The 225,531-nt window shown below is 63.0% G+C and carries 203 protein-coding genes, 4 tRNA genes, 3 pseudogenes and 2 riboswitches (1 of these 212 running past the window's edge); of the genes and pseudogenes, 106 read left to right on the top strand and 104 right to left on the bottom strand.

Annotated elements, in window-relative coordinates; genetic code table 11:
* Positions 1-176 carry the beginning of an ABC transporter ATP-binding protein gene (locus V3314_RS12700; protein WP_016714756.1) on the bottom strand. It extends 508 nt beyond the left edge of the window, so only the first 176 of its 684 coding nucleotides appear in the window; the start codon lies at positions 174-176; its stop codon lies off the left edge, out of view.
* 10 nt (positions 177-186) lie between these two features.
* Here V3314_RS12700 and V3314_RS12705 point away from each other — a divergent pair, with 10 nt between their 5' ends.
* The 3 genes from V3314_RS12705 to V3314_RS12715 all read left to right on the top strand — a co-directional run bounded on the left by V3314_RS12705 (position 187) and on the right by V3314_RS12715 (position 2,230).
* The gene (locus tag V3314_RS12705) at positions 187-792 is read left to right on the top strand and encodes an arylesterase (RefSeq protein ID WP_338460298.1); all 606 of its coding nucleotides are present in this window, start codon (positions 187-189) and stop codon (positions 790-792) included.
* A gap of 58 nt (positions 793-850) precedes the next feature.
* Positions 851-1,141, top strand: coding sequence for a hypothetical protein (locus tag V3314_RS12710; RefSeq protein WP_013971899.1), 291 nt, complete (start codon positions 851-853; stop codon positions 1,139-1,141).
* A 111-nt stretch (positions 1,142-1,252) separates the two neighbouring features.
* Positions 1,253-2,230, top strand: a complete 978-nt coding sequence (locus V3314_RS12715; protein WP_046615742.1) for a L,D-transpeptidase family protein — start codon at positions 1,253-1,255, stop codon at positions 2,228-2,230.
* 131 nt (positions 2,231-2,361) lie between these two features.
* Here V3314_RS12715 and oprI read toward each other — a convergent pair whose 3' ends face one another.
* Entirely contained in the window at positions 2,362-2,613 is a 252-nt protein-coding gene (gene oprI, locus V3314_RS12720) for an outer membrane lipoprotei OprI (RefSeq protein ID WP_003259780.1), read from the bottom strand.
* A 508-nt stretch (positions 2,614-3,121) separates the two neighbouring features.
* On the opposite strand from oprI, the gene V3314_RS12725 reads away from it, so the two are divergent.
* Entirely contained in the window at positions 3,122-3,403 is a 282-nt protein-coding gene (locus V3314_RS12725) for a GNAT family N-acetyltransferase (protein ID WP_046615741.1), read from the top strand.
* Between the two features lie 131 nt (positions 3,404-3,534).
* On the opposite strand, the gene V3314_RS12730 is transcribed toward V3314_RS12725, so the two are convergent.
* Positions 3,535-4,611, bottom strand: coding sequence for a 3-deoxy-7-phosphoheptulonate synthase (locus V3314_RS12730; protein ID WP_085600196.1), 1,077 nt, complete (start codon positions 4,609-4,611; stop codon positions 3,535-3,537).
* A 231-nt stretch (positions 4,612-4,842) separates the two neighbouring features.
* Here V3314_RS12730 and V3314_RS12735 point away from each other — a divergent pair, with 231 nt between their 5' ends.
* The 3 genes from V3314_RS12735 (at position 4,843) to cysB (ending at position 7,514) form a co-directional block, all read left to right on the top strand.
* Positions 4,843-5,790, top strand: a complete 948-nt coding sequence (locus V3314_RS12735; RefSeq protein WP_338460299.1) for a putative 2-dehydropantoate 2-reductase — start codon at positions 4,843-4,845, stop codon at positions 5,788-5,790.
* A gap of 123 nt (positions 5,791-5,913) precedes the next feature.
* Positions 5,914-6,411, top strand: coding sequence for a universal stress protein (locus tag V3314_RS12740; protein ID WP_015269711.1), 498 nt, complete (start codon positions 5,914-5,916; stop codon positions 6,409-6,411).
* A 128-nt stretch (positions 6,412-6,539) separates the two neighbouring features.
* Positions 6,540-7,514 carry an HTH-type transcriptional regulator CysB gene (gene cysB / locus V3314_RS12745; protein ID WP_013971904.1) on the top strand — a complete coding sequence of 325 codons (975 nt, stop codon included), beginning with the start codon at positions 6,540-6,542 and terminating at the stop codon, positions 7,512-7,514.
* A gap of 126 nt (positions 7,515-7,640) precedes the next feature.
* Here the strand turns inward: cysB and V3314_RS12750 are convergent, their stop codons facing one another.
* The 5 genes from V3314_RS12750 to V3314_RS12770 form a co-directional block, all read right to left on the bottom strand.
* Positions 7,641-8,375: a phosphoadenylyl-sulfate reductase gene (locus V3314_RS12750; protein ID WP_046615739.1), complete on the bottom strand. Its 735-nt coding sequence runs from the start codon at positions 8,373-8,375 to the stop codon at positions 7,641-7,643.
* A gap of 133 nt (positions 8,376-8,508) precedes the next feature.
* Positions 8,509-9,852: an aminodeoxychorismate synthase component I gene (gene pabB / locus V3314_RS12755; RefSeq protein ID WP_046615738.1), complete on the bottom strand. Its 1,344-nt coding sequence runs from the start codon at positions 9,850-9,852 to the stop codon at positions 8,509-8,511.
* A 193-nt stretch (positions 9,853-10,045) separates the two neighbouring features.
* Positions 10,046-11,026, bottom strand: a complete 981-nt coding sequence (locus V3314_RS12760) for an alpha-L-glutamate ligase-like protein (RefSeq protein WP_046615737.1) — start codon at positions 11,024-11,026, stop codon at positions 10,046-10,048.
* Positions 11,026-12,561: an inactive transglutaminase family protein gene (locus V3314_RS12765; RefSeq protein ID WP_025338437.1), complete on the bottom strand. Its 1,536-nt coding sequence runs from the start codon at positions 12,559-12,561 to the stop codon at positions 11,026-11,028. The genes V3314_RS12760 and V3314_RS12765 overlap by 1 nt, the downstream gene beginning before the upstream one ends.
* Before the next feature lie 5 nt (positions 12,562-12,566).
* The gene (locus tag V3314_RS12770) at positions 12,567-13,103 is read right to left on the bottom strand and encodes an ATP-dependent zinc protease (RefSeq protein ID WP_046615736.1); all 537 of its coding nucleotides are present in this window, start codon (positions 13,101-13,103) and stop codon (positions 12,567-12,569) included.
* Positions 13,104-13,432: 329 nt separating this feature from the next.
* On the opposite strand from V3314_RS12770, the gene V3314_RS12775 reads away from it, so the two are divergent.
* From V3314_RS12775 to prpD, 6 genes are all read left to right on the top strand, one after another.
* Complete coding sequence (locus V3314_RS12775; RefSeq protein WP_025338439.1) at positions 13,433-14,149, top strand: GntR family transcriptional regulator; 717 nt, start codon at positions 13,433-13,435, stop codon at positions 14,147-14,149.
* Positions 14,146-15,036: a methylisocitrate lyase gene (gene prpB, locus V3314_RS12780; RefSeq protein WP_003259689.1), complete on the top strand. Its 891-nt coding sequence runs from the start codon at positions 14,146-14,148 to the stop codon at positions 15,034-15,036. The genes V3314_RS12775 and prpB overlap by 4 nt, the downstream gene beginning before the upstream one ends.
* A gap of 167 nt (positions 15,037-15,203) precedes the next feature.
* A complete protein-coding gene (gene prpC / locus V3314_RS12785; RefSeq protein ID WP_085600205.1) occupies positions 15,204-16,331 on the top strand; it encodes a 2-methylcitrate synthase in 1,128 nt (375 codons plus the stop codon).
* A gap of 75 nt (positions 16,332-16,406) precedes the next feature.
* Positions 16,407-18,995 (top strand): Fe/S-dependent 2-methylisocitrate dehydratase AcnD, encoded by a 2,589-nt coding sequence (acnD, locus tag V3314_RS12790; protein WP_046615750.1) that lies wholly within the window; start codon positions 16,407-16,409, stop codon positions 18,993-18,995.
* A gap of 157 nt (positions 18,996-19,152) precedes the next feature.
* The gene (prpF, locus tag V3314_RS12795) at positions 19,153-20,343 is read left to right on the top strand and encodes a 2-methylaconitate cis-trans isomerase PrpF (protein ID WP_046615734.1); all 1,191 of its coding nucleotides are present in this window, start codon (positions 19,153-19,155) and stop codon (positions 20,341-20,343) included.
* A gap of 109 nt (positions 20,344-20,452) precedes the next feature.
* Complete coding sequence (gene prpD / locus V3314_RS12800; RefSeq protein ID WP_046615733.1) at positions 20,453-21,937, top strand: 2-methylcitrate dehydratase; 1,485 nt, start codon at positions 20,453-20,455, stop codon at positions 21,935-21,937.
* A 113-nt stretch (positions 21,938-22,050) separates the two neighbouring features.
* Here the strand turns inward: prpD and acnB are convergent, their stop codons facing one another.
* Positions 22,051-24,660: a bifunctional aconitate hydratase 2/2-methylisocitrate dehydratase gene (gene acnB, locus V3314_RS12805; RefSeq protein ID WP_108480323.1), complete on the bottom strand. Its 2,610-nt coding sequence runs from the start codon at positions 24,658-24,660 to the stop codon at positions 22,051-22,053.
* Between the two features lie 406 nt (positions 24,661-25,066).
* On the opposite strand from acnB, the gene V3314_RS12810 reads away from it, so the two are divergent.
* A complete protein-coding gene (locus V3314_RS12810; RefSeq protein WP_161795747.1) occupies positions 25,067-25,534 on the top strand; it encodes a DUF1289 domain-containing protein in 468 nt (155 codons plus the stop codon).
* Positions 25,535-25,605: 71 nt separating this feature from the next.
* On the top strand, positions 25,606-26,874 hold the full coding sequence (locus tag V3314_RS12815; RefSeq protein ID WP_046615730.1) for a hypothetical protein: 1,269 nt from the start codon (positions 25,606-25,608) through the stop codon (positions 26,872-26,874).
* Positions 26,875-26,912: 38 nt separating this feature from the next.
* On the opposite strand, the gene queD is transcribed toward V3314_RS12815, so the two are convergent.
* Both queD and V3314_RS12825 read right to left on the bottom strand, forming a co-directional pair.
* Positions 26,913-27,269, bottom strand: a complete 357-nt coding sequence (gene queD, locus V3314_RS12820; RefSeq protein ID WP_025338446.1) for a 6-carboxytetrahydropterin synthase QueD — start codon at positions 27,267-27,269, stop codon at positions 26,913-26,915.
* A 53-nt stretch (positions 27,270-27,322) separates the two neighbouring features.
* Entirely contained in the window at positions 27,323-28,402 is a 1,080-nt protein-coding gene (locus tag V3314_RS12825) for a patatin-like phospholipase family protein (RefSeq protein WP_046615729.1), read from the bottom strand.
* A 273-nt stretch (positions 28,403-28,675) separates the two neighbouring features.
* Between V3314_RS12825 and V3314_RS12830 the strand changes: the two genes are divergently transcribed.
* From V3314_RS12830 to V3314_RS12850, 5 genes are all read left to right on the top strand, one after another.
* Positions 28,676-28,987 (top strand): PepSY domain-containing protein, encoded by a 312-nt coding sequence (locus tag V3314_RS12830; protein ID WP_338460300.1) that lies wholly within the window; start codon positions 28,676-28,678, stop codon positions 28,985-28,987.
* Positions 28,987-29,301, top strand: a complete 315-nt coding sequence (locus V3314_RS12835; protein WP_085600216.1) for a PepSY domain-containing protein — start codon at positions 28,987-28,989, stop codon at positions 29,299-29,301. The genes V3314_RS12830 and V3314_RS12835 overlap by 1 nt, the downstream gene beginning before the upstream one ends.
* Positions 29,302-29,970, top strand: coding sequence for a response regulator transcription factor (locus tag V3314_RS12840; RefSeq protein WP_039614066.1), 669 nt, complete (start codon positions 29,302-29,304; stop codon positions 29,968-29,970).
* A complete protein-coding gene (locus tag V3314_RS12845; protein ID WP_046615726.1) occupies positions 29,967-31,286 on the top strand; it encodes a sensor histidine kinase in 1,320 nt (439 codons plus the stop codon). Before V3314_RS12840 ends, V3314_RS12845 begins: the two co-directional genes overlap by 4 nt.
* A 262-nt stretch (positions 31,287-31,548) precedes the next feature.
* Complete coding sequence (locus tag V3314_RS12850; protein WP_196173744.1) at positions 31,549-32,703, top strand: HPP family protein; 1,155 nt, start codon at positions 31,549-31,551, stop codon at positions 32,701-32,703.
* Here the strand turns inward: V3314_RS12850 and V3314_RS12855 are convergent.
* Positions 32,677-33,543: a LysR family transcriptional regulator gene (locus tag V3314_RS12855; RefSeq protein ID WP_085600220.1), complete on the bottom strand. Its 867-nt coding sequence runs from the start codon at positions 33,541-33,543 to the stop codon at positions 32,677-32,679. The two genes, V3314_RS12850 and V3314_RS12855, sit on opposite strands and share 27 nt — an antisense overlap.
* A 180-nt stretch (positions 33,544-33,723) precedes the next feature.
* Here V3314_RS12855 and V3314_RS12860 point away from each other — a divergent pair, with 180 nt between their 5' ends.
* Positions 33,724-35,613, top strand: coding sequence for a propionyl-CoA synthetase (locus V3314_RS12860; RefSeq protein ID WP_046615724.1), 1,890 nt, complete (start codon positions 33,724-33,726; stop codon positions 35,611-35,613).
* A 127-nt stretch (positions 35,614-35,740) separates the two neighbouring features.
* Here V3314_RS12860 and zapE read toward each other — a convergent pair whose 3' ends face one another.
* The gene (gene zapE / locus V3314_RS12865) at positions 35,741-36,811 is read right to left on the bottom strand and encodes a cell division protein ZapE (RefSeq protein WP_046615723.1); all 1,071 of its coding nucleotides are present in this window, start codon (positions 36,809-36,811) and stop codon (positions 35,741-35,743) included.
* A 158-nt stretch (positions 36,812-36,969) separates the two neighbouring features.
* Here zapE and V3314_RS12870 point away from each other — a divergent pair, with 158 nt between their 5' ends.
* Positions 36,970-37,395, top strand: coding sequence for a DUF1810 domain-containing protein (locus V3314_RS12870; RefSeq protein WP_046615722.1), 426 nt, complete (start codon positions 36,970-36,972; stop codon positions 37,393-37,395).
* A 1-nt stretch (position 37,396) separates the two neighbouring features.
* On the opposite strand, the gene V3314_RS12875 is transcribed toward V3314_RS12870, so the two are convergent.
* Entirely contained in the window at positions 37,397-37,639 is a 243-nt protein-coding gene (locus V3314_RS12875) for a DUF465 domain-containing protein (protein ID WP_046615721.1), read from the bottom strand.
* A 259-nt stretch (positions 37,640-37,898) separates the two neighbouring features.
* On the opposite strand from V3314_RS12875, the gene V3314_RS12880 reads away from it, so the two are divergent.
* Positions 37,899-37,973: transfer RNA gene (locus V3314_RS12880), tRNA-Gln, on the top strand.
* A gap of 93 nt (positions 37,974-38,066) precedes the next feature.
* Here the strand turns inward: V3314_RS12880 and V3314_RS12885 are convergent.
* The 3 genes from V3314_RS12885 to V3314_RS12895 are packed head-to-tail and all read right to left on the bottom strand — an operon-like array spanning position 38,067 to position 43,191.
* A complete protein-coding gene (locus V3314_RS12885; protein ID WP_046615720.1) occupies positions 38,067-40,454 on the bottom strand; it encodes a response regulator in 2,388 nt (795 codons plus the stop codon).
* Positions 40,455-40,467: 13 nt separating this feature from the next.
* A complete protein-coding gene (locus V3314_RS12890; protein WP_046615719.1) occupies positions 40,468-40,929 on the bottom strand; it encodes a response regulator in 462 nt (153 codons plus the stop codon).
* 12 nt (positions 40,930-40,941) lie between these two features.
* Positions 40,942-43,191, bottom strand: a complete 2,250-nt coding sequence (locus V3314_RS12895; RefSeq protein WP_338460301.1) for an ATP-binding protein — start codon at positions 43,189-43,191, stop codon at positions 40,942-40,944.
* A 263-nt stretch (positions 43,192-43,454) separates the two neighbouring features.
* Between V3314_RS12895 and V3314_RS12900 the strand changes: the two genes are divergently transcribed.
* From V3314_RS12900 to V3314_RS12930, 7 genes are all read left to right on the top strand, one after another.
* Positions 43,455-43,982 carry a spore coat U domain-containing protein gene (locus V3314_RS12900; RefSeq protein WP_046615717.1) on the top strand — a complete coding sequence of 176 codons (528 nt, stop codon included), beginning with the start codon at positions 43,455-43,457 and terminating at the stop codon, positions 43,980-43,982.
* A 30-nt stretch (positions 43,983-44,012) separates the two neighbouring features.
* Positions 44,013-44,549: a spore coat U domain-containing protein gene (locus tag V3314_RS12905; RefSeq protein ID WP_046615716.1), complete on the top strand. Its 537-nt coding sequence runs from the start codon at positions 44,013-44,015 to the stop codon at positions 44,547-44,549.
* A gap of 18 nt (positions 44,550-44,567) precedes the next feature.
* On the top strand, positions 44,568-45,098 hold the full coding sequence (locus V3314_RS12910; protein WP_135002270.1) for a spore coat U domain-containing protein: 531 nt from the start codon (positions 44,568-44,570) through the stop codon (positions 45,096-45,098).
* 3 nt (positions 45,099-45,101) lie between these two features.
* Positions 45,102-45,605 (top strand): spore coat U domain-containing protein, encoded by a 504-nt coding sequence (locus tag V3314_RS12915; protein ID WP_046615714.1) that lies wholly within the window; start codon positions 45,102-45,104, stop codon positions 45,603-45,605.
* 39 nt (positions 45,606-45,644) lie between these two features.
* Positions 45,645-46,421 (top strand): molecular chaperone, encoded by a 777-nt coding sequence (locus tag V3314_RS12920; RefSeq protein ID WP_046615713.1) that lies wholly within the window; start codon positions 45,645-45,647, stop codon positions 46,419-46,421.
* Positions 46,422-46,529: 108 nt separating this feature from the next.
* Positions 46,530-48,827: a fimbria/pilus outer membrane usher protein gene (locus V3314_RS12925; protein WP_338460315.1), complete on the top strand. Its 2,298-nt coding sequence runs from the start codon at positions 46,530-46,532 to the stop codon at positions 48,825-48,827.
* Positions 48,824-49,792, top strand: a complete 969-nt coding sequence (locus tag V3314_RS12930) for a spore coat U domain-containing protein (protein WP_085600234.1) — start codon at positions 48,824-48,826, stop codon at positions 49,790-49,792. Before V3314_RS12925 ends, V3314_RS12930 begins: the two co-directional genes overlap by 4 nt.
* A 193-nt stretch (positions 49,793-49,985) precedes the next feature.
* Here the strand turns inward: V3314_RS12930 and V3314_RS12935 are convergent, their stop codons facing one another.
* From V3314_RS12935 to V3314_RS12955, 5 genes are all read right to left on the bottom strand, one after another.
* Positions 49,986-51,134: a M14-type cytosolic carboxypeptidase gene (locus V3314_RS12935; RefSeq protein WP_085600235.1), complete on the bottom strand. Its 1,149-nt coding sequence runs from the start codon at positions 51,132-51,134 to the stop codon at positions 49,986-49,988.
* Between the two features lie 107 nt (positions 51,135-51,241).
* Positions 51,242-52,015, bottom strand: coding sequence for a helix-turn-helix transcriptional regulator (locus V3314_RS12940; RefSeq protein ID WP_085600237.1), 774 nt, complete (start codon positions 52,013-52,015; stop codon positions 51,242-51,244).
* 36 nt (positions 52,016-52,051) lie between these two features.
* Positions 52,052-53,284 carry an MFS transporter gene (locus tag V3314_RS12945; protein WP_153670979.1) on the bottom strand — a complete coding sequence of 411 codons (1,233 nt, stop codon included), beginning with the start codon at positions 53,282-53,284 and terminating at the stop codon, positions 52,052-52,054.
* A gap of 287 nt (positions 53,285-53,571) precedes the next feature.
* Positions 53,572-53,787 (bottom strand): hypothetical protein, encoded by a 216-nt coding sequence (locus V3314_RS12950; protein ID WP_046615708.1) that lies wholly within the window; start codon positions 53,785-53,787, stop codon positions 53,572-53,574.
* A 13-nt stretch (positions 53,788-53,800) separates the two neighbouring features.
* The gene (locus V3314_RS12955) at positions 53,801-54,583 is read right to left on the bottom strand and encodes a VacJ family lipoprotein (RefSeq protein WP_135002265.1); all 783 of its coding nucleotides are present in this window, start codon (positions 54,581-54,583) and stop codon (positions 53,801-53,803) included.
* 168 nt (positions 54,584-54,751) lie between these two features.
* Between V3314_RS12955 and V3314_RS12960 the strand changes: the two genes are divergently transcribed.
* On the top strand, positions 54,752-55,462 hold the full coding sequence (locus tag V3314_RS12960) for a response regulator (RefSeq protein WP_338460302.1): 711 nt from the start codon (positions 54,752-54,754) through the stop codon (positions 55,460-55,462).
* Complete coding sequence (locus V3314_RS12965; protein ID WP_046615705.1) at positions 55,459-56,814, top strand: ATP-binding protein; 1,356 nt, start codon at positions 55,459-55,461, stop codon at positions 56,812-56,814. The genes V3314_RS12960 and V3314_RS12965 overlap by 4 nt, the downstream gene beginning before the upstream one ends.
* Here V3314_RS12965 and V3314_RS12970 read toward each other — a convergent pair whose 3' ends face one another.
* The 7 genes from V3314_RS12970 to V3314_RS13000 all read right to left on the bottom strand — a co-directional run bounded on the left by V3314_RS12970 (position 56,815) and on the right by V3314_RS13000 (position 64,434).
* A complete protein-coding gene (locus tag V3314_RS12970) occupies positions 56,815-57,279 on the bottom strand; it encodes a nuclear transport factor 2 family protein (RefSeq protein ID WP_046615704.1) in 465 nt (154 codons plus the stop codon).
* 142 nt (positions 57,280-57,421) lie between these two features.
* On the bottom strand, positions 57,422-58,615 hold the full coding sequence (locus V3314_RS12975; RefSeq protein ID WP_230385118.1) for an MFS transporter: 1,194 nt from the start codon (positions 58,613-58,615) through the stop codon (positions 57,422-57,424).
* Positions 58,612-59,565: a TIGR03571 family LLM class oxidoreductase gene (locus V3314_RS12980; RefSeq protein ID WP_046615702.1), complete on the bottom strand. Its 954-nt coding sequence runs from the start codon at positions 59,563-59,565 to the stop codon at positions 58,612-58,614. Before V3314_RS12980 ends, V3314_RS12975 begins: the two co-directional genes overlap by 4 nt.
* A 4-nt stretch (positions 59,566-59,569) precedes the next feature.
* Positions 59,570-60,373 (bottom strand): 2,5-didehydrogluconate reductase DkgB, encoded by an 804-nt coding sequence (dkgB, locus tag V3314_RS12985; protein WP_046615701.1) that lies wholly within the window; start codon positions 60,371-60,373, stop codon positions 59,570-59,572.
* Positions 60,374-60,602: 229 nt separating this feature from the next.
* Positions 60,603-62,099: a hypothetical protein gene (locus tag V3314_RS12990; RefSeq protein WP_338460303.1), complete on the bottom strand. Its 1,497-nt coding sequence runs from the start codon at positions 62,097-62,099 to the stop codon at positions 60,603-60,605.
* A gap of 204 nt (positions 62,100-62,303) precedes the next feature.
* Positions 62,304-62,798: a DUF934 domain-containing protein gene (locus V3314_RS12995; RefSeq protein ID WP_046615699.1), complete on the bottom strand. Its 495-nt coding sequence runs from the start codon at positions 62,796-62,798 to the stop codon at positions 62,304-62,306.
* Positions 62,782-64,434 (bottom strand): nitrite/sulfite reductase, encoded by a 1,653-nt coding sequence (locus V3314_RS13000; RefSeq protein ID WP_046615698.1) that lies wholly within the window; start codon positions 64,432-64,434, stop codon positions 62,782-62,784. The genes V3314_RS12995 and V3314_RS13000 overlap by 17 nt, the downstream gene beginning before the upstream one ends.
* Before the next feature lie 213 nt (positions 64,435-64,647).
* On the opposite strand from V3314_RS13000, the gene V3314_RS13005 reads away from it, so the two are divergent.
* On the top strand, positions 64,648-65,724 hold the full coding sequence (locus tag V3314_RS13005; RefSeq protein WP_153670982.1) for an ABC transporter substrate-binding protein: 1,077 nt from the start codon (positions 64,648-64,650) through the stop codon (positions 65,722-65,724).
* Positions 65,725-66,053: 329 nt separating this feature from the next.
* Here the strand turns inward: V3314_RS13005 and V3314_RS13010 are convergent, their stop codons facing one another.
* Both V3314_RS13010 and metH read right to left on the bottom strand, forming a co-directional pair.
* Entirely contained in the window at positions 66,054-66,269 is a 216-nt protein-coding gene (locus V3314_RS13010; protein WP_046615696.1) for a DUF2970 domain-containing protein, read from the bottom strand.
* A gap of 160 nt (positions 66,270-66,429) precedes the next feature.
* Positions 66,430-70,137: a methionine synthase gene (metH, locus tag V3314_RS13015; RefSeq protein ID WP_046615695.1), complete on the bottom strand. Its 3,708-nt coding sequence runs from the start codon at positions 70,135-70,137 to the stop codon at positions 66,430-66,432.
* Between the two features lie 183 nt (positions 70,138-70,320).
* Between metH and V3314_RS13020 the strand changes: the two genes are divergently transcribed.
* From V3314_RS13020 to V3314_RS13040, 5 genes are all read left to right on the top strand, one after another.
* Positions 70,321-72,621: a fatty acid cis/trans isomerase gene (locus tag V3314_RS13020; RefSeq protein WP_338460316.1), complete on the top strand. Its 2,301-nt coding sequence runs from the start codon at positions 70,321-70,323 to the stop codon at positions 72,619-72,621.
* Positions 72,622-72,825: 204 nt separating this feature from the next.
* Positions 72,826-73,860: an acyltransferase gene (locus V3314_RS13025; RefSeq protein ID WP_046615694.1), complete on the top strand. Its 1,035-nt coding sequence runs from the start codon at positions 72,826-72,828 to the stop codon at positions 73,858-73,860.
* A gap of 58 nt (positions 73,861-73,918) precedes the next feature.
* Positions 73,919-74,503, top strand: a complete 585-nt coding sequence (nfuA, locus tag V3314_RS13030) for a Fe-S biogenesis protein NfuA (protein ID WP_003250416.1) — start codon at positions 73,919-73,921, stop codon at positions 74,501-74,503.
* Positions 74,504-74,723: 220 nt separating this feature from the next.
* Positions 74,724-75,332 carry an SCO family protein gene (locus tag V3314_RS13035; protein ID WP_024086651.1) on the top strand — a complete coding sequence of 203 codons (609 nt, stop codon included), beginning with the start codon at positions 74,724-74,726 and terminating at the stop codon, positions 75,330-75,332.
* Positions 75,333-75,815 carry a copper chaperone PCu(A)C gene (locus V3314_RS13040; protein ID WP_046615693.1) on the top strand — a complete coding sequence of 161 codons (483 nt, stop codon included), beginning with the start codon at positions 75,333-75,335 and terminating at the stop codon, positions 75,813-75,815.
* 42 nt (positions 75,816-75,857) lie between these two features.
* Here V3314_RS13040 and V3314_RS13045 read toward each other — a convergent pair whose 3' ends face one another.
* The 8 genes from V3314_RS13045 to V3314_RS13080 all read right to left on the bottom strand — a co-directional run bounded on the left by V3314_RS13045 (position 75,858) and on the right by V3314_RS13080 (position 81,468).
* Entirely contained in the window at positions 75,858-76,085 is a 228-nt protein-coding gene (locus tag V3314_RS13045) for a hypothetical protein (RefSeq protein ID WP_003260451.1), read from the bottom strand.
* A gap of 72 nt (positions 76,086-76,157) precedes the next feature.
* Positions 76,158-76,991, bottom strand: coding sequence for an AraC family transcriptional regulator (locus tag V3314_RS13050; protein ID WP_338459085.1), 834 nt, complete (start codon positions 76,989-76,991; stop codon positions 76,158-76,160).
* On the bottom strand, positions 76,988-77,302 hold the full coding sequence (locus V3314_RS13055) for an AzlD domain-containing protein (protein WP_046615691.1): 315 nt from the start codon (positions 77,300-77,302) through the stop codon (positions 76,988-76,990). The genes V3314_RS13050 and V3314_RS13055 overlap by 4 nt, the downstream gene beginning before the upstream one ends.
* Positions 77,299-77,991 carry an AzlC family ABC transporter permease gene (locus V3314_RS13060; protein ID WP_046615690.1) on the bottom strand — a complete coding sequence of 231 codons (693 nt, stop codon included), beginning with the start codon at positions 77,989-77,991 and terminating at the stop codon, positions 77,299-77,301. Before V3314_RS13060 ends, V3314_RS13055 begins: the two co-directional genes overlap by 4 nt.
* Before the next feature lie 109 nt (positions 77,992-78,100).
* A complete protein-coding gene (locus V3314_RS13065; protein ID WP_046615689.1) occupies positions 78,101-78,796 on the bottom strand; it encodes a sel1 repeat family protein in 696 nt (231 codons plus the stop codon).
* Positions 78,797-78,934: 138 nt separating this feature from the next.
* Complete coding sequence (locus V3314_RS13070) at positions 78,935-80,011, bottom strand: hypothetical protein (RefSeq protein WP_338459086.1); 1,077 nt, start codon at positions 80,009-80,011, stop codon at positions 78,935-78,937.
* 39 nt (positions 80,012-80,050) lie between these two features.
* Positions 80,051-80,677, bottom strand: a complete 627-nt coding sequence (locus V3314_RS13075; RefSeq protein WP_046615687.1) for a LysE family translocator — start codon at positions 80,675-80,677, stop codon at positions 80,051-80,053.
* A 2-nt stretch (positions 80,678-80,679) separates the two neighbouring features.
* Positions 80,680-81,468 (bottom strand): YqcI/YcgG family protein, encoded by a 789-nt coding sequence (locus V3314_RS13080; RefSeq protein WP_046615686.1) that lies wholly within the window; start codon positions 81,466-81,468, stop codon positions 80,680-80,682.
* 159 nt (positions 81,469-81,627) lie between these two features.
* Here V3314_RS13080 and V3314_RS13085 point away from each other — a divergent pair, with 159 nt between their 5' ends.
* The 7 genes from V3314_RS13085 (at position 81,628) to V3314_RS13115 (ending at position 92,660) form a co-directional block, all read left to right on the top strand.
* Positions 81,628-82,548: a LysR substrate-binding domain-containing protein gene (locus V3314_RS13085; protein ID WP_046615685.1), complete on the top strand. Its 921-nt coding sequence runs from the start codon at positions 81,628-81,630 to the stop codon at positions 82,546-82,548.
* Between the two features lie 154 nt (positions 82,549-82,702).
* Positions 82,703-85,063: a DNA polymerase II gene (locus V3314_RS13090; RefSeq protein WP_046615684.1), complete on the top strand. Its 2,361-nt coding sequence runs from the start codon at positions 82,703-82,705 to the stop codon at positions 85,061-85,063.
* 81 nt (positions 85,064-85,144) lie between these two features.
* Positions 85,145-89,632: an NEL-type E3 ubiquitin ligase domain-containing protein gene (locus tag V3314_RS13095; protein ID WP_338459087.1), complete on the top strand. Its 4,488-nt coding sequence runs from the start codon at positions 85,145-85,147 to the stop codon at positions 89,630-89,632.
* Between the two features lie 202 nt (positions 89,633-89,834).
* Entirely contained in the window at positions 89,835-90,389 is a 555-nt protein-coding gene (locus V3314_RS13100; protein WP_153670986.1) for a DUF4174 domain-containing protein, read from the top strand.
* Positions 90,390-90,552: 163 nt separating this feature from the next.
* Positions 90,553-91,044, top strand: coding sequence for a hypothetical protein (locus tag V3314_RS13105; RefSeq protein ID WP_046615681.1), 492 nt, complete (start codon positions 90,553-90,555; stop codon positions 91,042-91,044).
* Between the two features lie 76 nt (positions 91,045-91,120).
* Positions 91,121-91,969: a DUF692 domain-containing protein gene (locus tag V3314_RS13110; protein WP_153670987.1), complete on the top strand. Its 849-nt coding sequence runs from the start codon at positions 91,121-91,123 to the stop codon at positions 91,967-91,969.
* The gene (locus V3314_RS13115) at positions 91,962-92,660 is read left to right on the top strand and encodes a putative DNA-binding domain-containing protein (RefSeq protein WP_196183595.1); all 699 of its coding nucleotides are present in this window, start codon (positions 91,962-91,964) and stop codon (positions 92,658-92,660) included. The genes V3314_RS13110 and V3314_RS13115 overlap by 8 nt, the downstream gene beginning before the upstream one ends.
* A gap of 135 nt (positions 92,661-92,795) precedes the next feature.
* Here V3314_RS13115 and V3314_RS13120 read toward each other — a convergent pair whose 3' ends face one another.
* The 4 genes from V3314_RS13120 to V3314_RS13135 all read right to left on the bottom strand — a co-directional run bounded on the left by V3314_RS13120 (position 92,796) and on the right by V3314_RS13135 (position 96,186).
* Positions 92,796-93,284, bottom strand: a complete 489-nt coding sequence (locus tag V3314_RS13120; protein WP_046615678.1) for a DoxX family protein — start codon at positions 93,282-93,284, stop codon at positions 92,796-92,798.
* Between the two features lie 14 nt (positions 93,285-93,298).
* Positions 93,299-93,916 (bottom strand): ferric reductase-like transmembrane domain-containing protein, encoded by a 618-nt coding sequence (locus V3314_RS13125; protein WP_046615677.1) that lies wholly within the window; start codon positions 93,914-93,916, stop codon positions 93,299-93,301.
* A 246-nt stretch (positions 93,917-94,162) separates the two neighbouring features.
* Entirely contained in the window at positions 94,163-95,449 is a 1,287-nt protein-coding gene (locus tag V3314_RS13130) for a HAMP domain-containing sensor histidine kinase (RefSeq protein ID WP_046615676.1), read from the bottom strand.
* Positions 95,446-96,186: a response regulator gene (locus tag V3314_RS13135; RefSeq protein ID WP_003250463.1), complete on the bottom strand. Its 741-nt coding sequence runs from the start codon at positions 96,184-96,186 to the stop codon at positions 95,446-95,448. The genes V3314_RS13130 and V3314_RS13135 overlap by 4 nt, the downstream gene beginning before the upstream one ends.
* 219 nt (positions 96,187-96,405) lie before the next feature.
* Here V3314_RS13135 and V3314_RS13140 point away from each other — a divergent pair, with 219 nt between their 5' ends.
* Both V3314_RS13140 and V3314_RS13145 read left to right on the top strand, forming a co-directional pair.
* Complete coding sequence (locus tag V3314_RS13140; RefSeq protein WP_135002794.1) at positions 96,406-96,681, top strand: DUF2790 domain-containing protein; 276 nt, start codon at positions 96,406-96,408, stop codon at positions 96,679-96,681.
* A complete protein-coding gene (locus V3314_RS13145) occupies positions 96,671-97,207 on the top strand; it encodes a thioredoxin family protein (RefSeq protein WP_075044653.1) in 537 nt (178 codons plus the stop codon). Before V3314_RS13140 ends, V3314_RS13145 begins: the two co-directional genes overlap by 11 nt.
* 132 nt (positions 97,208-97,339) lie before the next feature.
* On the opposite strand, the gene V3314_RS13150 is transcribed toward V3314_RS13145, so the two are convergent.
* A complete protein-coding gene (locus V3314_RS13150; RefSeq protein ID WP_338459089.1) occupies positions 97,340-98,188 on the bottom strand; it encodes a shikimate dehydrogenase in 849 nt (282 codons plus the stop codon).
* Positions 98,185-98,634, bottom strand: coding sequence for a type II 3-dehydroquinate dehydratase (aroQ, locus tag V3314_RS13155; protein ID WP_046615673.1), 450 nt, complete (start codon positions 98,632-98,634; stop codon positions 98,185-98,187). Before aroQ ends, V3314_RS13150 begins: the two co-directional genes overlap by 4 nt.
* 231 nt (positions 98,635-98,865) lie before the next feature.
* Between aroQ and V3314_RS13160 the strand changes: the two genes are divergently transcribed.
* The 3 genes from V3314_RS13160 to V3314_RS13170 are packed head-to-tail and all read left to right on the top strand — an operon-like array spanning position 98,866 to position 104,474.
* Entirely contained in the window at positions 98,866-100,119 is a 1,254-nt protein-coding gene (locus V3314_RS13160) for a TolC family protein (protein WP_338459090.1), read from the top strand.
* Complete coding sequence (locus V3314_RS13165; protein WP_046615671.1) at positions 100,112-101,311, top strand: efflux RND transporter periplasmic adaptor subunit; 1,200 nt, start codon at positions 100,112-100,114, stop codon at positions 101,309-101,311. Before V3314_RS13160 ends, V3314_RS13165 begins: the two co-directional genes overlap by 8 nt.
* Before the next feature lie 16 nt (positions 101,312-101,327).
* Positions 101,328-104,474 (top strand): CusA/CzcA family heavy metal efflux RND transporter, encoded by a 3,147-nt coding sequence (locus V3314_RS13170; RefSeq protein ID WP_338459091.1) that lies wholly within the window; start codon positions 101,328-101,330, stop codon positions 104,472-104,474.
* 114 nt (positions 104,475-104,588) lie between these two features.
* On the opposite strand, the gene V3314_RS13175 is transcribed toward V3314_RS13170, so the two are convergent.
* From V3314_RS13175 to nhaR, 13 genes and pseudogenes are all read right to left on the bottom strand, one after another.
* The gene (locus V3314_RS13175; protein ID WP_108480350.1) at positions 104,589-105,926 is read right to left on the bottom strand and encodes an MFS transporter; all 1,338 of its coding nucleotides are present in this window, start codon (positions 105,924-105,926) and stop codon (positions 104,589-104,591) included.
* Positions 105,927-106,190: 264 nt separating this feature from the next.
* Entirely contained in the window at positions 106,191-108,341 is a 2,151-nt protein-coding gene (locus V3314_RS13180) for a TonB-dependent receptor (RefSeq protein WP_153670990.1), read from the bottom strand.
* Between the two features lie 70 nt (positions 108,342-108,411).
* Entirely contained in the window at positions 108,412-108,822 is a 411-nt protein-coding gene (locus V3314_RS13185) for a DUF2946 domain-containing protein (protein ID WP_046615667.1), read from the bottom strand.
* A 123-nt stretch (positions 108,823-108,945) separates the two neighbouring features.
* Positions 108,946-109,056: pseudogene (locus tag V3314_RS13190) on the bottom strand (ParA family protein); the annotation flags it as partial.
* 75 nt (positions 109,057-109,131) lie between these two features.
* On the bottom strand, positions 109,132-110,703 hold the full coding sequence (locus tag V3314_RS13195) for a sensor domain-containing diguanylate cyclase (RefSeq protein ID WP_322493063.1): 1,572 nt from the start codon (positions 110,701-110,703) through the stop codon (positions 109,132-109,134).
* Positions 110,704-110,780: 77 nt separating this feature from the next.
* A complete protein-coding gene (locus V3314_RS13200; RefSeq protein WP_085600302.1) occupies positions 110,781-111,260 on the bottom strand; it encodes a hypothetical protein in 480 nt (159 codons plus the stop codon).
* A gap of 105 nt (positions 111,261-111,365) precedes the next feature.
* Positions 111,366-112,706, bottom strand: coding sequence for an OprD family porin (locus V3314_RS13205; protein ID WP_153670992.1), 1,341 nt, complete (start codon positions 112,704-112,706; stop codon positions 111,366-111,368).
* Between the two features lie 16 nt (positions 112,707-112,722).
* Positions 112,723-113,511 (bottom strand): ABC transporter ATP-binding protein, encoded by a 789-nt coding sequence (locus tag V3314_RS13210; RefSeq protein WP_046615663.1) that lies wholly within the window; start codon positions 113,509-113,511, stop codon positions 112,723-112,725.
* Positions 113,508-114,524 (bottom strand): iron ABC transporter permease, encoded by a 1,017-nt coding sequence (locus V3314_RS13215; RefSeq protein ID WP_085600309.1) that lies wholly within the window; start codon positions 114,522-114,524, stop codon positions 113,508-113,510. The genes V3314_RS13210 and V3314_RS13215 overlap by 4 nt, the downstream gene beginning before the upstream one ends.
* Positions 114,524-115,534: an ABC transporter substrate-binding protein gene (locus V3314_RS13220; RefSeq protein WP_338459092.1), complete on the bottom strand. Its 1,011-nt coding sequence runs from the start codon at positions 115,532-115,534 to the stop codon at positions 114,524-114,526. The genes V3314_RS13215 and V3314_RS13220 overlap by 1 nt, the downstream gene beginning before the upstream one ends.
* Positions 115,535-115,644: 110 nt before the next feature.
* Positions 115,645-115,843, bottom strand: a riboswitch (cobalamin riboswitch).
* A 28-nt stretch (positions 115,844-115,871) separates the two neighbouring features.
* The gene (locus tag V3314_RS13225) at positions 115,872-117,038 is read right to left on the bottom strand and encodes a DUF1624 domain-containing protein (protein WP_046615660.1); all 1,167 of its coding nucleotides are present in this window, start codon (positions 117,036-117,038) and stop codon (positions 115,872-115,874) included.
* Between the two features lie 203 nt (positions 117,039-117,241).
* Positions 117,242-119,368, bottom strand: a complete 2,127-nt coding sequence (locus V3314_RS13230; protein ID WP_338459093.1) for a TonB-dependent receptor — start codon at positions 119,366-119,368, stop codon at positions 117,242-117,244.
* A gap of 108 nt (positions 119,369-119,476) precedes the next feature.
* Positions 119,477-119,685, bottom strand: a riboswitch (cobalamin riboswitch).
* Positions 119,686-119,720: 35 nt separating this feature from the next.
* Positions 119,721-120,614 carry a transcriptional activator NhaR gene (gene nhaR / locus V3314_RS13235; RefSeq protein WP_015269780.1) on the bottom strand — a complete coding sequence of 298 codons (894 nt, stop codon included), beginning with the start codon at positions 120,612-120,614 and terminating at the stop codon, positions 119,721-119,723.
* Between the two features lie 133 nt (positions 120,615-120,747).
* Here nhaR and V3314_RS13240 point away from each other — a divergent pair, with 133 nt between their 5' ends.
* Complete coding sequence (locus V3314_RS13240; RefSeq protein WP_046615745.1) at positions 120,748-120,987, top strand: hypothetical protein; 240 nt, start codon at positions 120,748-120,750, stop codon at positions 120,985-120,987.
* 28 nt (positions 120,988-121,015) lie between these two features.
* On the top strand, positions 121,016-121,768 hold the full coding sequence (locus tag V3314_RS13245) for a TerC family protein (RefSeq protein WP_003260907.1): 753 nt from the start codon (positions 121,016-121,018) through the stop codon (positions 121,766-121,768).
* A gap of 132 nt (positions 121,769-121,900) precedes the next feature.
* On the opposite strand, the gene V3314_RS13250 is transcribed toward V3314_RS13245, so the two are convergent.
* Positions 121,901-122,077, bottom strand: coding sequence for a hypothetical protein (locus V3314_RS13250; protein ID WP_167506588.1), 177 nt, complete (start codon positions 122,075-122,077; stop codon positions 121,901-121,903).
* Between the two features lie 165 nt (positions 122,078-122,242).
* Here V3314_RS13250 and V3314_RS13255 point away from each other — a divergent pair, with 165 nt between their 5' ends.
* Positions 122,243-122,977 (top strand): peptidase C39 family protein, encoded by a 735-nt coding sequence (locus V3314_RS13255; RefSeq protein ID WP_025338520.1) that lies wholly within the window; start codon positions 122,243-122,245, stop codon positions 122,975-122,977.
* Positions 122,978-123,097: 120 nt separating this feature from the next.
* On the opposite strand, the gene V3314_RS13260 is transcribed toward V3314_RS13255, so the two are convergent.
* A complete protein-coding gene (locus V3314_RS13260; RefSeq protein ID WP_135002005.1) occupies positions 123,098-124,381 on the bottom strand; it encodes an FAD-binding oxidoreductase in 1,284 nt (427 codons plus the stop codon).
* A 203-nt stretch (positions 124,382-124,584) separates the two neighbouring features.
* Here V3314_RS13260 and V3314_RS13265 point away from each other — a divergent pair.
* The 7 genes from V3314_RS13265 (at position 124,585) to V3314_RS13295 (ending at position 130,410) form a co-directional block, all read left to right on the top strand.
* Positions 124,585-124,661, top strand: a tRNA-Val gene (locus V3314_RS13265).
* A gap of 202 nt (positions 124,662-124,863) precedes the next feature.
* Positions 124,864-124,940 (top strand) — tRNA-Val (locus V3314_RS13270).
* A 168-nt stretch (positions 124,941-125,108) separates the two neighbouring features.
* Positions 125,109-126,479 (top strand): oligosaccharide flippase family protein, encoded by a 1,371-nt coding sequence (locus V3314_RS13275; protein ID WP_046614075.1) that lies wholly within the window; start codon positions 125,109-125,111, stop codon positions 126,477-126,479.
* Between the two features lie 267 nt (positions 126,480-126,746).
* A complete protein-coding gene (locus tag V3314_RS13280; protein ID WP_135002003.1) occupies positions 126,747-127,889 on the top strand; it encodes a hypothetical protein in 1,143 nt (380 codons plus the stop codon).
* 33 nt (positions 127,890-127,922) lie between these two features.
* Entirely contained in the window at positions 127,923-129,038 is a 1,116-nt protein-coding gene (locus tag V3314_RS13285) for a glycosyltransferase family 61 protein (RefSeq protein ID WP_046614073.1), read from the top strand.
* 125 nt (positions 129,039-129,163) lie between these two features.
* On the top strand, positions 129,164-129,733 hold the full coding sequence (locus tag V3314_RS13290) for an SPOR domain-containing protein (protein WP_025338525.1): 570 nt from the start codon (positions 129,164-129,166) through the stop codon (positions 129,731-129,733).
* A 251-nt stretch (positions 129,734-129,984) separates the two neighbouring features.
* On the top strand, positions 129,985-130,410 hold the full coding sequence (locus V3314_RS13295) for a GTP pyrophosphokinase (protein WP_046614072.1): 426 nt from the start codon (positions 129,985-129,987) through the stop codon (positions 130,408-130,410).
* A 14-nt stretch (positions 130,411-130,424) separates the two neighbouring features.
* Here V3314_RS13295 and V3314_RS13300 read toward each other — a convergent pair whose 3' ends face one another.
* Complete coding sequence (locus V3314_RS13300; RefSeq protein ID WP_085600450.1) at positions 130,425-130,667, bottom strand: DUF1654 domain-containing protein; 243 nt, start codon at positions 130,665-130,667, stop codon at positions 130,425-130,427.
* 124 nt (positions 130,668-130,791) lie between these two features.
* Positions 130,792-131,880 carry an asparaginase gene (locus V3314_RS13305; RefSeq protein ID WP_108480173.1) on the bottom strand — a complete coding sequence of 363 codons (1,089 nt, stop codon included), beginning with the start codon at positions 131,878-131,880 and terminating at the stop codon, positions 130,792-130,794.
* A 403-nt stretch (positions 131,881-132,283) separates the two neighbouring features.
* On the opposite strand from V3314_RS13305, the gene V3314_RS13310 reads away from it, so the two are divergent.
* The 7 genes from V3314_RS13310 to V3314_RS13340 all read left to right on the top strand — a co-directional run bounded on the left by V3314_RS13310 (position 132,284) and on the right by V3314_RS13340 (position 139,309).
* A complete protein-coding gene (locus tag V3314_RS13310) occupies positions 132,284-133,240 on the top strand; it encodes a sugar ABC transporter substrate-binding protein (protein WP_196188598.1) in 957 nt (318 codons plus the stop codon).
* A 21-nt stretch (positions 133,241-133,261) separates the two neighbouring features.
* Complete coding sequence (locus tag V3314_RS13315; protein ID WP_196188597.1) at positions 133,262-134,815, top strand: sugar ABC transporter ATP-binding protein; 1,554 nt, start codon at positions 133,262-133,264, stop codon at positions 134,813-134,815.
* Positions 134,812-135,807: an ABC transporter permease gene (locus V3314_RS13320; protein WP_046614068.1), complete on the top strand. Its 996-nt coding sequence runs from the start codon at positions 134,812-134,814 to the stop codon at positions 135,805-135,807. Before V3314_RS13315 ends, V3314_RS13320 begins: the two co-directional genes overlap by 4 nt.
* A 4-nt stretch (positions 135,808-135,811) precedes the next feature.
* On the top strand, positions 135,812-136,834 hold the full coding sequence (locus V3314_RS13325; protein WP_046614067.1) for a LacI family DNA-binding transcriptional regulator: 1,023 nt from the start codon (positions 135,812-135,814) through the stop codon (positions 136,832-136,834).
* Between the two features lie 15 nt (positions 136,835-136,849).
* A complete protein-coding gene (rbsK, locus tag V3314_RS13330) occupies positions 136,850-137,758 on the top strand; it encodes a ribokinase (protein WP_046614066.1) in 909 nt (302 codons plus the stop codon).
* Positions 137,755-138,153 carry a D-ribose pyranase gene (gene rbsD, locus V3314_RS13335; RefSeq protein WP_085600460.1) on the top strand — a complete coding sequence of 133 codons (399 nt, stop codon included), beginning with the start codon at positions 137,755-137,757 and terminating at the stop codon, positions 138,151-138,153. Before rbsK ends, rbsD begins: the two co-directional genes overlap by 4 nt.
* Before the next feature lie 154 nt (positions 138,154-138,307).
* Positions 138,308-139,309: a nucleoside hydrolase gene (locus V3314_RS13340; protein ID WP_196188832.1), complete on the top strand. Its 1,002-nt coding sequence runs from the start codon at positions 138,308-138,310 to the stop codon at positions 139,307-139,309.
* Here V3314_RS13340 and V3314_RS13345 read toward each other — a convergent pair.
* Complete coding sequence (locus V3314_RS13345; RefSeq protein WP_003260960.1) at positions 139,281-139,493, bottom strand: hypothetical protein; 213 nt, start codon at positions 139,491-139,493, stop codon at positions 139,281-139,283. The two genes, V3314_RS13340 and V3314_RS13345, sit on opposite strands and share 29 nt — an antisense overlap.
* 276 nt (positions 139,494-139,769) lie before the next feature.
* Between V3314_RS13345 and V3314_RS13350 the strand changes: the two genes are divergently transcribed.
* Positions 139,770-140,090 carry an I78 family peptidase inhibitor gene (locus V3314_RS13350; protein ID WP_003260961.1) on the top strand — a complete coding sequence of 107 codons (321 nt, stop codon included), beginning with the start codon at positions 139,770-139,772 and terminating at the stop codon, positions 140,088-140,090.
* A 165-nt stretch (positions 140,091-140,255) separates the two neighbouring features.
* Here V3314_RS13350 and V3314_RS13355 read toward each other — a convergent pair whose 3' ends face one another.
* Both V3314_RS13355 and V3314_RS13360 read right to left on the bottom strand, forming a co-directional pair.
* Positions 140,256-140,468, bottom strand: a complete 213-nt coding sequence (locus tag V3314_RS13355; protein WP_003250656.1) for a cold-shock protein — start codon at positions 140,466-140,468, stop codon at positions 140,256-140,258.
* A gap of 162 nt (positions 140,469-140,630) precedes the next feature.
* Complete coding sequence (locus tag V3314_RS13360; RefSeq protein WP_025338540.1) at positions 140,631-140,936, bottom strand: hypothetical protein; 306 nt, start codon at positions 140,934-140,936, stop codon at positions 140,631-140,633.
* 338 nt (positions 140,937-141,274) lie between these two features.
* On the opposite strand from V3314_RS13360, the gene thrS reads away from it, so the two are divergent.
* The 9 genes from thrS (at position 141,275) to V3314_RS13405 (ending at position 148,774) form a co-directional block, all read left to right on the top strand.
* Entirely contained in the window at positions 141,275-143,197 is a 1,923-nt protein-coding gene (thrS, locus tag V3314_RS13365; RefSeq protein WP_013972004.1) for a threonine--tRNA ligase, read from the top strand.
* Positions 143,197-143,748, top strand: coding sequence for a translation initiation factor IF-3 (gene infC / locus V3314_RS13370; protein WP_013972005.1), 552 nt, complete (start codon positions 143,197-143,199; stop codon positions 143,746-143,748). The genes thrS and infC overlap by 1 nt, the downstream gene beginning before the upstream one ends.
* Before the next feature lie 61 nt (positions 143,749-143,809).
* Positions 143,810-144,004 (top strand): 50S ribosomal protein L35, encoded by a 195-nt coding sequence (rpmI, locus tag V3314_RS13375; protein ID WP_003250667.1) that lies wholly within the window; start codon positions 143,810-143,812, stop codon positions 144,002-144,004.
* A 27-nt stretch (positions 144,005-144,031) separates the two neighbouring features.
* Positions 144,032-144,388, top strand: coding sequence for a 50S ribosomal protein L20 (gene rplT, locus V3314_RS13380; protein WP_003250671.1), 357 nt, complete (start codon positions 144,032-144,034; stop codon positions 144,386-144,388).
* Between the two features lie 109 nt (positions 144,389-144,497).
* Positions 144,498-145,514 carry a phenylalanine--tRNA ligase subunit alpha gene (gene pheS, locus V3314_RS13385; protein ID WP_013972006.1) on the top strand — a complete coding sequence of 339 codons (1,017 nt, stop codon included), beginning with the start codon at positions 144,498-144,500 and terminating at the stop codon, positions 145,512-145,514.
* 31 nt (positions 145,515-145,545) lie between these two features.
* On the top strand, positions 145,546-147,939 hold the full coding sequence (gene pheT / locus V3314_RS13390) for a phenylalanine--tRNA ligase subunit beta (RefSeq protein ID WP_196188831.1): 2,394 nt from the start codon (positions 145,546-145,548) through the stop codon (positions 147,937-147,939).
* Positions 147,940-147,943: 4 nt separating this feature from the next.
* Positions 147,944-148,246: an integration host factor subunit alpha gene (ihfA, locus tag V3314_RS13395; RefSeq protein ID WP_003250679.1), complete on the top strand. Its 303-nt coding sequence runs from the start codon at positions 147,944-147,946 to the stop codon at positions 148,244-148,246.
* Positions 148,227-148,583: a MerR family transcriptional regulator gene (locus tag V3314_RS13400; RefSeq protein WP_003250681.1), complete on the top strand. Its 357-nt coding sequence runs from the start codon at positions 148,227-148,229 to the stop codon at positions 148,581-148,583. The genes ihfA and V3314_RS13400 overlap by 20 nt, the downstream gene beginning before the upstream one ends.
* 114 nt (positions 148,584-148,697) lie before the next feature.
* Positions 148,698-148,774: transfer RNA gene (locus V3314_RS13405), tRNA-Pro, on the top strand.
* Between the two features lie 1,057 nt (positions 148,775-149,831).
* On the opposite strand, the gene V3314_RS13410 is transcribed toward V3314_RS13405, so the two are convergent.
* The 9 genes and pseudogenes from V3314_RS13410 to V3314_RS13450 all read right to left on the bottom strand — a co-directional run bounded on the left by V3314_RS13410 (position 149,832) and on the right by V3314_RS13450 (position 161,236).
* Entirely contained in the window at positions 149,832-150,548 is a 717-nt protein-coding gene (locus V3314_RS13410) for a SprT family zinc-dependent metalloprotease (RefSeq protein WP_196188830.1), read from the bottom strand.
* Entirely contained in the window at positions 150,545-153,760 is a 3,216-nt protein-coding gene (locus tag V3314_RS13415) for a type I restriction endonuclease subunit R (protein ID WP_196188829.1), read from the bottom strand. Before V3314_RS13415 ends, V3314_RS13410 begins: the two co-directional genes overlap by 4 nt.
* Positions 153,757-154,833: a serine/threonine-protein kinase gene (locus V3314_RS13420; RefSeq protein WP_196188828.1), complete on the bottom strand. Its 1,077-nt coding sequence runs from the start codon at positions 154,831-154,833 to the stop codon at positions 153,757-153,759. The genes V3314_RS13415 and V3314_RS13420 overlap by 4 nt, the downstream gene beginning before the upstream one ends.
* The gene (locus tag V3314_RS13425) at positions 154,830-155,297 is read right to left on the bottom strand and encodes a hypothetical protein (protein WP_196188827.1); all 468 of its coding nucleotides are present in this window, start codon (positions 155,295-155,297) and stop codon (positions 154,830-154,832) included. Before V3314_RS13425 ends, V3314_RS13420 begins: the two co-directional genes overlap by 4 nt.
* Positions 155,294-156,475: a restriction endonuclease subunit S gene (locus V3314_RS13430; protein WP_196188826.1), complete on the bottom strand. Its 1,182-nt coding sequence runs from the start codon at positions 156,473-156,475 to the stop codon at positions 155,294-155,296. Before V3314_RS13430 ends, V3314_RS13425 begins: the two co-directional genes overlap by 4 nt.
* Positions 156,468-157,985, bottom strand: a complete 1,518-nt coding sequence (locus tag V3314_RS13435; RefSeq protein ID WP_196188825.1) for a type I restriction-modification system subunit M — start codon at positions 157,983-157,985, stop codon at positions 156,468-156,470. The genes V3314_RS13430 and V3314_RS13435 overlap by 8 nt, the downstream gene beginning before the upstream one ends.
* A 9-nt stretch (positions 157,986-157,994) precedes the next feature.
* On the bottom strand, positions 157,995-158,495 hold the full coding sequence (locus V3314_RS13440; protein WP_230385110.1) for a hypothetical protein: 501 nt from the start codon (positions 158,493-158,495) through the stop codon (positions 157,995-157,997).
* A gap of 425 nt (positions 158,496-158,920) precedes the next feature.
* Positions 158,921-159,026, bottom strand: a pseudogene (locus V3314_RS13445) (integrase); the annotation flags it as partial.
* 953 nt (positions 159,027-159,979) lie between these two features.
* Complete coding sequence (locus tag V3314_RS13450; protein WP_196188823.1) at positions 159,980-161,236, bottom strand: integrase domain-containing protein; 1,257 nt, start codon at positions 161,234-161,236, stop codon at positions 159,980-159,982.
* A 400-nt stretch (positions 161,237-161,636) separates the two neighbouring features.
* Between V3314_RS13450 and V3314_RS13455 the strand changes: the two genes are divergently transcribed.
* The gene (locus tag V3314_RS13455) at positions 161,637-162,443 is read left to right on the top strand and encodes an HNH endonuclease (RefSeq protein ID WP_196188822.1); all 807 of its coding nucleotides are present in this window, start codon (positions 161,637-161,639) and stop codon (positions 162,441-162,443) included.
* A gap of 187 nt (positions 162,444-162,630) precedes the next feature.
* The gene (locus V3314_RS13460; protein ID WP_196188821.1) at positions 162,631-164,385 is read left to right on the top strand and encodes a hypothetical protein; all 1,755 of its coding nucleotides are present in this window, start codon (positions 162,631-162,633) and stop codon (positions 164,383-164,385) included.
* 256 nt (positions 164,386-164,641) lie between these two features.
* On the opposite strand, the gene V3314_RS13465 is transcribed toward V3314_RS13460, so the two are convergent.
* Positions 164,642-164,911 (bottom strand): DUF3077 domain-containing protein, encoded by a 270-nt coding sequence (locus tag V3314_RS13465; protein WP_196188820.1) that lies wholly within the window; start codon positions 164,909-164,911, stop codon positions 164,642-164,644.
* 165 nt (positions 164,912-165,076) lie between these two features.
* Positions 165,077-165,319, bottom strand: a complete 243-nt coding sequence (locus tag V3314_RS13470) for a hypothetical protein (protein ID WP_196188819.1) — start codon at positions 165,317-165,319, stop codon at positions 165,077-165,079.
* 543 nt (positions 165,320-165,862) lie between these two features.
* Between V3314_RS13470 and V3314_RS13475 the strand changes: the two genes are divergently transcribed.
* Entirely contained in the window at positions 165,863-166,531 is a 669-nt protein-coding gene (locus tag V3314_RS13475; RefSeq protein WP_196188818.1) for an HD domain-containing protein, read from the top strand.
* A 775-nt stretch (positions 166,532-167,306) separates the two neighbouring features.
* Here V3314_RS13475 and V3314_RS13480 read toward each other — a convergent pair.
* Complete coding sequence (locus tag V3314_RS13480; RefSeq protein ID WP_338459095.1) at positions 167,307-168,344, bottom strand: sensor domain-containing diguanylate cyclase; 1,038 nt, start codon at positions 168,342-168,344, stop codon at positions 167,307-167,309.
* 213 nt (positions 168,345-168,557) lie between these two features.
* Between V3314_RS13480 and glsB the strand changes: the two genes are divergently transcribed.
* Positions 168,558-169,466, top strand: a complete 909-nt coding sequence (glsB, locus tag V3314_RS13485) for a glutaminase B (RefSeq protein ID WP_015269909.1) — start codon at positions 168,558-168,560, stop codon at positions 169,464-169,466.
* A 41-nt stretch (positions 169,467-169,507) separates the two neighbouring features.
* Here the strand turns inward: glsB and V3314_RS13490 are convergent, their stop codons facing one another.
* Entirely contained in the window at positions 169,508-170,230 is a 723-nt protein-coding gene (locus V3314_RS13490) for a FadR/GntR family transcriptional regulator (RefSeq protein ID WP_046614056.1), read from the bottom strand.
* A gap of 742 nt (positions 170,231-170,972) precedes the next feature.
* A complete protein-coding gene (locus V3314_RS13495; RefSeq protein WP_085600487.1) occupies positions 170,973-172,706 on the bottom strand; it encodes an IlvD/Edd family dehydratase in 1,734 nt (577 codons plus the stop codon).
* A gap of 183 nt (positions 172,707-172,889) precedes the next feature.
* On the opposite strand from V3314_RS13495, the gene V3314_RS13500 reads away from it, so the two are divergent.
* The 5 genes from V3314_RS13500 to V3314_RS13520 all read left to right on the top strand — a co-directional run bounded on the left by V3314_RS13500 (position 172,890) and on the right by V3314_RS13520 (position 179,391).
* Positions 172,890-174,197, top strand: a complete 1,308-nt coding sequence (locus tag V3314_RS13500; protein ID WP_046614054.1) for an MFS transporter — start codon at positions 172,890-172,892, stop codon at positions 174,195-174,197.
* A 28-nt stretch (positions 174,198-174,225) separates the two neighbouring features.
* A complete protein-coding gene (araD1, locus tag V3314_RS13505; RefSeq protein WP_338459096.1) occupies positions 174,226-175,215 on the top strand; it encodes an AraD1 family protein in 990 nt (329 codons plus the stop codon).
* A 204-nt stretch (positions 175,216-175,419) separates the two neighbouring features.
* Positions 175,420-176,994: an aldehyde dehydrogenase (NADP(+)) gene (locus V3314_RS13510; RefSeq protein ID WP_046614052.1), complete on the top strand. Its 1,575-nt coding sequence runs from the start codon at positions 175,420-175,422 to the stop codon at positions 176,992-176,994.
* A 99-nt stretch (positions 176,995-177,093) separates the two neighbouring features.
* Positions 177,094-178,425 carry an MFS transporter gene (locus V3314_RS13515; RefSeq protein ID WP_085600495.1) on the top strand — a complete coding sequence of 444 codons (1,332 nt, stop codon included), beginning with the start codon at positions 177,094-177,096 and terminating at the stop codon, positions 178,423-178,425.
* Between the two features lie 9 nt (positions 178,426-178,434).
* The gene (locus tag V3314_RS13520; RefSeq protein ID WP_338459097.1) at positions 178,435-179,391 is read left to right on the top strand and encodes a D-glycerate dehydrogenase; all 957 of its coding nucleotides are present in this window, start codon (positions 178,435-178,437) and stop codon (positions 179,389-179,391) included.
* A 55-nt stretch (positions 179,392-179,446) separates the two neighbouring features.
* On the opposite strand, the gene V3314_RS13525 is transcribed toward V3314_RS13520, so the two are convergent.
* Positions 179,447-180,361: a LysR family transcriptional regulator gene (locus V3314_RS13525; protein ID WP_338459098.1), complete on the bottom strand. Its 915-nt coding sequence runs from the start codon at positions 180,359-180,361 to the stop codon at positions 179,447-179,449.
* 182 nt (positions 180,362-180,543) lie between these two features.
* Between V3314_RS13525 and V3314_RS13530 the strand changes: the two genes are divergently transcribed.
* The 3 genes from V3314_RS13530 to V3314_RS13540 all read left to right on the top strand — a co-directional run bounded on the left by V3314_RS13530 (position 180,544) and on the right by V3314_RS13540 (position 182,793).
* A complete protein-coding gene (locus tag V3314_RS13530; protein WP_046614048.1) occupies positions 180,544-181,881 on the top strand; it encodes a nucleobase:cation symporter-2 family protein in 1,338 nt (445 codons plus the stop codon).
* 88 nt (positions 181,882-181,969) lie between these two features.
* Positions 181,970-182,446 carry a nucleoside deaminase gene (locus V3314_RS13535; protein ID WP_230385134.1) on the top strand — a complete coding sequence of 159 codons (477 nt, stop codon included), beginning with the start codon at positions 181,970-181,972 and terminating at the stop codon, positions 182,444-182,446.
* A gap of 8 nt (positions 182,447-182,454) precedes the next feature.
* Positions 182,455-182,793 (top strand): hydroxyisourate hydrolase, encoded by a 339-nt coding sequence (locus V3314_RS13540; protein WP_178081774.1) that lies wholly within the window; start codon positions 182,455-182,457, stop codon positions 182,791-182,793.
* Between the two features lie 79 nt (positions 182,794-182,872).
* Here the strand turns inward: V3314_RS13540 and V3314_RS13545 are convergent, their stop codons facing one another.
* Together V3314_RS13545 and V3314_RS13550 are read right to left on the bottom strand one after the other, a co-directional pair.
* The gene (locus V3314_RS13545) at positions 182,873-183,697 is read right to left on the bottom strand and encodes a DUF6708 domain-containing protein (RefSeq protein ID WP_235431391.1); all 825 of its coding nucleotides are present in this window, start codon (positions 183,695-183,697) and stop codon (positions 182,873-182,875) included.
* Positions 183,694-186,954, bottom strand: coding sequence for a T6SS effector BTH_I2691 family protein (locus V3314_RS13550; protein ID WP_338459100.1), 3,261 nt, complete (start codon positions 186,952-186,954; stop codon positions 183,694-183,696). The genes V3314_RS13545 and V3314_RS13550 overlap by 4 nt, the downstream gene beginning before the upstream one ends.
* A gap of 244 nt (positions 186,955-187,198) precedes the next feature.
* Between V3314_RS13550 and V3314_RS13555 the strand changes: the two genes are divergently transcribed.
* Both V3314_RS13555 and V3314_RS13560 read left to right on the top strand, forming a co-directional pair.
* Positions 187,199-187,459, top strand: coding sequence for a hypothetical protein (locus tag V3314_RS13555; protein WP_046614044.1), 261 nt, complete (start codon positions 187,199-187,201; stop codon positions 187,457-187,459).
* An 89-nt stretch (positions 187,460-187,548) separates the two neighbouring features.
* On the top strand, positions 187,549-187,734 hold the full coding sequence (locus V3314_RS13560) for a hypothetical protein (RefSeq protein ID WP_338459101.1): 186 nt from the start codon (positions 187,549-187,551) through the stop codon (positions 187,732-187,734).
* Between the two features lie 446 nt (positions 187,735-188,180).
* Here the strand turns inward: V3314_RS13560 and V3314_RS13565 are convergent, their stop codons facing one another.
* The 8 genes from V3314_RS13565 to V3314_RS13600 form a co-directional block, all read right to left on the bottom strand.
* On the bottom strand, positions 188,181-188,945 hold the full coding sequence (locus V3314_RS13565) for a hypothetical protein (RefSeq protein ID WP_338459102.1): 765 nt from the start codon (positions 188,943-188,945) through the stop codon (positions 188,181-188,183).
* A gap of 64 nt (positions 188,946-189,009) precedes the next feature.
* On the bottom strand, positions 189,010-190,287 hold the full coding sequence (locus V3314_RS13570) for a bifunctional O-acetylhomoserine aminocarboxypropyltransferase/cysteine synthase (protein WP_338459103.1): 1,278 nt from the start codon (positions 190,285-190,287) through the stop codon (positions 189,010-189,012).
* A gap of 118 nt (positions 190,288-190,405) precedes the next feature.
* Positions 190,406-190,843 (bottom strand): hypothetical protein, encoded by a 438-nt coding sequence (locus tag V3314_RS13575; RefSeq protein ID WP_046614040.1) that lies wholly within the window; start codon positions 190,841-190,843, stop codon positions 190,406-190,408.
* Between the two features lie 63 nt (positions 190,844-190,906).
* Positions 190,907-191,596, bottom strand: coding sequence for a hypothetical protein (locus V3314_RS13580; protein ID WP_135003136.1), 690 nt, complete (start codon positions 191,594-191,596; stop codon positions 190,907-190,909).
* A gap of 180 nt (positions 191,597-191,776) precedes the next feature.
* Positions 191,777-192,493, bottom strand: coding sequence for an aspartate/glutamate racemase family protein (locus V3314_RS13585; RefSeq protein ID WP_046614038.1), 717 nt, complete (start codon positions 192,491-192,493; stop codon positions 191,777-191,779).
* Positions 192,490-193,683 (bottom strand): DUF917 family protein, encoded by a 1,194-nt coding sequence (locus tag V3314_RS13590; RefSeq protein WP_135003135.1) that lies wholly within the window; start codon positions 193,681-193,683, stop codon positions 192,490-192,492. Before V3314_RS13590 ends, V3314_RS13585 begins: the two co-directional genes overlap by 4 nt.
* Positions 193,684-193,713: 30 nt before the next feature.
* Positions 193,714-195,972 carry a sigma-54-dependent Fis family transcriptional regulator gene (locus tag V3314_RS13595; protein WP_046614036.1) on the bottom strand — a complete coding sequence of 753 codons (2,259 nt, stop codon included), beginning with the start codon at positions 195,970-195,972 and terminating at the stop codon, positions 193,714-193,716.
* A gap of 124 nt (positions 195,973-196,096) precedes the next feature.
* A complete protein-coding gene (locus V3314_RS13600) occupies positions 196,097-197,854 on the bottom strand; it encodes an OPT family oligopeptide transporter (RefSeq protein WP_338459104.1) in 1,758 nt (585 codons plus the stop codon).
* A 536-nt stretch (positions 197,855-198,390) separates the two neighbouring features.
* On the opposite strand from V3314_RS13600, the gene V3314_RS13605 reads away from it, so the two are divergent.
* Positions 198,391-198,546, top strand: a complete 156-nt coding sequence (locus V3314_RS13605) for a hypothetical protein (RefSeq protein WP_173015084.1) — start codon at positions 198,391-198,393, stop codon at positions 198,544-198,546.
* An 80-nt stretch (positions 198,547-198,626) separates the two neighbouring features.
* On the opposite strand, the gene V3314_RS13610 is transcribed toward V3314_RS13605, so the two are convergent.
* From V3314_RS13610 to V3314_RS13620, 3 genes are all read right to left on the bottom strand, one after another.
* Positions 198,627-199,442 (bottom strand): helix-turn-helix domain-containing protein, encoded by an 816-nt coding sequence (locus tag V3314_RS13610; protein ID WP_338459105.1) that lies wholly within the window; start codon positions 199,440-199,442, stop codon positions 198,627-198,629.
* A 46-nt stretch (positions 199,443-199,488) separates the two neighbouring features.
* On the bottom strand, positions 199,489-200,538 hold the full coding sequence (locus V3314_RS13615) for a 5'-nucleotidase (protein WP_338459106.1): 1,050 nt from the start codon (positions 200,536-200,538) through the stop codon (positions 199,489-199,491).
* 165 nt (positions 200,539-200,703) lie between these two features.
* A complete protein-coding gene (locus V3314_RS13620) occupies positions 200,704-201,612 on the bottom strand; it encodes a LysR substrate-binding domain-containing protein (RefSeq protein WP_338459107.1) in 909 nt (302 codons plus the stop codon).
* A 94-nt stretch (positions 201,613-201,706) separates the two neighbouring features.
* On the opposite strand from V3314_RS13620, the gene V3314_RS13625 reads away from it, so the two are divergent.
* Positions 201,707-202,882, top strand: coding sequence for an MFS transporter (locus tag V3314_RS13625; protein WP_046614032.1), 1,176 nt, complete (start codon positions 201,707-201,709; stop codon positions 202,880-202,882).
* A gap of 47 nt (positions 202,883-202,929) precedes the next feature.
* On the opposite strand, the gene V3314_RS13630 is transcribed toward V3314_RS13625, so the two are convergent.
* Positions 202,930-203,553, bottom strand: coding sequence for a glutathione S-transferase (locus V3314_RS13630; RefSeq protein WP_046614031.1), 624 nt, complete (start codon positions 203,551-203,553; stop codon positions 202,930-202,932).
* Between the two features lie 198 nt (positions 203,554-203,751).
* Here V3314_RS13630 and V3314_RS13635 point away from each other — a divergent pair, with 198 nt between their 5' ends.
* The 3 genes from V3314_RS13635 to V3314_RS13645 all read left to right on the top strand — a co-directional run bounded on the left by V3314_RS13635 (position 203,752) and on the right by V3314_RS13645 (position 205,888).
* Complete coding sequence (locus V3314_RS13635; RefSeq protein WP_025338583.1) at positions 203,752-204,054, top strand: DUF3077 domain-containing protein; 303 nt, start codon at positions 203,752-203,754, stop codon at positions 204,052-204,054.
* Positions 204,055-204,133: 79 nt separating this feature from the next.
* Positions 204,134-204,856, top strand: coding sequence for a hypothetical protein (locus V3314_RS13640; RefSeq protein WP_108481894.1), 723 nt, complete (start codon positions 204,134-204,136; stop codon positions 204,854-204,856).
* 111 nt (positions 204,857-204,967) lie between these two features.
* Positions 204,968-205,888: a LysR family transcriptional regulator gene (locus V3314_RS13645; RefSeq protein WP_085601304.1), complete on the top strand. Its 921-nt coding sequence runs from the start codon at positions 204,968-204,970 to the stop codon at positions 205,886-205,888.
* A gap of 168 nt (positions 205,889-206,056) precedes the next feature.
* On the opposite strand, the gene V3314_RS13650 is transcribed toward V3314_RS13645, so the two are convergent.
* Positions 206,057-207,361, bottom strand: a complete 1,305-nt coding sequence (locus V3314_RS13650) for an MFS transporter (RefSeq protein ID WP_196174171.1) — start codon at positions 207,359-207,361, stop codon at positions 206,057-206,059.
* Between the two features lie 266 nt (positions 207,362-207,627).
* On the opposite strand from V3314_RS13650, the gene V3314_RS13655 reads away from it, so the two are divergent.
* Genes V3314_RS13655 through V3314_RS13665 form a run of 3 tightly spaced genes read left to right on the top strand, consistent with a single transcriptional unit; the run spans position 207,628 to position 209,937 of the window.
* Positions 207,628-208,791, top strand: coding sequence for an iron-containing alcohol dehydrogenase (locus V3314_RS13655; RefSeq protein ID WP_046614026.1), 1,164 nt, complete (start codon positions 207,628-207,630; stop codon positions 208,789-208,791).
* 21 nt (positions 208,792-208,812) lie between these two features.
* A complete protein-coding gene (locus V3314_RS13660) occupies positions 208,813-209,127 on the top strand; it encodes an NIPSNAP family protein (RefSeq protein ID WP_013972037.1) in 315 nt (104 codons plus the stop codon).
* Between the two features lie 33 nt (positions 209,128-209,160).
* Positions 209,161-209,937, top strand: coding sequence for an SDR family oxidoreductase (locus V3314_RS13665; protein WP_108481361.1), 777 nt, complete (start codon positions 209,161-209,163; stop codon positions 209,935-209,937).
* A 110-nt stretch (positions 209,938-210,047) separates the two neighbouring features.
* On the opposite strand, the gene V3314_RS13670 is transcribed toward V3314_RS13665, so the two are convergent.
* The 5 genes from V3314_RS13670 to V3314_RS13690 form a co-directional block, all read right to left on the bottom strand.
* Positions 210,048-210,983, bottom strand: a complete 936-nt coding sequence (locus tag V3314_RS13670) for a cyclase family protein (protein WP_196183581.1) — start codon at positions 210,981-210,983, stop codon at positions 210,048-210,050.
* Positions 210,984-211,081: 98 nt separating this feature from the next.
* Positions 211,082-211,624 (bottom strand): WYL domain-containing protein, encoded by a 543-nt coding sequence (locus V3314_RS13675; protein ID WP_046614023.1) that lies wholly within the window; start codon positions 211,622-211,624, stop codon positions 211,082-211,084.
* 107 nt (positions 211,625-211,731) lie between these two features.
* Positions 211,732-212,718: a zinc-binding dehydrogenase gene (locus tag V3314_RS13680; protein ID WP_085601310.1), complete on the bottom strand. Its 987-nt coding sequence runs from the start codon at positions 212,716-212,718 to the stop codon at positions 211,732-211,734.
* A 218-nt stretch (positions 212,719-212,936) separates the two neighbouring features.
* Positions 212,937-213,734, bottom strand: a complete 798-nt coding sequence (locus tag V3314_RS13685; RefSeq protein ID WP_046614021.1) for an SDR family oxidoreductase — start codon at positions 213,732-213,734, stop codon at positions 212,937-212,939.
* Positions 213,735-213,821: 87 nt separating this feature from the next.
* Positions 213,822-214,745, bottom strand: a complete 924-nt coding sequence (locus V3314_RS13690) for a LysR substrate-binding domain-containing protein (RefSeq protein WP_046614020.1) — start codon at positions 214,743-214,745, stop codon at positions 213,822-213,824.
* Between the two features lie 379 nt (positions 214,746-215,124).
* Between V3314_RS13690 and V3314_RS13695 the strand changes: the two genes are divergently transcribed.
* From V3314_RS13695 to V3314_RS13710, 4 genes are all read left to right on the top strand, one after another.
* Positions 215,125-216,318, top strand: coding sequence for an MFS transporter (locus V3314_RS13695; protein ID WP_046614019.1), 1,194 nt, complete (start codon positions 215,125-215,127; stop codon positions 216,316-216,318).
* Between the two features lie 30 nt (positions 216,319-216,348).
* Complete coding sequence (locus V3314_RS13700) at positions 216,349-217,455, top strand: alkene reductase (RefSeq protein WP_046614100.1); 1,107 nt, start codon at positions 216,349-216,351, stop codon at positions 217,453-217,455.
* A 243-nt stretch (positions 217,456-217,698) separates the two neighbouring features.
* Positions 217,699-217,944: a type II toxin-antitoxin system Phd/YefM family antitoxin gene (locus V3314_RS13705; RefSeq protein ID WP_013972043.1), complete on the top strand. Its 246-nt coding sequence runs from the start codon at positions 217,699-217,701 to the stop codon at positions 217,942-217,944.
* The gene (locus tag V3314_RS13710) at positions 217,934-218,215 is read left to right on the top strand and encodes a type II toxin-antitoxin system RelE/ParE family toxin (protein ID WP_003259987.1); all 282 of its coding nucleotides are present in this window, start codon (positions 217,934-217,936) and stop codon (positions 218,213-218,215) included. The genes V3314_RS13705 and V3314_RS13710 overlap by 11 nt, the downstream gene beginning before the upstream one ends.
* Positions 218,216-218,230: 15 nt before the next feature.
* Here the strand turns inward: V3314_RS13710 and V3314_RS13715 are convergent.
* The 3 genes and pseudogenes from V3314_RS13715 to V3314_RS13725 all read right to left on the bottom strand — a co-directional run bounded on the left by V3314_RS13715 (position 218,231) and on the right by V3314_RS13725 (position 220,061).
* Positions 218,231-218,652 (bottom strand): annotated as a pseudogene (locus V3314_RS13715) (BRCT domain-containing protein).
* A gap of 16 nt (positions 218,653-218,668) precedes the next feature.
* Complete coding sequence (locus tag V3314_RS13720; RefSeq protein ID WP_046614018.1) at positions 218,669-219,064, bottom strand: hypothetical protein; 396 nt, start codon at positions 219,062-219,064, stop codon at positions 218,669-218,671.
* A gap of 88 nt (positions 219,065-219,152) precedes the next feature.
* Positions 219,153-220,061, bottom strand: a complete 909-nt coding sequence (locus V3314_RS13725) for a LysR family transcriptional regulator (protein ID WP_046614017.1) — start codon at positions 220,059-220,061, stop codon at positions 219,153-219,155.
* A 291-nt stretch (positions 220,062-220,352) separates the two neighbouring features.
* Between V3314_RS13725 and V3314_RS13730 the strand changes: the two genes are divergently transcribed.
* Genes V3314_RS13730 through V3314_RS13740 form a run of 3 tightly spaced genes read left to right on the top strand, consistent with a single transcriptional unit; the run spans position 220,353 to position 223,949 of the window.
* Complete coding sequence (locus V3314_RS13730; RefSeq protein WP_085601316.1) at positions 220,353-221,657, top strand: MFS transporter; 1,305 nt, start codon at positions 220,353-220,355, stop codon at positions 221,655-221,657.
* Between the two features lie 28 nt (positions 221,658-221,685).
* Positions 221,686-222,927, top strand: a complete 1,242-nt coding sequence (locus V3314_RS13735; RefSeq protein WP_135002438.1) for a Zn-dependent hydrolase — start codon at positions 221,686-221,688, stop codon at positions 222,925-222,927.
* Complete coding sequence (locus V3314_RS13740; RefSeq protein WP_046614014.1) at positions 222,927-223,949, top strand: histone deacetylase family protein; 1,023 nt, start codon at positions 222,927-222,929, stop codon at positions 223,947-223,949. The genes V3314_RS13735 and V3314_RS13740 overlap by 1 nt, the downstream gene beginning before the upstream one ends.
* A gap of 122 nt (positions 223,950-224,071) precedes the next feature.
* Here V3314_RS13740 and V3314_RS13745 read toward each other — a convergent pair whose 3' ends face one another.
* Positions 224,072-225,496, bottom strand: coding sequence for a PLP-dependent aminotransferase family protein (locus V3314_RS13745; protein ID WP_046614013.1), 1,425 nt, complete (start codon positions 225,494-225,496; stop codon positions 224,072-224,074).
* Positions 225,497-225,531 lie beyond the last annotated feature (35 nt).

Below are 225,531 nucleotides of genomic sequence, written 5' to 3' on the forward strand. Positions count from 1 at the left end.
TCGAGGCCGGCGAGCAGGCCGAGCAGGGTAGACTTGCCCGAGCCCGAGGCGCCGACGATGGCCAGGCTGTCGCCCTGGGCCAGGTCGAGGGACAGCGCGTGCAGGATGGTCAGGTCACCTTCCGCGCTGGGGACCACTTTGCTAAGGTTCTGCGCAACGAGAATGCTGGGGCCCATGGAGAATCCGATGCGAGTGTGGTGGTTGAGTGCCGGTCTGGCCCTGTATTGCCTGGCCCAGAGCGCGGCGGCGGGAACACTGCTGATTGTCGGCGATAGTATCAGCGCCGGTTTTGGCCTGGATACCCGCCAGGGCTGGGTTTCCCTGTTGCAGACCCGCCTGCTGGAAGAAGGTTTCGACGACAAGGTGGTCAATGCGTCGATCAGCGGCGACACCAGTGCAGGTGGCCAGGCGCGGCTGCCGGCGCTGCTTGCAGCGCACAAGCCGAGCCTGGTGGTGCTGGAGCTGGGCGGCAATGATGGCTTGCGCGGGCAGTCGCCAGCGCAATTGCAACAAAATCTTGCCTCGATGATCGAGAGTGCGCGCAAGGCCGGTGCCAAGGTGGTGCTGCTGGGCATGCGCCTGCCGCCCAATTATGGCGTGCGCTACACCAGCGCCTTCGCCCAGGTCTATGAACAGCTGGCTGCCGAAAAACAGGTTCCGCTGGTGCCATTTTTCCTCGAGGGGGTAGGGGGCGTGCCTGAGTTGATGCAGGCGGATGGCATTCACCCGGCTCAGGCCGCCCAGCAGCGCCTGCTGGAAAATGCCTGGCCGGCGATAAAACCCTTGCTCTGATGCTTTAAACGGCGCCGTCTTTCGGCTAATGTTGCGCCCCCCGTTTCGAGTGCCACCAATGCCGCGCCCTGCCTGGTCCCTTTATGCCTACCAACTGATCGAGCCTGATGAGCAGCTCGACCTGTTCGCCTGCCAGGAAATCCGCGTCCACCTCGTGGCCCGACAGCTCGAGCTGGGCGTACCGGCCGACCGCACTCTGTGCGGTGGCCTGCTGCCTGCGCAACCGCGCTGGTCGGGGGTACCGCGCTCGATCTACCGCGACGGCCGCCTGTGCGACCTGTGCCGCGCGATCCTCGATGCCCAGCGGCGCGGCATGCGCCCGGTGTGGCCGGAGCTGCAGGGCGGCTGAACACCGCACCTTTCATCATCTGGAACGCTTGCATGGCGCCAATGCCTCCCGCTTGCATCGGCGCAGGTGTACAATCGATTCTCTTGACCCACCTTTCGAAGGATTTACCGGATGTTGCCGCGCTTTCCTGCCGTCACCCGTAGCCTGTCCCTGGCCGCCCTGCTGGTAGCAGGCCCCGCTGCTGCGCTGGAGCTGCCATTGCCACCACCCGGTGAAGACATCATCGGCCAGGTGCATGTGATCAAGGCAAAGTACGAGGACACGTTCGCCGATATCGGCACCGCCAACGACCTCGGCTACCTGGAAATGATCGCCGCCAACCCGGGCGTGGATCCATGGCTGCCAGGTGCCGGCACCGAGATCATCCTGCCGACCCGCTACATCCTGCCGCCGGGCCCGCGTGAGGGCATCGTCATCAACCTGGCCGAATACCGCATGTACTACTTCCCGAAAGGGCAGAACGTGGTGCATACCTTCCCTCTGGGTATTGGCCGTGAAGGCTGGGGTTCGCCGATCGCCAATACCAAGATCACCGCCAAGACGCCGAACCCGACCTGGACCCCTCCAGCGTCGATCCGTGCCGAGCACGCGGCTGACGGTGACATCCTGCCGAGCGTGGTGCCGGCCGGCCCGGACAACCCGCTGGGGCCGTTCAAGTTCACCCTCGGCGTACCGGGTTACCTGATTCATGGTTCGAACAAGAAATTCGGCATTGGCATGCGTACCAGTCACGGTTGCTTCCGCATGCTCAACAACAACGTGCTGGAACTGTCGAAGATGGTGCCGGTGGGTACGCCGGTGCGCATCATCAATGAGCCCTACAAGTTCGGTATCAGTGGCGGAAAGGTCTATCTGGAGGCGCACACGCCGTTGGACGACCAGGGTAATCCGTCGGTGGTCGATAAACACACTGCTGTTATCAACGCCTTGCTCAAGCGTGAAGACCTGGCAAATAACCTACGCATGAACTGGGACATGGTGCGTGACGTGGTGGCCGCGGAAGATGGCATGCCTGTGGAAATTGCCGTGCCGGCCGAAAGCCAGGGTGGGGCACCGATGGTTTCGAGCATTCCGCCCGAACTGCAGTAAGGTAATTGCGACACACCCGGGCCTGCCTTAGTGCAGGCCTTTTCGTTTCTGCCAGGCGCGTTTGCTTGTGTACCGGCAATAAAAAAGCCGACCCACAAGTGGGTCGGCTCCATAACAATCCGTGAGGATTATTACTTGCGGCTGGCTTTGTCCAGCATACGCAGAGCGCGCTCGTTGGCTTCGTCAGCGGTCTGCTGAGCCTTCTGAGCGGCTGCCAGTGCGTCGTCAGCCTTACGGTAGGCTTCGTCTGCACGAGCTTGAGCGCGAGCTGCTGCGTCTTCAGTCGCAGTCAGACGAGCTTCGGTTTCTTTGGATACGCTGCTGCAACCGGTAGCCAGAACTGCGGCCAGAGCCAGAGCAGAGAATTTCAGAACGTTGTTCATCGTGTTCCCCTTCAAGGACTTTCTATTAAATAGCCATCTCTCGGAAAAGAGAAACTGGCCGGCGTACATAGTACCCATTACTTGTAGTAAGTAAACTGACTAAGCGCAAGAACTGCAAAAAAAATGTTGCTTGACGCCTTTCCGACAAGATTTGCGACACGCCTGTGAAAAAAACGTACAGGGTTCGCAAGCGACTGTAGTACAGGAACTTTTTTGTTGAACTAAGGGTGACTTTAACTGTCCTTCAGCGTCTTAAGCCCTAGTACACCGGGTGGCTTCCTGGTGCGCTGGCAAGAATGACATCTGGCTGCATTTTCGCCATTTTTAACCGCCACCACCTTGAGCAATCCCGCCTGCGGCGCCTACTATCTTGTGAGTGCCACAGGATCCGAACGATTGCAATCGTCCAGTGGTCGAAGGGGCAACAGGTGGCGTAGAGGATTCTGTGCCGGATAAACCACCATCGGTTAAGGTATGGGTCTGCCGAGTAGACCTGCGAGGAGTAGTGATGAGCGAAGCGCTGACCATCCACCATGACCAGGCCGGTCATCAGTTCGAGACCAGCGTGGACGGTCATCGTGCCTATCTGACGTACATGGACCTGGGCAAGCAGACGCTGGACATCTATCGCACCTTCGTACCCAACGCCCTGCGCGGCCGCGGGATTGCTGCCGCCCTGACCGAACGGGCCCTGGAGTACGCTGACCAGATGGGCTACACGGTGATTCCGTCCTGCTCGTACGTGGAGCGCTACATGGAGCGCCAGCAACGGCATTCGAGCAAGGTCTGATTCTGTAAAAAAAAGCGGGGCCGCTTCGCGTCCATCGCCGGCAAGCTGGCTCCCACACGTACGGCGAAACGCCTGAAATGTGGGGGCTGGCTTTCCGGCGATGGGGCGCGAAGCGGCCCCGCTTTCTTGTATCAGCCGCGCTTGCGCTGCGGCAGCACATCCTTCAGCTTGGCACGCATGCTGCGCAAGGTCTTCTCGGTAGCCGACCAGTCGATGCAGGCATCGGTGATCGACACGCCGTACTGCAGATCGTCCAGGTTCTTCGGAATCGACTGGCAGCCCCAGTTCAGGTGGCTTTCGACCATCAGGCCGATGATCGACTGGTTGCCTTCGAGGATCTGGTTGGCGACGTTCTCCATTACCAGCGGTTGCAGGGCCGGGTCCTTGTTGGAGTTGGCGTGGCTGCAGTCGACCATGATGTTGGCCTTGATCTTGGCCTTGGCCAGGTCCTGCTCGCATAGGGCGACGCTGACCGAATCGTAGTTCGGCTTGCCGTTGCCGCCGCGCAGTACCACGTGGCCGTACGGGTTGCCCTTGGTGGTGACGATCGACACGCCGCCTTCCTGGTTGATGCCAAGGAAGCGGTGCGGCTTGGACACCGACTGCAGGGCGTTGATGGCAACGGTCAGGCCGCCGTCGGTGCCGTTCTTGAAGCCGACCGCCGAGGACAGGCCCGATGCCATTTCGCGGTGGGTCTGCGATTCGGTGGTGCGGGCGCCGATGGCCGACCAGCTGATCAGGTCCTGCAGGTACTGCGGGGAAATCGGGTCGAGTGCTTCGGTGGCGGTCGGCAGGCCCATTTCGGCCAGGTCCAGCAGCAGCTTGCGGCCGATGTGCAGGCCATCCTGGATCTTGAACGAGTCATCCAGGTACGGGTCGTTGATCAGGCCTTTCCAGCCGACGGTGGTGCGCGGCTTCTCGAAATACACGCGCATGACCAGGTACAGTGTGTCGGACACTTCCTCGGCCAGCACTTTCAGGCGCTCGGCATATTCGTGGGCGGCCTTGATGTCGTGGATCGAGCAAGGGCCGACCACGACGAACAGGCGATGGTCCTTGCCGTCGAGAATATTGCGCACCACTTCACGGCCGGCAGTAACGGTCTGCAGGGCCTTGGCGCTGAGGGGTAGTTCCTTCTTGAGTTGATCGGGAGTGATCAGGGTCTCGTTGGAGGCAACGTTCAAGTCATCGATCGGTAAATCAGCCATCGTGTTACTCGTCAGGTCACGGGTGCCGGCCGCCAACTATCCCCGTGCGGCCCAGCAGCAAGAATAATCGCAGCGGGGAGCCGAACCTTAGCGCGTTACAGGTGGCGCGACAATGGGCTGGGCCCAGTCCGTGTGGGGTTTTTCCGAGATGGCAGGCGTTTGTCGTGCATGGGCTGCCCAGCGCTGCGCAACCTGTGTAAAAAGAGGGCTGACTTTTACCTGGAGATCGGCATGCATTCGCACACACCACGTATCGGCATCATCGGCAGTGGCGCCATCGGCGGCTTCTATGGGTTGATGCTGGCCCGGGCCGGCTTCGATGTGCATTTTCTGTTGCGCAGCGAGTACGAGGTTGTTCGCGAGAAGGGGTTGGCCCTGGATAGTGCCGTGCATGGCAACTTGCAGATGAAGGTGCAGGCCTATGCCAGTGTCGTCGACATGCCGCCCTGCGACTGGCTGCTGGTGGGGGCCAAGGCCACCAGCAATGACCAGCTGGCGCCGCTGATCGTGCAGGCGGCCGCACCAGGCGCCAAGGTGGTGCTGCTGCAGAACGGCCTGGGCGTGGAAGAGCAGTTGCGCCCGGCCTTGCGCAGTGACATGCACCTGCTCGGCGGCCTGTGTTTCATCTGCGTCAACCGCCAGGCGCCCGGTGTGATCCGCCACCAGGCCCTGGGTGCGGTCAACCTCGGTTACCACAGCGGGCCGGCCAACGATGGCGGTGCTGCACTGGTCAATGAAGGCGCCGGGCTGTTTCGGGCTGCGGGCATCGACTCGCAGGCCATGCCGGACCTGGCCCAGGCACGCTGGCAGAAGCTGGTTTGGAACGTGCCTTACAACGGCCTGTCGGTGCTGCTCGGTGCCAGCACCACGCCGCTGATGGCCGACAGCCATGGCCGCGCCCTGATTCAGGCCTTGATGGCCGAGGTGGTCCAGGGTGCGGCGGCGTGTGGCCATGTATTGCCCGAGGGGTATGCCGAGCACCTGTTCCAGGTGACCGAGCGCATGCCCGATTACTGGCCCAGCATGTACCACGACCATGTCCACAAGCGTCCGCTGGAACTGCAGGCCATCTATGCAGAGCCATTGGCACGGGCGCGTGCGGCGGGCTGCCACTTGCCGCGCATGGAGATGCTGTACCAGGCGCTGGCTTTCATCGACCGGGGCCAACAGACCCGCTGAGGGTGGCGCTGGCGCTGCCGGGCCCTCCAGCCCGCATCACCAGCACGCCGGACGGCAAAGCGTGCGTCCGGCGCGCTGCTAAGCTGAAGCTTGCTCTGCCGCAGCGGCAGTCGAGGAGGTCGAATGATCCACTCCATGCTGTACGCCACCGACCTCGGTGTCTACGCCCCTTTTGTCATGCAACACGCGCTGGCGCTGGCGCGCACATTCGGCGCCGAGTTGTATGTGATCCACGCGGTGGAGCCCATGGGCCAGTTCGCTGAATCTCTCCTGCAAAGCTACCTCGATGAACAGACGCTCGACCAGCTGCACAGCCAGGGGGTGAACACGGTGATGGCCAATATCGAGCAGCGTGTGCTGGAAAACTTTCGCGACGAACTGGGTGAGGAGGCCGATCTGGCGGTGATCAAGGCGGTGCGGGTACGCCAGGGCGACCCGGCGCAGGTGATCCTCGACCAGGCACAGCGGCTGAGCGTCGACCTGCTGATTTTCGGTAGCCACAGCGCTGGCGCCGGCGTGGATGTGCCATTGGGGCGTACGGCGGTGCGGCTGCTGCAGCTGTCGCCGGTACCCGTGTACATGGTGCCGCTGGCGCAGCATTTGGGGCGTAGGAAAGCATGAAGATGGCCGTAGGCCATTTAGTGGGGTATGTAACAAAATAGTTCTAGATTTATTTCCAGAACCACTAATATAGTTATATATCGTCGCTGCCTGCTGCCGCGGACTCATCGCTGAACCGAGGGGAACCTATGAAGCTTCAACAACTGCGCTACATCTGGGAAGTGGCGCACCATGACCTCAACGTCTCCGCGACGGCGCAGAGCCTGTATACCTCCCAGCCAGGTATCAGCAAGCAGATCCGCCTGCTCGAGGATGAACTGGGTGTTGAAGTCTTTGCCCGCAGCGGCAAACACCTGACCCGCGTTACCCCGGCCGGTGAGCGCATCATCAATACCGCCGGCGAAATCCTGCGCAAGGTCGAAAGCATCAAGCAGATTGCCCAGGAGTTCTCCAACGAGAAGAAGGGCACGCTGTCCATCGCCACCACTCATACCCAGGCGCGTTATGCCTTGCCGCCGGTGATCAGCAATTTCATCAAGCAGTACCCGGAAGTGTCCTTGCACATGCACCAGGGTTCGCCCATGCAGATTGCCGAGATGGCCGCGGACGGTACTGTCGACTTCGCCATCGCCACCGAGGCGCTGGAGCTGTTCGGCGACCTGATCATGATGCCGTGCTACAAGTGGAACCGCTGCGTGGTAGTGCCGCAGGGCCATCCGTTGACCAAGCTGCCGAAGCTGACCCTGGAAGCGGTCGCCGAATACCCGATCGTTACCTACGTGTTCGGCTTCACCGGGCGTTCGAAGCTGGACGAAGCGTTCAACCACCGCGGCCTTACGCCGAAAGTGGTGTTCACCGCGGCTGACGCCGACGTGATCAAGACTTATGTGCGCCTGGGGCTGGGCGTGGGGATCGTCGCCAAGATGGCGGTGGACACCAAGCTCGATAGCGACCTGGTGGCCTTGGATGCCAGCGAGCTGTTCGAAGCCAGCATCACCAAGATCGGCTTCCGCCGCGGCACCTTCCTGCGTGGTTTCATGTGCGACTTCATCGAGAAGTTCGCCCCGCACCTGACCCGTGAAGTGATGGCCAAGGCCATACAGTGCCACAACAAGCAGGAGCTGGAAGATCTGTTCGAAGGCGTCGAACTGCCGGTGCACTGATCCGGAATTGCAGGGGCCGCATGGCCCCTGTGGGAGCGGGTTTACCCGCGAAGAAGGCGAAGCGGTGTATGGCACCGGCTTTGCCGCTGTTCGCGGGTGAACCCGCTCCCACAACGGCCCAGCTGTTTATGCCTTGGTAATCAGGTTGCCTGCGTGCAACCCGCATTCCTTCTGCGTCGACTCTTCCCACCACCAGCGCCCTTCGCGCTCATGCTGGTTTGGCAGCACCGGGCGGGTGCAAGGCTCGCAACCAATGCTGATGAAACCGCGCTCGTGCAGGCTGTTGTATGGCAGCTCCAGCATGCGGATATAACCCCACACTTCCTCGCTGGTCATCTGCGCCAGCGGGTTGAATTTGTACAGGGTGCGTTCGGCGGTGGAGAAGGCGCTGTCGATTTCCACTGCCGCCACTTGGCTGCGGGTGCCCGGGCTCTGGTCACGGCGCTGGCCGGTGGCCCAGGCGCTCACGGTAGCCAGCTTGCGGCGCAGCGGCTCGATCTTGCGGATGCCGCAGCACTCGCCGTGGCCGTCCTTGTAGAAGCTGAACAGGCCCTTTTCCTTGACGAACGGGTCGAGCTTGGCGCGGTCGGGGCTGAGGATCTCGATCGGCAGGTTGTACTGCTCGCGGACCTGGTCGATGAACCGGTAGGTCTCCGGGTGCAGGCGGCCGGTGTCGAGGCTGAACACCTTGACCTGCTTGTTCAGTTTCCAGGCCATGTCCACCAGCACCACGTCCTCGGCGCCGCTGAAGGAAATCCACAGGTCATCACCGAAGTGCTCGAAAGCAAGCTTGAGGATGTCCTGCGGGGACTTGTTGGCATAGGTCGCGGCCAGGTCGGCGACGTCGAAGGGTTGGCTCATCAGGCGGTTTCCATCTTGGCTGTGGCGCTGTGCGCTCGTAGTGAGGTGATGGTAACAAAAAATGGTGGGGTAGGCGGTCTTGGAGTCGGTGGCGCCTGCTTCGCGGGCTCGCCCGCGAAGAATTCACCAACGATCACAAGCCTTGCAGGGTCTCCATCAGCACCCGCACCTTGGCAATCGACTCTTCATACTCGGCCTGCCACTCGGAGTCGGCAACCACGGCACCGCCGCCCCAGCAGCTGACCTGCCCGCCCTTGACCAGCAGGCTGCGAATGGCAATCGAGCTGTCCATTTCGCCGCGCACGTCCACGTATAGCAGTGAGCCGCAGTACAGCGCCCGGCGCGCCGGCTCCAGTTCGTCGATGATCTGCATGGCGCGGATCTTCGGCGCGCCGGTGATCGAGCCGCCTGGGAAGCTGTCGCCGATCAGGTCCAGGGCGTCCTTGTCGCTGGCCAGCTGGCCGGTGATGCTGCTGACCAGGTGGTGCACGTTGGGGTAGCTCTCCAGGCTGAACAGCTCCGGCACCTTCACCGAGCCGATCTCGCAGGTGCGCCCCAGGTCGTTACGCAGCAGGTCGACGATCATCAGGTTTTCCGAGCGATCCTTGGGGCTGTGCAGCAGTTCCTCGGCATTGCGCATGTCTTCTACCGGGTTGCTGGCGCGCGGGCGGGTGCCCTTGATCGGCCGGGTTTCCACCTGGCGCTGGCTGACGCGGATGAAGCGCTCGGGCGAAAAGCTCAGCAGGGCGCTGCCGTCGGCCAGTTGCTGGTAGCCGGAGAAGGGGGTGGGGCAGGCTTTGCGCAGGGCCTGGTAAGCGTGCCACGGGTCGCCCTGGCAAGGCGCGCGGAAGCGCTGGGTAAGGTTGATCTGGTAGCAATCACCGGCCTGGATGTAGCGCTGCACCTGGTCAAAGGCGGCCTTGTACTGCTCGGGCTGCAGGTCGCCGGCCATCGGCGCGAGTAGCTGGAAGCTGCCGATTTCCGCGTTGTCGGCCCCTTCGAACAGGGCGATCAGGCGTTCCCGTTCGCTGCCCGACAGGCTTGGGTGGAACACCAGTTGGCTGGTCGCGCACTGGTGGTCGGTCACCAGCGCCCAGGCATACAGGCCCAGTTGCGCGTCTGGCAGGCCAAGGTCGTCCACGGCCAGGCTGGGCAGGTGTTCCAGGCGGCGGCCGAAGTCATAGCTCAGGTACCCGATCAGGCCGCCAGCGAACGGCAGCTCGGTACCTGCGGGCAACTGCGCATGGCCCAACCGTGCTAGGCCGGCGCGCAGGCGCTGGAGGAAGCTGCGCCCATCTTCGTCGGGCTGCGCCTGCAGGTGTTGCAGCGGCCAGGCGCTGAGCAGGTCGAAACGCCCGCGTTCGGCGCCGGGGCGGGCGCTGTCCAGCAGGATTGCACCGGGGGCCTGGCGCAGGCGGGCGAAATAGGCGGCAGGGTCGGGCTGATAGGGCAGGGGGTGAAGCGTACAGGTCGGCATCAGTATGGACGGCGATGTAAAAGCGAGGAGGGCGATTGTAGACCTGTGCGGGAAATGCGCCTAGCACTGGGCGCGACATTCAACAATGTGTTTGCAGCCCGTTCGCAGCACAAGGCTGCGCCTACAGGATATCGCGTTATCTGTAGGAGCAGCCTTGTGCTGTGAATGGGCTGCACGGCAGCCCTTGGCGATTTCAGCGCGGATGCACGTGCCCGAACATGCCTTGCGATACCCGCACGCGCTGTTCGGCATCTTCGCTTATGCCATCCTTGGCCAGCGCTTCCAGGTGCGCCTCGATGGCGTGGGTGCGCTGGGTCAGGCCGCAGTCGTTGGCGATCTGGATGTTCAGGCCGGGGCGGGCGTTGAGCTCGAGAATCAGTGGCCCCTTGTCCTGGTCCAGCACCATGTCGACACCGATGTAGCCCAGGCCGCACAGCTCGTAGCAGCCGGCGGCCAGCTTCATGAAGCCGTCCCAGTTCGGCAGTTGCACGCCATCCACCGCGTTGGTGGTGTCCGGGTGCTTGCTGATGATGTTGTTCAGCCAGGTGCCGCGCAGGGTCACGCCGGTAGCCAGGTCGACACCCACGCCGATGGCGCCCTGGTGCAGGTTGGCCTTGCCGCCGGACTGGCGGGTCGGCAGGCGCAGCATGGCCATCACCGGGTAGCCCATCAGCACGATGATGCGAATGTCCGGCACGCCTTCGTAGCTGATGCTCTTGAAGATCTGGTCGGGGGTGACCCGGTACTCGATCAGCGCACGGTCGCGGTGCCCGCCCAGCGAGTACAGGCCGGTGAGGATGCTCGAGATCTGGTGCTCGATCTCCTCGTGGCTGATGATCTTGCCCGACACCGTGCGGTAGCGGTCCTCGAAGCGGTCGGCGATCACCAGGATGCCGTCACCACCGGCGCCCTGCGCCGGCTTGATGACGAAATCGCTGCGCCCACCAATGATCTGGTGGAGCTTCTCGATCTCTTTCTCGGTCTCGATGATGCCGTACATTTCCGGCACATGGATGCCGGCCGCCAGGGCGCGCTCCTTGGTGATGATCTTGTCGTCGACGATCGGGTACAGGTGGCGCTTGTTGTACTTCAACACGTAGTCCGCGTTGCGCCGGTTGATACCCATGATGCCCCGGGCCTCCAGGGCTTTCCACGTCTTGATCAGGCCAAACATCAGGCGTCAGCCTTCTTCAGGAATGCCTTGAAGCGCACGAGCTCGGTCAGGCGGTAGCCGCGGTAGCGACCCATCGCCAGCATGAAGCCCACCAGGATCAGCAGCACGGCCGGGAAGGTGAACACGAAGTACACCAGCTCCGGCACCATCATCAACAGGTGCGCCAGGGAAGCGGCGAACAGGGTGCCGATGGCCACTTTCATGGCATGGCCGCCGCCACGCTCTTCCCAGGTGATGGACAGGCGCTCGATGGTCATGGTCAGGATCACCATCGGGAACAGCGCTACCGACAGCCCGCGCTCCAGGCCCAGCTTGTGGCTGAACAGGCTGATGGCGGCAATCAGCACCACGACGAAGGTCAGTACCACCGACAGGCGTGGCAGCATCTGCAGCTTCAGGTGTTCCAGGTACGAGCGCAGCGACAGGCCCAGGGCGGTGATTACCGTGAACAGCACGATACCGAAGCCCAGCTGGGTCTCGCGGAAGGCCAGGGCGATCAGGACCGGGGTGAAGGTACCCAGGGTCTGCAGGCCGACCAGGTTGCGCAGCACCAGGATCACCAGCACGCCGATCGGGATCATCACCATGATCATGAAGGTTTGCTGGGTCTGCAGCGGCAGGCCGTACAGCGAATATTCGAGGAAGTCGGCGTCGGTATTCTCGTCAGTCAGCTTGGCCAGGCGGATGGCGTTCATCTCGCTGTTGTTCATGCTGAAGGTAACGTTGGCCTTCTTGCCGCCATCGACGGTGATCAGGTTGTCGTCACCGGTCCACCACAGCAGGCGATCGCTGGGCAGGCCCTGCTCACCGGTGTCCGGGTTGAAGTACAGCCAGTCGGTACCGTTGAAGCTGCGCAGCCACAGTTCCGGGGTTTGCGGGGTGTCGGCCACCAGGCGGATGGTGTGCACCTTCTCCATCGGTACATGGGCGATCGACAGCAGCAGGTCGATGACCTGGGCCTTCTTCATGGCCGTGGTGTCGCCGGCCAGCAGCAGTTTGACGTTGTCGTCGTTGAGGTTGTTGACCCGCTTGATGGTCTCGCTGACGAAGGTCTCGACGTCGGCCGAGTGCTGGCGGATCGGCGCCATCAGGGCCTCGGCGGCAATCTTCTCGGGGCCTTCCACTGCAAGGCTGTCACGGAAGGTGGGGCCTTTGACCGTGGTTTTCTCGTTGCTGTAGCGCTTGGTCAGCACCAGGCGGTAGTAGAGGGTCTGGTTGCCGCTGGCGCGGCGGGCCGACCAGGTGACCTTGCGGTTGCCGTCGGCACGGTTGACGCTCACCCCATAGTTGTTGGAGATGAAGCTCTCGTTGAGGCTGACGTAGTCGCGGTTCAGCGGTGGCACGAACATCTGCACCTTGACCGGGTCCTTGGTGCTGGCCACGAACTCGACCTTGGCGTCGATGTTCCACAGGTCGTCGGTTTCATCCTCGGTTACCGGGATGCCGAGTACGAAGATCTGATAAGCCGTGACCGCCACGCCCAACAGCACCAGCACGGTGATCAGGACTTTCAGATGGAGGGTAAGAGAGCGCATCGGGATTACTCTGCTTTGGGAGCGTCGGTGGCACAGGCAGGTTTGCCGGCCGCGTATTTAAGGCTTGGGTCGACCAGCGCGTCGAAGTGCTTGAGCGCCTCGGAGCCGATCAGCAGCGGGAACTGGAAGGCGCTGCGGTCGGTGAGGTTGACTTCGATGGTGCGCACGGCCTGGCCCATGCAGATTTCAAGTTCGATGACCGGGCGTGCGGTGTAGGCCTTGCCCGATTCAGCATCATAGTCGCCGGCCCGGCGCTTGATCTTGCTTACGCGTGCCAGCGGGCGTTCGATGGGGTGGGAATGGGCGGCGTCGATGGCCAGGTAGAAGCGCACCCAGCTTTCGCCGTTGCGCTTGAAACGCTTGATGTCGCGGGCGCTGAGCGATGCGGTCTTGGCGCCGGTGTCGAGCTTGGCGGCCACTTCCAGGTCCAGGTCGCCCAGGCGTGCATATTCGTTGAGACCGTACACGGTCTTGCCTGCGGCCTGGCCAAGGGCCGGCAGCAGGGTGAGGCAGAGCAGCAATAATGCGGGTGTAAGTCTCATATTCCTGGCGCGGTGCAGTGCAAGGTTCGGGGCTGTTTTCAAAGCCATGTTCAGAGCCGTGTTCAGGGCAAGGCGACTGGCAGCGACTGCGCAAGCTTCCTTGTTCATCTGTCAACAGCATGAATGGATGACAGACAGGCTATCCATACTCCAACGGAGGCGCGGCATTCTATCACGCCGGCGCCTTGACGCCAGCGGTGCGCGATCTGACAGCACCGGGCCGGCGTTAGTTCGTTCTTAGACGATTGTCGACAATATTCATTTTGTCTTTGACTGCTACTGTCGAATTGGCTAATTTCTGGCAAAGAGATTTGCAAGGTGTCGACAATATGCAGGACCTATCCACCCCCAGCCCGGTGCTGGCAGACGAAACGGAAACCTTGTCCGAAAACGTCTTCCGGCGCATCCAGGCGGCCATCGTCAAGGGCGATATCGCCCCCGGCAGCAAGATTTCCGAGCCGGAGCTGGCGCGTACCTACGGCATCAGCCGCGGGCCGCTGCGCGAGGCGATTCACCGCCTCGAAGGCCAGCGCCTGCTGGTGCGCGTGCCGCATGTGGGGGCGCGGGTGGTGTCGCTGAACCACGCCGAACTGATCGAACTGTACGAAATTCGCGAATCGCTGGAAGGCATGGCCTGCCGCCTGGCCGCCGAACGCATGAGCCAGGCCGACATCGACGAACTGCGCCGGGTGCTCGACACCCACGAGCGTGATGCCGCGTTCCAGGCCGGCTTGGGCTATTACCAGCAGGAAGGCGACTACGACTTCCATTACCGGATCATCCAGGGGAGTGGTAACCAGACCCTGGTCAAGATGCTCTGCGGCGAGCTGTACCAGCTGGTGCGCATGTACCGCATCCAGTTCTCCGCAACGCCCAACCGGCCGCGCCAGGCCTTTGCCGAGCACCACCGCATTCTCGATGCCATCGCCGACCGTGACGGCGAGCTGGCCGAACTCCTGATGCGCCGCCACATCGGCGCGTCCAAGCGCAATATCGAGCGTCACTACCTGGACGCCCACAACAACAGCCCACGAGGTGAGAAATGACTGTGAAGAGCACCCCCGGTCAGCGTTTCCGCGACGCCGTTGCCGCTGAACATCCGCTGCAGGTGGTTGGCGCCATCAACGCCAACCATGCCCTGCTGGCCAAGCGCGCCGGCTTCAAGGCCATCTACCTGTCCGGTGGCGGCGTCGCCGCCGGTTCGCTGGGCCTGCCGGATCTGGGCATCAGCGGCCTGGACGATGTACTCACCGACGTGCGCCGCATCACCGACGTGTGCGATTTGCCGCTGCTGGTGGATGTCGACACCGGTTTCGGCGCCTCTGCCTTCAACGTCGCCCGTACCGTGCGCTCGATGAGCAAGTTCGGCGCTGCCGCCATCCATATCGAGGACCAGGTTGGCGCCAAGCGCTGCGGCCACCGCCCGAACAAGGAAATCGTCAGCCAGCAGGAAATGGTCGACCGCATCAAGGCCGCAGTCGATGCCCGTACCGATGACAGCTTCGTGATCATGGCGCGTACCGACGCCCTGGCCGTCGAGGGCCTGAACGCCGCCCTGGACCGCGCCGCCGCCTGTGTCGAGGCTGGTGCCGACATGATCTTCCCGGAAGCCATCACCGAACTGCAGATGTACAAGACCTTCGCCGACCGGGTGAAGGCACCGATCCTGGCCAACATCACCGAATTCGGCGCCACGCCGCTGTACACCACCGAAGAGCTTGCCTCGGTCGATGTCTCGCTGGTGCTGTACCCGCTGTCGGCGTTCCGCGCGATGAACAAGGCAGCCGAGAACGTGTACACCGCGCTGCGCCGCGACGGCACGCAGAAGAACGTGATCGACACCATGCAGACCCGCATGGAGCTCTACGATGCCATTGGTTACCACGCCTTCGAGCAGAGCCTCGATGCGTTGTTTGCCCAGAAAAAAGGTTGAGCCTGTGAGGGCCTTTTCGCCGGCAAGCCGGCTCCCACAGGTGCCGCACAAGGTTCGAGCCCTGTGCAAGACATTGTGGGAGCTGGCTTGCCGGCGATAGGGCCGATGCAGCCACCCCCGAATTAGCCAGAAAGAATCCATAACAAGTTCAAGAAAGGAGAAGCACCATGGCCGAAGCAAAAGTACTCAGTGGCGCAGGCCTGCGCGGCCAGGTGGCCGGCCAGACCGCATTGTCGACCGTGGGCCAGGCCGGTGCCGGGCTGACCTATCGTGGTTACGATGTGCGTGACCTGGCGGCGGGTGCCGAGTTCGAGGAAGTCGCTTACCTGCTGCTGTACGGCGAGCTGCCAAGCAAAGCCGAACTGGCCGACTACAAGCGCAAGCTCAAGGGCCTGCGTGACCTGCCGCAAGCCCTGAAGGAAGTGCTCGAGCGCATCCCGCGTGACGCCCACCCGATGGACGTGATGCGCACGGGTTGTTCGGTGCTGGGTACCCTGGAACCCGAACTGACCTTCGATGCCCAGCGTGACAAGACCGATCGCCTGCTGGCGCTGTTCCCTGCGGTGATGTGCTACTGGTACCGCTTCACCCACGACGGCGTGCGTATCGACTGCAGCAGTGACGAAGACACCCTCGGTGGCCACTTCCTGCACCTGCTGCACGGCAAGAAGCCGAGCGAGCTGCACGTCAAGGTCATGAACGTGTCGCTGATCCTCTACGCCGAGCACGAGTTCAACGCCTCGACCTTCACCGCCCGCGTCTGTGCCTCGACCCTGTCCGACCTGTACTCCTGTGTAACCGCTGCCATCGGTTCGCTGCGTGGCCCGCTGCATGGCGGTGCCAACGAGGCGGCGATGGAGCTGATCGAGCGTTTCCAGAGCCCGCAGGAGGCCACTGCCGAGCTGCTGCGCATGCTGGAACGCAAGGACAAGATCATGGGCTTTGGCCACGCCATCTACAAAGAGTCCGACCCGCGCAACGAGGTGATCAAGGGCTGGTCGAAACAGCTCGCCGACGAAGTGGGTGACAAGGTGCTGTACCCGGTTTCCGAAGCTATCGACAAGACCATGTGGGAGCAGAAGCGCCTGTTCCCCAACGCCGACTTCTATCATGCCTCGGCGTACCACTTCATGGGCATCCCGACCAAGCTGTTCACCCCGATCTTCGTCTGCTCGCGCCTGACCGGCTGGGCGGCGCACGTCTTCGAACAGCGGGCCAATAACCGCATCATCCGCCCGAGCGCCGAGTATGTCGGTGTCGAGCAGCGCCAGTTCGTACCGATCGAGCAGCGCTGATTAAAAAAGAAGGGCAACCCGCCCCCGCAGGGGCGGAGGAGCCTTCCGACTCCTGTGACCGAGCCTGATTCCATGATGAACACTGCATTCCGCAAGCACCTGCCAGGCACTGACCTGGACTACTTCGATGCCCGCGCGGCGGTCGAGGCAATCAAGCCTGGCGCCTACGACGGCCTGCCTTACACCTCTCGCGTACTCGCCGAAAACCTGGTGCGTCGCTGCGACCCGGCTACCCTCGACGCCTCGCTGGGCCAACTGATCGAGCGCAAGCGCGACCTCGACTTCCCGTGGTTCCCGGCCCGCGTGGTATGCCACGATATTCTCGGCCAGACCGCACTGGTTGACCTCGCCGGCCTGCGTGACGCCATTGCCGACAAAGGCGGCGACCCGGCCCAGGTCAACCCAGTGGTGCCGGTGCAACTGATCGTCGACCACTCGCTGGCCGTCGAGTGCGGTGGTTTCGACCCGCAGGCCTTCGAAAAGAACCGCGCCATCGAAGACCGCCGCAACGAAGACCGCTTCCACTTCATCAACTGGACCAAGAAGGCGTTCAAGAACGTCGACGTGATCCAGCCGGGCAACGGCATCATGCACCAGATCAACCTGGAGAAGATGTCGCCGGTGATCCACAACGACCGTGGCGTGGCCTACCCGGACACCTGCGTCGGCACCGACAGCCACACCCCGCATGTCGACGCCTTGGGCGTGATCGCCATCGGCGTGGGTGGCCTGGAAGCCGAGAACGTGATGCTCGGCCGTGCCTCGTGGATGCGCCTGCCGGAAATCGTCGGCGTCGAGCTGACCGGCAAGCTGGCGCCGAACATCACTGCCACCGACCTGGTGCTGGCCCTGACCGAATTCCTGCGCAAGCAGAAAGTCGTCGGCGCCTACCTGGAGTTCCACGGCGAGGGTGCCCGTGCCCTGACCCTGGGCGACCGCGCCACCATCTCCAACATGGCCCCGGAATATGGCGCCACTGCGGCGATGTTCGCCATCGACCAGCAGACCATCGACTACCTGCGCCTGACCGGCCGCGAAGAACAGCAGGTCAAGCTGGTGGAAACCTATGCCAAGGCCGCCGGCCTGTGGGCCGACAGCCTGGGCGGCGCAGTCTACGAGCGCACCCTGAGCTTCGACCTGTCGAGCGTGGTACGCAACATGGCCGGCCCGTCCAACCCGCATGCCCGCGTTGCCACCAGCGACCTGGCGGCCAAGGGCATCGCCGGCAGCTGGGAAGAAGTGCCGGGGCAAATGCCTGATGGCGCGGTGATCATTGCCGCCATCACCAGCTGCACCAACACCAGCAACCCGCGCAACGTGATTGCCGCAGGCCTGCTGGCGCGCAATGCCAACAAGCTGGGCCTGGCCCGCAAGCCGTGGGTCAAGTCGTCGCTGGCGCCTGGCTCCAAGGCCGTGCAGCTGTACCTGGAAGAGGCTGGGTTGGAGAAGGAGCTGGAACAGCTCGGCTTTGGCATCGTCGCCTTCGCCTGCACTACCTGCAACGGCATGTCCGGCGCCCTGGACCCGGTGATCCAGCAAGAAATCATCGACCGTGACCTGTACGCCACTGCCGTGCTGTCGGGCAACCGCAACTTCGACGGGCGCATCCACCCGTATGCCAAGCAGGCTTTCCTCGCCTCGCCGCCACTGGTGGTGGCATACGCCATCGCCGGTACCATCCGCTTCGACATCGAGAAGGATGTGCTGGGTGTGGTCGATGGCAAGGAAATCCGCCTCAAGGACATCTGGCCCAGCGACGAAGAGATCGACGCCGTGGTGCGTGCCGCGGTCAAGCCGGAGCAGTTCCGCAAGGTGTACATCCCGATGTTCGCCATCGAGGAAGACCGTGGGCCGAAGGTGGCACCGCTGTACGACTGGCGCCCGATGAGCACCTACATCCGCCGCCCGCCGTACTGGGAAGGTGCCTTGGCCGGCGAACGTACCCTGCGCGGCATGCGCCCGCTGGCAGTGCTGCCGGACAACATCACCACCGACCACCTGTCGCCGTCCAACGCCATCATGCTCGACAGCGCTGCCGGCGAGTACCTGGCAAAGATGGGCCTGCCGGAGGAGGACTTCAACTCCTACGCTACCCACCGTGGCGACCACCTGACCGCCCAGCGCGCTACCTTTGCCAACCCCAAGCTGTTCAACGAAATGGTGCGCAAGGAAGACGGCAGCGTGAAGCAGGGCTCGCTGGCGCGTATCGAGCCGGAAGGCAAGGTCACCCGCATGTGGGAGGCGATCGAGACCTACATGGAGCGCAAGCAGCCGCTGATCATCGTCGCCGGTGCCGACTACGGTCAGGGTTCGTCCCGTGACTGGGCGGCCAAGGGCGTGCGCCTGGCCGGTGTCGAAGCGATCGTCGCCGAAGGCTTCGAGCGTATTCACCGTACCAACCTGGTGGGCATGGGCGTGCTGCCGCTGGAGTTCAAGCCGGGCACCGACCGCAAGACCCTCGGCCTGGATGGCAGCGAGACCTATGACGTACTGGGCGCGCGTACGCCGCGGGCGACGCTGACCCTGGTGGTTACTCGCGCCAACGGCGAGCGTCTGGAGGTACCGGTGACCTGCCGTCTGGACACCGCCGAGGAAGTGTCGATCTACGAAGCCGGCGGCGTGCTGCAGCGCTTCGCCCAGGACTTCCTCGAAGCGACCGCCTAATTGCAGGGGGCCGCTTTGCGGCCCATCGCCGGCAAGCCAGCTCCCACAGGGATTGCACATCCTGCAGCCAGCTGGGTTCCTGTGGGAGCTGGCTTGCCGGCGATGGGCTGCATGGCAGCCCCGGGTTTTTATGCCTATCAGACAGGACAGCACATCCATGGCTCATGTACCGCAAGTAAAAATCCCCGCCACCTACATCCGTGGCGGCACCAGCAAAGGCGTGTTCTTCCGCCTGCAAGACCTGCCCGAGCAGGCGCAGATCCCAGGCCCTGCCCGTGATGCACTGCTGCTGCGGGTGATCGGCAGCCCCGACCCCTATGGCAAGCAGATCGACGGCATGGGCGGTGCCACTTCGAGCACCAGCAAGACCGTGATCCTGTCGCAAAGCATCAAGCCTGAACACGATGTCGACTACCTGTTCGGCCAGGTCAGCATCGACAAGGCCTTCGTCGACTGGAGCGGCAATTGCGGCAACCTCTCCGCCGCGGTCGGTTCGTTCGCCATCAGCAGCGGCCTGGTCGACCCGGCACGCATTCCGCGCAACGGCATCGCCACCGTGCGCATCTGGCAGGCCAACATCGGCAAGACCATCATCGCCCATGTGCCGATCACCGAGGGAGAAGTGCAGGAAACCGGCGACTTCGAGCTGGACGGGGTGACCTTCCCGGCTGCAGAGGTGCAGCTGGAGTTCCTCGACCCGGCGGCCGATGAAGATGGCGACGGCGGGGCGATGTTCCCCACCGGCAATCTGGTCGATGACCTCGATGTGCCAGGTGTCGGGACGTTCAAGGCGACCCTGATCAATGCCGGTATCCCGACCATCTTCGTCAATGCGGCGGATATCGGCTACACCGGCACCGAACTGCAGGACGCCATCAACGGCGACGCGCAGGCGCTGCTGCGCTTCGAGACGATTCGCGCCTATGGTGCCGTACGCATGGGCCTGATCGACAACGTCGACCAGGCTGCCGGGCGTCAGCACACACCGAAAGTGGCTTTCGTCGCGCCGCCGAGCACCTACACTGCGTCCAGTGGCAAAGCGGTGCAGGCAGGTGATATCGACTTGCTGGTACGGGCCTTGTCGATGGGCAAGCTGCACCATGCAATGATGGGGACAGCCGCGGTGGCCATCGGCACCGCGGCGGCCATTCCGGGCACGCTGGTCAACCTCGCCGCAGGCGGGGGCGAGCGCAGCGCCGTGCGTTTCGGCCACCCCTCGGGCACCCTGCGGGTGGGGGCCGAGGCGCGCCAGGTGAATGGTGAATGGACAGTGACCAAGGCAATCATGAGCCGCAGTGCTCGCGTGCTGATGGAGGGCTGGGTTCGCGTGCCTGGCGATAGCTTCTAACGCACCACTGGCGCTCGGCTTTAGTTCGTTGGGGCCGCTTTGCGCCCCTTCGCGGGCTTGCCCGCGAAGGGGCGCACCGCAGCCCCGGCAATTCTGAAGGGAGCTGGATATGAGCGCCAACGTAGACCTCAATGCCCGCCCGGACTACGACCGGGTGCTGCAAACCCTCGCCGATTACGCCCTCACGTACCGGGTCGAATCCGCCGAAGCCCTGGACACCGCACGCAACTGCCTGATGGATACCCTCGGCTGCGGCCTGCTGGCCCTGCGCTTCCCCGAATGCACCAAACTACTGGGCCCCCAGGTGGAAGGCACCTTTGTGCCCAACGGCGCCCGCGTCCCCGGCACCGCCTACCGCCTGGACCCGGTCAAGGCCGCCTGGGACATCGGTTGCACGGTGCGCTGGCTGGATTACAACGATACCTGGCTGGCCGCCGAATGGGCCCACCCCTCGGACAACCTAGGGGGCATCCTGGCCGTTGCCGATCACCTTTCGCAGAAGCGCGTGGCCGCAGGTGAAACACCGCTACTGATGCGCGATGTGCTCGAAGCCATGGTCATGGCTCACGAGATCCAGGGCGTACTGGCGCTGGAAAACGCCTTCAACCGTGTTGGCCTCGACCACGTGATACTGGTCAAGGTGGCCTCCACCGCCGTGTGCGCCAGGCTGATGGGGGCCAGCCGTGAGCAGATGCTGAGTGCCTTGTCCCACGCCTTCGTCGACGGCCAGGCGCTGCGTACCTACCGCCATGCGCCCAACGCCGGTTCGCGCAAATCGTGGGCCGCCGGTGATGCTTCCAGCCGTGGCGTGCGCCTGGCCGATATTGCCTTGCGTGGCGAGATGGGCGTGCCGGGTGTACTCACTGCGCCACAGTGGGGCTTCTACGATGTGCTGTTCAGTCACACCAACAAGGACCTTGCGCTCAAGCCGTCCGAGCAGCAAGAGCTGCGCGTGCCGCAGGCCCTGGGCAGCTACGTGATGGAGAACGTGCTGTTCAAGGTCAGTTTCCCGGCCGAGTTCCACGCCCAGACCGCATGCGAGGCAGCGGTAACCCTGCATCCACTGGTGCGTAACCGCCTGCACGAAATCGACCGTATCGTCATTACCACCCAGGAGTCGGCAATCCGCATCATTTCCAAGAGCGGCCCGCTGGCCAATGCCGCCGACCGCGATCACTGTCTGCAGTACATGGTGGCGGTGCCGCTGATTTTCGGTCATCTGGTGGCCGAGCATTACGAAGACACCTTCCATGCCAACCATCCCAGTATCGACCGCCTGCGCGAGAAGATGGAGGTGGTGGAAGACCCGCGCTTCAGCCGTGAATACCTGGAGCCGGACAAACGCTCGATCGCCAACGCGCTGCAGGTGTTCTTCAAGGATGGCAGCAGTACCGATCAGGTGGTGGTGGAATACCCGATCGGGCATCGCCGGCGGCGAGGGGAGGGCATACCGTTGCTGGAGGCCAAGTTCAGGGACAACCTGGCGACGCGCTTTGCGCGGCAGCGGTGTGGGGAGATTCTTGAGGTGTGCAAGGACCAGCAAAAGCTGGAACAGATGGCGGTGCACAGGTTTGTCGACCTGTTCGTGATCTGAGGTTGCCTGTGCTGGCCTCTTCGCGGCTTTCGCCGCGAAGAGGCCGGTACAGGTTGAAACAAGAAAGCCCCGACATTTCTGCCGGGGCTTTCCTTTACACCCTACAACTCAGCTTACGCCTGAACCACCGGGATCTTGGCGTTGGCTGCCGCTTCGCGGAACTCGGCGATCTGGTCGAAGCTCAGGTAGCGGTAAACGTCGGCAGCCATGCTGTCGATGTCCTTCGCGTACTGCATGTACTCTTCGACGGTCGGCAACTTGCCGATGATCGAAGCGACAGCAGCCAGCTCGGCCGATGCCAGGTACACGTTGGTGGCGTCGCCCAGACGGTTCGGGAAGTTACGGGTCGAGGTGGAGACCACGGTCGAACCGGTCTGCACACGTGCCTGGTTACCCATGCACAGCGAGCAGCCTGGCATTTCCATGCGCGCGCCAGCCTTGCCGTAGATGCCGTAGTAGCCTTCTTCGGTCAGCTGGTGAGCGTCCATCTTGGTTGGCGGAGCCAGCCACAGACGGGTCGGGATGCCGCCCTTGACCTTGTCCAGCAGCTTGCCGGCAGCACGGAAGTGGCCGATGTTGGTCATGCACGAACCGATGAACACTTCGTCGATCTTCTCGCCCTGTACCGAAGACAGCAGGCGGGCATCGTCCGGGTCGTTCGGCGCGCAGAGCACAGGCTCTTTCACCTCGGCCAGGTCGATTTCGATGATTTCGGCGTATTCGGCATCGGCGTCGGCCGACAGCAGCTCAGGCTTGGCCAGCCAGGCTTCCATGGCCTGGGCGCGGCGCTCCAGGGTGCGGGCATCGCCGTAGCCTTCGCCGATCATCCAGCGCAGCAGGGTGATGTTGGACTGCAGGTACTCGGCGATGGCCTTCTCTGGCAGCTTGATGGTGCAACCGGCAGCGGAACGCTCGGCCGAGGCGTCGGACAGCTCGAAGGCTTGCTCGACGGTCAGCTCGTTCAGGCCTTCGATCTCGAGGATGCGGCCGGAGAAGATGTTCTTCTTGCCCTTCTTCTCGACGGTCAGCAGGCCCTTCTGGATGGCGTAGTAAGGGATGGCGTGGACCAGGTCACGCAGGGTGATGCCTGGCTGCAGTTTGCCCTTGAAGCGCACCAGCACGGATTCTGGCATGTCCAGCGGCATGACGCCGGTGGCGGCGGCGAAGGCCACCAGGCCGGAACCTGCCGGGAACGAGATGCCGATCGGGAAGCGGGTGTGCGAGTCGCCACCGGTACCCACGGTGTCAGGCATCAGCATGCGGTTCAGCCAGCTGTGGATGATGCCGTCGCCAGGGCGCAGCGACACGCCGCCACGGGTGCGGATGAAGTCTGGCAGGGTGTGGTGGGTGGTGACGTCGATCGGCTTCGGATAGGCCGCGGTGTGGCAGAACGACTGCATCACCAGGTCAGCGGAGAAGCCCAGGCACGCCAGGTCTTTCAGCTCGTCGCGGGTCATCGGGCCAGTGGTGTCCTGGGAACCGACGGTGGTCATCTTCGGCTCGCAGTAGGCGCCTGGGCGCACGCCCTGGCCTTCTGGCAGGCCGCAGGCACGGCCGACCATTTTCTGTGCCAGGGTGAAGCCCTTGCCCGAATCGGCAGGCTGCTCCGGCTTCTTGAACAGGTCGGAAGCACCCAGGCCCAGTTCGGCACGGGCTTTTTCGGTCAGGCCGCGGCCGACGATCAGCGGGATACGGCCGCCAGCGCGGACTTCATCCAGCAGCACTTCGGTTTTCAGCTCGAAGTTGGTGACCAGTTCGTCGCTACCGTGACGGCGTACTTCGCCCTTGAACGGGTAAACGTCGATGACGTCGCCCATGGCCAGGTTGGTGCAGTCGAATTCGATCGGCAGGGCGCCGGCGTCTTCCATGGTGTTGTAGAAGATCGGGGCAATCTTGGTACCGAAGCAGAAGCCACCGGCGCGCTTGTTCGGCACGTACGGGATGTCGTCGCCGAAGAACCACAGCACCGAGTTGGTGGCGGATTTGCGCGAGGAACCGGTACCGACCACGTCACCGACGTAGGCAACCGGGAAGCCTTTGGCCTTGACGGCTTCGATCTGGGCCAGCGGGCCGACCGAGCCAGGCTGCTGCGGCTCGATGCCGTCGCGGGCCATCTTCAGCATGGCCAGGGCATGCAGCGGGATGTCAGGGCGCGACCAGGCGTCCGGAGCAGGGGACAGGTCGTCGGTGTTGGTTTCGCCAGGCACCTTGAACACGGTCAGGGTGTACTTGTCGGCGATGGCCGGACGCGAGGTGAACCACTCGCCGGCAGCCCAGGATTCCAGCACGGCCTTGGCGTGAACGTTGCCGGCCTTGGCTTTTTCGGCCACGTCGTGGAAGGCATCGAACATCAGCAGGGTGTGCTTGAGCTGTTCGGCCGCGACGGCGCCCAGTTCGGCGTCATCCAGCAGTGCGACCAGCGTTTCGATGTTGTAGCCGCCCTGCATGGTGCCCAGCAGTTCGGTGGCGTGCTTGCGGTCGATCAGTGGCGACTTGGCTTCGCCCTTGGCGACGGCGGAGAGGAAAGCGGCCTTGACGTAGGCGGCTTCGTCGACCCCTGGCGGTACGCGGTTGGTGATCAGGTCTACGAGGAAGGCTTCTTCGCCGGCCGGCGGGTTTTTCAGCAGCTCGACCAGGCCTGCAGTTTGTTCGGCGTTCAGCGGCTGGGGCACGATACCCAGGGCGGCACGCTCTTCGATGTGTTTGCGGTAGGCTTCAAGCACAGTTATTTCCCTCATCAGTGGTCCCTAAAGGGGGTCCGGGACGCTCATCCAGCATTCAATGCACCCATGCGCTGCCACGGCTTTGTGGGCCGCCCAGCCAGAGTCGCAAAGAATCCTTACAGAAGCTGCTTTCAAAGTTTTACGCCAGCAGAACGGGGAGCTGATGAGGGCTGGCACGGGCATGCGAGGGATGCATGGCCCGGGCCAACGCCGTTCTACCGGATGAACTGTGCTCGTGACGCTTTGAAAACAGCTTCCAACGGACATTGTTGCCTTTGAAAAGGCCGGATGATTCTACGGCAAAAAAAGCCCGAAGGTAAGGCGGCGAAGATGACTTTAACGAGTGACCCTGGTTAGACAAAGGGCTAACATGGGACCGTGTTCCACCGCCAAGCTGTTGTTTTTCATGTCCAACAAGTCCATCAAGACCCCTTGTGTCGGCCTGTGCTCCACGGTGTACGGGGACACGGTTTGCCGTGGCTGCAAGCGGTTCCACCACGAAGTGATCAACTGGAACGGCTACGACGATGCGCAGAAGCGCGCCGTGTGGCTGCGCCTTGAGCAGCTGCTGGTGCAGGTGATGATGGCCAAGCTGGAGGTGTTCGACAAAGGCCTGCTGCGCCAGCAACTGGAGCAGCGTTCCATCCGCTTTGTCGAGCAGCAGTCGGAATACTGCTGGGCGTACCAGCTGATTGCCCGCGGAGCGCGGATGATCCGTGACCTGGAGGCCTATGGCATGGTGCTGTTGCCGGAATTCCGCGACTGGGAGCTGCCGCAGTTGCGCGACGCCATCGACCGCGAGTTCTTCCTGCTGTCCGAGGCGCATTACCAGCGCTACATCGCCCCGGCGTTCCTGCAACAGGCTTTGGAGTAGGCTGTTTCCCGCTGATATCAGGCGGCATCGCTCGCGTAGTGTCCGGCGTTTTCCATGTACAGGAAGCGCCCATGAGCGACTACGTCTACCACCCGGAATTTTCCTTTTTGGCTCGCTGCTGGTGGCAGCTGGGCGATGAGCTCTTGCATCCCGATCAGTGGGACGCTTCGACCGCCAGGCTTGCGCCCATTTGGCTGCATTATGGCGGGGCCGGGTTTCACAATGACCACTGGTACCGGTATCTGCGGGCCGAGCCCGAAGGCGCCGGGCCATTGCGGCTGGAGCCATGGAGCTACACCTTGCCCAGTCATGTGTATGGCGAGCTGTTCTGGTTCGGAGCCTATGTCAGCGGTACGGACCGGACCGGGGCGACGCTGCGCTATGAAATGCGGCCTTATGACCGGAACTGGAAACCGCTGAAGCGGATTGTCTACAGTAAGCCGGGGGTGCTGTCAGGCTTCGCAGGCTATGCGGGCGTGAAGGACCAGGCCGATGCGGCGGCCGGGCGTCAGCATCTGACCGATCCGCAGCACCTGTGGAACCTTTCGGGTATCAACCACAAGGATATCAAGCGCGGGGCGCGGTTGTGCAATGTCGTTCTGGTCGACGCCGCCGGGCAACGGGCCAGGCGCATCGCCAACCAGGAGGCGTGGCTGATAAACACGCTGACTGGCGAGCCGGGCCTGATGGCCCTCGAAGTGCTGGACTACGCCCATGAAGCGCGTGATGTCGCCTGGGGCACGGGCCTGCAGCGGGCGGGCAACAGTCATGTGTTCAAGGCAGAGCACAGTTTCATCGCCAGTTTGTGCTGGCGGCCCGACGAGACGCCAGCCGGCCCTGCCGGCTCCACGGACGGCGTGCAGGGCTTGGTGGCAGCTCGCTTTGACGAAGGCTGGGAGTGGAACCCACGGGCAAGGTTGAGTGTGGAGCAGACCGATTCGTTGGGCACGCGCTGGCGCGACGATGAAACCCGACCGGCATGCGAGCGTTTCTGGTTTGCCGCCTACCTCGATAACGGGGTGTATGCGTATGAGATCTGGCCGCTTGACGCACGTGGTCGGCGCCTGAACTTCACCCTGCGCAAACAGAAGGGCTGGACCATGAGCCTGGCGCAGCGCTGGCAATCGGTTCGTGCGCAGGCGGATTTTCTTTGGCATCTGGACGGGTTGGACCCGGGTGCCTTGCAGGTGGGGGCAACAGTGGCCAACGTGAAACTCAGGCACAGCAGTGGCCGAGTCGTGAAGCTGGCAGATCGCAGCGAACGCAGGCTGGGTACGGAGGCGCTGGGTGAGGAAGGATCCCTGACTGTGCAGGTGCTGGAAACCTCGGCCAGGTTCTAGGGGGCGCAAGGGCGCTGCTACAGCGCCCTTGCCGGGGTTCAGTCGCCGCTGTACTCGCAGCCGCTGGTGCAGGTCTCGTGGATGCGGACCTTCGACAGTTCCGGCAGCAGCGGTTTGACCTGGTCCCAGATCCACTTTGCGATCACTTCGCTGGTAGGGTTTTCCAGGCCAGGAATGTCGTTCAGGTAGTTATGGTCCAGTTGCTCGTAGATCGGCTTGAAGATCGCCTTGATCTCGGCGAAGTCCCGGATCCAGCCGGTGTGCGGGTCGAGCGGGCCGGTCAGGTGCAGGCCGACCTTGAACGAGTGGCCGTGCAAGCGACCACATTTGTGCCCGGCAGGGACGTGAGGCAGGCGATGGGCCGATTCGAATGTGAATTCCTTGAAGATTTCCACGCTGTCATAACTCTATGTGAATCAAGAATGCGCGCAGTCTACCAGCATGGCCGCTACAAGGCTTGCAGGCGTTCATGCAACCGCCCGGTGGCAATCAGCTCCAGCAACTCGTCGCCCAGCCGCTGGCTCTCGGCAATGGCCTTGTACCAGTAGCGCTTGCGGCCAGGCGCATCGCCCATGAAACGCTTGAAGTCATTGCGGTCGGGCAGCTTGCCGTAGGGCAGCGCCGCCAGGTACTGAGGCGAGGGTGTCATCAGCAGCACGTTCTGCAGGCGGGTGGCATCGCCCTTGCGCCAGGGCAGGGCTTTGTCGAACCAGCCGGGTACCACCTTGTCGGTGAAGTGCGGGTACAGCACCAGGTCGTCGCCACGGTAGGGCAGGTCGAGGTGGTAGTCGAGCAAGCCGCCGTCGCGGTAGGTACCTGCACCTGCGCCGGGGATGTCTTTCACACCCTCCATGACCATGGGGATGGAGCCCGAGGCGAGCAGGGCATGGCGCAGGTTGGTCAGGTCCAGTGGCAGGCAGCGTGAGGGGAAGTCGGTCAGTGCGTCGAGCGGCGGCGTGGCGCGGCCGTCATGCAGGATGATGCGCTCGAAGTGCCGGGCCAGGCGTGAACGGCCGAGCAAGTTGCTGGCGATCACAGAACCCAGACCGAAGCCCAGGCGGCCGCGATGGTCGTGGGCGAGCTGGCCATGGCTCTTCACTACCAGGATGTTCAGGCGATAGTGCGGGTTGGCCAGCAGCTGGCCGTCGCGGCCTTGCAGCAGGTCATCCAGCATGTGTTGGCAGCTACGGCTGATTTCGGCCGGGGTGACGCCCTTGGCGAAATCCTGCTCGGTGTACAGTGCGCCCAGGCGACGGATGCCTGCGACCGGGTCGTCGAGGCAGGCACTGGCGAAGCGCCAGGCGCCGATCGAGGCGCCGATCAGCGCACGTTGGCGTGGTGCCGACGGTAGCCACTCACCGAACAGCGCCAGGTCCAGACCCTGGATGCCCAGCGGCTTCGGCCCGCCAGCCGCACCTGGCAGCACTCCGACATCGGCCGCCTGCAGGCCGCGCTCGCGGACCTGCCGCAGGGCACGTTGGCCGGCCTTGAAGGTCAGGGCGGGGTATTTGATGTGAATGGCGCTCATGGCGGACCTCTTGGGCGGCAGGCGGGTCATTATAGGGCTTCATACGAATACCCTGTGGCTTCAGCCGCGAAGAATACAGCGCGGTGCATGGCACCGGCTGTGCCGGTGTTCGCGGGTGAACCCGCTCCCTCAGGGGCGCGCAGTATTTGGTGATGGCGAGACAGTAGCCTGACCTGCGCTATCATGGCGCCAGTTGTTTTCAGGTTGAATTAAGGACCGGTGGTTAATCTTAACCCCGTAGACAACTTGCACAGTTCTCAGGAGAGAAGAACGATGAAACGCATGACTACCCTGTTCACCGTAGCCGCCGTCCTTGCACTGGGCGCCCATTCCGCCATCGCCAAGGATGTGCAGCCCGACGAAGTGGTCAAACTGGTCAATGCCAAGACCGTCAAGTCGCTGGAGGAACTCAAGGCCGCCGCCGTGGCCAAGCACCCAGGTGCCACTGTCACCGACTCGGAGCTTGAAGACGAGTACGGCCGCTACATCTACAAGGTCGAGCTGCGCGACACGCAGAACGTCGAATGGGATGTGGCGCTGGACGCCAAGACCGGTGAAGTGCTGAAGGACGAGCGGGACAACTGATGATCCACCTACTGCGGCCGGCGCGCTACCTCGCGCTGGCCCTGCTGGCCGTGTGTTCCCTGGCCGTTGCCCGCGACCTGGACCAGGACGAAGCCCTGGAACTACGCCAGAAGGGCATCATCCTGCCACTCGAGCATCTGCTGGAAACCGCCCTGGGGCGTCACCCCGGGGCGCGCCTGCTGGAGGCCGAGCTGGAAGAAGACGACAATCGCTACGAATACGAAGTCGAGTTGCTGACGGCTGAAGGCGTGGTGCGCGAGATCAAGCTCGACGCCAGCAGCGGTGCCCTGCTCAAAGACGAGGAAGACGACTGAATGCGCCTGTTGCTTGTCGAGGACAATGTACCGTTGGCCGATGAACTGACCGCCGGCCTGCAGCGCCAGGGCTACGCCGTGGACTGGCTGGCCGACGGCCGTGACGCGGTGTACCAGGGCCAGAGCGAACCCTACGATTTGATCATCCTGGACCTTGGCCTGCCGGGCCTGCCGGGCCTGGAAGTGCTGGCCCAGTGGCGTGCTGCCGGCCTGGCCACGCCGGTGTTGATCCTTACTGCCCGTGGCTCGTGGGCCGAGCGTATCGAAGGGCTGAAGGCCGGGGCCGATGACTATCTGAGCAAACCCTTCCACCCCGAAGAGCTGCAGTTGCGCATCCAGGCGCTGTTGCGCCGTGCCCGTGGCCTGGCCAACCAGCCGACGCTGGAAGCGGCCGGCCTGCACCTGGACGAAAGCCGGCAGTGCGTGAGCCGGGACGGCGTGGATATCCAGCTGACCGCCGCCGAGTTCCGGCTGCTGCGCTACTTCATGCTGCATCCGCAGCAGATCCTGTCCAAGAGCCACCTGGCCGAGCACCTCTACGACGGTGAAACCGAGCGCGACTCCAACGTGCTGGAAGTGCACGTCAACCACTTGCGACGCAAGCTGGGCCGCAGCGTCATCGAGACCCGCCGCGGGCAAGGCTACATCTACGCCGGGAGCGCCGCGTGAAGTCGATCCAGGCGCGCCTGAGCCTGGGCCTGGTGGCGGTGCTGGTGGTGGTCGGTCTGGTGCTGGCACAGCTGACCTTGTGGCTGTTCGAAGTCGGCCTGCAGCGCTACCTGGAGAACGGCCTGCGCAAGGAAAGCGAAAACCTGCTGGTGGCCCTGGTGCGCGGGCCTTCGGGCCTGCAGCTGGATGAGCGGCGTATCTCGGCCGCCTACCAGCGGCCGTTTTCCGGCTATTACTTCCGCATCGATTTCGATAAAGGCACCTGGCGTTCCCGTTCGCTGTGGGATCTGGACATGCCCAAGCCCGCCGCGCCGGGCCTTTCCGACAGCCACGAACTCGGCCCGGAAGGCCAGCAACTGCTGGCCTTGCGTGCCGATTACCGGCGTCTGGGCCAGGACATCTCGATCAGCGTGGCACAGGATTATTCACCGGTACGCGAAGGTTTCCGGCGCCTGCAGCAGATCGGCCTGGGCATGGGCCTGGTGGCGCTGATCCTGGTGCTGGTGTTGCAGCGTATCACCGTGACCCGCTCGCTGCGGCCGCTGGAGCGGGCACGCCAGCAGATCGCCCAGTTGCAGCAGGGCCAGCGTTCGCAGCTGGATGCCGAAGTGCCCAGCGAACTGGCGCCGCTGGTGGGGCAGATCAATCACCTGCTGAGCCATACCGAAGACAGCCTGCGCCGCTCCCGCAATGCCCTGGGCAACCTGGGCCATGCACTGAAGACGCCACTGGCGGTGTTGCTGAGCCTGGCCTCCAGCGAGCGCCTGAAGGACCTGCCGGATGTTCGCACGCAGATGCGTGAGCAACTGGAGCAGATTCAGCAGCGCCTGGCGCGTGAGCTGAACCGTGCGCGCCTGGCGGGGGATGCGCTGCCTGGCGCTCAGTTCGATTGCGACCTCGAGCTGCCGGGGTTGCTGGGGACGCTGGGCATGATTCATGGTGAGGGCCTGCTGCTGGCCAGGGACGTACCGCCCGGGCTGCTGCTGCCGTGGGACCGGGAGGACTTCCTGGAACTGCTCGGCAACCTGCTGGACAACGCCTGCAAGTGGGCCGACAGCGAGGTACGGCTGGGAATTGCGCCGAATGCCGAGGGCTACCAGGTGTGGGTCGATGATGATGGCCCCGGTATCCCCGAAGGCCAGCGGCAACAGGTGCTGGAGCGCGGCTCGCGGCTGGACGAGCAGGTCGACGGGCACGGGCTGGGGTTGGGCATCGTGCGCGATATCGTCGAGGCCTGGGGCGGGCGCCTGGCGTTGCTGGATAGCCCCCTGGGCGGCTTGCGGGTAAGCATCGACTTGCCGCGCAAGGCTCGGTGATACCGGGGCCGCTTTGCGGCCCATCGCCGGCAAGCATGACTCCGTGGGCCATATCACCACTGCAAAAAAATTGCAGTACAGCCGCATTTTTTTGAATTAGCCCAATCCCACCCCACCCGGCAAAATTCCCCCACGAAACCCTGCGGTTTCCATCTCTCCACGGACGGAGCCCCTTGTGCTATTGCAACCGCAATACGAGGCCCAGGCCACCTTGGCTGGGCTTTCTTTTCAACCAGAAAAACTACAGATTCCGATTACCTACATGTCTGCCTCGCGTTCCGAAAGTCGTCTGCAGCGGCTGTTGCCAGCGCCCCTGAATATTCCCCCCAAAGAATGGTTGCGTGCCGGTATCGGCGCGTTGCTCGGCCTGTTCCTTGCCGGCTGGCTGACCAGCATGGCCTATGGCCCCAGCATTGCCTTGCACCTGCTCGGCCCGCTGGCGGCTTCGGCCGTGCTGGTGTTCGCCGTGCACTCCGGTCCGTTGGCCCAGCCTTGGCCGGTGCTGGGCAGCTACGCCCTGGCCGGTGTGGTCGGCCTGGCCATGCGCCAGGGCTTCGGCCCGGAGTTGTGGGTGGCCGCTGCCGCCCTCGGTATCTCGATCCTGGTGATGTGCCTGCTGCGCTGCCTGCACCCGCCAGGTGGCGGGGTGGCGGTGAGCGCGGTGCTGGCCGACCCGGGGCTGACCGCGATGGGCGATCACCTGCTGGAGCCGGTGCTGCTCAATGCACTGATTCTGGTAGCGGTGGCGATCCTCTACAACCGCCTTACCGGCGTGCGGTACCCGAAAGGCGCGGTGCCGCGCAAGGACCTGCACCACACCCATGACCCGCTGCCCAGCGAGCGGGTAGGCATCCGTGGGGAAGACCTGGACCAGGCCCTGGAAGACCTGGGCGAGTTCGTCGACGTCACCCGGGACGAACTGGAACGCATCATCCTGGCCACCGAGCAACATGCCCTGCAGCGCAGCCTCGGTGGCATCACCGCAGCCTCGGTGATGTCCCGCGACGTGCAGTTCGCCACCCCCGATACCACTCTGGAGCAGGCCTGGAAACTACTGGCCAGCCACCATCTGAAAACCCTGCCGGTGCTGCAGCAGGGCAAACTGGTGGGAATAGTCAGCCTCAGCGACCTGGTCGGCCCGGCCATGCAGCGTGGTCGCTTCAGTTGGCGCGGTTTGTTCGGCCGCAAGGCGGTGCGCATGGAGCAGGTGATGAGCCGCCGGGTAATCAGCGTCAGCAGCCAGCACCCATTGGAGCGCTTGCTGCCGTTGCTGTGCGAACAGGGCCTGCATTGCCTGCCGGTGCTCGATGCCGACCAGTTGGTGGGCGTGGTCACCCAGACCGACCTGATCGCCGGCCTCAAGCGCCAGCTGCTCAGCAAGGCCGAGGCTTCAGATAACCGGGTCCCAGCGTTGTGACCAGTCGCTGGCGCCGTCGGCCACCAGCCGGCGCAGGATGGCGAAGGCCTGTTGCAGGGCTTCGCTGTCGCGCTTGCGCGGGTACACCAGGAAGGTCGGGTAGGTGAATTCCGGCGCCTGCGGTACCCGCTCGAACACCCCGCTGTCCAGATAGGCCTGCACCACCCGCGTGCGGAAGTAGCCGCTGCCGCCCTGGTCAAGTATGAACTGCAAGGCCAGCGGGCCCAGGTTGAAGCTCAGCGCCGGGCGCGCGCAGTCGGGCAGGGCGGCATCGTGCTGGCGACGGAAGGCTTCGCCCCAGTCGATATAGATGTACGGGGCCGGCTGGTTGACCCGGCGCACACGAATCAGCTTCTCCTCCATCAACTGCTCCACCTGCAAGCCTGGACCGTAGGTCGGCTGGTAGACCAGCGCGGCATCCAGCAGGCCCATCTCGACCTTGCGCAGCAGCGCTTCGCCGTCGCTCACCTCGCTGCGGATGGCGTGGCTGGGCAGCTCGCGGTGCAGGGCACTGACCCAGTCGAGCAGCATCGGATTGCCCAGGCTCACCTCACCACCCACGTGCAGCACTTGCTGGCAACCCTCGGGCAGCGGCAGGTCGCGCCGCGCCGCTTCCCAGGTTTGCACCATCTGGTTGGCATAACTGACGAATGCCTCGCCGTCGCTGGTCAGGCTGGCGCCGTTGCGGCTGCGCACGAACAGCTGGCAGCCCAGTTGCTGTTCCAGGCGCTGCACCCTTGCGGTGATCGCCGTCTGTGACACGAACAGGCGTTCGGCGGCGGCGACCAGGCTGCCGCAACGCACGATTTCCAGAAAGGTACGGGCCTGATCGATGTCCATGAGCTGCTCGGTGGCTGAAGGGGCTGCCTATTCTAGAGGCTTTGCACCGTTGTGGGGCGTTTTTGCGTTGTCTGCAAATTTGCAGGTCGGTTGTGACTTTAGTCCCATGGCGGCGCGGGTGTAGCGGTCCATACTCAAGTTTCGCCCTTCAATAACAACAAGTACCGGGTTTCTTTCGATATGAGCTACCAGCACAGCTACGCCCATTCCATTTCCGACCCTGCCGCGTTCTGGGCGGAACAGGCCGCGCATCTGGCCTGGCACCGCAAGCCTGCCCTCACGCTGCAAGACAATGCCGACGGCACCCACCGCTGGTTTTCCGATGGCCGCCTGAACAGCTGTTACCTGGCCCTCGATCACCAGATCGAGCAGGGCCGTGGCGAGCAGCCGGCGCTGATTTACGACTCGCCGGTGACCGGTGTGCAGCAGGCCTACACCTATCACCAACTGCGCGACGAGGTGGCGCGACTGGCCGGTTTGCTGCGCCAGTTGGGCGTGAACAAGGGCGATGGCGTGATCATCTACATGCCCATGGTGCCGCAGGCGGCCATGGCCATGCTGGCCTGCGCGCGGATTGGCGCAGTGCACTCGGTGGTGTTCGGTGGCTTTGCCGCCAACGAGCTGGCCTTGCGCATCGACGATGCCCGGCCGACGCTGCTGCTGACGGCGTCCTGCGGGCTGGAGTTCGAGCGGGTAATCGAATACAAGCCGCTGGTCGATCGTGCCCTGCAACTGGCCCGTCACCAGCCGCGCAATGTGCTGGTGCTGCAGCGCCCGCAGGCGCGTGCCCAGCTGCATCCGGGCCGCGACCTGGACTGGCAGGCGGCATTGGCCGAAGCCGAGCCGGTGGCACCGGTGGAACTGGATGCGGGCGACCCGCTTTACATCATGTATACCTCTGGCACCACCGGCAAACCCAAGGGCATCGTGCGGGAAAACGGCGGCAATGCCGTGGCGCTGTGCTACGCCATGCGCCATATCTACGGCATGCAGGCCGGCGATGTTTGGTGGGGCATATCCGACGTGGGCTGGGTGGTCGGCCATTCGCTGATCGTCTATGGGCCGCTGATGAGCGGCTGCACCACAGTGTTCTACGAAGGCAAGCCGATTCGCACCCCGGACGCCTCGGCCTATTGGCGGGTGGTGGAGCAATACAAGGTCAACGCATTGTTCTGCGCCCCTACGGCCATGCGCGCCATCCGCAAGGAAGACCCTGAGGGCGAGCTGATCCGCAAGCACGACCTGAGCTCGCTGCGCCAGCTGTTCCTGGCTGGCGAGAAACTGGATTCGAGCACCCACGAATGGCTGGAACGGGTCAGTGGCAAGCCGGTGCACGACCATTGGTGGCAGACCGAGACCGGCTGGCCGGTCACCGCGCCCTGCGTCGGGCTGGAAGGCAGCGCGGCGAAGCCAGGGTCGAGCAACCGTGCGGTGCCGGGCTACCACGTGCGCGTGCTGGATGACGAGGGCCACTTGCTGGGGCCGAACCATCAGGGCTCGATCGTCATCGCCCTGCCATTGCCGCCCGGGTGCAGCCAGACGCTGTGGGGGGACCATGAGCGTTATCTGCAGGCCTACCTGCGGACCTACCCGGGGTATTACCACACGGGTGATGGTGGCTACCTGGACGATGACGGCTTCGTCTACATCATGGGGCGCACGGATGACGTGATCAACGTGTCCGGGCACCGGCTGTCCACTGGCGAGATGGAGGACCTGGTGGCGCGCCACCCGGCGGTGGCCGAGTGCGCGGTGATTGGTGTACATGACGAGATCAAGGGGCAGGTGCCGTTGGCCCTGGTGGTGCTCAAGGACGGCGAAGGCATTGCCGAGGCGCAGTTGCTGGTGGACCTGGTGGGTAGCGTGCGCGAGGAGATTGGCGCGTTGGCGTGTTTCAACCGAGTGCGGTTGGTGAAGCGGCTGCCCAAGACCCGCTCCGGGAAGATTCTGCGGGCGGTGCTGCGCAAGATTGCCGACGGGCAGGACTATGTGCCGCCATCGACCCTGGATGACCCTGCGGTGCTGGGGGAGATCGAGGCGGTGCTGGCGGATTTGCCCAGGGCGGGTTGATGTTTTGACTTTGCCGGCCTCTTCGCGGGTAAACCCGCTCCCACAGGGATGTCACAGGCCTTGAGAACTGTGCAATACCTGTGGGAGCGGGTTTACCCGCGAAGAGGCCGGCCCAGGCAATGCAGTTCTAGGGCTCTACCTGATGCAGCTGCCCCAACCGGCTGCGCGTTCGCATCAGGTCGGCAAGCGGCCCGCCCAGGCTTTCTTCCAGTGGCCGCTTGCCGATCACCAGCACCTGCCGATCCTGGTCATAAAGCACATCCACCAGGTTGACGAAACGTTGTTGCGCCGCCAGCGAACATTCCGACAAGTCATCCAGCCCATCGATGATCCACTCATCGTACTGCCCGGCCAGCACCAGGTAGTCGATAACTGCCGTGGCCTTTTCGCACAGGTCGTCAAAGCCAAGCACAATCCGCCGGCCATCAACGGCCAGCGCGCGCAGCGGGCGCTTGTTCACTTCCAGCATTACCGGCTGCGGCTCGGGCACATTCAACGCCTGGCGCTGCGCTGCGTTGCCCGGCCACACATAATGGCCCCGGGTAAAGCGCTGATGCTCGCGGTTGGCCGGCAGGCTGCGGAAATCGGTATCGCCACTCACTTCCAGCACTTCCATCGCGCTGTTGATCAGGCGGATCACCGGCAGGAAGCGCTCGTGGTACAGCGGGTTGGGCAGCAGCCCTTCAGGTGCATAGTTGGACGTCACCAGCAGGAACACGCCACGGCTGAACAACGCATTGAACAGCCGGGTGAGCAGCATGGCATCGCCAATGTCGTGCACATGGAATTCGTCAAAGCACAGCACCCTGCAATCGCCTACCAGTTCGTCGAGGGTCGCTCCCAATGCGTCGTCCAGCGCCCGGTGGCGGTGCATGCCCTGGTGCAGGCGGGCGAAGAAGTCATGGAAATGCAGACGCAGCTTGGCTTGCACCGGCACGGCCTGGAAAAAGCCATCGAGCAGCCAGCTTTTGCCCCGGCCTACCGAACCGTAAAGGTACAGGCTGCGAGGCTGGCCTTGTTCGAGCTGCGCCAGTTGTTCGGCCATGCAGTGGATCACCCGGCGTTGGCCGTCGCTGAGCTGGTAACCGCGGCTGTGCGCCTTGTCCTCGAACCAGCCGAGCAGTTCACTCTGGTTGGCGGCGGCGCCGCGCAGGCGTTGGCCAAGCTGACGTAGCGAGGTAGGGATCCAGGCAGGCAAAAGCAAAGCTCCTTGGGCTATGGCGGGGCAGTGTGCAGCTTGCCCGAGGGCGGCCATTTTGACCAATACAGAAATTGCGCGGCAATCATCGCCTGACGAGATAGATTTGCCGTGCAGGCGTACAGTAAAGGCTGGCATCGGTTCGAGGAGGGACGAGCATGCACGCCGACCATGATCTACAGCGTTTCGTCGAGGCGCAGAACCCTGTGTATGACCAGGTGATGCAGGAGCTGCAGACCGGGCGCAAGCGCAGCCACTGGATGTGGTACGTGTTCCCGCAGGTCGATGGCCTGGGCCACAGCGCCATGGCCGAACGCTATGCGCTGGCCGGTATCGACGAGGCCCGTGCCTACCTTGCTCATCCGCTGCTTGGCCCACGCCTGGAGGCTTGCGTGACTGCGCTGCTGCAGCACAGCGACAAGAGCGCCCGTGAAATGCTCGGCAGCCCCGACCACCTCAAGTTGCGCTCGTGCCTGACCCTGTTCGCCAAGGCAGCGCCCGGCAACCCGCTGTTCCAGCTGGCGTTGGTGCAGTTCTACGATGGTGAGCCGGACGCCCTGACCCTGGCCATGTTGCAGGGTTGATTCAACCCTTGTGCTCCAGTTGGCGCTCGATCATGTACTTCACTGCCAGCCGACGTTCTTTCAGGCGGCGCAGGTCTTCATCCTCGAAGTTGCCCGCCGAGATCGACTCGGCGGCCAGCACCTGGTTGTCGATGTCCATGTATTCGTCCAGCAGCCGATCCAGTGCCTTGTCCTGCTGACGGCGTTGCTGGACGATTTCGCGCGGGTAGTGCAAGTCCTGATAAAGGTCGTGGGAGACAGGCATGGGGTCCTCCTTGGTCAATACAGATGGCTCATCTGATTGGAAGGGAGGAAAGCGATTGTGTTGAAGCCAAGCGGGCGGAAAACGACGGATGGTCACCATGCCAACCGCAAAAATGACTAACTCGCTGTTTTTTGGTAATTTTTTTCATCAGGGGGTTCACAGACCCAAAGTTTGTTGTTAAAGTGCCGCGCATTCCAAGACAACAACCCAGTTGTCACTCAGTTGGAATTGTCAGAGCAGCAAACGCTGCATCCGATACAGGGGCGTCGCCAAGCGGTAAGGCAGCAGGTTTTGATCCTGCCATGCGTTGGTTCGAATCCAGCCGCCCCTGCCATTTTCTTGCTTCAAACGTATCTCGGTCCGGTGCTTGGAAAGACAAGCGCTGGGCTTTGTCGTTTCTGCAGGTTTTGCCAGGGGCTCTGTTCGGTCACCTGGCAGTTCCAAGCATCTCGTTCAGCAAGCGGGCCAGTTCGTCGGCCTGTACCGGCTTCTGGATCACCAGGCTGCCCGGCAGCTCCAACCCCTGCAATTCTGCATAACCGGTAAGAAGCACCACCGGCAGGTGCGGGTACCGCTCGCGTGCCGCTAGTGCCAGTTGCGCACCATTGAACTCGGGCATGGCGAAATCGCTCAGTAGCAGGTCGATCTGCTCATCCAGTAAAGCCAAGGCTTGTTCGCCACTGTGCGCCTGGCGCACTTGGTAGCCATACTGGCGCAATACATCACCGAGCATGTCCCGTACCAGATGGTCGTCATCCACCAGCAGCACGGTGCGATTACGGCCGCTTTCGCTTATCGAGTGGCTGAGCAGCGACGGCATCGGTTCGTTGACGGCTTCACTTTTGACTGCCGGCAGGTACACGGCCACCTGCGTACCACGCCCCGGCGTGGTGTCGATACGTACGCCACCCCCGGACTGTTTGGCGAAGCCGAACACCTGGGCCAGGCCCAGGCCCGAGCCTTTGCCGATATCCTTGGTGGTGAAGAACGGCTCGAACACCTTGGCCAGCACCTCTTCGCTCATGCCGCAGCCGGTATCGCGGATGCTCAGCATCACGTACTCGCCAGGGTCCGGGTCTTCCGGGCGCTGTGGGCGGGCGTCGATCAGCGTGTTGCGGGTCGACAGCGTCAGTTGGCCGCCGTCGGGCATGGCATCGCGGGCGTTGATCGCCAGGTTGAGAATGATCATTTCGGTCTGGGTCGGGTCTGTCAGCGCCTGCCACAGGGTTGGTTCCAGGTCCAGACGTACCGAGACATTGCCGCCCAAGGTGCGGCGCAGCAATTCTTCCAGGCCGGCCAAGGTGCGGTTGAGGTTCAGCGCCACCGGCTCCAGGCGCTGGCGACGGGAGAAAGCCAGCAACTGCGAGGTCAGCTTGGCACCGCGCTCGCCGGCTTCGCGAATGTGCGTGAGCCGCGCACGGGCTTTTTCCAGGTCGGCTTTGGCCAGGTCGCGCTCGAGGAAGCTGGCGCCGGTGAGGATTACCGTCAGCAGGTTGTTGAAATCGTGCGCCACACCGGCGGTCAGCTGACCGACCGCTTCCAGCCGCTGCATCTGCTGCAGCGCGGCCTCGATACGTTCGCGTTCGGCGATCTGCTCGCGCAGGCGGGCGTTGGCTTCGGCCAGGCTAAGGGCGGCCTCGCGTTCGCTGGTGATGTCGCGCGCCACCACGTAAAGCAGGGTGTCTTCCGGCACCACCACCCAGGACAACCAGCGCTGCTGGCCACCGGCATCCAGGATACGCCCGACAAAGCGGGCGCTGGTGCGGCCGTGGGCGAGGGCGGCCAGTTCGGTGAGCAGCAGTTCCTGGTCGGGCTCGGGTAGCAGGTGCAGCAAGGACGACTGGCTCAGGCGCTCGCGGGACAAGCCCAGGCTGGCTTCCCAGGCGGGGTTCAGCGCGACTGGGGTCAGGTCCTTGTTGAGCACGGCCAGCAAGTCTTGCGACAGCTCCCAGGCACGGTCGCGTTCGCGAGTGCGGCGCTCGACCCTTTCACCCAGCATCTCGTTGAGCTGACGCAGTGCCTGGTTGGCCAGGCGCTGGGCATGGATGTCCTGCAGCACCCCGGAAAAACGCACGCACTGGTCGTTGACGAACTGGCTCTGGCCGCTGCTGAGCAACCAGCGCGGTTCCAGCCCAGCGGGTTGGGCGATGCGGAACTCGACCCGATACACGCCGCCACTTTCCGGGCACATGGCGTGCTCTACCGCCTCGCGCACCTGCGGCAGGTCGTCAGGGTAGATGCCGGCGTAAAACACGTCGAGGGTCATTTCGGTATCGACAGGCAGGCCGAACAGGGTCTTGCAGCGGTCGTCCCACAACAACAGCCCTTCTTGCGGGCGCATGTCCCAGGTGCCCATGCCAGCAGCATCGATGGCAATGCGTGCACGTGCCTCGACGTCGGCCAGGGCTTCTTCGGCGCGGCGTCGGCGCTGGCGCTCCTGCACTTCGGTCAGGGCCCGGCGTACGGCCTTGGGCAGCAGCGGCAGGTTCTTCTTCAGCACATAATCGGTGGCGCCCAGGCGGATCATTTCCACCGCATGTTCTTCGCCGTAGATACCAGACAGGAAGATGAACGGAATATCCGGTGCCAGGCGCTGGGCAATGGCCAGCACTTCGGTGCCGGACGAGCCCGGCAGCACGCAGTCGCACAGGATCAGGTCATGGCTGGACTCGCGCAGGGCTTGCTCGACACCGGCATGGTCGAACACCAGTTGCGCCTGCACATTCAGCCCGCTGCGTTCCAGGCGCATCAGGGTCAGCTCGGCGTCCATCGAGTTGTCTTCGACCATCAGCAGCTTGAGCGGTGTCGGCAGCATCGTCGCAGGCACCTCAGATGCTGCCACGCCGGGTCAGGCGCAGCGAGCCGGGTGGCGGTTCGTTGAGTACCGCCCAGAATATCCCCAGGTCGGAAATGGCGGCGACGAACTCCTTGAACTCCACCGGCTTGACCACGTACGCGTTCACTCCCAGCTCGTAGGCGCGCAGCAGGTCGGGCTCCTCGCGCGAGGACGTCAGCATCACCGTCGGGATGCTGCGCAGCTCGGCGGTGGCGCGCACTTCCTTCAGCACCTCCAGGCCATCGACCTTTGGCAGTTTCAGGTCCAGCAGCAATACGGCGGGGTTGCCATCGTCACGTTCGGCATAGGCATTGCGCCGTAGCAGGTAGTCGAGTGCTTCGGCACCGTCACGCAGCACGATGACCTCGTTGGCCAACTGGCTGCGCTCCAGCGCCAGGAGCGTCAGCTCCAGGTCCCGTGGGTTGTCTTCGACCAGCAGGATGGGTTTGAGCATGGTAGCGGTGCCTCAGGTGTTAGCGGGGTGGCGCGGGAGGGTGAAGTGGAAGGTGGCTCCCTGGCCAACCTTGCCGTGGGCCCAGACCCGGCCGTCATGGCGTTCGATGATACGACGGACACTGGCCAGGCCGATGCCGGTCCCTTCGAAGTCTTCCATGCGGTGAAGGCGCTGGAACACGCCGAACAGTTTGTTCGCGTAGGCCATGTCGAAGCCCACGCCGTTGTCGCGAATGCAGATCTCGGTTTCGCCCGGGTGCTGCACGGCGCTGATGCCGATGCGTGCCGGGGTCCGCCCACGTGTGTATTTGATGGCGTTTGCCAGCAGGTTGTGCAAGGCCATGTTGATGAACGCCGGATCACCGATCACCTTGGGCAACTGGGAGATGTCCCAGACAATTTCGCGGTTTTGGTAGTCGGGCGCAAGTTCGCTGCGAATGGCTTCGACCAGGGCGTTGAGGTCGACTTCGGACAGACGCAGGGCCGAGCGGCCCATTTGCGAGAAGTTGAGCAGGTTGTCGACCAGGCTTCCGGCAAAATGCGCGGCTTCCTCGATGTGTTGCAGAAAACGCCTGCCACGCTCGCTGAGGCCCTGGCCCTCTATTTCGCCGAGCAGTTCGGAGTAACCGGCAATATGGCGCAGGGGCGCGCGCAGGTCATGGGACACGCTGTAGGAAAACGCTTCGAGCTCCTTGTTCGAGCGGCGCAGCTCGCCGGCCAGCTGGGCCAGTTCCTCAGCCTTGCGCAGGACGATGCCGAGCACTGCCGTGCGCAGCTCTTGCACGCCTTCGATGACCAGCGGGTGCCAGGGTTCGCAGTAGCCGCGCAGTTTTTCCTGCCAGCTTTCGAAACTGTGCCGCGGGTCGAGGTTGCCCTGTGGCCCGACCTGTTTGTTCGGCTGCCCGGCCCAGGTCACCGTGCGCACCTGCTCTGGGCGGAACCACAGCAGGTAGTGCGAGTGGATCTGCGAAATGGCCACTGCCAGCACACCGCCGGCATGGGCCGCGAGCTCGGGCAGTTCATCAATGTCGCGGCGCAGGTTGTCGCTGTGGAACACGCTGTCTTCACCACGCTGGGATAGCCAGTGCACCAAGGCGTTTACCTGCGCGGCCGGAGGGGTCTTGCCGATCAGATCGCAACGCTCGGCGGAAATGACTGCGGCACCTTGGGCGCCAGCGAAGGCCAGCAGTACTTCGGGCAAGTCGCGCAGGCCGTCGCCGACACTGTCATGGTCGGCCATGGACGAGATCATGCGCACGATGTGTTGGCGCAGTTCCAGCAACTGGCGAGTGTTGGCGTGGGACTCACGCGACTCGATCTGCAGCGACAGCACACTGGCCAGCAGTTCGCAGGCAGTACGGGTGCGCAGGTCCACCGGGCGCGGCTGTTCATGGTGGCAGGACACCAGCCCCCAGAGTTGCCCGTCGACCACGATCGACAGTGACATCGATGCCAAGGTACCCATGTTACGCATGTACTGCAGGTGCACTGGCGACACGCTGCGCAGTGCGGCAAAGCTCAGGTCCAGCGGCTTGCCGGTGCGCGGGTTGGCAGCGGGCAGCAACGGCGAGGCCTGGTAGTTGGCGTCCTCGATCACGCGGATGCGGTTGATTCGGTACAGTTCGCGCGCCTGGCGCGGTATGTCCGAAGCGGGGAAACACAGGCCCAGGTAGCTCGGGTACCCCGGGTCGGCCACCTCGGCCAGCACCTGGCCGTTGCCTTCGGCATCGAAGCGGTACGCCTTGACCCGGCCGAAGCCGGTGATGCGCTTGAGTTGCAGCACGGTTTGCTGCAGCAGTTCCTCGAGGCTGCCGGCTTGGTGCAGGCGGCCCACGAAGCTGCGCACCAGTGGGTAGTAGTCGCCTTGCCCGGCAAGATCCGCTGGCAGGCGAGGGGGTTCGAATTCGGCGATCAACACCTGGTCGTGGCGATGCACCAGCAGGTGCAGGTTGCCGCGGTAAGGCGCGCCCTGGCGCAGGAAGACATCGCTGATGTGGAACGGAAAGATCTCATCCTCTGGCAGGCGGGCCAGGTGCAGGCGCAGGTCGAAGGCACCGCTGACCAGTTCGGCGAAGTCGCAACCGGCCAGTTCAGTGGCCGGTATGCCAAGCCAATGCTCGATATTTTCACTGGCCTGGAGTACGCGCATTTCGGTTTCGTCCAGCACCAGCAGGAAGCCGTGGGGCTGGATGCTGCCAGGCAGCTGGATCGGTTCCTGGGCACAGCGCTCGAGGGCTTGGGTGAGCGTGCTGTCTGCAATCATCTATGAAAACGCTCCTGTCGTGTCCTTCCATGCATGCCGCATGAGTCTAGGCAGGATGAAAGGGATACACCCTAACAGAATATCGGCCCGGATAACGGCCTTTGGCCATTTGAGGAGAATGCCGGCGATGCGTTCTGTGTCGTGCGGCTTTTTTTTCAGGTGGTAGCGCTTTTTGGCTAATACAAAAAAATGGCTCGATGCCAGCAGCGTGATGCCACTCCGCTGCTACGCTCAGGTCAGCAGACATCGACAAGGATAATTAGGTGACAGAGCGCTACCTGGCCGCCCTGTTGGGCCTCATGTTGAGTAGCAGTGTCATGGCGGCGGACTTCCTGGTGGAGGTACGGGTGCTGGTGCAGCGTGGCTGCATGCTGGTCAACCAGCCCCGCGATGCCGGGGCGCAGGCGCTTGGGAGCATCGGCCTGGGCGCTGCTGCACGGCTGGATGGTCCTGGCGCGCCGCTCACTGGCGCACTGTTGAGCCGGCGCCCGCCACGCCTGGAATGCAACCCCGGCACCCCCTATCAGGTTCGCGTCGACGGCGGCCAGCATGGCGGCGTCGGCGAGCTGCGCTTTCTGGCCAGTGACGATGACACGGCTCGGCTCATCCCGTATCGCCTGTACCGCGATGCTGCCTGGCGCGAACCGCTGGCGGTGAATGTGGCGCATTCGGCGCGGGTGCCAAACAGCGGTTCGGTCGAGCTGCCGTTGTATGCACGGATCGACAAGCTGGCCTGGATACCACCTGCAGGCCTGTACGCCGACCTGCTCAAAGTCACCGTCAGCTGGTAGGGATGCCACCATGCACAAGGACGCGACGCCATGAACCGTACCTCGATCCTGCTGCTTTCCCTCGGCCCGCTGCTGGTGCCCGGCGGTGCCGCGCATGGCACCAGTACCGGTTTCATCCAGGCGCGGCTGGTGATCAGCACCGCTTGCCAGATCAGCAGCAACGAGACGCAACCGGCGACGGTGGGTAACCCCGGGGTGATGGACTTCGGCGAGCGCGGTCCGTATTGGGACCAGCCGCTGCGCAGCCGGGTTGATGATGTGAGCGGCGAGGGTAGCCTGCAGATCAGCTGCACGCCCGAAGTGCGTGCGTTCAACGTGCGCATCAACGGCGGCCTGAATGGCAGCGACGGCATACGGCGGTTGAGCAATGGCCGCGAGCTGATCCCCTATCAACTGGCGATCGACCCAGGCGGTAACAGCCGCTACGGCATCGGCCAGGCACGTGCCTTCACCATCAGCAGTACCCGGCAGATACCGATCCCCATCTACGGTGTGGTAGTGGCGCAACCGCGCGCGCTGCCGGCCGGCCTTTACCGTGACACCCTGAGGGTGACCCTGGACTGGTAACAACGCAAGGAGACTTCGATGAGAACGAACCTTTCACGCTGCATCCTCACCGGCCTTGGGCTGATGCTGGCTTCCCAGGCCCAGGCCGCAACGACCGGGACCATCGACTCGAAGCTGACCTTGACCGCAGCGTGCCAGGTCAATGGCAGCTCGGGCACTTCGGGGGTGAACTTCGGTGCCCTGGACTTCGGTACTCGCGATGCCCTGTTCACCAGCGCGGACGCCCAGGTGATCGGCGGCGGCGGAGGGGCGATCAGCATTCTCTGCTCGGCTGGCACGGTACCGGTGATCCGCGTGGGGGCAGGCGTCCACGATGGCCAGTCGGCCGGGGGCAGCCGTGCGCTGGCGGATGGCGCCGGCAACTTCGTGCCGTACGATTTCTATACCGATGCCGGGCGCACGCAGGTGTTGGCCATCAACGGCACCATCACCTTGCCGACCAGCAGCGGTACGGCACAGGTCGTCAACCTGTATGGCCAGGCGCGCGGCAAGGCCGGCCTGCCGGCAGGGGTATACACCGACACAGTGTCCGTCGAACTGTCGTTCTGAGCCATGCGTAGCTGGCTGGCATGCGGCCTGAGTGGCCTCGGCGTGCTGCTGGCCGCTCCTCTGGATGCGGCGACCACCAGCAGCTTCATGGTGACGGCGCAGATCGTCGCCGGGTGCCTGGTGGTGGGCGGCGTGAGCAGCTACGGGACGCTCGACTACGGCTCGCAATCGGCCCTGGCCACCGGGGCCCTCGACACCTCGTTGGGCGGCACCACGGTGACCTTTCAGTGCACCCCGGGGGTGGCGTTGAGCATGAGCGTTGATGGCGGGCAGAACAGTGCCAGTGGCACACGCAACCTCAAGCGCACGGGCGGCACACAGGTGCTGGCCTACCAGTTGTACCGGGACGCGGCATACAGCCAGAGCCTGGGGATCGGCCAGAGCGTGGCCGTGAGCTACACCGACCCGACGGCGATAAAGCTGCCGGTGTACGGGCGGGTCCAGCTGACCGGCACGTTGCCGGCAGGGACCTACACCGATGTGGTGCAAGTGACGGTGACCTGGTGAATGCATCGGCACCAACGACCAGTATCCAAGGAGAGCTTCATGGGGGCAGGCGCGAAGTGGGCGCGTGGGTTGATCGGAGTATTGTGGCTGGCGAGCCTGCCAGCCGGGGCGGCCACCTCGGTGCTGATCTGGCCGATCGACCCGGTGCTGGAGGCTGACCAGAAGGCTGGCGCACTGTGGCTGGAAAACCGCGGTACCGCACCGGCCAACCTGCAGGTGCGGGTGTTCGCCTGGCGCCAGGGTGACTACCAGGAACAGTACCAGGCACAGCGCGAAATCATTGGCAGCCCGCCGGTGGCCAACATCGCCCCCGGGCAGAAGCAACTGATTCGCCTGACCCGCACCAGCCCCTCGCCAGTCGGACAGGAGCAGGCCTATCGCATCATCATCGACGAAATCCCGCCCGCCATCCCAGTCGACAAGGCCGAGCCCGGCACTACCGCGGCGATCCGCCTGCAGATGCGCTACTCGGTACCCCTGTTCGTCTACGGCGAAGGCCTGTGGGGCAAAGCCGATCCCGAGGGCAAACGCAATGCCGAGGGCGTCGGCAAGCCGCAACTCAGCTGGCGTGCGGTGACCGTGCAGGGCAAGCCGTACGTGGAGCTGCGCAACACCGGCGCGGTGCATGCACGGCTGACCGATGTGGTGGTGCAGCAGGGCAGCCAGAGCAAGCCACTGGCCGACGGCCTGCTGGGTTATGTGCTGCCGGGGGCCAGCATGCGCTGGCCGGCACCGTTGGCACCGAACGCCGGCAGTGTGCTGAAAGGGAGGGTAAACGGCCAGAGCAGCGCGGACGCCATCCGCCAAAGCCAATGAGCCTGCGCCTGAATGCCGCGCAGGGGCCAGGGAGGACCCGGCAATGGTTGGAAACCGTGTGTGAGGTGGCTGACAGCGAGGACGCATCGCTGGTGCCTGGGGCTTGCCCTGGTCGGCCCTGGCCTGGTGCTGGGCGACGACCTGCCACCACCACCTACGGAGCTGTCCGCCATCGCCGATGCCACGTTGTACCTCGAACTGCTGGTGAACCAGATGCCCAAGGCTGAGCTGGTGCCGGTGCAGCAGCGCGCCGGGCAGTTGTACATCGACAGCGAAGTGTTGCGGGCGGCCGGTGTCTCGCTGCCGGGCAACCCGCAGGGCGAGTTGGCGCTGGAGGCCATCGGGGGGATGCATGCCGACTATGACAGCCAGAACCAGCGCCTGCTGCTGCAAGTGCCGCCGGCCTGGCTGCCCGACCAGCAGCTGGGCGACCGCAACCTGTACCCGGCCAGCGATGCGCGCAGCAGTTTCGGCGCCTTGTTCAACTACGACCTGTACCTGAACGACACCGATGACGGCGGCAGCTACCTGGCGGCCTGGAACGAACTGCGCCTGTTCGACAGCTGGGGTACGTTCTCCAGCACCGGGCAGTGGCGCCAGTCGTTCAATGGTGCGCCGACCGATGACCTGCGCCAGGGCTTCTTGCGCTACGACACCACCTGGCGCTTCACCGACGAGCAGCGCCTGCTGACCTACGAAGCCGGGGACCTTGTGACCGGGGCCTTGCCCTGGACCAGCTCGGTGCGGGTTGGCGGCCTGCAGGTATCGCGCGATTTCGCTGCGCGCCCCGACCTGGTCACCTATCCGCTGCCGGCGTTCTCCGGTGAAGCGGCGGTACCGACTTCGCTGGACCTGTTCATCAATGGCTACAAGTCCAGCACCAGCGAATTGCAGCCGGGCCCCTACACGTTGACCAACGTGCCGTTCATCAACGGCGCCGGGGAGGCGGTGGTGGTCACCACCGACGCCCTTGGCCGGCAGGTGTCGACCACCTTGCCGTTCTACGTCACCAGCAGCCTGCTGCAGCAGGGCCTGACAGACTATTCGGTAGCGGCCGGCAGCCTGCGCCGTGACTACGGGGTACGCGATTTTGCCTACGGCCCCGGGATTGCCTCGGCCAGCCTGCGCTACGGGGTCAGCGACCTCTTCACCCTGGAGACCCATGCCGAAAGCGCCGAATCGCTGATGCTGGGCGGTCTGGGCGGCAACATGCGGCTGGGCAACTTCGGCGTGCTCAACGCGGCCCTGGCGCAGAGCCGGTTCGACGGCGACAAGGGTCACCAGGTCGCCCTCGGCTACCAGTACAACAGCCAGCGCATCGGTTTCAGCTACCAGCGCCTGCAACGCCATGGCGACTATGCCGATCTGACCCGGGTCGACAGCCGCGACATACAGCTGAGCCAGCGCAGCGAACAGGTCACGTTGAGCCTGAACCTGAACGAATACGGCAACATCGGCGCCGGCTATTTCGATGTACGCGCCGGTGACGGCACACGTACGCGGCTGATCAACCTGAGTTACAGCAGGCCGCTGTGGGGCAACAGCAGCGTGTATCTGTCGGCCAACCGTGAAGTGGGGGACAGCCGGTGGGCGGTGCAGGCGCAACTGGTGATCCCGTTCGACCTGCACGGTACCTTGGCCCTGGGCATGGAACGCAGCCAGCAAGGCGAAACCCTGCAGCGGGTCAACTACAGCCGCGCGACGCCAGTGGGTGGTGGTGTCGGTTACAACCTCGGCTACGCCGCCGGTAGCGAGCGCGACGCCTACCGCCAGGCCGATGCCACCTGGCGCCTGCAGTCGGTGCAGTTGCAGGCCGGTGTGTATGGCAGCAGTGGCGAAATGACCCGCTGGGCCGACGCCAGTGGCTCGCTGGTGTGGATGGATGCCGGGCTGTTCGCTGCCAACCGCATCGACGATGCCTTCGTGGTGGTCAGCACCGGTGGTTACGCCGATGTGCCGGTGCGCTATGAAAACCAGGAGGTCGGCCGCACCAATGCCGACGGCCACCTGCTGGTGCCGTACAGCAGCGGTTACTACCGCGGCAAGTACGAGATCGACCCCATGGACTTGCCGCCGGATATCCTCGCACCGGAAGTGGAGCAGCGGGTGGCGGTACGCCGGGGCAGTGGCTACTTGCTGGAGTTCCCGCTCAGGCGCGTGCTGGCGGCCAGTATCGAACTGGTGGACGCCGACCGGCAGGTACTCAAGCTGGGCAGCCGTGTCACCCATGCAGAAAGCGGCAGCCAGGCGGTGGTCGGCTGGGATGGCCTGGTGTATCTGGAGAACCTGGCGCCGCATAACCGCCTGCAGGTGGAGCTGGAAGGCGGCGGGCAGTGCCAGGTGGCGTTCGACCTGCCTGAGTCGCAAGGCTCGATCCCCTTGATCGGCCCGTTGGTATGCAAATGAAGGCCTGCTGGCGTGGTTTATGGGCATGTGCCTTGTTGGTGTGGGCAGGCTCGGGCTGGGCCAAGTGCACGTCGGTGGTTACTGCGCCGGCGGCGTTTGGTTCGCTCAGTTCGACCCAGGTACGTAGCACGGTACAGACGGCCTCCAGCACCAACTCGGGCCTGCAATGCAACGGCTCGGTGATCAGCGTGCTCAGTAGTACCGACTCCTTCAAGATCAAGATCACCTCTACCACCAGCGGGCTGGTAGGGCCTACCGGGGATGTGATCCCCTACACGCTGTATGCCGACGCCACAACCACCTATCCGATTACCCGTGGCACCGCCTTCGAATTCAGGACCACCGGCATCCTCGACCTGCTCGGGTTGCTCAACGGTACACCGAAGAACGTGCCCATCTACATGCGCACGCAGGTAGGCAGCAATGTATCGGCGGGGCTGTATCAGGAAACCCTCACCGTCGAGTGGACCTGGGACTATTGCGACGGGATTGGTGTTGGCGGGCTTTGCATAGGGCGAGACCAGGGCACCGGTACCAAGACCCTGCTGGTGAGCATGACGGTGACCAACGACTGCCAGATCACCACACCCAGTATCAACTTCGCCAGCGCGCCAGTGGTGGCGGGGTTCGGTACGGTAAGCCAGAGCCTGAGTGTGTCGTGCACCAAGGGCAGCAACTACACCGTGGGCCTGGACGACGGGCAGAACGTGGCCAATGGTCGGCGGCGGATGAAGTCGGCGGCCAACAACTACCTGGCCTATGACATTTTCAAGGGCGCCGGTGCGGTGCGCTGGGGTTCGGTAGGGGCTGCACGACGGGCCAGTACCGATGCCGATGTGAACCCCGGCACGGGTACCGGCACCGGTAGCCAGGTGTTCAACTACAACGCCAAGGTCTACACCGACCAGGCTACACCCCCGGCTGGGAGCTATACCGACAGCGTGCTTCTGGATGTGCAGTTCTGAGCGCAGGGACCTGGTGGGGGCGGCGGTCCGCGTAACCTGTGGGAGCGGCTTTAGCCGCAAAGAATCCAACGCGGTGTGTGGCACCGGCTACGCCGGCGTTCGCGGCTAAAGCCGCTCCCACAGGGTGCCTGCTAATTCCATGAGTCATGTGCAGTCCTGTGAGAGCCGGCTTGCCGGCGATGGGCCGTTTCACTCAGCGCAAATCGCCAACCATCTTCGCCAATGTCTCCAGCACCGCCCCGGCCAACGCTTTCGAGCGTGCTCCCGACCACCCGGTGACAGCATCCGGCGCGTCGTCATGGTCCTTGAACGGCATTTCCAGGGTCAGCGACAGGCAGTCATGCGCCATCCCCACCGCATTGCAGGCCAGCGTCGTGTTGGCCTGCCCCGGTTCGTCGCGGGTGTAGCCATGCACGGTCTGGAAGTCGCGGGTCAGGCTGCACAGGGTGCTGCGGAACTGCTCTTCCAGTTTGGCCAGCCGCGGCGTGTAGCCGGGGTTGCCCTCGCAGGCTGCGGTGAACACGTGGGGAATCTCCTCGTCGCCATGCACGTCGATGAACGCATCCACCCCGTATTGCTTCATCTGCGCCTGGGCGAAGAACACCTCGGGGCTGAACTCGACGCTGGCGTCCTGCCAGGCACGGTTGAGGTCCTTGCCCTTGAAATTGGTGCGCAGGTGGCCGAGGAAGGCGCCGTCGGGGTTCATGTTGGGGATCAGGTACAGGTCGGCCTTGGCCAGCAACTGCTGTATGACCGCGTCGTTGGCCTGCAGGCGGTCGATCACGCCCTCCATGAACCATTCGGCCATGTGTTCGCCCGGGTGCTGCTGGGCAATCAGCCACAGCTTGCGCTTGCCTGCGGCACCATCACCGGCACGTAGCAGGGGAATGTCGCGGCCCTGCACGCTGCGGCCACTGGCGAGCAATTCCACCCCCGGCAGTTGCCGTGCACGCTCGATCAACTGGTTGTGGCGGGCGCGCGGGTAGGGCTCGAAGTAGGCGAACCAGATGTGCGGCTGTTCGGCCTTCACCTCGAACGACAGCGCCGTGCCGTCGAACTGGCTGGGGACGCGGAACCAGGTTTGCTGGTCGTAGGAGGCCACGGCGTTGTAGCCGCTCCAGGCGTTCTTGTAGGAAGAGCCGGAGGCGTTGTCGAGGCTGAAGCGATGGACCTGGCCCGGCGTCAGCCCGCTGACTTTGAAGTGGAACCACTGGTAGTGGTCGCTGTGGGTGTCCGGGCGGATGGCCAGGTGCACCCGGGCCGGGTTGCTGGCATCCAGTACCTGGATGTTGCCGGAGTCGAAATCGCAGTCGATCTGCAGGGGGGACAGCGTCACGGTCATGTACCGGGCTCCTTCTGGGGCTTTGTTGTGAGGGTACTGTACACGGCTTGACAGGGTTGCTGTGCGAGATCAGCAACGCGTGGGCGATATCATATGTTTCCTACAGGCTATTTGAAGAACTGACTCGGCGTGATGCCGAACTGGCGCTTGAACATACTGGCGAAGGCACTGGGGCTGTCATACCCCAGCGTCCCCGCCACATCGATGATCCGCTCGCCCAGGGCAATCCGCTCCAGTGCCTGCATCAGCCGCGCCTGCTGGCGCCACTGGCCGAAGGTCATGCCGGTTTCCTTGCGGAACAGGCGTTGGATGGTCTTTTCGTCCACCCCAAGCTGCTGGCCCCAGTCGGCCACGGTAGCGTTATCGTCAGGCCGCTGGTGCAATGCCGAGCAGATCGCCTGCAGGCGCTTGTCGCGGGGCTGCGACAGCTTCAGTGGCATGGTCGGCAGCACGCAGATCTCGTCGAGGATCAGGCGCATCACCCGGGCTTCGCGCGAGTCTTCGGCAAACGGCGCGGTAAAGCCTACGGAAGCCTTGATCAGTTCGCTGAGCAACGGCGAGATGCTGATAGCCTTGCTCTGCACGGGCAACTGCACTGCCGCGTCGGTGCGCACGAACACACTGCGCATCTTCACATCGCCCACGCAGCGTATAGCGTGCACCTGGCCGCAGGGCATCCATACGCCGCGGCTGGGGGGCACGGTCCAGCGTTCGTTACCGGACTCGACGATCATCAGGCCTTTTATGGCATAGATCAGTTGGTGCTTGGCATGGCTGTGGGGCTCGATGAACCAGTCGGTCGGGTAGTCCGTCGCACGGCTGCCCACCTCCCAGCTCCACTCATCCACTTCCACCAGCAATTCGTGCTGCGGCTTCAGCATTTCGACCTCTTGTACGGGCAGCCTGGCATGCCCACTTTAACAGCAGCGGCTGGGGCGGGCTTGCGAGCGGGTTGCCGGCAGCAGCGCGGTGGCCAACCCCAGCAGCGGCAGGAACGAGATGATCTGGTACACCCACTCGATGCCATGCCGGTCGGCCAGTTCGCCAAGCCCGGCAGCGCCGATGCCGCTGATACCGAACATCAACCCGAACATCACCCCCGACACCATGCCGACCCGGCCCGGCACGGCCTCCTGGGCATACACCACCAGGGCAGCGAAGGCCGAGGACATCACCAGGCCGATGGCCACCGCCAGTACCGCCGTCCAGGCCAGGTTGGCGTAAGGCAGGGCGAGGGCGAAGGGCGCCACGCCGAGGAACGAGACCCAGATCACTGCCTTGCGCCCGATACGGTCACCCACCGGGCCACCGGCGAAGGTGCCCAGGGCCACGGCCACGAGGAACACGAACAGGTACAGCTGGCTGTGCTGCACGCTCAGGCCGAAATGCTCGATCAGGTAGAAGGTGAAGTAGTTGGTGAACGAGGCGATGTAGACGAACTTGGCGAACATCAGCACGGCGATCACCGCCACGGCGCGCCACATGGCGCCACGCGACAGGCCGGGGGCCTGCTGGCCGGCGAAGGTCTTGAGCCGGGTCTGGCCGTGGCGCATGGTCCAGCCGGTCACCCGCAACAGCACGAACACCGCCAGCGCGGCCGCCAGCATGAACCAGGCAATGGCCGGTTGGCCGTGTGGAATGACGATGGCAGCGGTCAGCAGCGGGCCGAGGGCCGAGCCGGTGTTGCCACCTACCTGGAAAGTCGATTGCGCGGTGCCGAAGCGCCCACCGGAGGCCATCCTGGCCACTCGCGAGGCTTCGGGGTGGAAGGTCGCCGAACCCACCCCGACTACCGCCGCGGCTACCAGCAGCATTTCATAGCTGCTGGCGAAGGCGAGCAGGGCGATGCCCACCAGCGTCACCAGCATGCCGGCCGGCAGCAGGTAGGGTTGCGGGTGCTTGTCGGTGTACAGGCCGACCCAGGGTTGCAGCAGGGACGCGGTCACCTGGTAGATCAGGGCGATCCAGCCGATCTGGGCAAAGCTCAGCGCGAAATCGCTCTTGAGCATCGGGTAGATGGATGGCAGCACGGCCTGGATCAGGTCGTTGAGCAGGTGGGCGAATGCGGCGGCGCCGACGATGCGGACCAGAAAGCCCTGGGGTTGGTCGGCAGGCGTGGTGGCGGCCATGGAGGCGGTGGAGGTCGTCATGGGCGATCTTCTTCTGGCGAAAGGGAACAAGGCATTGCCGAAGAAGGGTAGCCAGGGCCCGGTTTGCCTGTCTCACGCCAAACAGGCAGCTACTGTCGCGTTTCGGACATTCGTCAGAGGAACATGCACTATCCCTTGTAGGAGCGGCCTTGTGTCGCGAAAGGGCTGCGAAGCGGCCCCAGCAATTTGTGCATCTGCGCTGAAACTCTGGGGCTGCTTCGCAGCCCTTTCGCGACACAAGGCCGCTCCTACAAGGGCCCGCGCTGGGTGCAAGAAGCCAGTCCCTTTCAGAACGATTGACCCTGCCGCGCCACCCAGCGCAGCAATGCTGCAATCGGTACGCTGCGGTGAGCCTCGTGCCGGTAAGGCTTGCCTTCGGCGGTAAAGCGTTCGCGATAGCGGCTCAGCACCAGGCTCCGGCCATCGGCCGAAAGCCGGGCTTCCAGTTCATGCAGCAACAGCGGTTGCCGGGCAGCGCCTTCCAGGCGCCTGAACAGCAGCATGGCGGCTTGGGCATCATTCTTCACGGGCACCCCCTGCACAATCCACTGGCCACGCTCCCGGCTCGCCGGCCTTGCCTTCTGCCACCCGGTTGCTGCGCCGCTGCGCGGTGTAGTCACGCAGCGCAAGGTAGTAGTCAGGCCAGGTGCGCAGCAGGTCGGTCAAAGGCAGTGCTTCGGCCCGTGTATCGACGATGCCGCCGGCTGTGGCTACGTTGCCCATGGTTTCGACGGTATCGCTGTTGCCGCCAAACGGGTCCAGTGCCAGGCCCAGCAGCGTGCCGGTGGCATCGCGCAGGTTGTGGGTGCCCAGCAGCGGCAACTCGACGATGGGGCCAGCGGCGATGTTCCACACCCCGAAGGTCTGGCCAAAGTCCGAGCGATGCTGGCTCAGCCCCATCTTGCCAGACACATCGACCAGCCCCGCCACACCCAAGGTGGTGTTGAAGATGAAGCGGGAGAGGCTGGTCATCGCTCGTTCGCCGTTGCCCTGCAGCAGGTCGTTGACGAACACCTTGGGCTCACCGAAGTTGCTGGCAAAGTTGTGCATGCCCTGTCGGGCAAAACCGGGCAGCGCGGTGTAGCCCCTGGCGACGGGAGCCAGCAGATAGTCGTCGACCGTGCGGTTGAAGGCAAATACGGCGCGGTTGGCGGGCTCCGCCGGGTCACTGACCTGATAGGCGACATTGCCGCAGGCCGCCGTGGCCGGTGCACGTTGGCTGCAGCCTCCCGCCGCAAGCAGCGACAAGGCCAGCGCGGCAGAGCGCGCTGAGCGGGAGGCGGATGATGAAAGGGACATGGATACATTCCTGGCAAGAACTGGCGCCGATGCTGCGCGGTTTTCTTTGCCTGGAAATGTCTGGATTTTCTCGGCGTCGACACTTTGTTACCAAGTTGAAATATATGACGGTTGCGCGGGGATGGCCTTAAAGTACGGCTTGATAACCTTGTATTGCGGTGCTTTTTTGTGAGCCATTTGCTGATAGTCGACGATGATGTCGAGGTGCTCGACCTGCTGCAGAAGTTTCTCTGCCAGCATGGCTACGAGGTTGATGTGGCCACGGATGGCAAGGGGCTCTGGCAAGCCGTTGAGCGGCGGGTGCCGGACCTGGTCATCCTGGATGTGATGCTGCCTGGCGACAGTGGCCTGGTGTTGTGCCAGCGCCTGTTGGCCGAGCACAAAGTGGCAGTGATCATGCTCACCGCCATGGGCGAGTTGAGTGACCGGGTGGTTGGCCTGGAGCTGGGGGCAGACGACTACCTGACCAAACCGTTCGCCGCCCGTGAACTGCTGGCCCGGGTGAGGGCAGTGCTGCGCCGTGCCGGGGAAGCGGCCGGTGGCACGGCGAGCCATGCCTGCGCGACCCTGGAGTTTGCCGGGTGGAGGCTGGATGTCGTGCGGCGCGAACTGCGTTCGCCGGACAACGTCATGATCCCTCTGTCCAACGGTGAGTTCGAGCTGCTGCTGGTGTTCGCCGAACATCCGCGGCGGGTGCTCAGCCGCCAGCAGTTGCTGGATATGGCTCGTGGCAATGCGTATGACGCCTATGACCGAAGCATCGATGTCCAGGTGAGCCGGCTGCGCCGCAAGCTTGAAACCGACAACGGCAACGAGCCCTTGATCCGTACCCTGCGAAATGCCGGTTACCTTTTCACGCCCACGGTCGCGAGGCGATGAAGCTGCTGGCCAGGGTTCGCCAGGCGCTGCCAAGGCCCAGGATCACCATTGCCCGCTGGATCGCGCTTACCACCCTGACGGCGATGCTGTTCCTGCTGCTGCTCAAGGGACTGTTCAGCCTGCTGTTGAGTGCCTGGGCGCAGCCTCCGCTGCTGGAGAGCGGGGTTATCGAGAAGGTTGCAGCGGTTACCCGCATCCTCGACGCCGCGCCCATGGCGCAACGTGCCAACATCGCCAGTGCGGCGGGCGACGGCTCATACTCCGTGCGATGGTTGCGCCGGCATGACGAAGCGGGCGTGCCAGTGCTGGTCGATGCCGAGTTCAGCGAGGGCACGCCTATCCTGCGCACGCTGCTCAAGCGCCCGGATGCCAGGGTCGAGGCCTTTGCACCGTCCGACATGCCGGAATACGCACCTGAGCGCGGCTATGCGCTGATGATCGAGCTGAGCGACAAGTCCTGGGTGCTGTTCCGCGCCACCAACCGTAGCTGGGGGCTGGATGAACTGCCTCGCAACCTGATCATCCTTGGCCTGATGCTGGTTTCCAGCCTTGCCGTCGCGCTGCTGGCCACGCGCTACCTGGCCAAGCCGCTGGAGCGCTTTGCCGAAGGGGCGCGGCGTTTTGGCAAGGATTTCAACGCCCCGCCCATTCCGGTGGTCGGCCCGCACGACCTGCGCCAGGCCATTCTCGCGTTCAATGCCACGCAGGCGCAGCTCAAGCATTTTCTCAACGACCGCACCCAGATGCTCGCGGCCATTTCCCATGACTTGCGTGCACCGCTGACGCGCATGCGCTTGCGCGCCGAGTTCGTCGACGATGCCCAGTTGCAGGCCAAGTTGTTCAAGGACGTCGACGAGATGCAGGCGATGGTCGATGCGGCGTTGGAGTTCTTCCGTGATGATGCACGGCTGGAACAGACGACCGTATTCGACCTGGGCGAGTTGCTGCTGACCGTGGTGGACGACTTCAAGGACGCGGGGGTCGAGGTCGGCCTCAGCGGGCCGCGCCGCTGCGTGTACACGGGGCGGCCAGTGGGTATCAGGCGTGTGCTGGTCAACTTGATCGACAATGCAGCGAAGTACGGCTGTGAGCCAACGGTGGTGCTGGCGGTGAGCGCCAGGCAGATCGAGATTACCGTGCTGGATCGCGGGCCGGGCATCGCGCCGGAGCTGCATGAGCAGGTATTCGTGCCGTTCTACCGTATCGAAGGTTCACGCAACCGCAATACCGGTGGCGTTGGGCTGGGCCTGCCCGCAGCACGGGCCATCGTGCTGGAGCAGGGTGGCAGCATGACCCTGGGCAACCGCCCGGGCGGTGGGCTGGAAGTCAGGATCATGCTGCCGCAGGGTTGATCAGAGCCCCATTTCGCTGAGCCCTGGGTGATCATCCGGGCGCCGGCCCAACGGCCAGTGGAACTTGCGCTCGGCTTCGCTGATAGGGTGCTCGTTGATGCTCGAATGACGGTTCTGCATCAGCCCGTCGTCGGCAAACTCCCAGTTCTCGTTGCCATAGGCACGGTACCACTGGCCGCTGTCGTCGTGGTACTCGTAGGCATAGCGCACGGCAATGCGGTTGCCGGTGAAGGCCCACAGCTCCTTGATCAGGCGGTACTCCAGTTCATGGTTCCACTTACGCGTCAGAAACGCCTCGACCTCGGCACGGCCACGCGGGAACTCGGCGCGGTTACGCCACACGGTGTCGACGGTATAGGCAAGCGCAACCTTGGCCGGGTCGCGGCCGTTCCAGCCATCCTCGGCCAGGCGGACCTTTTCGATGGCGCTTTCGCGGGTGAAGGGCGGCAGGGGTGGACGGGACATCGCGGTACTCCTCAGTTCGATTGGCTTGTAGGAGAGTAGTAGCCGCTGACCGAACAGAGAATGGGTGCGCCTGGCACATCATAATTGCAGTGCGTGGAACAATGCCGAGGTGCCATGCCAGGCGCGCTCTTGCGGGGGGGCTCTATCTGGCTGCGTCGGCTGCGGTTTTCCCGGCAGCCTTGCTACGCCCGCCCAGCCACACCAGCAGCAGCCCGGCAGCCGCCAGCACGCCACCTGCCATCGGCACTGCCGCATAGCCCAGGTTCAGGCTGATCACCGCACCACCCAGCGCCGCGCCCACGGCATTGCCCAGGTTGAACGCACCCACGTTGATCGACGAGGCCAGCCCCGGTGCTTCGATGGCGGCGGTCATCACCCGCATCTGCAGCGGCGGTACCACGGCAAAGGTGAACATGCCCCACACCAGCAAGGCGATGGCGGCGCCGATGTGGCTGCCCAGCACCAGCGGCATCAGCAGCATGATCACTGCCAGTGCCGCGAGGAAGATCCGCGCCGCCCCATCCAGCGACCAGTCGGCCAGGCGGCCACCCAGGCTGTTGCCCAGGGTGAAGCCCACGCCGATCAGCACCAGGCCCAGAGTGACGAAGCTATCCGAGGCGCCGGTCAGTTCGGCCAGTACCGGTGCGACATAGGTGTACAAGGTGAACATGGCGCCGGCACCGAGCACGGTGGTGGCCATTGCCAGCAGCACGCTGGGCCGGGCGATGACCGCCAGCTCCTTGCGCACGTGCGGCACGCTGCCGCGCTCACCCTTGGGCAGGGCATACCACAGCGCGGCCATGGCCAGCAGGCCCAGCATGGCAGTACCGGCAAAGGCCATGCGCCAGCCGACCTGCTGGCCGATCCAGGTGGCGGCCGGCACGCCGCCGATGTTGGCAATGGTCAGGCCCATGAACATGGTGGCCACGGCACTGGCCTGTTTCTCCTTGGGCACCACGCTGGCAGCCACTACGGCACCAAGGCCGAAGAACGCGCCGTGGTTGAGGCTGGTGACCAGGCGCGAGGCGAGCAGGGTGTAGTAGTCCGGCGACAGCGACGACAGCAGGTTGCCGAGGGTGAAAATGGCCATCAGCGCCATCAGCGCGGCGCGCTTGCCGAAACGGCTGAACAGCAGGGTCATGATCGGCGCACCGACCATCACCCCGATGGCATAGGCGGTAATCAGCATGCCAGCGCTGGGGATGCTGACATCGACACCTTGGGCAATTACCGGCAGCAGGCCCATCGGGGTGAACTCGGTGGTGCCGATGCCGAAGGCGCCGATGGCCAAGGCAAACAGGACGTGCCCGCTCTTCATTGCGCGTGCTCCTGTCATGGGGTGGCCTCCGTCAGTTGGGTTTTTGTCTCATGGAATTGTGGCAATACGTATTCGGCGATTTCGCGCAGGGTTTCGTCCAGCGGCCGCACGTTACGCCGCAGGTGCAGGCCGATATGGTCGACACCCACCGCGCGCAGGGCGCCGAGCTCGGCCGCCAGCGCCTTGCGGCCGCCGCGGAAACCGAAGCGCCAGCGTTGCAGCGGTTCGTCGGGGTTGTCCGCCAGGTCCAGATGGATGAAGCTGCTGTAAGGCTTGTTGCCCGCCACCGCGCGCCAGGCGGCGATACGGTGCCGGTGGTCGTCCGGTGTGCCGGGGTAGGCCAGGCAGCCGTCCAGGTTGCTGCCGATCCATTGCGGGCTCTGCTGGGCCAGGCCGGCTACCAGCAACGGCAGCGGCGAAGCGGTACTGGGTAGCACGGCCAGCCCTTCGGGCAGGTGGCCGTTGGCACCATCACGCAGCAGCGCGACCTGTTTGCGGAATGCGTTGCCACGCCCCTCGAAATCCCGACCGAATAGCGGGTACTCCACCGGCCGGTCACCACTGGCCACGCCCAGCAGCAGGCGGTTGCCACTGAGGCGCTGCACGCTGTTGGCCGATTTAAGGGTCAGCAGCGGTTCGCGAATCGGCAGCACCACGGCAGCCGTGCCGAGCAGGATGTCGCGGGTTATGCCGGCAAGGTAGCCGAGGTACGCAAACACCTCGAACACCTGGGCGGCGTCGCCGAACGATGGGTCGTACAGCGGCACATCGCGGACCCACAGGGCGCGGTAGCCCAGGCGATCGGCCAGTTGTGCCAGTGCTGCGTGGCGGGCCAGGTCAGGCTCGCCGAACTGGCGGCCGTCACGGCGGCGCGCCTGGTCGCCGGCGGGCGTCCAGTCGTGGTCCAGCGGTGCTTCCAGGCCGATGCTGAAGCCGCCAGCGGTCAGGCGTTCGAGGGGCGTGGTCATGGTATCAGTCCCAGATTGGCGCCAGGCCGTCAGGGCTGACTTCGCGACCATTGCGCTCGAGTTTGGCGATGCGTGCCATGTCGTCGGCGTCCAGCTTCAGGTCACGGGCGAGCAGGTTGCTGGCCAGGTTTTCGCGCTTGGTCGACGACGGGATCACTGCGTAGCCCAGCTGCAGGGCCCAGGCCAGGGCAACCTGAGCGACGGTGGCCTTGTGCTTGGCGGCGATGTCGGCCAGTACCGGGTCTTTCAGCACCTTGCCGTAGGCCAGGGTCATGTAGGAGGTGACGGTGATGCCTTGCTCCTTGAGGAAGGCGGTCAGCTTGCTGTTCTGCAGGTACGGGCTGAGTTCGATCTGGTTGGTGGCGATTTCGCCTTTGCCGACCACTTCGATGGCTTGGCGGGTCAGGTCGATGTTGAAGTTGGACACGCCGATCTGGCGGGTCAGGCCCAGCTTCTTGGCTTCGGCCAGGGCCGCCATGTACTCGGGCAGCTCAACGCCGTTGCCCGGGGCAGGCCAGTGGATGAGCAGCAGGTCGACGTAGTCGGTGCGCAGCTTCTGCAGGCTGTCGCGCAGGCTGGGGATCAGCTTGTCGGCGGCGTAGTTTTCGACCCATATCTTGGTGGTGATGAACAGCTCGTCGCGCTTGACGCCGCTTTCGGCGATGGCCTGGCCGACGTCGGCTTCGTTCTGGTAGATCTGCGCAGTGTCGATGACCCGGTAGCCCAGTTCCAGGGCCGACTTGACCGAGTCGATGACGGCTTGGCCGGTGAGGCGGAAGGTGCCGAGGCCGAAGGATGGAATGCTCATGGATCTGCTCCTGGTGAGTAAGGGAGGTGAACTGAACCGAGACTCAAGGCTCGGGCTGTTCGTGTGGGAGCAGTGTGCGGGTTTGGCGGGGATTGATTAAGCTGGGGCAGGGCCAAGGTCCTTTGTCCTGCAGTCAAGAATAGGCGGGCCGATCGTGAGCGAACGCCAGGCAATTCATCCCGCTCCCTGGCGCCCGCTGAAGGGCGACAGGGGCAGGCAGATGCAAACATCAGTCGTCGATCAATGCCGGGTTGGACTGCAGCAACCACAGGTTCCGCAGCGACTGGACCTGCTGCTCGAGCCTGGAGCCAAGGCCAAGACGTCGCGCCTGCCGGTCCTGGGCCAGGAACTCATCGAGCATGTCCAGCAGGTCGCGTGACTGTGCGGCCGAGGCAGAGGTGGTCATGTCAGACTGCAGTTCGGCTTGCTGGTAGGTGCGTACACGCTCCTGCTGACTGGCCTGCTGGGTGGCAGTGGCCTCGACCAGGACATTGTTGACAAAGCCTATGCGGGTCGAACTGCTGGCTTGGTCATGCACCTCATGATAACGGTAGTCCTGCGATTTGCTGTCGAGCGTGAGTTGTAGCTCTACCCAGGGGTTGAGGCTCTCGTGCCAAGAGGCCTTCAGCGTGCTCTGCTGGTCCTGTTGCAGGCTCAGGTTCGCTGCCCCGCCATTGCGGGTGGTGGTCTGTGAAACGGTGTAATCGAAGCTGTCTATCTCATGCGGGCGCATGGGGTTGGTTCGCTGCTCGGGTGTAGTGAGCGAAGCATTGAAATCGGCCATGCCACTGAGCAGCAGGCGGCTGGTCTTGTTCAGCCAGGTGTCATGATTGGCTGGGCGCAGGGCTGCGTCGTCCACGCTATTGAGCTGGCGGAATGCATCTTTGAACAGCGTCATCAGCTGTTCATTGCCGTTCCCGCGTTGCTGCGCGGCGTCGAATTGGGTCAGGTAGTTCGACACTGCTGCTTGCCGTTGCGCCTCGCTGCCGAGCAAGGTGCCGCCTTGGGTGTCGAAGTTCATTTTCACATTGCCGGACGGTGCCTGGAGTTCCAGGCTGCGCGTATGCTCGTCCATTTGCAGGGCAAACGTCTGCCGAGCACCGCCTGCGGTTTCCAGCTGTGCCTTGAACTGCAGGCCGGTGAAGAGTGCGGGGTCTAGCTTGACCAGCGCGCCGAGCTTCAGGCCAGGGGGTTCCTGAGCAAGGCCGTTGAGGGCACCTTGGAAGCTGTCCGCCATCTTAGTCAGGCCGTCGAGTTCGCCGGCGGTCAGGTTGCCACCGAGCACCTCGGCATCTACCGCCAAGCCTCTGTCGCTGTTGTAAAGCCCCAGTGAAACGGTCGCGCCGGAGGCCGTGTTCAGGGTGAAGGTCACGCTGTCCGTGGCGAATTCGCGCAACCTGGCCTGTTGAAGCCCAAGCAGCATGGGTTCTGTTGCCGTAGCGCTGTCAATTGCCAAGCCTGATTGGGAAATGCGTTGCCCGCCATTGGCTGCCAGTTGTTCCAGCAATGCTGCGCCCAGTCCCTGGAACCGGGATGCGGTGGAGGAGGACTGAATCGCGCTGAACATGTTCAGGCTCAGCCTGTCGATGCCGTCATGCTCCCAGACATAGCGAACCTGCCCACTGCCGAGGGTACCTTTGGCATTGTAAATGCCGATGTCGGTGCTGGGCGGCGACTGGCCTATGCTGACCTTGCTGCTTGCAGCTGTGGCGCTTGCGGCTTTCACGGCATTGCCTGGTGTTACCGTGGAAGCGGGAAGGTAGGTCTGCGTCGTGCGTATGATCGGTGTAATCGGATTCATTCACGCTCCCTGCGCTTTACTGATACGTTCCTGCGTGATGTCGGCAAGCCATCGGCGAACTTGAATTCTCGATCAGGAAACGCAACGGCCCGCCATGAAGGCGGGCCGTCTGGCATTGCAAGGTGACGATCAGCGGCGGCGGAACAGCGGCAGCGGCTCGTCGGTGGCGGCCTGGTAGGTCACCGAGAAGTCCTTCAGGCTTTGCAGTGCGTCTTCCGGGTCCTTGTCGGCCCGGATGGCAAATGCGTCGAAACCGCAACGGGCCATGAAGAACAGCTGGTCGCGCAACACGTCGCCAATGGCGCGCAGCTCGCCCTTGAACTTGTAGCGGTCACGCAGCAGGCGCGCATTGGAGTAGTTGCGCCCGTCTGTGAACGCCGGGAAGTTCAGCGCGATGACCTGGAAGTGCTGCACCTCTTCGCCGATTTCTTCGGCTTCTTCGTCACTGTCCAGCCATATGCCCAGCCCGCCGTCGCGGGCCTTGAGCGCATGGGCATGGTCGCGCCACATCTGCAGCGGGACGATGTAGTCGTCGCAGTTGGTCAGCTCGTCAAAGGACGTTTCCTTGGGCAGTAGATGCCAGGTTTCGTCGACGATCTGGTTGTTCTTAATGATTCGCTGCATAGACGCGTTCCTTGAAGGGGTCGATGCCGATACGCTGGTAGGTGTCGATGAAACGCTCTTCCTCGGTACGTTGCTCGACGTACACGGCGATCAGCTTCTCGATCACATCGGCCATGTCATCCTGAGCGAAGGACGGGCCGAGGATCTTGCCCAGGCTCGCGCCGCGTGCGGCATTGCCGCCCAGCGACACCTGGTAGAATTCCTCACCCTTCTTGTCCACGCCGAGGATGCCGATGTGGCCCACGTGGTGGTGGCCGCAGGCGTTCATGCAGCCGGAGATGTTCAGGTCGATCTCACCGATGTCGAACAGGTAGTCCAGGTCGTCGAAGCGGCGCTGGATGGATTCGGCGATCGGGATCGACTTGGCGTTGGCCAGCGAGCAGTAGTCACCACCCGGGCAGCAGATGATGTCGGTCAGCAGGCCGATGTTCGGGGTGGCAAAGCCGCTTTCGCGCAGTTCCAGCCACAGGGCGTGCAGCTGGCGCTGCTCGACGTCGGCGAGAATGATGTTCTGCTCGTGCGAGGTCCGCAGGAAGCCGAAGCTGTAGCGCTCGGCCAGGTCGGCCACGGCGTCCAGCTGCTTGTCGGTCAGGTCGCCCGGGGCAACGCCGGTGGGCTTCAGCGACAGGGTCACGGCCACGTAGCCAGGGCGCTTGTGGGCGCGGGTGTTGCGCGAGCGCCAGCGGGCGAAGCCTGGGTACTCGGCGTCCTGGGCGGCATAGTCGAAGTTGTCCAGGGCCAGGTAGGCCGGGTCGACGAAGTGGCGCGATACACGCTGCACTTCGGCTTCGGTCAGGGTGGTGCTGCCGCCACGCAGGTGGACCATTTCGGCCTCGACCTTTTCGGCGAACACTTCCGGGGTAAGTGCCTTGACCAGGATCTTGATCCGCGCCTTGTACTTGTTGTCACGGCGACCGTAACGGTTGTACACGCGCAGGATGGCGTCGAGGTAGCTGATCAGGTCCTGCCACGGCAGGAACTCGTTGATGAACGAACCCACCACCGGGGTACGGCCCAGGCCGCCACCGACCAGTACACGGAAGCCCAGCTCGCCAGCGGCATTGCGCACCGGCTCCAGGCCGATGTCGTGCACTTCGATGGCGGCGCGGTCTTCCTGCGAGCCGTTGATCGCAATCTTGAACTTGCGCGGCAGGTAGGCGAATTCCGGGTGGAAGGTGGTCCACTGGCGGACGATCTCGCACCACGGACGCGGGTCGATGATTTCGTCTGCGGCCACACCGGCGAACTGGTCGGTGGTGGTGTTGCGCAGGCAGTTGCCGCTGGTCTGGATTGCGTGCATCTGCACGGTGGCCAGTTCGGCGAGGATGTCCGGGATGTCTTCCAGGGCCGGCCAGTTGAACTGCACGTTCTGGCGGGTGGAGATGTGGGCATAGCCCTTGTCGTAGTCGCGGGCGATCTTGGCCAGGGTGCGGACCTGGGTGGCGTTCAGCTGGCCGTACGGCACGGCGACGCGCAGCATCGGTGCGAAACGTTGGATGTAAAGGCCGTTCTGCAGGCGCAGAGGGCGGAATTCTTCTTCGCTCAGCTCACCGGCCAGATAGCGGCGGGTCTGATCACGGAACTGCTTGACGCGGTCCTCGATGATCCGCTGATCGTACTCGTCGTATACGTACATAAAAGTCCTGTCTCAGGCATGCAGCTATTCGCGCGCACGGCCGCGCACTCCGCTTCGGAGCCGGGGAACGATAGCAGGTTGCGTTTATGCGCTAAAGTGATGTTTTTGCATATGAAAAGAACCAAATGGACTATGTGAGACTGACTGCCATTTGTGTGCTCGGTATGGCCTGGCGTTTATAATCCGATGTTTGCTTCGCAGGGATGTCAGCCCATGCTCAAGGCATTGTGCCAAAGCTTGTGTCTTGTCTTGCCGCTGGCGGCAAGCGCGCAGCCTGTTTCGGTGGTTTTCCTCAACCCGGGCCTGTCCACCGAGACGTTCTGGACCAGCTATAGCCGCTTCATGCAGGCCGCTGCGCACGACCTGGGCATGACCCTGCGCGTGGAGTACAGCGAACGCCGCGCCGACCTGGCGCTGACCCACGCCAGGGCGATCCTGGGCGGGCCGCAGCGCCCGGATTACCTGGTGCTGGTCAACGAGCAGTACGTGGCGCCGGAGATCATCCGCCTGTCGCGCGGCAGCGGGGTCAAGCTGTTCCTGGTCAACAACGGCCTGACTGCCAGCCAGGCCCACAGCATCGAGGCCCAGCCCGGCAAATACGCCGAGCTGCTGGGCACCTTGACGGCCAACGACGAGCAGGCGGGCTTCCAGATGTTGCACCAGATGGTCGCGCAATTGCCCCGCGACAGTGGCCCGGTGGACCTGCTGGCGTTTGCCGGGGTCAAGACCACCCCGGCCTCGCAGCTGCGAGAGGAGGGCATGCGCCGCGCCCTGGCCGACTTCCCCCAGGTGCGCCTGCGCCAGGTGGTATATGGCGGCTGGAGCCGCCAGCGCGCCTACGAGCAGGCGCAGCAACTGCTGGAGCGCTATCCGGCCACCCGCTTGGTGTGGTCGGCCAACGACGAAATGGCCTTTGGTGCCATGCAGGCGTTCGAAGAGGCGGGGCGTACGCCGGGGCGCGATGTGCTGTTCAGCGCCATCAACAGCTCGCCCGAGGCCCTGAAGGCACGTATCGACGGGCGCCTCAGCGTGCTGATGGGCGGGCATTTCAGCCTCGGCGGCTGGGCCATGGTGATGCTGCACGACGATGCCCTGGGGCTGGCAGTGAACCGTGATGGCCTGCGCGAGCATCGCGTGCCGGTGTTGCAACCGATCGACCAGGGCAAGGCGAGCCGATGGCTGAAACTCCTGGAACAGCCCGATTACGGCATCGATTTCAAGCATTACAGTGCCGAAGGGCGGCCGCCCGATTACCAGTACCCGTTTCTGACATCACCGATCAATTATTGAAAGACCTTGCTTGAGGGAAGGGCATTGCTCGTCTTAACTGCTGGTGGTGAAGTGCATTCCCATAACCACTACAAGAGGCAATGCAATGGGAAACTCAACCAAGGTCCGCAAAGCTGACAGCAGCGTCGATGCCTGGGCGATCCTCTGCCTGATCGTTCTGGTGGTGGTCACTGCCGTGTATTGGGTCAGCCACCAGTAGACTTGTATTCAAGGCCGTGATGCAGCCAGAGCGCCTGCGGGAGGGAGTCCCGCAGGCGTTTTTGCTTTGCCTGTGCCGGCCCTTTCGCGGGCCTGCCCGCTCCCACAGGTAAATCACTGCCCTTCAAGGGCTAGCGAGCAAGGTGCATGGCCAACTGTACCAGGCCGATCAGCACGGCAATGAACACCAGGGTGAACAGCGTCCCCAGCGCAATGAAATGGCTGGCCTTGCCGTGTGTGAAGTCACGGGCGCGGTTCTTGCCGCTTTGCACGCCGAAGGCGGCAGCGAGGATGCTGTGCAGCATCTGCCAGAAGGTAGGGGGCTTGCCCTGGCTGGAATCGTCCATGGTGGCTCCTGAGGAAATCAGAGGCAATCAGGGACAGTGTAGGTGGCTATTGGGGCTGCTGTGCAGCCCATCGCGACACAAGGCCGCTCCTACAAGGGATTGAATTCTCCTGTAGGAGCGGCCTTGTGTCGCGATGGGCCGCAAAGCGGCCCCAAGGGTCTTAGCTGTCGTAACCCAAGTTAGGCGCCAACCAGCGCTCGCTCACACTCACATCCTGGCCCTTGCGCGCGCTGTAGCGCTCGATCTGGTCCTTGTCGACCTTGCCCACCGCAAAGTACTGCGCCTGCGGGTGGGCGAAGTACCAGCCGCTGACCGCCGCCGCCGGGAACATCGCGAAGTGGTCGGTGAGGAACACGCCGCTCGGCCCGGTCTCGCCGATGGCAGTGCCATCAAGCAGGCGGAAAAGGGTTTCCTTCTCGGTATGGTCCGGGCACGCCGGGTAGCCGGGCGCCGGGCGAATGCCGCGGTACTGCTCCTTGATCAGCGCCTCGTTGTCGAGGTGTTCGTCGCGGGCATAACCCCAGTGCTCTTTACGCACCTGCTCGTGCAGCCATTCGGCACAGGCCTCGGCCAGGCGGTCGGCCAGGGCCTTGACCATGATCGAGCTGTAGTCGTCGCCCTTGTCCTGGTAAGCCTTGGCCACTTCCTCGGCACCGATGCCGGCGGTGGTGATGAAACCGCCGACGTAATCGGTAACGCCGCTGGTCTTCGGCGCGACGAAGTCGGCCAGCGACCAGTTGGGCTTGCCGTCCGGCTTGATGGTCTGCTGGCGCAGGTGGTGCAGGGTAGCCAGGGCCTGGCCGTCCTCGCCGTACACCTCGATATCGTCATCGGCCACCTGGTTGGCCGGCCAGAAGCCGAACACCGCGCGGGCGCTGATCAGTTTTTCGTCGATCAGCTTGTCGAGCATCTCGCGGGCATCCTTGTACAGCGCCGTGGCCGCCTCGCCGACCACTTCGTCGGTGAGGATGCGCGGGAACTTGCCGGCCAGGTCCCAGGAGATGAAGAACGGGGTCCAGTCGATGTACTCGGCCAGGGTGCGCAGGTCGATGTCTTCCAGCACCTTGACGCCGGTGAAGGAAGGTACCGCTGGCTGGTAGCCGGCCCAGTCGTATTGCGGCTTGGCGGCGATCGCCTGGGCATAGCTCAGGCGCTCGGTACGGGCACTGCGGTTGGCGGTGCGCTCGCGTACTTCCTCGTATTCCTGACGGGTCTTCTCGACAAAGCCGGCTTTCAGCTCCTTGGACAGCAGCTGGGTGGCAACGCCCACCGCACGCGAGGCGTCGGTGACGTAGACCACGGCGTCGTTGCTGTACTTGGGCTCGATCTTGACTGCGGTATGCGCCTTGGAGGTGGTCGCGCCGCCGATCATCAGCGGCAACTGGAAGCCCTGGCGCTGCATTTCGCGGGCAACGTGGACCATCTCGTCCAGCGACGGCGTGATCAGGCCGGACAGGCCAATGATGTCGCACTTCTCGTCACGGGCGGTTTGCAGGATCTTCTCGGCCGGCACCATCACGCCGAGGTCGACGATGTCGTAGCCGTTGCAGCCGAGCACCACGCCGACGATGTTCTTGCCGATGTCGTGCACGTCGCCTTTTACCGTGGCCATCAGGATCTTGCCCTTGGCTTCCGGCTTGTCGCCTTTCTCGGCTTCGATGAACGGGATCAGGTGCGCTACCGCCTGCTTCATTACCCGGGCCGACTTGACCACCTGGGGCAGGAACATCTTGCCCGCGCCGAACAGGTCGCCGACCACGTTCATGCCATTCATCAGCGGGCCTTCGATCACTTCGATCGGGCGGGTGCACTGCTGGCGGCATTCTTCGGTGTCTTCGACGATGAACGCGGTGATGCCCTTGACCAGCGCGTGCTCCAGGCGTTTTTCCACCGGCAGCGAGCGCCACTCTTCGTTTTCCACTTCCTTGGTTGCGCCGCCGCCCTTGTAGTCGTCGGCGATGGCCAGCAGTGCGTCGGTGCCATGCGGGGTACGGTTGAGTACCACGTCCTCGACCTTTTCACGCAGGGCAGCCGGGATCTCGTCATAGATCTCCAGCTGGCCGGCGTTGACGATACCCATGGTCAGGCCGTTCTGGATCGCGTGGTACAGGAACACCGAGTGGATGGCTTCACGCACCGGGTTGTTGCCACGGAACGAGAACGACACGTTGGATACACCGCCCGAGCTCAGGGCGTGCGGCAGGTGGTCGCGGATGTAGGCGCAGGCCTCGATGAAATCGACGGCGTAGTTGTTGTGCTCTTCGATGCCGGTGGCGACAGCAAAGATGTTCGGGTCGAAGATGATGTCTTCCGGCGGGAAGCCCACTTCATTGACCAGGATGTCGTAGCTGCGCTGGCAGATTTCCTTCTTGCGCGCGGCAGTGTCGGCCTGGCCGACTTCGTCGAAGGCCATCACCACCACGGCAGCGCCATAGCGCTTGCACAGGCGGGCGTGGTGCTTGAACTGCTCGACGCCTTCCTTCATGGAAATGGAGTTGACGATGCCCTTGCCCTGGATGCACTTGAGGCCCGCTTCGATCACTTCCCACTTGGACGAGTCGATCATGATCGGCACGCGCGAGATGTCCGGCTCGCCGGCGATCAGGTTGAGGAAGCGGACCATGGCGGCCTGGGAGTCGAGCATCCCTTCGTCCATGTTGATGTCGATCACCTGGGCGCCGGCCTCGACTTGCTGCAGGGCGACTTCCAGGGCTTCGGTGTAGTTCTCTTCACGGATCAGCCGGGCGAACTTGGCGGAACCGGTGATGTTGGTGCGCTCGCCGACGTTGACGAACAGCGACTGGCGGTCGATGGTGAACGGCTCCAGGCCCGACAGGCGGCAGGCCTTGGCGATTTCCGGAATCTCGCGCGGCTTGTACTTGGCCACGGCCTCGGCGATGGCCTGGATGTGGCCGGGAGTGGTGCCGCAGCAGCCGCCGATGATGTTGAGGAAGCCGCTGGCGGCGAATTCCTCGACCACCACGGCCATTTCCGCCGGGGTTTCGTCGTATTCACCAAAGGCGTTTGGCAGGCCGGCGTTGGGGTGGGCCGAGACATGGGTGTCGGCCTTGGTCGCCAGCTCTTCCAGGTACGGGCGCAGGTCCTTGGCGCCGAGGGCGCAGTTCAGGCCCACGGAAATCGGCTTGGCATGGCGCACCGAGTTCCAGAACGCTTCGGTGGTCTGGCCCGACAGGGTACGGCCCGAGGCGTCTGTGATGGTGCCGGAGATCATGATCGGCAGTTCGATGCCGTCTTCCTCGAACACCTGCTGCACGGCGAAGATCGCCGCCTTGGCGTTGAGGGTGTCGAAGATGGTCTCGATCAGCAGCAGGTCGGCGCCACCCTCGATCAGGCCGCGGGTGGCCTCGGTGTAGTTCGTTACCAGTTCGTCGAAGGTGACGTTGCGGTAGCCGGGGTCGTTGACGTCCGGGGAAATCGAGCAGGTGCGGCTGGTAGGGCCGAGCACGCCGGCGACGAAGCGCGGCTTGTGCGGGGTTTCCAGGGTCTTGGCATCGGCCACCTGGCGGGCGATGCGCGCGCCCTCGACGTTCAGCTCGTAGACCAGCGACTCCATGCCGTAGTCGGCCTGGGAAATCTGCGTGGCGTTGAAGGTGTTGGTTTCGAGGATATCGGCGCCGGCATCCAGGTAGGCCTTTTCGATGGCTGCGATCACATCCGGGCGGCTGAGCAGCAACAGGTCGTTGTTACCCTTGACATCGCTTGGCCAATCGGCGAAGCGCGTGCCACGATAGTCGTGTTCCTCGAGCCGGTAGCTTTGGATCATAGTACCCATGCCGCCGTCGAGGATCAGGATGCGCTCCTTGAGTGCGTTCTGGAGTGCTTGGAGACGAGCGCTGCGGTCGGACATAGGAACTACCTGGTCGGGCAAATTTCAGAAGGTGCAGAATCATAACAAAGCTGCGCGGTTTTTAGGCGCATCGCCCATTTGCATGAAAATGGCTCATGTTGGGCGGGCGTCGGCGAAGCAGGGCACCCAAGGACGACCAGGCAACAAATCGTGATGGCTTTCAATACCCAGGACTTTCCGCACATGGTGCATCGTATTCTTGCCGGCGTTTTCGCCCTGCTCATCAGCAGTGTGGCGTTCGGGCAAGCCCCCCAGTCGAGCCCGGCCATTTCCTACACCCGGGACATTCAACCGATCTTCACCGAGAAATGCGTGGCCTGCCACGCCTGCAACGACGCCGCCTGCCAGCTGAAGCTGGAAAGCCCCGAAGGCGCCGTGCGCGGCGCCACCAAGGTTCCCGTGTACCAGGGCGAGCGCAGCAAGGCAGTGCCCACCACGCGGCTGTTCTACGACGCCCATAGCGAGGGCGAGTGGCGCAAGAAGGGCTTCTACTCGGTGCTCGACAACCAGGGCAGCCAGGCCGCGCTGATGGCGCGCATGCTCGAGCTGGGGCACAAGACCCCGCTCACGCCCAATGCCAAGCTGCCCGAGGAAATCGTCCTGGGCCTGAACCGCAACAACATGTGCCCGTTGCCGCATGAGTTCGATGCCTATGCCGGCGCTCACCCCAAGGAAGGCATGCCACTGGCGGTGACCGGCCTGACCGACAAGGAATACGACACCATGCGCCGCTGGTTGGCCGCCGGTGCACCCGTCGAGTACCAGCCGATCAAGCCAAGCGCGGCCGAAGCCAAGCAAATTGCCGACTGGGAAGAGCTGCTCAACCGCCCGGGTTCCACCGAGGCGCTGGTCGGCCGCTGGCTGTACGAGCACCTGTTCCTGGCGCACATCTATTTCGTTGGTGGCGAGCAGGGCCACTTCTTCCAGTGGGTGCGTTCGCGTACACCGAGCGGTCAGCCGGTCGACCTGATCGCCACGCGCCGCCCCAACGACCCGCCGGGCACCGACTTCTACTACCGGTTGATCCCGGTGCAGGGCGTGATCGTGCACAAGACGCACATCACCTATCCGATGGGGCCGCAGAAGCTCAAGCGGGTCAAGCAACTGTTCTACGCCGGCGACTGGCATGCCACTGCGCTGCCAGGCTACGGCCCGCGCCACCGGGCCAACCCGTTCGAAACCTTCGAAGCGATCCCGGCAGTGGCGCGCTACCAGTTCATGCTGGATAACGCCGAGTACTTCGTGCGCACCTTCATCCGTGGCCCGGTATGCCGTGGGCAGATTGCCACCGACGTGATCCGCGACAACTTCTGGGCGCTGTTCCAGGAGCCGGCCCATGACCGCTATATCACCGATGCCAAGTACCGTGGCGAGGCCACACCGCTGCTGGCCATGCCTGGGCAGATCGATGACGTGGGCAGCGTGCTGAGCCTGTGGCACGCCTACCGCGACAAGCGCAACGAGTACGAAAAACTGCGCCGCGAAGCCTATGCCGACATGCCGGCCCCGGGCTGGGCGACGCTGTGGGCCGGTAACGACAACGCGTTGCTGAGCATCTTCCGCCACTTCGACAGCGCCTCGGTGACCAAGGGCCTGATCGGTGATGTGCCGCTGACGGTGTGGCTGTTCGACTACCCGTTGTTCGAGCGCACCTATTACCAGCTGGCGGTCAACTTCGATGTGTTCGGCAACGTCTCGCACCAGTTGCAGACGCGCCTGTACTTCGACCTGATCCGTAACGGCGCCGAGGTCAACTTCCTGCGCCTGATGCCGGCCGACCAGCGCAAGGCGATCCTCGGTGACTGGTACCAGAACAGCGGCAAGGTGAAGATGTGGATGGATTATGAAGACATCGACACCGACACCCCGAGCGGTATCCAGCTCGACCCGCGCAACCCCAAGCGCGACTTCGGCCTGAAGCTTCTGCAGCGTACCGGCAGCCTGAATGCCGCGCCTGACCCGATCAACCGCTGCCAGGGTGCGTTCTGTTCACGGCCGCAGGTGAGCGAAGAGTTCCGCAATGCCGAACAATCGCTCAGCCGCCTGGTGTCGCGCCCGGCTGCGGGGTTGAAGGTGATCAGCCAGCTGCCCGAAGCGACCATGCTGCGCATCGAAGGGCAGGGCGGCCAGCGCCAGGTATACAGCCTGCTGCGCAACCGCGCGCACAGCAACGTGGCGTTCCTGCTGGGCGAGGCGTACCGCTACCAGCCGGGGCTGGATACCTTGACCTTGTACCCGGGCGTGCTCAGCAGCTACCCCAACTTCATCTTCAACATCCCGACCAGTGATGTGCCGGAGTTCGTCGAGGACATGGAGTATGCGAAAGATGACCCGGCCAGGTTCGAGCGCATCGTCATGCGTTGGGGTGTGCGTCGCAGTCACCCAGAGTTCTGGCGCTACTTCCATGACCTGAACAGCTTCATCAAGGAGACCGAGCCGGTCGAGGCGGGCGTGCTGGACATGAACCGCTACGAGAACCTCTGATCGGTTTGGCTGACCTTTCCGATTACCCTGCGGTCGGAATGGGTGGGTGGTCCGGGGGCTGCTGTGCAGCCCGATCGCCGGCCAGCGTCCACAGGGGCCGCACATGCCTGAAGGCTGCGCAGTCCTTGTGGGAGCCGGCTTGCCGGCGATGGAGCGCAACGTGCTCCCAAAGGCCTCAATGCACCGGCAAGCGCAGGGTACTCCATGCTGTATTCGCTTCAAGCACTGCGGGCGTTCGCCGCCTGGGTGGTGGTCTGTCACCATTTCATGCAGATTTTCTTCGACTTCCAAGCCTCCGGCCCTATCGGCCAACTGCTCAGCGACCGCGGCGCCGCAGGCGTCGACATCTTCTTCGTCATCAGCGGGCTGGTCATCTACCTGTCGACCTGCGACAAGGCCATCGAGCCCCGCCAGTTCCTGCTCAACCGGGCGCTGCGTATCGTCCCGGCCTACTGGTTCTACACGGCGCTGATGGCAACCCTGCTGCTGGCCTTCAGCCAATGGATGCCACACCAGGCATTCACCTGGCACCACCTGCTGCTGTCGCTGCTGTTCATCCCGGCGGAAAACCCCGGTGGCTACGGCTTGTACCCGACCCTGAACGTGGGCTGGACGCTTAACTTCGAGATGTTCTTCTACCTGCTGTTCGGCCTGGCCTTCCTGGTGCGCCGCCGTCATCACCAGTTGCTGGTCACCGCCGCGCTGCTGCTGGCCAGCGAGCTACTGGGCCGACTGGGCGTGCTCAGCCGCTTCTACGGCAACGACATCATCTACGAATTCCTGCTCGGCATCGGCCTGGGCGTGCTGCACCGTCGCGGCCTCATCCACCAGGGCCGCTTGCTACCGTTGGCGTTACTGGCAGTGGCAGGCCTTGCCATCTACCACCTGGACGCTTCCTGGCGCTTGCTGCACTGGGGCGTGCCGAGCGCAATGATCGTGCTGGCCTTCGTCGCCCTGGAGCCACTGTTCCGCGGCAACCGGCTGCTCAAGGCGCTGGGCGACTGTTCGTATTCGGTGTACCTGGTCCATGTGCTGGTGCTGTACGCCGGCTGGTTCGCCAGCCAGCGCCTGCAGTTGAACCCGTACCTGGTGTTCGCCCTGTGCGTGCCGTCCATTGGACTAATGTCGTGGTTCAGCTACCAGTGGCTGGAGCGCGGGCTGTACCGGCGCATGCAGGCCTGGCTGGCGGCGCCAAGGGGGCAGGCCCCTGAATATGCGCTTTCCCGAGTCAAATACTAGGACTTTGTTCGAAAGCCGGGTTGGCGTACACTTGGCCGCAAGTCTGTGAGGAACCTACATGAGCGCTATAACCATTACCGACGCCGCCCATGACTACCTGGCCGATCTGCTCTCCAAGCAGAACACGCCTGGCATCGGCATTCGCATTTTCATCACCCAGCCGGGCACCCAGTACGCCGAAACCTGCATCGCCTACTGCAAGCCGGGCGAAGAGAAGCCTGACGACACCGCCGTGGGCCTCAAGAGCTTCACCGCTTACCTGGACGCGGTCAGCGTGCCCTTCCTGGAAGACGCGCTGGTCGACTATGCCACCGACCGCATGGGTGGCCAGCTGACCATCAAGGCACCGAATGCCAAGGTGCCGATGGTCAACGAAGACAGCCCGATCAACGAGCGCATCAATTACTACCTGCAGACCGAGATCAACCCCGGCCTGGCCAGCCACGGCGGCCAGGTGAGCCTGGTGGATGTGGTCGACGACGGCATTGCCGTGCTGCAGTTCGGTGGTGGTTGTCAGGGGTGTGGCCAGGCCGACGTGACCCTGAAGGAAGGCATCGAGCGCACCCTGCTCGAGCGTATTCCCGAGCTGAAGGGCGTGCGTGACGTGACTGACCACAGCCAGAAAGAGAACGCCTACTACTGAGGCTGGCGCGCTCCGGAAGGGGCGCGTTTAACCCGTTTCCTTAGCAACAAAGTGTTACTGTTTCAACCCCTGCGACAACAGGCCGCAGCCCGTATTCAAAGGGCTGCAGCCAATCCTCGCCTTCGTCGGGTAGAACCCCTTGGGGTGTCATGCCAGAATGCCCCGGTTTTTCGACCGGCCCGTCCCGAGGGCCGGCACCTTCCCTGTAAAGGATGGTTTCATGAATGATCTATATACCCGGCGCGCAGTTGTCGCCGGGATGGGCGTTCTCGGGCTTGGCCTGCTGGCAGGCTGCAGCCCGGCCCGGGGGCTCGAGTTCAAGTACGGCAAGAACATGAGCAACGAAATCCTTGGGCGCAAGTTCAGCCTCAAGGACACCCAAGGCAATGTGCGCACCCTGTCGAGCTTCTACGGCAGCATGCCGATGATCTTCTTCGGCTTCACCCAGTGCCCGGCCGTGTGCCCGACTACCCTTGCGCGCGCGGCGCAAATCCGCAAGCTGCTGCGCGGCCGCGATCGCGACCTGTTCCAGGTGGTGTTGATTACCCTGGACCCGGAGCGAGACACCCCCGAGGTGCTCGATGCCTACGTTAAAGCTTTCGACCCGTCGTTCACCGCGTTGACCGGCACCCCCGAGGAAATCGCCGCGGTGGCCAAGGAATTCAAGGTGTTCTACGAGAAAGTCCCGGCCGGTGATACCTATACCGTCTCTCACTCGTCCACCAGCTACGTCTACGATACGCGTGGCACCCTGCGCCTGAGCCTGGGCCATTCCCTGACCGCCCAGGAATGCGCCGAAGACCTGGTCACACTGATGGAGATCTGCTGAATGTCGATGCAACCGATCAAGCACGGCCTGGCTGCCCTGGTCCTGATGGGCCTGGCACTGCCGGCCCTGGCCCAGACCACCGTAAGCGACGCCTGGGTGCGTGCGACCGTGCCGCACCAGCAGTCCACCGGTGCCTTCATGACCCTGACCGCCAGCAGCGACAGCAAGCTGGTGGGCGTGGCTTCGCCTGTGGCCAAGACTGTGCAGGTGCACGAGATGACCATGAACGGCGATGTGATGGGCATGCGTGAGGTCAAGGCGGTCGAGTTGCCAGCCGGCAAGGCGGTTACCCTCGACCCGAACAGCCTGCATGTGATGCTGATGGGCCTGAACAACCAGGTGAAGGAAGGCGAGAAGGTGCCGCTGACCCTGAGCATCGAAGATGCCAAGGGGGCCAAGGAAACCCTGGACGTGCAGGCCGAAGTGCGTGCGCTCAACGCCGAGGCGGGCGGCGGGCATGATCACATGCACATGAAGCACTGATCAGGCTGAAACCTTTTGGGGCGCAAAGCGCCCCCGGTTCAATCAGCTGCGAAACTTGGGCAGCGGCCTGTCGAGGGTCAGCGAGGTCAAGGTCTTGCGGACCTGGGCCTCATCGGCCTCCAGGGCCTTGAGGCTTGCGCGGATCTTGCCGGCGGCGGGCACGTCGCCCTGCCGGTCGATCCAGTCGGCTATCTCCTTGCAGGCACTGCTCAGGCAGGCCTGGCGCTGGTTCATCAGCGACAGGAGGGTGGTGAGCTCTCGTTCGGACATGGCAGGATCCTCCATTCAGCCTTGTCAGTGTAGCAGTGGCTGGCAGGCCTGCCTGAGGCCTGGTGTCGCAGCTCAGCCTTGCAGGCAGGCGCTGCGGTAGGCCCCCGGCGTTACGCCGTATGCCTGCTTGAACTGCCGGCTCAAATGGCTCTGGTCGGCAAAACCCAGGTCGAACGCCACCTCCGATGCAGCCCAGCCACGCTTGAGCATTTCCCGTGCGCGGGCCAGGCGCCTCTGCTTCAACCAGGCATGGGGCGGCAGGCCGGTGGCCTGGCGGAACACCCGGGCGAAATGGAATGGCGACAGGTTGACCGCCGCCGCCAGGGCCTCGAGCGAGGGCGGGTCGGCCAGTTGGCTTTCCAGCAGCTCACGGGCGCGGGCCACTGCCAGCGGTTCGTGGCCAGGGGCGGCAGGTTCGGCGCATTGCCCGTGCCGTTGCACCAGGGCCAGCACCGCCTGGCGCCAGGCGGTCTGCTGCTGCAGGGCGCTGGCGCCGGCTTCGGACAGCTGGTGCAACTGGCTGAAGGCAAGTGCCAGGGCCGGGTCGTGGATCACGCTGTCCTTGAAGCTGGGCATGCCGTGGTGGCCCAGTGCCAGTTCTTCGAGCACCCCGGTTACCCGTTCATGTTCCGGGTAGAACCCTCGGTAGCGCCAGCCCGCTTCGTGGGCGGTGGCACCGGTGTGCAGTTCGTCGGGGTTGATCAGCACCATGCTGCCGACCGGCGCCAGGTGCTCGCTGCCGCGATGCCAGAAGCGCTGGGCACCCGACTCGATCACGGTGAACACATAGCCTTCATGCACATGCGGGGCGAAGCGCTGCTGGAAATAGCGCGCATGCAGCATCTCGACGTCGCCCAGTGCAGGCGCCTGCCATAGGTGTGTCTGCTCGCGCAGGTGCGTGCTCATGCCAGCCAGCTGCGCAGGAGGAAGAAGATCAACATGCTCACCAGCATGCTAAGCAACACGCTGCGGGTCAACAGCACCAGGGCGATTGCTACCAGCGAACCCAGCAGGTAGGGGTTGAGCAGGCTCAGGTTCAACTGGTGCTCGGGCATGAAGATGATCGGGCCGCAGATTGCGGTGAGCATGCCCGGCACGGCAAAACCGAGGAACTGCCGGGCGTTGGAGCTCAGGCGCAATGGCAGGCGCGGCTCCAGGAACGCATAGCGGTTGAGGAACACGATGGCGCCCATGGCAAGAATCAGGACCCAGGTCATGCGCGGGCTCCGGCGAATTTCTGGCAGACGAAACCGGCGCTCATGCCCAGCAGGCCTGCGGCCACCAGGGCGGTCTCCCAGTGCCAGTAGCTGAACAGCACCGAACAGAACAGCGACACCGCCACGCACACCAGCGTGGCCAGGTTGCGCACCAGCGGCGCGATCAGGGCGACGAAGGTGGCGACGATGGAAAAGTCCAGACCGAGCTGGTCCAGGTGCGGAATGTTCTGCCCCAGCAGGATGCCGGCCAGGGTGAACAGGTTCCAGGCGATGTAGAACGTCAGGCCCACGCCCAGGGCGTACCAGCGGTTGAACTGCTGCTGGTCGTACTGGCTGGTCAGGGCGAAGAATTCGTCGGTCAGCAGGAAGCCCAGGCCCAGCCGCCAGCGCAGCGGCTGGCTGGACAGCACCGGGCGCATCGTCAGGCCATACAGCAGGTGCTGCGAGGTCAGCAGCAGGGTAGTCAGCAGGATCGACGCCAGGTTGGCGCCACCCTTGAGCATGCCGATCGCCACCAGTTGCGCGGCACCGGCGAAGACGATGGCCGACAGCCCTTGCCCCTCCCAGGCGCTGAGGTTGGCCTCGATGGCCATGGAGCCGGCCAGCAGGCCCCAGGGGGCGACGGCCAGGGACAACGGGAGAATGGCGATGGCGCCGTGGAGAAAGGCTTGGCGGGCGATGTGAGGCATGGTGGCTGCAGTGCGTGTACGTGGCAGGCCAGCATGCCAGACGGGGCGGGGGATGGCTTGAACGATCTTGCTATGCCTGGCACGGTCCTGCACAGCAACCGTGCCCGTTTTACGGACGGCTGGTCAGGTGCTGCTGCGCTGTCACGCAACCGTTGGTGTCCACGGCCTTCTGCAGCAGGCTCTGGCGGTGCTCCGGGTCGAGGTCGCCGAGCAGGCGGTATACCTCGGCCTGATAGTCGCGCTGGCGCCCCCACTGCATTTCCAGGCCTTGTGGCCGGTTGCGGTTGCAGGCCAGGCGCGTTGCCGGTTGCGGGTAGTAGGGGGCATATACGGTGGCCATGTTGGGGATGGCCTCCAGCGCAGTACGGTAGTCGCTGCTGACGTTATAAGGCGGGCACCAGGTGGCGATGGCCGGCGCCGGTGCGGCAAAGCCCTGTCTGAGGCTGGCTTCGAGCAATGGGCAGGCGGCGTCCGGGATTTGCGCTGCGGGCAGGTAGGTCATGTAATACAGCGCCAGGCGGTACTGTGCGACCGGGTGGCCCAGCTCTACGGACTTTTTCAGCAAGGCAACGGCTGTCGGCAGGGTGTGGGCCATGGCCTGGCCCTGGCGGCTGAGCTCCGGGTCGCCGCCGATGGCCGTGCGCAGCGTGCTGGTGCCGTCGTCCTGGCTGTCGGCCTGCTCCAGCAGGGGCAAGGCCTGGCGGTAGAGCAGGTCGGCATGAGGGTCGATGCGCACTTCGAGCGCGTGGGCAGCCAGCGGCATCAGGGCGATCAACAGTGGGGGCAAGCGAAGCATGCGGCTCACAGGCAAGCCCCATGGGGTGCCAGGTACTGATGGATGGCTTCGATGTTCATGGCGGTCAAGCGTGCGCCTCGGGCAGATCGGAACGACGGCCTATTCTAGCCACCCAAAGGGCCTGGCCGGAAGACCACCCGGCAACTGTCAGACGAGCTTGATCGGCGTGACGTTGCGCTGGGCATGTTTTTCCTGGGCCAGGCCAAGCTTGGCGGTAATGACCTTGGCCAGGGCATTGTTGCCTAGGTCGTTCAGGTGCAGGCGGTCGATGAACAGGTCGGCGCCGAACACCGGCGAGCTGCTGAGCATGCAGTTCATGTCATAGCAGGGCACCGGGTCGGCCTGGCTCTTGATGCGACGGAAGAAGGCCGAGTGCAACTGGCTGTCGAACGCGCCGTCCAGCAGCCGATCGAAATTTGCCGGTCGCCGCTGCAGCGCGTCCAGCATGGCCTGCTCGCCAGCGGGCAGGCTATCCCGGCACCAGGGCAGCAACGGCTGCAGGATGAAGGTGAGTGTGGAGTGGCTGTCTGCCAGCAGCCGGTCCCATTGGCGCAAGGTCCGGCCAATGCTGTCAGCGGCGCGGGCCAGACGCTTTTCCGGGGGGGACAGCGGCCAGGTGGCCGGTGTTGCGACCGGCGGCGTGGCCAACGCCTGGCCGATGCGCCGCCACAGCGATTGCCGGCGGGGCGCCACGGTGGGCTGCATGCCTTCGCTGAAACTGTTGAGAAAATCCTGGTAGGCCTTGGCGTGCCGCGGGTCGTTCAGGCTGGAGAGGACTTCGCAGAGCGCTTCGTGGGCCAGGGTGTTGAGGCCGCTGAGCACCACCACATGGCCGAGCTCGCCAAGGCGGTGCTGGTGGGTCAGGAACATCAGCAGCTCCTGGCTGGCATTGAGCCCGCAGCCAGCCAGGCTCAGCCAGACTTCGCCAGTCAGCATCGACAGGTGCGAGGCCACCGTGTGTTCGTCGGAGCTGGCACCGATGCCCAGGGCAGTGGAGCCGCCGACCAGCAGGTTGATGCGTGACGCGCCACCGCGCTCGGCCGCCGAAAAGCGCTTGCCGGCGCAATGGCTGTAGCGCAGGCCCAGGGCATCGGTGTTGATGGTGCTGGAGCGGTAGCTGGTTTCGTGCACATGCATTGTGTGTGGGGCGCGCCGGCTGCCCAGCAGCAGAAAGCGCTGGTAGTCCTGTTGCAACGGCGAAGGGCTCGTGTCAGTCGCGGTCATTGGGTCTCCTGCTGCTGCAGCGGGCACTTAGCATCACGTTCAGGCCGCCAGCTCCTTGATGTTGTACAGCAGGCCGCCGGTGGCGATCAGCAGCAGGGCGACCCCCGAGGCCAGGCTGATCATGCGGTTGCTGCGCTGCGAGGCGATCTTGCCGATGGCGAAGATGTACAGGCTGAGCACGGCAAAATCGATGGCTACCCACAGCATCGACAGCACCACCATGCTCTTGCCGAACGACTCGGTGATCTGGATGAACTGCGGGAAGAAGGCAATGAAGAAGATGATGTCCTTCGGGTTGGAAATGCCCACCATGAAACCTTGCAGCAGCCCGCCGCGGCCAGGCTTGGCGAGCTCGCCCGGCGTCTCGGCTGCCGGCGCCTGCAGGGCGTCCCGCAGCGTGCCGACGGCGATGTAGCCGATGAACAGGCAACCCAGCAGGCTCATGGCGCTGAGCCAGGCCTTGTCGATGGCGGCGCTGGTGAGGATGACCCAGGCCGCCGCGCCGATCAGCACCAGCGATGCCCAGTTCGTGCCGACAGCGGTGAACATGGCCTTGCGTGAGCCGGAGGCGGCCGCGGTGTTGACGATCAGCGCCACTACCGGGCCGGGGGTGGCGATCAGTAGCAGGACAGTCAGGGCATAGGTAGCGGTGAGTGCGGTATTCACGGTCAGGTCTCGATCAGTATGTCGGGTGTTACCGCGTGTGCGGCATGGGCGTGGAACGGGCAGCGGGACGGGTTGAGCGAACCTGCCTCCTGCAGTTGGTACTGCTTCCACTCGTAGTTGTCGGCATCGCCGAAGAAGCCAAGGGTGTCGGGCATGACGCCGTCGTTGTAGCGGTGCACGCGCTCGCGGATGCGTTCGCGGATACGTTGGCCGCTTTCGGTGTTGGCGTTGGCCACTTCGTCGAAGTTCGCCCGCGGGTTGATGACGAAGGTGATGTGTGGGCCCAGGTTGCGGCTTTTCATCTGCTGGTGGCCGGGGAAGTTCATGTTGATGAACAGCGGCATGCCGGCAAAGCAGAACGACCAGGCGTTGTCGTCGGGCTCGGTCGGGATGCCCTGCGGCCAGGGCTGCGGGTCGCGCGCGTGCACGCCACGCAAAACCTTCCAGGCCAGCGCCTGTTGCTCGGCCAGGGTGCAGTCGGCGGCGGTTTCGAGAAACACCACCAGCGGGCTGCCGATACGCTGCTTGGGTGGGATGGGTGCGACGGTGCGCACGTAGTCGGCCAGGCCCATGGCGATGTCATCGGCCAGTTGCCCGGCGCGGGCGAACAGGATGTGGCAGGTTGCGCCGTTTACCGCCTTGCGGCCGAACAGGCAGGGAAACTCTGGGTTGGCGAGGACACTGCGAAAATGTTCTACGGCTTTGTAAGTCCAATGTCGCGTATTGCGCACATGTTCAGCGGCCAGCTCTAGCGCATCCAGGCGATAGCAAGTTCCATAACCCGTCGACATGATTTCCCCAGGCGTAAATTTGATGAACGTTCCAGTCACATGCAGGCAGGATCTTGGTTATGTTTATTATTTACCTGCATTTTCCGAGACGTCCTTGACGTTGTAAAACGCGTGGAACTATGACCTACTATTAGTCTTACTCATGCTCGGGGCGTCGCCATGTCGGAACGGATTCAGGCTTTGCACGCGTTGCGTGCCTTTGAGGTGGCCTCTCGCTATGGCTCATTCACCCGTGCAGCGGAGGAGTTGGCCCTGACCCAGGGCGCCGTCAGCCACCACATCAAGACCCTCGAAGCCATGTTCGGCTGTGACCTGTTCGAACGTCGCGGGCCGAAGCTGGCCCTGACGGATCACGGGCGCCTGCTGGCGCAGGAGCTCAAGGTTGGCTTCAAGATCATCGAGAATGCCTGTGCCCTGCTGCGCCAGGACCGCTACGGCCTGCGTCTGAAAGCTCCGTCAACGCTGACCGTGCGCTGGCTGCTGCGTGCGCTGGATGCGTTCAAGAAGACCGAGGACAACTGCAGCGTGCAGCTGTCCAGCGTGTGGATGGACATCGACAGTGTGGACTTCTATTCCGAGCCCTATGACTGTGCGATCCTCCTGGCGAACGGGCGTTTCCCCGCCGATGTCGAGAGTTTCAAGCTGTTCGATGAATGGCTGATTCCGGTGTGCCACCCGGACTACATGGCCCAGGCACAACCGGACCTTGCCGACCTGGCCCAGTGCGAGTTCCTCCATCCGTCCCCCGACCGGCGAGACTGGCGGCGCTGGCTGGCTCGCATGGACGCGCTGGACATCAGCATCGATCACGGGCAAGTGTTCGATACCCTCGACCAGGGCATCTCGGCTGCCCAGCAAGGCCTGGGCATTTCGGTGGTCGACCTGGTGCTGGCCAGTGCCGACCTGTTGGCCGGGCGCCTGGTCACGCCATTCAAGCACGCGGTGGCCACCGGCGATGGCTATTACATGACCTGGCTCAAGGCCAGCCCCAAGGCGCGGCAGATGCACAAGCTGCGCGAGTTCCTGCTTGGCCAGGTGCCACCGCTGGCCGCCAAGGACATCAATTACCTGTACGGTTGAACACGCGCTCAAGCATGCGGCCGGCCGCCGGCAAGCGCCCGGCGCTGAAAATATTGCGGCAAACACCTGCTGGCCTCAACAAAACGCGCTGTGACGGAGCGTCAGCGGTAGAATTGCCGCAATCAGCACAACCAACGATTCAGAGGTCGACGCGGTGGAGTTGCAGCAGGGCTTTGTCCTGACCCGACATTGGCATGACACGCCCGAAGGCACCTGCGTGGAATTCTGGCTGGCCACCGACCAGGGGCCACGGCAGTTGCGCCTGGCGCCCCAGGTATCGGTGGCATTCATCCCCCTGGCGCAGGAAGCGCACGCACGTGTGCTGTTGGCCAACGAACCTGGTGCCGAGCTGCGGCCGTTGCAGCTGAAGAACTTCGACCAACGCCCGGTGCTGGGCCTGTACTGCCGCCAGCACCGGCAATTGATGCAGCTGGAGCAACGCCTGCGCACAGCCGGTATCGATGTGTACGAAGCCGACATCCGCCCGCCCGAGCGCTACCTGATGGAGCGCTTCATCACCGCACCGGTGCAGTTCACCGGCCAACCGGATGCCCAAGGTGTATTCTGCGATGCCCAGCTCAAGCCGCTGTCGGGCTATCGCCCGCCGCTGCGCCTGGTGTCGCTGGACATCGAGACCAGCGAGCGGGGCGAGCTTTACAGCATTGCCCTGGAAGGCTGTGGCCAGCGCCAGGTGTACATGCTCGGGCCGGCCAACGGCACGGCTGATGGCCTCGACTTCGACCTGCACTACTGCACCGACCGCGCCGACATGCTGGCCTGCCTCAACCATTGGATGGCCGAGCACGACCCGGATGCAATCATCGGCTGGAACCTGATCCAGTTCGACCTGCGCCTGCTGCATGAGCATGCCAAGCTGCTGCAGGTACCGCTGGCACTGGGGCGCAATGGCTCACCGATGACCTTGCGCAGCCATGCCGGTGGTGGCCACGTGTTCGCCGATGCCCCGGGGCGGCTGCTGATCGACGGCATCGAGGCGCTGCGCTCGGCGACCTGGAGCTTCCCGTCGTTCAGCCTCGAAAGTGTCGCCCAGACCTTGCTCGGTGAAGGCAAGGCCATCGACACGCCCTACCAGCGCATGGATGAAATCAACCGCCGCTTCGCCGAGGACAAGCCGGCGTTGGCGCGCTACAACCTCAAGGATTGCGAGCTGGTGACGCGCATCTTCGCCCACACCCGCCTGCTCGAATTCCTTCTGGAGCGGTCTTCGGTCACCGGCCTTGCGGTGGACCGCAGCGGTGGTTCGGTAGCCGCGTTCTGCCATTTGTACATCCCGCAGATGCACCGCCTGGGCTTTGTCGCCCCCAACCTCGGCAGCCGCCCCGACGAAGCCAGCCCCGGTGGCTTCGTCATGGATTCGCGCCCGGGCCTGTACGACTCGGTGCTGGTGCTGGACTACAAGAGCCTGTACCCGTCAATCATTCGTACTTTCTTGATCGACCCAGTGGGGCTGGTCGAAGGCTTGCGCCTGCCCGACGATGAACACTCGGTGGAAGGCTTCCGGGGTGGGCGTTTTTCCCGTAGCGAGCATTGCCTGCCGGCCATCGTCGAGCGGGTATGGCAGGGGCGGGAAGCGGCCAAGCGCGAGGGCAACGCGCCGCTGTCGCAGGCGCTGAAGATCATCATGAATGCCTTCTACGGAGTGTTGGGTTCGAGCGGCTGCCGCTTCTTCGACCCGCGCCTGGCTTCGTCGATCACCATGCGCGGCCACCAGATCATGCGCCAGACCCGTGCGCTGATCGAAGCCAGGGGCTACGAGGTGATCTACGGCGATACCGACTCCACCTTCGTCTGGCTCAAGGGCGCTCACGGCGAGGAGACTGCAGCACGCATCGGCCGCGAGCTGGTAGCCCAGGTCAACCAGTGGTGGCGCGAACACCTGCGCGAGCAGATGAACCTGGAAAGCGCGCTGGAGCTGCAGTTCGAGGTGCATTACCGACGCTTCCTGATGCCCACCATCCGCGGCACGGACGAAGGCAGCAAGAAGCGCTATGCCGGGCTGGTGCAGCGGGCCGATGGCAGCGAGCAGATGGTCTACAAGGGCCTGGAGTCGGTACGTACCGACTGGTCGCCGCTGGCCCGGGAGTTCCAGCAAGAGCTTTATGGCCGGATATTCCGCGGGGAGCCGTACCAGGCGTATGTGCGCGATTATGTACGGCGCACCCTGGCGGGCGAGCTGAATGAGCTGATGGTGTACCGCAAGCGGTTGCGTCGGCCGCTAGCCGATTATCAGCGCAATGTGCCGCCGCACGTACGCGCGGCCCGGCTGGCCGATGACTACAACCGCCGTCTTGGCCGCCCGACGCAATACCAGCGCGGCGGCTGGATCAGCTATCTGATCACCTTGGCAGGCCCGGAACCTCTGGAAAACCTGCAAGCGCCGGTGGACTACGAGCATTACCTGACGCGGCAGCTGCAGCCGGTGGCCGATGCCATCCTGCCTTTCGTTGGCGACAGTTTCGAAGGGTTGACCGGCCAGCAGCTGGCGCTGTTCTGAAGAGGTGGTACCTATCTAGTTAATCGCTTGGCAAGCCTGCATTTAGTGTCGGGCCTTTTGATCAGCCCGAGGCGCAACAACGTGACTACACCCCGCCAGGAACAACCGCCAACCGCCGATACGCTGGCCATGGAGCAGGCCTATCAGGACAACCTCATCGTCAAGCGACTGCCCAGATGGATTCGCCGGCTGCGTATCGTCTCGCCGACCGAGCAGAATATCCCGGCCAACGGTCTGTATGAATCGCAGCATGCTGCATTGCGCGATGCATTGAAAGACAGCCTGGCCTGTCGACAATGGCTGGAAAAGGAGCTTGCGCGAATCGAGGGCATCGACCGTTTCGTCAAGCCGCTGCTTCAACACGCCATGCAGGAAGAATTCGGCATCAGGGAAAATGTCGATGGCCTGTATTTCAGGCACTGGTACACCTACACCGCTCCCAGCCAGGGCACCGTGTGGGGGCGCTACCCGGTGGTGGAAAAGGACTATTTCGACGTACCGCTGATCGAGGCGGCACTGGACAACTTCACGCCGGGCGAAGGGCGGAACGAGCAGCACAAGGACAACTGCATCGTTGACAGCCTGTCGCGACGGCTCGCCTCACCAACCGCGCCAGCCTTCGCACGCTTGTGCCGCAAGCTGGATCTGGGCAAGCGCTATCAACAGCACCTGGACAGTGTGCTCAAAGCGCCGAGCAGCCAGGCAAGCGGCTGGCGCAGCATGGCTTCGACGCTTGCCCAGCTGTACAGCTCGGTCATGCTGATCGATGCGTGCAAGGCTAAAGGTGATGGAGTACTGAGTGCTGCCGAACTGGACATGGTGCTAGAGCTATGCAAGCACGGGAGACCTGGCACGTTGTACGAGTCGAAAGTGGTGGCCCGGCAACTCAAGGCGTTCGGTTGCGATTTGCAACAGATCGTGATACTCGATGTATTTCATGACAAAGTCAGCCGCAAGATCATTGTCTATATTCCCGATGATCCCCACGGTCCCTGGACCGCAAGCCCCGACCTGGAAAGCTTCACCCGCAAGGTCTTGGGCAAGCGTCTGCGAGACAAGCGCTATCAGGATTTCTTCAAACGCTTCGTACGTCGGCGCGACAGCCAGCAGTTCTTCTCCAGAGTTGCCAAGGACCTGGTGGGCGTCGCCGATTGGGCAACCCGGGAAATGGACCAGCACATGCGGGACTACCCGCTGCCGTTGTTCACCCACCTTGCCGCTGCGCGCATTGCCCATGTCAAGGACGATGCTGCGCTGATTGCAACGCCGGTGTCGGACCTTGACCGCAAGGCCCAGGATGCCCATCAACAAAGGTTGGTTGCCGAGGGTTGGACACTGGCCACCGTGGCGGGCGTGTTCATCCCCGCACTCAATGCACTGCTGCTGGCAGTAATGGTCTGGGACCTGCTGGGCGAGCTGTTCCAGGCGGTGGAAGACTGGCGCGAGGGTGATACCAGCGCCGCGATGGAGCATTTGCTCAGCGTGACCAAAGACCTGGCCGTGATCGGTGTCACCGCTGTGGTATGGCGGGAAGCGAGCCGGGCATGGACTGCATTGGACCAGTGGGTGCCAGCGCGCCTGGAAGACGGCAGCGAGAAGCTCTGGAATGGAGACCTGGTGCCGTTTCGCAGCGCTGCACCTCTCGCTGGGGAAGTGGCCGATGCAATGGGCATCTACCGTGCCCAGGACAGAAGCTGGATTACCATGGACGGCCACACCTACGAAATCGTCCAGCGCGCAGATGAAGAGTGGCAACTGGCACCACGAGATGGTCACGGACCTTTGTTGCGCCACAATGACGCCGGCGCCTGGCGGCTATGGACCGAGCAACCGGCCAGCTGGACAGACAAGCACAGGATGTTCCGCCGCCTTGGTGAGCGTTTTGCTCGCCTGGATGATGAACAGATTGACCAGGCCATGGCCGTCCATGCCCTGGATGCAGACCATCTTCGGGCGTTGCATGTATACGGCCGGCCGCCTGAGGCCGAGCTGGTCGATACTGTAGAGCGCCTGCTGATCGACCGTCGGCTGCAAACCCTGCTGGACGATCTGAAACTTGGGCGGGTGCCGGAGGATGCGCCTTTGCTAGCGAAGGCATGCTCCCTGCCCGGCGTCACCGAGCAGAGGGGGCCAGCGTTGGCGGCGCAGGTCTCGGCAAGGCGGCGCCAGCTGTTTCAACAGGTGTATGACGGGCAGCAGGAGCCAGACGATGCAGCGCTGGCAGCCTTGCGCAAGGCATTCCCGAGCCTGCATCGCCGAGCGGCGCGCGAGCTTGTGGGTGAGCTGTCGGCAGGTGGTGCGGAATTTCAGGCGCTGGTCAGCGGCACGGTGCCGTTTCGGCTGGCCGAAAGGGCCAGGCTGAGCGTATTGCGCATACGTGTTGCGCGTGCCTGCGAGGCGCTGTTCATTGATACGCCCCAGACCCTGGACCAGGCCAAGGTTGCACTGACTCTGCTGGAGACTCTGGATGTCAGGGAGGCCAGGCCGCGCTGGCGGCTGTACGATGGCGATAGCCCGCAGCCGATAATGACTACTGATGGCGACGGGCAGAACTACAGGCTTGTGCATGACAACGGGCAGTTCCAGCTTGAAGATGCGCTAGGCCTCGAACTGAGTGGCCCCGGCGAGCTGTTCGAGACCTTGGCGGCTGCGTTTGTCCCGGCCGATCATGCTGCACTCGGTATCTCTGAACCCTACGCCCCGGGTTTGAGAGCAGTATTGGCCCGGCAAATGCCCGGGCACAGCAAAGTACTCGCCCAGGTGTTGGGCAAAAACCTTCAACAACCATGGATGCTGGCGCCACTGCGCCTGGAGGATGGCAGGGTCGGCTACCCGCTGGGCGGCGGCCTGGGGCGCTTTGCCCGGCCCGCGTCCCGACCCCGCGCGTTCGAAGCGCGTCTGCGCGACCTTTACCCAGCGTACAGTGATCAGCAGATCGAAAATTGGCTGACTACGTTGCATGCTTCGGGGCGTGATACCGACACTGAGCTAGGTGTGCTCGAAGAGCAGGCGCGTCGGTTGAGCGAGCACTTGAGACACTGGGAGCGGCGAGGGTTGCTGGTCGGCGAACGAGCTGAGCGCAAGCGGTTTCGCAAAGTACTCATGCAATGCTGGCGGGAACGGGTGCCTGCTCAAGTTTTACCTGAAAATCAACATCTGGCTTTGGCTTTGCATTACTGCGCGTATGACCTGTGCTCATTGCCTGAATTGGGCCCATTCTTCAGCTTCCCGCACGTTACCAAACTTTCCCTTCGTAGCCTGTTACTGGAGGAGGTGCCAGAGCGATTCCTGCTCTCATTCCCCAACCTGATATCTCTGGAACTGAGCTACAACCAGTTGCAACGTTTGCCAGAGAGCCTGTCGTTGCTCAGTGATTTGCGCATACTCGACTTGTCCGGCAATCGCATCTCTCTGGACGAGCCGCAGGCTCAAGCGCTGGCGCAATGCAGCCGGTTGCGTTACCTGAACCTTTCGGACAACCGCTTGAACATGACCTTTTCTGTGGCGCAGATGAATCAGTTGGCCGAACTGCGTTTACGCAATGCCGGGCTGGTATCGCTGCCCGACGGCATTATGGATTGCCAGACGTTGTACATGCTCGATGCTTCCAACAACTTCATCACTCTGTTGCCTCCCACCATCACCCAATCCCCGTTGTGGCGAGACGGCTACGTAGCGCTGTCAAACAATCCTGTGCGGTTGCGCCAGAATCAACGGGTGCAGGAGGCCTGGAACATTCCGGAGGACAGTTCAGTTCCTCACGAGTTTCGCTGGATGGACCGCCTGGACGGTGAGAAACGCGAAGATTTGGGTAACCTGTGGACCAGTATCGAGCAAATGGATGGGGTGACGAACTTCATGCAGCTGCTGAGACAACTCACGCGCTCGCAAGACTTCATCAATCCTCGATATGGGGAAATGCTGGCTTCACGCGTTCTGACCATGATGGTACAGGTGGACAGGTCAGCAGCACTGGCCAATGAAATATTCGCCAATGCGCTGGTCGAGAACTGCGCCGACAATGCCACGGTGGTGTTCCAGCAGCTTGAAGTTCGATGCCTTGTATGGGAAACCGAGCAGGCTGCCCCTACTGTCAGCCAAGAGCGAGTTCTGGTAACAGTGGCGCGGCGGTTGTGGAGGCGGGAGCAGGTTGAGTTCATCGCCCTCCGCGAGGCTGAGGCTGCAGGCGCGGGGAACGAGTCGATCGAATGGGTGCTGGCCTACTCGATCCGCTTGCGTAAGGACCTGGACCTGCCTGTCAACGCGCGGACCATGCTACACGAGGGCATCCCGAATCTGGATAACGCTTCGGTGACTCGCGCGGCTGATGAGGTCAGGCGTAACGAGACAGACCAATCGGTGGCAGTGTGGATGGTCCAGCAACCGTTCTGGAAAAATTATCTCGAGAAACGCTACGTGCGCGAACTGGAAGTGCCGGCAAGTCTTCAGGACCAGTTTGCAGAGGATGCCAATGCCGAGGACGCCGCCAGGTTGATGGAGGAAATCAGGCTGTGGACCGTGAATACCGAGCTTCAACTGACCATCGAGGCGCTGCAGCGGCCGGCATGACCAGGGCGCATTGGACTATGCTCAAGCTACAAGTGATAGAGGTACTTTTCGGGCTGGGGACGGGGAGCGACCGACCGCACTTGGTAACCGCCGGTTACTGTTCATTCAAACATGAAGGCCTTTTGCTGGTTTACGCTCGCTCGTCGGATCTTTCTCCCTGATCTGTAGTCTTTTGGTTTATCGAGAGAATAAGGAGATACGCATGCTCGTCCGGTCACTGACCCTCGCCACCTTGCTCGCGTTCGTCGGCCCCGTGTTCGCCGCCGACAGTGACGCGCCGCTGGCCAAGGAACTGGGCAAGGCCAGGCCCTTGGTCGTCATTGCACCCAGCAGCGCCGACCCGACGTTGCGTGGCTTGAACGAGGCCCTGAAGGACCCGGCCACCCAGGCCGCCTTCAAAGAGCGCAACCTGGTGCTGTACAGCGTTGCCAACATGATGGGCAAGCGTGAGGACAAGAACCTCGAGCAGCAAACCACCATGGCCTTGATCCGTGAGTTGAAGCTTGGTGCCAGCAAAGGCACCAAGGTGATCCTGGTGGGCAAGGACGGTGAGCGGCACATGCTCAAGGACGACGAGGAGGGCGAGGCCATCGACCCGCAGGTGATCCTCAAGGCGGTCGATGATCTGCCCGCCAGCGAAAAAGCCGTGACGGCGCCGGAGCCTGTGGCTGCGGCGGCACCGGAACCCAAGGCCAAGGACAGCAAGCCTGGCAAACCCGCCAAGCCGGCCGCACCACCCAAGCCGCTGGAAGACTGACCCTGCACAACGGCCCCGAGGCGCCTTGGGGCCGTTGTGTATCCCACTGTATCTGCCCACGCCGCTGAACCATTCCCATACAAAACCGCACCCCGCGCGATACATCCACGACATACCGCAACGGCCTAATGGCTCCACATTCCAACCACAGTGGAGCAACACCATGACTCAAGTACGAAACACCCTCGGCCTGCTCGGCGCTGCCCTGATCGGCAGCATGGCCTTGAGCAGCAGCGCCTTTGCCGTCGAGCCGTTGGCCCAGGGTTACCAGCTGGCTTCGGCCAAGGTGGCCGGCGAGGGCAAGTGTGGTGAAGGCAAATGTGGTGGCAGCGCCAAGGCCACCCAGGGCGAAGGCAAATGTGGTGAGGGCAAGTGCGGCGCCAGCGCCAAGGCCGGTACCGAAGGCAAGTGCGGCGAGGGCAAGTGTGGTGATGCTTCGTTCGCCAAGACCGACAGCAACCACGACGGCAAGGTCTCGCGCGACGAGTTCCTGGTGGTGGCCAAGGACCGCGCCGGCGACTTCGACAAGATCGACCGCAACCATGATGGCTTCATCTCCGAACAGGAAGCCGCAGATCACCTCAAGGCGATCTACCAGGCCAATGGCAAGACCATGCCCGAGGGCTTGTTCAGCCACCTGACCGGCAAGCCCTGACCTTCTGCCCCACGAACCGCGCAACGCCCCTCCTGCTGGTCAGGCGGGGCGTTGTGCCTGTTGCGGAGACCTGTTCATGCACCCCACATCTTTGTCCTCTGAACCTTTACGGGTCGGGCTCGGCCTGCGCCGCGGCCTGTTGCCGGAACTGCTGGCCATGGAAACTGGCGCCGTGGACTTTCTCGAATGCGCACCGGAAAACTGGATTGCCGTAGGTGGCGCCTACGGCAAGGGGTTGGCGCAGCTGGCCGAGCGTTTTGCCATTACCTGCCACGGGCTATCGTTGTCGCTGGGTGGCAGCGAGCCGCTGGACCGACATTTTCTTGGCCAGACCCGCCAGTTTCTCGATCGCCATCAGGTACGCCTGTACAGCGAGCACCTGAGCTACTGCAGTGATGACGGGCATCTGTACGACCTGATGCCCATTCCATTTACCGACGAAGCGGTGCGCCATGTGGCCGCGCGGATTCGCCAGGCCCAGGAATACCTGGAACGGCGCATTGCCGTGGAAAACATCAGCTACTACGCCGCGCCGTACCAGGCGATGAGCGAACTCGATTTCATCCGTGCGGTACTTGATGAGGCCGACTGCGACTTGCTGCTGGACGTCAACAATGTGTTCGTCAATGCCTGCAACCACGGTTACGACGCCCGCGAATTCCTTGCAGGCTTGCCCCTGGCGCGGGTGACCGGCATGCACGTGGCCGGCCATTACGATGAAGCGCCGGACCTCAAGGTAGACACCCACGGGGCTGCGGTAAAGGAAGATGTATGGGCGCTGTACGCGGTCGCCTGTGCGCGCTTCGGTGTGCAACCGACCGTGCTCGAGCGTGATTTCAACTACCCGCCGCTGGCCGAACTGCTCGCCGAAACGGCGCGCATCCGCACTGTGCAGCGTGCTGCGGGAGGGCATGCAAATGAATGAGACCTTGCGTGAGCAGCAGTACACCTTGGCCCGGCACCTGCGTGACCCGCAGCGCCATGCGCCGCCGCCTGGCATAGAGGCCCGGCGGCTGAAGATTTACCGCGAGCTGTTCTATGGTGCTATCGAAGGTTTGCTGGCCGGCAGTTTTCCGGTGATGCGCCAGGCGTTGGGCGAACAGCGCTGGCATGCGCGAGTGCGAGATTTCTATGCCAACTATCGCAGCCAGACCCCGTTGTTCACCGAGATTGCCGAGACGTTCGTCGACTACCTGCAGGGTGTCGAGCTGGATGCACCCTGGCAGCTGGAGCTGGCGCACTATGAGTGGGTCGAGGCGCAGTTGTATCTGAGCGATGCCGAGGACCCGGCCCATGACCCAGCAGGCGACCTGCTGGAAGGGGAGCCACTGTTGTCGTGCGTGGCACGGGTGTTGGCCTACCGCTGGCCAGTGGAGCGGATCGGGGCGGATTACCAGCCAGCGATCGCGCCAGAGACGCCGACCTTGTTGCTGGTCTATCGCGATGCGGAGTTGAAAGTGCGCTTCGCGCGCCTGGCGCCGCTGGCGTACCGGTTGCTGGCGCTGGAACAGGGCAGTGGGCGGGCGCGGTTGCAGGCGTTGGGCGGTGCTGTGGAGGAGGGGTTGGCGTTGCTGGAGGGGCTGCGCGAGCAGGGGGTCATCATCGGTACATGTTGAATCGTTGTATTGGGGCGCTTTGCGCCCCATCGCCGGCAAGCCAGCTCCCACAGGTACAGCGCATGCCCAGAATCTTGCGCAGTACCTGTGGGAGCTGGCTTGCCGGCGATGGGCTGCAACGCAGCCCCGGCAATATCACCTGCAGAACCGGCCCCTGAGCCAATGATCCAGGCTCAACCGCCCAGCCCCTTTCAGCAGCAGTGGCAGCAACGCCACCAGGTAGATCAGCGGCAACTTGAAGTTGCCAAAACCCTGGTCGGTAATCGCATACCCTTGGGCCAGCTCGGCCAGGCTCGACCAGTGCGCCGGCCAATGCACCGCGGCAATCGCCACCACGGTCACCACCATCAGCCCCAACGAGGCCAGCCGGGTACCTAGCCCCAGCAACAGCAGTAACGGCAGGATCAGCTCCGCCCACATCGACAGCTGCCAGTTCAGCTCTGCAGGCAGCAGGTTGAAGGGGAACGGGAAGTTCGCTTGCAGGTCGGCGAACCAGTTGCTGCCATTGAATTTCTCCCAGCCAGATTCGAAAAATTCCCAGGCCAGAAACAGCCGCAACGGCAGGTCGGCGCTCCAGGTACCGAAACGGTCGAAGGTGGTCAGGGTGCGGGTCAAGGTAGTCATGCTGGTTTCTCTCTTCAGGAAAGGGCACGGGCGTTGCGGCGTTGCTGACGGGCCAGCTTGGCGGTGAGCTTGACGGCGATGGCGCTGAACATCAGGGCGAACGCCAGCGGGTACCAGCCGCCCATGGGGATGCGTTTGTAGAACGATAGGCAGAACACCGCAGCCAGTACCCACATGCCGGTGCTGTGCAGGGCCTGCCAGGCACGGCCACCCAACAGGCGCATCGGGGCCTTGAACGAGGTGATGGTGAGCAGCAGCAGGAACAGGTAGCCGAGGGTACCGGGCAGGCTGGAGGTGAGCGTGCGGCCGGCCCAGAACAGCTCGGGGAATTGCTGGGCGTAGCGGTAGATCAGTACGCCATGCACGGTGTGGGAAAAGGCGAATGCCAGCCCCAGATAGCGCCGTTCCTGAAGGAGGCGGCGGCTGCTTGTGCCAGGCAGCAGGGTCACCAGCGACGACGCCAGGAAGGCCAGCAGGAATAGCGCGAAGGAGCTGCGCGCAGTGGCACGGATCGCGCTGCGCAGGCCGTCGGGATCAGGTTGGCTGGCCAGGACCACGGCGGTCATCGCCAGGGTCAGGCCGGCGAGCGTGGCGAACAGCTTCCAGCCGGAGGGAAGGGTGAGGGGTTTCATCAGGGAGACTCCCAGGTGTGGTTGTGTGACCGGGAGTGTGTCGGGGTGGGGTATCTGCAGTGTGTCGGCGGTGGTGGGGTTGTGTATCGGATTGTAGAAGTCGCTCAAGCGCCGCAGTCCCCGTAGGAGCGGCCTTGTGTCGCGATGTGCTGCGAAGCAGCCTCAGGGTTTCAGCTTCGGCGCATGAATTGCCGGGGCCGCTTTGCGGCCCGAGCGCGACACAAGGCCGCGCCTACCTGAGATTGTTTACTTCAGCTCGATCTGCGCGCACAGCCCGCCGCTTGCACGATTGCTCAGGGTCAGTCGGCCGCCCATCGCCTGGATCAGCTGGTGGGCAATCGCCAACCCCAGCCCGGTGCCGCCGGTGCTGCGGTTGCGTGAGCCTTCCACGCGATAGAACGGCTTGAGCACTTCATCCAGTTCATCACCGGGTATGCCTGGCCCGTTGTCGAGCACGCGGATCACGGTCATGTCACCCTCGCGGCACACCTCTAGCTCGGCAGCACCGGCAAACTTTAGAGCGTTGTCCACCAGGTTCACCAGCACCCGGCGCAGCGCATGGGGGCGAGTTTCCAGCAGGCTGCCGCTGCTGCCATGGCGCTCGACCTGGGCGCCACTGTCCTGGTAGTCGAACACCAGGCTGTCGAGGAAGGCATCGAGGTTCACCCGGCACGGTGCCTCGGTGCTGGTGTCCATGCTGCGGGCATAGGCCACGCCTTCGCGCACCAGGTGTTCCATCTCGCCCAGGTCGCTCCACAGCTTGTCCTTCTCAACCCCGTCGTCCATCACTTCGACGCGCAGTTTCATGCGCGTGATCGGCGTTTGCAGGTCATGGGAAATGGCTGCCAGCAACTGCATGCGTTCCTTGAGGTAGGCAGCGATGCGCGCCTGCAGGGCGTTGAAGGCCACGGCGGCGTAGCGCACCTCGCGCGGGCCGCTTTCATCCAGCTGCACGCCAGGCTTGTCCGGGTCGAGGTTGTCCACCGCGCGGGCCAGGCGGGTCAGCGGGCCGATAGCCAGGCGTACCGCCAGCCAGGTGCACAGCAACAGCACGGCCAACTGGATCAGCAACACCACGGGCAGCCAACGTGCCACAGGAACCGGCGATGGGGTTACGTCGATGGTCAGCGGTGCGCCATCAGCTAGGGTCAGGTGTGCCTGGAAGTGCGCGTTCGGGCCGGGGATTTCCTGGAAGGAAAGGCGATAGTCGGCGCCAATGGCCTTGACGATCGAGTCGGCAGCCATGGGCGGGTCGCTGCTGGGCATGGCTTCGCCCGCCAGGCCATGGTCCAGCCGGTAGCGGTAGGTACGCCGCTCCAGGCGTGGCAACCAGGCGGCGCGCTCGGCCGCGGGCAGGCGGTCGAGGATGGCCACCGAGGTGGCCACGTCCTGCTCCAGGGTGCTGAGCATCATCGAGCGGCTGCTGATGTAGCGCTCGTAGGCCTGCAGGCCGAACGACAGGCCGTAGGCCAGCACCAGGCCGGTGAAGAAGATCAGTGCCAGGCGCGAGGCCAGGGTGCGTGGCCACTTCATGATGGCGACTCGAGCAGTTGCACCGGCAGCGAGAAAACGTAGCCCTCGCTGCGCACGGTCTTGATGCAGCTGGGTTCGCGGGCGTCGTCTCCCAGGCGCTGGCGCAGCCGGCTGACCAGCAGGTCGATGGAGCGGTCGAAGATGTCGGCTTCGCGGCCTTGGGTCAGGTTGAGCAACTGCTCACGGCTCAGCACCCGCTGCGGGTGGTCGAGAAACACCCGAAGCAGGCGATATTCGGCACCACTCAGGGCAACCAGGGTGCCCTCGCTGTCGAGCAGATGGCGCGCGGTGGTGTCCAGCCGCCACTGGCCGAAGCCGAGCAGGCGGCTGCTTTCGCTGATGGTCAGGTTGGGGGGCAGCATGCGCGTGCGGCGCAGCACGGCGTTGATGCGGGCCAGCAGTTCGCGAGCCGAGAACGGTTTGGTCAGGTAATCGTCGGCGCCCATTTCCAGACCGATGATGCGGTCGGTTTCGTCGTTGCGGGCGGTCAGCATCAGCACCGGGGTGTTGCGGTGCTTGCCGGCGCGCAGCTCTCGGCACAACAGCAGGCCGTCGTCGCCGGGCATCATGATGTCCAGGACGATCAGGTCGACGCTGTTGGCTTCGAGAAAGGCGCGCATCTGCCGGCCGTCGGCGACGATGCTGGTGCGTAGGCCATTCTTCTTCAGGTAGTTGCCGACCAGTTCGCGGATTTCGCGGTCGTCGTCGACGATCAGGATGTGATCGACGTGTTCCATGCGCTGCGTTCCTGTGCAAGAGGGGATGGGCGCAGTGTACCGAGCGCGTTAGCGCTTGCCTGCGGGGGTTTGTATTGCAGTGTATCCGGCATGTGTACAGATACAGGAGGAAGCACATCACAGCTTCGGCGACACATACGGGATACCTGGCCGGCGTGAAATGGCTCTCGACCGGGGAGCACAACTCCCCACCCTCAAGCGATACACAGGAGAGATGCCATGAACTTCAATACCTTCGCCCGTGCCACCCTGTTCGCCGTGCTCAGCTTCGGCGCCCTTGCCGCCCAGGCCTCCACGATGCCAATGGACGATACCGGGGTCATGCAGTACCGCTACGGTGACCACCTGGATGTGAAGAAAGTGCTGTCGATACAGGATGACCAGAGTAACGCCTGCGGCCTGGTGAACACTCGCATGGACTACCTCGACTCCAAGGGCCAGCAGCAGAGCGTGCAGTACCGCACCTACGCCACCGGCGGTTGCCATGAGAATTGATCGCCGCTTGTTGTTGAAGGTTGGTGGCATTGCCCTGGCGCTGGCCGGCCTGGGCCTGGCTGGGCACCTGATGGCCCGCGACAGCTACGGTGCCATGCCGTCGCTGTCGGGAGCCAGCCAGTGGCTCAATTCGGCGCCGCTGGATGGCCCCGGGCTCAAGGGTAAGGTGGTGCTGGTGGACTTCTGGACCTGGGACTGCATCAACTGCCGGCGCAGCCTGCCCCATGTGAACGAATGGGCGCGGCGCTATGCCGACCAGGGCCTGGTGGTGGTCGGCGTGCACACGCCGGAGTACGACTACGAGCACGATGTAGGCACCTTGCGTGACAAGGTGGCCAGCCTGGGGATCGGTTACCCGGTGGCGGTGGATAACGACTACAAGGTGTGGAATGCCTGGGGCAACCAGTTCTGGCCGGCACACTACTTTGTCGACCGCAAGGGGCAGGTGCGCCATGTGCACTTTGGCGAGGGGGATTATGGGGGGCAAGAGCAGGTGATACAGGCGTTGCTGGATGAGAAAGGGTGAGTTGTCTGTGCCGGCCTCTTCGCGGCGGTTCGACGACTCGATGAACCCGCTTCCACAGATACTGCACCGTTTGCAGACTTGTGCGATCCCTGTGGGAGCGGGTTTACCCGCGAAGAAGCCAACACCGATCCGTCAGGTGAAACTGGCAAAATGCGCCTGCATCCGCGCCGCATCCGCCTGGCGCCCGCTGAACAGCTCGAACGCCTTCACCGCCTGGAACACGGCCATGTTGCTGCCGTCCAGGGTGCGGCAGCCCAGTGCCCGGGCGGCACGCAGCAGTTCGGTCTCAAGCGGGAAGTAGATGATCTCCGCCACCCACAGGCGTGCATGCAGCAGCTCCACCGGCAGCGGCGTGCCCGGCAGCTTGGCCATGCCTACCGGCGTGGTGTTGACCAGCCCGTCCGCCTCGGCCAGGACCGTGGCCAGGTCGGTGCCGACCACGGCGCGCCCGGCGCCGAAGTGGGCATTCAGGTTGTCCACCAGCGCCTGTGCACGGGCCGCGTCCACCTCGAACAGTACCAGCCGCTCGACCCCTTCACCGAGCAGGGCATGGGCCACGGCCGAACCGGCACCACCGGCACCCATCTGCACCACCTGGTGCCGTGCCACATCCGGCAGGCCACGGCGCAAGCCTTCGGCAAAGCCCAGGCAGTCGGTGTTGTGGCCGACCCGCTTGCCGTCCTTGAGTACAACGGTGTTCACCGCGCCGATGCCACGGGCTTCGTCCGACAGTTCGTCGAGCAACGGCAGGATCGCCTGCTTGAACGGGTAGGTGATGTTGAGCCCGGTGAAACCGGTGTGCTGGGCGGCGTCGAGCAGGCCGGGCAGGGCGCTGTCGTCCAGTTGGAGCTGGTCGGCATCGATCAGCCGGTACAGGTAACGCAGCGCTTGGGCATCACCTTCGTGTTCGTGCAGGGCAGGAGTGCGCGACAGCTGGATGCCGCGGCCGATCAGGCCGGCAAGGATGGCTTGCTGGCTCATGCGCTGCGCTCCTGCAACATTTCGGCGAAGTGGCTGATGGCCATGCGGTAGCCATGGCTGCCCAGCCCGCAAATGACCCCGACGGCGATGGACGATATGAACGACAGGTGACGGAACGGTTCGCGCTTGTGCACGTTGGACAGGTGCACTTCGATGACCGGCACTTCACTGGCCACCAGTGCATCGCGGATGGCTACCGAGGTGTGGGTCCAGGCACCGGGGTTGATCACGATGCCGGCACAGCGGCCACGGGCAGCATGGATCCAGTCGATCAGTTCGCCTTCGTGGTTGGTTTGGCGGAATTCGATTTCCAGGTCATGGGCATGGGCAGTATCGGCGCAACCCCGGGCCAGGTCGGCGAGGGTTTCGTAGCCGTACTGGGCAGGCTCGCGGGTGCCCAGCATGTTCAGGTTGGGTCCGTTGAGCACGAGAATAATGGGCTTCATTACGGGCATCGCTTTGTTGTTGTTGGATGCACCTAGTTTTGTACCGTCTAGTTAGTTTAGTCAATTGGACTAAACCGCTGTACCGGGAAAGTGGGCGATTATCGAACCCTCAGCATGTACATACCCCTGTAGGAGCAGCTGGATTACAAAATTGTAATTTTCCCGCCACCGCTCCGATAAGCACGGCTTTCTAAAGTCCCTCGCCAAAGCTCGCCGACGAGGACCTTTTCCGTGCCCATCCCCCGCAAGACCGCCTTGCTCAGCCTTTTGCTGGCGGGTGTCGCCAGCGCCCAGGCCAGCCAGAGCCTGAGCCTGCCCCAGGCGCTTGACGCCGCCTTTGCCCAGAACCCGGAGTTGGCAGCGGCCAGCCGGGAAATCGGCATTGCCGACGGCGAGCGGCGCCAGGCGGGGCTGATCCCCAACCCGGAACTGTCCTGGGAGGTCGAGGACACCCGCCGGGACACCAGCACCACCACCGTCACCCTCAGCCAACCGCTGGAGCTGGGTGGCAAACGCGGCGCACGCATTGCCGTGGCCGGTGCCGGTCAGGCCATTGCCCAGCTGGACCTGGAGCGCCAGCGCAACGGCCTGCGCGCCGATGTGGTGCAGGCCTTCCACGCGGCCCTGCGCGCGCAGACCGCGCTGGAGCTGGCGCAGCAATCGCAGGCGTTGACCGAGCGTGGGCTGCGGGTGGTGCAGGGGCGGGTGAGTGCTGGCCAGTCATCGCCAGTGGAGGCTACCCGAGCCCAGGTGCAGCTGGCCCAGGCCCAGGCCGAAGTGCGCCGTGCGCAAACCCAGCGCAGTGTGGCCTACCAGGCCCTGGCACGGTTGACCGGTAGCCCGCTGGCAAGCTTCGACCAGTTGCTGGCAGCCAACCTGTCCCCCGGTGATGCGCCCAGCGCCGACACCCTGCTCGACCAGGTCGAGCAAACGGCTGAATGGCGCCTGGCCGCCGCCCAGGTCGAGCGCGGCGAAGCCTCCTTGGGGTCGGAAAAGGCTCTGCGCATTCCCAACCTCACCGTCAGCCTTGGCAGCCAGTACAGCCGCGAAGACCGCGAGAGGGTCAATGTGGTGGGCCTGTCGATGCCCTTGCCGCTGTTCGACCGCAACCAGGGCAACGTGCTGGCCGCGGCCCGCCGTGCCGACCAGGCGCGTGACCTGCGCAACGCTGTGGGGCTGCGCCTGCGCAGTGAAACCCGCAGCGCCGTCAGCCAGTGGGCCACGGCCATGCAGGAAGTGCAGACCTATGACCGCACCATCCTGCCGTCTGCCCAGCAGGCCGTGGACACCGCCACACGTGGTTTCGAAATGGGCAAGTTCGCCTTCCTCGATGTGCTCGACGCCCAGCGCACGCTGATCGAGGCGCGCGGGTTGTACCTCGACGCACTGGCCTCGGCGACCGACGCGCGGGCGCAGGTCGAGCGGATCTATGGCGACCTCGATGGCCTGAGCAACAAATTGAACAGCAGGAGCAACAATGACTAACCCACGCAAGATAGCCATTCTGGCTGCCACCATTGCCGCGCTTGGCCTGGGTGGCCTGGCCTGGACCGGCAACCTCGGCAACGCCTCAAGCACTGAAACCCGGCACGACGACCACGGCGAAGGCAGCCACGGCCACGGCGAGGAACAGGCCGGCGAAGGTCACGAAGAAGAGGCGGGCAAGTTGCACCTGTCCATCGCCCAGATCGAAGCTGCCGGTGTGCAACTGGCCGATGCCGGCCCTCGTGAACTGGGCACCGCCATCAGCTTCCCGGGTGAAATCCGCTTCGACGAGGACCGCACCGCCCATGTCGTGCCACGCGTGCCCGGTGTGGTCGAGTCGGTGCAAGCCGAACTGGGCCAGGCGGTCAAGCGTGGTGAGGTGCTGGCGGTAATTGCAAGCCAGCAGATTTCCGACCTGCGCAGCGAACAACAGGCTGCCCAGCGCCGCCTGGAACTGGCGCGCCTGACCTTCCAGCGCGAACAGCAGCTGTGGCAGGAACGCATCAGCGCCGAGCAGGATTACCTGCAGGCCCGTCAGGTGTTGCAGGAAGCCGAGATTGCCTTGGTCAACGCCCGGCAGAAGGTCGCCGCCGTTGGCCCGGCCGGCGCTGGCAACCGCTATGAACTGCGCGCGCCGTTCGATGCCGTGGTGGTGGAAAAGCATCTGACCGTGGGCGAGGTGGTCGATGAGACCAGCAATGCCTTCACCCTGTCTGACCTGAGCCGGGTCTGGGCCACCTTCGCCGTCGCCCCGCGCGACCTGGACAAGGTGACAACCGGCCGCAACGTCACGGTCAGCGCGCCGGACCTGGGCGCCCGGGTCGAGGGCAAGATCAACTACGTCGGCAGCCTGCTCGGCGAGCAGAACCGTGCTGCCACTGTCCGCGCCACGCTGGCCAACCCCAACGGCGCCTGGCGCCCAGGGCTGTTCGTCAATGTCGCGGTCAGCGTCGAACGCTTCAACGCCGCCGTGGTAGTACCGCAAAGCGCACTGCAAACCTGGGAGGAGCAGACCGTGGTGTTTGCCCGTACCGAGGAAGGTTTCGAGGCCCGCCCGGTAACGACCGGCCGCCGCGATGCCGGCCAGGTGGAAATCACCACCGGCCTTGCCGCCGGTACGCAGGTGGCCGCTGCCGGCAGCTTTGTCCTCAAGTCCGAGCTGGGCAAAGGCTCGGCCGAGCACAGCCATTGATCACGGGAACGTCTGCATGTTCGAACGTCTGATCCAATTCGCCATCGAGCAGCGCCTGGTGGTGATGCTGGCCGTGGTCCTGATGGCCGCGGTGGGTATCCACAGCTACCAGAAACTGCCGATCGACGCTGTACCGGACATCACCAACGTCCAGGTGCAGATCAATACCGCCGCGCCCGGCTATTCGCCGCTGGAGACCGAGCAGCGCATCACCTTCGCCATCGAGACCGCCATGGCCGGCCTGCCGGGGCTCAAGCAGACCCGCTCGCTGTCGCGCTCGGGCCTGTCGCAGGTCACGGTCATTTTCAACGACGGCACCGACCTGTTCTTCGCCCGCCAACTGGTCAACGAGCGCCTGCAAGTGGCGCGTGAGCAGTTGCCCGACGGCATCGAAGCGGGCATGGGGCCGATTTCCACCGGGCTGGGTGAAATCTTCCTGTGGACGGTGGAAGCCGAGCAGGGCGCGCTGAAGGAAGACGGCACGCCCTACACCCCGTCCGACTTGCGGGTAATCCAGGACTGGATCATCAAGCCGCAGCTGCGCAACGTGCCCGGGGTCGCCGAGGTCAACAGCATCGGCGGCCATGCCAGGCAATACCTGATTGCACCGGAGCCCAAGCGCCTGGCGGCCTACAAACTCACCTTCAACGACCTGATCGCGGCACTGGAGCGCAACAACGCCAACGTCGGCGCCGGCTACATCGAGCGCAATGGCGAGCAGTTGCTGATTCGCGCGCCAGGCCAGGTGGCCTCGGCCGAAGACATCGCCAACATCGTCATCTCCAGTGTCGATGGCACGCCAATCCGCGTCAGCCATGTTGCTCAGGTTGGCCTGGGCGAGGAACTGCGCTCGGGCGCGGCCACCGAAAACGGCAGGGAAGTGGTGCTAGGCACGGTGTTCATGCTGATTGGCGAGAACAGCCGCACGGTGTCGCAGGCGGTTGCCGCCAAGCTGGTCGAGATCAACCGCAACCTGCCCAAGGGCGTGGTCGCGGTGACGGTGTACGACCGCACCAACCTGGTGGAAAAGGCCATCGCCACGGTGAAGAAGAACCTGGTCGAAGGTGCCATCCTGGTCATCGCCGTGTTGTTCCTGTTCCTGGGCAACATCCGCGCTGCGCTGATCACCGCCATGGTCATTCCGCTGTCGATGCTGTTCACCTTCACCGGCATGTTCAGCAACAAGGTCAGCGCCAACCTGATGAGCCTGGGCGCACTGGACTTCGGCATCATCGTCGACGGCGCGGTGGTGATCGTCGAGAACGCCATCCGCCGCCTGGCCCACGCCCAGCAACGCCATGGCCGTATGCTGACCCGCACCGAGCGCTTCCATGAAGTGTTCGCTGCCGCCCGTGAGGCCCGTCGGCCGCTGATCTATGGCCAACTGATCATCATGGTGGTGTACCTGCCGATCTTTGCCCTGACCGGCGTGGAGGGCAAGATGTTCCACCCTATGGCCTTCACCGTGGTCATTGCGCTGCTCGGTGCCATGATCCTTTCGGTTACCTTCGTGCCGGCGGCAATTGCCCTGTTCGTCACCGGCAAGGTCAAGGAAGAGGAAGGCCTGATAATGCGCACGGCGCGTCAGCGCTATGCCCCGGTGCTGGCCTGGGTGCTGGGCCGGCGCAAGCTGGCGTTCGCCGCCGCCACCACCCTGGTGTTGTTGTCCGGGTTGATGGCCAGCCGCATGGGCAGCGAGTTCATCCCCAGCCTCAGCGAAGGCGACTTCGCCCTGCAGGCCCTGCGCGTGCCGGGCACCAGCCTGTCGCAGTCGGTCGACATGCAGCAGCGCCTGGAACAGGCGATCATCGCCCAGGTGCCGGAAGTGGAGCGGGTGTTTGCCCGCACCGGCACCGCCGAGATCGCCTCCGACCCGATGCCGCCGAACATTTCCGACGCCTATGTGATGCTGCGTCCGCGTGAGCAATGGGTCGACCCGGGCAAGCCGCGTGATGAGCTGATCGCCGAGGTACAACGTGCCGCCGCCAGCGTGCCGGGCAGCAACCACGAGCTGTCGCAGCCGATCCAGCTGCGCTTCAACGAGCTGATTTCCGGGGTGCGCAGCGATGTGGCGGTGAAGCTGTTCGGTGATGACATGGACGTGCTCAACCGCACAGCCGCGCAGATTGCCAGCAGCCTGCAAGGTGTGCCGGGCGCGTCCGAGGTAAAGGTCGAGCAGACTACCGGCCTGCCGGTGCTGACCATCGATATAGACCGCGACAACGCGGCCCGCCATGGCCTGAACGTGGGCGACGTGCAGGACGCCGTTGCCATTGCCGTGGGTGGCCGTAAGGCCGGCACGCTGTACGAAGGTGACCGCCGTTTCGACATGGTGGTGCGCCTGTCGGAAACCCTGCGCACCGATGTCGACGGGCTGGCCAGCCTGCTGATTCCGGTGCCGGCCGGTTCGGCTGCCGGTGCCGGGCAAATCGGCTTCATCCCGCTGTCGCAGGTAGCCACGCTGAACCTGCAGCTGGGGCCGAACCAGGTCAGCCGCGAGGATGGCAAGCGGGTGGTGGTGGTCAGTGCCAACGTGCGTGGACGTGATCTGGGCTCGTTCGTCGAAGAGGCCGAGCAGACGCTGATCGAGCAGGTGCAGATACCGCCGGGTTACTGGACCCGCTGGGGTGGCCAGTTCGAGCAGTTGCAGTCGGCGGCCGAGCGCCTGCAGGTGGTGGTGCCGGTGGCCTTGCTTCTCGTCATGGCGCTGTTGCTGATGATGTTCAACAACCTCAGGGATGGCCTGCTGGTGTTCACCGGCATCCCGTTCGCCCTTACCGGCGGCGTGCTGGCGCTGTGGTTGCGGGGCATCCCGTTGTCCATTTCCGCTGGCGTGGGCTTCATTGCCTTGTCGGGAGTGGCGGTGCTCAACGGCCTGGTGATGATCGCCTTTATCCGTGGCCTGCGGGAGCAAGGGCGCACGCTGCGGGCCGCGGTCGAGGAGGGCGCGCTGACACGCTTGCGGCCGGTGCTGATGACGGCACTGGTGGCGTCGCTGGGGTTCATCCCGATGGCCTTGGCTACCGGGACCGGGGCCGAGGTGCAAAGGCCGCTGGCGACCGTGGTGATTGGCGGGATTCTGTCCTCCACCGCACTGACCTTGCTGGTGTTGCCAGCGTTGTATCAATGGGCATATCGGCGCGAAGAGGTGCAGGAGGGTTGAGACCCCGGGGCCGCTTTGCGGCCCATCGCGACACAAGGCCGCTCCTACAGGTATACGCGTTCCCCTGTAGGAGCGGCCTTGTGTCGCGATGGGCTGCAAAGCAGCCCCAAAGTATCAAACAGTACGACGAGCCCCAGCCCTCGCATCGTTGCCTCCAGCCTCATCATGCAACGAAATCCGCGAAGTCTCCGGCAACGCCAACCCTCCCACCAAGGCCACCAGCGCAATCACCACCAGGTAGAACGCAGGTGCCAGGCTGCTGCCGGTCTGCCCGATCAGCCAGGTTGCAACCAGCGGCGCGGTGCCGCCAAACAGCGTATAGGCCACATTGTAGGTAATTGCCGAAGCGGTATAGCGGGTGCGGGTAGGGAAGCTTTCCGAGAGCAATGCCGCCGTGACAACACCACTGCACAACGCCCCCACCGCCAGCAGGATCACCCCCAGCAGCGCGCCGGACATCGAGCCGGAGCTGGCCAGCCAGTACGCCGGGAACACGCACAGCATCACCCACAGGCAGGTAAAGCCGATGGTCTTGCGCCGGCCGACGCGGTCCGAGAACGCCCCGGCCAGCGGGCAGCCGACCGCGGCGAACAGCAAGGCCACGGTGGTTACCAGCAGCGATTGCGCGCGGGTCAGGTTGCCGACCAGTTGCAGGTAGGTGGCGAAGTAGGTGGTGAACATGTAGAACGACAGCGCGGTCAGCGAGATGAAGGCCCCCAGGTTGCGGATCGCCCGGCCATGGTTGCGCAAGGTCTCCTTGAGCGGCGAATGTTCATGCTCCTTGCCCTGGGCGATGGCTTCGCGGAACGCCGGGGTTTCTTCCATGCGCCAGCGCAGGTACAGGCCGACCAACCCCAGCGGCGCGGCGATCAAGAACGGGATGCGCCAGCCCCAGGCGTTCATCGCCTCGGCCGACAGGCTGGCTTCCAGGCCATAGGCGATCACTGCCGCGCAGGCAAAGGCGGAAAAGGTCGACACCGGCACGAAGCTGCCATAGAAGGCGCGCTTGTCGTTGGGGGCGTGCTCCATCAGGTAGGCGCAGGCCCCGGCATACTCGCCACCGGCCGAAAAGCCCTGCAGGCAGCGCGCCAGGGTCAGCAGTGCGGGGGCTGCCAGGCCGATGCTGGCGTAGGTTGGCAGCAGGCCGATGAGGGTTGTCGAGCCGGCCATCAGCAGGATGGTCAGCGACAGGATGCGCTTGCGCCCCAGGCGGTCACCCAGCGCGCCGAACACGATGCCACCCAGCGGACGCAGGGCGAAGGCCACGGCGAACACCGCAAAGGTCTTGAGCAAGGCCACGCTGGCGTCTTCGCTGGCGAAGAACTGGCTGGCGATCAGGGTAGCGAGAAAGCCGTAGACGGCGAAGTCGAACCATTCGACGAAATTGCCGATGGCCGAGGCGGCGATCACCCGGCGCAGGGTGGCGGGGGATACCTCGTGAGGTGCGGGCATGCGAGTGCTCTCCGGTTCCATTGGCAGGCATGATGAAAGTGGCGCGGTCGGGCTGCGCCATCATTGTTGTGCTTGCCAGTAGATAGCCGGGCGCTGGAAGGCGCTTTGTCGAGGGCGACCTCGGGATACCTGAATCAACCGAACATGGTGGGCTGCCCCTTGATGGCCCTATCGCCGGCAAGCCAGCTCCCACAGGTATTGCACAAGCCTTGAGTGCGGTGCAAATTCTGTGGGAGCTGGCTTGCCGGCGATAGGGCCATGCGCTCAGAAACGCATGTCCAGCGCCAGTTCGAAGGTGCGCGGCGGCCCCATGTAGTACTGGCTGTTGTAGGCCTGCTTGGCATACACCTCGTCGGTCAGGTTACGTACCCGCCCGGTCAGCGTGGTGTGTTCATCCAGCCGGTAGCGGGCGAACGCGCCGAACAGGGTGTACGCCGGGGCCTTGAGGCTGTTGGCGTTGTCGGCATACACCGAGCCCACGTAGCGCGCGTCTGCCCCCAACGACCACGCCGGGGTCAGGCTGTAGTTCAGCCACAGGTTGGCGACGTTGGCCGGTACGTTCACCGGGGCGTTGCCCTTGCGCGATACCGACACGCCGTTGACCGCCTCGTTGAACTCGTCGTACTGCGCGTCGACATAGGCATAGTTGGCCTCGGCCAGCAGCTTCGGCGTCACCTGCAGGCGCCCGGACACCTCGACACCACGCGAGGTCTGCTGCCCGGCCTGGACTGTCTGGTTGGCGTCGTTGGAGTCGCGCACGGCAAAGTCCTTGCGCACGATCTGGTACAGCGCCAGCGTCGCCGCGCCGCGCCCGTCGAGAAAGTCGAACTTGCTGCCCACTTCCCACTGCTCGCCCTTGGACAGGTCGAACAGCCCGACGTTGGAATAGGTCGCTGCCGCCAGCGAGCCGGCCGGCAAGTCGGCAGAGGTACTGTACTGCGCATAGACGCTGGCGGACGGGGTCAGCGCATAGGTCAGGCCGATACGCCCGGAAAGCGGTTCCCAGCGCCGTTCGAAGAACGCCGGCGAGGTTGGCGTTACCGCGCCGTAGTTGGTCACCTGCATGTCCAGGTAGTCGTAGCGTAGCGCGGTCAGCAAGGCCAGACGCTCGGTGAGTTGCAGGCGGTTTTCGGCAAACACCGCGCGGTTGATCACCTCGTGGCGGCGTTGCTTGGTCAGGCCGGCATTCACCCCGGGGATGTCGTCGAAACTGCCGGGGTCGAAGTGCTCGGCATCGACCACGTCGGTCCAGCTGCTCGAGGTGGGGTAGAGGGTCTGGCGCATGCGCGAGTACTCCAGCCCCAGCGACCATTGGCTGGCCAGGCCGAACAGCTGGTTGTCATGGCGCAGCTCGATGCGATCGCCCAGCAGGTTCTGGTCGTGGCGCTGCAGATAAGGGCTGCTGCGTCGTACCCTGCCATCGTCGGTGTAGCTGTAGCGTTCGAGGTTGCGGTAATCGCGCTGGGCGTTGTAGTGGTACAGCGTGTTCTGCACGCTGGTGCTGTCGCTGAGCTGGTAGTCGAGAATCGAGCGTAGCCAGCGTACCCGCTGCTCGTAGCGCCCGTCGCCGACGTTGTAGTTTTCGAAGCGGCGGCTTTTGTCGATCTTCATCGTGCTGCGCCCGGGCAGGATCGGCGAGCCCCAGTAAGGGCTGTCTTCGCGGTCTTCCTGGTATTCCATGGCCAGGGTGTGGGTGAGGTTGGGCGTCAGGTCGCTCAGCAACGAGAGGGCCAGGCTGTCGGTGTGCCGTTCGTTGCGGTCGACGTAGCCGTTGCCATGCCCGCGGCTGAAGTCCAGGCGCATGAAATGGCGGGCATCGGCGGGGTTGCTGGCCAGTGCCTGGTTGATGCCGAACGCCACTTCGCTGTCGTCGAAGCTGCCATGGCGGATACGGCCGTCGATGGTTTGCTGGTCGCGGCTGGCCAGTTTGGTGATGTAGTTGATCGAGCCGCCCACCGCGCCCGCACCATGCAGGAACGACGATGGCCCGCCGATCAGTTCGACGCGGTCGAGCACCCAGGCATCCACTGGCCGCGTGGCGCTGCTGTATCCCAGGTTGATGCCGTTGTACAACTGGGTAACCTGGTTCTGGGTGAAGCCGCGGTAGGCCACGAAGCCGCCAAAGCCGGGGTTGGCCGAGGCGTTGACGCCGGTCATGGCGTTGATCACGTCCTGGCTGTCCTTGGCGCCGCGCTCCTCGATCAGGCGGCGGTCCGAGACACTGACCGAGGCCGGCGTTTCCCGCGCGGTGAGGTCCAGGCGCGAGCCGGTGCGGATCGGCTCGTCCAGTTGCACGCCGCTGGCGGCGTCGCGTTCACCGTCAATGGTGGTGGCGCTCAGTTCCACCGGGGCAGCATCCGCCCAGGCAAGGTTGCAGGTGCCCATGAGGAGCACCAGGGAGGTATTGCGAAGCATGTTGGTGTGTCTTCCACGCAAAGGTCATGGCTGACCGCGAGCGCGCGCAGTCAGGCGCGCCCGGCTGAGGTCAGGCGAAATGAAGTACGGCTGCGGGGAAAGCGACGGGGGAGGCGCGGGGGTTGAGGGCGGGGCGTTGATAGCGCGGCGGCGGTTGCGCCCAGCTGCGCACCACGATGGGCGAGCTGGCCACGGCTTGCGTAGGGGTGAACGACCAGCCGCCGCTGCTGAGCGGCACGGCCAGGCCGAACGAGGAGCACACCGGGCAATCGAGCTGGGCCATGTGCTGCTCGCCGCCGGCGCCGTCCAGGTCGATGGCAACGCCGTGTTCGCTGTTGATCGAGCAGAAACCGCCTTCCAGGCCGGCCAGGCGCAGGCCACCCATCTGGCCATGGTGCAGGCCGCACAGAACCAGGCTGAACAGGACGCAGGCGTAGAGTGTCCAGGCTGTCAGCGTGCGGGTATGCCGGGTGATTTTCATGGCGGCGAATCTACCATCCGGATGAACGGTCGGGTAGTGGTTCTGGCTTGATATTTCGGGGCTGTTTTGCAGCCCATCGCGACACCAGGCCGCGCACGGCTTTCAAAGGCGGCGTGGTTTTGTGTTGATCTTGAACTTGCTCTCCAGCTTGCCTTGCAGGTCGCTGAGGTCGGGGCTGGCGGTCACCAGGTGCAGGTTGCGATAGCGGGTTTCGGTGATCACCACCCGGTGCTTTGTCCTTGAGGGCCGCAGGTTACCTGTGGGAGCGGGTTTACCCGCGAAGAGGCCGGCACAGGCAAGCAAGGGCGCTCAGGCAACAACTACCCGATTGCGCCCCTCCTGCTTGGCCCGGTAAAGCGCCCGGTCAGCCGCGCTCAATGCATCCCCCGGTTCGCTCTCGGCCTCGCCATCCCAACGCGCCACCCCCAGCGACACCGTCACCGCCCCCACCGGCTCCACCGGCGTATCCTGCACCGTCACCCGCAGCCGTTCGGCCACCGCTGTTGCAACTTCCAGATTGGCCCCCGGCAGCAGCATCAGGAACTCCTCGCCGCCGGTGCGGCACAGCAGGTCACCCTCGCGGCAGCAGCGGCGCATCAGTTCCGCCAGCCGGCGCAGCACTTGGTCACCCATCTCGTGCCCGTGGCAGTCGTTTACCCGCTTGAAATGGTCGACATCCAGCACGATGGCCGCAAATGCGCGCCCCTCGGCTTCCAGCAGCGACAGGTTGAAATCCAGGCTGCGGCGGTTGCCCAGGCCGGTCAGCGGGTCGGTCTGGGCGTCGCGGTTGAGCCGGCCGATGCGTTCATGCAGCAGGTTCAGCCCGAACAGCAGCGCGCGCTTCAGCTCGGCCGCCTCGAAGTACCAGGCCGGCACCCGATGCAGGCGCTCTGCAGTGCCGGCCCGGTCCATCGAGCGGGCGCCAGCGGCCAGCTGCCACAGCGGCCGGGCGATGGTCATGGCCAGCCACCACAGCAGCACGCTGCCCACCAGCGCCAATGGCGCGGAGGTGCCGACCACGTTGAGGATCAGGTGGCTCAGTGGCATGACTGTCTGCGTCAGCGGCTGCTGCGCCACCACGCCCCAACCGGCACTGGGCACGGTGGCGAAGCCAGCGAGCATTTCCACACCGAGGCTGTTGGTCAGTTGCCGGGTACCACTGCCCAGCGTTGACAGTTGGTCGATCAATTCATTGCCTTCCACCACTGTCCCCACGCGCTGGCTGTCGGGGTGATACAACAGACGGCGATTGCGGTCGACCACGTACAGGTAGGAACCGTCCTTGTAGAAATGCTCGCCCAGCAGGCTGTTGAGGATATTGCGTTCACGCAGGTACAGGCTGCCGCCGACATACCCCAGGTAGCGGCCGTTGCTGTCGAAAATGGGTTGCGACAGCGCCACCACCAGGTTGTTGGCCGCTGACATGTAGGGCGTCGAAACCAGTGGGCGGCGCACCTGCAGTGCCTTCTGGACACCGGGCGAATGCATGTGGCTGCCGACCATGTGCCGCAAGTGTGCAGGGGATATCGCCAGCAGCACCCCGTTGGCATCGATCACGAACGTGGAATTGAAGGCCATGCTCTGGTTCAGCACACGCTCGGTCTCCGCCTGCAGGGCGACGGCGTCGCCCAGCTGGCGGCCTTGCACGCCAGCGCTGAACGACAGCTGCTGCAAGGCGTTGCCGATAAAGGTCTCGGTGATGCTGGCCAGCTTCATCGCATACACCCGGTTGGCTTCCAGGGCGTGGTCGATCAGCAGCTGGCGTTGCACCCGGTAGCTGGCAAAATAGCTGGCGCACAGCATGACCACGGCGGTAAGGGCGCAAAGCACCAGAATGAGTGTGCGTAGATCCAGACGCAGTCCGTGCTTGGCGTGTGGCAATCCTGACCTCGGATGATCGAAAACGGCTACGAAATGGGTACAACGTTACGCCTTATGGGCGCAGTGGGGAACCGCGTTCAGGAGCCTGGGTTTTCCAGCGCGTCCAGCTCGTCTTCAACCTGCTGCATGCGCTGCTCGGCCAGGGCCTGCACCTTCGCGTCGCGGGCCGATTCGCGCATCAGGGCGGTGAGCTTCTCGCTCAGGCGCTTGCCGGCCTCGGTGTCTTCCAGGGCGCGGGCCTTGGCCGGGTCTTGGGTGGCCTCGACGATGGTGGCGAATTCGGCATTGCTGAAGTTCTTTTCGCTGTACAGGCGGAACAGGTCCTGGCGCTGGTCCTCGACGGTCAGGTGCTTGCGCAGCACGCTCTGGATGGTCGCTTGCGAAAGCTGCGGGTGCGTGCGGCCGAGCAGCGCGGCCATGCGCTCGATATTGTGCGTGTAGGCATCCTGCAGCGGCAGCTGGGCCAGGATCTGTTCTTCGCGGGAGGGTTTCTGGTCGCAGGCGGTGAGGGCTGCAGTCAGCAGCAGGGGCAGCAGCAACTTCTGGAAGCGAGGCATGGCGTGGCCTGGTTGGGCAGTGAGTGCTGCCGATTATACGGCAGTTGTGGTTGCCTGATGGATTTTGAGGGCTGCCTTGCAGCCCCATTCAGGCAACGCGGAACATCAGAACCCACCCCCCAACGGCCATTCCACCGCCAACCGTATCTGGTCCCCATCCAGCTCCGCCTGCGCCGTATTGCCCCGATGCACGTTATGCCGCAGCGAAAACGCGGTGCCCTTGGCCTTGCCGCTCTGCACCACATACCGGGCCTCCAGGTCGCGCTCCCAATGCTTGCCCCCCTTGCCATAACCCAGGTAGGCATACCCGCCCGCAGGGTCGACATGGCTGCCGTCGATATCGAACCCGCGCACGTACAACGCCGTCAGGTTCAACCCCGGTACGCCATAGGCGCCCATGTTCAGGTCATAGCGCGCCTGCCACGACTTTTCGTTTGGTGCGTTGAAGTCCGACATCTGCACCGCGTTGGCAATGAAAATTGCCCCTCGCGTCACGTAGTCGAACGGCGTGTTGCCGTCCACCTGCTGCCAGCCCAGGCTGAAACCGTGCGGCCCGTGGTCGTAACGCGAGACCAGGCTCCAGGTGGTGTTGTCGATGTGCCCGGACAGCGCCTTGCCGGTGTCGGTGGTGCGGTACAGGTTGAGGTCGAGGGTGAGGCTGCGGCGCTCATCCAGGGCATGGCTGAGGGTGCTGCCCAGGTAATGCTGGTTCCAGCTGTCCTGGTAGCGTGAGGTGTACAGGCTGCCGCTGAAGACGGCGCCGGGGTTCCACACCACGCCGGCCAGGTCGAAGCTGTTGCCCTGGCGGCCATTGGAGTAGTTCACCACGAAACCCTGATCGTGGCTGGAAGCATTGCGGTCGGCGTTCTCGTTGAAATGCCCTGCCACCAGCCTGAGGTTGTCGAACTCGGTACTGTCAAGGAAGAACCCGGTCGCGGTCTCGGGCAGCAGGCGGCTATCGGACGAGCTGAACACCGGGGTCTTGACCCGTTGCTCACCGTAGGACAGCACGGTATCGGACATGCGCAGTTTCAGTGCCGCGCCGGCACGGCTGTATTCGTTCTTCGGGTGCCCCTCGTTATCCACCCCGAGCAAGCGTGCCTTGCCCACGCGCCCGCCGCCGCTGTCGAGTTGCACGCCCAGGTAGGCGTGGGCGTCGACCCCGACACCGACCAGCCCCTGGGTAAAACCGGACCGGAAGGTGCCCATCAGGCCATAGGCCCATTCCTCGGCCTTGCCGCTACGTTCATTGCGCGGCTTGTAGGCGTTGCGCCCGGCACTGTTGCGCCCGCCGTGTTTGTAATCGCGCTGGTCGAATACGCTGCGGTTGAGCAGGCTCCAGCGGCCATCCTCGACAAAACCGTTGCTTTGCGACTGGGCGGAGTCGGCCAGTGCAGGGGGGGCGAGCAGGGCGCTGGCGAGCAGCAAAGGGACAGAGCGCGACATGGGCAGAACTTCCTGTTCAGGGGGCGCGAAAACGCAGGATGCGCGCGCCGTCGAAAGGGTCGATGAGGTAATGGGCGTGCACGCCGAAGGTGTTCAGCAGGCGCTCGGGTGTAAGCACCTCGAGCGGTTTGCCGAGGGCGACCAGGCGGCCCTTGTCGAGCACCGCGATGCGGTCGCAGGTGAGCGCCTGGTTGAGGTCATGCAGGGCCACCAGGGTGGTCACCGGCAAGGCCTGCACCTGCTGCAACAGGCTCAGCTGGTGCTGGATATCCAGGTGGTTGGTCGGCTCGTCCAGCAGCAGCACCTGCGGCCGCTGTGCCAAAGCACGGGCGATGTGCACGCGCTGGCGTTCGCCACCCGACAGCGACCCCCACAGGCGTGTGCGCAGGTGCAGGGCGTCGAGGTCGGCCAGGGCCTGTTCGACGATCGCGTGGTCCTCCCGGGAGAACGGCGCCAGCGCCGACAGCCAGGGGGTGCGGCCCAGGGCAACGGCATCGAACACGCTGATCGCATCGAGGGTGTCGGCCTGCTGTTCGACCAGCGCCAAGGCCTGGGCGACCCGGCGGCGGGGCAACCGTGCGAGCGGTTCCCCCAGCAGTTGCACGCCGCCGTTGCCTGGCTTGCGCAGCCCGGCCAGCACCTTCAGCAGCGAGGATTTGCCGGAGCCGTTGGGGCCGACGATGCCCAGGGTTTCACCGGCGACAACGCTCAGTTCGATATTGCTGAGCACGGTATTGCCGGCCAGTTGCAGCCCCAGGTTCTGGCAACTCAAGGGGGCCATCCGTACCGCCGTCATGACCGTCATGGGCGCCCCCGGCGGCTGATCAGGATCAACGCGAAGACCGGTGCGCCGAGCAGCGCGGTGACCACGCCAACCGGGATCACCTGGCCAGGGATCAAGGTGCGCGACAGGATGTCGGCGGCAATCAGGAACAGTGCCCCGCCCAGTGCGCTGGCGGGCAGCAGGCGGCTGTGCCCGGGGCCTAGCAGCAGGCGCAGGGCATGGGGGATCACCAGCCCGACAAAACCGATGGCGCCGACGATGGACACCATCACGGCGGTCACCAGCGCCGCGCAGCTGATCAGCAGCAACTGGGTACGCCGCACCGGGATGCCGAGCGACGCCGCCGAGTCGGCACCGAAGGTGAAGGCATCCAAGGCACGGCGATGCCACAGGCACACCAGCAGCCCGAACAGTACAACCGGCACGGCCAGCCACACCGAAGGCCAACGTACGCCACTGAGGTTGCCCAGCAGCCAGAACAGGATGCCGCGTGCCTGCTCGGCGGTGGCCGACATGGTGATGAGGAAGGCGGTAAGGGCGTTGAACAGTTGCGAGCCGGCGATTCCGGCAAGGATCACCTGGGCATTGTTGCTGCTGGGGCCGGCTGCCCGGGCCAGTACCAGTACCAGGGCGAACGCTGCCAGGGCGCCGATGAAGGCGCCGCCAGACATGCTCAGCGCCAGGCTGCCGAAACCCAGCAGGCCCACCAGCACCGCACCGGTCGAGGCGCCGGCAGACAGCCCCAGCAGGTAAGGCTCGGCCAACGGGTTGCGCAACAGTGCCTGGAGGATCACGCCGCAGGTGGCAAGGCCGGCGCCGCAGGCCGCAGCAACCAGGGTGCGGGGCAGGCGGTAGTTCCAGACGATGCCGGCGTCGATCGGGTCGACCGGGTAGCCGGCCTGCCACAGGTGGTTGGCCAGCACCTGGCTGACCACGCCGGGCGACAGGTTGGTTTCGCCGATGGCGGTGCCGGCCAGCAGGGCTGCCAACAGGGCGGCCAAGGCAACGGCGATGCAGGGTAGCAGGCGCATCATCACTGGGCTGCTTTGCCGCTGGCGAAGGCGGCAGCCAGCGTCTGCAGGCCGCTGAACAAGCGAATGCCGGCCTGCATGGCGTCGGCGTCGAGGATGATGATGCGGTCGTGCTTCACCGCGTCCATGTTGCGCGTTACCGGGTCGCTACGCAGGAATGCCAGCTTCTTCTCGTAGTCGTCGGCGGGGTAGCGGCGGCGGTCCATGCGGGCAATGATCAGCCAGGTGGGGTTGGCCTTGGCCAGGGTTTCCCAACCTACGGTCGGCCATTCTTCGCTGGACTCGACCACGTTGCGCACGCCGAGGGTACGCAGCATGAAGTCGGCGACCCCCTGGCGGCCCGCCACGTAGGGGGCGGTGTGCAGGTCGGCGCTGGAGAACCAGAACAGCGCCGAGGTGGCTGCCAGGTCCTTGTCGGCCAGTTGCGCCCTGGCACTGTCCAGGCGGCTTCTGAGCTCGGTATTCAGGGCCGTGCCACGGTCCTGCACGTCGAAGATTGCCGCCAGCTGGCTGACGCTCTTGTAGATGGTGTCGACCTGGAACGCCTGCAGGCGGGTGCCATCGGCGCCCACCAGGTTGTCCTTGCCTTCGCAGTCCGACGGCAGCAGGTAGGTGGGGATGCCCAGTTCATCGAACTGCTCGCGGGTGCCGACCACGCCCTGGGCACCGACCATCCATTCGAACTGCACCGTCACCAGTTGCGGGCGCTTGCCCACTACCGCCTCGAAGCTGGGTTCGTTGTCGGCCAGGCGCGGCACCTTGGCGTTCTGCATCTGGTACTCGGGCAGCACGTTGTTGAACCACAGCGAGGTGGCTGCAAGCTTGTCGCCCAGCCCCAGCGCGTAGAGCATCTCGGTACCGGCCTGGCCAATGGTGACCGTGCGTTGCGGCGCCTGGGCGAAGGTTTGCGGCTTGCCGCAGTTGTCGACCGTCAGCGGGTAATGGGTGGCAGCAGCCTGGGCCAGGCCGGTGAGGCCGAGGCCGGCGAGCAGGGTGGCAAAACGGGGCAGCATGCTGGGCGATCTCCTATCGGACAGTTCGGGTGAGGAACGCACGGACAGGCATCGCCGAGCCCCCGCTGGCGGCAGGGGCAACACTGATGGCCAATCCCGGACACCCCGCCGGTTGGTGAATGTAGGCCGGCAGGTCTCCTGACTGGTGCGTCATGGCCTGGCTCCGGCCTTCCCGGGTTCGTGGCCCAGTGGCATCGATGGAGCAGGCTCGGCACCTACAGTTGCGGGGGCAGTTCCGTTTGGCCCGAATTGGCGGGCCTGGGATTCCCTATTGATTCCGTGGTGGAAACCGGCGGCCGGCATGGTAGACCATCGTGCCGCCGGGTGAAAACGCTTTTCAAAAGTACTTCAGCCAGGTGATGTCGCGCCGCTGCGCCTTCAGGCGGGCGAACCAGCGCACCGGCAGGTACAGCGAAACCGCCAGCAGCGCTGCCCCCAGCCACACCGCAGGGATGCCGTCGAAGCCGAAGTAGTCGCCATGGTTGCGGCCAAACAGCGCCACGCTGGCCAGGTACAGCAGCTTCAGCACATACAGGTGCAGCAGGTAGAAGAACATCGGTGCCGCGCCGAACACCGCCAGGGCACTGATCCACCGGGCCTGGCCGGCGCGTTCGAAGGCGCGCAGCAACAGCAGGCCGCAGCCCAGGGTCAGGGCCAGGAACAGCAGCGACGGCGGGTATTTGGTGATGTTGAAGAAGCTCATCAGGGTTTGCGTGACGGTCGGGTAAGCGCTCCACGGCGCCTCGCCGTAGCCGTTGACCAGGCGCAGCACGACAAAGCCCAGCAGCGCGATCAGCCCGGCCAGCAGCAGGCGATGCTGGCGTTGGCCGGCCTCGCTGGCACGGGCGAACCACGGGCCCAGGCCATAGCCCAGGGCGATGACACCGATCCACGGCAGCACCGGGTAAGAGGTACGCAGACGCAGGCTTTCGGAGTACTCCAGCCAACCCCGGTCATGCAGGATCGCCCAAGGCACATGCAAGGCTGATTCGACGCCAAAGTGCAGGCCATCGAGCAGGTTGTGGCCGGCGATGATGATTGCGCCCAGGGCGATCAGGGCGGCGCGTGGCAACCAGACCAGCAGCGACAGGGCGATCATGCTCACGCCGATGGCCCAGATAACCTGCAGGTAGATGACGCTGGGTGGCAGCTGGAACGTCCAGGCGAAGTTGACCAGGGTGAATTCCAGCACCACCAGGAACAGCCCGCGCTTGAACAGGAACGCCGAGACATCGCCGCGGCCCTGGTGTTTCTCGCCGTACAGCCAGGCTGACAGCCCGGTCAGCATGACGAACACCGGCGCGCACAGGTGGGCCAGGGTGCGGCTGAAGAACAGCGAAGGCTCGGTGGTATCGATGGCCATCGGGTCGCTGACCTGGCGGTGCAGGAAAAAGGTTTCGCGGACGTGGTCCAGGAGCATGAACAGGATCACCAGGCCGCGCAGGGCATCGATGCTCTGCAGGCGCTGGGTGAGCAGGGTGGGGGTGGCACTGGCGCTTGTCATGGGAATTCGCTGATAGGAATGGATGTCAACTGAAACGTTATCTTATAACTAAATGGTGGTGAGTTGGTAACTGTTTTTGTGGGGCCTATACCGGCCCTTTCGCGGGCTTGCCCGCTCCCACAGGAATTTCACCCATTCTGAAACCTTTGCAGTACCTGTGGGAGCGGGCAAGGCCGCGAAGAGGCCGGTGCAGGCAGTTCAGGTCAGAAGCTGTAATCCACCGTCGCAAAGTACGACCGTGGCATCCCCATCAGCCACTGCTGGCCACTGAACGCCGACTGCACATACTCACGGTCGAACAGGTTGTTCAACTGCAACCCCAGCCGCACATCCGGCAACACCTGCCAGCCGATGTCGGCATCGACCACGGTGTAGCCGGGGGCGCTTTGGGTGTTGGCGGTATCGGCATATCGTTCGTCCACATAACGCGCGCCAATGCCGGCCTCCAGCCGCTGGCCGAAGCCTTTGCTCAGCCACAGGTTGGCGGTACGCCGCGGGACATTGGCCGGGTGATTGCCCGCACGGTCCTGCGCCACGGCGCCAACCATTTCGTCGAAGTCGTCGTACCTTGCGCGCACGATCGCCGCGTTGGCCGACACCTGCCACTGGTGCGCCAGCGCCAGTTCCAGGGTTGCCTCCAGGCCGTCGGACGTCTGCTGGCCAGCCTGCTGCTTCTCGTGCGTGATCGGGTCATCCACCAGCAGCTTCTTCTTGACGATGTGGTAGGCCGCCAATGTCCATTCGCCACGCCCCTCCCAGAAGCGCTGCTTCAGCCCCACCTCGGTCTGTCTGGCCTCCGTCAGGTCGTAGTGCATCTGGTTGGCGCTGAGGCTGATGAGGTTGTTGACCCCGTCCTCGCTGGTGGAGTACTGGCCATACAGCGACAGGTCGTCGCTGACCGCAAACACCAGCCCGGCACGCCAGTTGCCCCCTTGCAGGCTGCGGTCGCTGCGGCTGTCGGTGGTCAGTTTCTCCTGGACGATGTGGTTCTGGTCGCGGCGCACGCCGGTGATCAGTGACAGCCGATCGCTCAACTGCAGGCGGTTTTCGGCGAACAGGGCAAAGGTGTGGGTGGTGGACAGGGTTTGCGGGCGCAGCGGCGAGGCGCTGTGAAACCAACCCGGTTGCGGCTGCCACGGGTCGATGTAGTCACTGCCTGCATCGTTGTAGGGTGCGTTGCTGTCGACGTTGAAGCGGACCTTGTTGTACTCGGCGCCGACCACGGTCTTGCTGGCTAGGCCAAACAGCCTGTGGTCGAGGGTGAATGCCTGGCGATCGCCGAACTGTTCCTGGTTGTGCTTGATCTGCAGGTAGCTGCCGCGCAGCAGCTGCTGGCGCCCGGTATCCCAGCTGTAGTCCTCGGCGTTGCGCCAGTGACGGCGGCTCTTGATGTAGTACAGCTGGTTGCTGGCGCTCAGGTGGTCGTTCAAAGCCCAGTCGGTGTTCAGGCGGGTCCATTCATCGACGTAATGCTGCACGTCGTCCTGCACGTTGTAGTTCTTCTTGCGCAGGCTGCTGCGGTAGTGGCCGTCGATCAGCGGGGTGCCGTAGTAGTTGGCAGGCTGCGCATCGCCGCGGTCGTGGGCGAGGGTGAAGCTGAGGTCGTCGCTGGCGTCGAAGCGCAGCGCGGCGCTCAGCGCCAGGCTGCGGGACGGGGTGCGGTCAACCCAACCGTTACCGGTTTGCTGGTTCAGGGCCAGGCGGTAGCTCAGGCGCTCGCCGAGGCTGCCGCCGCTGTCCAGGCCGAGCTGCTGGCGGTCCCACGAACCGTAGCCCAGGCGCAGGTGGTTGCGTACCTCGCCGGCAAACGGCTTTTTCGGGATCACGTTGACCACCGCACCGGTGGCGCCTTCGCCATAAAGCACCGAGGCCGGGCCGCGAATCACATCGATGCGCTCGACCATCCATGGGTCGACCGGGAACGTCTGGGTGCCGGCACCGGTGTACAGGCGGGCCCCGTCGAACAGTGTCATCACCGAGTTGTGCCCGGTAAAGCCGCGGGCGGACAGGCCCGTGCCGCCGTCGCCCGGGGAGCCGATGTAGCTGATGCCCGGTGAGCGGGTCACCGCATCCTGTACGGTGAAGTTGTTGCGCTGCTGGATCTGCTTGGCGCTGATGCTGCTGGTGCTGGCCGGTGTCTCCAGGGCGCTGAGGCCAAGACGCGAGCCAGCCTGGGTCGGCGTGGCCAGGTCGATGGCGTAGCTGTCGAGGGTGTCAGTGATGGCCGTGGAGGGCAGGGCCAGTGGCTGTCGGTCGAGGTCATCGGCCAGTGTCGGCAGGGAAACGGCCAGGCAGGCCGCCAGAGGGTGAAGCTTGAAGATACGGGACATGTCGTTCCACTACTGCAGGAATGAATGGATCCCGGTGGAAAACACGCAAAGGCGCACCGTGCACACAGGCGCGCGCACGGATACAGGCCTGCGCCCGCCCACCGCGGGTTGCCAAGTGAAGCTCCAGGCCGGTCTCCGGGCTTGCGAGGGGCATGAAACCTTCACCTTCCCATGCAGGTGCACAGTGGTATCTCGAAGGGTTCGCTCGCTTACCGTTGCGGGGGCAGCGCCGGACTTGTCGTGGGCAACACGACGCACCGGCTTCCCGTTTCACCCTGCGCGCGGCGGCGCAGGGCACCTGAAACTGGCGGGCATATGACCATTGAAACGCGGGAGGCGTCAAATCCGCCTGCTACCAATGAAACAACTCTCGTCGCGCCCCCTCGGTAATTGCCACAATCCCCGGGTGCTTGACCTTGCGCTCTACCGAAATGGCATAGAACGACTCGTGCACTGCCTCGGTCTGCCCGATCAGCTCCACGCCGTATTGGCGGCATACCTCCTCGGCGATCACGCTGGGCGCGACGAAGATGCCGCTGCCCGACTGCCCGAACGCCTGCATCAAGGCACTGTCATCGAACTCGCCAACGATCCGTGGCTGCACCTGTTGCTCACCCAGCCAGCGCAGCAGGCGGCTGCGTACCACGGTTTCCTGCCCGGGGATAAGCAATGGCGCATCCTGCAGGCAGGCGGGGAAGGGGCCTTCCAGGCGTTGTGCCAGCGCCGGAGTGGCGAAGAAGCTCAACCCGCACTCGCCCAGTTTCTGGCTATAACCCTTGATGTCCAGGTGGCTGGGCATGGGGCTGTCGGAAATCACCAGGTCCAGGCGCTGGATCGCCAGGTCCGCCAGCAGCCGTTCGAGCTTGTCTTCGCGGCAGTTGATACGCAGAACGTCGTCCAGCTCCATGGTCGGTGCCAGCAGGCGGTAGACGATGGACTTTGGCACCACGTCCGCCACGCCCACGCGGAACAGGATCTGCTCCTGCGGGCCGGCCCGCAGCATGGCCTCCAGCTCGCTACCCAGCTGGAACATCTGTTCGGCATAGATCAGCGTCTGGCGCCCTGTTTCGGTCAGCTCCAGCTGGCGCCCCACGCGCTGGAACAACTCCAGGCCGTATGTCTGTTCGAACAAGCTGATTTGCCCGCTGATGGTTTGCGGGGTCAGGTTCAACTGTTCGCTGGCGCGGGCGATGCTGCCGGTCTTGGCCACGGCCCAGAAGTAGTGCAACTGCCGATAGTTGAGCATCGGTATGTTTCCGGATTCGCAAAAACCGAAGTATAACCGCTGAAAATACGAATTTTCCGGATGTGTTGCGCTCTTTAGAATGTGACTCCATCAGCGCCGTGTGCGCCGCAGGAACATGAAAAGCGAGGAACCCATGCTGCAACTAAAATCCATCGGCACGCCGCTGGTGCTGGCCTTGTCCCTGTTCACCCTGGCAGGTTGCGAGCAGGCCGAGAAATCTGCCCAGCAGATGCTCGACCAGGCTGCACAGTCGGCCAAGCAGGCCATCGACGACACCAACAAGGCCGCACAGCAGGCATTGAGCGAGGCCATCGGCAGCGAAGGGCACAAGCCCAAGGACGCCGACAAGAAAGAAGACACCCAGGAAATCTGACCCCAACCGCTGCTGCAGGATTTGAACAATGGAATACTTGCTGGAACTCGTCGCTAGCCCTACCGCCTGGGTTGCCCTGGCTACGCTGGTGGCCATGGAAGTCGTGCTGGGCATCGACAACCTGATCTTCATCTCCATCCTGACCAACAAACTGCCGGTGGAGTATCGCTCCAAGGCGCGCCGTATCGGTATCAGCATGGCCTTGGTCATGCGCCTGGCCTTGCTCAGCACGGTGGCCTGGATCGTCCAGCTGACCGACCCGGTGTTCGAAGTGTTCGGCAATGCCTTCTCCTGGAAGGACGTGATCCTGATTGCCGGTGGCCTGTTCCTGCTGTGGAAGGCGACCAAGGAAATCCACGAGAACGTCGACCCGCACGGGGCCAAGGAAGAAGCCAAGGTGTCGTCGACGGTTACCCTGGGCTTTGCCGCGGCGATCTTCCAGATCCTGTTGCTGGACATCGTCTTCTCGGTCGACAGCATCATCACCGCCGTGGGCATGACCGAACACCTGCCGATCATGATCATTGCCGTTATCACTGCCGTGATCGTCATGATGGTAGCCGCCGACCCGTTGGCCAACTTCATCAATGACAACCCGACCGTGGTGATGTTGGCCCTGGGCTTCCTGATCATGATCGGCATGACGCTGATCGCCGAAGGTTTCGGCGCCCATGTACCGAAGGGTTATGTGTACGCGGCCATGGCTTTCTCGACGGCGATCGAGATCCTCAACATCCTGGCCCGTCGGGCGCGGTTGAAGCGTGAGGCGGCTGAAGGTTGATGCAAGAAAAGCGGGGCGCTTGCGCCCCGTTCGCGGGCTTGCCCGCTCCCACAGGTGCCGCGTCAGCCAGATAGCTACGCGGTCCCTGTGGGAGCGGGCAAGCCCGCGAATGGGGGTAGGGAAAATCTCTAGTCAGTGCACCCCGGCATGCCGCCGCGCCCGGCGCACAGGCTGTGGCTTGGCGGGGGCCTGCGGTGGCAGGTGGTGGTGGGAATGACGCCGCACGATACGCAGTACACCCCACAGCATGGCAGCTGCAACGCTCAGCCACATGCCCACCAGCATGAGTATCGCCATGGTCAGGCTCATCTGTGCCTCCATCTCTACGGGCCGCGCTCGGTCGCCGACGCTGGCCTTCCAGACACTGCTTTAGTCTAGTCTTTCGCCAGTGACGTTCCATTGACCAAAGGTCTATTGCTTGGTCCGATTTGCTCCTAACCGGTGTCGGACTATACCCGCGCCGCTGTCCGACCTATGATCGGTGGCCAGAGCCGGGCGCTGCCTGCCCGGCGTTGGAGCAAGCGAGTGTCCATGCAGCAACCTTCCTTCAAGACCATCCCTCGTCGGCTGCTGGCGGCCTGCCTGGTAGCGGCCAGCCTGGCCGGTTGTGCCAGCGCACCCTCCGCCAACCTCAAGGGCCTGCCACAGCGGGTCGAGATCAGCAGCGTGCCGTTCTACCGTGGCAACGCCAACCACAGCGGGGCCATGGCATTGGCGGCGGTGCTGTCGCAACAGGGGGCTCCGATCACGCCGGGGCTGCTGGACAAGCCGCTGAACCTGCCCCAGGGCGCCGAGGCGCTGGACACCGGCATCCCCCGGGTGGCGCGCGACTACGGCATGGTGGTGTATCCACTGGACAAGCAGCTGGACGCGCTGTTGACCCAGGTTGCGGCGGGCAACCCGGTGCTGCTGCGTTACGAGGATGGTTCGGCCTGGTGGAGCGAGCCACGCTACGCCGTGCTGATCGGCTACGACCGCTACAAGCAGCGGGTGCTGTTGCGCTCGGGCATGCACCGGCGGCAGCTGATGGCGTTCGATGACTTTGCCTCGGCCTGGGCGAAGCTTGGGAGTTGGGCGGTGCTGGTGCAGCCACCGCGGCAACTGCCGGCCCAGGTGGACCGCCAGCGCTGGTTGCAGGCTGCGGATGAACTGGCCCGGGCGGGGCAGGAGATTGCGGCGAAGCAGGCTGTGAGTAGCCTGAACAAATAGCTCTATCTGTGCCGGCCCTTTCGCGGCTGAACCCGCTCCCACAGGAAACCCGCTGCCCTCAGGCCCAGTGATATCCCTGTGGGAGCGGGTTTACCCGCGAAGAGGCCAGCCCTGCCTATATCAGAAGCCCAGGCGATCGCGCAGGCTGTAGTACCAGGCACCAATGGCGCTGAACGGCACGCGCAGCATCTGGCCACCCGGGAACGGGTAGTGCGGCAGGCCGGCGAAGGCGTCGAAGCGCTCGGCCTGGCCGCGCATGGCCTCGGCCAGCACCTTGCCCGCCAGGTGGGTGTAGGTCACGCCGTGACCCGAGCAGCCCTGGGAGTAGTAGATGTTGTCGCCGATACGGCCAACCTGCGGCAGGCGCGACAGGGTCAGCAGGAAGTTGCCGGTCCAGGCGTAGTCGATCTTCACGTTCTGCAGCTGCGGGAAGGCCTTGAGCATCTTCGGACGGATGATCGCCTCGATGTTGGCTGGGTCACGCGCGCCGTACACCACGCCACCACCGAAGATCAGGCGCTTGTCGCTGGTCAGGCGGTAGTAGTCGAGCAGGTAGTTGCAGTCCTCGACGCAGTAGTCCTGCGGCAGCAGGGTGCGCGCCAGTTCGTCGCCCAGCGGCTCGGTGGTGATCACCTGGGTGCCGCATGGCATGGACTTGCTGGCCAGTTCCGGCACCAGGTTGCCCAGGTAGGCGTTGCCGGCAACGATGATGAACTTGGCGCGGACCTTGCCCTGCGGGGTGTGCACCACCGGGTTGGCGCCACGCTCGATGCGCACGGCCGGGGTTTGCTCATAGATGATGCCGCCCAGCGACTCGACCGCGGCGGCTTCGCCCAGGGCCAGGTTCAGCGGGTGGATGTGGCCGCCGCTCATGTCCAGCATGCCGCCCACATAGTTGTCGCAGGCGACCACTTCGCGGATGCGCTTCTGGTCCATCAGCTCCAGCTGGCTGTGGCCGAAGCGTTCCCACAGGCGCTTTTGCGACTCCAGGTGGCCCATCTGCTTGCTGGTGAGGGCAGCGAACACGCCACCGTCCTTCAGGTCGCACTGGATGTTGTACTTGGCCACGCGCTCACGAATGATGCGCCCGCCTTCGAAGGCCATCTGGCCCAGCAGTTGGGCCTGCTTGGGGCCGACGGTGCGTTCGATGACGTCGATGTCGCGGCTGTAGCTGTTGACGATCTGGCCACCGTTGCGGCCCGATGCGCCGAAGCCGACCTTGGCCGCTTCGACGATGCTCACCTTGAAGCCGTTCTCCAGCAGGAACAGGGCGCTGGAGAGGCCGGTGTAGCCGGCGCCGATGATGCACACATCGGTTTCCACCTCACCCTGCAGCGCCGGACGTGGCGGCACCGGGTTGGCCGAGGCGGCGTAGTAGGACTGGGGGTAGGGGGTGTTAGCCATGCTGCAGGAACCTCGTGTTTTATATTTTTAACGAATGTACCGATGCTATCAATAATAATAAACACCCGCTAGTCGTCTGTTGAAAATCCTTTACTCGGCCCCCGTCAGCGCGCGTTTCTATAAAGAGTTTAAGATTCAGTAGGTTAGCGCGAAAAAAAGAGTTGACAGGGTTTTTGGAATGGGTAGAATGCGCACCACACGACAGGCACATAGCTCAGTTGGTTAGAGCACCACCTTGACATGGTGGGGGTCGTTGGTTCGAGTCCAATTGTGCCTACCAAATCGAAGAAGGGGTGATCCGAAAGGGTCACCCCTTTTTTCATTGTGATTTTATGCAGCCAGGCGGCGGTGCGCAGCCCATCCGACCGGTGCCATGCTCATGCTGCGCGGCTCCATGTGTACAAAACTCGAAAGTTTTTGATTTTTCTCAAAAAAACGCTTTACAGGTACGCAATCGATCACTAATATGCGCACCACACGACAGGCACATAGCTCAGTTGGTTAGAGCACCACCTTGACATGGTGGGGGTCGTTGGTTCGAGTCCAATTGTGCCTACCAAACAAAAGTCCCGGTTTCCGGGCATCAAAAGGGCGACCTCAAGGGGTCGCCCTTTTGCTTTTGTTGTGTCCAGCGGAGGGCGATTTCACGCGCTGCAGCCTGTTCGGATAGCCGCATAGCAAATTGCGACTATAGTGAGTCTCTAGCGATGGGTTCAGAGATGCGGCTATGCCTTCGATTGATGCGTCGCGTCCGTTGAGCCTGCGCAAACGGGCCATGTGGGCCAGTGGGTTGAACCTTCTTGCTGTCGTTGCTTCCCAGGTCATGCGACTGGGCGGCAACCTGGTGATCACCCGCTTGCTAGTGCCGGAAATGTTCGGCGTGATGGCCATTGCGACCACTGTTTCAGTGTTGCTGCAACTGCTTTCCGATGTTGGGCTGCGGCCGAACGTCATTCAGAGCTCGCGCGGCGACGAGCCGCTGTTTCTCGATACCGTGTGGACTGTGCAAATCATCCGTGGGTTTGTGCTGTTCCTTCTGACCTTGCTATTGGCCCTGGGGGCAAGGTTCACGCAGTACATCGAACTGTGGCCGGCCCATTCCACCTATGCCGCTCCAGAGCTACCGATGGTGCTGGCTTTGTCTGGGCTCACCGCGATCATCTATGGCTTCCAGTCGCCCAAGGTCGATGTGGCCATCCGGGTCTTCCAGCAGAAGAAGGTGGTTATCGCCGAGCTGATTGCGCAGTTTGTCGGTTTGATAGTGATGCTCGTGGCAGGCTATCTCACCCGCTCCATCTGGTCATTAGTGGCGGCGGGCCTGCTGGGCACACTGGTTTTCACCCTGCTCAGTCACCTGCTCTTCCAAGGGCCGCGCAACCGCCTGCGATGGGACCCGGCGGCGCTGCGCGAGGTGTTCGATTACGGACGCTGGATCCTGTTGTCGTCCTCCGTAGGGGTTCTGGCGATGCAGGGTGACCGGATCTGGTTCGGCGGAAGCATGTCGGTCGCGGAGCTGGGGGTCTATTCCATCGCTGTCGCCATCCTCGGGGCCATTCAGTCTGTCCTGTTGCGCTTGGCGGGGGCGGTCGCCTTGCCGGCCTTCAGTGAGGCAACGAGAAGTGGTGACAAAGAGCGGGTGCGCAGCCTTTACTACCGCTCCAGAGTGCTGTTCGACCTGACCTCGCTATTCGCTTGCGGTTTTTTGCTGACTGCCAGCCCGCTGATGATCAGTTGGCTGTACGACGACCGTTATGCCGGCGCTGGCAATACCATGGCCATTCTCTCGCTCTCTCTTTTCACCTTGCGCTTCACGCTGGCACACCAGCTCTGGTTGGCCCTGGGGCTGACCAAATACGTGGCAATGGACAACATCATCCGGGTCGTTTCGCTGTTTATCCTGCTGCCGGTCCTCATGGCCATCGGTGGCGTGAGCTATGCCGTCTGGGGTGTGGCTCTGCATACCTTCTTCACGCTTTTCCTGATTTTTCCTGTCAACCGCAAGCTGGGTCTGCTGGACCTGAAGCGCGAGGTTGCAGTGCTGCCTGCCCTGCTGATCGGCGTCTTTTTCGGTGAAATGATAACCAGCCTGTTTACCTGATTGGGCCGTGAAGGCGCCGCACGGTCAGGTATGCCGTTGTTATCTTTCGCCATATCCGCAAGTAGAAAAAATGGCGTCATAAAACATGCAGTCTCCAATGGCTAATCATTGAATAATCAATGAGTAAGCGTGTCTTGACAGACCTTTTCCGCAGATCTTTAATCTTTTGGTATCTGGCACCTTGGGGCGTTTAAGTGCCAAAGGTTGTTGGGTGTTTATTTGGCAGTACTTATTACCTGTTAACTGGATAAGCTCCAAGGACATGAAATGAGAGAGCACATACGAAAGCTCATAACGCCGTCGATGCGCTTCGAAATAAGAAAGTTCTTGACTTGGGCCCAGGATATAATGGGGCGTGCGTGTTTGTGGCGCTGGGAAATTACCAGTTTTCGGCTGCAGACAAGTAACGACTACGAAGTTTTATATGTCGGTCGAAAGAGCCGCAAGGAGATGGCCAAGCTGCTCATCGGCGGTAAACCCGAGGTCGACACCAAACCCGGCGATAGCACGCAACAGCGTGGCGTCGCGCCCCATAGGGTGCTGATCAGCGAGATGCCCAGTGCAGGTGCCCTGTACGTGCCCCATTATCTGAGTGCCATCATCCCACTGGGGCGTCCGCTGGAGGAGATCATCGCCCGCTACGACGGTGAACTGCGCCGCAACATCCGCAAGTGTCGGCCGCTGTACCGCATGCAGCAGGTGCTGACGGACGAGGAGATCGGCAAGGCCGACCGGGAAATGTTGCAGCCTTATGCCCAGGCGCGGCATGGCCTGCATGCCCAACAGTTCGATTCCCAGGACGTGTTGCGCATCGCCAAGACCGTTGGCCGGCTCGACCTCGTGATGAAAGGCGACGAGGTTGTAGCCTGTCATTTCGGTTGTGTAATTACCCGGGCCGGCAAGCGCTATTGGAGCACGCTTCGCTTTGGCTACCCGGAGGCCGTCTTCAACGACCCGAAACGTCTGCGCGAGGTCAACTCGATCACTACCTTCATGGCCCTGGAGTGGGCCATCGAGCAGGGTTTCGATTATTACGATATCGGCCAATGTCTGGCACGTCCGGACGATGGGCTTTTGAAATGGAAGCGCCGGCGCGGTGGTGATGTGGATACCTTGGGCAACCAGGCCTTCATGTTCGTCCGGCTACCGAAGACCGGTATCGCCAAGTTTCTCTGGGAATTCCCGTTATTTGCCGTCGAGGGCAGCAGGCTCACACTGCATCTGGGTTTGCCGGATGGGCCAAGTGACGAGGAAATTGTCGACCGCTATCGCGAAATGGTCTTCGGTGGTTTGTTCAAGATATACATTTACTGTGCGAAAGCGCCTGGCGAACTGCTGTTGGAGAACTTGCGCGATCGATATGCTCACTTTCAGTCCCCTCCCATTCTGGAAAAAGTAGTGTGCAACTGAGCATGAAAGATAGCCTTTCAATGAGAGCGCTTGATGATGAACGATATTTCGGATGTACACACGAAGGGATCTGACCGTAAAGGCTGGAGCCTGGCCGCATACAAGTACCTTGCGAGAAAGTGGCTGGTACGAAAACCGTCAGAGAACCTGAAGAGCCTTGCGGCCAAGACTTGGGATATCGCCCCCGCCGAGGTCACCCCGGCGCCTCCCGCTTTCTTTCTGCCGAACCAGCTGGAGCGAGTGACCGGCTGGGAAGAGAAACGTTTCTTTCCTTTCGAGCATCCGCGGCGAACCATGGAGGGGCTGGGCAGCGTCGCACAGGCCCCTACCAGGGGCTATCTGATCAAGGACGTCATTCTGATCGATGGCGCACTGTACAAGAACAATGCAAGCTTCTGGCTGTCTGACCGGCCCAGCGGGTTGCCGCGAATCGTCGTGGAGCAGGAGATCGAGCGTGGGGCCGCTTATTGTTCACGTTACGGCAACCGCTGGTTTGGAACATGGCTGGCCGAGGATTGCGTCACCTATGCTTTGGCCCGTAACGAAGGCGTGCCGGTTACCACCGCGCCCTCGGGCAGGTTCCCCCGTTTTTCCCAGGGTGCGCAATACGAAGAATGGCTTGGCATGCACCCACTTCGGCTACACACGGCCTTTTTTCGAGAGTTGGTGCTGTTCGATGACTTCAGCCACAACACAAACCAGTCCGAGCGATACCGCGCCATGGGCCGGAAGTTGTTGTCGCGGGTAAATTACAAGCCCCACCCGGGAGTCTTCATCTTGCGGGGTTGTGACGGAGATCTGCGCCTGCTGCGCAACGAACTACAGATTGCCGAACATCTGCAAAAACATCGCGGCTTTCGCATCCTTGCGCCTTTGGGGTGCGACCTGGCAACCATCGTGGAAACCTGTGCCGGGGCCAGGGTAGTGGTGGGCGTCGAAGGCAGCCAGCTCATCCACGGTATGAATGTGCTGGCGCCCGGCGCTTCGGTGCTGACGCTGCAGCCACCTGATCGCTTTGTCTGCTTCTACAAGTACCTGACTGACCGCGATCAGCAGCATTTCGGCTTTGTGGTCGGAATACCCGATGGCAGCGGCTTCCGCATCGACCTCGATGAGCTCGAACGGACCTTGGATCTGCTGCCGTCATGACGAGGCATGGCATGCCATGACTGCCTGAGGTGCATGGCCCTGGTTGCACGGTGTAACGTATGGTCGCGGTCCTTGCCCGGGATGGGCGTGCTAGAATCCGCGCCTTCGAATCTGGAGGTACACGCGTGCGCAAACTGGCTGTGGTAATGGCAGTGCTCGCCCTGGCGGGCTGTGAGAACGAGGTCGAAGGCGTGCACAAACAGGTGGCCGAACACCTGCACAACCCCAAGACTGCCAAGTTCGGCAACGTGCGGATCGACACCCAGGGCACCATCTGCGGCCAGGTCCGTGGCAAGGATGATGCCGGGCAGTACGAGGCCTACCGCAGCTACGTGGCGATCAAGCGCGATGGCCAGTATGAAATCATCGTCGACGACAGCGGCAACAACCTGCGCATCCGCGAGATGTGCGGCGGCGCCGAGCTGCAGCGCCGCGCCGAAGCCCTGGCAGGCCAGCCGGCCCCGCAAGGCTGGGATGTGGAAGTGATCCAGGGCGCCAACATGGGCGCGCTCAGCGACATGACTGCACGCCTGATCGAAAAGGGCATCCCGTCATCGGTGGAGTACCGCGACGGCAAGCCGGTGGTGCTGATGGGGCCGTTCCCCAGCCGTGAAGAAGCCGAAGCACGCAAGGCCGAGGTGATGGCCAAGCTGGGTACCGATTCAGTGGTGATCCAGCACGGCGCTGCGCGTTAAAAAGCCTGTAGGCGCACTCGAGGAACACCTGATCCATTGATCTGGCAGGGGCCTGTAGGAGCAGCCTTGTGCTGCGAAGAGGCCGGTACGGGCAACAGATATGCGCTGTCGGTACGGCCCTTTCGCAGCACAAGGCTGCTCCTACAGGGCGCGCGCCAGCCTCCGGATTTCGAGCAGTCACACGCGCGCTAGACATTGTCCGCACAGTTTTGGCTATGCTTGGCAGGAAGAAGCCGAACGGGGAGGGCCTCATGTCTACACTGGAGCGGGCCATTGCCGTGGCCGCCAGGGCGCATGAAGGGCAATACGACAAGGGTGGGGCTGCTTATATCCTCCACCCGCTACGCGTGATGATGCGGGTTTCCACAACCGAACAACAGATTGTCGCGGTGCTTCACGATGTGATCGAAGACACCCCGCTGACCCTGGCCGACCTGGCGCGCGAGGGCTTTGCGCTGAAAATCCTTGCCGCCTTGTTGGCGCTCAGCCGCCGTGAGGGCGAGGCCTACCACGACTTCGTGGTGCGCCTGGGCGGTGACCCGCTGGCGCGCACCGTCAAGCTGGCCGACCTGGCCGACAACAGCGACCTTTCGCGTATCCCGTGCCCGGGCCCCACCGACCTGGCGCGGTTGGCGCGTTACCGCGAAGCCAGCGCCTACCTGCAGGCATTGGCTTGAGGTTGAACGCGCGGTCAGTCTTCCTTCGGTACGGTCCAGAAAATTTGCACGCCGCCATCGTCGCGGTGGGCGAGGGTGACGTTATCGTTTTCGGCAATTTCCTCGAGCAGGGTTTCCCAATCTTCCGGGGTTTCCTGCTCCAGACGGAAGATCAATGCCGCACGGCTGCGCTGGGCAGTGGGGCTGTTGATGATTTTCTGAATGCGCATACCCAGTTGTTCATAGCTGCTTGGGGTGGCGGAGACGGTGCTGGACACAAGTGTTTCCTTGTTTTTGCTGTATGCACATACAGTATTTCACTGTAAGTAATTTCGCAACAGTTAGACAGAAAACGCCCCGCCTAGGCAGCGGGGCTGTTTGCATTTCAGGGGCGGCTGGCGATCAGTACTCCCAGAAGATCCGCTGCAGTTCCTTGCTGTCCTGGGTCTTGGTCATCGCCACCATCGCCAGGATCCGTGCCTTTTGCGGGTTCAGGTCGTGGGCCACGACCCAGTCGTTCTTGTCGTCCGGCTGCTCGGCGTTGCGCAGCACGAAACCGCCTTGGTTGACGTGCGACGAGCGAATGATCTGCACGCCATTCTTGCGCAGTTCCTGCAGCGCCGGTACTACTCGCGACGACACCGAACCGTTGCCGGTCCCGGCATGGATCAGTGCCTTGGCTCCATTCTGCGCCAGCGCCTTGTAGGCGGTGTCGGTGACATTGCCATAGCCATAGGCAATGTCCACCTGCGGCAGGCTGCTGATCTGCTTGATGTCGAACTCGGAATTGACCGTGTGGCGCTTGGCCGGCAGGCGGAACCAGTAGGACTTGCCTTCCACTACCATGCCCATCGGGCCCCAGGCGCTCTTGAAGGCTTCGGTCTTGATGTTGACCGACTTGCTCACATCGCGGCCGGACTGGATCTCGTCATTCATGGTCACCAGCACGCCCTTGCCGCGCGACTGCTTGTCGCTGGCCACGGCCACGGCGTTGTACAGGTTGAGCATGCCGTCGGCGGACATGGCGGTGCCCGGTCGCATCGAACCGACGACCACGATCGGCTTGTCGGTCTTTTCCACCAGGTTGAGGAAGTAGGCGGTTTCTTCCAGGGTGTCGGTGCCGTGGGTGATGACGATGCCGTCCACGTCCTTGCTTTCGGCAAGTTCGGCAACGCGTTTGCCCAACTTGAGCAGGTCGTCGTTGGAGATGCTCTCGGAGGCGATCTGCATGACCTGCTCACCGCGTACATTGGCCAGCTCGGCCAGTTCCGGTACGCCCGCGATCAGCTTGTCGACGCCCACCTTGGCGGCCTGGTAAGTGGCGCTGTTGGCGGCGCTGGCGCCAGCACCGGCAATGGTGCCGCCGGTGGCGAGAATGACCACGTTGGCCAGCTTCTGCTGGGTTTCGGCTTCTTTGGCCGAGACGAAGGTTGGCAGGGCCAGCAGCAGGGCGAGTGCGCTGGGGGCGAAGGTTTTCAGTGCGGCATTCATCGTTATTGTTCTCTCTCTTCCTAATGAGATGGTTGTTTTGTCGCACAGGGTGCAAGGCAGGTTTCGTACCAGCCATGTGCGCGCTGCCTGTAGGAGCGGCCTTGTGTCGCGATGGGGCGCGTCGCGGACCCAGATTCACGGGTGAATACACAAATCGCCGGGGTTGCTGCGCAGCCCATCGCGACACAAGGCCCCCCCACATGAAGGTGCGTTCCATTCGGGATTCCGAACAAACTTAGGAAAAGACGTTCGGCTTTTCGGAAAAAATCCGGATAAACTGCGCCAAGCTCGACTTGACCTCCGACAGCCAAACGGATTTGACAAACCCCGGTCCTGTTTCCATAGTTAGGCAACGCAAACGTTTGCGATCCGACAAAAAACACAAGATTCGGAGTCATCGTTCATGAAACTGCCGTTCCCCGGTCGTCTGCTGGCCCTCGCTGTCATTTCCTCGCTTTCCCTGGCCCTGCCGTTTTCTGCCGCCCACGCCGAGGACAAGCCCAAGGTCGCCCTGGTCATGAAGTCGCTGGCCAACGAGTTCTTCCGCACCATGGAAGACGGCGCCAAGGACTACCAGAAAACCCACGCCGATGAATTCGAGCTGATCGCCAACGGCATCAAGAACGAGACCGACACTGGCGAGCAGATCCGCATCGTCGAGCAGATGGTCAACGCGGGCGTCAAGGCCCTGGTCATCGCCCCGGCCGACTCCAAGGCGCTGGTATCGGCGGTGAAGAAGGCCATGGACCAGGGCGTGGTGGTGATCAACATCGACAACCGCCTGGACCCGGCGCTGCTCCAGAGCAAAGGCATCAGCGTACCCTTCGTGGGCCCCGACAACCGCAAGGGCGCGCGCCTGGTCGGCGACTTCCTGGCCAAGCAGAAGCTCAAGGCCGGCGACCAGGTCGGCATCATCGAAGGCGTGCCGACCACCACCAACGCCCAGCAGCGCACTGCCGGCTTCAAGGACGCCATGGACGCCGCGCAGATCAACATCGTCTCGGTGCAGAGCGGCAATTGGGAAATCGACAAAGGCAACGCCGTCGCTGCCTCCATGCTCAACGAATACCCCAATCTGAAAGCCCTGCTGGCCGGCAACGACAGCATGGCCCTGGGCGCCGTGTCGGCCGTGCGTGCCGCCGGCAAAGCCGGCCAGGTGCAAGTGGTGGGCTACGACAACATCAACGCCATCAAGCCGATGCTCGCAGATGGCCGTGTGCTGGCCACCCTCGACCAGGCGGCCAGCCAGCAGGCGGTGTTTGGCATCCAGGCGGCGCTGAAAATGGTCAAGGGCGAGAAACCCGACGTGGATGCCGACAACGTCATCCAGACCCCGGTCCAACTCATCACCAAGCCCTGATAGCTGGCAGGAGAAACGGCCATGCCTGCATCGGCCAATGAAGTGGTGCTCGCTGCCAGCGGCCTGGGCAAGACCTACGCTCAGCCCGTGCTCGGCGAGGTCAGCCTGAACCTGCGGGCCGGCGAAGTGCTGGCGCTGACCGGTGAGAACGGCGCCGGCAAGAGTACCCTGTCCAAGCTCATCAGTGGCCTGGAAACCCCCACCACCGGGCACATGCGCTACCGCGGCCAGGTCTACGCGCCTGGCAGCCGCAGCGAGGCCGAGCGCCTCGGCGTGCGCATGGTCCTGCAGGAGCTGAACCTGCTGCCCACGCTGACCGTGGCGGAGAACCTGTTCCTCGACAACCTGCCTGGCCGCTTTGGCTGGATAAGCCAAAAGCGCCTGCGCCAACTGGCCAAGGCCGCCATGGCCCAGGTCGGCCTCGACGCCATCGACCCGGACACCCCGGTCGGCGAGCTGGGCATCGGCCATCAGCAGATGGTCGAAATCGCCCGCAACCTGATCGGCGACTGCCATGTGCTGATCTTCGATGAGCCCACCGCCATGCTCACCGCGCGCGAAGTGGAGCTGCTGTTCACCCAGATCGAGCGCCTGCGCCAACGTGGCGTGGCCATCGTCTACATCTCCCATCGCCTGGAAGAACTGCAGCGCGTGGCCCAGCGCATCGTCGTGCTGCGCGACGGCAAGCTGGTGTGCGACGAGCCGATCCAGCGCTACAGCAGCGCCGAACTGGTCAACCTGATGGTCGGCCGCGAGCTGGGCGAGCATATCGACCTGGGCCGCCGGCAGATCGGCGCGCCGCTGCTCAAGGTCGACAAGCTCAGCCGCGCCGACAAGGTACGTGAAGTTTCGTTCGAGGTCAGGGCAGGGGAGATCTTCGGCATCTCCGGCCTGATCGGTGCCGGCCGTACCGAGCTGTTGCGCCTGATCTACGGCGCCGACCGTGCCGACAGCGGCAGCATCGCCCTCGGCCAGCCTCCGCAGGTGGTCACCATCGACTCGCCCAAGGCTGCCGTGCAGGCCGGTATCGCGCTGATCACCGAAGACCGCAAAGGCGAGGGCCTGCTGCTGACGCAGTCGATCAGCGCCAACATCGCCCTGGGCAACCTCGGCGCGGTATCACGGGCCGGGGTGCTCGATGGCGAAGCCGAAGCGGCATTGGCCAAGCGCCAGATCCAGGCCATGCGCATTCGCAGTGCCGGCCCGCAGCAGGTGGTGGGCGAGCTGTCTGGCGGCAACCAGCAGAAGGTGGTGATCGGCCGCTGGCTGGAGCGCGACTGCCAGGTGCTGCTGTTCGACGAGCCCACCCGTGGCATCGACGTCGGCGCCAAGTTCGATATCTATGGCCTGCTGGCCGAGCTGGCGCGCCAGGGCAAGGCCCTGGTGGTGGTGTCCAGCGACCTGCGCGAGCTGATGCTGATCTGCGACCGCATCGCCGTACTGTCGGCCGGTCGGCTGATCGACACCTTCGAGCGTGACCATTGGAGCCAGGACCAGCTACTGGCCGCAGCCTTTGCCGGTTATCAGAAACGTGACGCACTGCTGCATGACGCAGCTCCCAGGATGGAAGCATGAAAACCACCCCGCTCGACAGCCAAGGCGCCGCACCGGTGCGCCGCAGTGGCACCTATCTTGGCCTGGGTACCTACCTGGGCCTGGCCGGCGCCTTGCTGGCGATGATCGTGCTGTTCTCGTTCCTCAGCAGCCACTTCTGGTCGTACAACACCTTCAGTACCTTGGCCAACCAGATTCCCGACCTGATGGTGCTGGCGGTGGGCATGACCTTCGTGCTGATCATCGGCGGCATTGACCTGTCGGTGGGCTCGGTGCTGGCGCTGGCGGCCTCGACGGTCAGTGTGGCGATTCTCGGCTGGGGTTGGGGCGTGCTGCCCTCGGCCCTGCTGGGCATGGCCGTGGCCGCGCTGGCCGGCAGCATTACCGGCGGGGTTACCGTGGCCTGGCGCATTCCGTCGTTCATCGTCTCGCTTGGCGTGTTGGAAATGGCCCGCGGCCTGGCCTACCAATTCACCGACTCGCGCACCGCCTATATCGGCGATGCCTATGCCTGGTTCTCCAACCCCATCGCATTCGGCATCTCGCCGGCGTTCATCATCGCCTTGCTGGTGATCGTGCTGGCCCAGTTGGTGCTGACCCGCACGGTATTCGGCCGCTACCTGATCGGCATCGGCACCAACGAAGAAGCCGTGCGCCTGGCCGGCATCGACCCGCGCCCGTACAAGGTGCTGGTGTTCGCCCTGATGGGCCTGCTTGCCGGTCTGGCCGCGCTGTTCCAGATCTCGCGCCTGGAAGCCGCCGACCCCAATGCCGGCTCCGGCCTGGAGCTGCAGGTGATCGCCGCCGTGGTCATTGGCGGCACCAGCCTGATGGGCGGGCGTGGCTCGGTCATCAGCACCTTCTTTGGCGTGCTGATCATTTCGGTGCTGGCCGCAGGGCTGGCGCAGATCGGTGCCAGCGAACCGACCAAACGCATCATCACCGGGGCGGTGATCGTCATCGCCGTGGTGCTCGACACTTACCGTAGCCGGCGTGCAGCCCGGCGGAACTGAGAACATGGCAACCATCAAAGACGTCGCGGCACTGGCGGGTATTTCCTACACCACCGTGTCCCATGTGCTGAACAAGACCCGGCCTGTCAGCGAGCACGTACGGCTGAAAGTCGAAGCCGCCATCGCCGAGCTCGACTACGTGCCCAGCGCCGTGGCCCGCTCGCTGAAGGCGCGCAGCACGGCCACCATCGGCTTGCTGGTGCCCAGCAGCGTCAACCCGTATTTTGCCGAACTGGCACGGGGCATCGAAGACGCCTGCGAGCGCAACGGCTACTGCGTGATCCTGTGCAACTCCGACGACAACCCGCAGAAGCAGCGCAGCTACCTGCGCGTGCTGCTGGAAAAACGCATCGACGGCCTGGTAGTGGCTTCGGTGGGCCAGGACAGCGACCTGGTGCAAAGCCTGGCTGGCGTGCGCACGCCAATGGTAGTCGTCGACCGCGAGCTGGATGGCGTGGATGCCGACCTGGTACGCATCGACCACGAGCAAGGCGCCTACCTGGCGAGCCGCCACTTGCTGGAGTTAGGCCATCGCGACATTGCCTATATCGGCGGCCCCGCCGAGACCGGGGTCACCCAGCTGCGCCTGAGCGGCTTCCGTCGCGCCATGGCCGAGGCCGGCGCACCGGTGCTTGGTGACCGCGTGCTGCATTGCGACTTCACCAGCCCCGGGGGCCATGCGGTGGCAACCCGGTTGCTGGAGGGCAGGCGGCCCACGGCGATTTTCGCCGGCAACGACATGATCGGCTTCGGCGTGCTGCGTGCCGCGGCCGAGCGCAAAATCAACGTGCCCGGCGAGCTGTCGGTGATTGGCTTCGACGACATCGAACTCAGCCGCTATGTGTACCCGCCGTTGACCACCGTGGGCCAGTCGATCCGCGAGTTGGGCGAAAGTGCCGCGTCGCTGTTGCTGGCGCGTATCGGCACACCCCGGCAGGGCGCGGCAGAGCAGCGCATCGTCGCCCCGCGCATCGTGCTGCGCGAGTCCACCGGGCCGCGCCCGGACCTGTTCAACGATTACCGCTAACGCTAAGGAAATGTGATGAGTGCCAAGGTCGTGGTAGTCGGTAGCCTCAACATGGACCTGGTGGCCCGCGCCCAGCGCCTGCCCCGGGCCGGCGAAACACTCCCCGGCGAAAGTTTTTTCACCGTGCCGGGCGGCAAGGGGGCCAACCAGGCGGTGGCCGTGGCACGCCTGGGCGGCAGCGTGGCGATGATCGGCAATGTCGGCGACGATGATTATGGTCGGCAACTGCACCGGGCGTTGTATGTGGAAGGCATCGACTGCCAGGGCGTCATCACTTGTCAGGGCGTGTCCAGCGGTGTGGCGCTGATCACCGTGGATGCCGCCAGCCAGAACTGCATCGTCATCATCCCCGGTGGCAACGGCCTGCTGACGCCACAGTCGGTGCAGCGGTTCGATGCGCTGCTGCAGGCGGCCGAGGTGATCATCTGCCAGCTGGAAGTGCCGGCCGACACCGTGGCCTGGACCCTGGCCAGGGGGCGTGAACTGGGCAAGCGGGTGATCCTGAACCCGGCGCCGGCGACCGGCCCATTGCCGGAGGACTGGTTCGCCCACATCGACTACCTGACGCCCAACGAAAGCGAGGCCGAAGCCCTGACCGGCGTGGCGGTGGCTGATCTGGACGGTGCCCGGCGCGCCGGCGAGCGCTTGCTGCAACTGGGCGCGGGCAAAGTGATCATTACCCTTGGCGCGCAAGGGGCCTTGCTGGTCACCCCTCAGGGCCACCAGCACTTCCCCGCGCCGGTGGTGCAGCCGCTGGATACCACCGCAGCCGGCGATACCTTCATCGGCGGCTTTGCCGCTGGCCTGGTGCGCGGCCTGGAGGAGGGCGAAGCCATCGCCTTCGGCCAGCGCGCCGCGGCCCTGTCGGTTACCCGCGCCGGCGCCCAGCCGTCGATTCCCTACCTGGCGGAGCTTGCGCCATGAAGAAAACCCCGCTGCTGAACGTCGCCCTGTCGCGGACCATCGCCGGCATGGGGCATGGTGACATCCTGGTGATCGGCGATGCCGGGCTGCCGGTGCCGCCGGGGGTAGAACTGATCGACCTGGCCGTCACGCCTGGCCTGCCGGATTTCGCCAGCGTATTGCGGGTTGTGCTGAGCGAGTTGCAGGTAGAGCGCCACGTGCTTGCCGAAGAGATGCAGAAAGTGGTGCCTCCGGCGCTGGTAGAGATCGAGCGGCTGAAGGGCAAGCTGGGCAAGCGCGAATGGCTGAGCCATGAAGATTTCAAGGAATTGTCACGCAATGCCCGTGCGGTAGTGCGTACTGGCGAGTGCCAGCCCTACAGCAACATCGCGCTGATTTCCGGCGTGACTTTCTGAAGGCGGGGGCTGCGCCCCCGAATCGCCGGCAAGCCAGCTCCCACAGGTACTGCACAATGCTTGAGGCCGATGCAGTACCTGTGGGAGCTGGCTTGCCGGCGATTGGGCCGCAAAGCGGCCCCAGAAACCCACCCAGGCAACAGGAGTGCCACCCATGCTCAAACCCCTGCTACAAGGAATCGCCCTCATGGCCGCAGCCACCACCCTCCAGGCCGCCCCCATCGACCTGATCATCGACACCGACCCCGGCGCCGACGACGTGGTCGCGCTGTTCCTGGCCATGGCCTCGCCCGACGAGCTCAACATCCGCGCCATCACCACCGTGGCCGGCAACGTGCGCCTGGAAAAAACCTCGCGCAACGCCCGCCTGGCCCGCGAATGGGCCGGCCGCGAAGACATCCCCGTGTACGCCGGCGCCGCTCGCCCGCTGGTGCGCAAGCCGATCTACGCTGCCGACGTGCACGGCGAAGAAGGCCTCACCGGCATCCAGGTGCACGAGCCGAAAGCGCCGCTGGCCCAAGGCAATGCCGTGCAATACCTGGTCGACACCCTTGGCACCGCCAAGCCCCACAGCATCACCGTCGCCATGCTCGGCCCACAAACCAACCTGGCCCTGGCGCTTATCCAGCGCCCGGACATCGCCAAAGGCATCAAGCAAGTGGTGGTCATGGGTGGTGCCCATTTCAACGGCGGCAACATCACCCCGGCGGCGGAATTCAACCTCTATGCCGACCCGCATGCCGCCGAAGTGGTGCTGGCCAGCGGTGTGCAACTGACCTACCTGCCGCTGGACGTCACCCACAAGCTGCTGACCAGCGACGCCCGCCTCAAGCAACTGGCGGCGGTGAACAACCAGGCCAGCAAACGGGTGGTGGATATACTCAACGCCTACATCCTTCACGACATGGACATGTACGGCATGCCCGGCGGCCCGGTGCACGACGCCAGCGTCATCGCCTACCTGCTCAAGCCCGAGCTGTTCAGCGGCCGGCGCATCCATGTGAGCATCGACAGCCGCGAAGGCCCCAGCTTCGGCCAGACCCTTGCCGACTGGTACGGCGTGCTCAAGCAGCCTGCCAATGTGATGTGGGTGGAGGAGGGCGATGCCCAGGGCCTGTTCGACCTGCTCAGCGCCCGTTTGGCGCGATTGGAATAGCCGTGTGCGGCGCGTAGCGCTCGAACACCTGGTCGAAGAAGCTGCGTGCCGCCTCGGCGCCGCGATCGCGCACCAGCAGGTCGATGGCAATCAGCAGCAACTCCTCCGGCGTGCCAGGGCTGTACGCGCTCTGGCCTTCGGCCCATTTGACCTTGATATCGGCTTCGATGCTGTGGCTGCTCATGAAAGGCTCTCGCTTGGGGCCCGGGACGAAGGGGCGAACACCTGACCCTGGTGTTCGATGGAGGCGGGGTGCGCTCCACTTCTTGCACTAAATCATGACTTTGCGTCAGTGACCTTGCGGCTTAAGCATATGGCAAACGCAGCAGGTTGTGCAAAATCCGGTCACGATTGCGTTTTCGCCTCTGCTGGTGAGTTCAGGCAGACTTGACCGGTTTTGCAACAAAAGATGAGCGGAACTGTCGGATCAGACAGTTCCCGGACCGATTTAGGAGGCTTCATGTTCCGTACCCGTGCTTACCTGGCAACCCTGGCGGTGGCTGCTGTCCTGGCTGGTTGCAGCACTGGTGGCAATTCTGCTGGTGGCGCTGCGCCAGCCACGCCGGCAGGCAACGATGGCCGCTGCGAAGCCAGCGGCGCCGATTTCGCCATTGGCAAGCCAGCCAGCGCCGAGCTGCTGGAGCAGGCGCGCAAGGCCAGTGGCTCGCAGATGGCCCGCATTCTCAAGCCGCACGACGTGGTTACCCTGGAGTACCGCTCCGAGCGCTTGAACCTGAATGTGGACGAGCAGGGCAAGGTGGTTCGCGTCAACTGCGGTTGACCTTAAGGCCTCATCGCCGGCAAGCCAGCTCCCACAGGTACAGCACAGGCCTTACCCTTGGCGCCGCACCTGTGGGAGCTGGCTTGCCGGCGATGAGGCCGGTAAAGGCAATAGATGCCATAAAAAAACCCGCCACAAGGGCGGGTTTTTTTACAGCTATCCGAATTACTCCGGACGAACCTGTGCAGCCTGCATGCCCTTCTGGCCGCGCTCGGCGACGAAGGAAACAGTCTGGCCTTCTTTCAGGCTCTTGAAGCCGTCAGATTCGATGGCCTTGAAGTGAACGAACAGGTCGTCGCCGCCGCCTGCTGGGGTGATGAAGCCGTAGCCTTTCTCATCATTGAACCATTTGACGGTGCCTTGTTGGCGATTGGACATGGGTGAATCTCCAGAACATTTAGTTTTTTCAGTGGTGCAATGCGGCCGAGGCTACGGAGCACGGAACACATCATAGTCTAATTCTGCGCATCTAGCGCCTTTTACCTTCGCAGGATATTGATCCAGCGCAAAGAATGGCTGGCCTGCTCTGGCTTTAAGGTTTCAGCTCTTCGGTGCGCAGGCCTGTTTCACGACCGTCTGGGCTTTCTGCATCAGCTTGGCGTCCACGCCATCGTTGCTGTCGAGGTCGGCAATCTCCGCGTCGGTGAAATTCTTTTTGATGGTTTGCGCGCCACAGTCGCAGTGTTTTTTCGCAGTCGCAGCGTCAACACCTTGGCCTTGAGCCACTTGCGTGCACTGGCTCATGTAGGCGGCTTCCTTCCCGGCCGGGAAGTTGCCGGCGTTCGCAGCCATGGGCAGCAGCAGGGCCCCAGCGGCCGCCAGGGCCAGAAGAGACGGAACTCGCATAACCGGTTACTCCTTGGGTTAAGGTCTCATCAAGAGTAGGTTGCTTCCCAAGGTCTGATAGGAATTTTTCCGCGTAAGTTCAGCCGAAGTCTGTAATTTCCAAATATTTCTGCCTGGCATGCAACCCGCGTGCTAGCATGCTCGGCTTGCAGCTGACAACGTGCAGCCTGCAGCTATCTTTTTTCTTTCCAGTCACTCTGGTTCGTCCCTGGCAAGCCGAAAGGCTTCTGCCACTGTGAGGCAGGCTTCCCGTTGCGGGAAGGCAGGTCGGATCTTGTACTGGCTCATCCCAACCCACGTGACCTTTGGTAGGGGTCACCACTAGGAGAGGAGGCGCCATGCCCGTTATTACTCTTCCCGATGGCAGTCAACGTTCGTTCGATCACGCCGTATCCGTAGCCGAAGTGGCCGCTTCGATCGGCGCCGGTCTGGCCAAGGCCACCGTGGCCGGCAAGGTCGACGGCAAACTGGTCGATGCCTGCGACCTGATCAGCAACGACGCCACCCTGCAGATCATCACCCCTAAAGATGAAGAGGGACTGGAGATCATCCGCCACTCGTGCGCCCACCTGGTCGGCCACGCGGTGAAACAGCTGTACCCGACCGCCAAGATGGTGATCGGCCCGGTCATCGACGAAGGCTTCTACTACGACATCGCCTACGAGCGCCCCTTCACCCCTGAAGACATGGCTGCCATCGAAAAGCGCATGATGGAGCTGATCGACAAGGACTACGACGTCATCAAGAAGGTGACCCCGCGCGCCGAAGTCATCGACGTGTTCAAGGCCCGTGGCGAAGACTACAAGCTGCGCCTGGTCGAAGACATGCCGGATGAGCAGGCCATGGGCCTGTACTACCACGAAGAATACGTCGACATGTGCCGCGGCCCGCACGTGCCGAACACCCGCTTCCTCAAGGCATTCAAGCTGACCAAGCTGTCCGGCGCCTACTGGCGCGGTGATGCCAAGAACGAGCAGCTGCAGCGCGTGTACGGCACCGCCTGGGCCGACAAGAAGCAGCTGGCGGCATACATCCAGCGCATCGAAGAAGCCGAAAAACGCGACCACCGCAAGATCGGCAAGCAGCTCGATCTGTTCCACCTGCAGGAAGAAGCGCCGGGCATGGTGTTCTGGCACGCCAACGGCTGGACCGTGTACCAGGTACTCGAGCAGTACATGCGCCAGGTTCAGCGCGTCAACGGCTACCAGGAAATCAAGACCCCGCAGGTTGTCGACCGCATCCTCTGGGAGCGTTCCGGCCACTGGTCCAACTACGCCGAGAACATGTTCACCACCTCGTCGGAAAGCCGTGACTACGCGGTTAAGCCGATGAACTGCCCGTGCCACGTGCAGGTGTTCAACCAGGGCCTGAAGAGCTACCGCGACCTGCCGCTGCGCCTGGCCGAGTTCGGTGCCTGCCACCGTAACGAGCCGTCCGGCGCCCTGCATGGCATCATGCGCGTGCGTGGCTTCGTGCAGGACGACGCGCACATCTTCTGCACCGAAGAACAGGTGAAGAAAGAAGCCGCCGACTTCATCAAGCTGACCCTGGACGTGTACAAGGACTTCGGCTTCACCGACATCGCGATGAAGCTGTCGACCCGCCCGGCCAAGCGCGTGGGTTCCGAAGAGCTGTGGGACCGTGCCGAAGGCGCACTGGCCGACGCCTTGAACGAATCGGGCCTGGAGTGGGAATACCAGCCGGGCGAGGGCGCCTTCTACGGCCCGAAGATCGAGTTCACCCTGCGCGACTGCCTCGGCCGTAACTGGCAGTGCGGTACCCTGCAGTACGACCCGAACCTGCCAGAACGCCTGGATGCCAGCTACATCGCCGAAGATAACAGCCGAGTTCGCCCGGTCATGCTGCACCGTGCCATCCTTGGTTCGTTCGAGCGCTTCATCGGCATGCTGATCGAGCACTACGCTGGCGTGTTCCCGGCCTGGCTGGCACCCACCCAGGCCGTGATCATGAACATCACCGACAAGCAGGCCGATTTCGCCCTCGAGGTGGAAAATACCCTGAACGGTAGCGGTTTCCGTGCCAAGTCGGACTTGAGAAATGAGAAGATCGGCTTTAAAATCCGCGAGCATACTTTGCTCAAGGTCCCGTACCTTTTGGTTATAGGGGATCGCGAAGTCGAAACGCAGACCGTCGCAGTACGCACCCGTGAAGGCAAAGACCTCGGCTCCATGCCGGTGGCTGAATTCACGCAGCTGCTCAACAGCGCTGTTGCCCAGCGCGGTCGCCTAGAATCGGAGTAATGACTATTAAGCGTGAAATGAGAAACGATAAACGAACTGCACCGAAAGCCCCGATCAACGAGAATATCTCGGCACGCGAGGTTCGGTTAATTGGCGCTGACGGCGAGCAGATTGGCATCGTCTCGATTGATGAAGCGCTTCGTATCGCTGATGAAGCGAAGCTGGATCTGGTGGAGATCTCCGCCGACGCGCAACCGCCCGTCTGCAAGGTGATGGACTACGGCAAGCACCTCTTCGAGAAGAAGAAGCAGGCCAACGAAGCCAAGAAAAACCAGAAGCAGATCCAGATCAAAGAAATCAAGTTTCGTCCAGGGACGGAAGAAGGGGATTACCAGGTAAAACTACGCAACCTGGTACGTTTCCTTACCGATGGGGACAAGGCCAAGATCTCTCTGAGATTCCGCGGCCGTGAGATGGCCCACCAGGAGCTGGGCATGGAGCTGTTGAAGCGGGTCGAAGCCGACCTCGCCGAATACGGCTCCGTTGAGCAGCATCCTAAGATGGAAGGACGCCAGCTTATGATGGTCATCGCCCCCAAAAAGAAGAAGTAATCTCCCGGGCACGGCAGGCCTGATGATTATTGTGTAATTTTATCGAATGCGGAGTTCCAACATGCCAAAAATGAAAACCAAGAGCGGTGCTGCGAAGCGCTTCCTGAAGACCGCTTCCGGCTTCAAGCACAAGCACGCTTTCAAGAGCCACATCCTGACCAAAATGTCGACCAAGCGTAAGCGTCAACTGCGCGGTGCCAGCCTGCTGCACCCGTCTGACGTGGCAAAAGTCGAGCGCATGCTGCGCGTACGTTAATTCTGGTTTAGATAGAGGAAGTTACTCATGGCTCGTGTTAAGCGTGGCGTCATCGCTCGTAAGCGTCACAAGAAAATTCTGAAACTGGCTAAAGGCTACTACGGTGCACGCTCGCGCGTATTCCGCGTTGCCAAGCAGGCTGTCATCAAGGCAGGTCAATATGCCTACCGTGACCGCCGTCAGAAGAAGCGTCAGTTCCGCGCACTGTGGATCGCTCGTATCAACGCCGGTGCCCGCACCAACGGTCTGTCCTACAGCCGTCTGATTGCTGGCCTGAAAAAGGCTTCGATCGAAATCGACCGTAAGGTTCTGGCCGATCTGGCAGTGAACGAAAAAGCGGCGTTTGCTGCGATTGTCGAGAAAGCTAAAGCCGTTCTGGCTTAAGTACCCGCGACAATCACCCGGCGGCGCTAGCGCCGTCGGGCATTGAACGTCATCGATAGGGGAAGAGCCTTCAAAGCTCTTCCCCTATTTTCGTATCTGGAGTCTGTACATGGAAAACCTGGATGCGTTGGTCTCCCAAGCCCTTGAGGCCGTGGAGCGCGCTGAAGACATCAATACCCTGGAACAGATCCGGGTGAACTATCTCGGCAAGAAAGGCGAGCTGACCCAGGTGATGAAGACCCTGGGCAACCTGCCAGCCGAAGAGCGGCCGAAAGTCGGCGCGCTGATCAACGACGCCAAAGAGCGCGTCACCGTTGTGCTCAATGCCCGCAAGGCCGCCTTCGAAGAAGCCGAGCTCAGCGCTCGCCTGGCTGCCGAATGCATTGACGTCACCCTGCCAGGCCGCGGCCAGGCCACCGGTGGCCTGCACCCGATCACCCGTACACTCGAGCGCATCGAGCAGTTCTTCACCCACATCGGCTACGGCATTGCCGAAGGCCCAGAGGTGGAAGACGACTACCACAACTTCGAAGCGCTCAACATCCCAGGCCACCACCCGGCCCGGGCGATGCACGACACCTTCTACTTCAATGCCAACATGCTGCTGCGCACCCACACCTCGCCGGTGCAGGTGCGGACCATGGAGTCCACCCAGCCGCCAATCCGCATTGTCTGCCCGGGCCGCGTGTACCGCTGCGACTCGGATATCACCCACTCGCCGATGTTCCACCAGGTCGAAGGCCTGCTGATCGATCGCGATATCAACTTCGCCGACCTCAAGGGCACCATCGAAGAGTTCCTGCGCGTGTTCTTCGAAAAAGAACTGGCGGTACGTTTCCGCCCATCGTTCTTCCCCTTCACCGAGCCGTCCGCCGAAGTCGACATCCAGTGCGTGATGTGTTCCGGCAAAGGCTGCCGCGTGTGCAAGCAGACCGGCTGGCTGGAAGTGATGGGCTGCGGCATGGTGCACCCGAACGTGCTGCGCATGTCCGGCATCGACCCTGAAGAGTTCCAGGGCTTCGCCTTCGGCATGGGCGCCGAGCGCCTGGCCATGCTGCGCTACGGCGTCAACGATTTGCGTCTGTTCTTCGATAACGACCTGCGGTTCCTTGCCCAATTCCGCTAGGCCCAATCGACGCACATTCTAGGAGAACAGCATGAAATTCAGTGAACAGTGGCTGCGCGGTTGGGTAAACCCGCAAGTCTCCCGTGACGAACTGGTCGCCCGCCTGTCCATGGCCGGCCTCGAAGTCGACAGCGTTACCCCTGCTGCCGGCCAGTTCAGCGGCATCGTCGTGGGTGAAATCCTCGCCACCGAACAACACCCGGACGCCGACAAGCTGCGCGTGTGCCAGGTAAGCAATGGCCAGGAAACCTTCCAGGTCGTGTGCGGCGCCCCTAACGCCCGCCCAGGCATCAAGATCCCGTTCGCCATGATCGGCGCCGAACTGCCAGGCGACTTCAAGATCAAGAAGGCCAAGCTGCGCGGCGTCGAGTCTTTCGGCATGCTGTGCTCGGCTGCCGAACTGCAGATCAGCGAAGAGAACGACGGCCTGCTGGAACTGGCTGCCGACGCCCCGGTTGGCGAAGACATTCGCCAGTACCTGAGCCTGGACGACGCCAGTATCGAAATCGGCCTCACCCCCAACCGCGGCGACTGCCTGTCCATCGCAGGTCTCGCCCGCGACGTCAGCGCCCTGTACGACACCCCGGTCACCCGCCCGGTAGTGCCAGCCGTACCGGCTGCCCATGACGAAGTGCGCCCGGTCGAAGTCAGCGCCCCGGCTGCCTGCCCACGCTACCTGGGCCGCGTCATCCGCAACGTCGACCTGAGCAAGCCGACCCCACTGTGGATGGTCGAACGCCTGCGCCGCAGCGACGTGCGCAGCATCGACGCCGCCGTCGACATCACCAACTACGTGATGCTCGAACTCGGCCAGCCGATGCACGCCTTCGACCTGGCAGAAATCAACGGCGGCATCCGCGTACGCATGGCCGAAGAGGGCGAGAAGCTCGTCCTGCTCGACGGCCAGGAAGTGGCCCTGCGCGCCGACACCCTGGTAATCGCCGACCACACCCGCGCCCTGGCCATTGCCGGCGTCATGGGTGGCGAGCACAGCGGTGTGAACACCGAAAAAACCCGCGACCTGTTCCTGGAAAGCGCCTTCTTCGAGCCGATCTCCGTCGCCGGCAAAGCCCGTTCCTACGGCCTGCACACCGACGCCTCGCACCGCTACGAGCGCGGCGTGGACTCGCAACTGGCCCGTGAAGCCATGGAGCGCGCCACCCAGCTGCTGCTGGACATCGTCGGCGGCGAAGCCGGCCCGGTCGTCGAAGCCGTCAGCGAACAGCACCTGCCGCAAGTGGCCCCGGTCACCCTGCGCGCCGAACGCATCACCCAGATGCTCGGCATGGAAATGGACCCAGCCCAAGTCGAGCAGCTGCTCAACGCCCTGGAACTGACCACGACTAGGGGGGGCGGCTCCGAAGGTGTAGCGCAGTGGACCGTCAACGTCCCAAGCCACCGCTTCGACATCAGCCTGGAAGTGGACCTGATCGAAGAGCTGGCCCGCCTGTACGGCTACAACAACCTGCCGGTTCGCTACCCGCAAGCCCGCCTGGCCCCCCAGGGCAAGCCGGAAACCCGCGGTGACCTGCCGACCCTGCGCCGCCTGCTGGTTGCCCGCGGCTACCAGGAAGCCATCACCTACAGCTTCATCGACCCGAAACTGTTCGAACTGTTCAGCCCGGGCGTAGAGCCGCTGCTGCTGGCCAACCCCATCTCCAGCGACATGGCCGCCATGCGCGCGTCCCTGTGGCCGGGCCTGGTCAAGGCACTGCAGCACAACCTGAACCGTCAGCAAGACCGCGTGCGCCTGTTCGAAAGCGGCCTGCGCTTCGTCGGCCAGCTCGGCGACCTGAAGCAGCAGCCGATGATCGCTGGTGTTGTCACCGGCAGCCGCCTGCCAGAAGGCTGGGCCAACGGCCGCGACGGCGTCGACTTCTTCGACGTTAAGGCCGACGTGGAAGCCCTGCTGGGCTACTCCGGCGCCCTGAGCGACTTCACCTTCAGCGCCGGCAAACACCCAGCCCTGCACCCAGGCCAGACCGCCGCCATCGAGCGTGACGGCAAGCTGGTCGGCTACCTCGGCGCCATCCACCCAGAGCTGGCCAAGGCCCTGGACCTGGACCGCCCGGTGTTCCTGTTCGAGCTGGTGCTGGGTGACGTGGTCGAAGGCCGCCTGCCGAAATTCAGCGAGCTGTCCAAGTTCCCGGAAACCCGCCGCGACCTGGCTTTGATCGCAGGACGTGATGTAGCTTCTAGCGCGGTGCTTGAAGTAATTCGTGACAATGCAGGCGAATGGCTCACAGACCTCAGGCTGTTTGACGTCTACCAAGGTAAAGGTATTGATCCTGATAGAAAAAGCCTTGCCGTCGGCTTGACCTGGCAGCATCCATCGCGCACTCTTAACGACGATGAGGTGAACGCCGCACTGCAAAACATCCTCACCTCGCTCGAACAAAGGTTGAACACCACGTTAAGGAAATAACGGCATGGGTGCTCTGACGAAAGCTGAGATGGCCGAAAGGCTGTACGAGGAGCTGGGGCTTAACAAGCGTGAGGCCAAGGAGCTGGTCGAGCTGTTTTTCGAAGAAATTCGGCACGCACTTGAAGAGAACGAGCAGGTCAAGCTGTCCGGTTTCGGCAACTTCGACCTTCGCGACAAACGCCAGCGGCCGGGCCGCAACCCCAAGACAGGGGAAGAAATCCCGATCACTGCACGGCGCGTCGTCACCTTTCGTCCAGGGCAGAAGTTGAAGGCCCGGGTTGAGGCCTATGCTGGAACCAAGCCATAACGACGAACTGCCCCCCATACCGGGCAAAAGGTACTTCACCATTGGTGAGGTGAGTGAGCTTTGTGCGGTAAAACCGCACGTGCTGCGGTATTGGGAGCAGGAGTTCGATCAGCTCAATCCCGTGAAGCGGCGGGGGAACCGGCGGTATTATCAGCGGCAGGATGTGCTGATGATTCGCCAGATTCGTGCGCTGCTTTATGACCAGGGGTTCACCATTGGTGGGGCTCGGTTGAGGCTCTCCAGTGATGAGGCCAAGGATGAGTCGAGCCAGTACAAGCAGCTGATTCGGCAGATGATTGTTGAATTGGAGGATGTGTTGGTGGTGTTGAAGAAGTGACCTGGGTTTTTTGGTGAGTGAAATTTTTTTAAGAAAAAGCTTTCATTTATCAGGAGGTTAGGGTACATTCTTCAACGTTCTCGGTAGCATCGAGAACATGCTTCAAAGCCCAGTCGGGGCGTAGCGCAGCCCGGTAGCGCACTTGCATGGGGTGCAAGGGGTCGAGTGTTCGAATCACTCCGTCCCGACCATTATTTAAACGACTAAGCCACCTTCGGGTGGCTTTGTTGTTTCTGGAGGTTTTGGTTTTTTGAGGCTTCGCTTGTTTCATTAATCAGTTTTGTGATTCGATTAGGCAAGATAGCTGTGCGCATCGTTTCGCGAATCTCGTAACTGAGCATGTGTTTCGTAAAGGGGTGGGCTACCCAGGTTCAAGTCGCTGTCCAGCTACAGATGCCCTGCGCTAAGCGATGAGTGGCTGTGTGGGCGAATAGATTTGCGGGCTGAACTTCTTGTGTTGGACCGTAAGCAGCTTGTCACTGGTTGTGCTACGGAGTGCGCGACCTATGCCTCGAGAGCGCCGGGGTAATCTGAAACAAGTCGCTATCAATCTGTTTTTGCTGACTAATAATTGATTGGACAACTTTCTTGGAATACCAGCTGGAACGCTGCGTGGCCTGGATTCCGATGGACAGTTCTTGTTGAACTTCGCCCCCCGATATTGGAATCTGGATCGAATCTAGCAAGGATATGGTCGCGCTATTGATTGTTGCTCCTGCCCGTACCATTTACAGTTGCGCAGGGCGGTGGTAAGAGTGCAGAGCGGCTGGCAAACGGTATTTATGCTGTGCTGCTGAATGACTATCGAGTGGCAAAAACGGGCGTTAATAGAGTCACTACTCAATCTGTTAGTGCAGCGTATCCACCTCTGGAGGCTCCGCCTCATCAGGGAAGCGGCGTGGTCTGACCTGGCCGCAGAGGGTGCGCATCATTCGTAGGTTGTTGGCTGGCATGACGGGCGTCGACGTGGTGTATGGCCTGGCGCCCGTACATGCCATCAGGCATCGATGTGCCCGCGGAGGTAATGCATCGATCCGAACAATATGAGCGTTGTCGGCATTGGGGGTGGAGCACCATTGATTCTACTCAGCAAGAGCAATTCCCCCTTAGGGCTTGTAGATTAAGCGCCCAAGACGCCGAGGGATATACGTGCTCTGGGTAGTACATTTCTGGATAACCGGCGCACACCCCCACAAGCTGGCGCTGTGCGACTTAGCTCAACCTTCAAGAACTCACGTGCGGTATTTTTCAAGCCATGACACTTTCTAGTTTCTGTTTTCGGCGCTCCCAGTCGGGCAGGACACGATCTAGAAGCTCGTAGAAAGCAGCCCCGTGATGGGGTTCGGTTATGTGACAGAGTTCGTGCGTAATAACATAATCGATGGCATTGATCGGTGCTTCAATTAGGCGTCGATTGAGCAACAACCGACCAGCAGGAGACATCGATCCCCAACGTTGCTTCATCTGTCGCACGATTAGATCGCGCGGTCTGAATGCCTCGGGAGTGGGAAATCTTTGGAGGTTTACCTCGATACGCTCAGCGAACTTAATATGTGCCCTGTTGCGATACCACGCTTCGACAAGCTCACGGATGACCTCACGGCAGTTAGGCCGATGCGTCTGCACCTCGATGAAGCCTCGAACAAGTTTCACCCTTTCCTGAACATGTGGGATGAACTTCAGTCGATATTGGCGCCCAAGATACAGGTGCGTCTCGCCGGCGATGAATTGGCGTTCCGGCGTCCGCGGCAGGAACTGTGCAAAATAGCGCTGCTGTCGCAAGATCCAGGTTGCTCGCTTTCGCAGCCGTATCTCGATGGCATCCAAGTTGGCATCTAGCGGCGCCACCACGACCACCGAAGCATCTGGCTCGACAGCAATTTCGAGCGTCTTTCGCGGCCTCTTAACGATTATGTAATCGATAGACTGGCTACCGACCATGAGGCAGTGTCGCTCATCGCTCATGCTGTAAACCTTGCCTTGGCGAGGTCCATGATTCGTTGCTCTAGATCGTCCAACTGTTCTAGTGGCAGTTCGATCTGCATCGTGTCTCGAAGAGCGTCAAAGAAGTAGTCATCAATAGCGTTGCGCAGCTTGTTCTGAGCCACCTCGTTTGACCAAATGCCCACGATCAGGTGCCCCCGAATGATGTCGGTCACTGTCAAGGCGATGGCGGCTGCCTCAGCGGAGGCGATCATAATTCCCCCCTCACGTGTCAGCTGGCCGTCAAGCAATCCGAACAGGGCTTGTGCATCGTCATTGCCTCTAATCGTTGCCGGAACCTCGCGACGTCGCTCCTTGAGGGCGACCCTGCTCGCAAGATCGATGACAGAGTTCAAATACTCTCGCTCTGAAAGTCGTCGCTCGCGATAAGCGCGGATCGTTTCTTCGAGCATCTCGGAGAACTGCAGATAAAGGGTGGGATCTTCATCCATCTTCTCGGTGATTGCCCGGCGTGTAGCGCTGGCAATGCGGTCTGCCTTCGACGCGTCAGAAAGCCCTGCCTCATCGACCACCGCCTTCAGTGCTGCGGGATCATTAATATTGACCAGCTCAATGATAGTTTCCGCGGGCAAGGCGACCACATGGTCATCCAGTAGCCTCTGGATCTTAGGCTCAAACTCACGGACGTCCACCGTTTCCTGGTAGCGCAGCTGCACTGATCGCTTGAGTTCGGAAAACTGCTTCCAGTCTTGCTTCATCTGGTCGATCTTGCGCTCATCGAAGACATCGAAGAGCTTGTCCGACGATAACGCAATATGTAGGCAACGACTGAAGTCACGAAAGCGTCCATAGAAGTCTTGCCGCAAAGCCTCGTCGCCAAGGAACTGCTCCAGGGCCTCCATGTCCTTTTTGTTGCGGACAGGATTGAACAGATCCCATAGCTGATCATGCAGTTGTGGAAGTCTGCGTATCTCCTCGCGCACATCGTGGACACTTCCGGCCAAATCGGCTGCTTCGTACCCGTCGAATGCGCTGTACGTGGAGAGCGCCTGATCCAGTTCCCCAAGCAGTCCCTCATAATCCACGATGAAGCCGAATTGCTTTTCGACTCCTTCCTCCTCGTGCAACCGGTTGACTCGCGCGATTGCCTGGAGAAGGTTGTGCTCCTTCAGAGACTTGCAGACATAAAGTACCGTGTTGCGGGGAGCGTCAAAACCTGTGAGCAGCTTGGACACCACAATCAAGATTTCCGTCTCTCGCGAGCCCTTGAAGGCCTCGATGATCCTGCGGTTATATTCCTCCTCGGTCTTGTATTGGGCCATCATCTTTTCCCAGAAGGTACGGACGACATCCTCCGAATCCTGATCAACTTCCTCGTTTCCTTCATTGTCATCTGGCGCCGAGATGATGATGGCGCTCGACACGTGACCGATTTCATCGAGTACCTCCTTGAACCGCACCGCTGCGGCCTTTGAAGGAGCTACGAGCTGTGCCTTGAATCCGGTACCCTGCCAGTGCTGACGATAGTGCTCGGAGATGTCAAAGGCCTTCGCGCGGATTGCCTGTGTGGTTCTGGACAGCGTGTCCATTCGGGAGAACTTGCGTTTGAGATCGGCCTTCTGCGCAGCCGTCAGCCCCTCGCTGATTTTCTCGAACCAGCGGTCGATTACATTGCCCGCAATCTGCTGTTCAACCAACCTGCCCTCATAGAGCAACGGTACCACTGCCTCATCTGCCACAGCTTCGTCAATGGCGTAGCGATGTATGAGCTGACCGAATGTTGAAAGCGTGTTCTTCTCCTTTTTCAGGAGAGGTGTTCCTGTAAATCCGAGATAGCAGGCGTTGGGCAGTAGCCGACGCATCTTGCCAGCGAACTGGCTGTGCCCTCCATGACGCCCAGTCTGGGTGCGATGGCTCTCGTCGACGAGAACAAAGACGTTCGCATCGTCATCGATCTCCTTCGCATTTCGTAGCGCAGTATCGAATTTGTTGATGATCGTGGTGACCAGCGGCTTTTTGCTTCGGATCAGATCAAGCAGGTGGGATCCGCTTGTCGCTCGAAGAGGCTCCAGGTCACAGGACTTAAAAGTATCCTTGATCTGCTTATCGAGATCGTCACGGTCGGTAACGATCAATATGCGAGGATTGGTGAGGCTCTTCTCTAAAGCGAGCGCACGCCCCAGCATCACCATGGTGAGTGACTTTCCCGAGCCTTGTGTATGCCAGATCACGCCACCCTTGCGAGCACCAGTGGTGCCGAATTGCTTGACAGTTTCTATGGCGCGGCAGATCCCGAAGAATTGCTGGTGCCGAGCAATCTTGCGTACGCCACCGTCGAAAACGGTGAACCGACGAATAATGTCTAGGAGGCGTTCGGGGCGGCATAGCGCAAAGATGGTTCGGTCCTGCTCTGTGACGGCCCGGTCGCCGTCTACCGCCATCGCAGTAAAGTAATCGCGTGCGGGAGTGAAGTCGCCGGAGAAAACGGCGTCCTGCTCCTCGGAGGTCAAGGGGCGATTGGCGGCAGCAGCGATCGTTTCGTCCGTATAATCCTCGTCCCGCCAGGTCGACCAGAACTTTCGTGGTGTCCCGACGGTGGCATAGCGCGCTTCTACGCGGTTCATTGTCATGAGTAGCTGCGCAAAGTGGAAAAGCTGCGGGATGTTGTCCTCGCTCTGATAGCCGATCAGTTGGCTGTCGGCTTTCTTCAGGGTTTCGGTGGGCCGCTTGTTTTCAATGATCAGGATCGGAATACCGTTCACGAAAGCTACGATATCGCAGCGGCGTGTTTGACTCGATCCCGTGCGCTCGACCGAGAACTCTGCCGTAACATGAAACTTGTTGTTCGCCGGGTTCTCCCAGTCGATGTAGCGTAGGGAATAGCTCTTCGAGTCGCCGTCGATGGTCTTGGTGATTGTGGTGCCAAGCACAAGCGCGTCGTAAATGTCTTGGTTGGTTCCGCGCAGCCCCTTCAGACGGTCTGGGGTAGGTTTAAGGCGCCGCATTGCCTCGTGAGCATCTTCCAGATCGAAGGCATACTCTCGCCCGCGGTGGGTGAAGCGATTAATGCCCATCAGCCTCTCGGCGAGAATATCGTCGAGTACTACGTTCCGCAGACGTCTGCCGCGTAACTGTACTGCCTCTGCCTGGGATAGCGGCTTAAAGCCGAGGGCTACAAGTAGTTGGAGCGCCGGAATCTGGGACTGGATTTTTTCACGTGCGTCGAAGGTCATTTGCCGGTCACCACGAAGTTCTTGAAAGCGGAGATCACCTTCTCAGCTTGTTTATGGGGCAGCCCGCGCTCGCAGAATTGAGTAACACGCCGTGTCCTGCCTGAAGTGACATTGAGTTTGGTGCAGGTAACGTCAAACTTCCCTCCTGCAACAGGCACGGATGTGTAGAAATACTCATGTGCCCCGCACTTTCCGACCTCTTTGCCGGTGGCGTCGACTGTCCAATAGCCGGGGTAGTTGAGCTTTTCCAGCGCACGGCGCATCTCTAGCGCGCTTGAAAAACGCTTCGCCGGATCTGGGTGAATAGCCTTTAGGATGACACTCCGGACCGCCGTCGGGATGTGGCATGGGAAGTCCTTCTGCGTGAGAAGATTGCCAGCCGCGATGCTCTGTTCGTACTGGGCAGAGCCGATGTTCACCCGAATCGCGCTCAGGTGATGCAACCCAATCAGTAGCCTCGCGAGAGTCATGCCGACTTGGAAAATGTCTGAGCTTATGCCGATGTTTCCAGTGGAAACAACCTCGGGCGCACGGTGGAGCAAGTAGGCATTCGGGGCTGCAACAGGCGCGCCATTCGCAGAAATACCGGTAATACCGTAGTCCGACAGCATCGCCTGCTGCTGCTCACCTAGCAGGATGTTTCCTGGCTTAATGTCGTTGTGAAAGAAGCTCCGCGCATGGAGATACTCCAAGCCCTGCAGGATATCTCGCGCGATGCGCAGAACCTTAGGAAGGGGCAGATACCCAGCTGGGTTAGCGAGCGTCTCGACTGAACCATTGGATTGGTAGTCCATCGCGAGGATGACCGCATGTTCAGTCGTGATGGGTACGACATCGGCCTGATGAACATAGACCAGGTTGTTGTGCTCCAGTCGATTGCCGATCTGTGCCTCGCGCAAGCGTTCGTCAATCGAGATTCCGGGTTTAAGTATCTTCACAGCGTACTGCCGCTGGAGCGTGCGATCGTGAGCGAGCCAGACCTCGCCAAAGCCTCCCTGACCAATCCTGTTGATCAGCTGGTATTTGTAGAGCTGCATTCCGGCGGAGAGCGTGACAGGGACGAGCTGTTTCATAAGTGGCGCAGCCCCAACCATGCCGCATTCACGGCGTCAGCCATCTTGCTGTCCCAGTACTTGCCTGTCTTCCCTACGCGCTCCTCCGCGTGGCGCTTCGTATCCGTGCTCGTCGTCCCCATCGATCCATAGATCTTGAGCTCGACAGGGATGCCCCGATGTGCACAGGCGAGGATTACTGCAGCGTCGTTATACGCGGATCGTCTCTTTGCCTTCGTGTCCTGACGGGTGAATTCATTTTGCTTGATTATCACCTTGGCGATCCCAAGGTGGGCGTCGAAAATTGCAAGGACTTCGCGGTAAATCCAGTTCACCCGCTCGGCGTCTGCGTCCTCGGTAATCGATGCTGGGACGAGCAGTTTGTTATCGCTCGTCGCATTCTCGAGCGTGAACATACCGTTGTCTTCGGAGACGACGGCATAACGGGGAGCCTGCGGGTCACCGCGAAATCCAAGAACTTTCATCCAATATTCTCCATAATATGGACCGACAATTCGCCGGTGAGCAGCTTCTGCATCAGCCCGCGTTTCTGGCGGGTCAGGGCTTCAATTTCCTGGTCCAGCAGGGCCAGTTCGTCCTTTGCCGCAGACAGTGCGAGTGCTATACGCCGTTGCTCTTCCGCTGGAGGAACAGGAATCTTGCAGCTGAAGAAATCCTCGACATTCAGGTTCAAAAGGCCATCGTTGCGAACACCGGAGTTGATCAAGCGCGAGAGCTGCCGGTTCAGCGCACCCGCGGCGAAGAGATGCTCATAAAACGTGGGCTCGAGTCCAGGCTTCAGCGCGAAGCAGAAATAGACAAACGGGACGAGCGCTGTCTGCCGGTCGAGTCGGTAGATGCAGCCATAGGGTGCAGAAAGAGAATTGCCCTTGTTGTAGGCAAATTCCCCTTCCTGCAGGAGCGTATAGCGATCGACGCTACTACCTGCCATGTCCCGTGCGAACTTGTCGGACTGTTTCAGGAAGCCAGATCTAGCCGAGATAGTCATTACTGGATGGTCGCCACCACTATTTTGACGGCGTATCCGCGTGGAGATTTCCGATAGCGGCCTCATAGGCCATTTGTCTGGGAAAACGCCAGCGTGACTGAGCAGTGCCTGGCTTAAGCCCAAGAACCGTGCGGTCCGACTTGCTCGGAGGGTTTTGAGCTTGTCCAGCGCATTATCCCAACGCCCAACGATCTCGGCGATTTTCCGCTGCTCTGACAGCGAGGGGCAATCCACGACCTGGTTAGTGATGTCATCCTTCTGAACGTGGACCAGCGATGACTTGAAGCCATGTGCATTCGCTTCAATTCTGCCGGTGGCGACCTGGAGTGCTAAGTAGAGCCAGTACTTGTCCACTCCCGGCTTCGGAACCACACGAAAGATATGCTGATTCAGCACTCCACGCGGACCGGGCCATAAGGCTGGCCCGAAAGAAACACCTTTCACTCCAGCCCATGCAAAGAGGAGATCACCGGGCTCGACTACCCACCTCTCCTTTGGCACCCCTTCGAAGTAGTTAAAAGAAGTCGAGCCGTTCAGGTTCTGTATCCGGATAATAGGAAGACCAGATTGCCTCCAGTCCGACGGTCGAAAGCCGTTTCCATTGATGAAGTCACAAAGATCGCCAATCGACGTCCGCTTATGTCCGTCAAGCATTAATGCCTAGCTCCCGTAGATAGCCTGCCATCTGTACCCGTACCTCAGCCAGTTCTGCTTCGATACGATTGATATCCGTCTGCACGGCGGCCAAGTCGATCGCCTCCTCCGGCACGAAGGTGTCGACGTAGCGAGGGATGTTCAAGTTAAAGCCGTTTTCGGCAATTTCTTGGGGGCTGGCACTATGGGAGTACTTCTCCACTTCAGCGCGAGAGCGGTACGTCTCTAGGATCTTACCGACATGCGCATCCTCCAGCAGATTCATCGTCTTGCCCGGCGTGAACTCGCGTGAGGCGTCGATAAAAAGTACGTCGCGGCGGTCGGCGTTGGTCCCACCTTCCTCGCGCGAGCGGTCGAAGACTAGAATCGCTACCGGAATCCCCGTCGTGGTGAAAAGGTTGGCGGGCAGCCCGACGACGGCGTCGAGCAGGTTTTCCTCGATCAACGCCTGGCGGATACGCCCCTCGGCGGCGCCGCGGAACAGAACGCCGTGCGGCACGATCACCGCGACACGACCGGTCTGGCGCTTCGCGATTTCGATCATGTGGGTGATGAAGGCGTAGTCGCCCTTAGATTTGGGGGGGGCACCTCGCCAGTAACGTTTGAATTGATCGCTGTCAGCATGTTCTGCGCCCCATTTATCGAGGCTGAAAGGCGGATTCGCAACGACCACGTCGAATTTCATAAGGTGATCGCCCTCGACCAGCGTCGGGCTGTTCAGCGTGTCGCACCACTCGATGCGGGCGGCGTCTCGGGCGTGCAGGAACATGTTCATCCGGGCGAGCGCCCAGGTCGCGCCATTCACTTCCTGCCCAAAAAGGGCGAAGTTTTCTGAGCCGACCTCTTGCGACGCTTGGATCAGCAGCGAGCCTGAGCCGCAGGCTGGATCACAAATCATGTCGCCGGGCTTGGGGGCTGCCAGCTTGGCTAGCAGGCGCGAGACTGCCGATGGGGTGTAGAACTCACCGGCCTTTTTTCCCGCATCCGAGGCGAAGCGCGAGATCAGGTAGATGTAACATTCACCGATGATGTCCTCGGTCACGCGACTGGGACGTAGGTCCATCGCCGGCTTCGCGAAATCGTCGAGCAGGTTCTTGAGGCGACGGTTGCGATCTTTGGGGCGCCCGAGATTGGCTTCAGAGTTGAAGTCGATGTTGCGGAAGACTCCTTCCAACTTGGTGCGGTTCGTGTCCTCTATCTGCTCAAGTGCGATATTGATCAGTTCGCCGATGTTGGCCTCGTTCCGCTTGGCGTAGAGATCATAGAAGCTGGCCCCCTCGGGTAGAACGAAGCGCTCCCGCTCTAGGCGGCGGCGGATGCGCGACTCGTCCCCACTGAACTGCTGGCGGTAGGTTTCGAGATGGTCGTTCCAGAGATCAGAAATGTATTTCAGGAATAGCATCACCAGGATGTAGTCCTTGTACTGGCCAGCATCGACGACACCACGGAAGGTATCGCAAGCGGCCCAAGCCGTCTGGTTGATCTGCTGCTGCGTAATCTGGTCGGTCATTGGCGTTTCCTATCTGCCGGCGAGTTTTGCTGCCTCGCCAAGAATGAGGCTGGTTAGTTGTTCACGGCGTTCTGCAAGATCGCGCAAGAGGCGGCCTTCGCGCTTCGCTAAAGCATCGAGGTTCACGATTCTCCGCTGCGTCTGGAGATCAGGCACCGCTATATCAAGGCGTTCAAGCACTGCCATCGGTATCATTCGGAGGCTGGTTCCTTGTGCCTCGGAGTCAAGCCTCCGCTGGGTCTCGGGATGATTTATCGCCCATGCCAGGTACTCGGGCAGGATTCGCTCCTTGTCGGGGCGCATGATGATGAGCGGAACGATGACAGCAGCCGGTTCGAGTAGACCAGCTTGGACTGCAGTCGCGGTATTCGGCTCACCCCTAGAGCGAAAGATCACCTCTCCGCCGCAGACAAAATAGCGATCGGAAAGATCGGTAAGGTCATACCTCTGGAAGCCCCCCAAAAAAACCTCTCCTTCACTGGGCACGTCTCGGAGCTGAATAGCTGGCACCCCACCCTCCGACAATGGTGTAAGTCGACCGCGAGAGGTGTACCCCGAGTGGATGTGGCATAGTTCGCGCAGGAGCATTATCCGAACCTCTGTATTTGTCGTACAGAGTGTAGTAATGCGTGCTTTGCAGGTCAATTTTAATTTTGCAGTTTTTTTCCTACAGAGAAATTTACTGATTGTGTTGCGCGATGCGGCTCTTCAGGGCGGAGCGTGGTTTGTGTAATCCGCTGGTTGCCAGAGCAGTAACCCCAACCCCGGTCCTGCATATGAATTGAGAGGTGAAGATGGCCATACGGAGTGAGCGCGCCCACTCGATCATGCAGGCCCGCGAGTTTCTGGTCGATTAGTCCCGAGACGAGACGCTGCGCGAGGTGGTGCGAACTGAAGTATTTAGCCTGTTGCGTCATTACCCCGCCGCTGACCGCGCCGTAGCGGCCACCGCCGAACATGTCTTTCAGCGCCTGCGGCCATGCGTAGCTATTGCCTGCCGTAACCGAAATTACGACCATCGCGCCTACCCACCAATGCCATGTCGGTCACCTCATCTGCCGTTCTCCGATCTTCGCCCCACGTCATCCCGCCAAGAATGCTGAGTGTTATCAGGGATCAAGGCCCCTGCGACCTGTGGGGATGTCCTCTACGCGGGACTGACGGCTCCTTACGACCGGGAGCAAGGGCATCTCATGATCTGGCCTCCTGAGCACCGATACCGGTGGGCGGGTGGAGGCTGCATTGGCTGACGAGACCAGTGCCGCGAGATCCTGAGCTAGGTGCAAGCAGCAATGCGATGACTGGGACATGCCTGACTGTCAGTCAGGTGCAGTCCATTCCCTGGTCTGCGGCACCATCATCTACAGCGCTGTTGCTGGTGACATCGGCGTTTGTCACGCCGATTGTCACGAGGAGGAATGCCGCAAAGACATGTGCGTTAAGGGCTGCAGCAGTGGTAGAAGTGCCCGTCTCTTTCCAGAAGAAAGAGACGGGCACAGGTTGGCGCAATATTAGGCCAAGCGGATAGGTTGCTGCAGGGCAGCGAAGTAGGAGGTGTTGTCTGGCGCACGAGGGCCATGATCTGAAGTAGGCATCCATCACCTGGGAGGTGACCGGGCGAGCTGCCGGATGCGAATCGCCATTTGGGGGGAGAGCCACCGCGAGAGCGGCGTGACCTTCAAGGTTCGGGTCACCTGGGTTGCTGTCATCGACAGCGCTTGCACGGACAGTTCTACGCCTGTGGATAAACCCGGTCAAGGGCCGAAATTCAGCGCTCTTGGGGACTTGAAAAGCGGTTATCCATCGGTGGAATTCCGTGGTAAATCCCGGACACTGTCGTGGCTTTTAGCTCTTCAAAGTAAGGTCCATCCAAACAGGGCGGCTTTGCAGCCCTGTTTGGATGGACCCGCGCTGACAAGCGGATAAACGAGGCTGCTTTCCCTGATTCATGAGCGCTCAGTTGCTGTCGCCACCGTTACCGCGCCTGTACAGCGCTAGCGGATCGGCACCACGTTCCTGTCTCTGGCTTGGCCATATGCTGAGGCGAGCAGGCTGCCGGTGGCGGCCTTCTGGATGTACTCACTCCACCAGGCCATCATCGGGCGTCGGCGCTCGATGTAATCGGCGCGGTTGTAGGCGCTGCGCACCTCATCCTTGTCGACGTGCGCCAGGGCCACTTCAATGAGCTCCGGGTCCCAGCCATGTTCATTCAAGATGGTGCTGGCCATCGAGCGCATGCCGTGGCTGACCAACCGATCCTGGAACCCCATGCGTTTCAACGCCATGTTGGCGGTCTGGCTATTGGCGTGGGTGCGCGGATTTCTGTCTGCCGGGAAGACGTATTCGCGATGGCCGCTGTGAGTCTTCAGTGACTCCAACAACGCGACGGCGTGAGCACTCAACGGGATGCTGTGTGGGCGGCGCTTCTTCATCCGCTCCGGTGGGATAGTCCAGACACGCCTTTCAAAGTCGATGTCAGCCCAGCGAGTAGTCGCCGCCTCGGCAGGGCGAGTCATGGTGTGCAACTGCCATTCGATCAGGCAGCGGGTGGTGCGTTTGATACTCGCATTCGCGATCTCCAGCATTAGCTCGGGGAGTTCTTCGGGCGGAAGTGCAGCCATATTCTCTTTCTTGGGCTTTTTGAAGACTGCCCTGATGCCGCTGAGCGGGTTGGCGAAGATCAGGCCGGAGTTTACGCCGTAGGTCATGATCTCGTTCAGCCGCTGGCTAAGACGTTTGACCGTCTCCAGGCTGCCTTTCGCTTCGATTGGACGAAGCAATGCGATCACCATCGGCGCGGTGATTTTGGTGAGTGGTGTCGTCTTCAAATCGGGGAACACGTGCAGCGTGAGCGACCGCCAAATGTCCTCGGCGTAGGCCGGGGTGACCGAGTCTTTCTTGAGTTCAAACCAGGCGGTGGCCACGTTCTCGAAGGTGTGTTCGGTTTCTGCGCGTTTGGCTTCATTCAACGTATTGCGCTGCACCTTCGGATCGATCCCTTGGGCGAGCAGCTCGCGCGCTTCGACTGCCTTCTTTCGTGCGTTCGCCAGCGACAGTTCGGGATAGGTCCCGAAGCCGATGTTGATGCGCTTCTTGGTCACCGGTTCGCGGTAGTTGAAATTCCACAGCAACGAGCCATTTCTGCGTACTCGGAGCTGCAAACCGTCACCGTCCGTGAGGACGTAATCCTTGGACGCGGGTTTGACTCCCTTGAGTTGTCGATCGGAGAGGCGGAGGTTTTGAGCAGGCATGAGATTGTCCTCAAGCACTGATTCGGTATTCCAAAGATTAGCACGGGGTGAGCTGGAATACCGCCTGGAATACCAGAATGGCTGGAACTCAAAAACTCTTGAAAGACCGAAAAAGCGCTGGAGGCCGCGTATTTACTGGCTTTCAGGCACAAAAAAAGACGTCCGTGGACGTCTTTTTTTGATCATTTGGTGGAGCCGGGGGAGTCTGAACCCGCGTCCGCCAACAGTTACTTTATCGCTATCTCATAGGCGCTGTGGGGTTAACGGAACGCTTGGGTATACTGAGTGTCAACGGTGAAGGAATTACCGTTACGCAACGAACTGCAGTGCACTTCTCATTGTATTGTAGGAAATTTCCTCTTTTTTGATAGGCTTCTGGAGCCATTCGAGAGGAAATCTAATGCCCGTCATCATCGTTGAGAACGATACATCGCAGTGGGAAGACGAGACAGGCTCTGTCTATCACTTTCCCAAACGCTATCAAAACTTGCTCGCTCAGGGAATGGAGGTGGTCTACTACAAGGGGCGTATCAGAGACAAATCCTTTGCTTCTGCACGTCTCAGCAACGATCCGCACTATTTCGGTAAGGCACGCATCGGCAAGGTTGATGCAGACAGAAGGAGTAATAAGGGGAATCTCTTCGCGTTTATTGACAATTTCGTTCAGTTTGAAAAACCAGTTCCATTAAAAATTGACGGGAATTACCTGGAGACCATCCCCGCGACCCGAGTGAAAAACTACTGGCGAGACGCGGTTCGACCCATCTCTCAGGTTGATTACGATGCCATCTTAAGGCATGCAAAGCTGTTGTCTTCCCAAGCGCAAACGGTTATGCCGAATGCGGACGACGACACACTCACCTTTGAGTCGTTTAGCGAAGGCAGCAAGACAAGCTTCTTTGGAACACGTTACGAGCGCAGCAAGGACCTGAGGATGAAAGCTATCGCTTTCCACGGGCTTGACTGCAAGGCATGCGGTTTTGATTTTGAACAGGCTTACGGGGAACACGCGAAGGGCTTAATCCACGTTCACCATGTCGTACCGATTTCGACATTTGGTGGTGAGCAGGTCGTGAGTCCTGAGACAGATCTCGTAACGTTGTGCGCCAACTGCCATGCGGTAGTCCATCGCAAGCGCGATAAGACACTGAGCATTGAGGAGTTAAAAGGTATGTTGCGCGGGCGGTGGGTCAACGAGCCTCTGTAGACAGCCTCTAGCCGGCGCAGAGTACATTCTAAGGACCTGGAGCAGGGCTTTCTGCCATCGAATACGGTAAGAAGCGCAATACCGGTGGTGGAAGCGTTGAATGCCTTGATGATCGCCCATGATTTTCTGCTGAATCGCGAGCGTCGGCCCCAAACCAACACCACAACGGATTAATCAAGGCACAACGATGATTTATGAGGATGTCGACCCGCAGCTTCTCGCGTTTTTGCATGATCCCCTGGCAACGCTCGAAGCCTTGGATATTGAACGAAAGCGTCCTAATTGGCTTACCCGGATGCTCTACAAGGTACCAGCCCTTCGTCGCTTCATTTGTTCCGAGCAGGTTCAGTGGCTTGTCTTAGAGAAGCTGAGCGCAGGCCTGGCGAAGTCGAAGAGAACGCTGCCCCAGCACCTCTTTGAAGACACCGTCGCGCTCAATGAAAAAACCATGAGTCGCTTAACTGATCAACTGAGCAAGTACTTCAGAATTGGTATCACGCTGGTTGAGAATGAGGCCGACTCGAGCGAACGGCTTGCAATGCTCAATGCCTTCATTCAGGCCAACACCTGGGCCAAACTCGAGTACACCTGCAACAGGATTGCCGAGAACTTGCAGCTTCGGGCTGAGCATAACTTGGCCATTTTGAGTAACGCCAACCTTTGGCTTGGTTACTACCTGAGCGAGGTGTACTTTCTCATGGCACACGGGCTACTGAGCGCCAGGCTGGAGGGGAAAACGCTGTCGATCGTGCCTACCGCTACGCTCCAGCGTCGTCTCAAAGGACATTGGTTAGCAGAAATCTGCGAAGCTAACTCTAAAATTAGTGACATGCGCACTTTGCTCGACATGGCACTGGTACTACAGAGGCTAGGGCATCTGCCCCCTTCGGCACGCGAGCCGCTGATCGCCCATGTCCTCGACAAGTGCCTGTCCATACACGCAAACTATCTATCAGCGAATGTAATTCAGCACCCCCAGTATCAATATTTGCGCGAGATTGTCTACTTCGCTACGTATCTCGAGCTGCGGGTAATGCTAGGTGAGCGCATTACCCCAGAAGCTCAGCTGCAAAGCTGCGTAAGCCCGGCGACTATCAGCATGATCAACTCCGCTCTATCGGGACAGGCGCCGACGCTAAATTCGGCCAGCAGCTTTATCGAATACAAAGGCAATACATACGTGCGGGGTGCGTTGAGCTTTAAATATGGGTTAAGGAAGTTTGTAGGGCAGTTACTAGGGAAAGCTTTACAAGGTGGTAACGGTCAGGACTTCAGAGGAGTGCTCGGTATCGGTTTTGAGGCGGATTATATTGTCAACTACATTAGAAATCTCGACGACCCGCGATTCAAGGTCTATGGTGAACTCAAGCCGGGCAACAGGTCGAAAGTCAAGGGGTACGATATAGACCTGGTTCTTCAGGATGTAGAGGAAGATATTTATTACTTTATCCAAGTAAAGTATCGACTATCGAATCTTCCTACTTATCTCTCCGAGCAATGCCGGCTTTTTTCCGAACCCGAGTTCCGCAAGGGCTTCGTAAAGCAACTGGCAACGCTGAGAGATAATCTCACCGATGACAGCATTAGGCAAAAGCTCAGTAGCCACGGCTTGGCCAATGCGCATGCGCATAACAGCCATTTTATTTTGCTGCACAACATACCATTTCTCAATTTCTATGAGCTGGATGGCATCTTCTTCTACGAATGGAACCTGCTCCGGAACATCCTGCGCGACGGACGCGTACAGTTCCGCAAGGATCAGGAACTCACTGAGGGGTATGTCTTGAGCAAGCCGCGTTTGCATCAGCCGGGAGAGCTAGTTAACGCCTACTTAAGTCACCCGCAGGATGGTGCACGATTAGCCGACCACTATGACATCTACTCTAGAGCCAGCGCGCAATTCGTTTATGACGATCTGGATATCGTCTGCAAGCTGATTTGAGAGTGATACCTGCCTCACTGCTCGTACTAGCAATGCGGTACATCATCCCTGCACGACCTCATAGACAATAAGCCGAATAGCCGTCCTTAATGGCTCACAGATGAGAAGGGGGCGATGAGCGAGCGATCTGTTAGCAGTGTGATCGTCATGCTCATCAGGCCCTCTTCCTGCGAGCATCAGATCAGGCGCAGGTGGCGCGAGCTGCGGTTGAGTCGACCATTTTCAGGCCTTAATACTCGGTCTGCGGCAAGTCTCATTAAGGGTTTTTCATCATGCCCAGCTCGGCATCATCCATCAGCGCCTTAGCCAATGCGCAGAGGTAATGCGAAGCCCAGATGAGCTGGGGTTTGTCTTCCATCAAGCCGTCCAGGGTCATATCTCGTGCGTAGCCCATAAGCTCCGAGGCCTGTTCGCGGGCGCTCTGGCAGGGGATGCCTGCTTCGATGCGGAACAGCGGATGGGTCTGGTTTTCACCTTGGTAGAAGGTGGTTTTGCCGACGGTGAATTTGGTTTCTTCTGTGGTCATTGTTCAATCTCCCCGAAATCTCTCGTGCCTGGTCTGGCCTCATCGCCGGCAAGCCAGCTCCCACAAATACTGCATAGGCCTCGAGATTTGTGGGGCAGCTTAGATCCATGTGGGAGCCTTGCTTGCTGGCGATAGGGGCAGCCCAGGCGACACATAAATGAAGCCTTAGTGCAAAGTCCTAGGCTCAGTGGGCATCTGCACCTGGACCAGTGCGGACTCAAGCAAAGCTCGCAGCGTCTCCAGTTCATGCATCGAGGCCATCATCAGAATCGACGCAGGCGATTTGGGCTGCAGCAACATAGCCTGATGCACAACGGTCGCCGCGCACAGCGCGTAATCGGTGGCTTGGATCAGGGTTTCTTCAAGGGATAGAACATTGTGGGGTGGATCAGGGACTATCTTCAGCATAAACCCTCTCAGTGCCTTAAAGGGCTGCCGCAGATCCGCTGTCAAACGGAAGGGTGGCAGCTGTTTGTGGGTTGACAGACCGGGGGCACTGAGAATCCCGGCGCACACGAAGGTGCCCCACGCACAGCTGCCATAACTGGCATTTGCACATGCTCTCAGTGAACCACGGCCTGTCAAAACCGTGCCGCCAATTGGTAGCGGCAGGTCGAGACTATGGTTCACGATTTCCATGTGCAACGAAAAACAGGCGCAGGGAGTATCTTTGGGAAATGGCCTACAAGGAAGGGGTTAATTCTGACTTTTTTTGCCCATTCACCCTCACAGCATGCAACGCCGGCTGCTCTGTTAACGGTTTGTGGCTGTCAAAAAGCTTTCCACTCACGAATCCCTGTATCCAGTTATGTCGCGATGCTAACCAACGGTCCAGCATGGACTTTCGCCCCTCAAGCCTTGAAACTGACCCGCTCGCATCTGGACCAAGGCAGGTCACGGGGCTCCCCCCTGCAAGGGACGCCAAGTAACAGCCCATGGAATGCACCGAAGATGACTATTGAAGCTTTTGCCCCTTTCCAGCGCCTCGCCACTGACCTGCTGAAGTATCTACCGGCTGACCAGCCAGATGGCTCCCACGACCTGTCCCACATCCATCGCGTATGGGTCAACGCGCAACGGATACAGCGCGTAGAAGGCGGCGACCTGGAAGTGCTGCTTGCAGCGACTGTGCTGCATGATTGCGTCGCAGTAGAAAAGAACTCGCCCTTGCGTGGGCAGGCGTCAACGCTGTCCGCACAAAAGGCGGCGTCAATCCTGGCTGATATGGGCTGGCCATTGCAGCGCATCGAGCAGGTGGCGCATGCAGTCAAAACCCACAGCTACTCGGCTGGCCTCGAACCACTCACCCTTGAGGCCAGGATTCTTCAGGACAGCGATCGCCTGGACGCCATAGGTGCAGTGGGTATCGCCCGTTGTTTTTACGTTTCCGGGCGAATGGGGTCGGCTCTGTACGATTTCGAGAACCCTACGGCGTGGGGGAGGGAGTATCAGGACAAGGCGTATACGGTCGAGCACTTCCATACCAAGCTGCTCAAGCTTGCGTCAGGGTTTAAAACTGCTGAAGGGGCTCGGCTGGCTGCTGAGCGCCATGCTCGGCTTGAAGTGTTTCTTGCGGATTTCATGGATGAGATCGGGGCTGGCGGGGCAAGGTTGCAGTGACGGGGCTTGGGACGATTGGCAGGTTTTTTTGGCATGAGCCAGTTGTATTGGAACTGCCCACGACTGGATCGATGTTGTGGGTTGCTTTGGGGAAGTAGCCAGGCCTTGGGCTTTGGGGCGGGTAGCTGTGCTGTCATGGGCCTGAGTGTTCTGTTTGGGCGGGGAAGAATTTAGCGTGAGCATGGCACCGGCTGCGCCGGTGTTCGCGGCTGAAGCCGCTCCCACATGGGGGACTGCTAATTCAGGGAGATATTTGCAGTTTTTGAGGGCGGGTTTGTCCGTGAAGACCTTGTCGGCGATGCCATTCGCTGTGTTGGAGTCTTCGTGGGTATGTTGGACCGCGGCGGCGCCGGTCCCTTGGAGGCTGGGTCCCTGTTTACCGGTTGAGCTATCCGTGCGGCAACGCACCTCTGGGCTGGGCCTTCTTGTAGTAGGTTCTGCTGATCGATGAGCTGTGTGCAGTTTTTTTGAGCGGGTTTACAGTGGATGGCACGGGCTGCGCCCGTGTTCGCGGGCGCGCCCGCTCCCAGAGGGATCGCGCCATGTTTTAGATTTTGAGCAAGGCATTTGCTGCCACAGGGATCGCGGCAACATCTAGAGTTTTTGCAAGGCAGTTGCTTTCACAGGGGACGCGCAGGGTTTGAGTGCTGTGTTTGCGACTTTTAGATGATCCAGCTTTGGCGGCAAGGGCATGCCGAGCGGGGCGGGCTCTGGGGAATGAACAGCCGGGCTGACGTGCGAGAAGAGATGCCGTACAGCCCGGACCGTGCTCGGCTCAAAATGACGGGGCTACATAGACAACCCGATCACGCCCATTCTGTTTGGCGGTATAGAGCCCCTTGTCAGCACGTTCCAGTGCGTCATCCAGCCTTTCACCCTTGGCAAACAGGGTACACCCTACGCTCACGCTCACCTTCAACGGGCCACAGGGCAACTGCATCGGGTTGGCACCCACCTGTTCGCGAATCCGCTCAGCAATCCGGGTCAGCTCTTCGCTGTCCTTGACCTGCAAAACAGCAACAAACTCCTCACCCCCATGCCGCACCACCAGGTCATCAGGGCGCAGTGCCGCACGCAGGCGACGGGCAGACTCGCATAGCACCTTGTCACCGCCGCCATGGCCGTACTTGTCGTTGATGGATTTGAAGTGATCCAGATCGGCATAAACCGCGCCCAGTTGTAAGCCGTTAACCTCTGCCAATCGCCGTTCATGGTCTTCAAACGCCGACAACGCGCCGCGGTTCCACAGTTGTGTCAAAGGGTCGAGCAGGGCTTTGCGCTGCTCGCGGTCCATTTCAAGCCGCAGATCGCGGTTCACCTGTGCCAAGGTGCGCAGCTGCAGGTATCCCTCGGCGAGCGTGGCCAGGTCCCTGAAGTTCGCTTGCTGAGCCTCGCTGAGCTCGCGTGGGCGCGGGTCGAACATGCACAGCGTACCGATGGCTTTGCCGTTGCCGGCGCGCAAGGGGTGGCCGGCGTAAAAGCGGATGTAGGGCGGGTTGAGCACCAGCGGGTTGTCGATGAATCGGCCGTCGCACGTGGCGTCGGGCACCATCAGGGTACCCTCGCCGAGAATGGCGTAGCCGCAAAAGGAAATACTGCGCGTCGTCTCGCTTGCCTCAAGCCCTATGCGGGCCTTGAACCACTGTCGGTCCTGGTCGATCAGGCTGATAAGCACAGTGTCCACATGGGCCAGGTCCTGGGTGAGCCGCACCAGGGTATCGAGGTAGTGCTCGGCTGGTGTATCGACCAGGTTCATTTCATCGAGCGTGCGCTGGCGAAGCGCTTCGTCAGCGGGTAAAGGGCAAGCTGGCATCTTTGGTCCTCCATTCCTTGGTTGGCTGCTTCGGTACCTGGCGGGGGCGTGTTCTTCATACCGTCGAAACAAGCACAGCATAGGTTATAGCGTGGAGCCTTGGGCTGCAGGTGCGGCTGGCCATTTCTTGCCGAGAGTGTGATTTCTTTCGCTCGATCTTCGTCAAGAATGCTACCCCTTCGCCGTCGTCTGGGGACTGATACAGGGCCTTTCATGCAAACGCTGTTGAACGAGATTCTTGAAGAAGTACGTCCCTTGATCGGCAAGGGCAAAGTGGCTGACTACATACCTGCGCTGGCCGATGTGCCGGCGAACCAGCTGGGCATCGCGGTCTATGGCAACGATGGCAGCTATTACTGCGCAGGCGACGCGCTGGTGCCGTTCTCGGTGCAGAGTATTTCCAAGGTGTTCAGCCTGGTGCAGGCGATTGGGCACTCGGGGGAAGCCATTTGGCAGCGGCTTGGCCATGAGCCTTCCGGCCAGCCGTTCAACTCGCTGGTGCAGCTGGAGTTCGAGCGCGGTCGGCCGCGTAACCCGTTTATCAATGCGGGGGCATTGGTGATCTGCGATATCAACCAGTCGCGCTTTGCTGCGCCCACGTTGTCGATGCGTGATTTCGTGCGACGGCTATCGGGCAATCCCCATATCGCGATCGATGCCCGCGTTGCCGATTCGGAGTATCAGTTCCGCGCGCGTAACGCGGCCATGGCTTACCTGATGCAGTCGTTCGGCAACTTCCATAATGAGGTGGAGACGGTACTGCGCAGCTATTTCAGCTATTGCGCGCTGCAGATGAATTGCCTGGACCTGGCTCGGGCATTCTGCTTCCTGGCTAACGATGGGTTCTGCAAGCACAGTGGTGAGCAGATTCTGACCCGGCGCCAGACCCAGCAGGTGAACTCGATCATGGCCACCAGCGGGTTGTATGACGAAGCAGGGAATTTCGCCTACCGGGTGGGGTTGCCTGGCAAGAGTGGCGTGGGGGGCGGGATTGTAGCAATCGTGCCGGGGCAGTTCACGGTGTGTGTGTGGTCGCCGGAGTTGAATGCGGCGGGTAACTCGCTGGCGGGGATGGCGGCGCTTGAACTGCTCAGTTCGCGTATCGGCTGGTCGGTCTTCTGATCGGCAGGACCCAACGAGCTGAGGTAGGCCCGGTTGATACCTCAGCTCGTTGGGTCCTGCCCCAACACCTTGGCCAGGGCCACCCGGGCATCTTCAAGCTGTACCAGTGAAGCATGCCGCGCCCCCAGCGCATCGCCGTTCTGGATAGCGGTCAGAATCGCCTTGTGCCGGGGCAGGGCGAGCTGGTCGAAGTTCGCGCGCTGGTTGGAGTAGCGCACCGATTCGCGCAGCGCCATCGACAGCATGTTGCACAGGTAGGCCAGCAGGTCGTTGTGGGTGGCGTCGGCTATGCGGGCGTGGAAGTCCAGGTCGGGTTGCAGGCGTTCTTCGTGGTTGCGTGCGGCTTCCATGCGTTGGTAGGCCTCGGCGATCGAATCGACGTCGTCGGCGCTGGCGTTGGTGGCGGCCAGTGCGGCGGCGGCGGGTTCGATGACCCAGCGTACGCTGCTCAGCATGTTGAAGAATTCTTGCTGTGGCGTGGCCTGCATCAGCCAGTGCAGTACGTCCGGGTCGAGCATGTGCCAGTCATGGCGCGGCCGGACCAGGGTACCCACTCGCGGGCGGGCCTCGACAAGGCCCTTGGCAGTCAGGGCGCGCATCGCCTCGCGGAACACCGGCCGGCTGATTGCGTAGGCTTCGCACAGGCTTGCCTCGGAGGGCAGCTTCTGCCCGGGTGCGAGTTGGCCGGATACGATCTGTACGCCAAGGTCCTGGACCAGGGTGGCGTGCATGCTCTTGCGCGTGGTGGGTTGGCGGTAGTTCATGTGCGGCGGGGCGGATCCTTCGGGCGGGGGCAGCATCATAGCATTAGCGCGTCGACGCGGTGCATGGCACCGGCTGCGCCGGTGTTCGCGGCTGAAGCCGCTCCCACAGGTGTAGTGTCAACTCGAAGCCAGCGCAGTACCTGTGGGAGCGGGCGTGCCCGCGAAGCAGGCGACGCGGTGCATGGCACCGGCTGCGCCGGTGTTCGCGGCTGAAGCCGCTCCCACAGGTGTAGTGTTAACTCGAAGCCAGCGCAGTACCTGTGGGAGCGGGCGTGCCCGCGAAGCAGGCGACGCGGTGCATGGCACCGGCTGCGCCGGTGTTCGCGGCTGAAGCCGCTCCCACAGGTGTAGTGTCAACTCGAAGCCAGCGCAGTGCCTATGGGAGCGGGCATGCCCGCGAAGCAGGCGACACGGTGCATGGCACCGGCTGCGCCGGTGTTCGCGGCTGAAGCCGCTCCCACAGGTGTAGTGTCAACTCGAAGCCAGCGCAGTACCTGTGGGAGCGGGCGTGCCCGCGAAGCAGGCGACGCGGTGCATGGCACCGGCTGCGCCGGTGTTCGCGGCTGAAGCCGCTCCCACAGGTGTAGTGTTAACTCGAAGCCAGCGCAGTGCCTGTGGGAGCGGGTTTACCCGCGAAGAATCCGGCGCGATCGATGGCCCCGGCTTTGCCGGTGTTCGCGGGCATGCCCTGATGCCAGTCAATTAAGCGGCCCCGATGACGCTAACCGACAGGCTTCAGGCCTTAGTGCGAGTGCTTGGGCACCGCCGCCCCTCGGCAACCGACCAGGAAGTCGAAGTCGCAACCTTCGTCGGCCTGCATGACGTGGTCCAGGTACAGCCTGGCGTAACCACCGCTGATCAGCTGCGGCGGGGCTTGCAGGTCGGCCAGGCGGCCGGCCAGTTCCTGGTCGGAAATGTCCAGGTGCAGGCGGCCTTCCTTGCAATCCAGTTCGATCCAGTCACCCTCACGCACGGCAGCCAATGGCCCGCCAGCTGCCGCTTCCGGCGCCACGTGCAGCACCACGGTGCCGTAGGCGGTACCGCTCATGCGGGCATCGGAAATGCGCACCATGTCGGTCACGCCCTGGGCCAGCAGCTTGGCCGGCAGGCCCATGTTGCCGACCTCGGCCATGCCCGGGTAACCCTTGGGCCCGCAGTGCTTCATCACCAGCACGGAACTGGCGTCCACCTCCAGCTCGGGGTCGTTGATGCGTGCCTTGTAATCGTCGAAGTTCTCGAACACCACCGCACGGCCACGATGTTGCATCAGTGCCGGGGTGGCGGCTGACGGCTTGAGCACAGCACCCTTGGGCGCCAGGTTGCCGCGCAGGATGCAGATACCGCCGTCGGCCACCAGCGGCTTGTCGAGCGGGCGGATCACCTCTTCGTCATACAGCGGTGCGGCCTGGCAGTTGTCCCACAGGCTCTTGCCGTTGGCAGTCAGCGCGGCAGGGTTGGGCAGCAGGCCGTGTTCGCCCAGGCGGCGGATGACCGCAGGCAGGCCGCCGGCATAGTAGAACTCTTCCATCAGGAAACGGCCCGAGGGCTGCAGGTCGACCAAGGTTGGCGTACCGCGGCCGATGCGGGTCCAGTCTTCCAGCTGCAGGTCCACCCCGATGCGCCCGGCAATGGCCTTGAGGTGGATCACCGCGTTGGTCGAGCCACCGATGGCGGCGTTGACGCGGATGGCATTCTCGAAGGCTTCGCGGGTGAGGATTTTCGACAGGCGCAGGTCTTCGCGCACCATGTCGACAATGCGCATGCCAGACAGGTGGGCCAGCACGTAGCGGCGTGCATCCACCGCCGGGATTGCGGCATTGTGCGGCAGCGAGGTGCCCAGCGCTTCGGCCATGCAGGCCATGGTCGAGGCGGTGCCCATGGTGTTGCAGGTACCTGCCGAGCGCGACATGCCGGCCTCGGCCGAGAGGAACTCGTTGAGGTCGATCTGGCCAGCCTTGTAGGCCTCGTGCATCTGCCAGACGATGGTGCCGGCGCCAATGTCCTTGCCTTTGTGCTTGCCGTTCAGCATCGGCCCGCCGGTAACCACGATCGCCGGCACGTCACAGCTCGCCGCGCCCATCAGCAGCGCCGGGGTGGTCTTGTCACAGCCGGTCAGCAGCACCACGGCGTCCACCGGGTTGCCACGGATCGCTTCCTCTACATCCATGCTCGCGAGGTTGCGGGTGAGCATGGCGGTGGGGCGCAGGTTGGACTCGCCGCTGGAAAACACCGGGAACTCCACCGGGAAGCCGCCAGCCTCCAGCACACCCTTCTTGACGTGTTCGGCAATCTTGCGGAAGTGCGCGTTGCACGGGGTCAGCTCCGACCAGGTGTTGCAGATGCCGATGATCGGCTTGCCCTGGAATTCGTGGTCCGGAATGCCTTGGTTCTTCATCCAGCTGCGGTACATGAAGCCGTTCTTGTCAGCGGTGCCGAACCATTGGGCGGAGCGCAGAGGGCGTTTGTGATCAGACATGGGGATACCTAATTAGTATTACTATTTGTCGTTGTGGTGTCGAATGTACTGAGAAAAATGGTCTCTGTGAAGGCTTGTTGATTTAAATAGTAATACTATAAGATCGTTTACCCAGGTCAGAGGTCTGCCAAAAAGTCCCCGGCCGGTGCTGTACCCATTACAAGAACAATTGGAGACATCGCCATGATTCAGGAGCAGCGGCTCGTCCGCCTGATCACACTGAAACTCATCCCTTTTCTGGTACTGCTTTACCTGGTGGCCTATGTCGACCGTTCCGCGGTGGGCTTCGCCAAGCTGCACATGGGCGCCGACATCGGCCTGGGTGACGCTGCCTACGGCCTTGGTGCCGGGCTCTTCTTCATTGGTTACTTCCTGTTCGAGGTGCCGAGCAACCTGTTGCTCGACCGCTTTGGCGCCCGCCGCTGGTTCGCCCGCATCCTGGTCACCTGGGGCGCGATCACCGTCGGCATGGCCTTCGTCACCGGGCCCAACGGTTTCTACGTGATGCGCTTTCTGCTGGGGGCGGCCGAGGCGGGCTTCTTCCCGGGCGTGCTGTACTACATCACCCAGTGGTACCCGGTACGCCATCGCGGCAAGATCCTCGGCTTCTTCATCCTCTCCCAGCCGCTGGCAATGTTGATCACCGGGCCGCTCTCGGGCGCGCTGCTGGGGCTCGATGGCATCTACGGCCTGCATGGCTGGCAATGGCTGTTCATCTGCATTGGTACCCCGGCGGTGTTGCTGGCCTGGCCGACCCTGCGCCTGTTGCCGGATAGCCCGGCCAAGGTGCGCTGGCTCAGTGACGAGCAACGCAGCTGGCTGCAGGAACAACTGGCCAACGACCTGCGCGAGTTCGGCCAGACCCGCCATGGCAATCCGTTGCATGCCCTGAAGGACAGCCGGGTGCTGTTGCTGGCGCTGTTCTACCTGCCGGTGACCCTGAGCATCTACGGCCTTGGCCTTTGGCTACCCACGCTGATCCATCAGTTCGGCGGCAGTGACCTGGTCACCGGTTTCGTTTCGGCCGTGCCTTATCTGTTCGGCATCATCGGTCTGCTGATTGTGCCGCGTAGCTCCGACCGCCTGAACGACCGCTATGGCCACCTCGGCCTGCTTTACGCCCTGGGGGCAATCGGCCTGTTCCTCAGCGCCTGGCTGAGCGTGCCGGCCATGCAGCTGGCGGCACTGTGCCTGGTGGCGTTCGCGTTGTTCTCCTGCACCGCCATTTTCTGGACCTTGCCGGGCCGGTTCTTCTCCGGGGCCAGCGCCGCAGCCGGCATCGCCTTGATCAACTCGATCGGCAACCTCGGCGGCTACCTGGGCCCGTTCGGTATCGGCGCGCTCAAGGAGCACACCGGGCAGCTTTCGTCGGGGCTGTATTTCCTGGCCGTGGTGATGCTGTTCGGGCTGTTGCTCACCGGGGTTGTCTACAACCGCCTGGAGCGCCGCCAGCGCCTGGCTTCCACGCGGGCAGCCGAAGCCTCCCGCTAATTTTCGCAACCGAGAAGCGAGCACAAACATGCGATTGATCCAATTTGAAACCGCCACCGGCGAGCGCTGCGTGGGCGTGGTGGAAGGCGATTACGCCCTGCAGGTGCAGGGCGCAGGCAGCACCCGCGAGCTGGCCCTGCAAGCCATTGCCGCCGGCCGTGACCTGGCCGCTGAAGTGCAGGCTGCCGGCCTGGGCGAGCGCCACGATTACCTGGCCCTGCTGGCCGAAGGCCGCGTGTTGCCGCCACTGGACCACCCGGACCCGGCGCACTGCCTGGTCACCGGCACCGGGCTGACCCACCTGGGCAGCGCCGCTACCCGCGACAAGATGCATCAGCAGCAGACCGAAGGCGCGGTGACCGACAGCATGCGCATGTTCCAGTGGGGCCTCGAGGGCGGTCGGCCGCCGGCAGGCGAGGAGGGCGCCCAGCCGGAGTGGTTCTACAAGGGCGACGGTGGCATCGTCGTGCGCCCTGGCGCCGACCTGCCGCTGCCGGCGTTCGCCGAGGATGCCGGCGAGGAGCCGGAGCTGGTCGGGCTGTACCTGATCGGTGCCGACGGCAAGCCCTACCGCCTTGGCTACGCGTTGGGCAACGAGTTTTCCGACCATGTGATGGAACGGCGCAACTACCTGTACCTGGCCCATTCCAAGCTGCGCGCCTGCAGCTTCGGCCCAGAGCTGCGCCTGGGTGCGCTGCCGGCCCACCTGGAAGGCACCAGCCGTATTTTGCGCAACGGCCAGGAGCTGTGGCGCAAGCCGTTCCTGTCGGGCGAGCAGAACATGTGCCACAGCTTCGAGAACCTCGAGTTCCACCACTTCAAGTACACCCAGTTCCTGCGCCCTGGCGATATCCACGTGCATTACTTCGGCACCGCCACGCTGTCGTTCGCCGACGGCATCCAGGCGCGGCCGGGCGACACCTTCGAAGTCAGCCTCGACGCCTTCGGCCAGCCGCTGCGCAATGGCATTGCAGCAGTGCCCGGGCAGGTTCGCCCCGGGGTGGTGAAAAGCCTTTGAGCTCGCTGCCAGCCGGTTGATGAATCGGGGCCGCTTTGCGGCCCTTCGCGGGCTCGCCCGCTCCCACAAATACGGCGCAAGCTGCCAGAACTGCGCGGTCCCTGTGGGAGCTGGCTTGCCTGCGATGGGCTGCGCAGCAGCCCCCTTTCCGCTAACTGCCTGACACGAGCATCTGAACCTTCTTTCTCATTACAGGAGTCAACCATGACCGGAAGCAACTTCATTGGCGGCCAGCGCAGCGCCGCCGGCAGCGTGCGCCTGCAAAGCCTCGATGCGCGTACCGGCGAAGCCTTGCCGCAGGCCTTTGCCCAGGCCACCCCGGAAGAGGTGGACGCCGCCGCGCAGGCTGCCGAAGCGGCCTTCGCCGAATACAACGCCTTGGCGCCGCAGCGCCGTGCGCAGTTCCTCGATGCCATTGCCGACCAGCTGGATGCGCTGGACGACACCTTTGTCGCCACCGTGTGCCGCGAAACCGCACTGCCGGCCGGGCGCATCCAGGGCGAGCGGGCGCGTACCAGCAACCAGATGCGCCTGTTCGCCACGGTGCTTCGCCGTGGCGACTATCTGGGTGCTCGCATCGACCGCGCCCAGCCACAGCGCCAGCCGCTGCCGCGCCCCGACCTGCGCCAGTACCGTACCGGCGTCGGCCCGGTAGCGGTGTTCGGTGCCAGCAACTTCCCGCTGGCCTTCTCCACCGCAGGGGGGGATACCGCCGCAGCGCTGGCTGCCGGCTGCCCGGTCGTGGTCAAGGCGCATAGCGGCCACATGGCCACTGCCGAACGGGTGGCCGAGGCCATCGAGCGCGCGGTCGTGGCCACCGGCATGCCCGCGGGCGTGTTCAACATGATCTACGGCGCCGGTGTCGGCGAAGCGCTGGTGCGCCACCCGGCGATCCAGGCCGTGGGCTTCACCGGTTCGCTCAAGGGCGGCCGCGCGCTGTGCGAGCTGGCTGCGGCGCGCCCGCAGCCGATTCCGGTGTTCGCCGAAATGAGCAGCATCAACCCGGTGCTGGTCTTGCCAGCGGCCTTGCAGGCCAGGGGCGAGCAGGTGGCCAGGGAACTGGCCGGTTCGGTGGTGCTGGGCTGCGGGCAGTTCTGCACCAACCCGGGGCTGGTCATCGGTATTGCCGGCGAAGCGTTCAGTACCTTCCTCACGGCCCTTGGCGCGCATCTGGCCGACCAGGCCGGGCAGACCATGCTCAATGCCGGCACCTTGCGCAGCTATAGCCAAGGTGTGCAACGCCTGCTCCAGCACCCGGGCGTGCGCCATCTGGCCGGTGCCGAGCAGGCGGGTGACCAGGCCCAGGCACAGCTGTTCCAGGCCGATGTGAGCTTGCTGCTGAACGGTGACGCACTGCTTCAGGAAGAGGTCTTCGGGCCTGCCACGGTGGCCGTCGCAGTAGCCGACGAAGCCGAACTGCGCCGCGCCGTGCAAGCCCTGCATGGGCAACTGACTGCAACCCTGATTGCCGAGCCGGAGGACTTCCAGCGCTTCGCCGCGCTGGTGCCGGTGCTGCAGCGCAAGGCCGGGCGCCTGCTGGTCAATGGTTACCCGACCGGCGTTGAAGTGTGCGATGCCATGGTGCATGGCGGGCCGTACCCGGCCACGTCCGATGCCCGTGGTACCTCGGTCGGCACCTTGGCCATCGACCGCTTCCTGCGCCCGGTGTGCTACCAGGACTACCCGGACGCGCTATTGCCCGATGCCCTGAAAAACGCCAACCCGCTGGGCTTGCAACGCCTGGTCGACGGCCAGCACAGCCGCGAGGCGCTGGCCTGACGCCTTGAGCTCCGACGTTGAATCGCTGCCCCCCGCCCGGCCAAGGCCAGGGCGGGCATTCGACCTATACCCCAAGAACAACAACAAGAGGTTGCAGCCATGCCCAGTCGTTCCTTACCCGCCGACCTGATCGCGCGGGAGTCGCTGGATAACCACCTGTTCCGCAAGATCAACTGGCGCATCGTGCCGCTGTTCATCGTGTGTTTCCTGTTCGCCTACCTGGACCGCGTCAACATCAGTTTCGCCAAGCTGCAGATGCAGAGTGCGCTGGGTTTCAGCGACGCAGTCTACGGCCTGGGCGCGAGCCTGTTCTTCGTCGGCTACTTCCTGTTCGAGGTGCCGAGCAATGTGTTGCTGCACCGCATCGGCGCGCGCATCTGGATCGCCCGCATCATGATCAGCTGGGGCCTGGCCTCGGCGGCGATGATGTTCGTCACCAGCGAAACCTGGTTCTACGTGCTGCGTTTCCTCATCGGCGTGATGGAAGCCGGTTTCGTGCCTGGGGTGTTGTACTTCTTCACCCAGTGGTACCCCAGCGACCGCCGTGCGCGCATCAATGCCTATTTCAAGAGTTCGATCTGCCTGTGCGGCATCGTCGGAGGCCCGTTGGCGGGGTTCATCCTCAGCCATTTCGACGGGGTCAACGGGCTGGCCGGCTGGCAGTGGCTGTTCCTGCTCGAGGGGCTGCCGTCGGTACTGCTGGGCCTGCTGGTGCTGTGGCTGGTCAGTGACCGCATCGAGGATGCCCGCTGGCTCGACGCCGAAGAAAAGCGCTACCTGCGCGAGCGTCTCGATGCCGAGCCCAGGCCCGAAGGGGGCAGCTCGGTTCGCGCCATCCTGCGCGAGCCGGCCTCGGTGGCGTTGTCGGCGATCTACCTGTGCCTGGTGATGGCGCTGACCGGGCTGCTGTTCTGGATGCCACAGTTGATTCGCAACGCTGGCGTGGCCGATGCCATGGACATCGGCTTGCTGACCATGATCCCGTACCTGGTGGCGGTGGTGGGCAACCTGCTGATCGGCCGCAGCTCCGACCTGCGCGGCGAGCGTCGCTGGCACATGGCGAGCTGTGCCGCCATGACCACCGCAGGCTATGCGCTGTGCGCCGGTTTCAGCGGCCAGCTGTGGCTGCTGATGCTGGGCATGAGCCTGGTCATGACCGGGATCATCGCCTGGATGCCGATCTTCTGGACCCTGCCGCCGAAGTACCTGGCCGGCCTGGCGGCGGCGGCGGGTATTGCGCTGATCAACTCCATCGGCCAGCTCGGCGGCATTGTCGGCCCGTATCTGGTCGGCAGGGTACGCGACGTCAGCGGGTCGCCGACCCCTGCACTGTGGTTGCTCACTGCAGTCAGCCTGCTGGCAGTGATATTGATCATCTGGGGCGTCCCGCGCCGGCTGTACGCGGCTCAACCTGAAACGCGCATCGACTGAGGAGGTTCCATGCAACGTGTCGTTTCCTTCGGCCCCATTTCCAGCGCCGAGGTGCTGGCCGACCTGGGCCGGCGTTACCACTTTCAGCGTTTCGACCAGCCGCTGGCCGACCGCGAACGCTTTCTTGCGGCGCTGGCCACTGCCGACGGGCTGATCGGCAGTACCTTGCCGCTGGGTGCGGAGCTGCTTGACCGGGCGCCGGCATTAAAGGCCATTGCCAGCGTGTCTGCGGGTTTTGACAACTATGACCTGGCATACTTGCGCAAGCGCGGTATCCGCTTGACCAACACCCCGGATGCGGTGACCGAAGCCACCGCCGATACCGGGTTCATGTTGCTGATGATGGCTGCCCGACGCGCTGGCGAGCTTGCGCAGATGGTGCGTGATGGCGAGTGGACGCACGCTATCGACGCCACGCGCTTCGGCCGCGATGTGCACGGCAAGACCTTGGGTATCGTCGGGCTTGGCCGCATCGGTGCGGCGGTGGCCAGGCGCGGGCATTTCGGTTTTGGCATGCAGGTGCTGTACAGCGGCAATAGTGACAAGCCCGAGTATGAAGCGCAGTTCGCCGCAAGGCGGGTACCGCTGCAACAATTGTTGGGCGAGGCGCACTTCGTCTGCGTCTGCGTGCCGCTGAGTCCGGCCACGCATCACTTGTTCGGCCGCGAGCAGTTCGCAGCCATGCGGGCCGATGCCGTGTTCGTCAACATCGCCCGTGGTGCTGTGGTCGATGAGGCCGCGCTGGTGCAGGCGCTGGTCGAGGGGCAGCTCGGCGCGGCCGGGTTGGACGTGTTCGAGCAAGAGCCGCTGCCGGCCGCCTCGCCGTTGCTGGTGTTGCCCCAGGTGGTGGCGCTGCCGCACATCGGCTCGGCCACCGTCGAGGCGCGTGCATTGATGGCGCGTACTGCGGCGGCCGAGCTGGCAGCGGTACTTGAGGGCAGGGCACCGAACCATCCTGTTCTATAGGGCTGCGCGCAGCCAGCAAGAGGCACCGTCCAGCAGGCGCCGGTATCGACCTGGCTTACAAGGTGGTCGAGCGCCCCAGCCGGTCAACCTCGAACACCTTGCTGCGCTGCAGGCTCTCCCGCAGGTAGCTCGCCGCCGGGCCCGGCTGGCGCTTGCGGTGCCACAGCAGGTCTACACCCACCAGCCAGTCGGTGTGGGGGTACGCCTCCAGCTGCAACTCAACCAGTTGGCCGCTTTCCAGCTCGCGCTGCACCAGCTGGCGCGGCAGGGTCGCCCAGCCAAGCCCGGCACGGACCATTTCTACCAGCGCCAGGTAACTCTCCGCCTGCCATAGCTGCCCGGCACGCAGGTATTCGCTGCTGGGCAGTTTGTCGGCATGGGCGGCGAAAGCCAGCCGTCGATGGGCGTTGAGGTCGGCGAAACTGACCGGGCACTGGCGCGCCAGGGCGAACCCGGGGTTGCACACATGGGTCATGATCAGCTTGCCCAGTTGCTGGAAGGCCAGCTCCGGCGGGTAGTCGGGCTGGGCGAAGGTCACCCCCAGGTCGGCCTCGCCAGCCAGGATCATTTCACTGACATCACCGTGCACCGGGTGGCGGATCAGCAGGTCGACAAAGGGAAACGCCTGGTCGAAGCCTTTGAATGGTGGGATAAGCGGCCAATACGGTACTTCGATCGCCAGGGTCAGGGTGGCTTCTACCTGGCCGGCCAGGCTGTCGGCGCTCCCCTCCAGCGCGTAGCAGCGCTCGAGGATGCCCTCGGCCCGCAGCAACAGCTTGTGGCCGGCGGCAGTCAGCTTGGGGATGCGGCTGGAGCGGTCGAACAGCTGCACGCCCAGGTCGGTTTCCAGGTTGCTGATCGCTGCACTGACCGTCGACTGGGTGCGCCCCAGCCGCCGCGCTGCGGCAGAGAACGAGCCGGCCTGAACGGCGCCGACGAAAACCTGCAGTTGCTCAAGGGAAAAGCGCATTGTCCGATCCTTTCTACCGCTCGATCCATCGATAGTAACGATGGTTAATCATTTGCTCCATCGGTGATTTCACAGGATTCTTCACCTCGACATCGGTGTCAGCTGCCCAGGCTTTCCTGCGCTGCATGTCACTCCGGGCGCCTTCAACAATAAAAAGAGCCGCATTTGAGGAGAGTCACGACATGAGCCAATCCAAGATCCATCCCGTGGACCAGGTCCTGCCCCCGCGGGAGCTGTTCACCTTCGGTCTGCAGCATGTTCTGGTGATGTACGCCGGCGCCGTCGCGGTGCCGTTGATTCTGGGCAGTGCCCTGGGCCTGAGCCAGGCCCAGGTGGTCACGCTGATCAATGCCAACTTGCTGACCTCCGGCATTGCCACTTTGCTCCAGACCCTCGGCCTGTGGCGCTTCGGCGCGCGCCTGCCGCTGATCCAGGGCTGTTCGTTCATTGCTTTGGCGCCGATGATCATGATCGGCAAGGCGTTCGGCCTGGCGCATGTGTTCGGCGCGGTCATTGCCGCCGGTGCGCTGACGATTGCCATTGCACCGCTGTTCAGCCGGTTGCTGCGGTTCTTTCCGCCAGTGGTGATCGGCAGCCTGATCACGGTCATCGGCATTTCGCTGATGCCGGCCGCAGCCATCTGGCTTGGCGGAGGGCAGCCTGGCGCTGCGGACTTCGGCAAGCCGGCCAACCTGCTGCTCGGTGTGGCGACGGTAGCGATCACGCTGGTGATCCATGCCCGTTTTCGTGGGTTCATCGGCAACCTCAGCGTGCTGCTGGGGCTGATTGCCGGCAGCCTGGTGGCCGCGGCCTGCGGCATGACGGATTTCAGCCAGGTCTCGGCTGCGGCATGGTTCGAGCTCAGCGCGCCGATGGCGTTCGGCGTGCCGCAGTTCTCGTTCACCCCGGTACTGATCATGTTGTTGGCGATGCTGGTGATCATGGCCGAGACCACCGGCAATTGCCTGGCCATCGGCAAGCTGACGGGCCGGCCCACTGACCAGCGTACCCTTGCCAATGCGTTCCGCGCCGATGGCCTGTCGACCATGCTAGGCGGCATGTTCAACAGCTTTCCCTACAACGCGTTCACGCAGAACACCGGGCTGATTGCGCTGTCCGGGGTCAAGAGCCGCTACGTGGTCGCCGCCGCCGGCGCGATCATGGTGCTGATGGGGCTGTTCCCCAAGCTGGGGGCGCTGATTGCCAGTGTGCCGACGCCGGTCCTGGGCGGCTGCGCCATCGTAATGTTCGGCATGACCACCGTGGCCGGTATCCAGGAGCTTGCCCGGGTGCGTTTCGAGGGCACCCGCAACGGCTTGGTGGTGGCGGTATCGGTCAGCATCGGCGTGTTGCCGATGTCGATGCCGGCGCTGTTCGGGCATGTCAGCGGCCCGCTGAAACTGGTACTCGAGAGCGGGATCTTTCTCGCCGCCGTCAGCGCCATCCTGCTCAACCTGTTGCTCAACCGCGCGCCTGATACCAGCACCCGGAACGCCGCCGATAGCGGCCTGGCCAACTGAACCTTGTTCACGCGCGCCAGCTGGCGCGCGTTCCATCATCCCTCAGGGAGGACCGTTCGTGACCTTTTCAAACCACCAAGACTCCGGCCTGTCCGCACTCGACCTGGACCTGCTGCGCCAGTCGATTCGTCTGTCCGAGCAAGCCCGCGAGGAAGGCCGGCATCCGTTCGCTGCCATTGTCGCCGATGCCCAGGGCCGGGTCGTCGCCAGTGCCGGCAACAACTCCATGCCCCCGCAGGGCGACCCGACCCAGCATGCCGAACTGGTCGCCGCAGCCCGTGCAGCCAGGCTGCTGACGCCTGAGCAACTGGCCTCCTGCACGTTGTACACCAGTGCCGAGCCTTGCTGCATGTGTGCCGGCGCGGTCTACTGGACCGGCATCGGCCGGGTGGTGTACGCGCTGTCGGAACATGCACTGCTTGGACTGACCGGTGCCCACCCGGAAAACCCCACCTTCGCCTTGCCGTGCCGCGAGGTGTTCGCCCGCGGGCAGCGTGTCGTGCAGGTGCACGGGCCGGTATTGGAGGATGAGGCGGCGCAGGCCCACCGGGGGTTCTGGGCATGAGCGGCGGGGTGTCCGTGCATGTGGTCGACATTGCCAGCGGGCGAGCTGCCGAAGGCTTGTGCCTGAGCATCGGGGCGCCCGGCGCGGCACCGATCGCCGAAGGCTGCATCGACGCGCGTGGGCAGTGGCCGGAACTGGCGGCGCTGAGCGGGCGGTTTCCCGTCGGCGTGTACGAAGTGCGTTTGCAGGTGGCGCAGTTCTACCGCCAGATCGGTGTGGGGTTACCCGAGATACCGTTCCTCGACGAGCTGGTGTACCGCTTCGGCATTGGGGATGCACAGGCCCACTATCATTTGCCCTTCAAGATCACCGCCTGGGGTGTCAGTTGCTTTCGGGGTGGTGCATGAGCAACGTACAAGCCAATAACAATCCAACGCCTTGTCTGATTTGCAGCCAAGGTGCTTGCCGAGCCTTCAACATCCCGCGCTAGCGGTTTAGAAGACTTCCCGTTGTCGGGGCACTGCGAGACTCAAGGTCGATTTCCGCTGGCCATCGCACCTTGGGGGCGAGGTATCGCATCGGGTTCAGACCATTGCCAACCTTCTGATCCTGCAAAGCGCTTATAGAGTCAGGAAGAGCGTCATAGCCACTTTGCATGTACAAACGTGCCAGTGCCCAATACTGCTTGCCGTGCTCTATGTCGTCACACAGGAACAGGCGCTCGATGACTTCCTCGGTGCCTGTTTTGCGAACCGATATCATCACATTTTCAATGAGGCCTCCGTAACCCATGGGGGCGTATACCCTGTAGACCTCGGCAGTGAGGTCAGCCCAGTCATAGGCCACAGGGTGTACTCCCCAGCCCTTGCTGCCGAAGGGGTATAAGCGATCAAACCTGTATTCATAAAAATAGACTTTTTGGCGTGCTCTATTGAAACGTATGGGTTCATCGCGAGGAAGTCGTAGGTCCATACGAAACAATGGAAAAAAGGCCCAGGTTGAAAGAGTTACAATCATGAGGCCTAAGGTCGTAATTTCAATTCCCGATTGCCAGTCGTCGAGGAGGGAAGTGAAGATGTCTGGCACGATAAACACCATTGTGTAAATTAGAATAATCAAGCCGCCGAAAAAAGAAATCCCCCGCACGCTGACCGAGGACCGAGGGAACTCGATAAATACATTTTCGACCCGATTGATCTTCAAATTAGATGCCAAAGACACCTCGCGCTGCGCAGGTGCTGTATCATACGATGGAAGATCATACTTCCAGCCTAACCCTCGGTCAGGTAGCATCTTTCTTTCTCCTTTCATGCATTCTGTTCTGTGAAAACTACCTGAGCGTATGCGTCAGGCATACTTCGATCAGGCCAGAAGGTCAAAGACAGTGTCACGGCAAGAATAGTTGGGTTGCCAATGTACGGAGTCAGTTCGAATCCTCCGAAACATTGTCTGATATTCACTTTTCCAGCGGTTGTGGCGACTACGCGATCAAGTTCATTCTGCTCAATGCTGCTGGTGTTGTAATCCTGATGTCTGAGTGGGTTGTATTGCTCATTCGAACAGCTCATCATTTCCCTCTTGGTGATTGCGGGCGGATTGGATGCGCTGCCTGTTATAACTTCGCCTTTGGTGTAGTCGGGGAATGCCCCATCACCTTGGCGGTGAGCTTGCAATTCCCACTGAAATCCTGAGATTTTCTCGTTGAAATGCGGAAGGGTAATTAAAAAATTTACACGTTGCTGGACAGTTACACCCAGTGTGCTACCCACTGTGGTGTTAGATAGAACGCTCGAAATGTCAGTCTCGAATTTAACGTTTGCAGTAATACCCAATACAGCAGCATTGAGCTCTGCTATGGCTAGATCGGCATATTCAGGAGTGTTCCAATGGATAGCCGGTACCTCGTTAGCCTTACCAAAGAAACATCGCCTAACCCAGCGGTCGAGCGGTGACGATTCATTCTCCTCGGCCCACTTGCTTAATGCATATGCACCCAAGCTTGACACCAGCGCTATTCCTAACACTCCTAATAATAGTGTTTTGAAAATTGCGGCAACTGAAGCAACTACACCGATGCCAAATAGAAGACCTGCGTATTTATACAGCCTCGATGCGCGATCATCACCCATTTTCGCTGTGCGGCCTACAGCGCTTATGGTTTGTAATGCGTCAAAAACACCAGCTCCTGCATTGATAATCGCTCCGACTCTAGCTGTCACACGTCCGATTTTCACCAAGTTTGTAATTTTATGCTCAGCAGCAAGAGACAGCGTTCGCATACGCTGGATTTCTGAAGCTCCAGAAACTACAACCAACCCAAGCGCTTCGATGCTTCCGCCCAAGATGCCTACTCGTACGCCATTCAAGGCCATCATGGCCTCATACGCATTCGGCCCAATCTCCGTTTCCGCCTTTTCCTGGTTTCTCTTCAAACTATCACTTTGCAAATAAAGTCCTCCCATCGCCAGCAGGACTTCCCAGCTACCAGCAATCCCGCGCAACCCGGAAAAACCGGTTTTTACCAATCGGGCCGCCTGCTGCGACGTGATCTTCATCCCCTGCAACAACCTGCGCGCATCGGTTTCCAGCGTCCCCGCTGCCACCGAGATATCCACCAGGGCAAGCTGCGCCGCGCTGCTCGCCTGGGTCACGCTCATGCTGGCTTCCTTGAACAACCGGCCATGCACCTCCTCAGCCTTGCCTTCGACCCACACCGTCACACTGATCATCGTATTGGTGAGCCGTGGATCGAGCACGGCCAGGCTCATCAAGCCGTGCTGGATAATCGGCCGCACCTTGCGCATGGCCTTCATCGAGCCAAACTCGAAGTCATCGATATTGCGGCGCATCCGGTCCCGCGCCTCGGCGATCGACGCATTGGCCTTGTGCTGCAACTCCCGAAGGTGGGCGCTCTGCAGGGCGTAGTACTCGCCCAGCTTCATCTTCACTTCCAGTTCGATCAGGTGCACGCCGTTGTAGAGAAACTGCGTAGCGCTGTTCAGGTGCCGCACGGCCTTCTGAATGCCAGGCGACAGACATGGCGCCAGCCGCTGACTAGCCGCATTGAGCGCACCCTGCGTTTCAGCAATGGCCTGCTTGAGGGTATTGCGCGTGCGCAGGCCGGCGTCATCGCTGGCGATGATCTTGCTCAGCATGCCGTAGAGCTTGTCGCTGTCGTTCCAGTTGATCGCTTCTGTGGCGCCGAAACTGGGCAGCAGCGCGGCCAGCAATGACTGGTCGCGCATCAGCAAGGCGCGGTAGGGCGGGCTGTCCGGATCCTGCAGCCATTTCAACCAGAGCAGTTCGCTGGTGCCGGAAGCGGGAACATGCGGTTCAAGGCGGGGGACAACAGCTTCCGTAACGCCACCGCCCAGGCACAGGGCCATGGTCTTGGCATAGGCCACCCCGGACTCACGATCATGACCGTCGTAGTCGTACTGCTCGACAACCTTGAACATGGGCGTATCGAACAAGGCTACGTACGCCTTTGCGTCCTTGTCGATGTAGCGCTGAAACTCGCGCTCCTGCTGGTCGTATTCAGCCTGGAACGCGGCCCGCTGCGGCTCGTGGTAACGTTGTTCAAGCCGCTCGTCACTCTCCTGCTGCGCACGCTCGACCAACCGCTGCCGCTCGACTGTCGGCTCGACGAACGCTGGCGGCCCATCGCCCGTCATCGGTTCCAGCGACGGCACCTCCTGCGCCGCCCACTCCCTGTGCGTGGCTCGAATGATCTGCAGGATCTGCGAGGTCTGCAGCTGATAGGCCCGCATCGGTTCTTCACGCCAGGCCTGACGCTTCAATACCCAGTTCAGGCGCTGATGGTTGTACTCCTGAACCAGCCCGACAGTGTCGTCGAGCACCACTGCCAGCACGCCGTTTTCCAGCTTGTGCCGGTTGATCGCATTGACCAGATAGCCACGCAGGGCGAACCGGCGCAACCAGCGGCTGTGGAAGCCATGCACACTGTCGAAGGGGGCGCAGCCATGCTGGGCATACTCGAATACCTGCTGGTCGACCTGTAGGTTATCGGGCGTCATGGCGATGCCCAGCAATTCGGGATTGTTGCGGGCCTGGATCAGGTCCAGGCCCTCGAAGCGATGCGCAGGCGATGCACCACTCTTGTAGGCGTTCAGCACACTGACCGGCCAAGGATCGCTGGAGAAGGCCAGCCAGGCGCTGGCGTACCTGCTGGTATCGAGGTTGAGAAAGGCAGAAGGAATGTCGTGGTCTGCATTCACGCATGTTTCGGGCAGCGGCGAGGGCGGGCCATCTGGCGGCTCGTAGGGGTTGAAGCGGCGCAGATGACCTTGCTCGGTGACGGCATAGGCATGCCAGACCTGCTGGTCGAGCAGGACATAGAGGTAGCCCATGCGCAAGGTGCGCAAGCCGATCTTCGCCGTGATATGCCGGTAATCCGCCACGGTGGAGACACACTCGGGGCGGGTATCGGGCGCCAGGGCGCGACGCAGCGGCAAGATCGGCAGGCCCTGGCGCTCGCAGAACATGCACTGGTCGTGCGGCAGCCCGGCTTCGGCGATCGCGAGGGCAATACGTTGGCTGATGGTCATGAGCGATCCTCGTGTTGGACAGGTCCTTGTCGACCTCTGAACACTAACGGGGAATCGCTTTCCAGAGAGGCATTGGGCGTCCTAAAAGCTTGTAGGAAACGTCTCTGAATAATGGTTTAGCTCTATAGGGACCGTGATCCGTACCCCGGCCTTTTGCGCCACCTGTCGAACCCAAGGCACTGCTGCTGGTTGTTTCCCGTCCGATCTGTATGCGCGATCAACGCGCAAACCCAGGAGAACTTCCATGGCAAACGATCAGAAAGGCCCGGGCCTCGAGCAAACCGAGTCCGAGCCAAGGCAAGGCGTCGGCGAGGCGTGGTCCGAAAAGCGTCCCGTCGATTGGGACCCGCCGCCTGGCAACCCCGGTTCGGACCAGGACGGGCAGCCTGGCAGCGGTGACGGAGAGGTCCCGCTACCTTCGGATGACGAAGGCCCGATCGAGGAGGAGATGGAGGACGTGCAGGCCAACAATTCGGTTTCCGCCGAGCACCCGCAGCCTCGCTGACGGGAGGAACGAATGCGGTTCACACCTTTCTTGCGAGGTACGCAGCGATGAGCCCCGATCCAAATGTACAAGGCGGCACGAACCCGGACATGCCTACTTCACCCGAACCGGCCGTTGACCCCGACCGCCCGACCATACCCGACCCCGACGACGACCCGCTCATGAACGAAGAGGAGGGTGGTGATTGGCAGGAGGAAGACAGCCTGGCTGATGACGGCAGGCAAAGCGTGGAGCAGCCTGCGGTAGACCTGGATCAGCGCAGGGATGACCATTGATAGGGCAGGCCCCTGTGGGAGCGGGTTTACCCGCGAAGAATCCAACTCGGTGTATGGCACCGGCTGCGCCGGTGTTCGCGGGTGAACCCGCTCCCACAGGTACTGTGGCTGCCTTGAAGGTTGTGGTGATCCTGTTGGAGCGGGCATGCCCGCGAAGAATCCAGCGCGGTGGCTGGCACCGGCTGCGCCGGTGTTCGCGGGTGAACCCGCTCCCACAGGTACTGCATCTGCCTTGAAGGTTGTAGTGATCCTGTGGGAGCGGGCGTGCCCGCGAAAGAATCCAGCGCGGTGGCTGGCACCGGCTGCGCCGGTGTTCGCGGGTGAACCCGCTCCCACAGGTACTGCATCTGCCTTGAAGGCTGTAGTGATCCTGTAGGAGCTGGCTTGCCTGCGATGGGCTGCGCAGCAGCCCCGATGGACACAGCCCTGGCATGCTCGCCGGCGTATCACCCCCGTCGCAACGCAGCCGCCAACCCCACGGTCAGGATCACGGCACAAAGCATTGCCAGGCTGATGGCAATTGCGACACCCCAGGCATCGAGCAGCCCTGCCAATGCCAGATAAAACGCAATCACCCCCACCGCCCCGATCGCATTGCCCCGCACCATCGCCGCCATTCCGGCACGGCCAGTCTGCACATGGGCGAACACCACCAGCGGCCAGGCAATCACCGGGATCGGCGCCAGCATTCCGCTGGTCGCCGGGCCCAGCCAGTTGGCCAGGCTTGTGGTGACCATCAGCAACGAAGTGGCAGACACCATGCGCAGAGGGATTTCCCAAAATCGATGCCGGGGCCGGACCAGGGTGTCCGGCCTGGGCTCGCGGCCGCTGGCGCGTATCAGCACGCCGATCAGCACCAGCGCCACGGCAATCGACAGGTACAGGTTGCCCCCGTGGGTAAACGCGTAGGCCGCGACGCCATAGCAAAGCATCGCCAGCAATACGGCCCAGCCGATGCCGAGCCTGCGTGTGGCGAACAGGTAGAAGGTGTACGTGGCCTGCACCGCCGCCAGGCCGCCCAGGGCGCCGGGCACCGCACCCAGGGCGAAGGCCGTGCCCTGTTCCAGGCACAGGAAGGTCATTACCAGTGCCGAGGTGATCGGCAGGCCGGACAACAACCCGCCGAGCAGGCCGCCCCAGCGACGCGAGGCGAGGGAGATGGCCCACATCAGCAGAGGGGTGACGATCAGCTTGAGGTAGAACAGGGTCATCGCAAGGCTATCCAGATGTGCGAAAGGTGCGCCCGCCGTCGGCATTGGGTAGGGCGCAGATGAATCAGCCGCGGCTGGCATCCAGCGCTTGAGCCAGGTCGGCGATGATGTCGTCGCTGTGCTCGATGCCGATCGACAGGCGCACCATGTCCCGTGGCACGCCGGCCTTTTCCAGTTCCTCGTCATTGAGCTGGCGGTGGGTGGTGGAGGCGGGGTGGCAGGCCAGTGACTTGGCGTCGCCGATGTTCACCAGGCGCACCACCAGCTGCAACGCATCGACGAAGCGTGCACCGGCCGCCTTGCCGCCCTTGATGCCGAACGACAGGATCGACGCCGGCTTGCCGCCGGTGTAGCGCTGGGCCAGTTCATGCTCGGGGTGGTCGGGTAGCCCTGCATATTTCACCCACGCCACCTGCTCGTGCGCTTGCAGGTAGCGGGCGACCTTCAGCGCGTTCTCGGTGTGGCGCTCCATGCGCAAGGCCAAGGTTTCCAGGCCTTGCAGAATCAGGAAGGCGTTGAACGGCGACAGCGCGGCACCGGTGTTGCGCAACGGCACCACGCGGCAGCGGCCGATGAAGGCGGCGGGGCCGAAGGCCTCGGTGTAGGTGACGCCGTGGTAGGACGGGTCGGGGGTGTTGAGCAGCGCGAAGCGCTCTTTGTTGTCGGCCCAGGGGAATTTGCCGGAGTCGATGACGATGCCACCGATGCTGGTGCCATGGCCGCCGATGTACTTGGTCAGCGAGTGCACGACAATATCGGCACCGTGCTCGAACGGCCGGCACAGCACCGGGGTGGCCACAGTATTGTCGACGATCAGCGGCACGCCATGACGGTGGGCAGCCTCGGCCAACGCGGCGATGTCGACGATGTTTCCGGCAGGGTTGCCGATGGACTCGCAGAACACCGCCTTGGTGCGCGAATCGATCAATGCTTCGAGGGCGTCGATGTCGTCATGCGCGGCGAAACGGGTGTGGATGCCCATGCGCGGCAGGGTGTGGGCCAGCAGGTTGTAGGTGCCGCCGTACAGTTTTGCCACCGAGACAATATTGTCGCCGGCCTCGGCGACGGTCTGGATGGCGTAGGTGATGGCCGCCATGCCCGAGGCCACCGCCAGCGCGCCAACCCCGCCCTCCAGGGCGGCCATGCGCTGTTCGAGCACATCGTTGGTGGGGTTCATGATGCGCGAGTAGATGTTGCCGGCCACCTTCAGGTCGAACAGGTCGGCGCCGTGCTGGGTGTCGTCGAAGGCGAAGGAAGTGGTCTGGTAGATCGGTACGGCCGCTGCCCGAGTGGTTGGGTCAGGGCTGAAGCCTGCGTGGATGGCGAGGGTTTCCAGCTTCATGCAATCGTTCCTTGAGCGTGGTGTGGAGCGAACGAGCATGTGGCGGGGGGAGGGTGTGGGTCAAGCGTGAACGCGCGATGGGCTGCCCGGCAGCAGCCCATCGCGTTCAAGGGTGCTTCTACTGGTCCTGGCGGCGCACCTGCATCAACCACTGCCCGGCCTGCCAGGCACCGCCTACCGCGATCAGGCCCGCCACCGCGCGCCAGTCACGGAAGAACAGTCGCATCGCGTTGATGGTGGGTGGCGCGTCGCTGCTGCGGACGAAGATGCGGATCCGCGAGGGTTGCGGGGCGGGATCGGCCTCCTCGTAGCGGTGCTGCGGCAGTGACGCGGGGCTGAGGCCCTCCTGGATGATCAGGTAGTCATGGCCCTGCTGAGTCACGCGGGCATTGATTTTCTCTTTCTTCAACTGTTCGACCAGCCCTCTGGTGACGCTTTCGATTTGTCGATCCACGGTATGGACGAAGTCCAGTAACTGGGCGCCACTCACCTTTGGATCGGCCGTAAACGCCAGCGGGCCGGCGTCGAGGGTGGCGATGTCAATGGGTTTGTTCATTTTCAGCTCCTTGCCGAATCCGGCGACATCAGGCCGGCGCGCTGCTGCGCGCCGGCCGCAGCTTCAGGCGTGTTCAAGAACCCTGCCAAGGCGCTCCTGGCGGGCAGCGATCAACCGTTGGGTAGCCTCGTAGGATACTTTGGTCACTTCGGAGTAGGTTATGGTCAGTTTGATATTGGCGCCGTCCATGCGCGCAGTTGCGGTTGCGCAGTTCATGCCACTGGGGAACTTGATCTCTCTTGGGCCGACAACGACGTTGCTGCTGATGACTTCACCCAGCTGTACTTTCTGGAACAGCCCCAGGTAATAAGTGGGTGTCACCTTGAACTGAGCCTGGCCGCTACCGACCACATCCGGCTTGAACACCGAACCCTGCCCGCTCATGCCGATACCCAGGTTGGCAGGCAAGTTCGATTTGTTGTTGATCTGGATGCTGTCTCCGGGCGCCGAGCCGCTACCCAGCACCAGTTGCTGTACGTTTTCCTTGAACACACAGTCCCAGACCGATCCGAGCTGCGTCGACAGGGTCTGGCTGGCCTTGTAAACCCCAACGCCACCGACCTGCCGATAATTGGCAATCACCACGTTGTAGTCGATGGTCCACTCCACCCCGCTGTAGCCCTGGGTGGGCACGGTGGTCTGCTTCCACGACACGCTGTCGAGCCCTACCGAGCTTGGCAAGGTCTGGTAGACCGCGAGGGTCCAGGTATCGTTGGTCTGGTTGTCGAAATCTACATAGTAGTCAGTGCTCATGATGCTCTCCTTGTCATGTGGGCCGAGCGTGTGGGGTCACGCGCTCGGCCCAGTGACAGGAGCATCGATCATGCCAGGCTGGTGATCGCTTTCCTTTCAACCAGTTAGGCCGAAAAGCAGGGGTACAGGTGGACGTTTTCGTCCACCTGGGGGAGCCCTAGGCGGACGTATCCGGCCACCTCAGCCAAGGGGCGCCCTGGCGTAGCACAAACGGCTCGGACGTACCTTCATGCGTACCAGCGACAGCAGGAAGCCGAAGCCACACTGGTTGGGGTCCAGCACCGGTACGTAGCAGCCAAGGTCCTGTTCGATAAGCTTCGACAAGCGCTCGGCGACACCCATGAAGCCGGTACAGCCAAGCAACAGTGCCTGCGCGCCATCCTCGTTGATGGCAGCCAGCCCGGCTTGCAATGCCTTGACCAGTACCACCTCCACATCACCCAACTGGGCTACCGGGCAGTCGATGGCACGGATCGAGGCAAAATTGATGCTTTGGCCATAATTGGCCACATGGCCGCGTTGCAGGGCCAGGGTGCTCTGCAGGATGGTGATGATGGAAAACCGCTGACACAACCCCAGGGCGCTGAACGCGGAGGTGGGGAAGCCGCCAATGATCGGGATATCGATCACTTCGCGGGCAGGCTCCACGCCGCACATGTCGAAATCGCTCAGCCAGATACCGTCGAACCCCTGTTGCTCAAGCTGCTGGGCCAGGCGCACCACCGCCAGGGCGTTCTCGGTGAGATTCAGCCGGTTCTGGATACACGGGCTGCCATGGTCGATGTTGTACACCTGGACCTCGACATCCGGGGGCACCACTGGGGCTATCGAGGCCAGCAGGCCCTCGTTGTAGTCGCTGCTGTTTACCGGCGCGAGAACCGCAATACGCAGGCTCATGGTCGTAACTCCTGCAGTTGCTCGATGCTTCGGTAGGCGCCCAAGTAACCCAGGTCTGCCAGCAACTGCTCGAAGCTCCACGCGATCAAACCGGGTTGGCGCAGCGGTGCCGCCGCCTGCCAGCCGATAAGGCAGGCAGCGCGCCCGGCATAGCTCGGGTCCAGCGAGCCGTCGGCGCGCACCAGGTCGCCGTTGGATGCCAGTGCCGGCCCTGGGCCTTCAAAGAACCAGGCAATGCTGTCCGGGGCCATTGCCAGCGGTTGCGGCTGGTGTTTGTCCCACAGCAACAGCGACTCGTTCTCGTAGCACAGGCGCAAGCTGCCTTCTGGGCTGTCGAGGTCGATGCGGCCAATGTCAAAGCCGCCTTGGGTAGTCACGCCGGCGTGGGTCAGGCGCGCATTGCGGGACAGGCAGCGGGCCATCAGGCCGAACTGGCCAAGCCAGTCGAGCACGGCCTGGCAAGTGTGCAGCTGCCCCGCAGCCAGGGCTCTGCCCAGCGCCAGGGCGCGGCTGAGGGTGCCGCGCAACGGCAGCGCGGAAGGCAGCTGGTCGGGGCGCATGCACCATAGCGCCAGGCCACCGAACTCACCGAACGCCGGCGAGCCGACCACAGGGCGCAACATCTGCTCAGCGATCACATTGGCGTTTTCCGGATACCCCCGGGCCTCGGCCGGCGGCGTCACATTCAGCTCCACCACCAGTCCGCCCTGGCTGACCACGAACGCCGGCCGCGGTGGTATACCGGCAGCAGCGAAGGTGAGCATCGGCAATGAGGGCACCGCGCGCCCGGCGCCGTCCGCATCGACCACCGCCAGGCCCAGCTTGGCGGCGGCCAGGCACGCAACCACAAAGCCTAGCGCGCCGCTTTCCGGCGGCACCACGTAGGCAAGCTCGCGGCCCTGCTCATTCAAGCGCTGGCGCAAGCATTCCAGTGCCTGGATCGGCCCGAGTGGGTACTCGCAACCCCCGATCGTTTCCGGTGCACCCATGTATGCCACAACCGCGGCGTCGCCAGCACGGGCCTCATCCACCGTGACCACCCTGACGCGGTTGTGCCGGTAGAATTCCCCGACCTTGAACGCGGCCAGCAAGTGCCGGGCCGACGCCAAGGTGCCACCACCACCACTGCCAAAGAAACAACCACCGTTGATCAACGCTTGCAGATCCTTGTGCTCCAGCTCGAACGCCATGATCGTGCTCCTGCTTTCCGGTTGAGGGGATCAGCTCGACAAACGTGCCAGCCAGCTACGCACCTTGCTGGCGGGCGGGTAGTCCAGTTGCGGGTCGAGGCCGCGAAGCGCACGCACCAGGATCGACTGAACCTGGGCGCCACGTTCGCTGCGTTCGAGCAACCGGGCCAATTCCAAGGCGGCGTGCAGCCGCGCCGGCACCACGCCGAGGGTCAGCGCGGTGGACAAGGCGACGCGCAGGGTCGCCTCGGCTTCGCGGTCGTCGCCAAGCGCCAGCAGCGCCCGGCCACGTAACAGCATCAGTTCGCACAGGTAGGCGCGCTCCTGATGGTCCTGGGCCAGGTCGAGGGCGACATCCACCAGCTCCAGGCAGGCTTCTGGCCGCCCGCCCAGCAACAGCACTTCGCCGCGCTTCCAGGCCTGGAAGCCATGAAACAGAAGGCCGCCGTTACGCAGTACATGCTGCTGGTAGCCTTCGGCAATGGCCTGTTCACCGGCTTCGTACTCACCCGAGATGCCCTGGTGATAGCCGCGCAGGATCATGCCCACGCCCCGGTAGAAGGAGAACTCGTGGCGCGCACTGAGCAGCTCCAGTTCGCGGGCCTGGCGCCCGAGTGCATCGCGCTCGCCCAGCACTGCGGCGAGCCAGGCCGCGCCTTGCAGGGCGACCGCGCGGTTGAAGGGGTTGTCGACCGCCTGCTCGGCGCGGGACTGCAAGCGTGCCAGCGCCTGGCGCGCCTGGCTGAACAGGCCCAGCTCGAAGGCGGCCAGGCCTTCGAAAGTGCGGGCCAGGCCCACCAGGTCCAGCCCTTGGTTCGATGGCCAACTGGCCTGGTCGTCCTCCAGCAGCCTGCCGCGGGTCAGGCAGGCCAGGCTTTCCTCGAAATCGCCGAGCCAGAACAGGGTGTTGGCCATGGCCAGGTGGGCCTCGATGCGCAGTGCCTCGCCACCGGCTATCTGCGCCTGCTGCAGCATCTGTTGCGCCGTAGCGCGGGCCTCTGCCAGTTCCAGGCCCATCAACAGGGTGGTCCACAGCCCGAACGACACCGACGCCATCTCTTGCGCCTGGCCTTGGCGCGCGGCCAAGGCCTGGGCGTCCCGGTAGCTGGCCAGGCTGGTGATGCTCAACCAGCCCTCGATACTGCGAAAGCTAACCCCCAGTAACCGGTGCAACTCAAATTGCAAACGCCACAGTTCCTTGCCCTCGTAGACCCGCTCGGCTACTTCCAGGCCTTTCTGCAAAGGGCCCAGGGCGCCGCGGAAGTCGGCCCCGTCGATCAGCTTGCGGCCTTCGGCCAGGTAGCGTTCCACGGTCAGGCGCAAGTCCTGGCGCAACCGGACCCGCCGCTCGATCACCTTGCGATTGACCCCCAACAGCTGCGCCGCAGCACTCTTGTTGCCGTTGCAGCGGTTCAGCGCATGCTCGATCAGCAGTGTTTCCACCGCCGCCAGCTTGTCCGGCCCCTCAAGCCCGAGCAGCGCTTCGGCCAGCTCTACGGCAAGCGCAGAGGCGGGCGAGGGCGGTGCCAGCAACTGCTCGAGGGTTTCCCGGTCAACCAGTGGTGACGGGGCCAGGGTGCCGATGCGATCGATCGAATTGCGCAGTTCGCGCACATTGCCGGGCCAGTCCCGCTGGCACAGCAGCTCCAGCGCTGCTGCATCGAAGTGCAGCGGTCGCCGTTGCTGACGGCAGAAGTGCTCGATCAGGTCCGGGATGTCCTCCCGCCGCTCGTTCAGCCCCGGCAGTTCGAGCTCGAACACCGACAAGCGGTAGTACAGGTCTTCGCGAAAGCGCTCCTCGGCCACCAGGCGCTTGAGGTCACGGTGGGTGGCCGCCACCACCCTGCCGCGGAAGTGCCGGCTCTCGCTGCTGCCGAGCGGCCGGTACTGCCCGGTTTCCAGCACCCGCAGCAGCTTCGGCTGCAGGGCCAGGGGCAGTTCGCCGATCTCGTCGAGGAACAAAGTCCCCGCCCCAGCCATCTGCAGATGGCCCATGCGCTCGCCAACCGCGCCGGTGAACGCGCCGCGGGCATGGCCAAACAGCTCGGACTCGAGCAATTGCTCGGGGATCGCCCCGCAGTTGAGGTCGATGAACGGTTTGCCCGGCGCGCTCAGGCGGTGCAGTTGCTGGGCGATGACTTCCTTGCCGGCTCCCGTCGGGCCAAAGATCAGCACCGGCCGGTCGCTCTGCGCCACCCGCCGCAGCAGGGCTTGCAATGCCTGCATGGCAGGTGAACGGCCAGGCACGCCGTCCTCGTCGCCCGGGTGCGTGGTGCACAGTGGCTCCATGAGAATCCATCCTCGTTGGGGTGAGCCAGGCAATGAGGTATAGCAGAGCGACGCGGCCGCTGCTGCGTGTCCGGGTGGCCACTGGTCAGAACGTGGCTGCGGCATAGCCGCGCGATGCCAACCGCTACAGCATCCGCACCATCTCCCAGAACGATGCCGCCACCCCGGTAATGCTTTCCCCGGCGATCAGCCCCGCTGCGGCCGTGATTGCAAACCGCTCTGTAACGCTCGGCCAACGGCAACCGACCAGCCAGGTAACCACCGCGCCGAGCCCCATCATCATGCTGATCGATGCCGGCAGTATGAACGCCAGGCCCAGCGCGCCGGTACTCGGCAGCCAACGCGCCACCCGCTGCGGCAGCAGGCTGTCCAGCGCGCCCAGCAGTACGCCAGCCGCGCTGCCGGCCAAAATTGCCCAGCGCAGCTCTGGCGCCAGCGCCCCCAGCCCTTGCATCAGGGTCTGGGCCACGGCTTTCCAGGTAGCCACGGCTGGTGCGGGCCATTGCTCGGTGAGCAGCAGGGTCTGCGGGTCGGGAATCAGCAACAGGTACACCAGCACGCCGACCACGCTGCCGATAAGGATGCCCAGGCACTGTGCAATCAGTTGCTTGTGTGGCGTGGCGCCGATCGCTTGGCCAACCTTGAAGTCGTTCATCAGGTCGGTGGCTTGCCCGGCCGCGCCACCGGCGGTGTTGGCGCTCATCAGGTTGATGGCCACCTGGCCCGGTGCAACCAGGCCAAAGCTCAGCTGCGACAGCTTGCCGATGGCGCCGATCGGCGCAATACCGGTGGCGCCGACCACGCGCGCGGCGACCACCGCAAGGCAGATCGCCAAGGGAATGCTCAGCAGCGCCATCCACCAGTCGATGGCGAACAGCAACGCCTGAAGCGCCACCACCAGCGCAATGGACAATAGAAGCCCGCAGGCAGGCGCCAGGGAAAACCGCCCACGGGCGTGCGCTACCCGGCTTGCCTGCGCTTCGGCGAGCCTTTGCCGGGGCATTTGCAACAGGCGGGCCAACAATGAAGTCAGGGTTGCGCATACCATCAGGCTGACGCCCGGCCACAACAGCCATTCCACCAGGGCGGCGAACTGCGGGCCGCTGGCGTTCGGGGCCAGCACCACCAAGGCATGGTCGACCAGCCAAGGTGCCAGCCCGCCCCACGCCAGCGCGGCGCCGAACAGCAGCGTAAGGCCCACCCGGATGCCGATGATGCCGCCGAAGCCGACCAGCATCAGCGAAGGATCGAGCGTGAATGTCAGGCGCTCGAGCACTGGCGAGGGTGCCCAGCGCGGTATCGCCCAGACGAACCCGTCAATCCACTTCACCAGCCCCGACAGCAACGCGGCGCTGCACAGTACCTTTATCCGCATCATGGCTTCGTGGCCGTGGCGGTAGATCTGCTGCAATGTCTCCAGGGTCGCCATGCCCTCGGGGAACTTCAGGCCATGGTCATCGAGCAGGGCGGGGCGCAGATACCAGGCGATCCAGATGCCCAGGAAGCTCACGGAGAACACCCAGGCCATCATCGGCAGCGGGTCGAGTTGGTGACCGGTGAGCAGGGTATAGGCGGGGATCGGTGCGACCAGCCCGCCAGAAACGATGGACGCGGCGGCCGAGGCCACGGTCTGGTTGATGTTGCTTTCGTGCAACGTCCATGCGGGCCGGCCGTTGCTGCGCCCTGCCAGGCCCTGCCACAGGGTGAAGCCGACCAGCAAGGCGATGATCGACATGTTGAACGACCAGCCGATCCGAAGGCCCGCGTACACATTCGCGGGCGTTAGCAGAATGCCCAGCGCTACGCCGGTGAGCACCGCCCGCGGGCTCAGTTCACGTTCGATGCGAACCTGGGGAGGGGCGGTGGACGGGGCAGATCTCATGGCAATCCCTTGTCGGAGTGGTAAGCGCGCTTTGCACAACTGAGCCACTGCTGCCACAAAGGTTCACTGTTGCTTCTGGTTGTGAAAGGTGTCCAGCAACAGCCCCGAAGTGCTAGTGGCGACAGCGTCGTGTCTCAAGAAAAGTGCTGTGCACAGGGGCTCGCTTTTGCTGACATTGCCGAATCAAGAGAGATTCGTTCCGAAAACCAGTTGGCCGCGTTGATCACCGCTTTGCATCGCTGTGCCCAAGGCCAGTTGCAGGTCACGCTGGTGGGGGCTGGCCTGTGATACGGCGTTCACGGTGCCGCTGTTCGATGAGTTCATGCGGCGTATCATGCCGGGCGATGATTGGCGGATGGGCTAGCCTGCTTTAAGGGCATGCAAGCCGCAACCACAGGCAACGGTCCTCCCTGATTGCCAGTGCGACTGTAAAGATATGCAAAGTTTCCCCGTGCCATCACTCCGCAGCTCTAGAATCCGCGCGCTGCCGAACCGGCCAACGGCCGGCAGCAGATCTAGCCTTGTGGAGCGTTGCAATGAAGTCGAAACACCTTTTCCGCGCAGCCCTGGTTGCGGCGCTGGTATCGGCCTTGTCAGGCTGCTGGATGTTCATGCCGCCGGGTGGTGGTCATGGCGGTGGCCACGGTGGGGGCGGTGGCTTTGGCGGTCATCAGGGCGGTGGCCCTCGCTAAGCTGACCTTGCGATGGAGCGCACAGCCTCGGCCGGGACGCACAAGCGTACCCGGCGCGAGCGCACACACCTCGGTTCAGCTCACCCCAACCGCCCAAACCGCTTGCGATACTCCGCCGGGGTCACCCCCACATGCTTCACGAACGCCCGCCGCAACGTATCCGCATTGGCAAACCCGCACAGCGCCGCCACCTGCTTCGGTGCCTCTCGCCCAGCCTCCAGCCGCGCCCGCGCAGCATTCACCCGCGCCAGCTCCACCCACGCGGCCGGGGTCATCCCCACATCACCCTGAAACACCCGCGCAAAATGCCTCGGGCTCAGCCCAACCCGCGCAGCCAGGCTGGCAACCCCGTGGTCCAGTGCAGGGTTGGCGGCCACGTAACGCTGCAACCCCTGCAATGCCGAACGCCCGACCGGTGATGTCCCACCTTGCCGGCTGAATTGCAGTTGCCCGCCAGGCCGCTTGAAGTACATGACCAGGTGCCCCGCAACCTGCTTGGCAATATCTCGCCCCAGGTCTTCCTCCACCAGGGCCAGTGCCAGGTCCAACCCGGCCGTTACCCCCGCAGCGGTACGCAGGTTGCCGTCATGCACCTGAATGGCATCGGCATCCACCTGCACCCGCGGATAACGCTCGGCCAGCGGCTGCGCCACGGCCCAATGGGTGGTCACACGCCGGTCATCCAGCAGCCCGGCAGCCGCCAGTGCAAACGCCCCCGTGCACACCGAGCCGTAACGCCGGCAAGCGCCCGCGCGTTGCCGCAGCCAGTCGAGAATGCCGGGGCGCAGGTATTGCTCGGCAGCCTGCGGTGTGCCGGCGACCAGCAGGGTGTCGATGGCCTCCAGGTCTTTGCCGATCCAGCCGTCGGCCACCAGGCGCGTACCAGAAGAACTCACCAGCGGCCCCGGTTCGCAGGCCACCGGCAAATTCAACTGTTGCGCGTCAATCCTGGGGCCGCCTTGCGGCCCTTTCGCGACACAAGGCCGCTCCCACAGGTTCAGCGACAACCTCGGTAGCAACGCTGTACCTGTGGGGTACGTCGAACGCAGAGTCCGCCGCCGAACGCTCGCGATTCGCCACCCCGAACGGCACATGCACCATCGGCAAATCCCCCGCCGGCGATTGCAAATGGCTGCGCTGGTCATCAAAGAACACATGCGGCTTCAGTATCGACAGCACCCTGGGTTTTTCCATCCCGCCCAGAAAGAAGCACTCGTCCGGCGAAACGCCCCAGTCTTTCAACGTCGTCACTACCCGCTCGTGCGAAGGGGCATTGCGCGCCGTCACGATGGCAATCCGCAAGATGCGCTTGTACGCCGGGTCTTCGGCCAACTTGCGGTCCTCGAGCATGCGAATCAGCGAAATCTTGCGGTACAGGTCGGCCAACGGCCCCGGCGAATGCGGTATGCCCTTGCGCACGCGTTCATGCTCCTGAAAATCGTCCAGGTTGTCGTCGCGCTTGTACACGCGCTCGGCCTCGTCATCGGCAATCACCCCGTCAAAGTCGAAGGCCACCCGCAGTTCGGTGTCGATCTCGTCATCGTAGATGCGTGTCGGCAGCACCCGCCCGGCCGGGTAGTTGGCGTCGATGGCTTTCTGCACATCTTCCTCGTTGGCGCTGAGGAACAGCGAGGCATTGAACGCCGGTATGTACTCGTAGGGCGAGCGGCCCGACATGAACGCCGCGCGGGTGATGTCCAGCTGGTAGTGGCTGATCGAGCGAAACACCCGCAGGCCGGTTTCCGGCGAGTTGCGCGACAGCAGCACCACCTCCACCGGCAACTGCTCGGGGAAGGCCTGATTGATGCTCAGGAAGCGGCGGATGAACGGGAACGCCACGCCTTTGGGGAAGGGTTCGTCCAGGTTCTGCTGCTGGTGCTGGCGGTAAGCCTCGACGCCCTGGGTCTGGTAGATGTCGTCCGAGACGGCGAGGTCGAACAGCGCACTCGAAGCAACGCCGATGACCAGTTTCTGTTCGATGGGGTAGGGCATGAAGCAACTCCTGAACATAAGCCGAGGGCAAGGGATCCTGTACAGTGCGATTCTGTAGGAGCGGCCTTGTGTCGCGAAAGGGCCGCAAAGCGGCCCCTGGATTTCAGCAACTGCGCATAGTCTGTTGGGGCTGCTCTGCAGCCCTTTCGCGACACAAGGCCGCTCCTACAAGGCGCTGGGCAGGCCTGACAGTTGCTCCACCAGAAAATCCACGAACACCCGCACCCGCGCCGGCATCGCCGGGCCGCCGACGAACACCGCATGGATCGGCTCGCGATCACCCGGGTTGTACGCCTCCAGCAACGGCACCAACTGCCCGTTGGCCAGGTCGTCGGCCACGGTAAAGGTACCGATGCGCGCCACGCCGGCGCCGAGCCTGGCCAACTGCGCCAGGGCCTCGCCGCTGCTGCATTCGATGTTGCCCGTCACCTTCAATGAAAAGACCTGCCCGTCGCGGCGGAACGGCCAGTCGGGCGCGGCGCGGCGGAAGTTGAAGCGCAGGCAGTTGTGCCGGGCCAGGTCCTCTGGCACAAGCGGCGTACCGCAGCGCGCCAGGTACTCGGGCGAGGCGACGATCACCTGGCCGGTTTCGCCAATGGCACGAGCGCTCAACGAACTGTCCGGCAGGTGGCCGAAGCGCAGCGCCACGTCGGCCTGGCCGCCGAGAACGTCGGCCACTTCGTCGCTGAGGGTAAGGTCGACCAGCACCTGCGGGTAGCGCGCGCTGAACGCTGCCAGCAGCGGTACCACGGTCAAGCGGCCATGGCCCAGCGCTGCGCTGACCCGCAAGCGCCCGCGTGGCACGCCCTGGTCGGTGATGGCCTCTTCCACTTCGAGCATGTCGGCCAGCACCCGCCGTGCACCGCGCAGGTACGCTTCGCCCTCGGGCGTGAGGGTGATCGCTCGGGTGGTGCGCAGCAGCAGGCGGGTGCCCAGGCGCTGTTCGGTGCGCGCCAGGATGCGGCTCACCGCCGAAGGTGTCAGGCCCAGTGCCCGGGCGGCGGCGGACAGGCTGCCCTCCTGGGCCACCTTGGTAAATATTTCCATCTCGCCGGATCTTCCACTGAAGTCCATTTGTGCCTCTTCAGCAAAGGTGGTTCGCAAAAATGCAGTCTAGTGCGGCTTGGCTTCGGATCGTAGCATTTGCAGCACAGATAAGGAGCTTGCCATGCGTATCAATCCACCTCTTGTCGCACTCGCCATCGGTGCCTTCGGCATCGGGGTCACCGAGTTCGCCCCCATGGGCATGCTGCCCAGCATCGCCACCGACCTTGGCGTCTCCATCCCCGCTGCCGGGTTGTTGGTCAGTGCCTATGCGATCGGTGTGCTGATCGGTGCGCCGCTGATGACCCTGGCCACGGTGAAGATCCCGCGGCGTTACCTGCTGATCGGGCTGATGGCCATCTTCACCCTCGGCAACCTGATGTCGGCCTTGGCCAGCGACTACGCCAGCCTGCTGGTTGCCCGCGTGGTCACCTCGCTGAACCACGGTGCGTTCTTCGGCATCGGCTCGATCGTCGCGGCCAGCGTGGTGCCGCCCGAGAAGCGCGCCGGGGCCGTGGCCGCCATGTTCATGGGGTTGACCCTTGCCACCATCGGCGGTGTGCCGCTGGCGACCTGGTTCGGTGAAATGCTGGGCTGGCGCACGGCATTCTGGGGCATCGCCGGGCTCGGCCTGGTAGCAATGACCACCCTCTGGTACGCACTGCCCAACGTGCCGTCGCCCAAGGGCGGCGGGGCCATGGCCGAAATCCGCGTGCTGGGCCGCGGGCCGGTGCTGGCGGCATTGCTGCTGACTGTGGTGGGCTCCAGTGCGATGTTCACGGTATTCACCTACATCGCGCCGATCCTGCAGAGCGAGGCGGCAGCGTCCACCACCTTCGTCACGGCCATGCTGGTGTTGTTCGGTGTCGGCCTGACCTTGGGTAACGTGTGGGGCGGCAAGGCGGCGGACCGTTCGATCGACCGTACCCTGATGCTGTCGCTGGCCGTGCTGATTGCGGTGTTGCTGGTGTTCCCGCTGGTGATGGACTGGCCGCTGGCGACTGCGTTGGCGGTCCTGGTGTGGGGCGCTGCCAGCTTTGCCCTGGTGCCGCCACTGCAGATGCGGGTGATGGAGGCGGCCAAGGATGCGCCCAACCTGGCGTCGGCGGTGAACATCGGGGCGTTCAACCTGGGGAATGCAATTGGTGCGGCGCTGGGTGGGGCAGTGATCAACGCCGGGCTGGGGTATTCGGCGGTTTCCCTGGCGGGTGCGGCGATGGCGGCTTTGGGCCTGGTGATGGTGCTGCTGTTCGCCTGGCGGGGGCGGGCGGGGGCTGCGGCGAGTCAGGTTGCTGTTTAACAGGTGGAGACTTCGGGGGCTGCCAGGCAGCCCCGCAGTTTTGCCCGTCACGGCGTACCGTTACGGCCATGCAGATGATAGGCCGGGCGCTCGCTAAGCCGCTCGTAATAATCGCGCACTGCCGGCAGGTGCGGGTGCTCGAATGGCGTTTCGAACCAGCGGTTGACCGACAGGCCAATGGGGATGTCCGCCAAGGTGAACTGGCTACCAGCCACGTAGGCACCGGTGTTTGCCAGCTGGCGGTCGAGAATGCGCATGTAGCGCGCCCAGTCCGCGCAGCCGGCGGCCAGGGCCTGTGGGTCCTGGTGGGCGGGCGAGTGCCTGACCAGCGACATGAACGCGTAGCTCCACGAACGGTTGAGGTCCGAGGCCTGCCAGTCGATCCACTGGTCGATCCTGGCCCGCGCCTGCGCCTCGCCCGGGTAGAACCCGGTGGCGCCATAACGCGTGGCCAGGTAGCGGATGATGCTGTTGGATTCCCACAGGGTAAAGTCGCCATCCTGGATCACCGGGATCATGGCATTGGGGTTCAACGCAAGGAACTCGGCGCTGTCCGTGGGCTTGAAGCCCGCCCCCCAGTCTTCGCGCTCGAACGGGACCTCGAACTCGGCGCACGCCCACAGAACTTTTCGTACATTGATGGAGGAGGCTCTACCCAGTATCCGTAGCATGGTGTTCATCCTTGTGGGGGGACACCGATCGTCCGTCACTGCCGGGTTGCCGGTCAAGAGCCTGAGTGGTGACGGAGCATCCCCTTTGTAGGGTTCTTGTAGTCCATTTCTGAAAGTAAGCCTTTCCACCCCCAAGGTTATTGTGGCGGGGCAGGCAGCGCCCTAGTCTCGGCACGCTCGTAACCCCGAGGAATGGACATGGACAAAGACACTCCGAAAGAAAGCAGCAACCTCAATGTCGTGCGTGCAGCGGGCCGTTTTGGCAACGGCGGCGCCGAACTGGTGCAGATGAACGCGCAGCTGCCAATGCGTACGGCGCTGATGGAGGCCTCGAGCATCATGGGCTGCATTACCGAACTCACCCGCAAGGCCATCGACCGGCCCGGTGACCGCAAGGCGATGATGCAGGCCACGTATTACCTGGCAGGCATGGCCAAGGCGCTGATCGACGGCCAGTTGCAACAGTTGCGCCAGGCTCGGGGGGGCGAGCAGGAGCCTTAGTCAGGCTTGCCTGGGGGCCTTGAACTTGGCACCCTTGGTCGGTTTGAATCGTCTGTATCACGACAGAAGGAAGTTCGCATTGAGCTGGGACAAGGTGGGGAAACTCCTCGTAGCCGTGCTGCTTGGCCTGATGGTCCTGCTGGCCGCCTATGGGGTGCTCAGGGGCAACCCGCGCCTGGAGGCATCGCTGACCTATGCCTACCTCACCTATCCCAGCCAGTTCAGCGAACGCATCAGCAAGGCCAGCGAGCAGCTCAAGTACGAGCAGTTGCAGGGGCGTATCAATTCCATCAGCGAGGGTGGGCTGAGCCACGATCAGGTCGAGCGGCTGATCGAAATGGCCCAGGCGCCGTATGCCCAACTGTTCGCCAAGCCCTTCGAGGCCGGGCTGGTCGACCACCGTACCGGCCTGCTCATCGAGCTGCGCAACAGCGGTGATGCGCAGGTGCGCCAGGTGAAAATCCGCCTGCCGGCGAAAGGCCTGGTGCAGGTGCGCGATGCAGCTGGCAATGACACCATCCTGGAAACCTCCACCATGCAAGCGGACATCCCCGTCATCGAGCCGGGTGGCGCGTGCAAGGTATGGGTGTATTTCGATGCGGACTACTCGCAGATCCGTCAGGGCGGGGTCAGCATCAGTCACGCCGATGGCAAGGCTGACATCCAGGTGTACCGCGAAGTCATCGGTTTCCCGGCCTGGGTGGCCCGTTACAGCCGCGAGCTGATGGTGCTGCTGGGCGTATTGGCGGCTAGCGTCCTGGGCCTGGGGTATGCCTGCCTGTCGCGCCGCCGCGTGGCGTGAGCTTGCCGGGCGTGTCTTCAGGGCAAAGGTCATTTGCCGCAAACTCAACAATCGCCCGTTGACAACCCTCTATAGTGCTCGGCATTACAAGACCCATGCCGAGCCTGCCCGATGATCCCCTCCCTGGATTCCATTTTTTCCCGCCTGCGCCTGCGTCAGTTACGCCTGCTCATCGAACTGGACCGTTGCGGCTCCCTGCACAAGGCGGCGGAGGCCATGGCGATTTCCCAGCCCGGGGCTACCAAGGCCTTGCGCGAGGTGGAGGAGGTGCTGGGTGTGCCGTTGTTCCAGCGCCTGCCCAGCGGCCTGGTGGCCAATGACGTAGGCCGTTGCGTGGTGCGTTATGCGCGCTTGATCCACAGCGACCTGGGGCATTTGCGCGAGGAGGTGCTGGGCATTGTCCAGGGCCAGGGTGGGCGGCTGGCGGTGGGCAGCATCATGGGGGCCATGCCGACCCTGGTCGGTGCCCTCGGGCGGTTGCGCCGCAAGCAGCCGCAACTGGCGGTGGAGATCGCCGAGAACACCAGTGCCAACCTGCTGGCCCAGCTTGATGAAGGGCGCCTGGACCTGGCCATCTGCCGGCCAGGGTTGGGCCGCAATGCGGCGGACTACGCCTTTGTCGAACTGGCCCAGGAGCCGCTGGCGGTGGTCGCGCACCCGCAGCACCCGCTGGCCGGGGCGGCGGCGCTGGAGGTTGGCGACCTGAGCCAGTACCGTTGGATCGTCTACCCGGCCAACATGCCCATGCGCCAGGCGCTGGAGCGTGAATTGAGCGAGGCGGGGGTGGAGGTGCCACGCTACCCGCTGGAAACCTTCTCCACCTTCGCCACCTTCATGCTGCTGGAAGACGACCCGACGCTGGTGGCGGTGATCCCCAGCGCCGTGGCGGCCTTTGCCGAGCAGCGCGGGTTGCTGGTGTCGCTGGCAGTGCAACTGCGGGCGCTGAGCGAGCCGTTCGGGATCGTGCACCGAGTAGCAGCGCCGCTGTCGCCGGCGGCGCGGTTGCTGGTGGAGGAGCTTAAGGCCGGTTGAGCCCTGTTGCGGCTCCCTGTTGGAGCAATTGTCTCGCGCTGCCTGTCCTGGCCTTATCGCCGGCAAGCCAGCTCCCACAGGTACTGCAAAAACCTTGAAAGCAGCTCGACCGGTGTGGGAGCCGGCTTGCCGGCGATGGGCTGCAAAGCAGCCCCAACCGGCTGTATCTCAGAACTGCCGCTCGCGGTAATCGATCAAGCTGGAAAACACCGCAATCAACACCGCAGCCGCCACAAAGAAGATCAGCGCAAAGAAGTAGTCCCCGCTGAACTGTACGATCAGCCCGATCACGATCGGCACCAGCACCCCGGCCATGTTGCCACAGAAATTCATGGTGCCACCCAGCACACCGGTGCGCGACGGCCCGCCGATGATCGCCGGCAGGCACCAGTACATCCCGCACCAACGGATGAAGAACATCGCCACGCACAGCAGGCTGATCACCGCGACGGTCTCGCCCACATAGGCTGCCGCCAGGATGCACAGCGCCGCCACCAGCGCCGAGCCGCTGAACAGGGTGCGCATCACCAGGTTCGGCGAGGCACCGCTGGCCCGCCAGCGGTCACCGATCCAGCCGCCGATCAGTTCGCCGACAAACCCGCACATGAAGATCAGGAAGGTCGCCCCGCCCATGGCCGAGATGTTCAGGCCGTGGGCCTTGTGCAGGTAGCTCGGCATCCAGGTCAGCAGGCCATAGAACACTGCCAGGATGCAGCTGTAGCCGGCGAACATGGCAAAGATCGAACGGTCCTTGAGCAATTCGCGCAGCGGCAGGCTGGCCTTGGCTGCCGCGGCATGGGCGCTGGCGTTGCCTTCGGTGATGTGGCGCAGCTCGGCCTCGTTCACCCCCGGGTGCTCGCTGGGGTGGTTGCGGATGTACTTCCACGCCAGGATGCCGGCCAATACGGTGCCGACCCCGGCCACCACGAAGGCCAATCGCCACGAGCCCAGCCAGGCAATCAGCCCGGAAATCAGGATCGCACCCAGGGCGCTGCCCAGCGGTGCGCCGCCATCCACCAGCACCGCGCCACGGCCACGTTCGTTAGGCGTCAGCCAGGCGCCATTGAGCTTGGCCCCGGCGGGCATGATCGGCGACTCGGCCACGCCCAGGCCGATGCGTGTCAGCAGCAGTACCAGCCAGTTGTGCGAGGCCGCGCCCAGTGCCTGGAACAGGCCCCAGGCCACGGTTGCCGCACCAATGATGCCGCGGGTGTGGAAGCGGTCCAGCAGCATGCCGCCAGGGATTTGCATCAAGGCATAGGACCAGAAGAACGCACTGAGCATCAGCCCTTCCATGGCCGGCGTCAGGTTGAATTCGGGGGCGATCAGCGGTAGCGCAACCGACAGCGAGGCGCGGTCGATGTAGTTGATTGCGGTCAGCAGCAACAGGATCAGGAAGATGCGCCAGCGCACCGTGGTCATCGGGGCCGCAGCGGGCAGCGCCAGGTCGGCCGGGGAGGGGATGGTCTTCATCGCAGGAGCTCGTTGTTGTGATTATCGGGAGGCGTAGCAACTACGCAGGCCGATTGTTGGAGCGCTGCCGGCATTGCAGGTAATGAAAAGAGCTGATCCGCCAATAACGCCTGCTTATTACCCGGGCAGGGGATAAGCAGCGGTTATTGGCGGATCAGCTCTTTTCATTATCGGCGGCCCTGGCCCGCGCTCTAGATTGCCCCGGCACGGCCCGCCAGCGTCACGGCGGGCACAACAAGAACAACGTAGTTGCCTGAGGACCCCTCATGAGCCAATTCCAGTTCCATTTCCCCACCATTGCCAAATGTGGCGCGGGCCTGGCCGACCAGGCCGGTGCGCTGCTCAAGCCGTACGTGGACGGTACCCTGTTGGTGGTCACCGACCAGGGCCTGATCGACGCTGGTATTCTGGCCGGCTTCTTTGCCTCGCTGGAGCAGGCGGGCATCGACTACCAGCTGTTCTCTGCCGTTGAAGCCAACCCCAGCACCGACGTGCTCGACGCTGCCGTGGCGCTGCTCAAAGCGCGCAACTGCACCGCCGTGATCGGCGTGGGCGGCGGCAGCAGCATCGACACCGCCAAGGGCGTGGCGGCGATGGCCACCAACCCTGGCAACATCCTCGACTACGAGGGCTACGACAAACTGACCCAGCCGCCGCTGCCGATCTTCGCCATCCCGACCACCTCCGGTACCGGCAGCGAATGCACGGCGTCGACCGTGTTCACCAACAAGCGCACGCTGTTCAAGACGGTGATCGTCAGCCCGCGGCTGTTCCCGCGCCTGGCCATCCTCGACCCGGCACTGACCCTGAAGCTGCCTGCGGCCATCACCGCTGCCACCGGCATGGATGCCCTGACCCATGCCATCGAGTCGTATGTGTCGCGCCAGGCCAACCCGATCAGCCAGGCCATGGCCCTGCAGGCCATTCGCATGATTGCCGGCAGCCTGGAAAAAACCTACTTCGTCGGCACCGACATGGCCGCCCGCGAACAGATGCTGCTGGGTTCGTTCCTGGCCGGGGTGGCGTTTTCGCAATCCAAGCTGGGCAACGTGCATGCCATTTCCCACACCTTCGGCGGGGTGTTCAACATCCCCCATGGCATCGCCAACGCCGCCCTGCTGCCTTACGTGATCAAGTTCAACCTGCCGGCCTGCCCGGAGCGCTTCCGTGACATCACCATTGCACTGGGCGCCGATGTGACCGGGCTCAACGTGGAACAGGCCGCGGCACGCACGGTGGACGCGGTGGTGGCCCTGAACCAGGCCATCGGCATTCCCGCGACCATCCGTGAACTGGGCGTGGACCTGGAGTTCCTGCCGCAAATGGTCAGCGACTCGATGCGCAGCGGCAACGTGCTGGTCAACCCACGCCTGACCACCGCACGCGATGTCGAGCGCCTGATCACCGACGCCTACCACGGCAACCTCTGAACCTTTGGCGGAACCACGACCATGTTCTATGAAATGCGTACCTACACCCTGCACATCGGCAAGATGAAGCAATACCTGGAGCACTTCGAAAAGGAAGGCTTGCCGGTGATCTCGCGCTACGCCAAGCTGGTGGGCTGGTGGTACACCGAGATTGGCGAACTGAACCAGGTGGTGCACATCTGGGCCTACGAGAGCCTTGACGACCGCATCGAGCGCCGCGCCGCCCTGTACCGCGATGCGGACTGGCTGGAGCGCTTCATCCCCGTGGCCTTCCCGATGCTGGTGCGGATGGAATCGAAGCTGTTGATGCCTGCCGCGTTTTCGCCGATCCAGTGACCCTGTAACTGCATTGCATCAAGGAGCAACCCAATGGATCTAGGCATTACCGGCCGCTGGGCCATCGTCTGCGCGGCCAGCCAGGGCCTGGGCAAAGGCTGCGCCGAGGCGTTGGGCAAGGAAGGCGTCAACCTGGTCATCAATGCCCGTACCCAGGCCACCCTGGAGCAGACCGCCGCCGAGTTGCGCGCGGCCTGCCCGGGCATCGAGGTGCGCACCGTGGCCGGTGATGTCGCCGACGCCGAGGTGCGCCAGGCGCTGCTGGCAGCCTGCCCGCAGGTGGATATCCTGGTCAACAATGCCGGTGGCCCGCCGCCGGGCGACTTCCGTGACTGGGGCCGCGAGGACTGGCTGAAGGCACTGGACGCCAACATGCTTACCCCCATCGAGCTGATCAAGGCGGTGGTCGATGGCATGGCCGAGCGCGGGTTCGGCCGGGTGGTGAACATCACCTCCGGTGCGGTAAAGGCGCCGATCGATATTCTTGGCTTGTCCAATGGTGCACGCAGTGGCCTGACCGGCTTCATCGCCGGCCTGGCACGTCAGCAGCGCCTGGCGGGCAGCAACGTCACGCTGAATAATCTGCTGCCTGGGGCGTTCGACACAGCGCGCCTGCAGAAGACCTTGAAGGCGGCAGGTGGCGATGTGCAAGCCACCACCCAGGCGCGGCGCAAGGCCATCCCGGCGGCGCGCTTTGGCAATGCCGGCGAGTTCGGCGCTTACTGCGCGTTCCTGTGCAGTGCACATGCCGGGTACATCACTGGGCAGAACCTGTTGATCGATGGCGGGGCGTTCCCCGGTACGTTCTGAAGATGGGGCCGCGCGACACAAGGCCGCTCCTACAAAGGGATGTGCATCCCCCTGTAGGAGCGGCCTTGTGTCGCGAAAGGGCTGCAAAGCAGCCCCAGGATCGAAATCGATCAGTGAATCGCCACGGGGTTGATGTTCACCTGGGTCGAGCCCTTGTACAGCGGCTGGCCAAGCACGAACAGGAACTCGAACACCTTGTCCTTCACAAGCGCGCGGGTGTCGATCAGTTCCAGGTTGTAGATGCCGCGCTTGGCAAGCATGAACTGGTTGACCGGGAACTCTTCACCGGTCGGGTTCGGGTACACCTCCGACGCCCAGGTATCGCCACCAAAGGCAACAATACCCTGGTCCGCCAGCCACTCGGCCGCCGGCAGGTCGATGCCCGGTTCGGTGGCGAGGAACTGCTGGTTGTCCTTGCCGATCAGTTCCAGCCAACCGGTGTTGAACAGCACCACGTCACCCTTGCGCAGGGTAATGCCTTGCTTCTTCAGTACGGCCTTGATGTCGTCGACGGTGAACGAGGTGCCGCCGGGCACGATGGCCTTGCCGTAGTGAGCGGTCATGTCCAGCACCACGCCGCGGGTGACCATGGGCGGTACTTTTTCCACGCCCAGCTTGGTCACGCCTTCGACAGTGACGAAGTCGGCAGCTTTGTTGCCGTTGTAGTAGACATTGTCGATACCGATGTGGCCGATGCCGTTGAGCTGGGTGCCGACGCCGGTCCAGCCGTTGACCAATTCATCGTTGAAGCTGAACTTGTTGCGGCCCAGGGTCTGGCCGGCCTGCTCGCCAGGCTGGATGTTGTACAGGTGGAAGCTGCGGTGGCGGAAGGCTGGCAGGTCTTTGCTAACCGGTACGGCCAGCGGGTAGGTCTTGCCGGTCTTGACCAGGCCAACCGCCTGTTTGACCACTTCGGGGGTGAGCAGGTTGGCGGCGCCGATTTCATCCTGTTTGCCGTAGGGCGAGGTCTGCCAGTAGGCGGCCAGGGTGGCCTGGGCAGTGGACGCCAGGGCGACGGCAAGCAGCAGGGGCTTGAAGCGTTTCATCGGGTACTCCTGATAGTGAGGCGTTGTCAGGAGCTGATTCTGCGCAGGGCCACCTGTGGGAAAAAGCGGCCCGGGGGACAATGACTTTTGCTTGCCGGTCAACAACCATCCTCGTGCAGCGCCAGGCTCTGGCGCAACTGCTCGAGCATGGCCTGGCGCAGTGCCTGGGGCGCCTGCACGCAGATCGAGCCGGCCTGGGAAAGTAGCCAGCCCATCAACGCGCGGTTGTCGTCGACGGTGGCTAGCAGGGTGGCGCCACCGTCCGCTTGCAGCGTCAGTTGCATGTCTGCCGACAGTGGCGACGCTTCCAGGCGCCGGGCCAGGGCATCATCGACCCACGCGTGCAGCACGACCTGTTCCGAGGGGGTGAGCGCATCAGGTTGCAACTGCTGCGCTTCACGCAGGTTCAGGCCCGGTTGCCAGTACCAGCCGTAGGGCATGCCTTTGCTGTTGCACTGCACCGGGAACAGCGCCGCAAGCTCCACCAGGTCGCGTTCGACGGTGCGTTTGCTGGTGATATGGCCCACGGCTGTCAGGGCGGCCTGCAACTGGGTGGAACTCATCCCTGGGTGACGGCCGGGCAGCAGCTTGAGCAGCTGCCACTGGCGGGCGATGGTGTGACGGGTAGGGTGGCTGGGCAAAGGGCTCGTCCTTGAAGACAGGCACGAGGCCTGCCTGAGCAGTGGCGTTTAGCTATTGCCCAGCATACCTTGTAGCAGAATGGGATCCAAGTTTTCGCACAGGGCGTTCAGTCGAGGCGCGTCACCCATTTGCCTGCGCCTTGGCCCTCTTTCAACTGCCGCAGAGCCTGGGGCAATGCCGAGAAAGCGAACTCGCGGCGTTGTGGCGCGATCAGGCTGCCATCGGCGACGGCCTGCAGCAGGCGTTCACCAGCTACGCGCAGGGCTTGGCGGTCAGCCAATTGGCCATGGGCATGAATGCTGTTAAGCGCCACTTCATGCAGCGAGATCGCCGTGCCGAAGGCCGGCGTTGGCGCGGTTTCCTGGCGGTCCTGGATGCACACCAGGTGGCCGTTGTAACCGAGCAGGTGAGCAAGGCTGCCGGCATGGGCGCCGCTGACGGTGTCGAACAGGGCATGCAGCGGGCGCTCGCCCAGGGCGGCCTGCAGTTGGTTCTGCCAATCGGCGTCGTGGTAGTCGAACACCCCGCTCACACCAAGGGCCTTGAGCGTGGCGTGGTGGCGTCGGCCGGCACTGGCCCACACGCGCAGGCCACGCTGCGCGGCCAGTTGTGCGAGGTAGAAGCCCACTGCGCCACCGGCGCCGATCACCAGCACGTCGCGGCTGGCACCTTCGGGTACCTTGGCCAAGGCCTGCCAGGCGGTCAGGGCGGGGCAGGGCACAGCGGCCGCGGCGGTGTCGCCGAGCGCACTGGGGATATGCATCACCAGGCTGGCATCGAGCAGGCAGTGCTGGGCAAAGCTGCCGTCCCGCGCCAGCGACTGGTGGTAGGCAACGCGGCTGCCCAACGGCAGGTCGACGCCTGCGCCAACGGCGACTACCACACCGGCGCCATCCACACCCGGGACCGTGCCTTGCTGCCAGGCAGGGTGGCCCCATTCGCAGATTTTCCAGTCCACCGGGTTGAGGGCAATGGCACGGTTGGCCACCAGCACCTCGCCGGGGCCGGGTTGTGGCAGGGGTTTACGCAGCAGTTGCAGGCCATCGAGGCCGGCGTTCGGGGTCCAGGCCCAGGCTTGATGATCGGTTGGCATGGTGCGGGTCCTCTCGAGACGGGTGTGGGCGGCAGGCTAGCGGGGATCGGGCGGGGGAAACAGGTGCGGTGAGGGCAAGGTGTTTTGATTTCAGGGCAAAAGTCTGGGGCCGCTTTGCGGCCCATCGCGACACAAGGCCGCTCCTACAAGGGAAACGCGTTCTCCTGTAGGAGCGGCCTTGTGTCGCGATGGGCTGCAGAGCAGCCCCCAGGTTGAACTCAGATAGCCAGGCTGTCGACCACACCACCGTCGACCCGCAGCGCTGCACCGGTGGTGGCGGACGAGTAAGGGGAGGCCAGGTACACCGCCAGGTGGGCGACTTCGTCGACATCGGCGGCACGCTGGATGATCGAGCTCGGCCGTGCGGTACGCACGAAGTTGTCGGCTTCTTCACGAATGCTGCGCCCGGACGCCTGGGCTGCATCAGCCACCAGCGCGGCCACGCCGTCGGTCAGTGTCGGGCCGGGCAGCACTGCGTTCACGGTTACCCCGGTGCCAGCCAGGCGCTTGGCCAGGCCATGGGATACCGCCAGGTTGGCAGCCTTGGTGACGCCGTAGTTGATCATGTCGGCAGGGATGGCGATGCCCGACTCCGAGGAGATGAACAGGATCCGCCCCCAACCGTTCTCCACCATGCCCGGGGCATAGAGGCGGGCCAGGCGCACGCCGCTCAGCACGTTGGTGTCGTAGAACCGCGTCCACTCGCTGTCGGCCACTTCGAAGAAGTCGACATCGTCGTAGATGCCCAGGTTGTTGACCAGGATGTCGGCCCGTGGGTGGGCGGCGAACAGGGTTTCGGCACCGGCGGCGGTGCCCAGGTCGGCAACCACGCCGTGGATCTGCCCACGGCCGCCTTGTTCGCGCAGTTCGGCCAGGGCGGCATCCAGCGACTTCTGGCTGCGGCCGGCAATGACTACGTCAGCGTTGGCGCGGGCCAGGCCGCGGGCGATAGCCAGGCCAATACCGCCGGTCGAGCCGCTGATGATGGCGGTGCGTCCGCCGAGGTCGATGTTCATGGAATGGCTCCTGGGGGGTGAGTTGCATCGATAGGAGCCATCCTAGTGAAGCGCAGTAAGACTGTAAAAGACGCAATTCGACTGAGTTCAGACCTTGATTGACTTATCAAACCCTTGCTCGGCCAATGCCAGTACCCGCTCGCGGAAAATGCCCACGATCGGCCTCAAGTCGACCTGGTGCCAGACCGCCCACAACTGCTCGCTAGGCTGGAACCAGTCCAGCTGGCGCAGCACCACGGTCGGCCCGGCACTGGCCGACAGGCTGCTTTGCACCATGGCCAGCCCCAGGCCGGCGGACACCAGGCCTAGCACGCTCAGCGGGTCGTTGGCCTCCAGCGACAGGCGCGGGGTGAAGCCGGCATCGCCACAGCGGGCGATGAAATCGTCACGCTTGTGGCCCTGGTCGGGCTGGCCGCCGGTGATGATCCAGTCCTGTTCGTGCAGATCGGCGGGGGTCAGCTCGGCCCTGCTGGCCAGCGGGTGCGTGGCCGGGATGGCGAGCAGCAATGGGTCGTCCAGCACCGGCTGGCCGCTCAGGTCGGGGTCATTCTTTGGCGGCGGCTCGCAAACCAGGGCAATGTCCAGGCTGCGCTGACGCAGGCCTTCGAACTGTTCGTTGGGGGTCATGTTGTACAGCGCAATGTGAATGTTCGGACGCTCGCCACGAATCGCCCGCACAGCGCCCGGCAGCACGCCGGCATGGATGGCATGGTTGACGTAACCGATGCACAAGCCGCCTTCCTCGCCACGGCCCAGGCGCTTGCCCAGCGATTCCAGGCGCTCGGCATGCTTGAGCAGGCCGCGCGCTTCGGCCAGGAAGGTACGACCGTCTCTGGTCAGGTACAGGCGCTGGTTGCGCCGTTCGAACAGGGCCAGGCCAAGGTTGTCCTCCAGCTGGGCAATCTGTCGGCTGAGGGGGGATTGGGAAATATGCAGCTGCTCGGCTGCCCGGCCGACGTTCTCGCATTCGGCGACAGCTACGAAGTAGCGCAACTGACGTAGATCTTGCATGAGACCTCCAGGGACTTAACTGTTAACAATTATGACTTGGGAGGTCTCGATCTTGCCAGCCTGGGATGCGTTCACTTCGTCGGGTTGATGAACGCGGTCAATTGTGGGAGCGGCCTTGTGTCGCGAAAGGGCTGCAAGGCAGCCCCAGGGGTTCAGCGCAAAGACATATATTGCTGGGGCTGCTTTGCAGCCCTTTCGCGACACAAGGCCGCTCCCACAACTGACCGCGCAGGCTGGGACATTTAGGTTGACCCGCTCGCAATAGCTTGAGGATGACCTTTGCCGTCAAATCAAAACTCATTGTCCCGTCCCCACCTTTTTCCCATCCCCACGTCCCCCGAGAATTCACCCATCCCAACCTTCCACAGGTGATTCTCAAATGCCTCTCGCCTTGTTAGCCCTGACCCTGGCGGCTTTCGCCATCGGCACTACGGAGTTCGTGATCGTCGGCCTCATCCCGACCATCGCCAATGACCTGGCGGTCACCCTGCCTTCGGCCGGCCTGCTGGTCAGCCTTTACGCCCTCAGCGTCGCCATCGGCGCGCCTCTGCTCACCGCCATGACCGGCCGTGTCCCGCGCAAGCTGTTGCTGGTCGGCCTGATGGCGCTGTTCACCGCCGGTAACCTGGTGGCCTGGCAGGCGCCCAGCTACGAATCGCTGATCATGGCGCGCATCCTCACCGGCCTGGCCCACGGGGTGTTCTTCTCGGTCGGCTCGATCATCGCCACCAGCCTGGTGCCGAAAGAAAAAGCCGCCAGCGCCATCGCCACCATGTTCAGTGGCATGACCGTGGCCTTCGTCACCGGTATCCCGCTGGGTACCTTCATCGGTCAGCACTTTGGTTGGCGCGTGACCTTCCTGGTGGTGGCTGCCTTCGGCCTGGTGGCGCTGCTCGGCGCACTGCTGTTCGTGCCCAAGCGCATCCAGCACAGCCAGCCGGCACCGCTGCTGCGCCAACTGCGGGTGATGCTGCAACCGCGCCTGCTGCTGGTGTATGCCATGACTGCCGTGGGTTACGGCGGCTCGCTGATCGCCTTCACCTTCCTTGCCCCGATCCTGCAGGACATTGCCGGCTTCGGCGCCAACAGCGTCGCCCTGGTGCTGCTCGCCTACGGCGTTTCGGTTGCCCTGGGCAACATCTGGGGCGGCCGCCTGGCCGACCGCAAAGGCCCGGTCAAGGCACTGTCGATCATCTTCCTGCTGCTGGCCGTGGTGCTGCTGGCGCTGACCTTCACTGCGCCGCATCCGGTGCTGGTGGTAGTCACCGTACTGGCCTGGGGCGCGGTGGCCTTCGGCAATGTGCCGGGCCTGCAGGTGTACGTGGTGCAGCAGGCGGAAAAGGTCGCCCCCGACGCAGTCGACGTGGCTGCCGGTTTCAACATCGCCGCCTTCAACCTGGGTGTGGCCGGTGGTTCCTGGGGCGGTGCCCAAGTCGTGCAACAGCTCGGCCTCGGCCACACCCCATGGATTGCCGCGCTGGTCACCCTCGGTGCCCTGGCCCTTACCCTGTACAGCGGCCGCCTCGACCGCCGCGTACCTGCCCAGCCACAACCTGTCGTCAGCCGCGCCTGACCCCTGATTCGACTTACGGAGATGCTCATGATGACTCAAGATCCGCTTTTCCAACCCCTGCAATTCGGCACCCTTGACCTGCCCAACCGTGTGCTGATGCCACCGATGACCCGCTCCCGCGCCGCACAGCCTGGCGATGTCCCGACCGCGCTGATGGCCGAGTACTACGCACAACGCGCCAGTGCCGGGCTGATCGTCAGTGAAGGCACCTGGATCTCGCCACTGGGCAAGGGTTACGCCCGCACCCCGGGTATCCACACCCAGGCGCAGATCGACGGCTGGCGCCTGGTCACCGAGGCGGTACATGCCGCAGGCGGGCGCATCTTCGCCCAGCTCTGGCACGTCGGTCGCCTCAGCCACAGCAGCCTGCTCGGCGGCCAGGCACCGGTGTCGTCCTCGGCGATGCAGGCCGAAGGCGTGAATGTGTTCATCGACAATGCCGACGGCACGCCAGGCTTTGTCCAGGCCTCCAAGCCGCGCGCGTTGAGCGAAGCGGAAATTGCCGAGATCATCGAGCAGTACCGCCAGGCTGCGCGCAATGCCATGGCGGCTGGTTTTGACGGTGTCGAGTTGCACGCGGCCAACGGTTACCTGGTCAACCAGTTTCTCGATTCCGGCGCCAACGATCGTACCGACCGCTACGGCGGTTCGCTGGAAAACCGTCTGCGTTTCCTCGACCAGGTCACCCGTGCGCTGGTCGAAGGCACCGGCGACGCTCAGCGCGTAGGCGTACGCCTGGCGCCGCTGACCACGCTCAATGGCTGTGTCGATGCCGACCCGGTCACCACCTATACCGCGGCGGCCAAGCGCCTGGGCGAAATCGGCATCGGCTACCTGCACATTGCCGAAGCCGACTGGGATGACGCGCCGGACATGCCAGTGGACTTCAAGCAACAGCTGCGGGCAGTGTTCCCCGGTGTGATGGTGTATGCCGGCAAATACACCGGCGAACGTGCACGGCGTGCGCTGGAGGAGGGCTGGGCTGACCTGATCGGCTTCGGCCGGCCATTCGTGGCCAACCCGGACCTGCCGGCGCGGCTGAAGCTGAATGCGCCACTGGCCGAGCACGAACGGGCCACGCTGTTCGGTGGTGATGCCCATGGTCTGACCGACTACCCGGCACTGGCAACAGCCTGACCCCGACCGCTCCCCATGGAAATGCAAATGACTCATTGAGCTAGCAGGGACCCTGTGGGAGCGGTTTTAGCCGCGAACACCGGCGCAGCCGGTGCCATGCACCGCGTTGGATTCAAAGGGCTGGGCGATCTCCCACAAACACGGCATTTCGCCTGTCGTGTCTCACCTCTGTGCTTGAGCAGCGACGACTTGTTTGTGTCCTATATATGGACCAAAATATGGCTCTCTATTGAGGGTGTAAACATGCAAAACATATTCGCTGACGTGGCCGTAAGCGTGTCGGAACTGAAAAAGAACCCATCCGCGGTGATGACCGGCGCTGCGGGTATGCCCGTCGCCGTGCTCAATCACAACCGCGTGATGGGTTACATGGTGCCGGCCGAACTGTACGAGGCCATGATGGAACGCTTGGAAGATCTCGAATTGAGCGAACTGGCCAAGTCGAGGTTGGGTGAAAAAGGCGTACCGGTATCCCTGGATGACCTATAAACTCGAATTCCTGCCTTCGGCACTGAAAGAGTGGGGCAAGCTAGGCCACACCGTGCGCGAACAGATCAAGAAAAAACTCGCCGAGCGCCTGCAGTCACCCAAGGTACAGGCCGACGCGCTGCGTGACCTGCCGAACCACTACAAAATCAAGCTCAAGGCCTCTGGATATCGCCTCGTCTATCGAGTCGAGGACGAGCGTATCGTTGTAGTGGTGGTATCGGTTGGCAAACGCGAGCGTAGCGAGGTGTATCGATCCGCTCAGAAGCGGTAAACGCCATCATGGCCATCAACCAAACGCCGCACGCTGCCAATGCGCCTCGCTTACGATCGCAATGTTCGCACCCACTTCCCTGATTTCCACTGCTTTCGTGATCTTCGTGCCATAACTGCTGTGTAGCCACTGCTCGTTGCCAATACTGCCAATGACCAGGTAGTGGGTCTTCTTGCTCACCCCCGCGGCGATTGAACCCCCACGTTCGACTACCAGCGCTTCGCATGCTTTGCGAGGCCCGTAAGCCATTGTGCCGGTAAACAGGAACATGCGGCCTGTCCACTCCATCCTTTGAGGAACTCGGCTTCTTGTTGATTGACCTGATTGTCAGCAGTCAGGCTCGCAGCGATTCCAATCAACCCATCAACCGAGCGCTGCGCGATCCGCGCTTCGTGGAAAAAGCGGCTGTTCTGAAATTCCTGATGAAGATCGACCATTCCCTGTTCCTCGTTTCTATTCCATCAGTATCACAGCGTTGGCGTATTTTTCCTGGTCCGGTGTGAAGGTGGTCAGCATGCCGGTGTGATTACAGGTCAGGGTGAGCTCTGTTCGCGTATCGATGAACAGATCCTCGCCGCGAAGGCCCTGCCATTGCGCCAGATACTTGAACGAGCCGTACTTCATCGGTTTCTTCAAGGCGCGATCATGGCCACCTTTCCAACCTAGCACCGGAAGTGCGCCATCGATGCAGTGCCGGGCAAGTTCTGGCTGGGTCAGGGCCCGCTCACGGCCAATCTCCCAGCACCGGATCAAGCCCTCGTCGGGCCCCTTCCATGCTTCTTCCCAGGTGATCAAAGTGCGGATGGGGTGATGAATAGGGCGTCGAATGACCCCGGTGGCTCGATCCATGACTGAGATTGTCCGTAATGTTCAGTGGGGCTGGATGCTACTAATTGGCCACTATCGTGTCCAGTGCTCGCCAACCCCGGCTCCGCGTTCAGTCAAGGCGCTGCTGCAACGCCTCGATAAACACCTCTTCCGCCCGGCTGAAGCGCTGTTCCCTGTTCCACAACAGGTGGATATCCACATCGGCAATCCCTTCCTGCGGCGGCAGCTTCCACAGCAACCCGGCGTCTACATCCGGTGCTACCACATGCTCGGGCAGGCAGCCTATGCCAAACCCGGCAATCACCAGCCGGCGCACTTCCTCAAGGCTGGGTGACGATGCCACGATCCGCCCGGCAAACCCTTGCTGGTCGCGGAAAATGGTCAGTGGCGACAGCATGCCGCCTATCTGGTCACTGGTGAAACTGACGAAGTTCTCACGCTGCAGGTCGCCTTCGGCCTGGCCGAACAGGGCATGGTGCTTGCCACAGAAGAACGCATAGCGCTGGCGCAGGAACAACCGTTGTTCCAGCCGTGGCTGCGCACGCCGGTTCAGGCTTAGGCCCGCCGTGGCGGTTTTTTCCTGCAGGGCGGCGACGATGTCGGAGCTGCGCATTACATCAATCTCCAGCTCCACCCGCGGGTGCTGGCGGTGGAAGTCGGCCAGGAAGTCGTCGAAGCGTTCGTTGACGATACGGCTGATCATCAGCAGGCGTACCTTGCCCACCAGTTCGTCCGCCGGCTGCTCCAGCAAGCTGCCGATCTGCGACATCTGCCCATAGACCTCGCCAGCCAGCTGAAACAGCTGCTCGCCCATTTCCGTCAGCACGAAACGCGGTCCGCGGCGGGCGATGAGCTGGCGGCCAAGCTGTTCTTCAAGGCGCTTGAGTGCCTGGCTCACTGCCGGCTGGGTGAGGTGCAGGCGCGCGGCAGCGCGGCTGATGGACAGCTCCTGGCCAATGACCCGGAAGGTACGCAGCAGGTTCCAGTCGAGGCGGTCGTTGAGCAGACGGTCGGGCATGGCAGGGCTCGATAATAAGCATGGCTAATATTTCGAATAATAAATAGAAAATTGACTAATCATAGCCCCGGGCCGATAAATCGCAGGTATCGAGGCCTGCTGAGTCGGTGCTGGCCTCTTCGCGGGCTTGCCCGCTCCCACAGGGTCACCACAAGTTTCGAATGCTGCGCAGTACCTGTGGGAGCGGGCGAGCCCGCGAAGAAGCCAACACCGATTCAACAAGCCAAGCGCCACAAGAGCGCCCCCGTGCCCCCGACAACTCCTGCCAGAACAACAAGCAAAGGAGCCTCCATGAAGCCCACCGCTTCCCCCCAGCCACGCCGTGCCGCCGCTGCCGCGTTCATTGGCACCATGATCGAGTGGTACGACTTCTACATCTACGCCACCGCCGCTGCCCTGGTGTTCGGCGCGCTGTTCTTCCCCTCCGACAACAGCCTGTTCAGCACCATGGCCGCGTTCGGTACCTTCGCCGTCGGCTTCTTCGCCCGGCCGCTGGGTGGCATCGTCTTCGGCCACGTGGGCGATCGTATCGGCCGCAAGAAATCGCTGGTCATCACCTTGCTGATGATGGGCATCGTCACCGTGGGCATCGGCCTGCTGCCGACCTACGCACAAATCGGCGCCACCGCGCCGGTGCTGCTGATCCTGCTGCGCATCGTGCAGGGCATTGCCGTGGGTGGCGAGTGGGGCGGGGCAGTGCTGATGGCTGGCGAGCATGCGCCCAAGGGCCGGCGCAACTTCTTCGCCTCGTTCGCCCAGCTGGGCAGCCCGGCGGGCCTGATCCTGTCGCTGCTGGCCTTTGGCGCGGTCACCCGCCTGCCGGAAGCAGACCTGATGAGCTGGGGCTGGCGCGTGCCATTCCTGGCCAGCGCGCTGTTGCTGCTGGTGGGCCTGGCGATTCGCCTGGGGGTGAATGAGTCGCCCGAGTTCATCGCCAGCCGCGAGCAGGCGGAAAAGGCCCGGCGCAAGGAGCAGGCCCCGGTATTCGAAGTGCTGCGCACGGCCTGGCGCCCGCTGTTGCTGTGCATCGGTGCCAATACCCTGGGTATTGCCGGGGTCTACTTCACCAACACCTTCATGATCAGTTACACCACCCAGCAATTGCACCTGGAGCGCTCGTTGATTCTGGAGTGCCTGTTCTTCGTGGCGATCATCCAGTTCTGCGTGCAGCCGTTGGCCGCCTGGCTATCGGAGAAGATGGGCGCCACCCGCTTCCTGGCCCTTGTCGCGCTGCTGGCGATGGCTTCGCCTTACCCGATGTTCGTGCTGGTCAGCTCGGGTCAGGGCCCGTTGATCGTACTCGGCATCGCCCTGGCAGCTGCGTGCATGGCGTCTTTCTACGCGGTGATCGCCGGCTATGTCAGCGGCATGTTCGAAACCCGCGTGCGCTACACCGCCATTTCCCTGGCCTACCAGATCTGCGGCGCCATCGCGGGCGGCCTGACCCCGCTGATCGGTACCTGGCTGGCCCACACCTTCACCGGCCAATGGTGGCCGATGGCGGTGTTCTACACCCTGATCGCCACTATTTCGCTGGTCTGCGTGCTCGCCCTGGCGCGCCAGTACGCCCGCAGCCAGCGCTTGGAACTGGCCTGATCGAACCGTTTTTCTGGAGTACCCGCACATGTTGAAAAGTAATGGCGAACGCCTGTGGGCGAGCCTGATGGCCATGGCCGAAATCGGTGCCACTGCCCGTGGCGGCAGCTGCCGCCTGGCCCTCAGCGACGAGGACAAGGCTGGCCGTGAACTGTTCAGCCACTGGTGCCGTGAAGCCGGCCTGACGCTGACCGTTGATGCCATCGGCAACCTGTTCGCTCGCCGCGCTGGCAGCGACCCGGATGCAGCGCCGGTGATGATGGGCAGCCACCTCGACACCCAACCTGAGGGCGGCCGTTTCGATGGCGTCTACGGTGTGCTGGCGGGTCTTGAAGTAGTGCGCCGGCTCAATGACCTGGACATCCAGACGCGCAAACCGCTGGAAATCGCCGTATGGACCAACGAGGAGGGCGCCCGCTTCACCCCGGCCATGTTCGGTTCGGCGGTGTTCACCGGCACTCTGGCCCTGGACGAAGCGCTGGCCATTCGCGACGCCGATGGCATCAGCGTCGCCGACGAACTGCAACGCACCGGTTACGCCGGCCAGCGCCCGCTGGGCGGCCAGGTCGATGCCTATTTCGAGGCGCATATCGAGCAAGGTCCGATCCTTGAAGACAACGCCAAGGCCATTGGCGTGGTCAGCGGCGGGCAGGCTATCCGTTGGCTGGACGTTACCGTCGAAGGCATGGCCGCACACGCCGGCACCACACCGATGCCATTGCGCAAGGATGCTCTGTACGGCGCTGCACAGATGATCCAGGCCGTCGAGCAACTGGCCGCCGACTTCGCACCGCAAGGCCTGACTACCGTGGGTGAACTGTCCATCGCCAAGTCCTCGCGTAACACCATTCCAGGGTTGCTGCAGTTCACCGTCGACTTGCGTCATCACCGGGATGAAGCCATCGAGGCGATGGAGCGCGACCTGACGTTGAAGCTGCAGGCCATCGCCAATCAGCGCGGGTTGCGGGTGCGTATCGAGCGCCACTGGGTCAGCCCGGCCACGCCGTTCGACGCCGACTGCGTAGCTGCCGTGCAGCAGGCGGTGGATGGCCTCGGCTATGACCAGCAGTCGATCGTCAGCGGTGCCGGCCACGACGCCATCCTGCTGGCCCGCTACTGCCCGACCGCCATGGTGTTCATCCCCTGTGTCGGCGGCCTGAGCCATAACGAAGCCGAAGACGTACTGCCCGAGGACGCCCGCCAGGGTGCCGATGTACTGCTCAACGCCGTGCTGGCCCGTGCGGGCCTGATCGAACAAGGAGAAGCCTGATGCGTTGCTACTTCCACCCCGAACAACTGCTGCACCACCCACGCAGCTATTACTCGCGCGGCGCCATGCGCACCCCGCAGGAAGTCCCCGAGCGCGCCCAGCGCCTACTCCAGGCAGCCAAGGCTCTGGGCTTCGACATCCGTCAGCCTGAGGACGCCGGCCTCGAGCCGCTCAAGGCAGTGCATGGCGAGGCCTACCTGGCCTTCCTCGAAGAGGCCCATGCGCGCTGGAAGGAAGTGCCCGAAGATTGGGGCGACGAGGTCATGTCCAACATCTTCGTGCGCGAACCCAACGCCTTGCGTGGCATCCTCGCCCAGGCCGGGCGCTACCTGGCTGACGGCAGCTGCCCTGTAGGCGAACACACCTGGCGCTCGGCCTATTGGTCTGCGCAAAGCGCGGTGGCCGGTGCCAAGGCCATTCTCGACGGTGAGCCGGCGGCCTATGCCCTGTGCCGGCCGCCCGGCCACCATGCGCGCTTCGATGCGGCCGGTGGTTTCTGCTACATCAACAATGCCGCTGTGGCTGCCCAGGCCTTGCGCAGCCGCTACAGCCGAGTGGCCATTCTCGATACCGACATGCACCACGGGCAGGGCATTCAGGAAATCTTCTACGAACGCCGGGATGTGCTGTATGTGTCGGTGCATGGCGACCCCACCAACTTCTACCCAGGTGTTGCCGGGTTCGCGGACGAGCGTGGCAGCGGTGCGGGGGAGGGGTACAACCTCAACTTGCCGATGGCGCATGGGGCTAGCGAAGCGGACTTCATGGGCCAGCTGGAAATCGCGCTGGCGGCGGTGAAGGACTTTGGCGCCGAGGTGCTGGTGTTGTCGCTGGGGTTCGATATCTACGAACTTGACCCGCAGAGCAAGGTGGCGGTGACGACTGAAGGGTTTGCGGTATTGGGCGAGCGGATTCGGGCGATGCGCTTGCCGTGCCTGATCGTGCAGGAAGGGGGGTATCACCTTGAGAGCCTGGAGGCTAATGCGCAGGCGTTTTTTGCCGACAAGGCGGACTGGCGATAAGTAGTGTCGGGGCTGACAGGTGCTTGCCATGACAGTTTCAGCGCCCATGAGATCGAGCGCCGCCCGCGCGGCGCTCGATCTCATGGGCGCTGAAGGTGTTGTGGCGAACACCCCGCAATCCGTTACACCCCACCCCGACGCACATGCTTCACCAACACCTTCTCCAGCAACTCCCACATCGCCGGCTCGGTACTGAACGCCACGTTGAACCGCATCCACCCGGTCGCCTTGGCATCGACCATGAACAACTGCCCGGGCCCGAGCATGATGCCTTTCTCCAACGCATCATCCAGCAACGCCGCGCTGTCCGGAATCGCCGGGTGGCGGGTCCAGATATACATCCCTTCATCCGACTCGGTGAACAGCTCGAAGCCCAACCGATGCAGATGCCGGCCAACTTCCTGGTGCGCCTCGGCCAGCCGTTGACGCAAGCGCTTGAGGTGCTTGCGCCAGCGCCCGTCGATGATCGCGGCATACACCACACGCTCCATCACCTGCGAGGTGGTCAGGCCAGAGCGCATCTTCAGGTGCAGCAGCTTCTGCATCAGCTCGGGGTTGGCCAGCATGTAGCCGACCCGCACATTGGGCGAAATGCTCTTGGAGTAGCTGCCCACGTACACCACCTGCTGCAGGTGGTCGAGGCTGGCCAGGCATGGCTGCGGTTCGGCGACCATGTCGGCATACAGGTTGTTCTCCACCAGGCGGAAGCCGTGCTGGCTGGCCAGCTGCAGCAGGCGGTGCAGCTGCGGCAGCGGGGTGCGCGAGCAGGTTGGGCTGTGCAGGTGCGGCTGGGTGAAGAACGCAGTGGGGCGGTGATGGGTGAGCAACTGCTCCAGCTGGTTCAGGTCGTAGCCGGCCGGTGTGCGCGGCACGCCGACCAGGGTCGCGCCCTGGGTGCGCAGGATGCTCATCAGGTTGGGATAGCCCGGGTCGTCCACCAGCACCACGTCGCCCGGGCGCACCAGGGTGCGCGCGGCCAGGTCCAGGGCCTGGCTGGCGCCATGGGTGAGCATCAGCTGCGCCGGGTTGGCGACGATAGACAGTTCCTGCTGCAGGTTCTGTGCGGTCAGTGCACGCAGCTCCATCAGGCCCATGGGATCGCCGTAGCCCGACAGCTCCAGCGGGCTGCCGGCCACCTGGCGCAGGCCGCGGCGCAGGCCGTCTTCGTACATCCAGTCGTTGGGCAGCCAGCCGCAGCCCGGCTTGAACGGCAACTGGCGGATTTCGAAGATCTGCTGCAGGTACCACTCGGAGTTGAACGTTGGTCGACTGGTGTCGGCCTCGGTGTTGTGCGGGTCGAGCAATTCGCCCGCCGCGCGGTTGACGAAGAACCCCGCATTGCCCCGGCTCACCAGCAGGCCCTGGGCGACCAGACGGTCGTAGGCCTCGACCACGGTGAAGGTGCTCACCGAATAGCTCGCGGCAAAGGCGCGGATCGAGGGGACCTTGGCGCCTGGCTTGAGGGTCTGGTTGTCGATCAACTCGCGCAGCCCGTCGATGATCTGGTTCACCAGCGGGGTCGAGGAGTCTGGATGTAATTCGAACATTCGGGGCCTTCAGGGTGCGTATCGCCCGGCGTTTG

The sequence above is a fragment of the Pseudomonas sp. TE3-3-F2023 genome (assembly GCF_036784815.1).
Taxonomy (GTDB): Bacteria; Pseudomonadota; Gammaproteobacteria; order Pseudomonadales; family Pseudomonadaceae; genus Aquipseudomonas; species Aquipseudomonas pudica.

What these genes read in the sequence shown, in the direction of transcription:
- V3314_RS12705 (WP_338460298.1), top strand. Translation starts at nt 187, where the DNA reads ATGCGAGTGTGGTGGTTGAGTGCCGGTCTGGCCCTGTATTGCCTGGCC.
- V3314_RS12710 (WP_013971899.1), top strand. Translation starts at nt 851, where the DNA reads ATGCCGCGCCCTGCCTGGTCCCTTTATGCCTACCAACTGATCGAGCCT.
- V3314_RS12715 (WP_046615742.1), top strand. Translation starts at nt 1,253, where the DNA reads ATGTTGCCGCGCTTTCCTGCCGTCACCCGTAGCCTGTCCCTGGCCGCC.
- oprI (WP_003259780.1), bottom strand. Translation starts at nt 2,613, where the DNA reads ATGAACAACGTTCTGAAATTCTCTGCTCTGGCTCTGGCCGCAGTTCTG.
- V3314_RS12725 (WP_046615741.1), top strand. Translation starts at nt 3,122, where the DNA reads ATGAGCGAAGCGCTGACCATCCACCATGACCAGGCCGGTCATCAGTTC.
- V3314_RS12730 (WP_085600196.1), bottom strand. Translation starts at nt 4,611, where the DNA reads ATGGCTGATTTACCGATCGATGACTTGAACGTTGCCTCCAACGAGACC.
- V3314_RS12735 (WP_338460299.1), top strand. Translation starts at nt 4,843, where the DNA reads ATGCATTCGCACACACCACGTATCGGCATCATCGGCAGTGGCGCCATC.
- V3314_RS12740 (WP_015269711.1), top strand. Translation starts at nt 5,914, where the DNA reads ATGATCCACTCCATGCTGTACGCCACCGACCTCGGTGTCTACGCCCCT.
- cysB (WP_013971904.1), top strand. Translation starts at nt 6,540, where the DNA reads ATGAAGCTTCAACAACTGCGCTACATCTGGGAAGTGGCGCACCATGAC.
- V3314_RS12750 (WP_046615739.1), bottom strand. Translation starts at nt 8,375, where the DNA reads ATGAGCCAACCCTTCGACGTCGCCGACCTGGCCGCGACCTATGCCAAC.
- pabB (WP_046615738.1), bottom strand. Translation starts at nt 9,852, where the DNA reads ATGCCGACCTGTACGCTTCACCCCCTGCCCTATCAGCCCGACCCTGCC.
- V3314_RS12760 (WP_046615737.1), bottom strand. Translation starts at nt 11,026, where the DNA reads ATGTTTGGCCTGATCAAGACGTGGAAAGCCCTGGAGGCCCGGGGCATC.
- V3314_RS12765 (WP_025338437.1), bottom strand. Translation starts at nt 12,561, where the DNA reads ATGCGCTCTCTTACCCTCCATCTGAAAGTCCTGATCACCGTGCTGGTG.
- V3314_RS12770 (WP_046615736.1), bottom strand. Translation starts at nt 13,103, where the DNA reads ATGAGACTTACACCCGCATTATTGCTGCTCTGCCTCACCCTGCTGCCG.
- V3314_RS12775 (WP_025338439.1), top strand. Translation starts at nt 13,433, where the DNA reads ATGCAGGACCTATCCACCCCCAGCCCGGTGCTGGCAGACGAAACGGAA.
- prpB (WP_003259689.1), top strand. Translation starts at nt 14,146, where the DNA reads ATGACTGTGAAGAGCACCCCCGGTCAGCGTTTCCGCGACGCCGTTGCC.
- prpC (WP_085600205.1), top strand. Translation starts at nt 15,204, where the DNA reads ATGGCCGAAGCAAAAGTACTCAGTGGCGCAGGCCTGCGCGGCCAGGTG.
- acnD (WP_046615750.1), top strand. Translation starts at nt 16,407, where the DNA reads ATGAACACTGCATTCCGCAAGCACCTGCCAGGCACTGACCTGGACTAC.
- prpF (WP_046615734.1), top strand. Translation starts at nt 19,153, where the DNA reads ATGGCTCATGTACCGCAAGTAAAAATCCCCGCCACCTACATCCGTGGC.
- prpD (WP_046615733.1), top strand. Translation starts at nt 20,453, where the DNA reads ATGAGCGCCAACGTAGACCTCAATGCCCGCCCGGACTACGACCGGGTG.
- V3314_RS12810 (WP_161795747.1), top strand. Translation starts at nt 25,067, where the DNA reads ATGTCCAACAAGTCCATCAAGACCCCTTGTGTCGGCCTGTGCTCCACG.
- V3314_RS12815 (WP_046615730.1), top strand. Translation starts at nt 25,606, where the DNA reads ATGAGCGACTACGTCTACCACCCGGAATTTTCCTTTTTGGCTCGCTGC.
- V3314_RS12825 (WP_046615729.1), bottom strand. Translation starts at nt 28,402, where the DNA reads ATGAGCGCCATTCACATCAAATACCCCGCCCTGACCTTCAAGGCCGGC.
- V3314_RS12830 (WP_338460300.1), top strand. Translation starts at nt 28,676, where the DNA reads ATGAAACGCATGACTACCCTGTTCACCGTAGCCGCCGTCCTTGCACTG.
- V3314_RS12835 (WP_085600216.1), top strand. Translation starts at nt 28,987, where the DNA reads ATGATCCACCTACTGCGGCCGGCGCGCTACCTCGCGCTGGCCCTGCTG.
- V3314_RS12840 (WP_039614066.1), top strand. Translation starts at nt 29,302, where the DNA reads ATGCGCCTGTTGCTTGTCGAGGACAATGTACCGTTGGCCGATGAACTG.
- V3314_RS12850 (WP_196173744.1), top strand. Translation starts at nt 31,549, where the DNA reads ATGTCTGCCTCGCGTTCCGAAAGTCGTCTGCAGCGGCTGTTGCCAGCG.
- V3314_RS12855 (WP_085600220.1), bottom strand. Translation starts at nt 33,543, where the DNA reads ATGGACATCGATCAGGCCCGTACCTTTCTGGAAATCGTGCGTTGCGGC.
- V3314_RS12860 (WP_046615724.1), top strand. Translation starts at nt 33,724, where the DNA reads ATGAGCTACCAGCACAGCTACGCCCATTCCATTTCCGACCCTGCCGCG.
- V3314_RS12870 (WP_046615722.1), top strand. Translation starts at nt 36,970, where the DNA reads ATGCACGCCGACCATGATCTACAGCGTTTCGTCGAGGCGCAGAACCCT.
- V3314_RS12875 (WP_046615721.1), bottom strand. Translation starts at nt 37,639, where the DNA reads ATGCCTGTCTCCCACGACCTTTATCAGGACTTGCACTACCCGCGCGAA.
- V3314_RS12885 (WP_046615720.1), bottom strand. Translation starts at nt 40,454, where the DNA reads ATGCTGCCGACACCGCTCAAGCTGCTGATGGTCGAAGACAACTCGATG.
- V3314_RS12890 (WP_046615719.1), bottom strand. Translation starts at nt 40,929, where the DNA reads ATGCTCAAACCCATCCTGCTGGTCGAAGACAACCCACGGGACCTGGAG.
- V3314_RS12895 (WP_338460301.1), bottom strand. Translation starts at nt 43,191, where the DNA reads ATGATTGCAGACAGCACGCTCACCCAAGCCCTCGAGCGCTGTGCCCAG.
- V3314_RS12905 (WP_046615716.1), top strand. Translation starts at nt 44,013, where the DNA reads ATGAACCGTACCTCGATCCTGCTGCTTTCCCTCGGCCCGCTGCTGGTG.
- V3314_RS12910 (WP_135002270.1), top strand. Translation starts at nt 44,568, where the DNA reads ATGAGAACGAACCTTTCACGCTGCATCCTCACCGGCCTTGGGCTGATG.
- V3314_RS12915 (WP_046615714.1), top strand. Translation starts at nt 45,102, where the DNA reads ATGCGTAGCTGGCTGGCATGCGGCCTGAGTGGCCTCGGCGTGCTGCTG.
- V3314_RS12920 (WP_046615713.1), top strand. Translation starts at nt 45,645, where the DNA reads ATGGGGGCAGGCGCGAAGTGGGCGCGTGGGTTGATCGGAGTATTGTGG.
- V3314_RS12930 (WP_085600234.1), top strand. Translation starts at nt 48,824, where the DNA reads ATGAAGGCCTGCTGGCGTGGTTTATGGGCATGTGCCTTGTTGGTGTGG.
- V3314_RS12935 (WP_085600235.1), bottom strand. Translation starts at nt 51,134, where the DNA reads ATGACCGTGACGCTGTCCCCCCTGCAGATCGACTGCGATTTCGACTCC.
- V3314_RS12940 (WP_085600237.1), bottom strand. Translation starts at nt 52,015, where the DNA reads ATGCTGAAGCCGCAGCACGAATTGCTGGTGGAAGTGGATGAGTGGAGC.
- V3314_RS12945 (WP_153670979.1), bottom strand. Translation starts at nt 53,284, where the DNA reads ATGACGACCTCCACCGCCTCCATGGCCGCCACCACGCCTGCCGACCAA.
- V3314_RS12950 (WP_046615708.1), bottom strand. Translation starts at nt 53,787, where the DNA reads ATGCTGCTGTTCAGGCGCCTGGAAGGCGCTGCCCGGCAACCGCTGTTG.
- V3314_RS12955 (WP_135002265.1), bottom strand. Translation starts at nt 54,583, where the DNA reads ATGTCCCTTTCATCATCCGCCTCCCGCTCAGCGCGCTCTGCCGCGCTG.
- V3314_RS12965 (WP_046615705.1), top strand. Translation starts at nt 55,459, where the DNA reads ATGAAGCTGCTGGCCAGGGTTCGCCAGGCGCTGCCAAGGCCCAGGATC.
- V3314_RS12970 (WP_046615704.1), bottom strand. Translation starts at nt 57,279, where the DNA reads ATGTCCCGTCCACCCCTGCCGCCCTTCACCCGCGAAAGCGCCATCGAA.
- V3314_RS12975 (WP_230385118.1), bottom strand. Translation starts at nt 58,615, where the DNA reads ATGACAGGAGCACGCGCAATGAAGAGCGGGCACGTCCTGTTTGCCTTG.
- V3314_RS12980 (WP_046615702.1), bottom strand. Translation starts at nt 59,565, where the DNA reads ATGACCACGCCCCTCGAACGCCTGACCGCTGGCGGCTTCAGCATCGGC.
- dkgB (WP_046615701.1), bottom strand. Translation starts at nt 60,373, where the DNA reads ATGAGCATTCCATCCTTCGGCCTCGGCACCTTCCGCCTCACCGGCCAA.
- V3314_RS12995 (WP_046615699.1), bottom strand. Translation starts at nt 62,798, where the DNA reads ATGCAGCGAATCATTAAGAACAACCAGATCGTCGACGAAACCTGGCAT.
- V3314_RS13000 (WP_046615698.1), bottom strand. Translation starts at nt 64,434, where the DNA reads ATGTACGTATACGACGAGTACGATCAGCGGATCATCGAGGACCGCGTC.
- V3314_RS13005 (WP_153670982.1), top strand. Translation starts at nt 64,648, where the DNA reads ATGCTCAAGGCATTGTGCCAAAGCTTGTGTCTTGTCTTGCCGCTGGCG.
- V3314_RS13010 (WP_046615696.1), bottom strand. Translation starts at nt 66,269, where the DNA reads ATGGACGATTCCAGCCAGGGCAAGCCCCCTACCTTCTGGCAGATGCTG.
- metH (WP_046615695.1), bottom strand. Translation starts at nt 70,137, where the DNA reads ATGTCCGACCGCAGCGCTCGTCTCCAAGCACTCCAGAACGCACTCAAG.
- V3314_RS13020 (WP_338460316.1), top strand. Translation starts at nt 70,321, where the DNA reads ATGGTGCATCGTATTCTTGCCGGCGTTTTCGCCCTGCTCATCAGCAGT.
- V3314_RS13025 (WP_046615694.1), top strand. Translation starts at nt 72,826, where the DNA reads ATGCTGTATTCGCTTCAAGCACTGCGGGCGTTCGCCGCCTGGGTGGTG.
- nfuA (WP_003250416.1), top strand. Translation starts at nt 73,919, where the DNA reads ATGAGCGCTATAACCATTACCGACGCCGCCCATGACTACCTGGCCGAT.
- V3314_RS13035 (WP_024086651.1), top strand. Translation starts at nt 74,724, where the DNA reads ATGAATGATCTATATACCCGGCGCGCAGTTGTCGCCGGGATGGGCGTT.
- V3314_RS13040 (WP_046615693.1), top strand. Translation starts at nt 75,333, where the DNA reads ATGTCGATGCAACCGATCAAGCACGGCCTGGCTGCCCTGGTCCTGATG.
- V3314_RS13045 (WP_003260451.1), bottom strand. Translation starts at nt 76,085, where the DNA reads ATGTCCGAACGAGAGCTCACCACCCTCCTGTCGCTGATGAACCAGCGC.
- V3314_RS13050 (WP_338459085.1), bottom strand. Translation starts at nt 76,991, where the DNA reads ATGAGCACGCACCTGCGCGAGCAGACACACCTATGGCAGGCGCCTGCA.
- V3314_RS13055 (WP_046615691.1), bottom strand. Translation starts at nt 77,302, where the DNA reads ATGACCTGGGTCCTGATTCTTGCCATGGGCGCCATCGTGTTCCTCAAC.
- V3314_RS13060 (WP_046615690.1), bottom strand. Translation starts at nt 77,991, where the DNA reads ATGCCTCACATCGCCCGCCAAGCCTTTCTCCACGGCGCCATCGCCATT.
- V3314_RS13070 (WP_338459086.1), bottom strand. Translation starts at nt 80,011, where the DNA reads ATGACCGCGACTGACACGAGCCCTTCGCCGTTGCAACAGGACTACCAG.
- V3314_RS13080 (WP_046615686.1), bottom strand. Translation starts at nt 81,468, where the DNA reads ATGTCGACGGGTTATGGAACTTGCTATCGCCTGGATGCGCTAGAGCTG.
- V3314_RS13085 (WP_046615685.1), top strand. Translation starts at nt 81,628, where the DNA reads ATGTCGGAACGGATTCAGGCTTTGCACGCGTTGCGTGCCTTTGAGGTG.
- V3314_RS13100 (WP_153670986.1), top strand. Translation starts at nt 89,835, where the DNA reads ATGCTCGTCCGGTCACTGACCCTCGCCACCTTGCTCGCGTTCGTCGGC.
- V3314_RS13105 (WP_046615681.1), top strand. Translation starts at nt 90,553, where the DNA reads ATGACTCAAGTACGAAACACCCTCGGCCTGCTCGGCGCTGCCCTGATC.
- V3314_RS13110 (WP_153670987.1), top strand. Translation starts at nt 91,121, where the DNA reads ATGCACCCCACATCTTTGTCCTCTGAACCTTTACGGGTCGGGCTCGGC.
- V3314_RS13115 (WP_196183595.1), top strand. Translation starts at nt 91,962, where the DNA reads ATGAATGAGACCTTGCGTGAGCAGCAGTACACCTTGGCCCGGCACCTG.
- V3314_RS13120 (WP_046615678.1), bottom strand. Translation starts at nt 93,284, where the DNA reads ATGACTACCTTGACCCGCACCCTGACCACCTTCGACCGTTTCGGTACC.
- V3314_RS13125 (WP_046615677.1), bottom strand. Translation starts at nt 93,916, where the DNA reads ATGAAACCCCTCACCCTTCCCTCCGGCTGGAAGCTGTTCGCCACGCTC.
- V3314_RS13130 (WP_046615676.1), bottom strand. Translation starts at nt 95,449, where the DNA reads ATGAAGTGGCCACGCACCCTGGCCTCGCGCCTGGCACTGATCTTCTTC.
- V3314_RS13135 (WP_003250463.1), bottom strand. Translation starts at nt 96,186, where the DNA reads ATGGAACACGTCGATCACATCCTGATCGTCGACGACGACCGCGAAATC.
- V3314_RS13140 (WP_135002794.1), top strand. Translation starts at nt 96,406, where the DNA reads ATGAACTTCAATACCTTCGCCCGTGCCACCCTGTTCGCCGTGCTCAGC.
- V3314_RS13145 (WP_075044653.1), top strand. Translation starts at nt 96,671, where the DNA reads ATGAGAATTGATCGCCGCTTGTTGTTGAAGGTTGGTGGCATTGCCCTG.
- V3314_RS13150 (WP_338459089.1), bottom strand. Translation starts at nt 98,188, where the DNA reads ATGAGCCAGCAAGCCATCCTTGCCGGCCTGATCGGCCGCGGCATCCAG.
- aroQ (WP_046615673.1), bottom strand. Translation starts at nt 98,634, where the DNA reads ATGAAGCCCATTATTCTCGTGCTCAACGGACCCAACCTGAACATGCTG.
- V3314_RS13165 (WP_046615671.1), top strand. Translation starts at nt 100,112, where the DNA reads ATGACTAACCCACGCAAGATAGCCATTCTGGCTGCCACCATTGCCGCG.
- V3314_RS13170 (WP_338459091.1), top strand. Translation starts at nt 101,328, where the DNA reads ATGTTCGAACGTCTGATCCAATTCGCCATCGAGCAGCGCCTGGTGGTG.
- V3314_RS13175 (WP_108480350.1), bottom strand. Translation starts at nt 105,926, where the DNA reads ATGCCCGCACCTCACGAGGTATCCCCCGCCACCCTGCGCCGGGTGATC.
- V3314_RS13180 (WP_153670990.1), bottom strand. Translation starts at nt 108,341, where the DNA reads ATGCTTCGCAATACCTCCCTGGTGCTCCTCATGGGCACCTGCAACCTT.
- V3314_RS13185 (WP_046615667.1), bottom strand. Translation starts at nt 108,822, where the DNA reads ATGAAAATCACCCGGCATACCCGCACGCTGACAGCCTGGACACTCTAC.
- V3314_RS13200 (WP_085600302.1), bottom strand. Translation starts at nt 111,260, where the DNA reads ATGCCTCGCTTCCAGAAGTTGCTGCTGCCCCTGCTGCTGACTGCAGCC.
- V3314_RS13205 (WP_153670992.1), bottom strand. Translation starts at nt 112,706, where the DNA reads ATGTCGCGCTCTGTCCCTTTGCTGCTCGCCAGCGCCCTGCTCGCCCCC.
- V3314_RS13210 (WP_046615663.1), bottom strand. Translation starts at nt 113,511, where the DNA reads ATGACGGTCATGACGGCGGTACGGATGGCCCCCTTGAGTTGCCAGAAC.
- V3314_RS13215 (WP_085600309.1), bottom strand. Translation starts at nt 114,524, where the DNA reads ATGATGCGCCTGCTACCCTGCATCGCCGTTGCCTTGGCCGCCCTGTTG.
- V3314_RS13220 (WP_338459092.1), bottom strand. Translation starts at nt 115,534, where the DNA reads ATGCTGCCCCGTTTTGCCACCCTGCTCGCCGGCCTCGGCCTCACCGGC.
- V3314_RS13225 (WP_046615660.1), bottom strand. Translation starts at nt 117,038, where the DNA reads ATGACAAGCGCCAGTGCCACCCCCACCCTGCTCACCCAGCGCCTGCAG.
- V3314_RS13230 (WP_338459093.1), bottom strand. Translation starts at nt 119,368, where the DNA reads ATGTCCCGTATCTTCAAGCTTCACCCTCTGGCGGCCTGCCTGGCCGTT.
- nhaR (WP_015269780.1), bottom strand. Translation starts at nt 120,614, where the DNA reads ATGCTCAACTATCGGCAGTTGCACTACTTCTGGGCCGTGGCCAAGACC.
- V3314_RS13240 (WP_046615745.1), top strand. Translation starts at nt 120,748, where the DNA reads ATGCTGCAACTAAAATCCATCGGCACGCCGCTGGTGCTGGCCTTGTCC.
- V3314_RS13245 (WP_003260907.1), top strand. Translation starts at nt 121,016, where the DNA reads ATGGAATACTTGCTGGAACTCGTCGCTAGCCCTACCGCCTGGGTTGCC.
- V3314_RS13250 (WP_167506588.1), bottom strand. Translation starts at nt 122,077, where the DNA reads ATGAGCCTGACCATGGCGATACTCATGCTGGTGGGCATGTGGCTGAGC.
- V3314_RS13255 (WP_025338520.1), top strand. Translation starts at nt 122,243, where the DNA reads ATGATCGGTGGCCAGAGCCGGGCGCTGCCTGCCCGGCGTTGGAGCAAG.
- V3314_RS13260 (WP_135002005.1), bottom strand. Translation starts at nt 124,381, where the DNA reads ATGGCTAACACCCCCTACCCCCAGTCCTACTACGCCGCCTCGGCCAAC.
- V3314_RS13275 (WP_046614075.1), top strand. Translation starts at nt 125,109, where the DNA reads ATGCCTTCGATTGATGCGTCGCGTCCGTTGAGCCTGCGCAAACGGGCC.
- V3314_RS13280 (WP_135002003.1), top strand. Translation starts at nt 126,747, where the DNA reads ATGAGAGAGCACATACGAAAGCTCATAACGCCGTCGATGCGCTTCGAA.
- V3314_RS13285 (WP_046614073.1), top strand. Translation starts at nt 127,923, where the DNA reads ATGATGAACGATATTTCGGATGTACACACGAAGGGATCTGACCGTAAA.
- V3314_RS13295 (WP_046614072.1), top strand. Translation starts at nt 129,985, where the DNA reads ATGTCTACACTGGAGCGGGCCATTGCCGTGGCCGCCAGGGCGCATGAA.
- V3314_RS13305 (WP_108480173.1), bottom strand. Translation starts at nt 131,880, where the DNA reads ATGAATGCCGCACTGAAAACCTTCGCCCCCAGCGCACTCGCCCTGCTG.
- V3314_RS13310 (WP_196188598.1), top strand. Translation starts at nt 132,284, where the DNA reads ATGAAACTGCCGTTCCCCGGTCGTCTGCTGGCCCTCGCTGTCATTTCC.
- V3314_RS13315 (WP_196188597.1), top strand. Translation starts at nt 133,262, where the DNA reads ATGCCTGCATCGGCCAATGAAGTGGTGCTCGCTGCCAGCGGCCTGGGC.
- V3314_RS13320 (WP_046614068.1), top strand. Translation starts at nt 134,812, where the DNA reads ATGAAAACCACCCCGCTCGACAGCCAAGGCGCCGCACCGGTGCGCCGC.
- V3314_RS13325 (WP_046614067.1), top strand. Translation starts at nt 135,812, where the DNA reads ATGGCAACCATCAAAGACGTCGCGGCACTGGCGGGTATTTCCTACACC.
- rbsK (WP_046614066.1), top strand. Translation starts at nt 136,850, where the DNA reads ATGAGTGCCAAGGTCGTGGTAGTCGGTAGCCTCAACATGGACCTGGTG.
- rbsD (WP_085600460.1), top strand. Translation starts at nt 137,755, where the DNA reads ATGAAGAAAACCCCGCTGCTGAACGTCGCCCTGTCGCGGACCATCGCC.
- V3314_RS13340 (WP_196188832.1), top strand. Translation starts at nt 138,308, where the DNA reads ATGCTCAAACCCCTGCTACAAGGAATCGCCCTCATGGCCGCAGCCACC.
- V3314_RS13345 (WP_003260960.1), bottom strand. Translation starts at nt 139,493, where the DNA reads ATGAGCAGCCACAGCATCGAAGCCGATATCAAGGTCAAATGGGCCGAA.
- V3314_RS13350 (WP_003260961.1), top strand. Translation starts at nt 139,770, where the DNA reads ATGTTCCGTACCCGTGCTTACCTGGCAACCCTGGCGGTGGCTGCTGTC.
- V3314_RS13355 (WP_003250656.1), bottom strand. Translation starts at nt 140,468, where the DNA reads ATGTCCAATCGCCAACAAGGCACCGTCAAATGGTTCAATGATGAGAAA.
- V3314_RS13360 (WP_025338540.1), bottom strand. Translation starts at nt 140,936, where the DNA reads ATGCGAGTTCCGTCTCTTCTGGCCCTGGCGGCCGCTGGGGCCCTGCTG.
- thrS (WP_013972004.1), top strand. Translation starts at nt 141,275, where the DNA reads ATGCCCGTTATTACTCTTCCCGATGGCAGTCAACGTTCGTTCGATCAC.
- infC (WP_013972005.1), top strand. Translation starts at nt 143,197, where the DNA reads ATGACTATTAAGCGTGAAATGAGAAACGATAAACGAACTGCACCGAAA.
- rpmI (WP_003250667.1), top strand. Translation starts at nt 143,810, where the DNA reads ATGCCAAAAATGAAAACCAAGAGCGGTGCTGCGAAGCGCTTCCTGAAG.
- rplT (WP_003250671.1), top strand. Translation starts at nt 144,032, where the DNA reads ATGGCTCGTGTTAAGCGTGGCGTCATCGCTCGTAAGCGTCACAAGAAA.
- pheS (WP_013972006.1), top strand. Translation starts at nt 144,498, where the DNA reads ATGGAAAACCTGGATGCGTTGGTCTCCCAAGCCCTTGAGGCCGTGGAG.
- pheT (WP_196188831.1), top strand. Translation starts at nt 145,546, where the DNA reads ATGAAATTCAGTGAACAGTGGCTGCGCGGTTGGGTAAACCCGCAAGTC.
- ihfA (WP_003250679.1), top strand. Translation starts at nt 147,944, where the DNA reads ATGGGTGCTCTGACGAAAGCTGAGATGGCCGAAAGGCTGTACGAGGAG.
- V3314_RS13400 (WP_003250681.1), top strand. Translation starts at nt 148,227, where the DNA reads ATGCTGGAACCAAGCCATAACGACGAACTGCCCCCCATACCGGGCAAA.
- V3314_RS13410 (WP_196188830.1), bottom strand. Translation starts at nt 150,548, where the DNA reads ATGAGCGATGAGCGACACTGCCTCATGGTCGGTAGCCAGTCTATCGAT.
- V3314_RS13415 (WP_196188829.1), bottom strand. Translation starts at nt 153,760, where the DNA reads ATGACCTTCGACGCACGTGAAAAAATCCAGTCCCAGATTCCGGCGCTC.
- V3314_RS13420 (WP_196188828.1), bottom strand. Translation starts at nt 154,833, where the DNA reads ATGAAACAGCTCGTCCCTGTCACGCTCTCCGCCGGAATGCAGCTCTAC.
- V3314_RS13425 (WP_196188827.1), bottom strand. Translation starts at nt 155,297, where the DNA reads ATGAAAGTTCTTGGATTTCGCGGTGACCCGCAGGCTCCCCGTTATGCC.
- V3314_RS13430 (WP_196188826.1), bottom strand. Translation starts at nt 156,475, where the DNA reads ATGCTTGACGGACATAAGCGGACGTCGATTGGCGATCTTTGTGACTTC.
- V3314_RS13435 (WP_196188825.1), bottom strand. Translation starts at nt 157,985, where the DNA reads ATGACCGACCAGATTACGCAGCAGCAGATCAACCAGACGGCTTGGGCC.
- V3314_RS13450 (WP_196188823.1), bottom strand. Translation starts at nt 161,236, where the DNA reads ATGCCTGCTCAAAACCTCCGCCTCTCCGATCGACAACTCAAGGGAGTC.
- V3314_RS13455 (WP_196188822.1), top strand. Translation starts at nt 161,637, where the DNA reads ATGCCCGTCATCATCGTTGAGAACGATACATCGCAGTGGGAAGACGAG.
- V3314_RS13460 (WP_196188821.1), top strand. Translation starts at nt 162,631, where the DNA reads ATGATTTATGAGGATGTCGACCCGCAGCTTCTCGCGTTTTTGCATGAT.
- V3314_RS13465 (WP_196188820.1), bottom strand. Translation starts at nt 164,911, where the DNA reads ATGACCACAGAAGAAACCAAATTCACCGTCGGCAAAACCACCTTCTAC.
- V3314_RS13470 (WP_196188819.1), bottom strand. Translation starts at nt 165,319, where the DNA reads ATGCTGAAGATAGTCCCTGATCCACCCCACAATGTTCTATCCCTTGAA.
- V3314_RS13475 (WP_196188818.1), top strand. Translation starts at nt 165,863, where the DNA reads ATGACTATTGAAGCTTTTGCCCCTTTCCAGCGCCTCGCCACTGACCTG.
- V3314_RS13480 (WP_338459095.1), bottom strand. Translation starts at nt 168,344, where the DNA reads ATGCCAGCTTGCCCTTTACCCGCTGACGAAGCGCTTCGCCAGCGCACG.
- glsB (WP_015269909.1), top strand. Translation starts at nt 168,558, where the DNA reads ATGCAAACGCTGTTGAACGAGATTCTTGAAGAAGTACGTCCCTTGATC.
- V3314_RS13490 (WP_046614056.1), bottom strand. Translation starts at nt 170,230, where the DNA reads ATGAACTACCGCCAACCCACCACGCGCAAGAGCATGCACGCCACCCTG.
- V3314_RS13495 (WP_085600487.1), bottom strand. Translation starts at nt 172,706, where the DNA reads ATGTCTGATCACAAACGCCCTCTGCGCTCCGCCCAATGGTTCGGCACC.
- V3314_RS13500 (WP_046614054.1), top strand. Translation starts at nt 172,890, where the DNA reads ATGATTCAGGAGCAGCGGCTCGTCCGCCTGATCACACTGAAACTCATC.
- araD1 (WP_338459096.1), top strand. Translation starts at nt 174,226, where the DNA reads ATGCGATTGATCCAATTTGAAACCGCCACCGGCGAGCGCTGCGTGGGC.
- V3314_RS13510 (WP_046614052.1), top strand. Translation starts at nt 175,420, where the DNA reads ATGACCGGAAGCAACTTCATTGGCGGCCAGCGCAGCGCCGCCGGCAGC.
- V3314_RS13515 (WP_085600495.1), top strand. Translation starts at nt 177,094, where the DNA reads ATGCCCAGTCGTTCCTTACCCGCCGACCTGATCGCGCGGGAGTCGCTG.
- V3314_RS13520 (WP_338459097.1), top strand. Translation starts at nt 178,435, where the DNA reads ATGCAACGTGTCGTTTCCTTCGGCCCCATTTCCAGCGCCGAGGTGCTG.
- V3314_RS13525 (WP_338459098.1), bottom strand. Translation starts at nt 180,361, where the DNA reads ATGCGCTTTTCCCTTGAGCAACTGCAGGTTTTCGTCGGCGCCGTTCAG.
- V3314_RS13530 (WP_046614048.1), top strand. Translation starts at nt 180,544, where the DNA reads ATGAGCCAATCCAAGATCCATCCCGTGGACCAGGTCCTGCCCCCGCGG.
- V3314_RS13545 (WP_235431391.1), bottom strand. Translation starts at nt 183,697, where the DNA reads ATGAAAGGAGAAAGAAAGATGCTACCTGACCGAGGGTTAGGCTGGAAG.
- V3314_RS13550 (WP_338459100.1), bottom strand. Translation starts at nt 186,954, where the DNA reads ATGACCATCAGCCAACGTATTGCCCTCGCGATCGCCGAAGCCGGGCTG.
- V3314_RS13555 (WP_046614044.1), top strand. Translation starts at nt 187,199, where the DNA reads ATGGCAAACGATCAGAAAGGCCCGGGCCTCGAGCAAACCGAGTCCGAG.
- V3314_RS13560 (WP_338459101.1), top strand. Translation starts at nt 187,549, where the DNA reads ATGCCTACTTCACCCGAACCGGCCGTTGACCCCGACCGCCCGACCATA.
- V3314_RS13565 (WP_338459102.1), bottom strand. Translation starts at nt 188,945, where the DNA reads ATGACCCTGTTCTACCTCAAGCTGATCGTCACCCCTCTGCTGATGTGG.
- V3314_RS13570 (WP_338459103.1), bottom strand. Translation starts at nt 190,287, where the DNA reads ATGAAGCTGGAAACCCTCGCCATCCACGCAGGCTTCAGCCCTGACCCA.
- V3314_RS13575 (WP_046614040.1), bottom strand. Translation starts at nt 190,843, where the DNA reads ATGAACAAACCCATTGACATCGCCACCCTCGACGCCGGCCCGCTGGCG.
- V3314_RS13580 (WP_135003136.1), bottom strand. Translation starts at nt 191,596, where the DNA reads ATGAGCACTGACTACTATGTAGATTTCGACAACCAGACCAACGATACC.
- V3314_RS13585 (WP_046614038.1), bottom strand. Translation starts at nt 192,493, where the DNA reads ATGAGCCTGCGTATTGCGGTTCTCGCGCCGGTAAACAGCAGCGACTAC.
- V3314_RS13590 (WP_135003135.1), bottom strand. Translation starts at nt 193,683, where the DNA reads ATGGCGTTCGAGCTGGAGCACAAGGATCTGCAAGCGTTGATCAACGGT.
- V3314_RS13595 (WP_046614036.1), bottom strand. Translation starts at nt 195,972, where the DNA reads ATGGAGCCACTGTGCACCACGCACCCGGGCGACGAGGACGGCGTGCCT.
- V3314_RS13600 (WP_338459104.1), bottom strand. Translation starts at nt 197,854, where the DNA reads ATGAGATCTGCCCCGTCCACCGCCCCTCCCCAGGTTCGCATCGAACGT.
- V3314_RS13605 (WP_173015084.1), top strand. Translation starts at nt 198,391, where the DNA reads ATGAAGTCGAAACACCTTTTCCGCGCAGCCCTGGTTGCGGCGCTGGTA.
- V3314_RS13615 (WP_338459106.1), bottom strand. Translation starts at nt 200,538, where the DNA reads ATGCCCTACCCCATCGAACAGAAACTGGTCATCGGCGTTGCTTCGAGT.
- V3314_RS13620 (WP_338459107.1), bottom strand. Translation starts at nt 201,612, where the DNA reads ATGGACTTCAGTGGAAGATCCGGCGAGATGGAAATATTTACCAAGGTG.
- V3314_RS13625 (WP_046614032.1), top strand. Translation starts at nt 201,707, where the DNA reads ATGCGTATCAATCCACCTCTTGTCGCACTCGCCATCGGTGCCTTCGGC.
- V3314_RS13630 (WP_046614031.1), bottom strand. Translation starts at nt 203,553, where the DNA reads ATGCTACGGATACTGGGTAGAGCCTCCTCCATCAATGTACGAAAAGTT.
- V3314_RS13635 (WP_025338583.1), top strand. Translation starts at nt 203,752, where the DNA reads ATGGACAAAGACACTCCGAAAGAAAGCAGCAACCTCAATGTCGTGCGT.
- V3314_RS13645 (WP_085601304.1), top strand. Translation starts at nt 204,968, where the DNA reads ATGATCCCCTCCCTGGATTCCATTTTTTCCCGCCTGCGCCTGCGTCAG.
- V3314_RS13650 (WP_196174171.1), bottom strand. Translation starts at nt 207,361, where the DNA reads ATGAAGACCATCCCCTCCCCGGCCGACCTGGCGCTGCCCGCTGCGGCC.
- V3314_RS13655 (WP_046614026.1), top strand. Translation starts at nt 207,628, where the DNA reads ATGAGCCAATTCCAGTTCCATTTCCCCACCATTGCCAAATGTGGCGCG.
- V3314_RS13660 (WP_013972037.1), top strand. Translation starts at nt 208,813, where the DNA reads ATGTTCTATGAAATGCGTACCTACACCCTGCACATCGGCAAGATGAAG.
- V3314_RS13665 (WP_108481361.1), top strand. Translation starts at nt 209,161, where the DNA reads ATGGATCTAGGCATTACCGGCCGCTGGGCCATCGTCTGCGCGGCCAGC.
- V3314_RS13670 (WP_196183581.1), bottom strand. Translation starts at nt 210,983, where the DNA reads ATGAAACGCTTCAAGCCCCTGCTGCTTGCCGTCGCCCTGGCGTCCACT.
- V3314_RS13680 (WP_085601310.1), bottom strand. Translation starts at nt 212,718, where the DNA reads ATGCCAACCGATCATCAAGCCTGGGCCTGGACCCCGAACGCCGGCCTC.
- V3314_RS13685 (WP_046614021.1), bottom strand. Translation starts at nt 213,734, where the DNA reads ATGAACATCGACCTCGGCGGACGCACCGCCATCATCAGCGGCTCGACC.
- V3314_RS13690 (WP_046614020.1), bottom strand. Translation starts at nt 214,745, where the DNA reads ATGCAAGATCTACGTCAGTTGCGCTACTTCGTAGCTGTCGCCGAATGC.
- V3314_RS13695 (WP_046614019.1), top strand. Translation starts at nt 215,125, where the DNA reads ATGCCTCTCGCCTTGTTAGCCCTGACCCTGGCGGCTTTCGCCATCGGC.
- V3314_RS13700 (WP_046614100.1), top strand. Translation starts at nt 216,349, where the DNA reads ATGACTCAAGATCCGCTTTTCCAACCCCTGCAATTCGGCACCCTTGAC.
- V3314_RS13705 (WP_013972043.1), top strand. Translation starts at nt 217,699, where the DNA reads ATGCAAAACATATTCGCTGACGTGGCCGTAAGCGTGTCGGAACTGAAA.
- V3314_RS13710 (WP_003259987.1), top strand. Translation starts at nt 217,934, where the DNA reads ATGACCTATAAACTCGAATTCCTGCCTTCGGCACTGAAAGAGTGGGGC.
- V3314_RS13720 (WP_046614018.1), bottom strand. Translation starts at nt 219,064, where the DNA reads ATGGATCGAGCCACCGGGGTCATTCGACGCCCTATTCATCACCCCATC.
- V3314_RS13725 (WP_046614017.1), bottom strand. Translation starts at nt 220,061, where the DNA reads ATGCCCGACCGTCTGCTCAACGACCGCCTCGACTGGAACCTGCTGCGT.
- V3314_RS13730 (WP_085601316.1), top strand. Translation starts at nt 220,353, where the DNA reads ATGAAGCCCACCGCTTCCCCCCAGCCACGCCGTGCCGCCGCTGCCGCG.
- V3314_RS13735 (WP_135002438.1), top strand. Translation starts at nt 221,686, where the DNA reads ATGTTGAAAAGTAATGGCGAACGCCTGTGGGCGAGCCTGATGGCCATG.
- V3314_RS13740 (WP_046614014.1), top strand. Translation starts at nt 222,927, where the DNA reads ATGCGTTGCTACTTCCACCCCGAACAACTGCTGCACCACCCACGCAGC.
- V3314_RS13745 (WP_046614013.1), bottom strand. Translation starts at nt 225,496, where the DNA reads ATGTTCGAATTACATCCAGACTCCTCGACCCCGCTGGTGAACCAGATC.